Here is a 230,686-nt window from a genome sequence, read left to right on the forward strand (position 1 = left end):
GACCAGACCTGCCGCTTCCCCACCTGCCGCCGCCCCGCCACCGGCTGCGATTTGGACCACACCCGCCCCTACGACGAAAAGGGCCCCACCTGCCCGTGCAACCTCGCCGCGTTGTGCAGGCGGCATCACCGCTTGAAACAGACCGATGGGTGGAAACTCACCCAGCCCAGCCCCGGCACCCTGGTGTGGGAAACCCCCGCCAAACGCACCCACACCGTCCACCCCGACCGCTACCCCCTATGACAACCCCGGAGGCAACACCCCCCACCCCGCAACCACCCCCGCAAGAACCCCCGCAACGGACCCCGGCAAGGACGAGGCGAGGGCACCGGACGGAGCACCTCGCCACCGACCGGTACCGCCGCGCATACCGCCTCGGCTGCCTGTTCCGGGGGAACCGGCCCTGGCACTGACCCGGTGACCCTCCAGCGCCAGCCCCCGGGGGTTGCCGACCACGCCGGATGACGATCTCGGAGTCGCTCGCAGGCTTCTTCCCCCCTGCCTGCCGGCCTGCGAGTCGGACGAGTGGACCGGCCGGGCAGGCCGGTACGGATTCCCGGGCCGGGCCGGAACCCGCACCATCAAGGCGGCGTGCTCGCGGTGCGGGACGGCTCCCCGGCGCGTGCGCAGCGGCGGCGGGCGGCGGGTGTGTGACACGGCGGCCGACAGCCGGGAGAGGGGTGTTCACCTGCGGGTACGGCGGGATCGATGCGGCAATGACGATGACTGGGATGCGAAGACCGTCAGCCCGAGCAGGGGCCGTCTGGGTGACGTGCCGCCGGGCGGTTGGCGGATGCGCCGGTGCCTGGCTGAGCGATCATCCCGGCGTATAGATCGTCTGCCGAGGCGGGGCGGGCTGCCATGCCGAGGGGACGACCGCACTGACCTGTGCGATCAAGGTGGAAATGCCTCAATGGTGTACTCGGCCCAGACGATTTTGCCGCCGCTTGGCGGCCAGCAGGTGCCCCACTGCTTGCAGAGCAGGCTGACCAGCAGCAGCCCTCGGCCGCCCTCCGCGTCGTCTCCGGGATGCGCCTGAACCGGTGCCGCCGGGTTGTTGTCCCAGACCTGGATACGCACGGCGCCGCCGGTCAAAGAGAGACAGAGGTAAATCACTTTCGTGTCGGATGCCCCTTCCTGTGCGAGAGGAGAGAGGCCGTCCGGCAGCGTGGCCTTCACGGCGTTGGTCGCGAGCTCGGATACGACGAGCGCAATGTCGTTGGTATTTGCCGTGATGCCCCATTCGGCAAGAACGTGCCCTGTGAACTTGCGGGCGGCGCCGGCGGCGCTCGGCTTGGCGTCCAGTACCCGGCACTTCGAATCCCCGATCTTGAACATCCGTCTCCTTCGTGTTCTTCGGTGTTCAAGTTCAGGGTCCTACTCTCGGTAATGGTCTACTATACGTACCGTAATCTGTGAACCATGTGCCTGCCCGGTGAGTGAGAGTGAGGGATCATGCCCCGCGACCGGATGACAGCGCTGCAATTCCTCGCCCGAGAACTTCGGCGCGCTCGTGAGACGGCGGGGATGAGCCAGGCCGAACTTGCCGCGGCCATCACCTGCTACTCCTCATCATTGGTGGCTATGGTGGAAACATGCCGCAGGATCCCCAAACCGGACTTCGCCGAACGCTGCGACCAAGTCCTCTCAACCGGCGGCATACTGTCCCGTCTGCTCGAAGACCTGGTGAGCAGTGGCATGCCGTCAGAGTGGCAGGGGAAATGGCTGGACATTGAGGCTAGAGCAACTTCGTTGTATTCATACGAGCCATTGATCGTGCCCGGCCTCCTGCAGACCGAGGCCTACGCTCGTGCCGTAATAGCTATGTCGGGCAGGCGGTTCGATGTGGATGAGCAGGTGGAGGCTCGGCTCGAGCGCCAGCGAATCCTTGCTGCCGATATGCCGCCGATGCTGGTCGCCGTAATGGATGAGGGTGTGTTGCATCGGCCGGTGGGAGGCACGGAAGTGATGAGCGACCAGCTTATGCACCTGTTGGATATGGCGGAGCGGCACGATATCGTGATACAGATCGTGCCGCTTGCTGTCGGTGCATATGCTGGGCTCGCTGGTCCGTTCGTGGTCGCCGAGTTCGAAGGCGGTGAGGCCGCATACATTGATAATGCCCTGGCCGGCGATGTCGTTGAACGATATGAAGAGGTTTTGCTGATGAAGCGCCTGTGGGCGGCGCTACGGGGCGAGGCGCTCTCTAGAAAGCAGTCGTTGGAGTTGATTGAGAAGGCGGTATCGGGATGGGTGAGGTAGGGCTTCCTTGGCGGAAGTCATCGTACAGCAGCGGGAACGGGGAAAACTGCCTGGAAGTTTCCTCGGCCATGAAGCCGAGCGTGATCGCGGTGCGGGACAGCAAGAACCCTGATGCGGCTGTTCTAGAATTCTCGGTAGCTGAGTGGCGGGACTTCCTCGCCGCCGTCAAGAACGGTCGCCACGGCACCGGCCCGGTTCGGGTGGGCTCGTCCTGAAACGGTGATGGAAGGCCGGTGAGCGACGGTCCGTTGTTGCGTCAGGTCGGTAGGCGGAGGGCGTAGAGGGCGACGGCGGCGAAGTCGATGGCGGGCTCGGAGGCCTGCCAAGAGGCGGGTGTCGTCGGTGTAGCGGGCGCCTCGGCCGGTGAAGGGGGCGTACGGGTCGCCCTTGGGTGGGCAGCGGCGCATGCCCTGTTGGTGGGGGCCGAGGCCGTCGGTGAACTGGGTGCGGGAGTTGGGGCCGTTGACGACCGCGCCGGTGAGCGACGGGGTCCGTTGTTGCGTCAGGTCGCCAGGTGGAGGGCGTAGAGGGCGATGGCGGCGAAGTCGATGGCGGGCTCGGAGGTCTGCCAGGCGCGGGTGTCGTCGGCGTAGCGGGCGCCTCGGCCGGTGAAGGGGGCGTATGGGTCGCCCTTGGGTGGGCAGCGGCGCATGCCCTGTTGGTGGGGGTCGAGGCCGTCGGTGAACTGGGTGCGGGAGTTGGGGCCGTTGACGACCGCGCCGGTGAGGGGGCGGGCGGTGATGTTGGCGATCTGGTGGTGGGGGCAGCGCGGGGAGCGGGTGCCGGTGTCGGCGATGAAGGAGACGCCCCAGGCGTTCGCGCCGAAGGCCCAGTCGTGCTGGGACTGGGCGAAGGCGTCGTAGGAGTGGTCGCCGGTCAGCGTGCGGTACAGGGACGCGGTGGCGGCCAGGCCGAAGGCGTGCGGGACGGCGTCGAACTCGGCGGCGTTCGCGCCGGCGTGGAAGGGGTCCTTGGCGGCGCGGGACGTGCCGATGCGCAGTTGGGATCGCAGGTCGCGCAGGAGGTCGGTCTCGGCGACGGGGAGGCCGGTCATGCGGGTGGTGCGGAGTGCGCGGATCAGGTCGGCGTGGGCGAGGGCGCTGACGTCGTAGAGGTTGAAGGTGTCGCCGCCGGCCTCGTGCTGTAGGTAGCGGGCGGCCCAGTGGGTGGCGTCGCGCAGCCAGGCGTCCCGGCGGGGGTCGGCGAGGCGGTGGGCCGCGAGGGTGAGTTCGGCGGCACCGAGTTCCAGGTCGTCGCGCCAGGCCGTTTCCGGGTAGAACGCGTACGGCAGGGACGTGATCAGGCGCTTGACGTGGTCGGTGCGGGCCAGGTCGTAGATTTCGGCGGCCTTGTTCAGCAGGTCCCTGGCCCGGTCGTGGTCGGGTTCGAGCTGGGCGGCGAGGGCGAACGCGGCGGCGACGCGACCGGCCAGGTTGGGGCTGATTCGGCCGCGTGGGGAGGTGGCGCGGAACACCGGGCGGTGGCGCAGGAAGCGGTGCTCGTGGGCGCGGTCGGCGTCGTCGGCCTCGGGTAGCCGCCAGACGTCGTGGTCTCCGGCGAACTCGCCGTTGCCCGAGCCGATGCCGACCTGGATGTAGAGGGTCTTCAACTCCTCGTCCCACATTTTGTCCAGATATTTCAGGCCGTGCCGGGCTTCGGCGCTGAGCCGGGAGTCGGCGTCGCCGCCGTCCCGCTCGGCGGCCAGCAGCAACGCCGAGACGTACGCCGCGATGTGCGTGAACTTCAGGTAGTCCCCGGCGTCGAACCAGCCGCCCTCCACGTCGACCGGGCCGTCGATGCGGCGCAGATCGCCCTTGATCTCATCGGTGTCGGGACCGGCGAACCTCGGCGTGGCGTACACGTCCGCCCGGCGGTCGTTTAAATGCGCGGGCTTGCGGCCGAGATGTCCTGGAATGACCTCGGCGCCGTCGCGCTGGCCCTGGAAGAACGTGACGACCGCCGACAGGGCCGCCGCCGTGGAGCCGATGGTGACGTCCGCCGAGACGGACCCGGCGCGCAGCCGGTAGCGGCCGGGCGTCCTGAGTCCGGTCAGGTCGAGGTCGTACACGTGGCGATATCGGGCGTTCCACCGCCCGAGATCCCGTCCGGCGGCGCCGCGGAGCACGGTGCTGCCGGCGTGCGGGTCGGTCACGGTGAACGCCGTTCCGCCGGTCGGATTCCGGGTCATGAGGTAGGCGTGCTTGGCGGCGTTCGGCGGGTAGGCCACCTGGTTGATCCGCAGTTGGACGTCGGCCGGGGTCGGTGCGGAGTCCGGGACGGCGGCGTCGGCGGCCGGTGCGGCAGTGATCGGCGGGGCCGTCGCGGCGACCGCCGGGGGCACGGCGACGACGGCCAGCGCGAGCGTGAGCGAGGTGAGCGTCCTGACGGCCGCCATCGTCCGACCTCCGAAGGTGTGTATCGATCTTCGTCCTGACTTTTCACGCGCAGTGGGGAAACGTAATGATCGGCGTTGAGGCGGGTCAAGGAATCGGGGTCGTACAGTCGGGGGCATGGATTTCGACCACGCTGCCCGGCGGGCGCGGCTCGCCGCCTTGTTCACCGAGGCCGAGGCGGAGCGGGACGGCGGCGGGCTGGACGCGCTGCTGGTCACCGACCTGGTGAACGTGCGGTACCTGACGGGCCTGGCGAGTTCGAACGCGGCCGTGCTGGTGCGGGCCGACGGGTCGGGAACGCTCGCCACCGATTCGCGGTACATCGAGACGGCGCGGCGGCGGTGCCCGGACGTCGAGGTCGTCGAGGAGCGGGACGTCGCCGGGTGGCTGGCGGAGGCGGCGCGCGGCGGGCGGGTCGGGTTCGAGGCGCATCACCTGACCGTGGCCGAGTACCGGCGGCTGAGGGAGTGGCTGGTGCCGACGCAGGGCCTGGTGGAGGCGGTGCGGACGGTTAAGGACGAGCTGGAGATCGAGGCGCTGCGGACGGCGTGCGCCATCACCGACCAGGCGTTCGCCGAGGTGATCGAGACGATCGGGCCGGGCATGACCGAGCGGGAGATCGCGCGGGCGCTGGAGTTCCGGATGATGGAGCTGGGGGCGGAGAAACCGGCGTTCGACTCGATCGTGGCGAGTGGCCCCAACGGCTCGATTCCGCATCATTCGCCCACGGATCGGCCGGTGGCGCGGGGCGATCTCGTGACGATGGACTTCGGCGCGCTCTACCAGGGCTACCACGCCGACATGACCCGCACCGTCGCGATCGGCGAGGTCGCCGACTGGCAGCGCGACCTGTACGAGCTCGTACGGCAAGCGCAGCGGGCCGGGCGGCACGCGGTGCGACCCGGCGTCTCCACCCACCGCGTGGACGCGGCGGCCCGCGACGTCATCGAGGCGGCGGGCCAGGGGGAGCGTTTCGAGCACGGGCTGGGGCACGGCGTTGGGCTGAACATCCACGAATTGCCCATGCTGGGCCCCGACCGGCACGGGCCGGCCGCGCAGGACGCGTACAAGAGCGCAAACGGCACGGGAAACGCGCCCGCGAATGAGAACGCGAATGAGAACGGGAGCGAAATCGGGAACGGTGACGGTGCGGTCGCCGGGCGCGGCGAGTGCGACCGTGAGGCCTGTAGACTAAAGGATCGAGTTCCGATCACTGTGGAGCCGGGGGTGTATCTCCCGGGCACAGGTGGCGTCCGGATCGAGGACACTCTCGTGACGCGGGGCGGCGGCCCGGAACTCCTCACCCGCACGACCAAGGAGCTGCTGGTCCTTTGACCTGCGAAGGGTGCAGCGGCAGTAGCAGGAGATGACGAGTGGCGACGACGAACGACCTCAAGAACGGCATGGTGCTCAAGCTCGACGGTGGCGAACTGTGGTCCGTCGTGGACTTCCAGCACGTCAAGCCAGGCAAGGGCGGCGCGTTCGTCCGCACGAAGCTGAAGAACGTCCTGTCCGGCAAGGTCGTCGACAAGACGTTCAACGCCGGGGTGAAGGTGGACGTGGCCACCGTCGACCGTCGGGAGATGCAGTACTCCTACCTCGACGGCGACGACTTCGTGTTCATGGACACCGAGACCTACGACATGGTGCACGTCCCGCGGGCCACGGTCGGCGACGCCGCCAACTACATGCTGGAGAACACCCTCGCCACGGTGGCGTTCAACGAGGGCAACCCGCTGTACGTCGAGCTGCCGGCGGCCGTCGAGCTGACCATCGCCAACACCGAGCCGGGCCTGCAGGGCGACCGCTCCACCGGCGGCACCAAGCCCGCCACGCTGGAGACCGGCGCGGAGATCAAGGTCCCGCTGTTCATCACCACCGGTGAGCGGGTCAAGGTGGACACCCGCACCGGCGAGTACCTCGGCCGGGCCTGAGGTGTCGGCACGGGGGAAGGCCCGCCGCCGCGCGCTGGACATCCTCTACGAGGCCGAGCTGCGCGGCGAGGACGCGTTGCGGGTCCTCGCCGAACGGCTGGAGCGGGCCGAGCCGCCCGTGAACGAGTACACCTCGTTCCTGGTGGAGGGCGTGTGTCGGCACCGGGGGCGGATCGACGAGCTGATCTCCACCTACGCGGAGGGGTGGACGCTCGACCGCATGCCCGCGGTCGACCGCAACCTGCTGCGCGGCGGCGCGTACGAGCTGCTGTGGGCCGACGACGTCCCCGAGGCCGTGGTGATCAGCGAGTGGGTGCACCTCGCCGCCGAGCTGTCCACCGACGAGTCCCCGCAGTTCGTCAACGGCCTGCTCGCCCGCTTCAAGCAGCTCAAACCCTCCCTGGCCCTGTGAGGGGCCCCTGCTAAGGGCCCCTGGTAAGGGCCACTGGGCGCGGCGCGGACCATGCCGCGCGCTGCGGCCGGTGCATGTCGGCGGCGGGCAGTACGCTGGCCTCGACCGGCTCGTACGAGACCGGGCCGTACCAGACCAGGAGGCGATGCAAGGTGCGCACGCAAGGCGCGATCCGCCAGTCGGCCACATCCCCGGCGGTGCGCACCGCCGTGGTGTGGGACGCGTTGCGCGCGGTCCTGGCCGAGCGCATGGCCGAGACCGGCCGCGAGCGGCTCGACATCGTCGACGCCGGCGGCGGCACCGGCAACTTCGCCGTGCCGCTGGCCGAGCTGGGCCACATCGTCACCGTCGTGGACCCCAGCCCCGACTCCCTCGCCGCGCTGGAGCGCAGGGCCGCCGAGGCCGGGGTCTCCGTCCGGGGCATCCAGGGCGACGCGGCCGACCTCGGCGAGATCCTGCCGCCGGGCGGGGCCGACCTGGTGCTGTGCCACAGCGTCCTGGAGTACGTCGAGGACCCGCTCGTCGCCCTCACCGCCCTGGCGCGGCTGCTGCGCCACGGCGGTGTGATCAGCGTGCTGGTCGCCAACCCGGTCGCCGCCGCCCTGCACCGCGCCCTGTCCGGTCACTTCGACGAGGCCGCCCGGGTGCTGCGCGACCCGGCGGGCCGTTGGGGCGACCGCGACCCCACGCCCCGCCGCTTCACCCGGGACGCCCTCGTCGAACTGCTGAGGGCGGCCGGGTTCACCGTCCTGGAGAGCCACGGCGTCCGCGTCTTCGCCGATTTGGTCCCGAGCCGCATGATCGACGCCGAGCCCGGCGCCGCCGAGGCCCTCATCGCCCTCGAACAGGCGGCCGCGTCCCACCCGGCGCTGCGCGACATCGCCACCCAGCTCCACCACCTCGCCCGCCGATAGCCACGAGGTCGCGTCCTCGCAGGTTCTCGCAGGTCGAACGGGTGTTCGGCTATACTGCAAGGGTGTCGCGCAAGCAGGTGCTCACCCAGCGGGCGGCCGCGCCGTCGGGGACGGCGGCCGACGACACCGGCTGCACCATCCTGCACGTCGACATGGACGCGTTCTTCGCCAGCGTCGAGCTGCTTGAGCGGCCCGAGCTGCGCGGCAAGCCCGTCATCGTCGGCGCGGCGGGCGCACGCGGCGTCGTGCTCAGCGCCACCTACGAGGCCCGGCGCTTCGGTGTGCACTCGGCGATGCCGATGACCCGCGCCCGCCGCCTCTGCCCCCAGGCCGTGATCATCCCACCCGACCACGCCAAGTACGCCGAGGTCTCCAAGGGCGTCATGGAGCTGTTCCGCTCGATCACCCCCGAGGTCGAGCCGCTCTCAAGCGACGAGGCGTTCCTCGACGTCTCCGGTGCCCTGCGCAGGCTCGGCCGGCCCGCCGCGATCGCGGCGGCGCTGCGCGCCCAGGTCGCCGAGCGGCACGGCATCACCTGCTCGGTGGGCGTGGCGAGCACCAAGTTCGTCGCCAAGCTCGCCTCCCGCCAGTGCAAACCCGACGGCCTGCTCGTGGTCCCGGCCGACAAGGTCGTGGAGTTCCTCCATCCGCTGCCGGTGGCCGCCCTGTGGGGGGTGGGCGAGCGCACCGAGCAGGCGCTGGTACGGCTCGGCATCAAGACCGTCGGCGACCTCGCCCAGGTGCCGGTGGCGACCCTGCGCCGCGAGTTCGGCGCGGCGGGGGAGCACCTGGCCGCGCTCGCCTGGGGCCGCGACGAGCGGCGCGTCACCCCGCACGTGCCCGACAAGAGCATCGGCGCCGAGGAGACCTTCGCCCACGACGTCGCCGACCCCGCCGAGATCCGCCGCGAACTGCTGCGGCTGTCGGAGAAGGTCGCCGCCCGGCTGCGCGCCGCCGGCCACCTCGCCCGCACGGTGAGCGTGAAACTGCGCCGCTCCGATTTCACCACGATCACCCGCTCGCGTACCCTGCGCGAGCCCACCGACGTGGGCCGGGAGATCTACGCCACGGCCTGCGAGCTCTACGCCGCCGCCGGTCTGGAACGGGTGCGGCTGCGCCTGGTCGGCGTCCGCGCCGAGAACCTGCGCCCCGCCGAGACCGCCGCCCACCAGCTCGGCCTGGGCGAGCGCGAGACCGGGTGGCGGGAGGCGGAACGGGCGATGGACAGGGCAGCGCGCCGCTTCGGCAGCGGAGCGGTCCGCCCCGCCTCCCTCGTACGGCCGGCCGTCGACGAGACCAGCGGGGCATCGGGCGGGGAATCGGGCGAGCGGGATCACCGAGATGTCTGGTGAAATGGACCCATGACCTCGCGCACGGGGTGTACAAGGGGTGTGGGGCCACCCCGCAGGGGGCGTACGCACGGGGATCCGGTGACCCTTCGATCTCACCCCGCGGTCGAAGCACCGGGGAATGTTTGGTGGAATGGATCCATGACGTCACCTCCGGTTTGGACTGGGTTGGACGTTTTCTTTCGCCTGCGTCTACAGCCTCGTATTCTGGGGATAACCGACCGCGAGGTTCGGACACCCCGTGTCGTCCGTTGCCGTCTTCCCCGTACTGGGGCCGTCCTTGGGAGGCGCCGTGCCGCTCTCTGAGCACGAGCAGCGCTTGCTCGACCAGATCGAGCAGGCCCTCTACGCCGAGGATCCGAAGTGGGCCAACACCGTTCGCACCCGTGATCCGCGTAATCACTACAAGCGGCGACTTATCAAGGCCTCCATCGGATTCGTGCTGGGCGTCGTCCTGCTGATGGTGGGTGTGGTCACGACCTTCACCCCGCTCGGCGTCGCGCTCGGCGTCGGCGGTTTCGTGGTCATGCTCGCCTCAAGCCTGTGGGGCCTGTCCAGCTGGAAGCGAATGAACGGGTTCGGCGCCGACCCGGCGACGCCCGCTCAGCCGCGGCAGCCGGGCAGGAACGTTCGCCGTGGCCCCCGCCCCGGATTCATGGAGCGCATGGAGGAGCGCTGGCGCCGTCGTCACGACGAGCGCTGAGCGGACCCGCACCGAGACACTCCGGGTGACCGGCACCGGGATCCACCGCGTGGGCAGGCGGCGGACCGCACGGGCGGCCCGCCGGTTCTCCCTGCGCGACGGGCGCGACTTCGGCATGTGATCGTACGGCTGAACGGCACGGATCGGGCAGGACACGGGACCGGCCAAACCGGGGGCAGGCACAGACACGGCGATCACCACCGGCGCACCCGCCACCACCGGATCAGCGGCCGGTGCGGGTGAGGACGCGGTCGGAGTCGATCGACCCCTGGGGCGCGGGCCCGGGGACGCGCCGCCGGAGGCGGAGGTTCTCCAGGCGATCGAAACCGTCCAGGATCTTCTCGCCGAGGCCGCGTATCCGCCGCAGGGTCGAGGGCGGGGCGAGGACCGCCCGCACCCGGCGTCTGCGGCTCACCGTCGCCGCCAGCGCCCGCCGTACGCGCCGGATGTCGTCGCGCCGCGGAGCCTCCCGCCCGGGGGTACGGGCGTAGCGCAGGCGCTCCTCGGCCCGGGCGATCCGGTGCACGGCGGCGGCGGCCTCCGGCTCCAGCTCGTACTGCTCGGTCAGCCGCCGCGCCAGCGCGCGCGGGCTCTCGCTCGCCTGGCGGGCCATGCCGAGGTCGTACAGCACGTCGCACAGCTCCGCCCAGGCGGCGTGCACCGCCGACCACCCCCCGCCGCGACCCCCCGCCGCGACCGCCCCCGCGGACGCGGACGCCGCGGAGCCGGCGACGTCGGCAGGGGCGGGAGGCGACGTCCAGGAGCGGCGGCGGCGCATCCGGGTGACGGCCCGCCACGCCGCCGGGATCAACGCGATGAGCAGCAGCACCGCCACGCCGATGCCGATCTGCGCGGCGAGCGGCGTGCCCTCGTCCAGTTCGACCGGCGCCCCGCCGAAGTCGGGGTCGAGCTCACGCGGGTTGCGTCGGCCGGCGGCGGCGTCGGTGGCGCCCGCGCTGGACTCCGGGGCCGCGCTGGCGCTGGCGGTCGGGCTCGCGCCGTCCTCCTCGTCGGGCGTGACCGGCGGCGGCTCGGAGTAGCCCGGCGGGCTGGCCGTCCCCTGACCAAGGCCGCCGCTGGGCGTCGGCTCGAACCGCAGCCAGCCCACTCCCTGGAAGTACAGCTCGGGCCAGGCGTGCGCGTCGTGGGTGCCCACCTGGAAGCCGCCCTCGATCGGCCGGCCGCCGGTGTACCCGATGGCGACCCGCGAGGGGATGTCCAGCACCCGCGCCATGATCGCCATCGCGGCGGCGAACTGCTCGCAGTACCCGGTCCGGTCGCGGAGCAAAAAGTCCACCAGCGCCGAGTTGCTCTGCCCCCGGGTCGCCAGGCTGTAGGTGAAGTCGCCGTCCTCGGTGAACCACTTCTGCAGCCGCACCGCCTTCGCGTAGGGGGAGGACGCGCCCCGGGTCACCTCCTTGGTCAGCTCGACGATCTCCCTGGGCAGGGTGGCCGGCACCTCCAGGTACCGGTCGACGATGTCGGCGGGCGGCGGCCCGGCCCGCTCAAGCAGCTCGGGGGTGGGCTGGGGCAGGTCGCTCACCACCTGGAACGACAGGCCGCGCGCCTCCTCGCGGGTGGAGAAGACCATGAGCGTGCTCCGGTCGGCCCGCCAGTCGCCCTCCACCTCGATGCGGGTGGCCGGGTACGGCAGCGGCAGGAAGTTCAGCCGCGAGATGTCCTCGCTGATCGTGATCCGGCTCGTCACCCGGTTGACCGGCACCGAGGGGCCGAGTCCGGGCGGCGCGGGCAGCGGGCCCTCCGAGACGCGGTCCTCGGGCCGCCCGCGGGGGGCCGTCATGCCCCACTCCTGCCCGTCGAACTCGTCCAGCGACCACAGCCGCAGATAGTGCGGCTGCCGATCGGAGTCGGAGTAGGTCAGCACGGTGGCGTTGACCTGCTGGGTGAGCTGGCCGCGCATGCCGGCGACCGGGTTCGGGATCGTGATCGAGTTGCCGCCCTCGCCGCTGCCGTTGCCCACCCCGAACCCGAACAGCGGGTCGGGCTGCAGCGTCGGCATCAGCGCAGGAAGCAGGACGGCCAGGGCGATCGCGGCGAACCCGATGCGCTTGCCGGAAAGCCGGAACGGCATGCTGTCCACCCGGTACGTGCCGGGCGCGGCGGTCGTGGCGGCCCGGTGCGAACGGCGCACCAGCACCGCCCGCCCCCACTGCCCGACGCGCTCACGCCCGTCCGACAGCAGCAGGCCGATGTACCCGAGCGCGGCGACGACCACCACCGGCCAGGCGATCGGGTCGTTCACCACGGCCGCGGGCACGCTGAACAGGGCCAGCAGGGGCAGCCCGGCCAGCGCCGCCCGGCGCAGCCGTACCGCGAACAGGTCGACCAGGATCGCGATGAGCCCGATGCCGCCCGCGGTGAGCAGCGCGATGCCCTCCTCGGCGGGAACCGGCGCGGCGTACCGCTGGATGTCCTCGAAGCCCTCGCCGAGCAGCAGCCACAGCGCGATCGCCGAGTCCCGGCCCGGCAGGATCCACCACCACAGGTGGTCTCCGGCGAACATCCAGGTCAGCACCAGCCACAGGGCGACGAGCTGCACCGGGGCGACCAGCCTGCGGTCGAGCGTGAAACGGGAGGCCAGCACGCCGACGCCGGTGATCGTGAGCAGCGTGACCAGCCCGGTGCCGAACCACAACCCGCCCTTGAACAGCGGATACAGCGTCAGCGCGACGGCGCCGGTGGCGAGGCCGGCCGCGATGGGAAGTCTCATGCGGCACCCCCAGTCAGCGTGTAGCTGCGGGTCTGGGCGCGGGAGCGGGCGGCGTCCGGCCACACCGAGGCGAGCGACGTGCCCGCGGGCAGCCGCACGATGCGCCACCCCGCGCCGGCCAGGATCGTCCGCGCCGCCTCGTAGGACTCCTCCTCGCCGTCCCGCGACTGCCAGGTGGCCACGTCAAGCAGTACGGCCACGCCGGTGACGCTGCCGTGCCGGAGCCGGGCCAGCGCGCGGGCGTCGGCCTCGCCCAGCGCGCCGAGCACGGCCACGATCAGGCCGTCGCCGCCGCCCTGCCGCAGCGCGCCGACGCCGGCGTCGAGCGACCGCGCCGGGCTCTGCCGCACCACGGCGAGCGCGTCGAGCAGCGAGTGGCTCAGCCCGTCGTCGGTGAGGTGCTGCGGCCCGAGGTCGGTCACCAGGCGCAGGCCGAGCCCCTCGCGGGCCAGGTGCACGCCGATCGACGCCGCCGCCGACACCGCCGTCTCGAACGACGAGCGCGGCCCCTCGCCGCGGTGCGCGGACTTGCGCGTGTCCAGCAGCAGCGCGCCGCGGCTCTGCCACTGCTGCTCCTCGCGGCGCACCATCAGCTCGCCGTACCGGGCGGTGGAGCGCCAGTGCACCCGCCGCAGGTCGTCCCCGTGCCGGTACTCGCGCGGCGCCACGTCGTCGTCGCCGGCCGCCGCCACGCTCCGCGTACGGCTCTCGCCCCCGCCCGACCACTCGCCGGACAGCCGCACGTGCGGCAGCGCCACCACCTCGGGGATCACCACCAGCGTGTCGCTGATCGTGAACGACCGGGCCAGCTCGACGAGCCCGAACGGGTCGGTGATGCGGATCGACAGCGGCCCGATGGAGAACCGGCCGCGCAGATCCGAGCGCACCTTGTAGTCGATCTCGCGCACGCCGCGCGGCTCCACCCGGTCGAGCACGAACCGGGGACGCGCGCCGAGCGCGAACTGCAGCGTGTCCTCGATCAGCAGCAGCCCGGTGGGCAGCCGGGTGACGTTCTCCAGCCGCAGCGTCACCGTGCTGTCGCTGCCGACCTCGACCCGGGCGGGCGACAGCCGGCGCGCGCAGCTCAGCCGGTAGCGGGTGCGCGCGACCACCATCGCGGCCAGCAGCGGCAGGGCGATGATGAGGACGGCCACGCGCAGCAGGTCGTGCTCGCCGAACAGGAAGGCGCACGCCAGCGCCGCGACCCCGGAGGCGAGGAAGGAGCGGCCCCGCGGGGTCAGCGCCCGCAGTCCGGTCACCGCCGGGGTCCCGCCTGCGTCTCCGGCACCGGGACCATGCGCACCAGGTCGGCCATGACCTGCTCGGGCATGCGCCGCTGCCCCTGGGCCTCGACGCTGGGCAGCAGCCGGTGGGCGAGCACGGGGACCGCCAGGTCCTGCAGGTCGTCGGGGATGACGTAGTCGCGCCCGGCCAGCGCCGCGTGCGCCCGCGCGGCCCGCACCAGGTGCAGGGTGGAGCGCGGGGAGGCGCCCAGGCGCAGGTCGGGGGAGTGGCGGGTGGAGGTGACCAGGTCGATGGCGTACCGCTTGATCGGCTGGGCGACGTAGACCGCGCGCACGGCGTCGATGAGCTCGCGCACCTCGGCGGTGGTGGCGACCGGCTGCAGCTTGTCGAGTGGGGAGGCGGCGCCGTGCACGTCGAGCATGTCCAGCTCGGCCGACGCCTCGGGGTAGCCCATGGCGATGCGCGCGGTGAAGCGGTCCCGCTGCGCCTCCGGGAGGGGGTAGGTGCCCTCCATCTCGATGGGGTTCTGGGTGGCGATCACCATGAAGGGCGCGTCCAGGTGGTACGTGCGGCCGTCCACCGTGACCTGATGCTCCTCCATGCATTCCAGCAGCGCCGACTGCGTCTTGGGGGAGGCGCGGTTGATCTCGTCGCCGACCACGATGTTGGCGAACACCGGGCCGGGCTTGAATTCGAACTCCCTGGTCTGCTGGTTGTAGGCGCTCACCCCGGTGATGTCGCTGGGCAGCAGGTCGGGGGTGAACTGCACCCGGCGCACCGGGCAGTCGATCGACCGGGCCAGCGCCTTGGCCAGCATCGTCTTGCCGACGCCGGGCACATCCTCGATGAGCAGGTGGCCCTCGGCGAGCAGCACGGTGAGGGTCAGCCGGACGACATCGCTCTTGCCCTCGATGACCGACTCGATCGCCTCGCGGATCCGGTGGGCGGTAGAGGTGAGTTCCTCCAGCCGGTCACCGACGTCGTGAGTAATTGCCACCGGGCCTCCCCGTTCAGATCCCGCGAAGAAGGTGTGTTGCGGGCACTTTGCGATTCCTTTTCCATTCTGAGTACTGACCCTACGACTCAGGGGGTTCCGAGACGACTTTATGGAACATTCCTGCTCATTTGCGACCTTTCTCGGCGAATGAGCTGATCCACTGCTCTCCATCGCGACCTTGACGTTCCTGGGGAAGCGCGCCATCCGGCCCCGCGCCCCGGCCCGCAGCGGATCGCGCCGAGGTCCGGGCCCTGTTCCCGCCCCTAGTTGCCGCCCCTGTTCCCGCCGCTGTTCGCGTCCCTCCCAATCGCGGCGTACGGCCCGGCGGTCCCGCGCCCGGCCCGTGCGCGGCGGGGGATCCGCCTCACAGCATGCGCCGCGTGTGTGTGCATGGGGTCGCGGAGTCTTGCGAATCCCGTGACATTCGGGACGGACCTGCTTCCCCCACTTCCCCCACTTCCCCCCGCCTTCCCGCCACGCGGGCCGGGCGCGCGGTCGCGGTCGCCGCGCGGGGCACATGCCGGCGGCCGAATCCCGTGTCAAATCGAGGCGTTCGACAAGTCCGGACTAATGGTGCGACACGCCCAAAGCGCCGACACCCGCCATCCGTGGGCTCCACTCCACACCACCCTTCTGACCTGGGAAAACGCTTCCGAAAATGGCTCTGGAAGCGCGTGGAATCAGTTGACGGTGGGGAGAAGTGGAGTATGGTGGTGCGCAGTGGAGGACAGGTGCCACAGCGCTGAGTGCTCCATGAGGCACGGGAGGTGGGGCCGGTGTTTCTCGGCACCCACCATCCGCGTCTTGACGACAAGGGACGGCTGTTCCTGCCGGCGAAGTACCGCGAGGAGCTGGCGGAGGGTCTGGTGATCACCAAGGGCCAGGAGCGTTGCCTCTATGTGTTTCCCATGGAGGAGTTCCAGCGCATCACCGAGGCTTTGCGCACCGCGCCCGTGACCGCCAAGGCGGTCCGTGACTACAGCCGCGTGTTCTTCGCCAGCGCGTCCGACGAAGTGCCGGACAGGCAGGGGCGGATCACCATTCCACAGAGTCTGCGCGAGTACGCCGGGCTCCGCCGTGACTGCACGGTCATCGGTGCAAACACCCGACTTGAGATCTGGGATGCCCAGGCCTGGGAGACCTATCTGGCCGGCCAGGAGCAGGCGTTCGCCGATCTATCGGAGGAGGTGCTGCCAGGAGTCCTATAGATCACGGTCACCCGTCGGTGAAAACGTCGTTCGGCGAGGTCTCCACCCGCTCCTTCGGGGGTTCCGGGCCATCCCGGATCAACATGGCAGATCCGTCAGCTGATGCACCTTCCCCGGTGTCAGGTGGCGGACGTAAAACGCGAGGACGCGGATGGGGACCTGGCCGGACGATTCGGGGCGACGGACCGGGCGAGGGAGACGGCGGCGCACGCCGCCGCACGGACGCCGATCCAACGGGCACCGATCCGATGGACGGATCGTTGAACGGATTCGGTGCACCGATGGATGCGCCGATGAGTGTGCATGGATCAGGCGCGGCCGGACCGGCCCCGGCGGAACGACGTGTTCGGGTGGGGGCCTGCACAGGTGAACACCGGCGGGGGACCAGGTCACGGATGCACAAAAGGGGGGCTTTCAGCATGCATGCCGGACACATCGAGCAGGGCGGGCACGTCCCGGTGATGCTCGACCGCGTGCTCGACCTGCTGGCACCCGCGCTCTCCGCACCCGACGCCGTGCTCGTGGACGCCAACCTCGGCCTCGGCGGGCACGCCGAAGCGCTCCTCGCCGCCCACCCCGCGCTCCACCTCATCGGCATCGACCGCGACCCGGACGCCGTCGCCCGCTCCACCGCCCGCCTCGCGCCCTACGCGCCGCGCGTCACGATCGTACGGGCGGTCTCCGACGAACTCCCGGACGTACTGGCCCGCACCGGGCACGACCGCGTCAACGGCGTGCTGTTCGACCTCGGCGTGTCGAGCCCCCAGCTGGACGAGGCCGACCGCGGCTTCGCCTACTCCTACGACGCCCCCCTCGACATGCGCATGGACCGGGACCAGGAGCTCACCGCCGAACGCGTCGTCAACACCTACCCGCCGGACGAGCTGGCGCGGGTGCTGCGCGAGTACGGCGAGGAACGCTTCGCCGCCCGCATCGCCCAGTCCATCGCCCGGGAACGGGCCAAAGCGGCGATCACCTCCACCAAGCATCTGGCCGACATCGTGCGCTCGGCCATCCCGGCGGCGACCCGCCGCAGCGGCGGCAACCCCGCCAAGAGGACGTTTCAGGCGCTGCGCATCGAGGTGAACGGGGAACTGACCGCGCTCGAGCGCGCGCTCCCCGCCGCGCTCGACGCGCTCGCGCTCGGCGGGCGCGTCGTCGTGCTCGCCTACCACTCACTGGAGGACCGGCTCGCCAAGCAGGTCCTCGCGGCGCGGACCAAGGACACCAGCCCGCAGGGGCTGCCGGTCCCCCTCCCGGAGCATCAGCCGAGGTTCCGCCTCCTGACCAGGGGAGCCGAGCTCCCCAGCGACGAAGAGGTGACCCGCAACCCGCGGTCCGCCTCGGCCCGGTTGCGGGCGGCAGAAAGGATCCGCCAAGGATGAAGACGGAAAGCGAGGTCAGGCGCGGCACCGCCACCCGGCGGGCGGCCCCGTCCGATCGCGGCGTGCGCTCCGGACGCGAGGCGGTCCCCGAGCGCCTCGCCGAAGCGCCCGGGGCACCCGGAGCGGCCGGAGCGGCTGAGGCCCGCGCGGGCACGCGGAAGCCGCGCCCGCCGCGCGGCACCAAGCCGGTCGCCCGGCAGGCCGCCGAGACCGAGCGCGTACCGTCGCGCCAGGCGTCCGCGCCGAGCCCGCGGCCCGACGCCGCCCGCACGGCCAAAGTGCGTACGGCGGACGTCGGCGAAGGCCGTACCCGCGTCACCCGCCCGCCCAAGCCGCAGCCGAAGCCCCGGCCGAAGGCACGGCCCACCGGCGGCGGGGCGGCCCCGGCGAGCGCCGGCCTCGCGAATGCGCCGGCCCCGGCGCGCCCGCGCTCCGACCGCACCGGCCCGGCCAAGCCGCCGCGCTCCCGCCGGGTCTCCTCGGCCGGCGCGTCGGCCACGCGCACGTACGCCTCGGCGAGGTACGCACGCGCCGTCCCGCCGCGGACGCCGTTCGTGCTGCTCCTGGTCGGCCTGCTGTGCGGCGGCCTGATCACGCTGCTGCTGCTCAACACCGTGCTGGCGCAGGACTCGTTCCGGCTGGGCGAACTGCGCGAGCAGATCCGCGTGATCGGCGAGCAGTCCGAGAAGATGCGGAACAAGATCGCCCGTCTGGACAGCCCGGGAAGCATCGCCTCAAGGAGCGAGCAGCACGGGGACCGTCCCGACAAGTCGCCGCCCCAGTTCGTCACGCCCGCTCCGTAGCGGCGAGGAGCGGCCGGGCCCGTGACTGGGCCCGCGTCACGGGCCGCCGTTCGGCGCGGCCCGGCCGGTGGCGGCGGCAGGCGGCACGAGAGGGCGCTTCCCGATCACCGTGCCTCATGGATCGCGGGCGTCCCCCGCGCATGCCGAGGCGGAGGCGCGGCCAAGCGGAAGGCGGGAGGTCACGGGCGGGCCGCCGCCCGCCCGTCAGGCCCTGGCGAAGCCGGGCGGCCGGGTGGCGTGAGGACACCCGTCGCCGGTGGACCGGCGAAGATCGGCGCCGAGCGGCGACCGGCCATCGGTTGAGCGCGGCGACCGGTTGGCGGAGGAACCGGCTAGCGGAGGAAATGGAGGACCAGTTCCGGTGAGAGACGGCGACGGCCGGAGCCCGGGACCCGGCCGTGGCTCCGGCGGACGCAAGGGCCCCGGCAGGCGGGATCAGAGCACGCCAGGACGACAGGGACGGCCGGAGGGCCCGGCGGGACGCGGCGGCGGGCCCGACGGCCACGCGGCGCGGCCGGAGCGGCCAGGCGCCGCCCCACGGCGTCCGAGACGGCCGCAGGGAGCACCGGGACGTCCCGACGGCGCGGCCGGGGCCGACGGCGGCGCGAACGGGTCCGACGGTCCCCGCCGGGCGGCGAGGACGGGCGGGACCGGAGCCGACGGCGGCGGACGACCGTCGAGGCCCGGCGGCGCGGGAAGGGCCGAGGACGGCCGGACGGGACGTCCGGGCGGCGTCCCCACACGGGCCGAGGGACCGGACGGCGTGCGCACACGCCCGCCAAGGGGCGACGACCGCCCCCGCCGCGCTGGCGCCGGACGTGCCGGCGGTCCCCAGGGCCCGGCACGGCCGGAACGCGGCCGGGAGCCCGCGCCGCCCGCCCGGACGGGCGCGCGCCGCCCGCCCGGGGGCGGAGGGCCGCGCCCACCGGGCCGGCCGCCCGCGATCCTGCGCCTGGGCAACCCGGCCCGGCGCATCAACATCGGCCTGATCGGCATGGCCGTCGTGCTGTCGCTGTTCGCCGGCCGCCTGGTGCAGCTGCAGGGCCTGGACGCCAAGGTGTACGAGGCCAAGGCCGCCCAGCAGCGGCTGCAGCCGGAGAAGCTGCCCGCCCGGCGCGGCACGATCACCGACGTCAAGGGACGCCCCCTGGCGATCACCACCGAGAGCCGCGAGATCTACGCCGACCCGGCCGCCGTCCCCGCCGAGGGCCGCGACAGGATCGCCGCCGCGCTCGCCAAGGACCTCGGAAGACCGCGCGAGGAGATCGCCGCCAAGCTCGCCCAGACCGACAGGCGCTACATCGTCATCGCCCGCGACGTCAGCCCCGACGTCGGCGCAAAGGTCCTCGCCCACGACTTCAAGGGCATCGGCGCCAAACCCCGGTACGGCCGCCTCTACCCCGGCGACGACCTGGCCGGGACCCTGATGGGCTTCGTCGGCGACGACGGCACCGGCCTGTCGGGCATCGAGGCCGCCTACAACGACGTGCTCAAGGGCAAGGACGGGCGGCAGAGCATCGAGATCGGCGGCGACGGCCGCCGCATCCCCATGACCCGCAGCTCCCGCGAGCCCCCCGTGAACGGGCGCGGCATCCGGCTCACCATCGACCAGGACGTCCAGTGGGCGGCGCAGAAGGCGATCGCCGCCCAGGTCGCCGCGACCGGCGCCCGCAGCGGCAGCGTGATCGTGATGGACGTGCGCACCGGCGACGTGCTCGCCATGGCCAACGCCCCCGAGCTGAACCTGACCCGGTGGCGGGACGCCCCTGCCAGCAGCCACGTCAACCGGGCCGTGAGCGAGGTCTTCGAGCCGGGCAGCACCAACAAGGTCATCACCGCCGCCGCCGCGCTGGAGGCGGGCGTGGTACGCCCCGACACCGTCCTGCGCGTGCCGGACAACATCCGCTGCGCCGACCGCGTCATCCGCGACTCCCACTCCCACCCGGTCGAGCCGTACACCTTCACCGGAGTGCTCGCCACCTCCAGCAACGTCGGCACGGTCATGGTCGCCGACCGCGTCGGCGACCGCGCCCTGTACGACAGCATGCGCGCGTTCGGGTTCGGCGCCAAGACCGGCGGCGGCTTCCCCGGCGAGGAGGCCGGCCTGCTGCCCAAGTGGGACACCTGGTCGGGCAGCCAGCGCTGCACGGTCGCCTTCGGGCAGGGCCTGTCGGTGACCGCCCTGCAGATGACGAGCGTCTACCAGACCATCGCCAACGGCGGCGTGCGCGTCACCCCGCGGATCGTCGCGGGCACGACCGACCAGGAGGGCCGGCTGGTGCCCGCCCCCGCGGGCAAGCGCACCCGTGTGATCGGCGAGCGCACCGCCAAGGACCTGACGACGATGCTGGAGGCCGTCGTCGGCGAGCAGGGCACCGGCTCGCTGGCCGGGATCAAGGGGTACCGTGTGGCGGGGAAGACCGGCACGGCCGAGCGGTATGACGAGCGCTGCCAGGGGTACTGCGGGTACACGGCCACGTTCGTCGGGTTCACGCCCGCCGACGCGCCGCGCCTGGTCGCGCTCGCCGTCATCCAGGATCCGAAGAGGCAGTACTACGGCGGCCAGATCGCCGCCCCCGTGTTCAAGGATGTCATGACGTTCGCGCTCAAGACCAAGAAGATCCCGCCGACCGGCACCACGCCGCCCGCGGTGCGCATCCGCGCCGCGGGGTGACCGGGAACGGTACGCTCTCGCCGTGCGTCCCCCGTCGACCATGCGACCCGCGACGAATCCGGCCCGCCCGCTGTCGGGCCTGGCGAGCCTGCTCGACGCGCCGTCGGGCACGTCCCGGGCGCCCCTCGCCGCCGTCACCGGCATCTGCATCGACTCCCGGCGGGTACGGCCCGGCGACCTGTACGTCGGCCTGCCCGGCAACAGCGTGCACGGCGCCACGTTCGCCGGGCAGGCCGTCGCCGCCGGCGCCGTCGCCGTGCTCACCGACCCGGCCGGCCGCGCCGTCGCCGCCCGCGCCGGCGTGCCCGTCCTCGTGGTGCCCGACCCGCGGGCCGTACTGGGAACGGCCGCCGCCTGGGTGTACGGCGAGCCCGCCGCGTCGCTGCTCATGATCGGCGTGACCGGCACCAGCGGCAAGACCACCACCACGTACCTGCTCGACGCGGCCCTGCGCTCGGCCGGGCACCGCACCGGCCTGATCGGCGGGGTGGAGATCCGCGCCGGCGAGCAGCGCTTCCCCGCCGCGCTCACCACCCCCGAGGCGAGCGACCTGCACGGCCTGCTCGCCCTCATGCGCGACGGGGGCGTCACCGCGTGCGCGATGGAGGTCTCCAGCCACGCCCTGGCCCTGGGCCGCGTCGGCGGGGTCGTGTACGACGTGGCCCTGTTCACCAACCTGTCGCAGGACCACCTGGACTTCCACCGCGACATGGACGACTACTTCGCCACCAAGGCGAGGCTGTTCACCCCGGAGCTGAGCCGCGTCGGCGTCGTCAACATCGACGACGACCGGGGCCGCGAGCTGGCGGCCCTCGCCAAGATCCCGGTGACGACGTTCTCGGCGAAGGGCGCGCCGGAGGCCGACTGGCGGGCCGCCGACGTACGGCTCGGCGCCGACGGCAGCAGCTTCCGGGTGATCGGCCCGGGCGGCGTCGAGGCCGACGCCGCGGTGGCGCTGCCGGGCCCGTTCAACGTCGCCAACACCCTGGGGGCGATCGTCACCCTCGTCGAGGCGGGCATCCCGCTGCAGACGGCCGTGCACGGCGTCGCCACGCTGCGCGGCGTGCCCGGCCGGATGGAGCGCGTCCCCGGCACCGGCGGGTTCCAGGCGATCGTCGACTACTCGCACAAACCGGCCGCCGTGGAGTCGGTGCTGCGCTCGCTGCGCGAGGTGACCACCGGCGAGCTCACCGTCGTGCTCGGCTGCGGCGGCGACCGCGACCGCGGCAAGCGCCCGGTGATGGGCGAGGCCGCCGCCCGCCTCGCCGACGTCGCGATCTTCACAAGCGACAATCCGCGCAGCGAGGACCCGCTGCGCATCCTCGCCGAGATGCTGGACGGAGCCGTGCGCGTGCCCAGGGCGGAGCGCGCTCATGTGATCATAGAGCCGGACCGCGCGCGGGCCATCGACCTGGCGATCGCACGCGCCCGCCCCGGCGACGTGATCCTGGTGGCCGGCAAGGGCCACGAGCAGGGCCAGTACGTCGGCGGTGAGATCCTGCCCTTCGACGACCGCCAGGTGGTCGCCGAAGCCGTCATGAGGCACCGATCACCCGAACCCGGGCCCGGCGGGCAGCGCTGCGGCGCGGAGCGCGCCTCCGGCCGCCCGGGGCCGGGGCAGATATATGGAGAGTAGGGAAGACGCATGATCCCGATGCCGTTGGGGCGGATCGCCGAGATCACCGGCGGCGCGCTCACGGGCATGGCCGACCCGCACGCCGAGGTGCGCGGCCCCGTCGTGATCGACTCGCGGGCGGCGGAGCCGGGGGCGCTGTTCGTGGCGCTCAAGGGGCAGCGGGCGGACGGGCACGACTTCGCCGCCCAGGCGTGCGAGGCGGGCGCGGTCGCCGTGCTGGCCGCCCGCCCGGTCGAGGCGCCGGCCGTGATCGTGAGCGACCCGGTGGCGGCGCTGGCCGCCCTGGCGTCGGCGACCGCGGCCGCGCTGCCGGACACGACGGTGATCGGGATCACCGGCTCGGCGGGCAAGACCACCACCAAGGACCTGCTCGCCCGGATCACCTCCCGCATCGGCCCGACCGTCTCCCCGATGGGCTCGTACAACAACGAGCTCGGCCACCCGCTCACGGTGCTGCGGGCCGACGCCGCCACCCGCTTCCTGGTGCTGGAGCTGAGCGCCCGCGGCGAGGGCCACATCGCCTACCTGGCGCGGATCGCGCCGCCGCGGATCGGCGTGGTGCTCAACGTCGGCACCGCCCACATGGGCGTGTTCGGCGGCAGGGAGGCGATCGCCCGGGCCAAGGGCGAGCTGGTCGAGGCGCTGCCCGCCGCCGGCTCGGCCGTGCTCAACGCCGACGACCCGCACGTGCGCGCGATGGCGGACCGTACCCAGGCCCGGGTGCTGCTGTTCGGCCGCTCGCCCGAGGCCGACATCCGGGCCGAGGACGAGACGCTCGACGAGCGGGGCCGCGCCGCGTTCACGCTGCGCACCCCCTCGGGCGCCGCCCCGGTACGGCTGCGCCTGCACGGCGGCCACACCGTGGCCAACGCCCTGGCCGCCGCCGCCGCGGCGTACGAGCTCGGCCTGCCGGTGGCGACGATCGCCGAGGAGCTGTCGGCGGCCGAGCCGCGCAGCCGCTGGCGCATGGAGGTCCGCGACCGCCCCGACGGCGTCACGATCGTCAACGACGCCTACAACGCCAACCCCGACTCGATGCGCGCCGCCTTCGAGGCCCTGTCGGTGATCGGCCGCGGCCGCCGCAAGTTCGCGGTCATCGCCGCGCTGCGCGAGCTCGGCAACGACGGCCCCCGGCTCAACGAGGAGGTGGGCCGGATCGCGCACGAGGCCGGCCTCGAACTGCTGATCGTGGTCGGCGAGAACGCCGGCCCGGTGCTCTCCGGCGCGGGCGGCATGCGCACCGCCATCGTGGCCCCCGCCGACGCGGGACCGCCCGGCGCGACCCGGGCGGTGGCGCACCTGCCGGACGTCGAGGCCGCCACGCGCGAGCTGGCCCGGCGGCTCGCCCCGGGCGACGTGGTGCTCGTCAAGGGGCCGCGCGCGGCGGGGCTGGAACGGGTCGCGGAGGCGCTGCTCGGAGGTGACCCCCGTTGAGGGACATCCTCATCGCCGGCGCGGTCGCGCTGATCCTGTCGCTGGTCGGCACCCCGCTGGCGATCCGGATCTTCGCCCGGCGCGGCTACGGCCAGAACATCCGCGAGGAGGGCCCGAGCGGCCACCACGACAAGCGCGGCACGCCCACGATGGGCGGCACCGTGTTCGTCGTCGCCGCGATCCTCGGCTTCTCCGCCGCCCACCTCGCCACGCTGTCGCCGCCGACGGTGTCGGCCGTGCTGGTGCTGTTCCTCATGGCGGGCCTGGGCGCGGTCGGCTTCCTCGACGACTTCATCAAGATCTACAAGCAGCGCAGCCTGGGCCTGCGCAGCGGCGCCAAGGCCCTCGGCCAGCTCATCGTCGGCGCGGTGTTCGCCGTGCTGGTGGTGCGCTTCCCCAACGGGTACGGCGTGACGCCCGCGGTGCCGCGGCTGTCGTTCCTGCGCGACTTCGGCCCGGCCTCGATCGGCATCGTGCTGTTCACGATCTGGGTGCTCATCCTCATCGTCGGCTTCTCCAACGCGGTCAACCTCACCGACGGCCTCGACGGTCTCGCCTCCGGCGCCACCTGCCTGGTGCTCGTGGCGTACGTGCTGATCGGCAACTGGCAGCTGCGCAACAGCTGCACCAACATGCTCGGCCAGGGCTGCTACTGGGTGCGCGACCCGCTCGACCTGGCGGTCGTCGCCGCGGCCGTGCTCGGCGCGCTGCTCGGCTTCCTGTGGTGGAACGCCCCCCCGGCGAAGATCTTCATGGGGGACACCGGCTCGCTCGCCCTCGGCGGCGTGCTCGCCGGGCTCGCGGTCACCACCCGCACCCAGCTCCTGCTGATCATCCTCGCCGGCCTCTGCGTGATGATCACCCTGTCGGTGATCATCCAGGTCGGGTTCTTCAAGATGACCGGCCGCCGGGTGTTCCGCATGGCGCCGCTGCAGCACCACTTCGAGCTGTCGGGGTGGGCCGAGACCACGATCGTGGTCCGGTTCTGGCTGATCTCCGCGCTGTGCGTGGCCGTCGGGCTCGGAGTGTTCTACGTCGAATGGATGCCCAACGCGTGAGGGCGCCGCGGCGGCGACCGTTTGAGGTGCAGGGGGGATGAGCGTGGGGCGTGAGCCGGTGCGAACGGTGTGCGTGGCCGGTCTGGGGGTGTCCGGCGCGGCCGCCGCGCGGGTGCTCGCCGCCCGCGGCGACCGGGTCGTGGTCGTCGAGGGCCGCGACGGGGAGAAGCAGCGGGCCGTCGCCGCCGAGCTGGCCGCGGCCGGGGTCGAGGTCGTCTTCGGCGAGCCGGACAAACCCCCGGCGGGCACCGACCTGGTCGTGACCTCGCCGGGCTGGCGGCCCGGCCACCCGCTCCTGGTCGCCGCCGCGGCCGACGGCATCGAGGTGATCGGCGAGGTCGAGCTCGCCTGGCGCCTGCGGCCCCCCGCCGCCGCGCCCTGGCTCGCCGTCACCGGCACCGACGGCAAGACCACCGTGGTGCGCATGCTCACCTCCATGCTCCGCGCCGCCGGGCACGACGCCGCCGCGGTCGGCAACGTGGGCGCGCCGATCGTCGAGGCGGTGCGGGCGCCGCACGACGTGCTCGCCGTGGAACTGTCCAGCTTTCAACTCCACTGGTCGCGCGGCATCGCCCCGCGGGCCGCCGCGATCCTCAACATCGCGCCCGACCACCTGGACTGGCACGGCTCGCTGGAGGAGTACGCGCGGGTCAAGGGCGGCCTGTACGAGCGCGCCCCGGTGATCGTGCACAACGCCGACGACGAGTGGCCGACCCGGCTCGCCGCGCCGTACCGCGACCGGGCCGGGCGGCGGGTGGTCGGCTTCACCCTCGACACCCCCCGGCCGGGGCAGCTCGGCGTGGTGGAGGACCTGCTCGTGGACCGGGCCTTCGTCGACGACCCGGCGACCACCGCCGAGGAACTGGCCACGCTCGCTGACGTGCGCCCGTTCGCGCCGCACAACGTGGCCAACGCGCTCGCGGCGGCGGCGCTCGCCCGCGCGCACGGGGTGCCCGCCGAGGCGGTGCGCGAGGGGCTGCGGACGTTCGTGCCGGACCCGCACCGGATCATGCACGTGGGGCGGGCTGCGGAGGTCGATTACGTCGACGACTCCAAGGCCACCACGGCGCACGCGGCGGCGGCCTCGCTCGCCGCCTATCCGTCGATCGTGTGGGTCGCCGGGGGGCAGCTCAAGGGCGCCGACGTCACCGACCTGGTACGGAGCGCCGCCCCACGGCTGCGCGGCGCGGTGCTGCTCGGCGTCGACCGGGCCGTGATTCGCGACGCTCTGGCGCGACACGCCGCGAATGTCCCCGTGGTCGAGGTCTCCGGGGACAACACTGACGTCATGGACCGTGTCGTCGCCGAAGCCGCCCGGCTCGCCTCCCCGGGCGACACCGTGCTGCTGGCCCCGGCCGGGGCGTCGCTGGACATGTTCGCCGGATACGGGGAGCGGGGGGAGGCGTTCGCGCGAGCCGTACGGCGCCTGCCCGGCTACTCCGCCGGACCGGCCGACGCGCCGGTCCCCGGGACCGACCACGCCGACGGCGGCCCCGGAGGCGGTGACGGGTCGGCCGGGGGCGCGCAGGGCCGCGACGAAGGCAGGTCCGGGTGAGCGAGGAGGAGCCCGCACTCAGGCGGCCTCGGAAAGCGGCGACGACGCAGGCGCTGCGGGCCCGGCCCGCCGCCGACCGTGTTTCGGATCGCGGTTCGGAACGCGGAGCCGATCATGCCTCGGATCGTGCCTCCGATCGCGCCGACGGCGTCGGCGGTAGCAGAGGCGCCGTCGGCCAGGCGGCCGATTCGGCGACCGGTGACGCCGCCGCGGCCACGCCGGGAGCCGACGCCGCGCCCCGCACGGCCCCGCGGCGTCCGTACCCCCAGGCGGCGGGGCTGCGGGAACTGCTGAACCGGCCGCTCACCTCCTACTACCTGGTGCTCGGCTGCACCCTGCTGCTGCTCGCGCTCGGCCTGCTGATGGTGCTGTCCGCCTCCAGCATCGAGGCGCTGAAGGAGACCGGCACCCCGTTCTACTGGTTCCTCAAGCAGTCGGTGTCGGCGGCGATCGGTATCCCCCTGATGTGGATCTGCTCGCGGCTGCCGCAGCGGTTCTTCCGGCTCGCCGGCTACCCGCTGATGATGCTGTCGATCCTCGGGCTGCTCATGGTGCTGCTGATCGGCACCTCCCAGCTCGGCGCGCAGCGGTGGATCGACATCGGGCCGATCTACCTGCAGCCGTCCGAGCCCGCCAAGCTCGGCCTGGTGCTGTGGGGGGCCGACCTGCTCGCCCGCAAGGCGCGTCGCGGGCAGATCGAGTGGCGCAATTTGCTGATCCCGCTGCTGCCCGGCACGGCGATCCTCGCGCTGCTGGTCATGCTCGGCAGCGACCTCGGCACCACGATCGTGCTGCTGCTGATCTTCCTGGCCCTGCTCTGGGTGGTCGGCGTGCCGATACGCCTGTTCGCCGGGGTGATGGGCGTGGCCGGGCTCGCCACGATCATCATGATCATGGTGGAACCGTACCGGATGGAGCGCCTCTTCGGCTTCCTCGACCCGGAGCAGAACGCCCAGGGCTCCGGCTGGCAGGCGCTGCAGGGCAAAATCGCGATCGGCTCGGGCGGCTGGTTCGGCCTCGGCCTCGGCAGCAGCCGGCAGAAGTGGACCTGGGTGCCGCACGCCGAGAGCGACTTCATCTTCTCCATCCTCGGCGAGGAGCTCGGCCTGATGGGCACCCTCGTGGTGATCGCCCTGTTCGGCCTGCTCGGGTACGCGGGACTGCGCGTGGCCACCCGCGTCGGCGACCCGTTCGTTCGCCTGGCCTCCTGCGCGGCCGTAGCCTGGATCGCGGGCCAGGCGATCGTCAACATCGGCGCGGTGATCGGCGTGCTGCCCATCACGGGCATCCCGCTGCCGCTGGTCTCCTACGGGGGGTCGGCGCTGTTGCCGACGCTCGCCGCGCTTGGCATGTTGTTGTCGTTCGCGAAAACCGAGCCGGGCGCGGCGGAGGCTCTCGCCGCACGTGGGCCCGGACCGGTGGCGCGGGGCCTAAGCTGGCTTGGCCTGGGCGGTGCGGCGGCAAGGGCGCGCCGCCCGCGCGGACGTCATCCGGAAAGACGAGCACGTGGAGTGAAGGGACCGACATGAGGGTGGTCCTAGCCGGCGGCGGGACGGCCGGCCATATCGAACCGGCGCTGGCGCTCGCCGACGCCCTGCGCCGGCTGGACCCGGACATCGGCATCACCTGCCTGGGCACCGAGCGCGGCCTGGAGACCCGGCTGGTGCCGGCGCGCGGGTACGAGCTGCGGCTGGTGCCCGCCGTGCCGCTGCCGCGCTCGCTCACGCCGCAGCTGCTGACGGTGCCGGGCCGGCTCGCCGGGGCGATCAGCGCGGCGGCCGCCATTCTCGACGACGTACGCGCCGACGTCATGGTGGGCTTCGGCGGCTACGTCGCCACCCCCGCCTACCTGGGCGCGCGCCGCCGGGGCGTGCCGATGGTCGTGCACGAGGCGAACCCGCGGCCGGGCCTGGCCAACCGGCTGGGGGCCCGGCTCACCGAGCACGTGTTCACCGGCCACCCCGACACCCCGCTGCCGAACGCCCAGTACGTCGGCATCCCGCTGCGGCGCGATATCGTCACATTGGACCGTTTCTCGCTGGGCGACAAGGCGCGGTCGTACTTCGGCCTGGAGGACGACCGGCCGACGCTGCTGGTGTTCGGCGGCTCCCAGGGCGCGCGCTCGATCAACCAGGCCGCGCTCGGCGCCGCCGACCGGCTGCGCGCCGCCGGGGTGCAGGTGCTGCACGTGATCGGTCCGAAGCAGACCGTCGAGAGGGAGCCGCCGCCGGGCGACCCGCAGTACGTCGTGCTGCCCTACGTCGACCGCATGGACCTCGCCTACGCCGCCGCCGACGTGGCGCTGTGCCGCAGCGGCGCGATGACCTGCGCCGAGCTCACCGCCGTCGGCCTGCCCGCCGCGTACGTGCCGCTGCCGCACGGCAACGGCGAGCAGGCGCTCAACGCGGCCCCGGTCGTCAAGGGCGGCGGCGGCCTCATGGTCGAGGACGCCGAGCTGTCGGCCGACTGGATCGTGCGCACCCTGCTGCCGATCCTGCTCGACCCCGAGCGGGTGGCGATCATGTCGGAGGCGGCGTCCCGGCTCGGCCGCAAGGACGCCGACGAGAACCTGGCCCGCCGGGTGCTGCAGATCGCGAGGAGCCCTCGGTGAGCCTGGTCAAACTCATCGACCCGGTCCCCGCGGGGGAGCTGGGGAAGGTCCACTTCATCGGCATCGGCGGGGCCGGCATGTCCGGCATCGCGCGCATCCTGCTCAAGCGCGGCGTCGCCGTGTCCGGCAGCGACGCGCGCGGCTCCGGGCTGCTCGCCGAGCTGCGTGAGCTCGGCGCCACCGTGCACATCGGCCACGCCGCCTCGCACCTCAAGGACGCCGACACCGTCGTGGTGTCCACCGCCATCCGCGACTCCAACCCCGAGCTGGGCGAGGCGCTGCGCCGCGGCCTGCGGGTGATCCCGCGCGCGGCCGCGCTCGCCGCCGTGATGGCGGGCCGTACCGGGGTCGCGATCGCCGGCACCCACGGCAAGACCACCACCACCTCCATGCTCACCGTGGCGCTGCAGAAGGCCGGGGCCGACCCCTCCTACTGCGTCGGCGGCCAGCTCGTCACCACCGGCCTCGGCGCGGACGAGGGCGGCGGCGAGGTCTTCGTCGCCGAGGCGGACGAGAGCGACGGCTCGTTCCTCATGCTCGCCCCCGACATCGCCGTGGTGACCAACGTCGAGGCCGACCATCTGGATAACTACGGCGACCCGCAGGCGGTCCACGACGGCTTCACCCGCTTCACCGACCGCGTCGGCCGCATCCTGGTGGTGTGCGCCGACGACCCCGGCGCCGACGCGCTCGCCGCCGTCGGCCGCGCCCGCGGCCTGAAGGTGCTGCGGTACGGTGAGGCCGAGGACGCCGACTACCGCGTCACCGAGGTCTCGCCGCGCGGGCTCGGCGTGACCTTCCAGGTCGAGGGGCCGGGCATCGGGCGGCGCGAGGTGAACCTGTCGGTGCCCGGGCGCCACAACGCGCTCAACGCCACCGCGGCCCTCGCGGTCGCCGTCGAGCTCGGCGTGCCCGTGGACGAGGTCGGCGAGGGCCTGGCCTCCTTCACCGGCACCAAGCGGCGCTTCGAGGCCAAGGGCGAGGCGGGCGGCGTGGCCGTCTTCGACAGCTACGCCCACCATCCGACCGAGCTCGCCGCCGACCTGACCGCCGCGCGCGACGTGGTCGCCTCGTTCTCCGGCGAGGCCGGGCGGGTCATCGCGGTCTTCCAGCCGCACCTGTACTCGCGTACCCGGTTCTTCGCCGACGAGTTCGGCGCGGCGCTCGGCCTCGCCGACGAGGCGATCGTGCTGGACGTGTACGGCGCGCGGGAGGACCCCGAGCCGGGCGTCTCCGGCGCGCTGGTGGCGCGCAAGGTCCGCCTGCCCGCCGAGCACGTCGTCTACGCCCCCGACCGCGAGCAGGTCCCCGCCCTGGTCGCCGGCCGCGCACGGCCCGGCGATATCGTGCTGACGATGGGCGCCGGCGACGTCACCGAGCTCGGTCCCCGCATCGTGGCCGAGCTGAGCGCCGGGTGACGGTGGGCTGTGGGACGGTGGGCTGAGCGACGGAGCGGCGGGTGACATCGGGGGAGCGTGGCGGCGTGACGCGAGGGGGGCGATGAGCGAGGCGAGAGGCGGCCTGGAGGCCGGTGTGGCGCAGGACGCCGATCCGGCGCCCGATCCGGACCGGCGGGAGCCGCCGGGGCCGGTGCGGCGTGCCTGGCGCGTTCCGCTGGTGGCGCTGCTCGCCGCCGGGGTCGTCGGGGCGGCTACCTGGGTGGTGTTCTTCTCGCCGCTGCTCGGCGTGGACCGGGTGGAGATCTCCGGCAACGACGAGATCCCGGACGAGGTGATCAGGCGTGCGGCCGGCGTCGCCGTCGGCGAACCGCTGGCCAAGGTCGACGTGGACGTGGTGCGGGCGCGGATCGCCGCGCTGCCGCCGATCGAGTGGGCGGGGGTCGAGCGCGGCTGGCCGGGGACCCTGCGCATCCGGGTGCGGGAGCGCACGCCGATCGCGGTCGCCGTGGTCGGCGGCCGGACGGCGCTCGTGGACCGTTACGGCGTGGTCGTCAGCCTGCGCGACAACGCCCCGCCGGGCCTGCCCCGCCTGGTCGTCCCCCGGCTGTCGCCCGACGACCCAACGGCCAGGGCCGCCCTCGCGGTGATCCACGGAATGCCGCAACGGCTCGCCCGCCGGGTCGAACAGGTGCAGGCCGCCTCGGCCACCTCGGTGACCCTCAGCCTCGCCGACGGCCGTACCGTGACCTGGGGCGACGCCGACCACGGCGACCTGAAGGCGCGGGTCCTGCTGTCCCTGCTGCAACGGCCGGGCAAGACCTTCGACGTCAGCTCGCCGGACGTCGCCGTCGTCAGGTGACACGCGGGCGACTCGCGGAGCGATGAGGTGAATGCGGCGGTGTGGGTGGCGCGGGAGGTGGCGATGTGGGCATAGTCAAATAGCGTCGTCAATCGCGACGGCGCGCGTGGCAAGGCGGCGGGGTGAGGTACGCCGATCGGGGTCGGAGAACCGGTGAGTGCGAATGGGACAGTGCGCGACACGCCGGGCGTGCTTGCGGCGAGGTTAGTTGACCCTGGGGGAGGACCAACCCTACTGTCCGTATCAATCCTCAGGTTGACATAACTCTAAATCTCAACTTGAGGGTGAGGGTTTGGAATAGGCCGATCCGGTAACCCGGATCTCAGGAAATGCAAGTAAACGAGCGGAAAGGCCCCTCGTCGTGGCAGCACCGCAGAACTACCTCGCGGTCATCAAGGTCGTCGGGATCGGCGGCGGCGGCGTCAACGCCGTCAACCGGATGATCGAAGAGGGACTCAAGGGCGTCGAGTTCATCGCCATCAACACCGACGCCCAGGCGCTGCTGATGAGTGACGCCGACGTGAAACTGGACGTGGGCCGCGAACTCACGCGCGGCCTGGGCGCGGGCGCCAACCCGGAGGTGGGCCGCAAGGCCGCCGAGGACCACCGTGAGGAGATCGAGGAGGTCCTCAAGGGCGCCGACATGGTGTTCGTGACCGCAGGGGAGGGCGGTGGCACGGGCACCGGAGGCGCGCCGGTCGTGGCGAACATCGCGCGCTCCCTGGGCGCGCTCACCATCGGCGTGGTGACCCGGCCCTTCAGCTTCGAGGGCAAACGCCGGGCGATGCAGGCCGAGGCCGGCATCGAGACGCTGCGTGACGAGGTTGACACGCTCATTGTCATTCCCAACGACCGCCTGCTTTCAATCTCCGATCGGCAGGTGAGTGTGCTCGACGCCTTCAAGGCCGCCGACCAGGTGCTGCTCTCCGGTGTCCAGGGCATCACCGACCTGATCACCACCCCGGGTCTGATCAACCTCGACTTCGCCGACGTCAAGTCCGTCATGTCGGGCGCGGGCTCGGCGCTGATGGGCATCGGCCACGCCCGCGGCGACGACCGCTCGGTCGCCGCGGCCGAGATGGCCGTCTCCAGCCCGCTGCTGGAGGCCAGCATCGACGGCGCCCACGGCGTGCTGCTGTCGATCGCGGGCGGCTCCGACCTCGGCCTGTTCGAGATCAACGAGGCGGCCCAGCTCGTGTCGAACGCCGCCGCCAGCGACGCCAACATCATCTTCGGCACGGTCATCGACGACGCCCTCGGCGACGAGGTCCGGGTGACCGTGATCGCCGCCGGCTTCGACGAGCCCCCGCCCGCGAGCCGCGACAAGCTCCCGCAGCCCGCCGCGCGGCCCCAGCCGTCCCGCGCGCCCGAGCCGCCGCCGTCCCGGTCGTCCGCGCCCGCCGCCCCGGCGGCCAAGGCCGAGTCTCGCTTCGACCGCCGCCCGGAGACGCCGCCCGCCCGGCCCTTCGGCGCCGCCTCCACGGGTCCGTCCGCCACGGCCTCCCCGGCGTCCGGAGCGACGGCCGCGGGCTCCTCCGGCCCGTCCTCGTCCGTCTCCGGCCCGCAGGCCGCCGCTCAGGGCGGCCAGGGTACGGGTCACTCCGGCGGCCACACCGGCTCCTTCGGCGCGGGCCACGCGGGCTCCGGCCATGTGGGTTCCGGCCATGTGGGTTCCGGCACAGCCGCGCATGCGCCGACCCCGATGTCGAGCATGCCGCTGGGCGCGCCCACCCCGGCGGACGCCGACGCCCCGGCGCCCGTGACCCCGATCGCCTCGTCCGCCCAGGACCACGGCGCGCTCCAGGGCCGGGAGGCCGACGCCGGGCAGCCGCCCGCCCCCGTCGCCATCCCCCGGCCCGCCCCCGAGCCGCCCCCGGCGACCCCGATCACCTCCCGGACCTCGGAGCCGGTACGGCGCCGCCCGGTGGTGTTCGAGGAGCAGGAGGAGGAGCTCGACGTGCCCGACTTCCTCAAGTGATCTCGATGACCTCACGGGACGCCGGACGGGCGCGCTCCGCGGCGGACCCGCTGCGGACCCGCCACGGACACAGCAATAGACGACAGTAGTGACATATCGGGACGATGACGCGGCGGCCGCCGACCCGGCGGCACGCCGTACCGAACTGGCCGCGAACCTCGCCCGGGTGGAGCGGCGCATCGCCGAGGCCTGCGCCGCCGCCGGGCGGGACCGAAGCGAGGTCACCCTCATCGCGGTGACCAAGACCTATCCGGCCTCCGACGTACGCATCCTCGCCGGGCTCGGCGTGACCGGCATCGGCGAGAACCGCGACCAGGAGGCGTCCGTCAAGGCCCGCGACTGCGCCGACCTCCCGCTCACCTGGCACTTCATCGGGCGGCTGCAGACGAACAAGGTCAGGTCGGTGGTCTCCTACGCCGACATGGTGCACTCGGTGGACCGCGCCCGGCTGGTCCGGGTCCTCGGCGCCGAGGCCGTCCGGGCCGGCCGGGAGATCGCCTGCCTGGTGCAGGTGGCCTTGGAGAAGGACCCCGACCCCGGCCGGGGCGGGGCGCCCCCGGCGCAGGTGCCCGAGCTCGCCGAGGCCGTCGCCGGCACCGAGGGGCTGCGCCTCGCCGGGGTCATGGCGGTCGCGCCGCTCGGGGAGGACCCCGAGCCCGCCTTCGCCAGGCTCGCCGAGGTGGCGCGGGCGGTGCGGGCGGAGCATCCGGACGCATGGATGGTCTCCGCGGGGATGAGCGCGGATCTGCGGCAGGCGATAGCAAACGGCGCGACACATGTGCGTGTTGGTACGGCGTTGCTCGGCCGCAGGAAGCCCTTCGTCAGGTAATGTCCCCCAAGTGGACCTTGGTGTCCGCGTGTTGGGCCCTCAAGGCCGGGGAGAGGGGACCCGACCCGGGCGTGGCGGGACGATGAGGGCGGTCCCGTCGCGAGCGGGCGGCGACCCGACCCGGCGGAACGACGGAGGACGAAGTATGGCCGGCGCGATGCGGAAGATGGCGGTCTACCTCGGTCTCGTGGAGGACGACCGCTACGAGAGGTATGACACCTACCACGACGATGAGGACTACGAGGACTACGACGACCCCCGCCGGGCCGCCGTCGACCGGAGCGTCTCCGGAGCCCATGCCGACCCCCGCGCGGGCGCGCACGACCCCGACGAGGAGACCGAGGGCCAGGTGCCGGCCCCGCGCCCCGCGACGACCGTCCTGGAGCGCCGTACCACCGATTTGACGCGCATCACCACGCTTCACCCCCGCACGTACAACGAGGCACGTACGATAGGAGAGCACTTCCGGGAGGGGACCCCCGTCATCATGAACCTGACCGAGATGGTCGACAGCGACGCCAAGCGTCTGGTCGATTTCGCGGCTGGGTTGGTGTTCGGGCTGCACGGGAGCATCGAACGTGTTACCAACAAGGTGTTCCTGTTGTCCCCAGCCAACGTAGAGGTGACCGCCGAGGATAAGGCCCGAATCGCGGAACGCGGCTTCTTCAATCAGAGCTAGAGTTCCACCATGAACAGTTCAGGCCCGCGCGGTAGGCTCGGTTCACACGCGGAGGCTGCAGACCAGAACGGAGGCGGGACGGGATCGTGGGGATCATCTCGAACATCTTGGTGACCGTCCTGTCCCTGTATCTGGTCCTGTTGATCGGCAGAATGATTTTTGAGACGGTTCAGGCGTTCGCGCGTGCCTGGCGTCCCACGGGGGTCGTGCTGGTCGTCGCCGAGGCCACCTACACCGCGACCGACCCACCGCTCAGGTTCCTCCGCCGTTTCATTCCGCCCCTCCGGTTGGGTACCGTTGCCTTTGACCTAAGCTTCACAGTGCTGTTCATTGTGGTCTTGGTCTTGATCCAAGTCGTGTCCGCGCTCAACTTCTGAGCGGGTCTGTTCCCCGGACCTACTCCAAGCGCGCCAAGGAGACCGAAATGCCGCTGACGCCCGCTGATGTGCGGAACAAGCAGTTCAGTACGACCCGGTTGAGGCCGGGCTACGACGAGGAGGAGGTCGACGCCTTCCTGGACGAGGTGGAGGCCGAGCTCGACCGCCTCATCCAGGAGAACGAGGAGCTCCGCGCCAAGCTGGCCGAGTGCCTGCGGGGCAAGGTCCCGGGCGGCATGGGCATGTCCATGGCCTCCGCTCCCGTAGTCGAGCCCAAGCCCGAGATGATGGCACCCCCGCCGGAGCCGATGAAGCCGCCGGAGCCGGTTCGTCCCGAGCCCGTCCCGGTCGGCATGGGCATGCCCCCGGCCGAGGACAACATGGACACCGCCGCCCGCGTGCTGGCCCTCGCCCAGCAGACGGCCGACCAGGCGATCGCCGACGCCCGCCGGGAGGCGGACGAGACGGTGACCCGGGCGCGCCGCGAGGCCGACGAGATCCTCGCCAAGTCCCGCCGTCAGGCCGAGCAGATCATCGGGGACGCCCGCGCCCGCGCCGAAACCCTTGAGCGCGACGCCCAGGAGCGGCACCGCCAGGCGATGGGGTCGCTGGTGCAGACCCGCGACGAGCTGGAGCGCAAGGTCGACGAGCTGCGCAGCTTCGAGCGCGAGTACCGCAGCCGGCTCAAGCTGTACCTGGAGAACCAGCTCGCCGAGCTGAACGTCTCCGCCGAGTCCAGCGGCGGCTTCCCCATCGTCTCCGGCCAGATGGGCGGCGCCCCCGCCCTGTCCCACGCCGGTGGCCCGGCCCAGATCCCGGGTGCGCCCAACCCGTTCGCCACCGACGCCCCGCAGCACCAGGGGGCGTTCCAGGGCGCCGACGGGCCGCACACCGAGCGCCGGTAGCGCGCCGGTACGCGGAATCGTCCGGGTAAGCCTCGGCAGGGACACGTAGCCGGTAAGGTTTCGGGTCACAACCGGTGATCGCCGGGAGTGCCCGCAACTGGGAGAATGCCCTAGTGATCCTCATCAGCGCCGCGCTGGTGCTCGTGGCCATCGTCCTGCTCATCGCGGGAGTGTTTCTCGCGAAGCCGTTCCTGGTCATGTGGTCGATCGTGGTCAGCGTGCTGTCCGCGGTCTGTCTGCTGATCGGGGCGTTGTTACGCCGCCACGAGTTGTTCCCCGGCGGTGCCGGATCCGCAGGCTCGCCGCCTCCGGATCAGGGTCAGGCGACCGTCCCCCCGACGGCGATGGGCGCCCACGCGGACGCCATGGCGTCCGTGGGAGCCACCGCGGGAGCGACGGCTCCTGCGGGGATGACGACTCAGGCGGGCATGACCCCCCAGCCCGGCATGACCGTCCCGGGCATGACGACCGCCTCGGGCATGACGACCGCGAGCGGGATGACCGCCCCGGGTGGAGTCCCCGACCCCGGACTGGCCACCGCACCGGGCGGAATGGCCGCCCCCGGCGCGTTCCCCGGCTCGGCCACAGCCCCCGGCATCGGCGCGATGCCGGGACACACAGGGGGACACTCAGGGGGTCACGCAGGCGGTCACCTAGGGGGCCAAGCAGGGGGTCACGCAGGACTGAACATCCCCGGCGGCATGCAGTCCCCCACCGGGCTGACGGCCCCCGGCATGGCGCCGCCCGCCATGCCGCACCCCCCGGTCTCGGGCATGCCGGCCCCGCCGCATCCGCAGGCGTCCGTGCCACCAGGCCCAGGGCACCTCGGGCCCTCCATGCCCCCAGCCCCTCCCGGGCAGCACCCCGCGTCCTCCGCCGCCACCGCGCCGCGCGATCCCTTCACCCCACCGGCGGCGTCCCCGTACCCGTCCGGCCCCTCGACCGGCCCCGGAGTGCTCCCGCCCGACACGATCGTCAAGGTCATCCCGGGCCGCAAGCGCTTCCACCGCCCCGGCTGCCGTCAGCTCGCCGGGCGCGAAAACGAGGAACTCACCTACGAGGAGGCACGCGAGGAGGGGTTCACCCCCTGCACCACGTGCCTGCCCGACGGCACGGCCCGTACCGCAGCCGAGCCTCCCGACGTCGAGGGCGGCCACGTCCCCTCCGCTCCCGGCGCCTTGCGGTCGCCGACGCCTCAGCCCTCCCCCTCTTCGGCCGGACCCCAGCCGGCCTTCCCCGCCGAACCCTCGGCCATCGAGCCCGCCAACCCGCTCACGGGCTTCCCCGAGCTTCCGGCCGCCGCCCAGCAGGCCCACCACCCCTCCCCGTCGTCCAGGACCCCCGAGCCCTCGCCGCTGCCGACGCGCTCCGCCTCCACCGGGTCCACGAGCGCCGGTCCTGCGGCCGCCGGGTCCAAGGCAACGGAGTCCTCCCCGCTGCCTCGCCGCCGTCCCGCCGCGGGCGCCACCGCGGACTCCAAGCCCTCATCGCCGTCCGTGTGGGAACCCGCCGTGAGTTCCGCGCCCTCGCAGGCGTCTCCTCCCACGGCCGGGCGTCCCGCCGGGGCCACCGCCTCCGACGCCCCGCCGTTGCCCAAGCGACGCCCCTCCGCCGCGTCCACGGCCTCTGAATCCGCACCGCTGCCCACCCGCCGCCCCGGCGCGACAACCGGCGGTTCGGGAGCCCCGCCGCTGCCCACCCGCCGCCCGTCCTCGGCATCGACCCCCGCCGCCTCCCCGATCGACTGGTTCGGCAACTCGACCGCCTCCCGGAAACCGGCGTCGTCCGGTACGTCGGCGTGGGCGGATGTCGCCGCTCCCGGCACGGCCGAGCCGCCCCGATCGACGCCCGCCCGCCCGAAGCCCGCCGGACGGCCGGACGCCGTCGGCCCCGCCGAGCCGAAACCGGCCGAGAAATCCGAGAAATCCGGCGATGCCGCCCAGGCCGGGAAGAACGGACAGAACGGACAGAACGGAGATGAGGCCGGGAACGAGGCCACGGCCACGTTCGCGAGGCCGCGCACGGCCGGCGCCCTTCCGGGCAAGCCCCTGTCCAAGCCCTCAGCCAAGCCCTCGTCGGTGCAGGAATCCGGGGAAGAGACCGGGCAGGCGCAGGACAAGGAGCGCGACAAGGCTTCTGAAACCGGCACATCCGGCGACGCCGGTGAGACATCCGACACCGTTTCGCCGCCCGAGCGCGAAGAAGAAACGGGTACGTCCGAGGCGGAGCGATCCGAGTCCCCGGAGGACCCCGCCGACGCCGCCGACGGGCCGAAGGCCGAATAGAGCCTCACCCGGCCGCCGTGTCGATTGCGGCACTGTGGGAAACGCGGACACGAACGGCCCCGGGCGGGGAGGTGGCCACCCTGCCCGGGGCCGAGATGCGCCGGGTCAGGACTTGCGGAGCTGGAAGGCGAGCTGCAGGTCGTCGTCGGTGAACTCGCGCAGGCCCGGCTCGGTGCCCTCCGCGACGGCGTTGGCGAGAACCTCGGCGGCGACGGCGTCGCCCTGCTCGCGCAGGACCTGGGCGAGCTCGGCGTCGGCGGAGGTCCACCACAGCGCGATGCGGTCGGTGATGGCGAGGCCGCTCGACTTGCGGGCGTCCTGGATGAGGCGGATCACCTCGCGGACCAGGCCGGCGCGGCGCAGCTGCGGGGTCACCTCCAGGTCGAGGGCCACGGTCTCGCCGGTGCCGGTGTCGACCGCGCCGGTCTCCACCGCCCAGCCCGACTTGGGCTGCTCGGTGACGATCACCTCGTCGGGGCCGAGCTCCACCGCGCCGAGGTCCCCGGCCTCCACGGTGACGGTCCCGCCGCCGCGCAGGGTACGGGCGATGCCCGCCGGGTCGGCCGCGCCGATCGCCGCCGCCACCTGCTTGGTCTGCGAGCCGAACCGCTTGCCGAGGGCGCGGAAGTTCGGCTTCACGGTGAAGGTCACCAGGTCGGCCGAGAACGCGGACAGGTCCTCAAGCGCCTGCACGTTCAGCTCCTCGGCGATCAGCTCGCGCAGCTCCGCCGACAGCTCCGACCAGCCGGGCGCGCCGATCAGGGCCCTGCCCAGCGGCTGCCGGGTGCGCACACCGCTGGAGGCGCGGGCGGAGCGGCCGAGCTCGACCAGCCGCCGCACCAGCGCCATGCGCTCGGTCAGCTCGCGGTCGAGCAGGTCGCCTTTCACCTCGGGCCAGGAGGCCAGGTGGACCGACGAGGGCGCGTCGGGCGTGCGCAGCACGTCCCACACGTAGTCGGTGGTGAACGGCACGATCGGCGCCATCAGCCGCGTGACGGTCTCCAGGCACTCGTACAGCGTCGCGAACGCGGCCTTCTCGCCGTTCCAGAACCGCCGCCGGGAGCGCCGCACGTACCAGTTGGACAGGTCGTCGAGGAACTCGCTGAGCCGCCGACCGGCCCGCGCGGTGTCGAAGTCGTCCAGCGCCTCGCCGACCTCGCCCACGGTCCGCTGCAGCTCGGCCAGCGCCCACCGGTCGATGAGCGGCCGGTCCGCGTACGCCGGGGCGTTGCCGTTGGGGTCGGCCGTGGGCGACCAGGACTCGGCCCCGGCGTACAGGGTGAAGAACGAGACGGTGTTCCAATAGGTCAGCAGGACCTTGCGGACGATCTCCTCAAGCGCGGCGCGGCCGACCCGCCGGGACGCCCACGGCGAGCCGGAGCAGGCCATGAACCAGCGCAGCGCGTCGGCGCCGTGCTGCTCCATCAGCGGCATCGGCTGCAGCACGTTGCCGAGGTGCTTGCTCATCTTGCGGCCGTCCTCGGCCAGGATGTGGCCCAGGCACAGCACGTTCTCGTACGACGAGCGCCCGAACACCAGCGTGCCGACCGCCATCAGCGAGTAGAACCAGCCGCGGGTCTGGTCGATCGCCTCGCAGATGTACTGCGCCGGGTAGGAGCTCTCGAAGACCTCCTTGTTCCGGTACGGCGCGCCCCACTGGGCGAACGGCATCGCCCCCGAGTCGTACCAGGCGTCGATCACGTCCGGCACCCGCCGCGCCTCCGCGCCGCAGGTCGGGCACGGGAAGGTGACGTCGTCCACGTACGGCCGGTGCGGGTCGAGCGAGGACAGGTCGCGCCCGGCGTGCCGCCCCAGCTCCTCCAGCGAGCCGACGCAGGTGACGTGCGACTCGTCGGCGGTGCACAGCCACAGCGGCAGCGGCGTGCCCCAGTAGCGCGACCGCGACAGCGCCCAGTCCACGTTGTTGCGCAGCCACTCGCCGAACCGGCCCCACTTGATCGTCTCGGGGTACCAGGTGGTCTTCTCGTTCTCGGCGAGGAGCTGCTCCTTCAGCGCCGTGGTGCGGATGTACCAGGCGGGCAGCGCGTAGTACAGCAGCGGCGTGTGGCAGCGCCAGCAGTGCGGGTAGCTGTGGTCGAAGTGCTCGCCGCGGAACAGCAGGCCGCGGGAGCGCAGGTCCTCGGTGAGCCGCTCGTCGGCGTCCTTGAAGAACTCGCCGCCGACGAACGGCACGTCGGCAAGGAAGCGGCCGTCGGCGCCGATCGGGTTGACCACGGGCAGGCCGTACCGCTTGCAGATGGTCATGTCGTCGGCGCCGAACGCCGGGGCCTGGTGGACCAGGCCGGTGCCGTCCTCGATCGTGACGTAGTCGGCGAGCACCACGTAGTGCGCGCCCGGGATGTCCACCAGCTCGAACGGCCGGGTGTAGGTCGTGTGCTCCAGGTCGGCGCCCTTGAAGGCGGCGACGACCTCGGCGTCCTCGCCGAGCACCCGGGCGAGCAGCGGCTCGGCGACCACCAGGACCTCCTCGGACCCGGCCTGGCGGGCGGCCACGTAGGTCACGTCCGGGTGCACGGCCACGGCCGTGTTCGACACCAGCGTCCACGGCGTGGTGGTCCAGATCAGCAGCGCCGCGTTCAGGTCGGCGAGCGGGCCGGAGGTGGCGGGCATGCGCACGTACACCGACGGGCTGGTGATCGTCTCGTAGCCGCCCGGCTGGCCGAGCTCGTGGTCGGACAGGCCGGTGCCGCAGCGCGGGCAGTACGGGGTGATGCGGTAGTCGCGGAACAGCAGGTCCTTGTCCCAGATCGCCTTGAGCGACCACCAGACGGCCTCGACGTAGTCGGGGTCCATGGTCCGGTACGCCTGGGACAGGTCGACCCAGTAGCCCATCCGCTCGGTGAGCTCCTCGAACGCGTCCACGTGCCGCAGCACCGACTCGCGGCAGCGGGCGTTGAACTCGGCGATGCCGTACGCCTCGATCTGCGGCTTGCCGGACAGGCCGAGCTCCTTCTCCACGGCCACCTCGACGGGCAGGCCGTGGCAGTCCCACCCGGCCTTGCGCGGCACGTGGTAGCCGCGCATGGAGCGGTAGCGGGGGAAGACGTCCTTGAAGACGCGGGCCTCCACGTGGTGCACGCCGGGCATGCCGTTGGCGGTCGGCGGGCCCTCGTAGAAGGTCCACTGCGGGCCGGAGGCGTTCTGCTCCAGCGAGCGTTCGAACACCTTCCCGTCACGCCACCGGGCGAGCACCTCGCGTTCGATCGCGGGCAGGTCGACCTGCGCGGGAAGGGGCGTGAAACGGTGTGCGTTCATCGTGGGTGGGACCTCCACACCGGCATCGTCGATACGTCCTGGCGCGGAGGGACGAGGCGAACAACCCCGCGGTACCACCCTCCTTGACCCTCCGGCGACGCGGAAGGCCCTCTCATTGATCGCCGCTGCCGGTTCTACTCGGCCACGCCATCACACGCCATGTCACGCCATGTCATACTGCGGCGTGCGGTCGCGGGGCCTTTCTTCCGGCGGCTCCGGGGTGATCTTCCCTCCGGCTTCCGCGCCGGGCTCGCACCGTCCCCGGCTCGCTCCTGCGGAAGGGGGCGGAGGTACTCGTCCCCATCAACGCCTTGCAGACTAAAAGATAACGCACGCGCACCGGTGCGGCGTGCGAATAATCGGCCGGTGGTACGGGGCCGGTGGCGACGGGCCGAAGTGACGGGAGAGAGGGTTCGCCGTGCGGTTGGCGATCAGGGTGCGGCCGGGTGCCTCGCGCGAGGGCGTCGGAGGCGCGTACGGCGAGGCGGCCGTCGTGGTCAAGGTGCACGCGCGGGCGGTCGACGGCAAGGCCACCGAGGCGGCGCTGCGCGCCGTGGCCGAGGCGTTCGGGGTGCGCCGCGCCGACGTGCGCCTGGTCTCCGGGCAGACGAGCCGCGACAAGGTGGTGGAGATCTCCGGCGACGAGAAGGAGCTGGCCAAACGGGCCGAAGCGCTCCGCGAGGGGTGACCTTCCGGAGATCCGGGTAGACCATCGGCTTGCAACCAGGAAGGGCGGCGGCGGGTCGTTTGCCGATTTGTTATCCGCGGCCTATGCTTCCCGAACTGCTCATGTGGTTCATCGGCAAGGAGGCCACGATGGCCGGCACTACGCGGACGGGGAAGGACGACACCACGATCGACGGCGACGCCTGGACCCAGGAGGAGCTGGCCGAGGTGCGGGCGACCCTGCTCCAGGAGATCGAGGAGCTCAAGGCCGACATCGCACGGGCCGAATCCCAGATGGCGTCCGGGGAGAACAGCGAGAGCGACGGCGACGACGAGGCGGACGCCGGCGCGAAGACCTACGAACGTGAGCGCGAAATCGCCCTTACCCTGAATGCGCGCGACCTGCTCGCGCAGAACGAGCGGGCGATCGCCCGAGTGGACGCGGGAACCTACGGAGTGTGCGAATCGTGCCAGAGGCCGATCGGCAAGGAACGGCTGCGGGCGTTTCCCCGGGCGACGCTGTGCGTGACCTGCAAGCAGCGGGAGGAACGCCGCTGACCTCGGGCGACGCCTCCACGCCCGAGCCGGACTCCGGCGGCGCGTCGCGGCCCCGGCGGGCGGCGGCGCTCACCCTGGTCGCCGCCGGCGTGTACGCCATCGACCTGGCGAGCAAGACGATCGTGGTGGCCATGCTGGAGAATCGGCCTCCGGTGCGCCTCATCGGTGACCTGCTGCAGCTGCGGGTGATCCGCAACCCCGGCGCCGCGTTCAGCATCGGCACCGGCATGACGTTCGTGTTCACGCTGATCGCCGTCGTGGTTGCCGCCGTGATCGTCCGCTACGCGCCGAGGCTGCGCAGCCTGCCATGGGCGATCACGCTCGGCCTGCTGCTCGGCGGCGCGCTCGGCAACCTCACCGACCGCCTGTTCCGCGCCCCCGCGCCCTTCGAGGGGCACGTCGTGGACTTCATCGCGGTCGGGAGCTTCCCGGTGTTCAACGCGGCGGACTCGGCCATCGTCTGCGGCGGCGTGCTGGCCGTCGCGCTGGCCTGGCTCGGCTACCGGATCGACGGCGGACGCGAGCGGACCACGGCGACCGCCGCCCCCGGATCCGGCAGGATGCTTCCGGAGGCGTACGGCTCCGCAGGGCGCGGCCGGGAGCAGGGCGACGATCTGAGCGACGGAGAGGGCCGGAAGGTGACGACCGGACGAGAAGAGACGGCCGGTGAGACGGCGGGAAGGCGGGAACGGTGAGCATGACCGAGCAGCGCAGCCTGCCCGTGCCGGACGGCCTGGAGGGGGAGCGGCTGGACGCGGCCCTGTCGCGGCTGTTCGGGCTGAGCCGTACCCGGGCGGCCGAACTCATCGCCGCAGGGGACGTGCTGCTCGACGGCGTCGCCCCGGCGAAGTCGGAGCGGGTGCGGGCCGGCGCCTGGCTGGAGGTGCGCATCCCGCCGCCGCCGACCACGCCGATGCCGGTCGCCGAGCCGGTGCCCGGCATGAGCATCCTGTACGAGGACGACGACATCGTCGTGGTCGACAAGCCGATCGGCGTGGCCGCCCACCCCACCGTGGGCTGGACCGGCCCCACGGTCATCGGCGGCCTGCTGGGCGCCGGGCACCGGGTGGCCACCAGCGGCGCGGCCGAACGCCAGGGCATCGTGCACCGCCTCGACGCCAACACGACCGGCGCCATGGTGGTGGCCAAGAGCGAGACGGCGTACTCCCGGCTGAAGCGGGCCTTCAAGGAGCGCACGGTCGACAAGCGCTACCACGCGCTCGTGCAGGGGCACCCCGATCCGCTGCGCGGCACGGTGGACGCCCCGATCGACCGGCACCCGGCGGGCAACGGCAAGTTCGCCGTGGTCGCGGGCGGCAAGCCGTCCATCACGCACTACACCACGATCGAGGCGTTCCGGGCGGCGTCATTGCTCGACATCGGGCTGGAGACCGGCCGCACCCACCAGATCCGCGTGCACATGTCGGCGCTGCGCCACCCCTGCGTCGGCGACATGCTCTACGGGGCCGACCCCACGCTCGCGGCCCGGCTGGGGCTGAAGCGTCAGTGGCTGCACGCGGTCTCCCTGTCGTTCGAGCACCCGACCACGGGGGAGTACGTCTCGTTCACCAGCGATTACCCCGAGGATCTCGCGCGTGCCCTGGAGATCCTGGCCGCCGAGTCCTGACCCCGGCACCGTCGTCGGCGGGCTCACCGACAGATCTTCGACAGATCATCGCCGCCGTATCGTCGGGCGTACCCGAGATCCTCGTTCACATTCCCATGAACCGCGCCAGCGCGGTCACCGCCGCGGTGACGGCGAGCACGATCAGGAACGGCGCGCGCAGCAGCAGCGCCACCACTGCCGCCGCCAGGCCGAGCGTGCGCGCCGCGTCGAACCGCAGCTCCTGCCCGGCCGCGAACATCTGCACGGCGATCAGCGCCGACAGCAGCGCCACCGGCGCCAGCTCCGCGAATCGCCGGATCGCCGGCCGCTCAAGCACCTTGCGCGGCACCGCCAGCCCGGCCAGCTTGAGCAGGTAGCAGCCCATGCAGGTGGCGATCACCGCCCACCAGGTCGCGCTCATCGCCCCGCCCTCCGCCGGGCTCCGAGGGACGGGACGAGGATCGCCGGGAGGGCGGCGACCGAGGCCAGCAGGACGGGGATCCCCGGCGGGAGCAGCGGCGTGGCGACCAGCGCGATCGCCGCGCCGCCGATCGCGACCGCGCGCACGCCGTTCGCGCCGACGGCCGACAGCCGGGGCCACAGCAGGGCGAGGAAGCAGGCCGGGCCGACCGCGTCCAGCCCCAGCACCGCCGGGTCGGCCACCTGCGAGGTGCCGACGGCACCGGCGAGCGTGCTCAGGTTCCACGCGATGTACAGGCTGACGAACGTGGCGTAGAACCCGGCGCGGGCGCGTCTGTTCACCGCCTCGTCCGCGAGTCCGTCCCCGAGCCGGGACCGATCCTCGACGGCGGGTTCGTCCTCACGCTCGACCTGCTCAAGCCCGGCCTGTTCATGCCCGGACCGGCTTTCCGTCCCGGGGCGGTGGGCGCGATCGGCGCCGTCTCCGGGACCGGCGTCGCCGCGCGGGCTCGCGTCGCGGGTGTGATCGGCCCGCGTGTCCGTGAGCTGAGCGGTCGCCACCGCCGTGGTCTCGTCGATCACCGCGTGTGCTGCGGCGAACCGTTTCAGCCCGCGTACGCCGAGGGGACCGGCCAGGCGAAGGCCGTACAGGCCGTTGCGCGCGCCGAGCAGGAGAGCCCCGGCCGTTCCCGCCACCAGGTCTCCGCCCCCGCCCACCACGCCCGCCAGCGCGAACTGCGAGGCCCCCGTGAACGCGAACAGGCTCAGCACGCACGCCTGCGCGACGTCCAGCCCCGCCGTGATCGCCGCCGCGCCGAAGGCGACGCCGGAGCATCCCACGGCGACCCCGACCCCGATCCCGGCCCTCCGGGCGGAGGAAATTCCCAGGTCAGGCCGTGTTGATGTCACTTTCATGTGAGGTGAGGTTATGTGACGGCAATGACCTGGTCTTGTACGTTCCTGCGGCACGTACCGCAGGCGGTCGGGCGCGGTGAGGCGCCGCTCGTGGCCGCCGGGCGTTCCGTGCGTCCGATAACCGCCGGGGGCGCGTTTGAGGACCGTGGAGACGAAAGCCCGCAAGCGCGCCTGTACGTGTCGGCTTGGCCGCAGGCCGTGCCCGGGAGCCGCGTGCGGATTCACCCCGATTCGCGGCGAGAGGAGGGCTGCCGTATGACGCCGAGACGGGCGCGCTGGTACGCCCCCGGGGTCACGCCGACGACACGCTTGAAGTGCCGGGTCAGGTGGGCCTGATCGGTGAAGCCTACGTCGGCCGCGACCTGGGCCGGGGGAACGCCCGCGTCCAGCAATTGCCGGGCGCGGCGCACCCGCACCGTGTTCAGGTAGGCGTGCGGAGGAAGCCCGGTGGCCTGCTTGAAGGCGCGCAGCAGGGGGAACGGCCGGGCCTGCACGGCGGCGGCGAGATCCTCCAGCGCGGGCGGATCGGCCAGCCGCTCGTGCAGGATCTCCCGGGCGAGCCGTACCGAGGACTGGCCCGCCGAGGGCACGCGGCGCGCGGGCGGCGGCGAGGCGTGACGGCGCAGCAGGTGCCCGAACGCGGTGCGCGTCAGCGTGGACGTCACCAGGCTGTCGGCCTGCTCGGCCGCCTGGTGGGCGGCGATCAGCAGGCGGACGGCGTGCGGATCGGGCACCACGGCGTCCGCGAAATACGGCGTGCCCGTCGGCATGGACAAATCGGCCGCGATCTCGGTCATGACGTCGACCGGGGGGTACAGGACGCGATAGGCCCAGCCGTCGGGGTCCCCGGCCTGCCCGGTGTGGTCCTGATCCGGATTGAGGATGATCACCTGGCCGGGGCCGGCCCGGTGCAGTTCGCCCCGGTAGTGGAACGCCTCGACGCCGAGGAAGACCACGGCCACCACGTAACCGTCATGAGCGTGCCTGGTGAATCGATGCGTGACATATCTGGCCCTGAGCAGGTCGATCCCCGGCAGGGCCCCGTGCCGCCAGTAGTGGGCGTCCTCCAGCGCGCCCCGCTCCCCGCTCGCCGACTCCTCATGCACCTCGGCCTCACCGATCCGTCCCCATTTTCGGACTGCTCGCTGCCGGACGCCGGGCACCCGGCAGCGAGGAGGCTTCGCGGCGCCTCTGATGGCACCGGGCGCCTCCGGACACCGCGGCTTCCTGGCCCCCCGCCGGAGCGTACGGGACGCCGTCAGGACGGGCGGAAGGTGTTCAGGAAGGCGCGTAGGAAGCGCGTGTCCCGATCCCAGTCGGAGTCCCGGGTCTGCCAGTAGACGGCGAACGGCTTGCCGTTCTCGGTGCGGAAGCCGCGGTTGAGCACGTGGGCGATGGTGCCCGAGGGAAGCCGCCAGGTGAACTCCCAGTCGGCCGCCTCCTGGCCGAGAAACCGCTGCTGTTCGATGCGCAGGCGGCGGTAGTCCGGGAACTTGCCCTCTTCTTGCACGCGCCGTTCCAGGTCCTCCCAGGCCGCGACCGGATCAAGGATCGGCTCCTCGGCCTCGGTCCAGTCGATCTGCAGGTATCCGGTCGAGCCGGGACCGTGGAACTTGACGCTGGTGGGCGATCGCAGGAACTCCGTCCAGCCGCGCGGCAGCGCGATGGTGAAGCCGCCCCGGTCCTTGTGCAGCCGCCAGCCCGGGGGCGCCGTCACCTTGTCCTCGGTGGGGTCCGCGGTCGGCGTGGGCGACGGCGAGGGACTCGGCGTGGGGGACTCGGGTGCGGGGGAAGGCGGTGGCGTGGAGTCGGTCGCGCCGGGAGTGGTGATGGCGGCCGAGGTGGTGGGTCCGGGTGTGCCGCCCCCGGCGCTGGTCAGGGCGTACCATACGGCCCCGCCGGCCACGATCAGCGACGGAACCGCGACGGTGAGGGCGATCAGCCCGCCTCTCGACCGCTTGGCGGGATGAAATCCCGGATGGCCCTCGGGATAGGTCGGCGTCGTCTGCCCGGACGGACCCGGCGGCGGGCTCCCCCAAGCCTGGCCCGGGTCGTGACCGGGCGATCGCGGCGGCTGCGACCACTGGTCGGGAAGGGTCCCCCGAACACCGGCGGCCCCATGTCCGCCCATGCCCGGCCCGGTGGGCATGTGGCTGAAATCGGCACTCGGCGGGACATGGCCCGCGCCGGCCGCGGCGTACCCGGGTGCCGGTCCTTGCGGGTGGGAAGGGCCGGAAGGGTGCGACGCCGCAGAGTCCGAACCGTATGCGCCCGAACCGTATGCGCCTGGATCGTACCCGCCCGGTCCGGGTCCACCGGAGCCGAAGGCGTCGGCGGTGGCTCGTCCGGCCCCGGAGTCGCCAGGGCCGAACCGTCCCGCGCCGGGTCCGGGCCCACCGTGCCCCTCCGACGGGGACGCCGCGGACGATCCCCCCGCGGCCACCCGCCGCAGGATCTCGTCGGCCTGGCGGGCGTCCATGCGCTCGGCGGGATCCTTGCGCAGCAGCCCTTCGATGACCGGGGTCAGCGGCCCCGCCCTGCGCGTCGGCCGCGGCTGCTCGTGCAGGATGGCGGCCATCGTCGGCACCGGCGCGCCCCGGTCGAAGGGCGGGTGCCCCTCGACCGCCGCGTACAGGGTGGCGCCCAGCGACCACAGGTCGGACTCGGGTACGGCGGGCAGCCCGTTGAGCCGCTCGGGCGGCATGAACGCCGGCGTGCCGGTGATCTGGCCCGACATCGTCAGGGCCGTCTCCTGCGTCATCGTGGCGATGCCGAAGTCGGTGAGCACGACCCGCCCGTCGTCGCCGATCAGCACGTTCTCGGGCTTGACGTCCCGGTGCAGGACCCCGGCCTGGTGCGCGGTGCGCAGCGCGTCGAGCACCTGCGCACCGATCGCCGCCACCCGCTCGGGCGGCAGCGGCCCCGAGGTCTTGAGCACGTCGCCGAGAGAGCGGGCGTGGACCAGCTGCATGACGATCCAGGGGCGGCCGTCCTCCTCGATGACGTCATGGACGACCACCACGTTCGGATGGGACAGCCGTCCCGCCGCCCGGGCCTCCCGGATCGTGCGCTGGTTGAACCTCTCCCTGTCCTCCTCCCGGATCGCCTGGTGCAAGACCTCCTTCACGGCGACCACGCGGTCGATCAGCTCGTCGTGAGCCTTCCAGACCACGCCCATGCCGCCCTGGCCGATGGGTTCGAGCAGGCGGTACCGATCGGCGATCCGGCGCTGTGGCTGCGAGTCCACTCAACCGTTCCTATGCAGTGGTCATGAATGAGTCCGTACGCTGGCACGCCCCAAACGGTCCTGAGCGCGCCGACCGGCGGCCCCGGGACCGCGGCACGCCGCCGGAGCGTGACCCGAACCCGGCGGGCGGGCCGCCCACGCGGCGCGGCGTACCGGGAACGGCCCCGGACGGGCGGGGCGTTTCCGAGCCATCCCTTCGGGGGAGCGGAACGGGCCGGCGCCCGTACGGGCGGTCGATGATGTCCGGCGAGAAGGGGCTGTCACACGCAGCGCTCACTCCCGTGCGCCTGCGGACGCACGATCGCCGAAGCGTGGTGAACCACGATCGCCCAAGCATGGTGAACAAGGTCCAACCCCTCCCATCTCCTCGTATCGTGCCATGCCTCGGACCACCATGCGGGACTCCCGGACAATCGAGAGACCCGGCGGTGCAGGGCGTCCGGAGGGCGCGTCGCGCCTCCGGGCGGCTCCCGGATTCACTTGGCGGGCCGGAAGGTCTCCGTGAACGTCTTGAAGTAGCGCAGGTTCTTCTTCCACCGCTTGTCGAGCGTGCTCCAGTAGATCGCGTAGCCGTGCTTCTTGTCGGTCACGAAGCCGCGGTTGATCACGTGGAGCCGCGCCCCTCCGGAGTTGTACGTCCACTCCCAGTCGGCGGCGGTCTTGAAATAGTCCACCGACTCGATCCGCACCCGCTTGTAGCCCGAGAACCGGTAGCGGCTGAACCTCTCCTGCTGCTCCCAGTCCTTCTTCGCGTTGGACTTGGGCGACGTCGTCTGGTCGATCAGCAGGAACGTGCTGCGCTCGTCCCCGCGGAAGAAGACCTGGGTCCCCCTGCGCTCGGACACCCGCCAGCCCTTGGGCAGCGCGAGAGAGAACCCGGTGGGGTCCTTGTACCGCCGCCAGCCCGCCGGAATCTCGCCCGACCCGGAGGCCGAGCTCTTGGACGCGCTCGGCTTGGGCTCGGGGGAGGAGGCCTCCGGTGACGGGTTCGCCGACGACGGCGGGGCGGAGGCGGTCGGATCGACGTTGACGGACTGCTCCTTGCCTCCGCCGGAGGAGCCGCCGCTCTGCGAGGCGCCGGGCTTTGATTCGGAGGGGGCGGAGGTCGCCGGGGCGCCGGTCTGGGTGCCGTCGCGCCGGGAGACGGAGTTCTGGGCGTCCCGCATGCCGAGCAGCGCGGCGACGACGGCCACGACGACGATGGTGGGCACCGCCACCAGGATGATCTTCGTGATCGGGTTGGCGATCAGGCCGGAGAGCCCGCCGCCCAGCGACACCGACCGCGTCGTCTGGTGCTGCCAGAAGTCGGACCCGGCGGTGACGCCGGACTCCGGCCCGGCGGAACGGCCGGTGTCCGTCTCCGACGCGAACCTGAGCTGGGACTGCGGCGAGGGCTTGGAGTACGGCGGCGGGAACGGCGAGATCCTGCCGACCCGCTTCGGCCGCTGGCCGCCCTGCTCCTGCGACCGCTTGGCGTCGGAGCCGCGCGCGGTCCCCTTCCCCTCCTGCGCCGTTCCGGACCCGGAGGAGGCGCGGGCGCGCTCGGCGTCGGCTTTCCGCGCGTCCGCGTCGGCTTCGTCGCCCGTCCGCTGGGCGGCGGCCTTGCCGGAGCCGGTGTCGTCCGTGCCCGTGGAAAGCAGCCCCTCCAGCCGCCGCGTGCCCCCGGGCTCGGCGGACGAGGGGCCGGAGCCCGCCTTGGCCGCGCCTTTCGCGTCCTCGGCACGAGCGCCGGATCCGCCGTCCTCGTCCCCGGATCGGCCCGAGTCCTCGGACGCGGACGAGGCGAAGGCGCCGAGGGCCCGCGTTCCGGAGGCGGCGACGACGGGCCGGGACGAGCCGAAGGCGCCCATGCCCTTCGCGCCGGAGGCACCGGTGGACTTCGACGTCCCCGAGGGCGGCTTGGCGGCGGATCCGCCCGGCTTGTCGTTCTTGGTGTCCTTCGCCGACGCGGAGGTCGCCTTCGACTTGCTCCCCGCCGCTTTGCCGGTTCCGCTTCCGTCGTCCTCGCGTGGCTCGGCTTCACCCGTACGCGGCGACCCTGCACCCTCCGCGGACGCGGGCTCATCCACCCCTCGTACGGACGCGCCGGGCTTTCCGGCCTTTCTCGCCGCCGAGGGCTCGCCAGAGGCGTCATCGGACCGCTCAGAGCCCTCCGCGCCGGCCTTGGAGGACGACGACCGCCCCGTGCCGAGCATGTCGAGCGCCCACGAGCTGATCTTCTGCGTCCGGGTGGTGTCCGCGGATTTGTCCGGATCGGCCGCCTTCGCGCCCGAAGACGTCCCGGTCGCCTCCGTGGACCCCTGCGACGTCGCCGCGGACGACTTGCCGCCCTTCCCTGCGGTGCCGCCGGAGCCGGTCGCGGCGGCCGGCTTCCCGGCCGGTTTCGCCGCCGACCGCCCTGCGGCGGGCTTGGCCACACGGGCCTTGGGCAGGGTCGGGTCCTCCGGTCCTATCGACTCCTCGGCGGGTGTCGCCGCCTTGGCCGCCTTCGACCCGCGTGCGCCCGAGGACTGGCCGGTCGTCTTCTTCGCCCCGGTCTTCGAGGCGCCGGAGCGGGAGGAGGCGGCCTTCGCGGCGCCGTCCGCCGGGCCGTCCGCCTCGGAGGCCTGATCGGGAGCCTCGGCCGCGGAACCCGAGGACTTCCCGGAGCCCGTCGCCGAACCGGCCTTCGGGCCATCGCCCGCCCGGCCCGCGCCGGACCCGGGCTTCCTGGCCGCCGAGGCGGCCGTGCCCGACTTCGCGGCGGACGAACCCCGCTCACCGGAGCCCGCGGTCTCGGGACGCGTGGCACCGGTGCGGGCCACCCGGGTTTGGTCGGGGTCTTCGGAGTCGTCGGCGCGGGACTGGGCGGCCTCGGACCGTGCTCCAGCGGCTTCGGCGGCTGTGGCGGCTCCGGCGGCACGGGAACCCGCCGTACCGGCCTTGCCACCGGTCTGGCCGCCACCGGCCGCGGGCTTTCGCGTGCCGGAGGACTTCCGGGCACCGGCGTCGCCGGGGGCGTCCGGCTGCTGCGCCGCCTCGGGGCTCCCGTCTCGGTCGCCGTCCGCACCCGACGCGCGTCCGCGTGCCTTCGGATCGCCGGAGGCCGGAGCGCCGGGCGGGAGGGTCTCCGGACGGGTGTCGCCGCCCCGGGCCGGGCCCGCCGCCTTCGTGGCCGGCTTCTTCGTCCCGGGCCGCGCCGGGGCGGGCGCCTCCGCCGCAAGCGACAACCCCGTCTGCGGTACGGCCCTGCCGGGCGGGCCGGCGTCCCCCTCGCCGACGCCGGGCGTAGCCGCGGGCCGCGACGGGGACGCGGACGGGCCCCCGGACGCGGGACCCGCCGCCGGCGGGCGGCGGCTCGGCGCGGCGCCCGGCAGGTCACCGGGCACGTCACCGGTCTGCGGATAGGGCGCGGAGGTACGCCGGGAGGCGGAGGGCGGCGGCTCCGGCGGCGACACGGGCTCGGGGAGCAGGGCCTGGCGCATCATGCGCTCGGCCTGTTCGTAGGTCGGCCGCTCGGCGGGGTCCTTGCGCAGCAGGCCCTCGATCACCGGCGCCATCCGCCCGGCGTGCACGGCGGGTTCGGGCTCGTCCATGAGCACCGCGTGCATCGTCGGCAGGGGGGCGCCCTTGTCGTGCGGCGGCTTGCCCTCCACCGCCGCGTACAGGGTCGCGCCGAGCGACCACAGGTCGGACTCGCGCTGGGCGGGCCCGCCCCGCAGCCGCTCGGGCGGCATGAACGCGGGGGTGCCGACCAGCCCCGTGCGGGTCATCGTGCTGTCGGTCTCCACCCGCGCGATGCCGAAGTCGGTGAGGACCACCCGGCCGTCGTCGGCCAGCAGCACGTTCTCGGGTTTGACGTCGCGGTGCAGCACCCCCATGGCGTGCGCGCTGCGCAGGGCCTTGAGCACCTCCAGGCCGATCTCCGCGACCCGCTCCGGCGGCAGCGGGCCGTCCTCGCGGATCACCTGGCCGAGCGATCGGGAGGGGACGAGCTGCATGACGATCCATGGGCGCTCGTCCTCTTCGATCACGTCGTGGACGACGACCACATTGGGGTGGGTCAGCCGCCCGGCGGCGCGGGCCTCGCGCATCGTCCGCCGGTTCAGGTCGAGGAGCTCGTCCCCGATCGCGCCGTTGTAACGGACCTCCTTGACCGCGACAGGCCGGTCGAGAAGCTCATCGTGGGCACGCCAGACGATGCCCATGCCGCCCCGGCCGATGGGCTCGATCAGGTGGTACCTCCCGGCCACCCGACGTCCCGGCTCCGCTGCGGTCATCACCCGCGTGTACCCCCTCCCAGAACCCGTGAATCTTCCCATAGCTTTGCAAAAAAATGACTATTGGAAGGTGCGAGGTTTGTCGCTGTCTGGATGTGAGACCGTGACCCCCGACCCTTATGTGGTGAAATGCGCAGGACTTGGTGTCCGTCATATGAGATTGATCATCCGGGGGTCGGGCAGGGGCTGCTAGGCTGCATGTGTGGATCGCGCATGTCTGTTTAGGTGGCCGGCTCGGGGAGTCCGGTCGTGAAGGCATGAGACAGCGACCGTCCGGAGCCGGCAGCGGGCAGAGACCTTCGTCTCTGCCCTTCGTGTTTCTTTGCGACAGAACCCGCACCGCCGCAGGACCGGTCGTCCCGGCAGGCGGCCGTACACCCGGAACAGTGATCACGATGACAGCATCTCGGTACGACGCCGGACCTCTGAACGCGGGGCCTGCCGACGCGCAGCCTCCCGACGCCGGGGTCCGTGACGGCGCGCTTCTCGACGGCGGACCTCTCGGCGACCGGCGCTCGCGGGCGGAGCGGGCGGAGACGGACACCGCGGGCGAGACCGCGGCGCTCGTCGACGCCCTGCTCGGCTCCGACGAGCCCGACTCGATCGCCGACGCCCGCGCGGCCATCGACCGCGTGGACGCGGCCCTGGCGGTCCTGCTGGAGCGCCGCGCCGAGCTCGCCGGCAGGATCCAGCGCCTCAAACCCGTCGGCGGCTTCGCCGGGCGCGACCTGGACCGCGAACGTCGGCTCGTCGCCGCGATGGCCCGGCACGCCCCGCGGCTCGGCGAGGCCCGCATCGCCAGGATCATGAACGCGGTCATCGAGGCGGGGCTGGACCTCGCCGAGGAGGATCTCCGCGGGGAGTCCTGACGGCGGGGGTTCCAGCCCGGGAACCACGACGCGCCGTACCGCGGGACCTTTCCGTAGGATTCGGACGGGACCGTAAAGCCTCGCCCGAGGGAGCGCGATCTCGGCGTAGGCTTCCTTCGCCAGGTTGTCGGGAGCGAGAGGGGCGGGCCCTATGGCCGAGTCGTTTGTGCATCTGCATGTCCACACGGAGTACTCCATGCTGGACGGAGCCGCCCGGTTGAAGCAGATGTTCAAACGCGTCGTCGAGGAGGGCATGCCCGCCATCGCGATCACCGACCACGGGAACCTGCACGGCACCTACGACTTCTACAAGCAGGCCACCGCGGCCGGGGTCAAGCCGATCCTGGGCATCGAGGCCTACGTCGCCCCCGAGTCGCGGCACCAGAAGCGGCCGGTGCTGTGGGGCGAGCCGCACCAGAAGAGCGACGACGTGTCCGCGGGCGGCTACTACACCCACATGACGATCTGGGCCAGGAACAAGACCGGCCTGCACAACCTGATGAAGCTCAGCTCCCGCGCCTACACCGAGGGCTTCGTGCGCAAGTGGGCGCGGATGGACGCCGAGCTGCTCGCCGAGCACTCCGAGGGGCTGATGGCCACCACCGGGTGCCCCTCCGGCGAGGTGCAGACCCGGCTGCGGCTCGGGCAGTACGACGAGGCGGTGAAGGCCGCCGCGAAGTACCAGGAGATCTTCGGAAAGGACAACTACTACCTGGAGATCATGGATCACGGGCTCGACATCGAGCGCCGGGTCCGCGACGGGCTGACCCGCATCAGCAAGGAGCTGAACATCCCGCCGCTGGTCACCAACGACTCGCACTACACCCTCGAGTCCGAGGCCTCCAGCCACGACGCGTTGCTGTGCATCCAGACCGGCAAGCAGCTGTCCGACCCCGACCGGTTCCGGTTCGACGGCAGCGGCTACTACATCAAGACCGCCGACGAGATGCGCGCGGTGGACTCCTCCGACCTGTGGGCCGAGGGCTGCCGCAACACGCTGCTGGTCGCCGAGAAAGTCGATCCGGAGGGCATGTTCGGTTTCAAGAACCTCATGCCGACCTATCCCATCCCCGAGGGGATGACGGAGGAGGAGTTCTTCCGGCAGGAGGTCTGGCGGGGCATGGAGCGCCGCTTCCCCGGCGGCGTCGACGAGGAGCACCGCACCTGGGTCGAGAACGAGATCAACGTCATCGTGCAGATGGGCTTCCCGAGCTACTTCCTCGTGGTGGCCGACTTCATCATGTGGGCGAAGAACAACGGCATCCGGGTGGGCCCCGGGCGTGGCTCGGCGGCCGGCTCGCTGGTCGCCTACGCGCTCGGCATCACCGACCTCGACCCGATCCCGCACGGACTGATCTTCGAGCGGTTCCTCAACCCCGAGCGCGTCTCGATGCCCGACATCGACATCGACTTCGACGAGCGCCGGCGCGCCGACGTGATCAGGTACGTGACCGAGAAGTGGGGCGCCGACAAGGTCGCCATGATCGCCACCTTCGGCACCATCAAGGCGAAGGCCGCCATCAAGGACGCGGGCCGCGTCCTGGGCTACCCGTACGCGCTGGGCGACCGCATCTCCAAGGCGTTCCCGCCCGCCGTGATGGGCAAGGACATCCCGCTCACCGGCATCTTCGACGAGTCCCACGCCCGGTACGCCGAGGCGGGCGAGCTGCGCAAGATGTACGACGAGGACGTCGACGTCAAGTCGACGATGGACCTCGCCAGGGGCCTGGAGGGCCTGATCCGGCAGACCGGCGTGCACGCCGCGGGCGTCATCATGTCCGCCGAGCCGCTCACCGACTACATCCCGATCATGCGCCGCGACTCCGACGGCGCGATCATCACGCAGTTCGACTACCCGACCTGCGAGACGCTCGGCCTGCTGAAGATGGACTTCCTGGGCCTGCGCAACCTCACGATCATCGACGACTGCCTGAAGATGATCGAGGCCAACACCGGGGAGAAGATCGAGCTGCTCGACCTGCCGCTCGACGACACCAAGACCTACGAGCTGCTGGCCCGGGGCGACACGCTCGGCATCTTCCAGCTTGACGGCGGCGGCATGCGCTCGCTGCTGCGCCTGATGCGCCCCGACAACTTCGAGGACATCTCCGCGGCGCTCGCGCTCTACCGCCCCGGCCCGATGGGCGCCAACTCCCACACCAACTACGCCCTGCGCAAGAACGGCCAGCAGGAGATCATTCCGATCCACCCCGAGCTGGAGGAGCCGCTGCGCGACATCCTCTCCACGACCTACGGCCTGATCGTCTATCAGGAGCAGGTCATGGCCATCGCGCAGAAGGTCGCCGGGTACTCGCTCGGCGGCGCGGACCTGCTGCGCCGCGCGATGGGCAAGAAGAAGAAGGCCGAACTGGACAAGCAGTTCGAGTTCTTCGAGAAGGGCATGAAGGACAACGGCTTCTCCAACGAGGCGATCAAGGCCCTGTGGGACATCCTGCTGCCGTTCTCCGACTACGCGTTCAACAAGGCCCACACGGCGGGGTACGGCCTGGTGTCGTACTGGACCGCCTATCTCAAGGCGAACCACCCCGCGGCGTACATGGCGGCCCTGCTCACCAGCGTCAAGGACGACAAGGACAAGAGCGCGCTCTACCTCAACGAGTGCCGCCGCATGGGCATCAAGGTCTTCCCGCCGGACGTCAACGACTCCGACTCCGACTTCACGCCGCGCGGCAACGACATCCGCTTCGGCCTGTCGGCGATCCGCAACGTCGGCGCGAACGTCGTCGACGCGATCATCCAGGCGCGCACCGAGAAGGGCCGGTTCGCGGACTTCACCGACTTCCTGCGCAAGGTCCCGGCGCTGGTCTGCAACAAGCGGGTCATCGAGTCGCTCATCAAGGCGGGCGCGTTCGACTCGCTCGGGCACCAGCGCAAGGGCCTGGTCATGGTGCACGAGCAGGCCGTGGACGCGGTCATCGACATCAAGAAGAACGAGGCGATCGGCCAGGACTCGCTGTTCGGCGCGGTCGAGGGCGTCGAGGACCAGACCTTCGACGTGCAGATCCCGCCGGGGGAGTGGGACAAGACCACGCTGCTCACCTTCGAGCGCGAGATGCTCGGCCTGTACGTCTCCGACCACCCGCTGCTCGGCGTCGAGCACATCCTGTCCGCCGGGGCCGACTGCTCGGTGGCCGCGCTGCAGTCCGAGGAACGCCCCGACGGGCAGATCGTCACCGTCGGCGGCATCCTCACCGGCCTGCAGCGCAAGGTCACCAAGAAGGGCGACACCTGGGTGCTCACCACCCTGGAGGACCTCGAAGGCGCCATCGAGGTGATGATCTTCCCCTCGACGTACCAGCTCTGCGCGACCATCCTGGCCGAGGACGCGATCGTCTTCGTCAAGGGGCGGCTGGACCGGCGCGAGGACGTCGCGAAGATCATCGCGATGGAGGTGACGCTGCCCGATCTCACCGCCGAGGCCGGCGGGCCGCTCGTGGTCAGCGTCGCGGAGAACCGGTGCACGATGCCCCTGGTCACCCGGCTGAAGGAGGTCCTCACCACCCACCCGGGCACCACCGAGGTGCACCTGCAGGTGCACCGAGGCGCCAAGACCACCGTGCTGCGGCTCGACGACCGGCTGCGCGTGGCCCCCTCACCGGCGTTGATGGGCGACCTCAAACAGCTTCTCGGCCCGGCGTGTCTGGGGGCCTAGCCGTACCAGCGTTGGCGGGGGAGGTCGAACAGGTTGTCGGCTCGGCGTATCTCGGCGCGTAGCCACTCACGCCACCAATCGGGCAGGCCGTCCGGGGACTCCTGCGGGCGGCCGAGCGCCCGGCGGAGGCGGTCCCACCAGTCGCGGCCCGAGTCCCGGCCGGGGCGCGTCTTCGGGGTGTGGCCGCCGCCGAACCGCCGCATGTCCGGCGGCCTGAACCGGGTGGGCGGGGCGTGGCGCAACGCCGCGCGCATCGAGTCCGCCCAGATCGGGCCGGGCAGCGTCGCCCCCTGCACCCGGCCGTACCAGCGTCCGCCGATCGTCACGCCGCGCAGGGGGTGACGGTAGGCGCCGCGGATGTCGCCCAGGCTCACCGCCGCCGCCAGCCGGGGCGTGTACCCGGCGAACCAGGCGGCGGTGTTGCCGTCCGTGGTGCCGGTCTTGCCCGCCACCGGCCTGCCGATGCCCTGGCCGCGCATCGTGCCCCGGGTGAACACGCCGCGCAGCACGTGATTGACCGCGTCGGCCACCTTCGGCCGCAGCGCCCGGCGGCAGACCGGGGGGATCCGGGTGCGGGTGCCGTCCCGCGCCACGATCTCCGTGATCGCCGTGGGCCGGCAGTACCGGCCGCGCGCGGCGAACGCGGCGAACGCGGCCGCCACCGTGACCGGATCCACCTCGTCCACGCCCAGCGTGAACGTCGGCACCTGGCGCAGCGGCCCGCCGTCGGCCCGCCGCACCCCGAGCGCGCGGGCCGTGCGCACCACCGCGCACAGGCCGACCTTGCGCTCCAGCATCATGTAGAAGATGTTCACCGACCGCCAGGTGCCGGTGCTGAGGCTGTACGGCCGGCCAGACGCCCTGCCGTCCGCGTTGCGCACCGTGACGCCCGGGGTGCCGACCTTGCGGCCCTGGCAGTCGATGTATCCCTTCGCCGGAACCAGCCGGCCCGGCGTGGCGAACCCCTGGTTGAAGCGCCACCCCTGGGACAGGGCGGTGGCGAGCGTGAACACCTTGAAGATCGACCCGGCCTGGAAGCCCATGCCGCCACCGTGTCTTTGGTCGGCCCCGAGGTTGTAGGAGGTGTTCGCGGACGGGCCCGGGCGGGCTCCCGGCCCGTGCGGGCCTGCGCGGCGGCCGGACCCGGCGGCGTCGGTCCCGCCCCGCGAGCCGGCCCCGCCGCCGTGCCCGTCGTCCGGCCCCCGCTCGTCGGGGCCGTAGCGTTTGCTGGCGGCGATCGCCAGGATGCCGCCGGTGCCGGGCCGTACCATCGCCTCGGCGGCCACCTGGGGGTCGGTGGGGTGCACGCGGGCGGCGATGGCCCGCTCGGCCGCCCGCTGCTTCGCCCGGTTGAGCGTGGTGCGGATCACCAGGCCGCCGCGGGTCAGCCGCGCCCGCCGCTCCGCCGCCGTCGCGCCGAAGATCGGGTTGGTCAGCAGCTCCTGGTAGACGTACACGCAGAAGTACGGGAAGGCGCTCTCGTAGCAGCCGCCGGGCTCGGCGCGCATGTGCAGGCCCAGCGGCGAGCGCCGCGCCTCCCGCGCCTGCTCCGCCGTGACGACGCCCAGCTTGGCCATGCGGTCGAGCACGAGGTCGCGCCGCTCACGCAGACGGGCCCGCCGCTGCGGGCCCAGTGCAGGATCGGTGAGGAACGGCGTGTGCACCGCGCCGGCGAGCGTCGCCGCCTGCGGCAGCGTCAGCAGCGCGGCGCTGGTGCCGAAGAACCGGTGCGCCGCCGCTTCGACCCCGAACGCACCCGCGCCGAAGTAGGCGATGTTCAGGTAGCGTTCGAGGATCTCGTCCTTGGTGTACTTGCGCTCCAGGCCGAGCGCGTACCGCATCTCACTGATCTTGCGCTGGAGGCTGGGCGCGCGGGCCCGCCGCCGCTCCTCCTCCGACTCGGCGCCCTCGATCTGGATGTTCTTCACCAACTGCTGGGTGAGCGACGAGCCGCCCTGCCGGACGCGCCCGGCCAGCGCGTTCACCGCCATCGCCCGCAGCACGCCCTTGAGGTCGATGCCGCCGTGCTCGTAGAAGCGCTCGTCCTCGACGGCCACGATCGCCCGGCGCATCACGGGCGCCACCTGGTCGAGCGGGACCGACCGCCGGTTGCTGGCGTAGAACTGGGCGAACGGGCGGCCGCCGCGGTCGAGCAGCACCACCCGCTCGCGCAGCGGGCGCTCGCGCGGCTCCTTCGCGCCGAGCACGAGCGCGTCCACGCCGTTCTTCACGGTGATCGCCGCGCCGCCGGCCACCGGCAGCGCGACCGCGGCCGCCACCACCCCGCCGAGTGCGGCCGTCAGCCCCAGCGTGCCGGCTTTGCCGAGCGCGTCCGCCCGCCTGCTGCCGTGCCTCACGGCAGTGAGCCTGCGCGCGGCGATCACCGTCGAAACGGAAGGCCCGGGATCCTTTACGTTCCCCTGCGGATCTTCAACCCGAGCGAGGTGAACTGCTCGAACACCCGGTGGTAGCCGCGCTCGATGTGGTTGACGCCCCGCAGCGTCGATCCGCCGTCGGCGACGGCGGCGGCGAGCACGGCGGAGAACCCGGCCCGGATGTCGGGCAGCGTCACGTCCGCGCCGCGCAGCTTCGACACGCCGCGCACCACCGCCGAGTGTTTGGCGTTGGTGTCGTGGTAGCGGCAGGCCGGGCCGCCGAGGCACACGTCGAACACCTCGATCTCGCAGCCCATCCTCTGCAGCGCCGGGACGTACACCAGGCGGTTCTCGAACACCGTCTCGTGCAGCACCGACATGCCCTCGGCCTGGGTGAACAGCACCATCAGCGGCGTCTGCCAGTCGGTCATGAACCCGGGGTGGGTGTCGGTCTGCACCGCCGCCGCCCGCAGCCCGTCGGGCGCGGACGCGGTCAGCCAGTCGTCGGTGATCTCGAACTGCGCGCCCATCCGGGCCAGCGTCGTGATCGCGGTGACCAGCCGATCCTGCGGGCAGCCGTGCACCCGCACCTCGCCGCCGGTGATGAGCCCGGCCACCAGGTAGGAGAACGCCTCGATGCGGTCGCCGGCGAGCCACATCGACGCGCCGCGCAGCTTGTCCACGCCCTCGATGACGATGCGCCGGTCCGGGCTGAGCTCGATGCGCGCCCCCATGCGCTGCAGGAACAGGGCGAGCTCCACCACCTCCGGCTCGGTCGCCGCCCCCTTGATCACCGTCTTGCCCTCGGCGAGGACCCCGGACAGCAGGATCGTCTCGGTGGCGCCGACGCTCGGGTACGGCAGCTCGATGCGGGCCCCGTGCAGCCGCTTCGCCTTGGCCGTGATGCCGTTCTCGCCGACCTCGACCTCCGCGCCCATCGCGCGCAGCGCCTCGACGTGGAAGTTGACCGGCCGCCGGCCGATCGGGTCGCCGCCGACCAGGGGAACGAACGCCTCGCCGGCCAGGTGCAGCAGCGGGGCGAGCAGGAGGATCGGGATGCGGTTCAACCCGGTGAACGCCTCCGGGACGTGGGGGCGGATCTCGCCGCCGCGTTCCAGCTCGATCTCCCGGCCGTTGACCTCGACGTTGATGCCGAGGGCCCGGAGCATGGCGGCGGTGATCCCGACCTCGCCCACCTCGGGGGTGTTGTGCAGCGTGCTTGGGCCGCTGCCGAGCATGGCCGCGACCATGTGCTTGGAAACCGCGTTCTTGGATCCCCGTACTTCGACGTCGCCGCGTAGCGGTCCTGACGGTTCGATGCTCCAAACCTGTTCGCTCACCGGATCAGCCTAACGGTGCCGGAGGGTCCGTCATGCGGGCGGTTGAAACGGTGGAGCCCCAATTTGGCGGTATGCCGGACGGGTCGTGATTGCGGGAAGCACCCTTATCCCGGCGCGCGATGCGGGTAGGTACCATCGGGCGGCGGCGGCACCCGCACCGGCCGTCGATGGGCCGTCGGTGGGCGGTCGGTGGGCCGTCGGTGGTACGAGAAGGACATGGGGACGAGGGACGGGCATGGGTGAGGTGATGCGGCATGTGCGCGACGTGCTGGGCACCGCGCTGCTGCTGACCCTGCTCGGGGTCGGCGCCGGGTTCGCCTGGTCCGCGGTCGCGCCGCCGACCCGGTACGTCACCGGCGCGGACGGGCCGCGGCTCGCCGACCCGTCCACGCAGAACCTGATCGCCGCCGACGGCCTGTTCGCCCTGATCACCGCCGGGGCCGGGCTGGCGTGCGGGATCCTCGCGTTCGCCTTCGCCCGCCGTACGGCCGTGCTGCTCGGGCTGGCCCTGGGCGGGGTGGGCGCCTCGCTGGTCGCGATGCGGATCGGGGAGTCGACGGGGTCCACCGTGCTGCAGGCGTCCGGGCCCGGGGGGTTTCAGGAGGGCAGCCGCCTGGAGGTGACCGCGCAGGGGGTGCTGCTGGCCTGGCCGCTGCTCGCGGTGGCCGCGTTCGGCCTGCTCGAGGTGCTCTCGGCGTACCTGGGGTCGGAGTATCGCCGCAGGCAGCGGCAGGCGCTCCTGATCGCCGACCTGTCCCGGCCGACGATCACGCCCGCGCCGCGGGCCGTCAGCCGGGAAGGACGGGCCGCCGGGCGCCATGGGGGGCGGCACGCTCGAAAGCACGGGCGAGGCCAAGCACCTCCCGATCCGCCCAGGGGCGGCCGACCACCTGGACACCGACGGGCAGACCCCGATCGGTGAATCCGCACGGCACCGACGCGGCCGGGGCGTGCAGGACGCTGATCCAGTACGCCGAGCGCATCCAGGCCAGGTAGTCGGGCATCGGTTGCCCGGCGATCTCGGTGACGTACGGATGCTCGACCGGGAACGGCGGGACCTGGCTGACCGGGGCGATGAGGAAGTCGTAGGAGTCGAAGAACTCGTTCATCCGCAGGAACAGGCCGCTGCGCAGGCGTTCGGCGCGGGCGAGGTCGGCACCGGTGATCTTCAGGCCGGCCTCGATGTTCCACACCACGTTCGGGGCGAGCACGTCGCGGTGCTCGTCCAGCAGGTCGCCGTACATCAGGGCGTAGTACCAGGCCCGATAGATGCGGAAGGCGTCCTCGGCGTCGCTGAGATCCAGATCGACCTGTTCCACGCGGGCACCCAGGCCCGCGAGCACCTCGGGGGCGCGGGCGGTCACCGCCGCGGTGTCCGGATCGACCGGCAGGCCGCCCAGATCCGGGCTGAAGGCGATTCGCGTGCCGGTCAGGTCCTCCGGCGGCGGCCCGGCGAACAGGTCGCCGGATTCCCGCACCGCGTGCGGCGAGGACGGGTCGAAACCGGAGATCACGCTCATCAGCAGCGCCACGTCGTCCACCGTGCGCGCCATCGGGCCGAGCACGCCGAGGGTGAACCAGGCCGACCGCTCCGACGGCAGCGGCACCCGCCCCGGCGTCGGGCGCAGCCCCACCACGTTGCAGAACGACGCCGGGTTGCGCAGCGAGCCGCCCACGTCCGAGCCGTCGGCGAGCGGCACCATCCCGGTGGCGAGCGCCGCCGCCGCGCCGCCGCTGCTGCCGCCCGCGCTGCGCGACAGGTCGTACGGGTTGCGCGTGGCGCCGAACACCTCGTTCACCGTGTGCGACCCGGTGCCGAACTCGGGGGTGTTCGTCTTGCCGATCGTGATCGCGCCCGCCGCCCGCATGCGCCGGACGATCAGCGCGTCCCGCGCGGGCACGTGGTCGACATAAACGCGGGAGCCGTACGTGGTGCGGATGCCCGCGGTGTCCGTCAGGTCCTTGTGCGCCACCGGAAGCCCGTGCAGCGGCCCCCGCCAGCGCCCGTGCGCCCAGTCCTCGTCGGCCTCGCACGCCCGATCGAGGGCCTGCTCGGCGACGAGCGTCACGATCGCGTTGACCAGCCCGTTCACCCGCTCGATGCGCCGCAGGTGCGCCTCGACGAGCTCGGCGGCGGAGACCTGTTTCGCCCGCAGCAGCGCGGACATCCGGGTCGCCGGAAGATCGCACAGCTCGTCGCCGTAGGTCATCGTGCCCAGGTCCCTTCGGCCGTCGGATCGGGTGGCGCGGCGTCGGCCGCCCCCGCCGATTGTGTCAATCCGGCCCGCTTCGGGGCCTTGGCAAGGATCGACGTCTCACGCGCCCGGCCTCGACCGTTTTTGCTGATGGAAGCTGATGGAATGGCAGGGTGCGGTCAGCCGGTCTTGCTGATCGCGGCCGTGATCGCGCCGGACAGGCGGATCAGCTCGTCCGGGGCGGTCTCGACCTGCAGCCCGCGGCGGCCCGCCGAGAAGAAGACGGTGGGGAAGCCGAGCGCGGACTCGTCCACGACCGTCGGCAGCCGTTTGCGCTGCCCGAGCGGGCTGATGCCGCCGACGACGTACCCGGTGACCCGCTCCACCTTGGCGGCGTCGGCCATCGCCGCGCGCTTCGCGCCGAGCGCCGCCGCGAACGCCTTGAGGTCCAGCCTGCCCGCCACCGGCACCACCGCGACCGCCAGGTTGCCGTCCTTGCCGTCCACCTCGGCCACGAGGGTCTTGAAGATCCGCTCGTACGGCACGCCGAGCGCGTCGGCCGCCTCCTCGCCGTACGCCTGCGCGTTCGCGTCGTGCTCGTAGGGGTGCAGGGTGAACTCCACCGCGGCCTGCGTCAGCGCCACGGTCGCCGGCGTGCCCTGGCCGCCCTTGGCGCCCCCCTTGGTGTTCCCCTTAGTGGTTTTGGTCTTGCTCACGCCGGTCAGCGTAGCCGTACGCCCACCGCTCCCGCCGAGATCTACTTTGTAAAGGCGGGGGCGCGGCCGACACGTCCGGCATGTGGACGGATCGGGATCCCGCGGCGGAGGTCCGTAAACTGGTGAGGTGATTTCCCGTATCGATCTGCGCGGCTCCCTGCCCGGAGACCTGCGCGACACGCTGCCCCGCGCCGAGCTCGACGTCGAGGCCGCCCTGGAGACAGTGCGGCCGATCTGCGACGACGTGCGCCATCGCGGCGTCGCGGCGGTACGGGAGCTGACCAAACGCTTCGACGGCGTCGAGCTGGAGTCGACCCGGGTGCCCGCCGCGGCGATCGCGACCGCCCTCGCCGGGCTCGACCCGGCCGTGCGCGCGGCCTTGGAGGAGTCGATCCGCCGCGCCCGCCTGGTCCACCGCGACCAGCGGCGCACCGACGTCACCACCCGGGTCGTGCCCGGCGGCACGGTCACCGAGCGCTGGGTGCCGGTGGAGCGGGTCGGGCTGTACGTGCCGGGCGGCCGGGCCGTCTACCCCTCGAGCGTGGTGATGAACGTCGTGCCCGCGCAGGAGGCCGGCGTCGGCTCGATCGCGGTCACCTCGCCCGCCCAGGCCGAGTTCGGCGGGCTGCCGCACCCGGCGATCCTCGCCGCGTGCGCGCTGCTCGGCGTCGAGGAGGTGTACGCCGTCGGCGGCGCGCAGGCGGTGGCGATGTTCGCCTACGGCACCGAGGAGTGCCCGCGCGCCACGATGGTGACCGGCCCGGGCAACATCTGGGTCGCCGCGGCCAAGCGCCTGCTCAAGGGCGTCATCGGCATCGACTCCGAGGCCGGGCCCACCGAGATCGCGATCCTCGCCGACGACACCGCCGACCCGGTGCACGTCGCCGCCGACCTGATAAGCCAGGCCGAGCACGACGTGATCGCCGCCGCCGTCCTCGTCACCGACTCCGAGCGGCTGGCCGACGCGGTGGAGAAGGAGCTGTCCGGGCAGGTCGCCGCCACCCGGCACAGCGAGCGGATCACCGAGGCGCTGTCCGGCCGCCAGTCCGGCATCGTGCTCGTCTCCTCGATCGACGACGGGCTCAAGGTCGTGGACGCCTACGCCGCCGAGCACCTGGAGATCCAGACCGCCGACCCGCACGCGGTCGCCGCCCGGGTCCGCAACGCCGGGGCGATCTTCATCGGGCCGTACGCCCCGGTGTCGCTCGGCGACTACCTCGCCGGGTCCAACCACGTGCTGCCCACCGGCGGCTGCGCCTGCCACTCCGGCGGTCTTTCGGTGCAGACGTTCCTGCGCGGCATCCACGTCGTCGACTACAGCCGGGAGGCGCTGGCCGACGCCGCCGCGCACGTGTGCACGCTCGCCGACGCCGAGGACCTGCCCGCGCACGGCGCGGCCGTGCGCGCCCGCTTCGACTGGGAGATCCCGTCATGACGCTCGATTTCGGCGGGATCACGCTCGCCGACCTGCCGATCCGCGACGATCTGCGGGGGCGCTCGCCGTACGGCGCCCCGCAGATCGACGTGCCGGTCCGGCTCAACACCAACGAGAACCCGTACCCGCCGTCGCCGGAGCTCGCCGCCGACGTGGCCGAGGCGGTGCGGCGCGACGCGCTGACCCTCAACCGCTACCCCGACCGGGACGCTTCTGCGCTGCGCGCCGACCTCGCCGACTACCTCGGGCACGATCTCACGCCCGACCAGGTGTGGGCGGCGAACGGATCCAACGAGATCCTCCAGCAGATCCTGCAGGTGTTCGGCGGCGCGGGCCGCAGCGCGTTGGGCTTCGAGCCGTCGTACTCGATGCACCCGATCATCACGGTCGGCACCGCCACCGAGTGGATCCCCGGCGCGCGCGACGAGGACTTCGGCATCGACCCGGACGCGGCGGTCGCGGCGATCGAGCGGCACCGGCCGGACGTGGTGTTCCTCACCTCGCCCAACAACCCGACCGGGACGGCCCTGCCCCTGGAGGCCATCGAGCGGGTGGCGCGGGCCGCGCCCGGCATGGTGATCGTGGACGAGGCGTACTTCGAGTTCGCCCGCACCGGCACGCCGAGCGCGCTGACCCTGCTGCCCGGCAACCCGCGGCTGATCGTCACCCGGACCATGTCCAAGGCGTTCGCCATGGCCGGCACCCGGCTCGGCTACCTGGCCGCGCATCCGGCGGTGGTGGAGGCGCTGCAGCTGGTGCGCCTGCCGTACCACCTGTCCACGCTGACGCAGGCGACGGCGCGGGTGGCGCTCGCGCACGCCAAGGAGCTGCTCGGCACGGTGGACGCGTTGCGCGCCGAGCGCGACGCGACCGTGGACTGGCTGCGGGCGCGCGGCCTCGACGTGGCCGACTCCGACGCGAACTTCGTGCTGTTCGGGCGGTTTGCCGACCGGCGCGCGGTGTGGGAGGGGCTGCTGGAGCACGGCGTGCTGATCCGCGAGGTCGGCCCGCCGGAGTGGCTGCGGGTGTCGATCGGCACCGGTGAGGAGATGGCGGCCTTCCGCGCCGCCCTGACGGCGGTACTGGCGCGGGAGGGCGCATGACCAGGATCGGACGCGTGGAGCGCGTCACGGGGGAGACGTCGGTGCTGGTCGAGGTGGACCTCGACGGGTCCGGCCGGTACGAGGTGGCCACCGGCGTGGGGTTCTTCGACCACATGCTGGGCCAGCTCGGCAAGCACGGCCTGTTCGACCTCACCGTGAAGACCAACGGCGACCTGCACATCGACTCCCACCACACGATCGAGGACACCGCGATCGCGCTGGGGGCCGCCTTCCGCGAGGCGCTGGGCGACAAGTCGGGCATCCGGCGGTTCGGGCATGCGTCGTGCCCGCTGGACGAGACGCTCGCCCAGGCCACCGTCGACCTGTCCGGCCGGCCGTACCTGGTGCACACCGAGCCCGAGGGCATGGCGCCGATGATCGGCCCCGAGTACGACACCACGATGACCCGGCACATCCTGGAGTCGTTCGTCGCCCAGGCGGCGATCTGCCTGCACGTGCACGTGCCGTACGGGCGCAACGCCCACCACATCGTGGAGGCCCAGTTCAAGGCCCTGGCCCGGGCGCTGCGGGAGGCGTGCGAGCCCGACCCGCGGGCGGCGGGGGTGCCGAGCACCAAGGGGGTGCTGTGACCGAGAACTGGTCCGCGATGGCGATGGTGTTCGTCGGCCTGTTCCTGGTCGGCGGGGTCGTGTCGTTCATCAAGCAGGGCATCAAGGTCGGCGCCGCGGTGCTCGGCGTCGGCGCGGCCCTGGCGCTGACCGCGGGGGTGATGTGGTGGTGAAGGTCGTCATCCTCGACTACGGGTCGGGCAACCTGCGCTCGGCCGAGCGGGCCGTCGCCCGGCTCGGGGCCGACGTCACGGTGACCGCCGACGCCGACGCGGCGATGAACGCCGACGGCCTGGTGGTGCCCGGCGTCGGCGCGTTCGCCGCCTGCATGTCCGGGCTGAGGTCCGTGGGCGGGGACCGGATCATCGGGCGGCGGCTCGCGGGCGGGCGTCCGGTGCTCGGCATCTGCGTGGGCATGCAGATCCTGTTCGAGCGCGGCATCGAGCACGGCATCGAGACCGAGGGCTGCGGCGAGTGGCCCGGCGTCGTCGAGCGCCTGGAGGCGCCCGTGCTGCCGCACATGGGGTGGAACACCGTCCAGGCCCCCGAGGGCTCGGTGCTGTTCAAGGGCATCGACCCGGGCACCCGGTTCTACTTCGTGCACTCGTACGGCGTGCGCAAGTGGGAGCTTGAGGCGGGCCCCGGCTTCGCCCCGCCGCTGGTCGCCTGGGCCGAGCACGGGGTGCCGTTCGTCGCCGCCGCCGAGAACGGGCCGCTGATGGCCACCCAGTTCCACCCGGAGAAGTCCGGCGACGCCGGTGCCGCGCTGCTGCGGAACTGGCTGGACACCCTCCGGTGAGCTCGGGCTCCGCGCGGACGGTGAGCGTGCCGTGAGCAAGGAGCGGGCCAGGCGGCGCGCCGCCCGGGAGGCGGAGAAGGCGCGCCTGGCCGCCGAGCGCGCGGCCCGGGAGGCGAGACTGGCCCGCCGCCGGGAGCGCGTGAAGGCGCTGACCGCTCTGCTGCCCCGCCCGGTCCGGGTGGCGCGGCAGGGCGGCGTGCTCGCCCGCCGCCGCCGTGCGCAGAACGCCGCCGCCGTGGTGTTCTTCCTGGTGGTTCAGGTGCTCGCCTGGGTGCTGCTGTCCGGCTGGGCGGCTCGGCTGGGCGTGCTGCTGTTGTCGATACTGCTGATGCCGGTGCTCGTCACCGTCGCCTTTGACCGGAGGTCCTAGACCATGTCGCTGGTGCTGTTGCCCGCCGTTGACGTCGCCGACGGGCAGGCCGTCCGCCTCGTACAGGGGGAGGCGGGCACCGAGACGTCCTACGGCGACCCGCTCGCCGCCGCGCTCGCCTGGCAGGAGGCCGGCGCGGAGTGGATCCATCTGGTGGACCTCGACGCCGCCTTCGGCCGCGGCTCCAACCGCGAGCTGCTCGCGTCGGTCGTGGCCGCGCTCGACGTCCAGGTGGAGCTGTCGGGCGGCATCCGCGACGACGCCTCGCTGGAGGCCGCGCTCGCCACCGGCTGCCGCCGCGTCAACATCGGCACCGCCGCGCTGGAGAACCCGTCCTGGTGCTCGAAGATCATCGCCGAGTACGGCGACCGCGTCGCCATCGGCCTCGACGTGCGCGGCACCACGCTCGCCGCCCGGGGCTGGACCCGCGAGGGCGGCGACCTGTGGGAGGTGCTCGACCGGCTGGAGGCCGACGGCTGCAGCCGCTACGTCGTCACCGACGTGACCAAGGACGGCACGCTCAAGGGCCCGAACCTGGACCTGCTGCGCCGGGTGTGCGCCCGCACCGACGCCCCCGTGATCGCCAGCGGCGGCGTCTCGTCGCTGGACGACCTGCGGGCGATCGCCTCGCTCGTGCCCGAGGGCGTCGAGGGGGCGATCGTCGGCAAGGCCCTGTACGCCCAGGCGTTCACCCTGGAGGACGCGCTGGCGGCGGTGTCGTCGTGAGCGTCGCCGTACGGGTGATCCCCTGCCTGGACGTGGACGGCGGCCGGGTGGTGAAGGGGATCAACTTCGAGAACCTGCGGGACGCGGGCGACCCGGTCGAGCTGGCCCGCCGCTACGACGCCGAGGGCGCCGACGAGCTGACGTTCCTCGACATCACCGCCTCCTCCGGGGAGCGCGAGACCATGTACGACGTGGTCCGCCGCACCGCCGAGCAGGTGTTCATCCCGCTGACCGTCGGCGGCGGGGTGCGCTCGGTGGAGGACGTGGACCGGCTGCTGCGGGCCGGGGCCGACAAGGTGAGCCTCAACACGGCGGCGATCGCCCGGCCGGAGCTGCTGCGCGAGGCCTCGCACCGTTTCGGCGCGCAGTGCGTCGTGCTGTCGGTGGACGCCCGGCGCGTCGTCGACGGGCCGCCGACGCCGTCGGGCTTCGAGGTGACCACGCACGGCGGGCGGCGCGGCACCGGCATCGACGCGGTCGAGTGGGCCCGCCGGGGCGAGGAGCTCGGCGTCGGCGAGATCCTGCTCAACTCGATGGACGGCGACGGCACCAAGGCCGGGTACGACCTGGAGATGATCCGGGCCGTGCGGGCGGCCGTGACCGTGCCGGTGATCGCCAGCGGCGGCGCCGGGGCGGTGGAGCACTTCGCCCCGGCGATCGAGGCGGGCGCGGACGCGGTGCTCGCGGCGAGCGTGCTGCACTTCGGGGAGCTCACGATCGCCGACATCAAGTCCGCCCTGCGCGAGGCGGGCAACCCCGTTCGATGATCCGGGTTCTTGATCCGGTAGCGGTGCGATAGGGCGGTTGGGCGATGAGGCGGGCGGCCGAGCGGACCCCCGCCCATCGCGACCGCTACGTCGATCTGCTGCGGGCCGTCGCGATCACGGCGGTGGTGCTCGGGCACTGGCTGGCCGTGCACGTGACCTACGACGGGGGGTTCGAGGGCGGCAGCGTCCTTGAGACGGTCGCGTGGACGCGGCCGCTGACCTGGCTGTTCCAGGTGATGCCGATCTTCTTCCTGGTCGGGGGGTACGCCAACGCGGCGTCGCTGGCCTCGTACCGGGGGCGGGGCGGGAACGCGGTGGAGTGGACGCTTCGCCGTACCGGGAGGCTGGTCCGGCCCACCGCGGCGCTGCTGGCGGTGCTCACGGCGGCGGCGCTCGCGGCGCGGGCGGCGGGCGTGGATCCGGGGCTGGGCGGGACCGCGGTGTGGCTGGCGGGGATTCCGCTGTGGTTCCTGGTGGCCTACATCGCCGTGGTCGTGCTCACCTCGGTGATGTACGGCGCGCACCGGCGGTTCGGCCTGGCGGTTCCCGTGGGCCTCGCGGCGCTGGTTGGGGTCGGCGATCTGGCGAGACTGGGGGCGGGCGTGCCGTACGTGGGCGACGCCAACTACCTGTTCGCGTGGCTCGCCGTGCATCAGCTCGGCATCGCCTGGCGGGACGGGCGGCTGCCCGCGCGGCGCGCGGTGGCGTTGCCGATGGCGGGGCTCGGGCTGGTCGCGCTGACGGGGCTGACCGTGGCGGGGCCGTACCCGGTCAGCATGGTGGGCATCCCGGGGGAGGAGATCCAGAACACCTCGCCGCCCACCCTGGCGCTGCTGGCGCTGGCCGTGACGCAGACCGGGATCGCGCTGCTGCTGCATGACGCCGGGAACCGGTGGCTGCGGCGCGTGCGGCCGTGGACGGCGGTCGTCGCGGTCAACTCGGTGATTATGACGTTGTTCCTGTGGCACATGTCGGCCCTGGTCATCGGGGTCCTCGCCCTGCACGCCGCAGGGCTGCTGCCCCAGGCCGCCCCCGGCTCGCCGTACTGGCTGCTGCTGCGCCTGCCCTGGCTCGGCGTGCTCGCCCTGATCCTCGCGGGCCTGGTGGCGGTGTTCGGGCGGGTCGAGCGGCGGACCGGGCCGCTTCCGGCGCCCGGGAGCGCCGCCGGGCCCGTGCCGTTCGTCCTCACCCTGGCGGGCGCGGCGGGGGCGCTCGGCGGCATCCTCGCCGTCGCCGTGGCCGGACCGGGCGATCACGGACCGGCCGGATTGTCCACGCCGGGGCTGGTCGCCTTCTTCGCCGGCGCGGCCGTCCTCCGGTTCACGCGGTGGCGGTATCGGGGCGCCCAATGACCTGCCGGAAATGTACGGCTATGCACCCATTTATAGTCGCGGCAGCGTTCACAGGCGGGGCGCGCACGGCCGTACGAGATCGAGGAGGCCCGAGTGGTCGGCGTCGAAACGGGTGAGCCGGGCGAGGGTCCGCTGGCCGGGCTGCGGGTGGTGGAGGTCTCGACGTTCGTGGCGGCGCCGCTCGGCGGGATGACGCTCGCCCAGCTCGGGGCCGACGTCATCCGGGTGGACCCGATCGGCGGGGCCCCCGACCACACGCGCTGGCCGCTCGCCCCATCCGGCGTGAGCCTGTACTGGACAGGGCTGAACAAGGGCAAACGCTCCCTCTGCGCCGACCTGCGGTCGCCGGAGGGCCGGGAACTCGTCACCCGGCTGATCACCGAGTCGGGCCCCGACGGCGGCATCGTGCTCACCAACGCCACCGGCCGATCGTGGCTGAGCGGCGAGACGCTCGCCGAGCGCCGCCCCGACCTGATCCACCTGCAGATCACCGGTCACCGCGACGGCGGCGCGGCGGTCGACTACACCGTGAACGCGGCCGTCGGCTTCCCCCTGGTCACCGGCCCGGAGGGGCACGCGGAGCCGGTCAACCACGTGCTCCCGGCCTGGGACATCGCGTGCGGCCTGTACGCGGCCCTCGGCATCCTCGCCGCCGAACGGCGGCGGCGGGCGACCGGCGAGGGCCGGCTGATGCGGGTGGCGCTGCACGACGTGGCCCTCGCCATGGCGGGAAACCTCGGATTCCTCGCCGAGGCGCAGGTCAACGGCGTCAACCGTCCCCGCCTCGGCAACCACCTGTACGGCGGGTTCGGCCGCGACTTCGTCACCCGGGACGGCCACCGCCTGATGGTGGTGGCGCTCACCGCGCGGCACTGGCGCGACCTCGTCGAGGCGACCGGGATCGGGGAGGCCGTCGCCGCGCTCGAACGGGCGCTGAACGCGGACTTCTCCGCCGAGGGCGACCGGTACGCCTACCGGGAGGTGCTCGCGGGCCTGGTGGGCCGATGGTTCGCCGAGCACGACCTGGCCCGGATCGAGGAGCGGCTGCGCGGCGCCTCGTTCCTGTGGTCGCGCTACCGCACCTTCACCGACCTGGTCGGCGAGGGCGGCGGCGAACTGCGGGCCAACCCGCTGATGGCGGTCGTGGACCAGCCCGGCGTCGGCCCGTACCTCGCGCCCGGCTCGCCGATCGCGGCGCTCCCCGACGCGTCGCGGACGGTCGTGCGCGCCCCCGTGCTCGGCGAGCACACCGGCGAGATCCTGCGCGGCCTCGGCCTGAACGAGGACAAGATCGCCGACCTGCGGGCGCGCGGCGTCGTGTTCGCGCCGCAGGAGGTCTGACCGGCACGCCGCCGACGAGGGCCGGCCGCGCCGGGACAAGCGCCGGGACAAGCGCCGGGGAAAGCTCGGGACAAAGCGCCGGGAAAGCGCAAGGGAAAGGGGACGCACATGGGCCGGCTCGCACGCACACCCGGGCTCACCGACGTACAGCAGGAGATCATCGCCACCGTCCGGGCCTTCGTCGACCGGGAGATCCTCCCGGTGGTCCGGCGCCTGGAGCACGACGACGAGTACCCGCAGGCGATCGTCGACGGCATGCGCGAGATGGGGCTGTTCGGCCTGACCATCCCCGAGGAGTACGGCGGGCTCGGCGAGTCGCTGCTCACCTACGCCCTGGTGGTCGAGGAGATCTCCCGGGGCTGGATGAGCGTGTCGGGCATCATCAACACCCACTTCATCGTCGCGTACCTGCTGGCCCGGCACGGCACCCCCGAGCAGCGGCGGCGGCTGCTGCCGCGCATGGCCACCGGCGAGGTGCGCGGCGCGTTCTCGATGTCGGAGCCGGGCTGCGGGTCGGACGTCTCCGCCATCACCACGCGGGCCGTGCGGGACGGCGACGACTACGTGATCCACGGCCAGAAGATGTGGCTCACCAACGGCGCGACGGCGAACCTCGTCGCCGTGCTGGTGAAGACCGACGAGGGCGCCGAATCGGTCTACCGCAACATGACCACGCTCCTGGTCGAGAAACGCACCGGCTTCGGCGAGGTCGAGCCCGGCCTCACCGTCCCCGGAAAGATCGACAAGATGGGCTACAAGGGCGTCGACACCACCGAGCTCGTCTTCGACGGCCACCGCGTCCCGGCCGGCAATGTGCTCGGCGTCGTCCCGGGCCGGGGCTTCTACCAGATGATGGACGGCGTCGAGGTCGGCCGCGTCAACGTCGCCGCCCGCGGCTGCGGCGTCGCCCTGCGCGCCTTCGAACTCGCCGTGCGGTACGCCCAGCAGCGCCGTACGTTCGGCAAACGCATCGCCGACCACCAGGCGGTGCTGTTCCGCCTCGCCGACATGGCGACCAAGGTCGAGGCCGCCCACCAGATGATGGTCATGGCCGCGCGGCGCAAGGACTCCGGCGAGCGCAACGACCTCGAAGCCGGCATGGCGAAGTACCTCGCCGCGGAGTACTGCCGCGACGTCGTCGAGGAGTCGTTCCGCATCCACGGCGGCTACGGCTACTCCACCGAGTACGAGATCGAGCGCCTCTACCGCGAGGCCCCGATGCTCCTGATCGGCGAGGGCACCGCCGACATCCAGCGCATGATCATCGGCCGCCGCCTGCTGGAGGAGTACGGCCTGCGCTGACCGCGGCCCGTCCCGCCTTACGGCCGGCCCCGCCGGCGCCGTACCGGATCGGCGATGCCGACGTGCACGCCTGGCGCGCGCGATTCGTCCGGCTGGCGCCGACCTGGCCCGCTTGCTCGCCTTCCGGGGCCGTCACCGCCGCCGAGCGCCTCGAACCGGCTCCGCACCCGTCCGCGGTGTGACGCCCGAGGGGCGTCGCCCCGCCGTCTTGTAAGATCGCCCCCACTGACGGTCGCGGGTGTCAGCGAACATTCACAGCGGGGTGCACTCGGGGACGGGCGGCCGACGCCGCCTCGACCGGTGCCGCGGGGGTGAGGCCGATGGACGCCGCGGGGGAGAGGCCGATGGACGCCGCGAGGGAGAGGCCGATGAACGAGGTGCCGGCGACGCGGATGGAGCCGTCGGAGGAGGCGGCGAGCGGGCATCCGCTCTACGACCTTCCGCTGCGCGAGTGGCGGCCGGTGCCGCGGGTGCGGGTGCCGGTCACCCACGTGCCCCGCCCGAGCTTCCCCGTCATCGACGCGCACAACCATCTGGGCCGGTGGCTCAGCTCGGACGGCGACTGGATGGTCCCCGACCCGGCCGCGCTCGTCGAGACGATGGACGCGGCGGGGGTCCGGGCGATCATCAACCTGGACGGGCGATGGGGGGCCGAGCTGGAGGCCAACCTGGAGCGCTACGACCGGGCGCATCCGGGGCGTTTCGCCACCTTCTGCCACATCGACTGGGATGAGCTGAGCCGTCCGGGGTTCGGCGAGCGCATCGCCGCCCACCTCGCCGAGTGCGCCGCCATGGGCGCCAAGGGGCTGAAGGTGTGGAAGGACCTCGGCCTGGAGCGCCGCGACCACCGGGGCGAGTTGGTCCTGCTCGACGACGAGCGCCTGTCCCCGGTGTGGCCGGCCGCGGCGGAGGCGGGCCTGCCGGTCTGGGTGCACTCGGCCGACCCGGTCGCGTTCTTCGAGCCGGTCGACGAGCGCAACGAGCTGCTGGAACTGCTGCTGCGCTACCCGCAGTGGTCGTTCGCCGACCCGAGGTTCCCCCGGTTCGAGCGGCTGATGGAGGCGCTGGAGACGGTCGTGGCCCGCAACCCCGGGACGACCTTCGTCGGCGTGCACGTCGGCTGCCACTCCGAGGACCTCGCCCGGGTCGGCCGCATGCTCGACCGCTACCCCAACTTCCACATCGACATCGCCGCCCGGCTCGCCGAGCTGGGCCGCCGGCCGCGGGCCACCCGGGAGTTGATCCTCCGCCACCCCGATCGGGTCCTGTTCGGCACCGACCACTTCCCGCCCGACGCCGACGCGTACGCGCTGCACTACCGCTTCCTGGAGACGGCCGACGAGCACTTCCCCCACGACGTCTCCGGGTCGCAGCTCGGCGGGCGGTGGATGATCTCCGCCGTGGACCTGCCGCCGGAGGTCCTGCGCCGGGTCTACGCGGACAACGCCGCCCGGCTGGTTCCCTCGCTGGCCCCGGCCCTGGGCTGAGCCCCGCGCGCCCGGGTCAGAACACCCGGAAGTGGTGGAACGCCTCGAAGGCGGCGTCCTCGGCGGCGAAGTCCTTCGCCTCGGAGCGCTTGACCGCCAGATAGGCGTTGCGGCGCAGCGGCCCGAGGGCCTCCATGAGCAGTTCGTCCGCCTCGAGGGCGTCGAGCGCCTCGTCGAGGGTGGCGGGCAGCCGGTGCGCCCCGAGGCGGGTGCGCTCGGCCTCGGACAGCGTGGCCGGGTCGACGTCGACGGCCTCGCCCGGGTCGAGCCCGCGGCGGATGCCGTCGAGCCCCGCGTGGATGACCGCCCCGAGCGACAGGTACGGGTTCGCCGACGAGTCCGAGGGTTTGATCTCCAGGTTCGTCGAGGCGGCGACGCTGCCCGCCATCGGGGAGCAGATCCGGATCGGGGCCTCGCGGTTGTCCATGCCGTAGCAGTTGTAGGCGCTCGCCCACATGCGCGGGGCCAGCCGCCGGTAGCTGTTCACGGTGCCGCAGGTGAGGGCGACCAGGGCGGGCAGGTGGTGCCGCACCCCGGCGATGAAGCGGTACGCCAGCGGGGACAGGCCGTACCGGTCCGACGCGTCGCTGAACAGGTTGTGCTGGTGCTTTCGGTCCCATAGGGAGACGTGCAGGTGGCAGCCGTTGCCCGCCTGGTCGGGGATCGGCTTGGGCGCCAGCGAGGCCCACATCGCCATCCGCAACGCGACCCCGCGCACCGTCTCCCGGTAGATCACCTGGCGGTCGGCGGCGAAGAGGGCGGGCGCGTACCGGATCGACAGCTCCTGCTGCCCGTGCCCCAGCTCGGGGTAGTAGTGCTCGACCCCCAGCCCCTGGCTCTGCAGCGTGCGCACCAGCTTGATCGCGAAATCGTGGGCCTGGTCGAATCCCGTGGTGGCGTAGCAGAGGCTGTCGTCGATCGGGACGAGCCGGTCGGGGCCGCCGGCCGGGTCGGGCAGGCGCCGGCCGAGGGTGAACTCCGGCTCGAACGCCGCGATCATGGCGTACCCTTCGGCCTCCAGCTCGGCGACGGCGTCCTTGAGGAACGTGCGCGGGCAGGCCGCCCAGGGCGAGCCGTCCAGCTCGCGCAGGTCGCAGATCATGGACGCCGCCCCCGGCGCGTACGGCAGCGGCACGAAGGTCGCCGGATCGGGCACCAGGCGGATCTCACCGACCGGGCCCATGCCCGCCACCTCCTGCAGGTGGTCGAGCATGGACATGGCCATCATCGCCACGGTGTGCCCGATTCCGGTGCGCATCCGCTCGGCGAGGCGGGGGCGGGAGGCGGCCTTCCCGCGGATCACGCCGCCGTGATCCACGTACAGGAACCGGATCAAATCGATGCCCTCGACCTCGACGCGTTCCAGTATCCGGCGCGCCTCGTAGCCGAGGGCCTGCGGCTTACCGGTCGAGTCGCGATCTGTCACCCTGCCTGACTAGCACGTCGGGCGCGGGCGGGGAAGAAGTCACGGGAAAAAAGCCGGTCAGAAAAGGATCACCTCGCGAAGACCTGGGAGAAGAACGTGGCCAAGGAGTTGGCTCCGCCCGCCACACCGTCGAACACGCCCCGCACCGCGTCGGCCGCGACGGCCGGCCGAGTGTAGAGGAAGAAGACGACGAACGCGATGGCCAGGTACGTGAGGACCTTCTTGACCTGCATAGGGGGCCTCCTGCGGATCATTCCTGGTATTCATACCCGGATTAAGCCGTTATGCGCATTTTCCAATGTCGGGCTGGGAGGGGTGCCCGCTCCCGCCGCCTCCGCGCCGCGCCCCCTCCGAGGAGAGGCTAACATCCGCTCTCCGGGCTCCCATGCCGCCCGCCCATCTACCAATGTGCCTCATGTACGGCCCGCCCGCCCGGCCTTCCCCCAGGAAAGCATGTGACCTTTCGCACCTAATGCCGGAATTGTTTGCCAGAGAACGCTTCGGAAAACTCCTGGTAAAAGGGCTATTCCAGCATTTCTCCTGGTCATCGACGTTCCGGGCCCCGCACCGCCGGATCCCCGGGCGTCGGCGGCACGCCGCTCACGGCGTCCCCACCGTGTCCTACCGGGTCCCCACCGGGCCCTTGCGGATGTCGCCACGGAGATGCCCGTGGATTTCACCACGTGCCCGCCGACTCCTGGCCGGTGTCACGTCGTCCTGGCTCCGGCCCCCGGCCGTTGGCTGCGCGCCGCTCACAACATCCCGGCCGCGCCTCTGCGGATGTCGCCACGGAGATGCCCGTGGACGTCCGCACCACGTGCTCGCTGACCCGGGGCCGGTGCCACGTCGGCCCCGCCCCGGTTCCGCGTCAGCCCGGTCTCCCCGGCCAGCCGCAGGCGGACCACCGTGGGCAGCTTGCCGAGCGTCGGTGTGCTACGCGGCCCCGGCACCGCCCGCCCGAGAAACGTCGGCAGATCGCCGATCCGGGCGACCCCGCGTACGGTGAGCCGCAGATCCAGCCACGGCGCGCCGGGCGCGCCGCGCAGGACCGCCCGTACGCGCCGGACCTCCGGATGACCGCCCACCCGCGCCGCGATCATCCGCCCCACGGGCGCGCCCGGCACCTCCGACAGACCCGGCGGCCCCGACCTCAGCCGGACCCGCCGCGCCCGATCGCCCCGCAGCAGCCAGGACAACCACCACACTCCGGCCACCACCAGCAGGAATCCTCCTGCCGCCATCGCAGGCCAGAACCACAGGCGATCCCGCGCGAAGTCCGCGAGATCCCCGCCCACCACCGGCCGCGCCGCCTGCCCGGCCCCGAAGACCCCCATTCCCCGCAGCAGCGCGCCACCGCCCAGCGTCCACAGCAGCAGTCCCGTCAACGCCAGCCCCGTCCGGTTGACCGCCGCGCGTCCCCGGCTCATGTCCGGCCTCCGGGCCGGACACGGACGCGGGGCCGTACCGTGAAGGCGATCAGGGGGTTGAGCCGGGCGAGCTCCCTTCCCGTCGCCTCCCGGACGCGCCGGGCGAGGCCCGCGGCGTCGCAGGTCCCGGCGGTGTCGCCCAGGGCGGTGGCGACGACCACGAGACGGCGGCGGCGCACCCGTACGCGTACCCGGCGGACGCCCTCCACCCGGGACACCTCGCTGGCGATCAACGCGGCGAGCGTCGGCCGCGAGACGCCGAAGACCAGGTCGGGATCGCCGGTGCGGAGCGGAACCAACCGGGGCCGTCCGGGCAGAACGGCCGCGAGCAGGAGCAGCGCCCCCAGCACCGTCACCGTGCCCGCGACGGCGAGGGCGGCGGGATCGCTCCAGGCCGTGCTCTGCGCCCACATCGTCGTGCGCGCGAACGACACCAGGCGCGGCGCGCGATCGGCCACCACCATGAAGGACTCGACCATGGCGAGCGCCCCGGCGCCGGCCAGCACCAAGGCGGCGACCACGCTCGCGGGCGAGCGCCCCGGCCGCAGCGCCCGGACCGCCGCGCCCGCCTCTACAGCGTCCCCGGCGTCCCGGGCGTCCTTGGCGTTCCCGGCATCCCCGCGCGCCGAACCAGCCCGACGCGCGCACGCCCGCGTGGACCCGCACGCGGCGGGACAGTCCGTGGCACGCCGCGCGGCCGGACCCGTCCGCTCCCGCAGGCCGCCCGTGCACCCGGAACCCAGGGAGCCCATCTGGGTACACACCCCGGCATGCGCGGTAGACCGCCTGCCGAATCCGCGCCCCTTCGGCGACCGGTGCCGCCCGCGCTGACGCCGATGCGTCCCCCCGGCCCGCCGTGACCGTCGCCCGCATCCACCGGTCGTCGCGGGCACCGATGCGCCGGTCGTCCCCGCCGGGATGATCGGCTCGACGCCACCCTCCTCCGGCTCCCGCGTATCAGGCGGAATACCTGTCGCGCGCGCAGGCCATCCCGCGGGCTGGCGCGCACCAGGTGGAGAACCCGTCGCCCGCGCAGGCCACCCGTCGCCCTCCGGTGCCGACCCCCGGCCGTGGCCGGACCGGCGCGGCACCCCGCGCCATGCGCCGCTCATCGGACCGTGACGGCGCGGCCCCGCCCGTCTGTTCCGCGCCCGCCTGGCGTCGCGCCGCTGGACGATCTGTCGGTTTGTGCGGCCATGCCCCTAACTCGTCCATTGGACTTTGACGGCTTATCGGCCCGCGCGGCGGCCATGAGGCCGCCAGGTCCGTCGGAGGGTCTGTCGGTCTGTGCGGCCACGCGCCCGACTCGTCCAACGGACGGCCTATCGGCCCGCGTGGCGAACGCCTGACTCCGCACGGTGACGGTGTCGGTCATCGGATACCTCCGAGGAAACCCCCGCCTTCAGGCGGGGAGGATCGGACCCCTGCGGAGCAGGGCAAAGGCAGGCGATTCGCCGCCAGGCGAACCGCCGTCAAGACGCCGCACTCCGGCAGTGTTCGATGGGCGGCGAGGGGCGGCCCGCGCCGAATGGCCTCCGGCCTCCCGCGATCGGCGTCCGGCCGCGATCAGTCGCGGCCCGGACCCGGCAGCGCCCTGTTGTTTCTCTGGGTAGTACCCATTTCGCCCTGTGTAATCGCCTCGGAGAGGCCGGCCGGTCAGGCACCCAGGGGCGCGGTGACCAGCCGCTCCACGGACGCCGGATCGCCCTCGCAGGTGACGCGGGCGTGTGCCTGCCTGCCGAAGGCGAACAGCAGCAGCTCCTGCGGCTCCCCGGTCACCACCACGTACGGCTCGGCCTTGCGCCCGCCGATCCGCTCCCCGTTCGTACGGCGCAGCACCACCCCGACCGGTGCCTTGCGGAACAGGAACCGCGCCATGGTGCGCAGCCGCCGCCACACCAGGTCCTCGAACGCCGTCGGCAACGCGCGCGGCTCCCAGCCCTCGCGGGCCCGCCGTACGTCCTCGTGGTGGACGAAGATCTCCAGCGTGTTCACCGCCGCGTCGATCGCGGGCACCCGGTACGGCGACCACACCGGGGGCCCGCCGCGGAACATCCCGACCAGCTCCGGCCACGGACGCCGCTTGATCTTCTCCTGGACGGCGGCCGTGTACCCGGCCAGCGGGGCGATGGCGATGCCGCCCGCCGCGTCGAAGCGGCGCTCGCGAAGCACCAGGTGCGCGGCGAGATCGGCGGCGGTCCACCCCGTGCACAGCGTGGGCGCGTCGGGGCCGACCCGTTCGAACAGATCGCTGAGCGCGGCGCGCTCGGCCCGTGCGTCGGTCACGTGGACGAGCCTATCGGCGTTCCGCCCTCACCCGGCGTCCGGGTTCCGGCACATCCCCGTGCAAGGGAGGAGGAATCCCATGCAAGGGAGGAGAAGGAATAAAGGGTCAGTGCCGAATGATAAGGACTAGATAGCGAGAACGACTCCCGGGGAGAGGAATCCACGCGTGCCGACAAAGGTCAACCCAACCGTCATGCGCGAGGGCCTCGGGGTCATCTGGGTCGCCATCAGATCCGAACCGCTGATGTTCACCGTTGCGGTCCTGGCCAGCGGTCTGTACGGGGGAATGACCGTCGCGTCGTCGTGGGCGCTGGGCTGGGCGACCGAGAACGCGGTGCTGCCCGCCTTCGCCACCGGCGACGCCGCCTCGGGCACGCTGCTCACCGCCTCCGTGCTCATCGTCGGCGTCGCCCTGCTGAAGGCGATCGGCATCGGCGGCCGGCGCGCCTTCGCCGGCATGATGCAGTACCGCATGCAGGCCCGCTCCCGCCGCGACGTCACCCGGCAGTACCTGCGCCTGCCGCTCGCCTGGCACCACCGGCACCCCACCGGCCAGCTGCTGTCGAACGCCGGCTCCGACGCCGAGGCGGCCTGGGCGCCGCTCGCCCCGCTGCCGATGGCCGTCGGCGTGATCGTGATGCTGTTCGTCGCCGCGGTCGCCATCGTGATCATCGACCCGCTGCTCGCGCTGGTCGGCTTCCTCATCTTCCCGGCGATCTTCGCGCTGAACGTCGTCTACCAGCGCCTGCTGTCCCCGCTGGCCACCCGCGCGCAGCAGTTGCGCGCCGAGGTCAGCGAGGTCGCCCACGAGAGCTTCGACGGCGCGCTGGTGGTCAAGACCCTCGGCCGCGAGGAGGACGAGGCGGCGCGGTTCGGCGCCAAGGCCGACGAGCTGCGCGACGCCAACATCGCCGTGGGCCGCGTGCGCGGCATGTTCGACCCGCTGCTCGACGCGCTGCCCAACCTCGGCGTGCTCGCCGTGCTGCTCGTGGGCACCCTGCGGCTGGAGTCCGGCGGCGTCACCACCGGCGAGCTGGTCCAGGTGGCCTACCTGTTCACCCTGCTCGCCTGGCCGGTGCGGGCGCTCGGCTGGGTGCTCGGCGAGCTGCCGCGCAGTGTCGTCGGCTGGCGGCGGGTCCGCGCGGTGCTCGACGCCACCGGCTCCATGGCGTACGGCACGGCCCGCCTGACCGGCGACGGCCCCGCCCACCTGCGGGTGACCGGCCTCACCTACGGCTACGACCCGGACGCGCCGGTGCTCAGGGACGTGAGCTTCGAGGCCCGGCCCGGCCGTACCGTGGCGGTGGTCGGGCCGACCGGCTCGGGCAAGTCCACGCTCACCCAGCTGCTGGTCCGGCTGATCGACCCGCAGCGCGGCGAGGTCCGCATCGACGGGGTGGACCTGCGCGAGGTCGAGCGCGGCGGGGTGAGCGCGGTGGCGGCGCTGGTCCCGCAGCAGACGTTCCTGTTCGACGACACCGTGCGCGGCAACGTCACGCTCGGGCTGCCGGGCGTGACCGACGAGCAGGTCTGGGCGGCGCTGCGCCAGGCCCAGGCCGACGGGTTCGTCAGCGGCCTGCCCCAGAGCCTCGACACCCGGGTGGGCGAGCGCGGCGCCACCCTGTCCGGCGGCCAGCGCCAGCGCCTGGCCCTCGCCCGCGCGCTGGTCCGCTCGCCCCGCCTGCTCATCCTCGACGACGCCACCTCCAGCGTGGACGCCCAGGTGGAGAAGCGCATCCTGCACGGCCTGCGCGAGGCCGGGCAGGACACCACCGTGATCGTGGTCGCCTACCGCATGGCGACGATCGCCCTCGCCGACGAGGTCGTCTACATCGAGCACGGCTCCGTCGTCGACCGGGGCACGCACGAGCTGCTGCTCGCCCGCTGCGCGGGCTACCGCAACCTGGTCACCGCGTACGAGCGGGAGGAGGCCGAGCGCGAGGCGCTCAACGCCGACGAGGAGGTCGTGGGCACGTGAGGGCGCGCGCTGGGCGAAGCGACGCCCACCGGAAGAGCGAAGAGACGAAGAGCGAAGAGACGGCGAGCGAAGAGACGAAGAGCGGGGAGATATGGTGAGCGCGCTGCAGGCGTCCGAGCGGTCGGCGATCGCGACCTTTCGGCGGGGTCTTCGCCTGTCGCCCGAGTTCAAGCGCGGCCTCGCCGGAACGCTCGTGCTCGCCGCGCTCGCCACCGCCGGGCGGGTGATCGTGCCGGTGGCGGTGCAGCAGGTCATCGACCGCGGGCTGTCCGGGCCGGTGCCCGACTTCGCCTTCGTGCGCACCGCGGTGCTGCTGTGCGCCCTGGCGGTGCTCGGGACCGCCCTGTGCGCCTACCTGATGAACGTGCGCCTCTACCGCAGCACCGAGGGCGGCCTCGCCACACTGCGGCGCAAGGGCTTCCGGCACGTGCACGACCTGTCGGTGCTCACCCAGAACACCGAGCGGCGCGGCGCCCTGGTCTCCCGGGTGACCAGCGACGTGGACCAGATCAGCCAGTTCATGCAGTGGGGCGGCCTGCTGGTCATCGTCTCCGTCGGCCAGCTGCTGATCGCCACCGTGCTGATGGCGGTGTACTCCTGGCGGCTCACCCTGGTCGTGTGGCTCGTCTTCGTGCCGCTGTTGATCATGCTGCCGCGTTTCCAGCGCATGGTCGCCCGCGCGTACATCCGGGTACGCGAGCGCACCGGCGACATGCTCGCCGCGATCAGCGAGTCCGTGGTCGGCAGCGCCGTGATCCGCGCCCACGCCTCGGAGGACCGCACCGCCCGGCGCATCGACGAGGCGGTCAACGCCCAGCGCGCGGCGCAGACCCGCGCCCAGACCATCATCGCGCTCACCTTCCCGCTCACCGAGCTGGTGGCCGCGATCGCGGTCGCGGCCGTGGTGCTGCTCGGCGTCAGGTTCGGCGTGGACGGGTCGATCTCCCGCGGCAGCCTGGTCGCGTTCCTGTTCCTGATCGCGCTGTTCATCGCGCCGCTGCAGACCGCGACCGAGGTGCTCAACGAGGCGCAGAACGCCGTCTCCGGCTGGCGGCGGGTGCTGGCCGTGCTCGACACCCCGCCGGACGTGGCCGACCCCGGCCCGAACGGCGTGGTGCTGCCGCGCGGCCCGATCAGCGTCAGGTTCGACAACGTCGGCTTCGCCTACCCCGGCGGCCCGCCGGTGCTGCACGACGTCCAGGTGGACATCCCGCCCCGCACCAGGGTCGCGGTCGTGGGCGAGACCGGCTCGGGCAAGACCACCTTCGCCAAGCTGCTGACCCGGCTGATGGATCCGGTCGAGGGCCGCGTGCTCGTCGACGGCGTGGACCTGCGCGACGTCCGCTTCTCCTCGCTGCGCGAGCGCATCGTGATGGTGCCGCAGGACGGCTTCCTGTTCGACGGCACCCTCGCCGACAACATCCGGTACGGCCGGCCCGCCGCGACCCGGGAGGACATCGAGCTGGCGATCACCGAGCTGGGCCTGGCCGACTGGGTGGAGGGCCTGCCCGCCGGCCTCGACACCCCCGTCGGGCAGCGCGGCGAGTCCCTGTCGGCCGGCGAGCGCCAGCTCGTCGCCCTGGCCCGCGCCTACCTCGCCGACCCCGACCTGCTCCTGCTCGACGAGGCCACCTCGGCCGTCGATCCGGCCACCGAGGTGCGCCTGGCCCGCGCCCTGGACGGCGTGACCCGGGGCCGCACCGCCGTGTCGATCGCGCACCGCCTGTCCACCGCCGAGGCCGCCGACGAGATCCTCGTCTTCGACAAGGGCCGCATCGTGCAACGCGGCCCGCACGACGAACTGATCGCCGAACCGGGCGTGTACGCCGACCTGTACGCCTCCTGGACCTCCGGCACCCGTTCCTGAGCTTCAGTGGGTGGAGACCTGCCCGGACACCCGCTGGGCGAGCCAGATCGGCACCACCGACACGACGATCAACGCGGCGGCCACCACGTTCACCACCGGGGCCTGGTTGGGCCGGAACAGGTTCTCGAAGATCCAGATGGGCAGCGTGCGCACGCCCGCCCCGGCCGTGAACGTCGTCACGATGATCTCGTCGAAGGACAGCGCGAACGACAGCAGCCCGCCCGCGAGCAGCGCCGAGCGCATCATCGGGAACGTCACCAGACGGAACGTCGTGAACGGCCGCGCCCCGAGGTCCGCCGACGCCTCCTCCAAACTGCCGCCGGTGCGCCGCAGCCGGGCCAGCACGTTGTTGTAGACGGTGACCACGCAGAACGTCGCGTGCCCCACGATCACGGTGAACAGCCCGAGCCCCAGCCCGAACGGCTCCAGGATCACCCGGAAGGCGTTGTTCAGCGCGATCCCGGTGACGATGCCCGGCAGCGCGATCGGCAGGATGATCAGCAGCGAGACCGTGTCCCGGCCGAAGAACCGGAACCGCGCCACCGCGAAGGCCGCCATCGTGCCCAGCACCAGCGCGATCGCCGTCGCCCCCAGCCCGGCCCGCACCGACGTCCACAGCGCGTCGCGCACCCCCGCCGAGTTCCACGCCGCCTCCCACCAGCGCAGCGTGAACCCGCCCGGCGGCCAGCCGAACGTGCGGTCGGCGTTGAACGAGTTGACCAGCACCACCGCGAGCGGAACGTAGATCACCGCCAGCCCCGCGCCGAGCGCCAGGCGCAGCAGCAGCCGTGCCGTACGAGACAGGTTCACAGGTTCTCCAACGCGCCCGTGCGGCGGACCGCGGCCAGATAGATCAGCATGATCACGACGGGGACGGTCGCCACGGCGGCGGCGAACGGCAGGTTGTTCGCCGCGCCGATGTTGTCGTACACCACGTTGCCGAGCAGCTGGCTGCGCCCGCCCACGATCCGCACCGCGATGTAGTCGCCCATCGACAGCGAGAACGTGAAGATCGACCCGGCGACCACGGCCGGGAACGTCAGCGGCCAGATCACCGTGCGGAACACCCGCCACGGCCGCGCCCCCAGGTCCCCGGCCGCCTCAAGCAGCGAGTCCGGCAGCCGCTCCAGGCCCGCGTAGATCGGCAGGATCATGTACGGCAGCCACAGGTACGCCAGCGTCAGGATCGTGGCGGTCAGCCCGTAGCCCCAGCCGAGCAGCCCCTCCGACGACAACATGACCCGCCAGGCGTACGCCTTGACCAGATAGCTCGCCCACAGCGGCGTCAGCACCGCGATCACCAGCCAGCGCCGCGCCCGCGGCGAGGCGAGCTTCGCCATCGCGAACGCCATCGGGAAGGCGATCACGAGATCGACGGCCGTCACCGCGACCGCCACCCCGAGCGTCCGCAGCGTGATCGTCCGATACACCTCCACGGTCACGAGCTCGGAGAAGTTCGCCCAGGTGAACGAGCGGATCAGGCCGCCGGTGAAGGTGTCGACCGACCAGAAGGCGGTGACGAACAGCGCCGCGAGCGAGCCCAGGTAGGCGACGCCCAGCCACGCCATCGGCGCCGACAGCAGCAGCGCCAGGCGCAGCCGGGCCCCGCCTCGCGACCGCGCGGCCGGCATCAGCCCTTGATCTCCGTCCAGGCCCGGGTCCACTCGGCGTAGTCCTTGCATGTGACGTCGGTGCGGCCGTCCAGGCACTGGGCGATCGGCGTGGTCCAGTAGTAGACCTTGGAGAAGTACTCCTCGTCGGTGGCGTGGAACGTCGCGCAGTGGTCGGGGTCGGCGGTCTCCTGGCACGACTTGGCGTTCGCCGGCGCCTCACCGAAGTACTCGGCGACCTGGGCGTTCGCCTTCGGGGAGATGATCCAGTTCAGCCAGCGGTAGGCGCAGCCGGGATTCTTCGCGTTCGCCGCCACCATCCAGGTGTCCGACCAGCCGGTCGCGCCCTCCTTCGGCAGCGTCGCCTCCACCGGGGCCTTCTCGCCCTTGGCGACGTTGACGATCACCTGCCAGGTGGTGCCGACGACCGAGTCGCCGCTCTTGAACGCCTGGATCTCCTTGGTGTAGTCCGACCAGTACTCGCCGACGAGCTGCCGCTGCCCCTTCAGCAGGTCCACCGCCGCCTGGAACTGTTTGTCGTCGAGCGCGTAGGGGTTCTTGATCCCGAGCTCCGGCCGGTGCGTCATCAGGTAGACCGCCGCGTCCGCGATGTAGATCGGCGAGTCGTAGGCGGTCACCTTCCCCTTGTACGGCGACGCCGGGTCGAACACCGCGCCCCAGGAGTCGGGGGCGGGCGTGACCACGTCGGTCCGCCACATCAGCAGGTTGGCGCCCCGGCCGTGCGGCACGCCGTACGGGACGCCGTTCACCGAGTTCCAGCCCTTGTTCTTCAGGCCGTCGAACACGTCGGCGTAGTTGGGGATCAGGTCGGTGTTGACCGGCGCCACGTCGCCGCCCGCGATCAGCCGCAGCGAGGCGTCGCCGGAGGCCGACACCGCGTCGTACTGGCCGGTCTTCATGAGGTTGACCATCTCGTCGGAGGTCCCGGCGACCTTGGTGTTCACCTGGCAGCCGGTCTCCTGCTCGAAGGGGGTCACCCAGTCGGCCTTCGGGTCGTTGGAGCCGTCCTCGACGTACCCGGCCCAGGCCACCAGGTTGACCTGGCCCTCGGCGGGGGCGAGGGTCTTCGGCGCCTCCATCTTCGGCGGGATGAAGCCGCCCTGGCCGGGGGCGGCGCCGGACGCGGGCGCGCCGCCGCCCCCGCCCCCGCCTCCGCAGGCGGTGACCAGCGCGAGCGCGGCGGCCGTGATCAGGAATCGGGTCGATCGCATGGGTTTCTCCCGGGGGGTGCGGGTGGCGGAAGGGGGGAGGACACGTCAGGAGGCGATCTCGAACTCGTGCCGGCGCTGCCACACCAGCCGGACCCGGGCGTCCCGCAGCCTCATCACGTCCATCGACGAGACCTGCAGGTTCTGCTGCAGCGCGATCAGCCGCCCGCCCGCGTCCAGATCGACGACGAACCGGGTGGCCGCGCCCGCGTAGACGACCTCCGCGATCGTGCCCGACGCCCAGTGCTCGTCCGGGCCCGCCGGGCCGCCCGGCTCGTCCTCAAGCACGACGCGCAGCTTCTCCGGCCGGACGCTGAAGGTGCCCTCCCTGCCGAGGACGGTACGCGCCGCCGCGCCGGAGATGAGGTTGGAGGTGCCGACGAACCCGGCGACGAACTCGGTGGCGGGGCGCTCGTACACCTCGGCCGGGGTGCCCACCTGCTCGATTCGGCCGTGGTTGAACACCGCGACCCGGTCGCTCATGGTCAGCGCCTCGTCCTGGTCGTGGGTGACGAACAGGAACGTGATCCCCACCTCGCGCTGCAACTGCTTCAGCTCCATCTGCATCTGCTCGCGCAGCTTCAGATCGAGCGCGCCGAGCGGCTCGTCGAGCAGCAGCACCCGGGGCCGGTTGACCAGCGCGCGGGCGAGCGCCACGCGCTGCCGCTGGCCTCCCGACAACTGGGCGGGCCGGCGGTCGCCGAAGCCCTCCAGCCGCACCGAGCGCAGCGCCGCCAGCGCCCGCTCCCGGCGCTCGGCCCTGGCGACCCGCTTCACCCGCAGGCCGTACTCCACGTTGGCGAGCACGCTCATGTGCGGGAACAGCGCGTAGTCCTGGAACACCGTGTTCACGTCCCGCTGGAAGGGGGCCGCGCGGGTGACGTCCACGCCGCCGAGCTCGACGGTCCCGGCGGTGGGCGTCTCGAACCCGGCGATCAGGCGCAGCACCGTGGTCTTGCCCGAGCCCGACGGGCCGAGCATGGCGAAGAACTCGCCGTCGCGGACCTCAAGGTCGACGCCGTCGACGGCCGTGACCGGCCCGAAGTCCTTGCGGAGGCCGCGCAGCCGCACGGCCGTCTCTCGCTCCGGCATGCGCAATAACATATGAACTTAAATCTTTCGTGCCAAGGCACTCTCCGGTATCAATGGTGTTAAACCGGGGGGCAGGAACCGGGGGAGGGGAAGATGGAGGCGAGCGGGGCCCACCCGGCCGTCTTCGCGCCCGTCTCCACCGAGGGCCGCGTCGACGCGGTCGTACGCAGGCTCACCGACGCGATCGCCCTCGGATTGCTCGCCGACGGCGAGCAGCTGCCCAGCGAGAGCGAGCTGGCGGGCCTGCTCGGCGTGTCCACCGTCACCCTACGCGAGGCGCTCGTGGCGCTGCGCCAGCGCGGCCTGCTGGTGACCCGGCGCGGCCGGGGCGGCGGCAGCTTCGTCCGCGCGCCCGCCGAGCCCGAGATCGGCGAGCGGCTGCGCGCCTTCGCCGCCGACGAGCTGCGCGACCTCGGCGACCACTACACCGCCATCGCCGGCGCCGCCGCCATGCTCGCGGCCCGCCGCGCCCTCCCCGCCGACGTCGAGCCCCTGTGGCGGTCGCTGCGCGAGATGGCCGACACCGACTCGCCCGCGCGCCTGCGCCGCCTCGACGGCCGCTTCCACGTCGAGGTCGCCGCCGCCTCGCAGTCGGCGAGACTCACCCGGGAGGAGATCCGGTTACAGGCCGACATCGGGCCGCTTCTATGGCTTCCGTACGACGAGCCCGGGGGGCACGATGAGGCCACGGCCCAGCACCGGGCCATCGCCGCCGCGATCGCCGACGGCGACCCCGGCCGGGCCCGCGAGCTGGCCGAACGGCACGTGCTCGACGCGATAGAACGCCTGATCGAGCTGCGCCTGCGACTCGTCGGGCCCTGAACCGCGCCCCGAGGTGAACGCCATGACCCAGATCGGCCGACCGGAGATCCCGATCAGCGGGAACGACGCCGACCGCGGACGCCACGGGCCCGACGGCGACCATGTGGCGCGGGCCGCACAGCAGGCGGCGGCGCGGATCGGGACCGTGGTCGAGGACGTGTTCACCGTGCTGCGCGAGCTTCGGGACGTCACCGCCGCACGGATCCGGGAGGCGGGCGGGCGCGCCCTGGTCAGCGGCGACCTGGCCGCGCTGCGCCCGGCGCTGCTCGGGTACCTGGGCGGGCTCATCGCCGGGGTCGGGTTCATCGCCGCGCCCGGGCTGCTGTCGGACGCGCACTGGTTCCTGGAATGGTGGCAGGAGCATCCCTCCGGGGTGCCGGCGCGGCTGGAGCGCGATCTCGACCCGGCGGGCAGCGCGTTCTACGACTACACGCACTGGGCCTGGTACGCCGAGCCGTACGCGGGGGCCGAGCGCACGATCTGCGGGCCGTACGTGGACTATCTGTGCACCGACGAGTACAGCCTCACGCTGTCGGTGCCGGTGACGGTCGCCGGGGCGTTCGCGGGGGTGGCCGCGGCGGACGTGTTCGTGCGGCGGTTCGAGGGCGCCGTGGCGCCGGTGCTGCGCGCGGTGCCCGCGCCCGCCTTCATCGTCAACGCGGCCGGGCGGGTGATCGCCTCCAACACCGCCCGGTGGCTCGGCGGGTCGGTCTTCCGCGGGGAGCCCGGCTTCGCCGTCCACCCCTGCGGCGAACTGCCCCTGTCGCTGGTTGCGGCACAATGACCGCATGTCCCTTGACCCGCGGATCGCCGCACGCCTCAAACGCTCGCCCGACGGGCTGGTGCCCGCCATCGTCCAGCAGTACGACACCAAAGAGGTGCTCATGCTCGCCTGGATGGACGACGAGGCGCTGCACCGCACGCTGACGACCGGCAGGGCCACCTACTGGTCGCGCAGCCGCAAGGAGTACTGGGTGAAGGGCGACACCTCCGGCCACGTGCAGTGGGTGCGGCACGTCGCCCTCGACTGCGACGGCGACACGGTGCTGCTCCAGGTGGACCAGGTGGGGGGCGCGTGCCACACCGGCGACCGCACGTGCTTCGATCGAGATGTGCTCCCGGTCGCCGATCCGGCGGAACCGGCCCCGTACACCTGAGCCCTCGGCGGGCATGACAGTTTCAGACAGGTCCTTCGCGCCATGAGCCCTTCACCCGTTACGGACACGACCTCGTCCGACTCCCGGCCCCCTGTTGGGGGAGCCTCCCGGCGTCCGCCGCTGGTGTGGGCCCTGGTGTGCGCGGCCGGGGCGGGCGCGGTGCTGCTCGCCGCCGGGCGCGAGTGGGCGCGGGTGCGCTACGGCGCGGGCGGCGGGTCGCCGCTGGGCCTGGTGACGCTGACCGGCTCGGACCTGGCCGCGTACCTGGGCCCCGCCGCCCTGGCGTCGCTCGCGGCCGTGGTGGCGGTGCTCGTCGCCCGGGGGATGTGGCGGCGCCTGATCGGCGTCGTCGTGGCCCTCGGCGGGGTCGCCGCCGTCCTCGGCGCGTTCACGGGCGTACGGCGGGACACGATCCTGGCCGCCGCCGCGGAGCGCAGCGCCCTGTCGGCGGCCGGAGGCGCGGCCTACGAGGCCGGCGCGGCGTGGCCGGCGGTGACGGTCGCCGGCGGGATCATCCTGGTCGGCGCGGGGATCGTCGCGGTGGCGCGGGCGTCCCGCTGGCCGGGCATGTCCGAGCGGTACGAACGCCGGGGCGCGGGCTCCCCGCCGCCCGCGCGGGGCCCCCGCGCGGCCGGTTCCGCGCCGGGGTCAGCGGCGGGGTCAGCGATGGGGGCCCGTGCGGACCGGGAACGCGAACTGTGGGACGCGCTCGACCGGGGCGACGATCCCACGGCCGATGGGGACGGCGCGGGTACTTCCTGACCGCCATCACAAGTTGCCGACAATATTTGGTTGAATGGCGATAATCACCGTTCCTGCCGATAGGCTACGCCAGCTATCACGGCGTTATCAGCATCCACGGGAGCCGTTCGATGAGTTACGGGTATCCGCCAGACGACCAGGGCGGGGGATATGGGGGCCAGGCGGGCGGGTACGGTCAGCAGCCCGGAGGCTACGGCCAGTCGAATCCCGGTTATGGCCAGTCGTATCCGGGATACGGCCAGTCGTATCCGGGATACGGCCAGTCCTCCAACCCCGGGTACGGCTCGTCCCAGCCGGGCTACGACTACAGCCAGCAGCAGGGGTACGGCCAGTCGGCCTACGGCTACCAGCAGCCCGGCTACGCGGCGCCCGGCACCAACGGACTGGCCATCGCCAGCCTGATCCTCGGCATCCTCGGCTTCTTCACCTGCGGCATCACCTCGGTGCTCGCGGTGGTCTTCGGTCACGTCGCGGTCGGGCAGATCAAGCGGTCCGGCGAGCAGGGCCACGGCATGGCGGTAGCGGGCCTGATCATGGGGTACATCCAGACCGCGCTGTGGGTGTTGGTCTGGGTGTTCTATCTCGGCCTCTTCGGCCTGGCCTGGGTGGGCACCACCTCCACCTCGTTCTGATACTCGTTCTGAGACGGGGTTCTGACACTCGTTTTCACGGGGTTTTGATACGGGGTTCTGACACGGATCGGCGGGGGAGGCCGGCATGGGGGGCACGCGGGAGGATCTGCACCGGAACGGCTCGTCGCCGGGAGCAGTCGCACGCGTGCGTTCACTGCTGTGGCCGGCGGGGGCAGCGGCGGCGGCCGCGGCCGGTTTGATCTACGTGGCCCTGGTCGATCCCAACGAGCCCGGCCACTATCCGCTCTGCCCGCTGTTCATGCTGACCGGCCTGTACTGCCCCGGTTGCGGGGCGCTGCGCGCCACGCACGCGCTCACGCACGGCGACATCGGCACGGCGCTCGGGATGAACGTGCTGGTGGTGGCGCTGATCCCGGTGGCCGCCGTGGTGTGGGCGCGTTGGGCGGTACGCTCATGGCAGGGCAGGCCCTTCGCCATAAAGGCGCCACCTCCCGCAATTGTCTGGGCATTTCTCGTACTCTTGATTTCCTACGGAGTAGTGAGAAATTTGCCCTTTGGTCATTTCCTCGCACCGTAGGCGTACCGGGAAGACCTTGACGGCGCGGGTGCACGGCCCCGGTGTCGGGCCGTCACGGCAAGGGCCGATAGCATCGGCAGGGCTAGGACTGGATGGGCCTGGATTGGGCGAGGAGACCGTGTGAGTGTGCTGGACGAGATCCTGGACGGGGTGCGGGCCGACCTCGCCGAGCGGCAGGCGTCCGTGGGGATCGAGGAACTCAAGCGGCGTGCCGAGCGCGCTCCCGCGCCGAGGGACGCCTACCTGGCGCTCGGCGGCGACAGGGTATCGGTGATCGCCGAGGTCAAGCGGTCCAGCCCGTCCAAGGGGGCGCTGGCGGCGATCGCGGACCCGGCGGCGCTCGCCGGCGACTACGAGGCGGGCGGGGCGCACGTGATCAGCGTGCTGACCGAGCGGCGCCGGTTCGCCGGCACCCTCGACGACCTGGCCGCGGTGCGGGCCCGGGTCGACATCCCGGTGCTGCGCAAGGACTTCATCGTCACCTCCTACCAGCTGTGGGAGGCGCGGGCGTACGGCGCCGACCTCGCGCTGCTGATCGTGGCGGCCCTGGAGCAGCAGGCCCTGGTGTCGCTGATCGAGCGCGCCGAGTCGATCGGCCTGACGCCGCTGGTCGAGGTGCACACCGAGGAGGAGCTCGACCGCGCGCTCGCCGCCGGGGCGAAGGTCATCGGAGTCAACGCCCGGGACCTGAAAACCCTCAAGGTCGACCGCGAGGTGTTCGCCAAGCTCGCGCCGAAGATTCCGGACGGTATCATCAAGATCGCCGAGTCCGGCGTGCGCGGGCCGCACGACCTGCTCGCCTACGCCAGGGCGGGCGCGGACGCCGTGCTGGTGGGGGAGAGCCTGGTCACCGGCAAGGATCCCCGCGCCGCGGTGAACGACCTGGTGACCGCGGGCGCGCATCCCGCGTCACGTCATGACACCGGGCAGGAAAGGCGTCACTGAGCCGCGCGGCCGGTGCGACATCGAGGAGTAGACGTGAGCGAGGCCACCATTGTGACCGCGGCCGACCTGGTGGGGTCCGGGCCGGACGGCGGCGATCCGGACGAGCACGGACGGTTCGGCGTCTTCGGCGGTCGTTTCGTGCCCGAGGCGCTCATCCCGGCGCTCGACGAGGTCGAGAAGGTCTACAACGAGGCCAAGAACGACCCCGAGTTCGTCCGCGAGTTCGACCGTCTGCTGCGCACCTACGCGGGCCGCCCGACCGCCATCACCGAGGTGCGGCGGTTCGCCGAGCACGCCGGCGGCGCCCGGATCCTGCTCAAGCGCGAGGACCTCACGCACACCGGCGCCCACAAGATCAACAACGTGCTCGGCCAGGCCCTGCTCACCAAGCGCCTGGGCAAGACCCGCGTGATCGCCGAGACCGGCGCGGGCCAGCACGGCGTCGCCACCGCGACCGCCGCCGCCCTGCTCGGCCTGGAGTGCGTCGTCTACATGGGCGCGGTGGACTGCGAGCGCCAGGCGCTCAACGTCGCCCGCATGAAGCTGCTCGGCGCCACGGTCGTGCCGGTGCACAACGGCAGCAAGACCCTCAAGGACGCCATCAACGAGGCCTTCCGCGACTGGGTGACCAACGTCGACCACACCCACTACCTGTTCGGCACGGTCGCCGGACCGCACCCCTTCCCGGAGATCGTCCGCGACTTCGCCCGCGTCATCGGCGTCGAGGCGCGCCGCCAGGTCCTCGAACTCACCGGAAAACTGCCCGACGCGGTCGCGGCCTGCGTCGGCGGCGGCTCCAACGCCATCGGCCTGTTCCATGCGTTCATCGGCGACGCGGGCGTGCAACTGCACGGCTACGAGGCGGCGGGGCACGGCCTGGAGTCCGGCGAGCACGCGCTCACGCTGACCGCCGGCTCGGTGGGCGTCCTGCACGGCGCCCGCACCTACGTGCTGCAGGACGACGAGGGCCAGACCATCGAGTCGCACAGCATCTCGGCCGGCCTGGACTACCCCGGCGTCGGCCCCGAGCACGCCTGGCTCAAGGACTCGGGCCGCGCCGTCTACCACGGCGTCACCGACGACGCGGCGATGGAGGCGTTCTCGCTGCTGGCCCGCACCGAGGGCATCATCCCGGCGATCGAGTCCTCGCACGCGCTCGCCGGCGCGCTGGAGCTCGGCCGCGAGCTCGGCCCGGAGGCGACGATTCTGGTGAACCTCTCCGGCCGCGGTGACAAGGACATGGGCACCGCGATGAAATACTTCAACCTCTGACCGATTGATCTGTGCCAGGCCAGGGGTCCCCGGACCGACCAGCGCGGCAGGACGTACGAACGTAACGGATTCGACGATGACGACTCTCCACACGGTGTTCGAAAAGGCGCGTTCCGAGAAGCGCGCCGCCCTGGTCGGCTACCTGCCCGCCGGCTTCCCCACCGCCGAGGGCGCCGTCGCCGCGGCCACCGCCATGGTCGAGGCCGGGTGCGACGTGATCGAGATCGGCCTGCCGTACTCCGACCCGCTCATGGACGGCCCCACCATCCAGGACGCCGTCCACCGGGCCCTGGTCAACGGCACCCGCATCGCCGACGTCATGCGCACGGTCGAGGGCGTCGCCAAGACCGGCGCGGCCACCCTGGTCATGACCTACTGGAACCCCGTCGACCGGTACGGCGCCGAGCGCTTCGCCCGCGAGCTGGCCTCGGCGGGCGGCGTCGGCACGATCACCCCCGACCTCACGCCCGAGGAGGCCGGGCCGTGGCTGGAGGCGAGCGCCTCCGCCGGCCTCGACACGGTCTTCCTGGTCGCGCCCAGCTCCACCGACGCCCGCATCGAGAAGGTCGTCGCCTGCTGCACCGGGTTCGTGTACGCCGCGTCCCTGATGGGCGTCACGGGGGCGCGGGAGAGCGTGAGCCTGGCCGCCGAGGGCCTGGTGAAGCGCACCCGCGAGCACACCTCGCTGCCGGTCTGCGTGGGGCTCGGCGTCGGCACGGGGGCCCAGGCGGCCGAGGTGGCCGCCTACGCCGACGGCGTGATCGTCGGCTCGGCCTTCATCCGCCGCCTGCTCGACGCTCCGGACGAGGCCGCGGGCCTGGCCGCCGTCCGCCGCCTCGCCGGCGAGCTCGCCACCGGCGTACGCGGCTGATCGGTCCCCGGCGCGGCTCGCCCGCCGGGTCGTACGCGATGGCGTGGATGTGACCCGCCCCGCGACGGCGTGCGCGTAAGCTGAAGGCGCCGGCGCCCACCGCCGTGGGCGGCCGCCGATGGTGGCTTCGCGGTGAGACATCCGTGTCGCGCCCGGTCGGGGGCGTCGGCGTCGCCCGACCCCGCGCGGCGCATGCTCGCGACGGCGTGAAACGCGGAGCCCGAAGGCTTACCGATTGTTTACGGTGGCTGTGCTGTAGTGGGTTCGGGGCTCTGCGGCCTTCGACGCCGTCGTCGATGACGCCGCCGGCGGGGATGCTTAGAGGAGACGATCGAACCGTGACAACGGAAGGTTCAGCCCCGGTTCCATTGCCCATGGTCCGGATCGCGTTACCCTGGGTGACGACGGTCGCCCGGTTGGTCGTGGCCGGTGTCCTCATCGTGGCCGGCTGGCTGAAGATGGGCGCCCCGGCCATCTCGATCAAGGCGGTCGAGGCGTACGAGCTCCTGCCGACGGCCGTCGCGGAGATCGTCGGCTATGTCCTGCCGATCCTGGAGATCGTCATCGGGCTGCTGCTGGTCGTCGGGCTGCTCACGCGGCTGGCGGCGATCGTCGCGGGCCTGCTGATGCTCGCCTTCGTCATCGGCATCGCCTCGGCCTGGGCCCGCGGGCTGAACATCGACTGCGGGTGCTTCGGCGGCGGCGGGGCCCTGGCGCCGGGTCAGCAGGCCAACTACCTGCCCGAGATCCTGCGTGACCTGGGCATCCTCGCTCTGGCGGCGTGGGTCGCGGTCAAGCCCCCCGGCCGGCTCGCGCTTGACTCCGCGCTCGGCCTCGCGCCGGGGGCGGAGGACCAAAGGCCCTATCGCGCCGACATCGAGCGGGACGACGATCTCGATGCCGACGAGGAACCGAACCGAGAAAAGGACGATTGATGGGCAACGCCGCCCGAAAGGCCACCCGGGAGAAGGCCCGTCTCCAGCGTGAGCTGGAGCGGAAGCGGGAGCAGCGCCGCCGCCAGGTCACGATCACGCTCTCCGTGATCGGGGTGGTGGCGCTGATCGTGGCCCTTGTCGCGATATGGCAGTCCACGCGTAACAAGTCCGAGGCGTACGCGGGGTCGCTGGCACCGATCAGTCGGCAGGCCGACGGCGACGTGGTGATGGCCAAGGCCGGTGTGAACTCCCCCGTCCTCGACATCTACGAGGACTTCCAGTGTCCCTACTGCAAGGTGTTCGAGGAGAGCAGCGGCGACACGATCAAGCGGCTGGCCGCCGAGGGCAAGGTGAAGGTGGTCTACCACCCCATCACGCTGTTCAGCCAGGAGCCGCTGAAGGGCAACTCGCTGCGCGCCGCGACCGCGCTGCGCTGCGTGCAGGGCGGTGAGCCCTGGATTAGGCTGCACGACAGGTTCTTCGCCGAGCAGCCCGACGAGGGCACCGTCGGCTTCGCCGTCGGCGACATCGTCACCTGGGGCAAGGAGGCCGGGGTGACCGACGCCGGGTTCGAGAACTGCGTGCGCGGCCAGCAGGGCGCGTCCGCGCAGCTCGCCTACTCGTCCGAGACGATCAAGGCCGACAAGATCGACGGCACGCCGAGCGTGCGGCTCAACGGCAAGGACCTGGGCGACGCCGCGTATGTCGCGGGGTCGCTGGAATCCGCCGTCCTCTCCGCGAAGTAGGACCCGCGAGCCTTCGGCGACGGGACGGCTCGAAAAGGAACGAAAGAAAAAAGACGAAAAGGGAAGCGTGCGGCCGAGACGCCGACGGGCGTCCCGGCCTCATGCCGTGCCCCCGAAATGCTCACGATCGAATCGGAGGACGCGAGGTTGGGAGCGCGCGTGACGGGAGTACGGTAACGTCCCTGGCATGCCGCTTGCGTCGATTCCCAGCCCGTCACAGGGGGTCTGGTACCTGGGTCCGATTCCGCTGCGGGCCTATGCGTTCTGCATCATCCTCGGCGTCGTCGCCGCCGTCATCATCGGCGAGCGCCGCTGGCGTGCGCGGGGCGGCGCGCCCGGCACGGTGACCGATCTGGCCGTCTGGGCCGTGCCCTTCGGCCTGGTCGGAGGCCGGCTCTACCACGTCATCACCGACTGGCAGCTGTACTTCGGGCCCGACGCGGTCAACGAGCCGATCGAGGCCCTGTTCATCTGGAACGGCGGCCTCGGCATCTGGGGCGCGATCGCGCTCGGCGCGGTCGGCGTGTGGATCGGCTGCCGCAGACGGGGCATCTCGCTGTCGGCGATGGCCGACACCCTGGCGCCCGGCATCGTCATCGCGCAGGCCATCGGCCGCTGGGGCAACTACTTCAACCAGGAGCTGTTCGGCGGGCCGACGGACCTGCCGTGGGGCCTGGAGATCGACCCGGGCAGGCCGGGCACCGTGCCCGGTGAGCTGACCTACCACCCGACGTTCCTGTACGAGTCGCTGTGGGACCTCGCGCTGGGGCTCGTGCTGATCTGGGTGGGCAGGCGTTTCGTCCTGCGCCACGGCCGGCTGTTCGCGCTGTACGTCGCCGGCTACACCCTCGGGCGCTTCTGGATCGAGGGCATGCGCGTCGATCCCGCGCACGAGATCCTGGGCCTGCGGCTCAACCAGTGGACCTCCATCGTCATCTTCATCGGTGCCGTCGTGTACTTCTACGCGACCCGCAACAAGACCACCGAGGAGTCGCTCGGCGTCGATGTCGCCCCCGCCGACGCGGCCGACCCGTCCGACCCCGCCGACCCGTCAGACGCGGCCGACCCGGCCGACGAGGACGAGACGCGGGCGGAGCCCGGCGACGAGGTCGAGACCACCGCGGCCGCGCGCGCGGACGACGATCCCGACCCCGCGCATCTCCGTGGCGAGGCGGACCAGGAAGAGCTTGACAGAGATCGGACCGGCGAAGACCAAACCGACGAAGACAAGGCCGGCCGGGATGAGACCTCCGGCGAGGGCAAGGCGGCCGAGCCCGTGCCCGACCGGGGGGCCGGCCAGCGATGACGTCAGGCGGGCGCGGGGGGCGCGCCAGGCCACGCCGCCGCAGGCGGGACGCCACGGGCGAGCGGTCGGCGGTCCGGCCGCCCTCGGCCGAGCGGCCGGCGCGGCGAGCCCCCGCCGAACAGCCACCCGTCAACCACCCGTCCCCGGACCAGCCTCCGCGTCGCCGGTACGCCGACGATCAGGCGGGGTACCGCCCGCCCGCGGATTCCGACCCTCCGGGCGGGCTGTTCGCGGCCCGGCCGACGACCGGCCATCCTGCCGCGAACCCGCCCGCGCAGGCGATGCCGCCCGGCGGGCGGCCGTTCGCGCAGTATCCGCCCGGGGATCAGGCGCCGCCCGCGGGGCCGTTCCCCGACCGCCCGGTGCGGCCCGCGCCGGGGACGCCGTCCCGGGGCCGGGTCACGGCCGGACGCTGGTTCACCGAACAGGCGGACGGCGAGCCGCCTCCCGTTGAGCCGCACTCCGTTGAGCCACCTTTCGTCGAGTCGCCGCCCGCGTCGGCGGCGGCGGGCGCGAGCGGGAAACGCAAGGCGGACAAGCGCTCCAAGCGGCGCAGGTCCTCGTGGTCCCTGGGCGCGCTCGCCGACTGGGGTCTGGACGAGCGGCAGCAGCGCGTTCTGCTCGGCATCGCCGGCGGCGCCGCCGTACTGGCCATGGCGATCGTGCTCACCGTGCTGGTCGCGCGGGTCGCGGAGCTGTCGGAGCCGCCCCCGGCCGCCGCGGGAGGCGCCCTGCGGATCGACCTGGCCCGGCCCGACGACTACCAGGGGTGGCGATCGCTGCCGCAGTTCGCGCCGATCGCCGACCGCGAGAGCGACCCGGCGCCGCTCACCGCCGAGGAGATCTTCCGCGTGAAGACGTTGAAGAGCGGGAAGATCACGTTGCGGCTCGTGCAGCGGCAGGCCGACAAGGACTGCTCGGTCGCGTTGTGGGGCGACGAACTGCTCGCCAAACTCGCCGAGACCGGCTGCACGCAGGCGGTGCGCGGGCTCTACCGCAGCGCCGACGGCCGGTACGTCGCCCAGTACACCCTGTTCAACATGTCCGGGGTCGCCGCGGCGGACGGCTTCGTCCAGGCGCTGACCACGCTGCACCGGGATGGCTGGGTCCGCCCGCTTGATGACCCCTCGGCGGTCTTCCCCGCCGACGGCTACACCGAGGCGAGCGGGCACGCGATGGGGCACCTGGCCGCGTTGGTCTGGGTCGGGCGCGCCGACGGGGCCGAGCCGACGGCCAGGGACGACTTCGTCGCCTTGGCGCTCGCCGTACGGGGGGCGGAGAAGGCGGTGTTCGCGCGGGTGGTGGCGGCGGGCGGCGAGGCCGCGACGCCGCAGCCCCGGTAAGGTCGGGGGTCATGCTGGGCCGTATCTGGGACGGCACGTGGGGACGTGCCGCGGTGGTCGTGGCCGTGATCGTCGTCCTCGCCGTGGGCGCGGGCGGGGCGGCCTGGGTGTGGCTGGACGGCGAGGAGCCGGCGGCCCCGCGCACCTACCGGGGGGAGCGGTCCACCGCGATCTACGCCCCCATCGCCACCCGGGAGCGCGACCCGCGCCCGCTCACGCGGGAGGAGGTGCTCGGCCCGGCGACCGCCACGGTGAAGGCGGGCGGCGTGGCCATGGTGCGCCGGTCGGCGAGCCTGACCGGGGACTGCGCGAGCGTCGTGTCGGGCGAGGCGGCCGAGGCGCTCGCCGGATGCACCCAGGTCCTGCGCGCGGTGTACGCGAGCCGGGACGGGGACGTCTCCGGGCAGTTCCTGGTGTTCAACATGGCCGACGCGACGGCCGCGGACGCCCTGGTCGCCGCAGTGGATCCGGCGGCGGGGCGGGGATTCGCCCGGCTCGCCCCCGATCAGCCCGCCTCGTTCGACGCCGCCAGAAGCTGGGCGCAGGCCCGCGCCCTCGGCCATTTCGTGACGCTGAGCTGGGTGGGGCCGGTCGGCGACGAGCGGCCCGACCTGACGGGCCCGCAGCTCGCCCTCGACGGCCTCGGACGCGCCCTCCAGCAGCGCGTCGTCGATGCCGAGTGACCGATATCAGCTTTTTTCGAGTGAGATTTCCCTCGGTTTTCGTGATCGTTAACCCCCGTTCGTGACTCCGCCGGGGGCCGCGCATGACGACCCCTTGACCCTCCGGGACCAGCGTCTACCCTCTGTTGACCCTCCTGGCGCACCCGCGACCGATGCGAGGCGTGAATCAGGATGTCCTGGGGAATAGGGTTGCGTACCGGACCGTTCGGAACGGAGGATATGCTCCGATCGACCGGCTGGACACGGACGGTGAATGTTCGCGATCCAGACCTGGGGGGGACCTTTCCGACATGGTGAGGTACTCTCTCTACACCTAACTGCAGCAGGGCCAACGTCGTCCCTCTTGCCTGTAAACCATGCAGACGAGACGACAGGAGGGAATTCATGCCTGCTGCCCACCTCGGCTTTCCGCAGCCCCAGGGCCTATATGATCCCGCGCACGAACACGACGCCTGCGGCGTGGCCATGGTGGCCGACGTCGCCGGCCGCCGCAGTCACGACATCGTCGCCAAGGCCCTGACGGCGCTGTGCAACCTCGACCATCGAGGAGCCAAGGGCAGCGAACCGGACACAGGAGACGGCGCCGGCATTCTCACTCAGGTACCCGACGCGCTGTTCCGGCAGGTGGTGGGCTTCCCGCTGCCGCAGGCGGGCGCGTACGCCGCGGGCATCGCCTTCCTGCCGACGGACCCGTCGGCGCGCGAGGTCGCGGTGCGCGGGATCGAGGAGATCGCCGCCGAGGAGGGCCTCACCGTTCTCGGCTGGCGGGACATGCCGTACGGCGCCGACATCCCGGGCCCGAGCGCCCGCGCGATGATGCCCTTCCTCCGGCAGCTCTTCGTCGCCTCGCCGGGCGGCGAGACCGGCGTCGCGCTCGACCGCCTCGTCTTCTGCCTGCGCAAGCGCGCCGAGCACGAGGCCAACGTCTACTTCGCCTCGCTGTCGAGCCGGACCATCGTCTACAAGGGGATGCTGACGACGCCGCAGCTGGAGCGGTTCTTCCCCGACCTGTCGGACGAGCGCTACGACACCGCCATCGCCCTGGTCCACTCGCGCTTTTCCACCAACACCTTCCCGTCGTGGCCGCTGGCGCACCCGTACCGGTACATCGCGCACAACGGCGAGATCAACACCGTCCGCGGCAACCGGAACTGGATGCGCGCCCGCGAGGCGATGCTCGCCACCGGCCTCATCCCCGGCGACCTGCGGCGGCTGTTCCCGATCTGCGACCCCGACGCCTCCGACACCGCCTCCTTCGACGAGGTCCTGGAGCTGCTGCACCTGGGCGGCCGGTCGCTGCCGCACGCCGTGCTGATGATGATCCCCGAGGCGTGGGAGAACCACACCGAGATGGATCCGGCGCGACGCGCCTTCTACGAGTTCCACTCCACGCTGATGGAGGCCTGGGACGGCCCGGCGTCGATCACCTTCAGCGACGGCACGCTCGTCGGCGCGGTGCTCGACCGCAACGGCCTGCGCCCGGGACGGTTCTGGGTGACCGACGACGGGCTGGTCGTGCTCGCCTCCGAGGCCGGCGTGCTCGACATCGCGCCGGAGAAGGTGATCCGCAAGGGCCGGCTGCAGCCGGGCCGCATGTTCCTGGTGGACACCGCCCAGGGCAAGATCATCGAGGATGACGAGATCAAGGCCGAGCTGGCGGCGGCGGAGCCGTACGGGGAGTGGCTGCACGCCGGACTGGTCCGGTTCGAGGAGCTGCCCGAGCGCAGCCGCGAGATCGTCACCGGCGAGACGCTGGTGAAGCGGCAGCAGACCTTCGGCTACACCGAGGAGGAGCTGCGCGTCATCCTCGCGCCGATGGCCCGCACCGGCGCCGAGCCGATCGGCTCGATGGGCACCGACACGCCGGTCGCCGTGCTGTCGGAGAGGCCGAGGCTGCTGTTCGACTACTTCAGCCAGCTGTTCGCGCAGGTCACCAACCCGCCCCTGGACGCGATCCGGGAGGAGCTGGTCACCTCGCTGCAGACCACGATCGGCCCCGAGGGCAACCTGCTCGCCCCCGGCCCGGCCTCGTGCCGCCGCCTCGTGCTGCCGTACCCGGTGATCGACAACGACGAGCTCGCCAAGATCGTCCACATCAACGACGAGGGCGCGCTGCCCGGCTTCCAGCCGTACGTGGTCTCCGGCCTCTACCCGGCCGCGGGCGGCGGCGAGGCGCTGCTGCACCGCCTGGAGGAGATCTGCCTGGAGGTGTCGCGGGCGATCGAGAACGGCGCGCGCATCATCGTGTTGTCCGACCGCGGCTCCGACGCCGTGCACGCGCCGATCCCGTCGCTGCTGCTCACCGGCGCGGTGCACCACCACCTGATCCGGGAGAAGTCCCGCACCCGGGTCGGCCTGGTGATCGAGACCGGCGAGGCCCGCGAGTGCCACCACATGGCCCTGCTCATCGGGTACGGCGCCAGCGCCATCAACCCCTACCTCGCCATCGAGACCGTGCTGGACATGGCCCGTGACGGGCGCGCCGGAGGCCGGCTCGACGTCGATCCGGCCAAGGCCGTGCGCAACCTCATCAAGGCGTACGGCAAGGGCGTTTTGAAGATCATGTCGAAGATGGGCGTCTCCACGGTCGCCTCGTACACCGGGGCGCAGATCTTCGAGGCGCTCGGCCTCGGCAAGGAGGTCATCGACGCCTGCTTCACCGGCACCACCTCCCGCCTGGGCGGCGTCGGCTTCGCCGAGCTGGCCGAGGAGGTCGCCCGGCGGCACCGCCGCGCCTACCCGCGGGCGGAGAACGCGCACCGGCGGCTGGAGGTCGGCGGGGAGTACCAGTGGCGGCGCGAGGGCGAGCCGCACCTGTTCAACCCCGAGACCGTGTTCAAGCTGCAGCACGCCACCCGCACCCGCCGGTACGAGATCTTCAAGGAGTACACGGGCCTGGTCGACTCGCGGGCCGAGCGGCTGATGACGCTGCGCGGGCTGTTCAAGCTGCGCGAGGGCGTGCGCCCGCCGGTGCCGATCGAGGAGGTCGAGCCGGTCGAGAGCATCGTCAAGCGGTTCTCCACGGGCGCGATGTCCTACGGGTCGATCTCGATGGAGGCGCACGAGACCCTCGCCATCGCCATGAACCGGCTGGGCGCCAAGTCCAACACCGGCGAGGGCGGCGAGGACCCCGAGCGCCTGTACGACCCGAACCGGCGCAGCGCGATCAAGCAGGTGGCCTCCGGCCGCTTCGGCGTCACCTCCGAGTACCTGGTGAACGCCGACGACCTGCAGATCAAGATGGCCCAGGGCGCCAAGCCCGGCGAGGGCGGCCAGCTCCCCGGCCACAAGGTCTACCCGTGGATCGCCAAGACCCGGCACTCCACCCCGGGCGTCGGCCTCATCTCGCCGCCGCCGCACCACGACATCTACTCGATCGAGGACCTCGCCCAGCTCATCCACGACCTGAAGAACTCCAACCCCAAGGCCCGGGTGCACGTCAAGCTCGTGGCCGAGGTCGGGGTCGGCACGGTCGCGGCGGGCGTGTCCAAGGCCCACGCCGACGTGGTGCTGATCTCCGGTCACGACGGCGGCACCGGCGCCTCCCCGCTGACCTCGATCAAGCACGCGGGCGCGCCGTGGGAGCTCGGCCTCGCCGAGACCCAGCAGACGCTGCTGCTCAACGGCCTGCGCGACCGCATCGTGGTGCAGGTGGACGGCCAGCTCAAGACCGGCCGCGACGTGGTGATCGCCGCGCTGCTCGGCGCGGAGGAGTTCGGCTTCGCCACCGCCCCGCTGGTCGTGTCCGGCTGCGTGATGATGCGCGTGTGCCACCTGGACACCTGCCCGGTCGGCGTGGCCACGCAGAACCCCGAGCTGCGCAAGCGCTTCACCGGCAAGCCGGAGTTCGTGGTCAACTTCTTCGAGTTCATCGCCGAGGAGGTGCGCGAGTACCTGGCGGCGCTGGGCTTCCGCAGCCTGGACGAGGCGATCGGCCACGCCGAGATGCTCGACACGCAGGCGGCGCTCGACCATTGGAAGGCCGCCGGGCTCGACCTGTCGCCGATCCTGCACCAGCCCGAGCTGCCCGAGGGCACGCCGCTGCGCAGGGTCGCCGAACAGGACCACGGCCTGGACAAGGCGCTGGACAACACGCTCATTCAGCTCGCCGAGGGGGCGCTGGAGTACGGCGACCGCGTCACGCTCGAACTGCCCATCCGCAACGTCAACCGCACGGTCGGCACCATGCTCGGCCACGAGGTGACCAGGCGGTACGGCGGCGCCGGGCTGCCCGACGACACCATCGACGTCAGCTTCACCGGCTCGGCGGGCAACTCCTTCGGGGCGTTCGTGCCCAAGGGGATCACGCTGCGGCTGACCGGCGACGCCAACGACTACCTCGGCAAGGGCCTGTCCGGCGGGCGGATCGTCGTCCGCCCGCACGCCGACGCGCCGTTCGCGCCGGAGACCCAGGTGATCTCGGGCAACGTCGGCCTGTACGGCGCGACCTCGGGCGAGGTGTTCATCCGGGGCCTGGTGGGCGAGCGGTTCTGCGTGCGCAACTCGGGCGCGACCGCGGTCGTCGAGGGCGTGGGCGACCACGGCTGCGAGTACATGACCGGCGGCCGGGCCGTGGTGCTCGGGCCCACCGGCCGCAACTTCGCGGCCGGCATGTCGGGCGGCATCGCGTACGTGCTGGATCTGAAGCCCGAGCGGGTCAACCGGGAGATGGTCGCCCTGGAGGAGCCGGACGAGCAGGACTCGGAGTTCCTCCGCGAGATCGTCGAGCGGCACCTGACCGAGACCGGCTCCACCGTCGCCAAGGCGCTGCTCGCCGACTGGGAGCTCGCGCTGCCGAGGTTCAGCAAGATCATGCCGCTGGACTTCAAGCGGGTCCTCGCCGCGCGGGCCGCCGCGGAGGCCGAAGGGCGCGACGTCGATGAGGCGATCATGGCCGCCTCGCACGGGTAGCCGCGGCCGTTTCTCCGCCGCCGTACCCGCCCCGGGCGAGCGCTCGCGACCATCCGCCGAGCGCTCGCCGGGTCCCGCCCGCCACAGGCTTGATCGGAAGTAGGAAACAGATGGCTGACCCGAAGGGCTTTCTCACCCACGCGCGTGAGCTGCCGGCCCGCCGCCCGGTCGACGTGCGCATCCAGGACTGGCGCGAGGTGTACGAGGACTTCCCCCGCCCGGCCCTGACCCGGCAGGCGGCGCGCTGCATGGACTGCGGCATCCCGTTCTGCCACAACGGCTGCCCGCTGGGGAACCTGATCCCCGAGTGGAACGACCTGGTCTACCGCGACGACTGGCGGGACGCGATCGAGCGGCTGCACGCCACCAACAACTTCCCGGAGTTCACCGGGCGGCTGTGCCCGGCGCCGTGCGAGTCCGCGTGCGTGCTCGGCATCAACTCCGACCCGGTGACGATCAAGCGGGTCGAGGTCGAGATCATCGACCGCGCCTTCGCCGAGGGCTGGGTCACGCCGCGGCCGCCGGCGGTGAAGACCGGCAAGAAGGTCGCGGTCGTCGGGTCGGGCCCGGCCGGGCTCGCCGCCGCCCAGCAGCTCACCCGCGCCGGCCACGACGTGGTGGTGTTCGAGCGCGCCGACCGCGTCGGGGGGCTGCTGCGCTACGGCATCCCCGAGTTCAAGATGGAGAAGCGGCACGTGGACCGGCGCATCGCCCAGATGCGCGCGGAGGGCACCGAGTTCCGCACCAACGTCAACGTCGGCGTGGACATCACGGCGGCCGAGCTGCGCGAGCGCTTCGACGCGATCGTGCTCGCGGGCGGGGCCACCGCCTGGCGTGACCTGCGGGTGCCCGGACGCGAGCTCAAGGGCGTCTACCAGGCGATGGAGTACCTGCCGCCGGCGAACAAGGTGCAGGAGGGCGACTTCCCGGTCTCGCCGGTCTCGGCCGAGGGCAAGCACGTGGTCGTGATCGGCGGCGGCGACACCGGCGCGGACTGCATCGGCACCGCGATCCGCCAGGGGGCCCTCTCGGTCACCCAGCTGGAGATCATGCCGCGGCCGCCCGCCACCCGGCCCGCCGGCCAGCCGTGGCCGACGTACCCGATGCTGTTCAAGATGGAGAGCGCCCACGAGGAACTGGCCGACAATGGCGGCGCGCGGGTGTACGCGGTGAACACCCTGGAGTTCGTCGACGACGGCAAGGGCAACGTCGCCGCGCTGCGGGTGGTGGACGTCGAAGGCCCGGCGACGGGCTTCCGGCCGATCCCGGGGACCGAGCGGGAGATCCCGGCCGGGCTGGTCACGCTCGCGATGGGCTTCCTCGGGCCGGAGAAGGGGGCCCTGCTCACCGACCTCGCCGAGATGTCGGGGAATCCGGAGGGCTTCTACGACGCGCGCGGGAACGTCGTGCGCGACAAGTCGTACATGTCGTCGGTGGACGGCGTCTTCGTCGCGGGCGACATGGGACGCGGGCAGTCGCTGATCGTGTGGGCGATCGCCGAAGGGCGCTCCGCCGCGGCGGGGGTCGACGCCTATCTGAGCGGCGCCACCGTGCTGCCCAGGCCGATCCCGCCGACGGCCCGCCCGCTGACCTGAGCCCCGGCGGCGGCATCCGGCCATCATCCTGCCGCGTCAACGCGGATACATCGTTCGGTCACGCGGTCTCCCCTTGGGGGGCCGCGTGATCGCGTTTCAGCATGATCTTGTGTCGTAGGGGGACATCACCGTCACTGCCCAGATATGTCGTGCTTACTTGGATAAGTTGGCGAATATCTGGGACTGCGGGGAGGATTCCGATACCGGGCCGCTGTGCCGGCCGGGTTAGGGAGGGTGGTCGATGCGGGGGCGGAGGCGGGGGAGCAGGAGCCTGACGGCGGCTCTGGCGGTGACCGCGGCGGCCGGGGTGATCGGAGCCGGCACCTTGCTGGTGAACGCGACCAGCGGCCAGGACGCCGCGCCGCGCGCGCCGGGCGAAGCGGGACGCCCCACGGCGACGGCGAGCGGCCCCGCCGGCGGCACGACGACGGGCGCGGGGACGACGGGCGGCAAGAGCGGGACGGCGCCCGGCGACGACTACCTGGTCTTCTACGCGACCGGAAAGAAGGACGAGGCGGTCAAGGCCGTCGAGGCCGCGGGCGGCGTGCCCGGCACCGACAACGCCGCGCTCGGCTACCTCGTCGTACGGCAGGCCCCCAAGGGCTTCCCGGAGAAGGCCGGGGAGAACCCGGCGGTCGTCGGCGTCACCGCCAACAGCCGCATCGGCGCCACCGCCGGCGCGGCCAGGCGCGCCCGCTCCCTGCCGGGCGGAGGGCCCCGCTACGCCCCCCTCCTGGACCCCCTCCCGGACTCCCGGCCGATGACGCCGACGACGTGGCGGGCGGCGAAGAGCGGCCCGGTGCGGCTGCCCGGCGTCGCCTCCCCGCGGCGGGTCGAGCCCGAGCCGCTCGCCGCCAAGCAGTGGGACATGAAGATGATCGGCGCGACCGCCTCCCGCTCGTACGCCGCCGCCCCGGGCGACAAGAAGGTCCTGGTCGGCATCATCGACACCGGAATCGACGGGAAGCACCCCGACATCGCCCCGAACTTCGACCGCGAGCTCAGCCGCAACTTCGTCGTCGACATCCCCAAGGACCCCAACGGGGAGACGATCGACGGCCCCTGCGAGGTGGAAAGCTGCAGGGATCCCGTCGACGTCGACGACGACGGCCACGGCACCCACGTCGCCGGCACCGTCGCCTCGCCGATCAACGGGTTCGGCATCGCCGGGGTGGCCCCGGGGGTGACCCTCGTCAACCTGCGCGCGGGCCAGGACTCGGGCTTCTTCTTCCTCAAGCCGAGCATGGACGCGCTCACCTACGCCGGCGACAACGGCATCGACGTGGTCAACATGAGCTTCTACATCGACCCGTGGCTGTTCAACTGCGCGTCGAGCCCCGGGGACTCCCGCGCCGAGCAACTCGAACAGGCCGGCATCCTCACCGGCATGCAGCGCGCCCTCGACTACGCCCGCGAGCGCGGCGTCACGCTGATCTCCGCGATGGGCAACGGCGGCACCGACCTGGGCAGGATCGTCAGCGATGACACCAGCCCCGACTTCCCCAAGAACGCCGAACGGCAGCGCAAGGTGACCAACGCCTGCCTCAGCATGCCCACCGAGGCGCGGGGCGTGATCTCCGTCTCGGCCGTCGGGCCGAGCGAGCGCAAGGCGTTCTACTCCGACTACGGCATCGAGCAGACCGACGTCTCGGCCCCCGGCGGAGACTCCTCCGACGCATCGAGCAACCTCTCCCCGGCCGCCCGCGGGGTCCTCGCCCCCGCCCCGGAGCGGGTGCTGCGGCAGGCCGGGAAGATCAACGCGGACGGCACCCCCGGCGACGACTCCGTGGTGCGGGAGTGCCGGGACGGCGAGTGCGCCTACTTCCAATACCTGGAGGGCACCTCCATGGCCGCCCCGCACGCCACCGGCGTCGCGGCGATCCTGATCAGCCGCTTCGGCGAGGAGGGCAAGGAGGGCCTCACCATGGACCCGGCGAAGGTGGAGGAACTGCTGTACGACACGGCCACCGAGCTGCCCTGCCCGACCCCGCGCGCCGTACGGTTCCCGGACAACACGGTCCAGGTGTGCGAGGGCGGCCGGGCGAGGAACGGCTTCTACGGCCGCGGCCTGGTCGACGCCGCCAAAGCCGCCGCCGTCTCCCGATGACCGTCTCCCGATGACCGGCGTTCAGGAGCCGGGCAGGCCGCACGCCTTGCGCGCGTAGTTCGTGAACGTCAACTGCATCTCCCGGGACGGCGAGGCGATCAGCAGGAGCGGCTCGCCGCCGCCCGCCGAGGCGCGGATCGGGAACAGGTAGGCCTTCTTCGCCTCCGCGAAGGCGTGCGGGTCGCAGCGGGACGGGTAGAGCATGACCGGCAGGTCCAGGCGCGACCGCCCGGCGGGCAGCACGACGACGGGCCGGGTGCGGCCGGACATCGCCCGCAGCGTGAAGTGGGTGGTGTTCCCGAGATCGGCGATCTCGATCTCCTCCGAGCCGACGCCGCGGACGATGTGCAGCGTGCCGACCATGGCGTCCATGCCCTCCACGCCCTTCACCCGCGTGGGCCGCCAGGAGTCGCCGAAGGTGATGTTGACCTTCCGCCGCAGCAGGTGGGCGCCGCACTCCTCGTTCACCAGGCGGGTCAGCAGCGGGTCGGGGTGCGGCAGGTCGAACCGGATGCGGCGTTCCGGGCCGTCGCCCACGCGGGCGTCGGCGAGCACGGCGGCGGGCCGTACCGAAGGGATCCGGTCGTCCGGGCAGACCGCCTCGCCGTACGGGATGCGCAGGTCGGTGCGCGGGGTGCGGCCGAGCACGGTGTCCACCGGGTACGGCGGCAGCGTCGCGAAGGACCCGGTGACGAGCTGGACCCGGGAGAACCTGATCGGCGTGTCGGTGGCGTTGCTGACCGCCACCTCCAGCCGGTGGTCGGCCTCGTCCGAACGCCACTGCGCCAGGCTCACCGACACTCCGGGAGGCGGGGCGGTCTGCGCCGGCTCCCGCGCCTCCGGCCCGCCACAGCCGGGCACGGCGGCGGCTAGAATGAGTGTCACCACGAAAGCCCTGATAAGCCGCATAGTGCGCAGGCTAGATCGCCGTGGGGGAGCGCCGGAAGAGGCGTTACTTCATCGACATTTCGTGGTCCGGTTGGGCGTCCGCGTCTCGCCATTGGTCTGGACCAATTAGGCTTGACCCGTGACTCGTCGCGCGAAAATCGTCTGTACACTCGGCCCCGCAACCTCCTCGCCGGAGCGGCTCAGCGAGCTCATCGCCGCCGGGATGGACGTGGCCCGGTTCAATCTCAGCCACGGCAGCCACGAGCTGCACAAGGAGGTATACGACCGGGTCAGGGCCGCGGCCGCCGAGCAGGGTCGCGGCGTCGGCGTCCTCGCCGACCTGCAGGGCCCGAAGATCCGCGTGGGCCGCTTCGCCGAAGGACCGGTGCGCCTCGGCTTCGGTGACGTGTTCACGATCACCACCGAGGACGTTCCCGGCGACCGCGACCAGGTGTCCACGACGTACGAGGGGCTGTCCGGCGACGTCCGGGCGGGCGACACGATCCTGGTCGACGACGGCCGCTTGGTGCTGGAGGTCATCGAGTCCGACGGCACCCGGGTGCGCACCCGCGTCGTCGTTGGCGGCATGATCTCCGACAACAAGGGCCTCAACCTGCCCGGCGTCGCGGTCAGCGCCCCCGCCCTCACCGAGAAGGACGAGGCCGACCTGCGCTGGGCGCTGCGCACCGGCTTCGACATGATCGCCCTGTCGTTCGTGCGCAGCCCCGAGGACGCCGACCTCGTGCGCGCCATCATGGACGAGGAGGCGGTACGGCTCCCGCTCCTCGCCAAGATCGAGAAGCCGCAGGCGGTCGAGCGGCTGGAGGAGATCGTCGACGCCTTCGACGGCATCATGGTCGCCCGCGGCGACCTCGGCGTCGAGCTCCCGCTGGAGCAGGTGCCGATCGTCCAGCGGCGCGCCATCGAGCTGTGCCGGGAGAAGGCCCACCCGGTCATCGTCGCCACCCAGATGCTGGACTCGATGATGAGCGCCCCCCGGCCCACCCGTGCCGAGGCCTCCGACGTCGCCTACGCGGTCATGGACGGTGCCGACGCGGTCATGCTCTCCGGCGAGACCTCGGTCGGCAGCCATCCGATCGAGGCGGTCTCGACCATGGCCCGCATCGCCGCCGCGGCCGAGGAGAACTCGCTGCAGGCCACCCACACCTTCGAGCGCCTCCCGGAGACCACCGGCGGCGCGATCGCCCGCGCCGCCGCCGAGGTCGGCGCGATCGTCGGCGCCAAGGCCCTGGTGGCGTTCACCATGTCCGGCGAGACCGCCCGCCGCCTGGCCCGCTACCGCTCGCCGATCCCGCTGCTCGCCTTCACCTCCGCCCCGGAGGTGCGCGGCCAGCTCGCGCTGACCTGGGGCGTGGAGACCTTCCAGGTCCCCTTCGTGCACCACACCGACGACATGGTCCGCCAGGTCGAGTCGGCGCTGCTCTCCCTTGGCCGCTGCGAGAAGGGCGACAAGGTCGTCATCGTCGCCGGCTCGCCCCCCGGCAACCCCGGATCGACCAACGCCCTGCGCGTGCACGTCATCGGCTCGGCCGTCTCGTCCGCCCGCTGACGTACCCAAGACGAGGGCCCCAGACGAGGGCCCCTAGACGAGAAAACCCGTCCGGTGCAGGCCGGACGGGTCTTTCGTGTGCCCCGGGTGGGACTCGAACCCACACTTTACGGGTTTTGAATCCGCATCCTCTGCCAATTGGGATACCGGGGCCGAACCCAAGATCGGTAGACGACTCTAGCAGGTCAGCGCATCCACCGGCATCCCGGGCGTGTACCCAATCTACCGGACATCGGTACGCTCTTGCTCGTGAGTTCTCAACGGCGAGTAGTGATCGCGGAAGACGAGGCGCTGATCCGCCTCGATTTGAAGGAGATGCTGGAGGAGGACGGATACGCCGTCGTCGGAGAGGCCGGTGACGGGGAGAGCGCGGTCAAGCTGGCGGGCGAGTTGCGCCCCGACCTGGTGATCCTCGACGTGAAGATGCCGATTCTCGACGGCATCTCGGCCGCCGAGCGGATCGTGTCCGAGCGGATCGCCCCCTGCCTGATCCTCACCGCCTTCTCCCAGCGCGACCTGGTGGAGCGGGCGAGGGACGCGGGCGCGATGGCGTACCTGGTCAAACCGTTCACCAAGTCCGACCTGGTGCCGGCGATCGAGATGGCGATCAGCCGCCATGAGGAGATCACGGCGCTGGAGAAGGAGGTGACCACGCTCACCGAGCGGCTGGAGACCCGCAAGCTGGTCGAGCGGGCCAAGGGGCTGCTCATGACCCAGCACGGCTGGACCGAGCCGCAGGCGTTCCGCTGGATCCAGAAGGCGTCGATGGATCGGCGGATGAGCATGAGGCAGGTGGCACAGATCGTGGTCAGTGAGGCGACGGGGGGCGACGGCCCGTCCGGCGAGACGCAGAAGTGATCGTGTGACGCTGAAGCCCGCAGGTCAGAGGCCGGTGGCAGGTAAGTTGAGGACTTATTACGACTCAGCATCCAACCGTCCACAGTTCTGATGCGCGTCTGGTCGCAGGACGGAACGTTCTATAGCTTTCGAGCATTCGATCGGGACGGGTCGGCAGCGCTGACATTTCCCGGGCCTGGATGAAGGAGATGCTTCATGATCCGCATTGCCCCCATCGGGCGGGTGCTGGCCGTCGCCGCGGCAGCCAGCCTCGCTCTGACGGCGTGTAGCGGTGGCGACGATACCGCCGCGCCGGCCACGACGTCGGCACCGGCGGCTTCCTCGGCGCCCGCCGCCGCGCAGGGCGACGGCACTCTCACCATTGGAACGCTGCTGCCGTCGACCGGCTCGCTGGCCTTCCTCGGCCCGCCGGAGTTCGCGGGCGTCAAGCTGGCGGTCAAGGAGATCAACGAGGCCGGCGGCGTACTCGGCAAGCAGGTCGTTGAGATCGACACCGACTCCGGTGACACCTCGACCAACATTGCCTCGCAGTCGGTTGACAAGTTGCTGCAGCAGAAGGCCGACGCGATCATCGGCGCCGCCTCATCCTCGGTGTCGCTGTCCGTGATCGACAAGATCACCGGTGCCGGTGTGGTCCAGTTCTCCCCGGCCAACACCTCCGACCAGTTCACCTCCTACGACGACAAGGGCCTGTACTTCCGTACGGCTCCGCCGGACGTCCTGCAGGGCCGCGTCCTCGGCGACCTCATCGTCGCCGACGGCAGCGACACCGTGGGCATCCTCGCCCTCCAGGACGCGTACGGCACCGGTCTGGCCGACAACACCCAGAAGGCGGTCGAGAGCGCCGGCGGCCAGGTCGTGGAGAAGGTCATCTACGACCCGAAGGCGGCCGAGTTCTCCGCCGACGTCGCCAAGATCAAGGCCGCGAACCCGAAGGCGATCGCCATCATCGGCTTCGACGAGACCAAGAAGATCGTTCCTGAGCTGGTCAAGCAGGGCCTGACCGCCGACAAGGTCAAGTGGTACTTCGTCGACGGCAACCTGGCCAACTACGGCACCGGCAACGACGGCTTCCCCAAGGGCACGCTGAACGGCGCCAAGGGCACCCTGCCGGGCGCGGCAGCTCCGGAGGATTTCCAGAAGAAGATGCGTGAGGTCGACCCGAACCTCAAGGACTTCAGCTACGGCCCCGAGTCCTACGACGCGGCCAACCTGATCGCCCTGGCCGCCGTCGCGGCGAAGAGCGATGCCGGCAAGGACATCGCGGCCAAGCTGCAGGAGGTCAGCAGCGGCGGCGAGAAGTGCAACGACTTCAAGTCCTGCAACGACCTGCTGTCGGCCGGCAAGGACATCGACTACGACGGCATCAGCGGTCCGGTCGAGTTCAACCAGGCCGGTGACCCCGCCGAGGCCACGATCGGCATCTACCAGTACGGCGACAACAACGAGTACAAGAACATCGACTACAGCAAGGGGAAGATCGCCGGGTGATCTTCACGATCGTCTGAGTCGATAATCGAACAGATAGGCAGGGGCCCCGATCCTCGGATCGGGGCCCCTGTCGCTGTACGGCCCGTCAGGTTGCTCAGGTCGGCCTCCACCCGTCGAGCCGAGCCCGGCCGTCGGCGGTGGAGGCGTCGCGGCCCCGGCCGAGCACGTGACCGTGGCGGATCGGGGCCCTCGCCCAGGCCCGCTCAACCCCCTGCGTGCGCTTAGCCCTGCGCCGCTCAACCCTGCGTGCGGCTCAACTCGGCTGCGTCGCGCAGGCCGTGGCGATGGCCTGGCTCGCCTTCCGGTAGTCGCGCATCAGCCCGGGACGGCGGTCGTCCTCGGTGGAGGCGCTGGACATCGTCTCGGAGATCTCGCCGACCTGCCGCGCCGCCTCGCGGGCCTGATCCGGCAGGCGCGAGCCGTACTCGGCGATGGTCCCGGCCACGTAGCCGAAGCGCCCGCGCACGGCGTCGTCGTACCGCTGCCGCTTCTCCTCGCCGCTCGGCAGCAGCAGCGGATCGAGGTAACCGATCGCGGAGATCACCCGTGCGCACGCGTTGTCGGTGATCTTGGCTCCGGTCACGTAGGTTCCGGCGGCGACCCCCGTGCTCCCAGTGGTCCCCGTGGTGTCGGTACGCGCCGACGGGCTGGGCGAACCGGCATGCCCGTCGGCGCGGGGGGAGGAGGACTGACACGCGGCCACGGGCGGAAGGACGACCACGGCGAGCAGGGCGCAGGCCAGGACTCGGCGAGCGCCCGGCCATTGGGTGATTTGCGACATAAAGCCAAGTTTGCCGCTAAAGGCCGTGCGGAGGCCACGGCGATGTGCGGGATGGCGTGAAACGACGACGCCCCGCCGGCTGAGGGCGGGGCGTCGTGACGGCTGTCGTCAGGCCTTGGCGAGGGTGCCGAGGTAGAGCTGGATCACCTTGGGGTCGTTGGCCAGTTCCCGGCCGGTGGCGGTGTAGGCGTTGCGGCCCTGGTCGAGCACGTAGCCGCGGTGGCAGATCTGCAGGCAGCGGCGCGCGTTCTGCTCCACCATGATCACCGTCACGCCGGCGCGGTTGATCTGCTGCGCCTGGATGAACACCAGGTCCTGCAGCTTGGGGGACAGGCCCGCGGAGGGCTCGTCGAGCAGCAGCACCGACGGCTCGGTCATCAGCGCCCTGCCCATGGCGACCATCTGCCGCTCGCCGCCGGACAGCGAGCCCGCCCGCTGCTTGCGCCGCTCGCCGAGCGCGGGGAAGATCTCGCAGACGAACTCGAAGCGCTCCTTGAACTTCTTGGGCACCTGGAAGGCGCCCATCTCCAGGTTCTCCTCGACCGTGAGGCTGGGGAAGACGTTGTTGGTCTGCGGGACGTACCCCACCCCCCGGGCCACCAGCGCGTGGGCCTTGAGGTTGGTGATGTCCTCGCCCTTGAGCCGCACGGTGCCGCTGCGGATGTTGACCAGCCCGAACATCGACTTCAGCAGCGTCGACTTGCCGGCGCCGTTGGGGCCGATGATGCCGATCAGCTCGCCTTCCTTCACGTACAGGTCGGCGCCGTTGAGGATGTTGACGCCCGGAAGGTACCCCGCGTACAGCTCGTCGCAGCGCAGCACGGCGTCCTTGGCGCCCTCCAGGTGCTCCGAGCGGTCGGTGACGGCGGCCGAGGAGGTCATCTCCTCCACGGGCGGCGCTTCGGGCTCAGGCGTCATGATGGGTTCCTCGCTCACTCGGCCCGCTCCTTCACGTTCTCTTTCGCAGGCTCTTCAGCAGGCTCGTCCGACGGATCCGGATCGCTCGTGCCGTCGGCCACGACGGGCTCCGGGCTTTCCTCGTGGGTGACGCCCAGTTCGGCCTCAAGTTCGGCCTCGGCCTCGTGCAGCTGCTCCTGCTCCTCCTCCACCGACAGCGGAGCGTCGTGGTGGGCGCCGAGGTAGGCGTCAATGACCCGCTGATCGGACATGATCGTCGAGGGCGGGCCCTCGGCGATGACCGCGCCCTGGGCCATGACGATGACCCAGTCGCTGATGTCGCGCACCATGTCCATGTCGTGCTCGACGAACAGCACGGTCATGCCCTGCTCGCGCAGGTCCTTGACGTGCCCGAGCAGCGACTGGGTGAGCGCCGGGTTCACGCCCGCCATCGGCTCGTCGAGCATGACCATCTCGGGGCCGACCATCAGGGCGCGGGCCATCTCCAGCAGCTTGCGCTGGCCGCCCGACAGAGACCCGGCGAAGTCCTCGCGCTTGGCGGCGAGCTTGAAGCGCTCGAGCAGTTCCTCGGCGCGTTCGGTGATCTCCTGCTCCTGCTGGCGCCACAGGCCCGGGAACAGCGAGGTGAAGAAGTTCTCCCCGCGCTGGCCCTGCGCGCCCAGGCGCATGTTCTCCAGGACCGTGAGCTTGGACAGCGCCTTGGTCAACTGGAAGGTGCGCACCATGCCCGCGCGGGCCACCCGGTGGGCCGGCACGCCGTTCATCGGCTTGCCGTTGAACGTCCAGGTGCCCGAGTCGGCGGTGTCGAACCCGGTGAGCTGGTTGAAGAACGTGGTCTTGCCGGCGCCGTTGGGCCCGATCAACGCGGTGATCGAGCCGCGCTGGATCTCCACGTGCTCGACGTTGACGGCGGTCAGGCCGCCGAACCGGCGGACGACGTTGTCAACGACGAGGATGGGGTCGGGCTTGGGGACCCCGGGCTCGTGCGGCAGCCCTTCGAAGGCGGCCAGTGCGGCGGCCTTGCGGGGAGTGAGCGTGGCGTCTCCGGCGGGCTTCTGGTCAGCGTGCATCGAGTGCGATCTCCCTCTTGTCCCCGAAGATACCCTGCGGCCGGAAGATGAGCAGCAGCATCAGGCCGAGACCGACGAGCATGAAGCGCACCGAGCCCACCTGGTTCACCGTCATGATCGAGGACGGGATCACGCCGGCGCCCACCATCTCGCTCAGCGTGTTGCCGATGAAGACCAGCAGGACCCAGAAGATGGCGGCGCCCACGATCGGGCTGAACACGCGGGCGGCGCCGCCCAGGATGACGATGGTGTAGGCGTAGAAGGTGAACTCGGTGCTGAACAGGTCCGGCTGCACCGAGGCCTGCCCGAGGGCGAAGATGAACCCGCCCAGGGAGCCGATCACGCCGCCGAGCACCAGGGCCTGCATCTTGTAGGAGAAGACGTTCTTGCCGAGGCTGCGCACGGCGTCCTCGTCCTCGCGGATCGCCTTCAGCACCCGGCCCCAGGGGCTCTTCATCAGCATGTAGACCAGCAGGCAGGAGAGTATGACCAGGATCCAACCGATGGTGAGCACCCACAGCACCCGCTCGTTGAAGCCGAACGGGCCGATGCCGTACTCGCCGGGCGCGTAGGGGTTCATGGCGAAGAAGCCGTCGGCGAAGCCCTGGCGGCCGTCGGAGCCGCCGAACACACTGGAGAACTGCACCGAGCGGAAGATCAGCCGGACGATCTCGGCGGCGGCGATGGTGACGATCGCCAGGTAGTCCGCGCGCAGGCGCAGCGTGGGGATTCCCAGCACGAAGGCCAGGGCGACCGCTGCCACCAGGCCGATGATGATGCCCAGCCAGAACGGCAGCTTGAAGGTGGCGACGGTGACGGCCATGCCGTACGCGGCGACGCCGAGGAACGCCGCCTGGCCGAAGTTCAGCAGTCCGGCGTACCCGAACTGGATGTTGACGCCGATGGCGGCGAGAGCGTAGACCACGGTCTCCAGGCCGATGGCGGCCTCCACCGTGGTCACGATAATGGATAGCCAGTCCACGGAGGTCTCCGATCAGCCGATGCGCTCGCGTCGGCCGAGGATGCCCTGCGGCCGGAAGAGCATGACGAGGATGAGCACCAGCAGGGCGCCGACGGTCTTCAGCTCCGTGGCCACCCAGAGCGTCGAGAGCTGGATGAACAGCCCCACCACCAGGGAACCGACCAGGGCGCCGAACGCGGTGCCGAGACCGCCGAGCGTGACTCCGGCGAAGACGAGCAACAGGATGTTCAGGCCCATCTGGTAGTTCAGGTTCTGCGACAGGCCGAGCATGATGCCCGCGAGGGCGGCGACCGCGCCGCCGGCCGTCCAGATGATGCGGATGACCCGGTCCACGTTGATGCCGGAGGACGCGGCCAGCGCCGGGTTGTCGGCCACCGCCCGCGCGGCCTTGCCGGTGCGGGTCCTGAGCAGGGCCAATCCGACGATCACCAGCACCAGGATCTCGATGCCCATGGCCACGAGGTTCTTCGGGGTGGCCGAGATAGGGCCGATCTGCATGCCCGGCTGGGCGTTGTAGTCGGCGTAGGGAGCGCTCTCACCGCCGAAGAGGAACAGGAACAGGTAGCGCAGGAACAACGCCATGCCGATCGAGATGATCATCATGGCGATGAGGCTGCTGCCGCGTCGGCGGAGCACTCCCCAGAAGAACCTGTCCTGTGCGTACCCCAGCGCGCCACCGATGATCACCGCGATGATGGCGGCGGGGATGAGCTGGATCCCGATGGTCACGTTGAAGAAGTAGGCGATCAGCGCGCCGAGGGTGAGCAACTCGCCGTGGGCGAAGTTGGTGAGCCCGGTGGTGCCGAAGATCAGTGACAGGCCCATGGCGGCCAGCGCGATGATGAGGCCGAGGTTGAGCCCCTCGAACGCCAGTTGTGCCGCGCGTTCCCAGACGGAGGGCTCCGACGCGGTCGGCGTGCCCGCCTCGCCTCCCTGGCCCTTGGGGACGAGGGCGAACAACGCGGTGCGCCGCTGCCCTTCGGCCACTTGGAGCGTCAGGGTCGTCCGTTCCTTGAACCGCAGTTCGACGGTGGGGGGAAGCGTACTCTGGTCGATGGTGACCTTGTACGTGCCCGGTCCGGGGAGCGGAACCTCCCAGGTGCCGTCGGCGGCGGTGGTGGCGTCCCCGACGGGTTTACCGTCCTCCGTCGCCACACTGATTTTCACACCGTTCACTGGCTGGCCTTGGTATTGGAGTGTGCCCCTCAGGCCCTCGTCCTCGGCCCACGCCGCAGGGGCGCCGGCCGCGAGCAGGAAGATGAGTCCACCCAGGAAGGCCGTGAACGCGATCACGGCTCTGCGCAATGGTGCTCCCTCTTTAGGTCATGGTGGGGTTATGCCCCCTGACACGCCACCTCGCACGAAGCATGCGATGACGTGGCGGAGCATAATCCGGTCCCGCATGAATACGAACCTCTCGTCACCGATCGGTGACCAGGGTGTTTCTCCGGTGTGAGCAAAAAAATATCGCAGGTCAGAGCGCAGGTCATCGCACCACGATGTGGAACCGCGAGCCGTCGCGGAGGGCCCGGCGCCCGGGCTCCGGGGGCACACCGAGACGGTCACGCGGGGAGCGCCGGACGGCCGTACACGCTCGGGGGGCGCCGCTCTCAGGACGCGTGGGAACGGGGTCCGCGGGAACGGGGGGGCGCGGGAACGGGGATTTCATGAAGAGGGAATTCCGGTCGCGGGCCGGTGGCGGTACCCGGAAAGCGGCGAGCCCGCAGGCTGTGACCTTTGGGTCCGTGACGCCGTCTCTCCCAGGAGCCCCCGGCGATCGCCGGGAATCCGGGGGAAGGGGCGGCGCACGTTGTCTACTCGGTCTCCTACGGGCTCTGGCGACACCACGCTAGCGACCCTTGTGGGGTATGCGCAAAGGGGGGAGTAAAGGGATCTGAACGGATCCTTGGGAATCTTTCATGGTCATCGGCCCTCCGGCCTCCGCCGACCACGGTGTTTCTGTCGGAGCCGCGGACTAGGCTGCACTTGTGCCGAAGACCGAAGCGACTCCCGTCCGTGACCGTCTCATGCTCCTCGACGGGCACTCCCTGGCCTACCGCGCCTTCTACGCGCTGAAGGAGGCCAACCTCGTCACCACCGACGGCCAGCACACCGAGGCGGTGTACGGCTTCACCTCGATGCTGGTGAACCTGCTGCGCGACGAGCGGCCCGGCAACGTGGCGGTGTGCTTCGACCGCTCCGAGCCGACCTTCCGGCATGAGTCCTTCCAGGCGTACAAGGCGAATCGGCAGGAGACCCCCGAGGACTTCCGCGGCCAGATGAGCCTCATCCACGAGATGCTCGACGCGCTGCGCATCCCCCACCTGTCGGTGCCCGGCTTCGAGGCCGACGACCTGATCGCCACGCTGTCCACCCGGGCCGCCGAGCAGGGCATGGACGTCCTGATCGTCAGCGGCGACCGCGACAACCTGCAACTGGTCAGCGACAAGGTGACGGTGCTGATGACCCGGCGCGGCATCAGCGACATGACCCGGTTCACCCCCGAGGAGGTCGTCGCGAAGTACGACCTCACCCCGGCGCAGTACCCCGACTTCGCCGCGCTGCGCGGCGACCCGAGCGACAACCTGCCGGGCATCCCGGGGGTGGGGGAGAAGACCGCGGCCAAGTGGGTGCGCGAGTTCGGCTCGCTGGAGGAGTTGGTCAACCGCGTCGACGAGGTCAAGGGCAAGGTCGGCGAGAAGCTGCGCGAGCATCTGGGGCAGGTCATCCACAACCGGCAGCTCACCGAGCTGCGCCGGGACGTGCCGATCGACGTCGAGATCGGCGACCTGCGGCGCGGGCCGCTCGACCGCGACGGCGTGCACAAGCTGCTCGACTCGCTGCAGTTCCGCGGCGAGCTGCGCGACCGCCTGTTCAAGGTGCTCGGCGAGGGCGCCGGGGAGCCCGAGGCCGACGAGGGCTTCGAGGTGGCCCTGACCGTCCTCGGGCCCGACCAGGTGACGGCCTGGCTGGAGGCGATGCCCGAGGGCCGCGCCGGCCTGGCCGTGCAGGGCGTGTACGGCAGCGGCACCGGCCGAATCGACGCCCTGGCGATCGCCGCCCCCGACGACGCCGCGGCCTATCTCGACCTGACCACGCTGACCCCCGCCGACGAGGCGGCCCTGCACGCCTGGCTGTGCGACCAAGCGCGCCCCAAGGCGCTGCACGACGCCAAGGGGCCGCTGCTCGCCCTGTGGGCGCAGGGGCTCGACCTGCGCGGGCTGACCTGCGACACCGCCCTCGCCGCCTACCTGGCGCTGCCCGGCCAGGCCTCGTTCCCGCTCGACGACCTGGTCAAGCGGTACCTGAACCGCGAGCTGCGCGCCGAGGCCGAGACCAACGGGCAGGCCGCCCTGTTCGACGACCCCGCCGACAACGTGGGCGAGGACCTCGCCCTGCGGGCGCGGGCGGTGCGCGAGCTCGCCGACGCCCTGGAGGCGCACCTGGAGCCGCGCGGCGGCACCCGCCTGCTGCGCGAGGTCGAGCTGCCGCTGATGCGGGTGATCGCGGAGATGGAGCGCGCGGGCATCGCGGCCGACCGTGACCACCTGTCCGGGCTTGAGGCCGAGTTCGGCGCGGCCGTCAAGCAGGCGGTCGAGGAGGCCCACCGGGTGGTGGGCGAGCAGTTCAACCTGAGCTCCACCAAGCAGTTGCAGGAGATCCTGTTCGTACGGCTCGGCCTGCCCAAGACCAAGAAGATCAAGACGGGGTACACCACCGACGCCGATGCGCTGGCCTGGCTCGCCGCGCAGACCGACCACGAGCTGCCGACGATCCTGCTGCGCCACCGCGACCAGACCAAGCTGCGCACCACCGTCGAGGGCCTGATCAAGGAGATCGGCGACGACGGCCGCATCCACACCACCTTCAACCAGACCCGGGCCGCCACCGGCCGCCTCAGCTCGGAGAAGCCCAACCTCCAGAACATCCCGATCCGCACCGCCGAGGGCCGCCGCATCCGGCAGGGCTTCGTCGTCGGCGAGGGCTACCAGACCCTGCTGACCGCCGACTACAGCCAGATCGAGCTGCGCATCATGGCGCACCTGTCGGGCGACGAGTCCCTGATCGCGTCCTTCGAGTCCGGCCACGACTTCCACAAGGCCACCGCGTCGCGGGTGTTCGACCTGCCGCCCGAGCAGATCGACGGCGAGCTGCGGGCGCGGATCAAGGCGATGAACTACGGCCTCGCCTACGGGTTGTCGGACTTCGGCCTCGCCGGGCAGCTCAACATCCCGGTGGCCGAGGCCCGCGCGCTCAAGGAGGAGTACTTCGAGGAGTTCGGCGGCGTGCGCGACTACCTCGAGGCGGTCGTCGCCCAGGCGCGCAAGGACGGCTACACCGAGACCATCCTCGGTCGCCGCCGCTACCTGCCCGACCTCACCAGCGACAACCGGCAGCGCCGCGAGATGGCCGAGCGCATGGCGCTGAACGCCCCCATCCAGGGGTCGGCCGCCGACATCATCAAGGTGGCGATGCTGCACGTCGCCGCCGCGATCCGGGAGGAGGGCCTGCGCTCGCGCATGCTGCTGCAGGTCCACGACGAGCTGGTGTTCGAGGTCGCGCCGGGCGAGCTCGACCGGCTGCGCGAGCTGGTGGTGGGCCGCATGGGCGGCGCCTACGCGCTGCGCGTCCCGCTGGAGGTCTCGGTGGGCGTCGGCCGTACCTGGGAGGACGCCGGCCACTGACCGCTCCGCCCGGCGCGCTGCGAGACGCCGGCCTGCCCCAAGAGCCGTCGCAGGCGGCCAGGGCGGCGTTCACATCCGCGACCCCCGAGCTCCTGCGCAGGCTGCCGGACGAGCTCTCTCCGGCCGTCATCCGTGCCCTGACGCGCCCTGCTGCCGCCGATTTGGTGAGAAATTACCCAGCCTTTACGTTTACCCCGGGTTGGGGCCGCGTCAGGTCTAAGGTTGGTTGCTGCGCAGCCAACCGAAAGGAGACGAGTGCGGAGTCGCGCGGGGTTGCCGCGTGGGGTCGCGATCGCGAACGTCGCGCTGATGATCATCGCACTGTTCGTCTTCCAGCGAGTGACCGGGCACGACGACCGGACCGAGGTGCGGCCCGGGCACGCCCCCCAGAAGACCGTTCAAGGGCCCCGCGGTCAACAGCCCCGGGGGAACGGCGCGGAGGATCCGGCGGTCGCGCCGGCCGGGCACGTCACGGCCACCAAGGAGTCGGCACGTGCGGCCAAGGCGAACGAACTCGGCCTGGTCCCCGTGCTCATGTACCACCGGATCACGGCCAAGCGCTGGTCGTCGCTCGACCGCACTCCCGGCCAGTTGCGCAAGGAGCTGGAGAGGCTCGCCCGGGAGGGCTACGTCCCGATCACCGCCGCCGAGTACGTCACCGGCAGAATCGACATCCCGGCCGGAGCCCATCCGGTGGTGCTCACCTTCGACGACGGCTCGCCCGGCCACTTCGCCTTCGACGCCGCCGGGCGCCCGGCGGGCCGCACCGCCGCCGGCGTGCTGCTGGACGTCGCCCGCAGGCATCCCGGCTTTCGGCCGGTGGCGACGTTCTGGATCAACCGGGAGCCCTTCGGCCTGAAGGATCCGATCGCCCAGGAGCACGCGGTGACCTGGCTGGTGCGCAACGGCTTCGAGGTGGCCAATCACACCTACCGGCACCCCGATCTGCGGCGGCTGTCCCGCAAGCGCATCGGGGAGGAGATCGCCCGGCAGGAACGGCTGCTGACCCGGCGCGGCGCGCCTCCGTCGGTCACGCTGGCGCTGCCGTACGGGAGCCTGCCCAAGAGGAAGAACCAGCGGGTCGCCCACCGCGGGTCCTGGAAGGGCACGCGCTATGATTTCTCCGGCGTGTTCCTGGCGGGGGCCGAACCGGCCGCATCGCCGTATTCCACGGACTTCGCGCCGTATCGGATCCCGCGGATCCAGTCCAACGGCAAGGGGGGCGAGTGTCGCCGATGGTGCTCGACGTACTGGCTGGGATGGCTGAGCGCGCACCCTTCGCGGCGATACACCTCAGACGGTGATCCGGATCACATCTCCATACCGAAGAAGCTACAGGGTAATATCAGGGAAAAACTCGCCAAGCGAGTCGTGGCCTATTAGCCGAGCCGAGGGCTCCCGGGGGGAGCTCGGATTGACCGCGCCCATGATGGTTGCATATGCTGATCGCTGCGCTGTGGGCTCGCGCGTGCCTCGGACGGAGCGGGTTCGCGCTCGGTCGCTGACGACCAGGGTCAGAATCGATCCATTCCTCGGCTGAACGAAAAGGGTCCGCTGCGCGTCCGCCACATCGACACCCTGTCCGCGTTCGGAGCAATTCCACACATGACGAGCAGCACCGAGGCCACCTCGAGCACCCCGCAGGTAGCGGTCAATGACATCGGTTCCGAGGAGGCCTTCCTCGCCGCGATCGACGAGACCATCAAGTACTTCAACGACGGCGACATCGTCGAGGGCACCGTCGTCAAGGTCGATCGAGACGAGGTCTTGCTCGACATCGGCTACAAGACCGAGGGCGTCATCCCCTCGCGTGAACTCTCGATCAAGCACGATGTCGACCCGGCCGAGGTCGTAGAGGTCGGCGAGCACGTCGAGGCCCTGGTCCTCCAGAAGGAGGACAAGGAAGGCCGCCTCATCCTGTCCAAGAAGCGCGCCCAGTACGAGCGCGCCTGGGGCACCATCGAGAAGATCAAGGACGAGGACGGCATCGTCACCGGCACCGTGATCGAGGTCGTCAAGGGCGGCCTCATCCTCGACATCGGGCTGCGCGGCTTCCTGCCGGCGTCCCTGGTCGAGATGCGCCGCGTCCGCGACCTGCAGCCGTACGTCGGCCGCGAGCTCGAAGCGAAGATCATCGAGCTGGACAAGAACCGCAACAACGTGGTCCTGTCCCGCCGCGCCTGGCTGGAGCAGACCCAGTCCGAGGTGCGCCAGACGTTCCTCAACACCCTGCAGAAGGGTCAGGTCCGCAAGGGCGTCGTGTCCTCGATCGTCAACTTCGGCGCGTTCGTCGACCTCGGCGGCGTCGACGGTCTGGTGCACGTGTCCGAGCTGTCCTGGAAGCACATCGACCACCCCTCCGAGGTCGTCGAGGTCGGCCAGGAGGTCACGGTCGAGGTCCTCGACGTCGACATGGAGCGCGAGCGGGTCTCGCTGTCGCTCAAGGCGACGCAGGAGGACCCCTGGCAGCAGTTCGCCCGCACCCACCAGATCGGCCAGGTCGTGCCCGGCCGGGTCACCAAGCTGGTGCCGTTCGGCGCGTTCGTCCGGGTCGAGGAGGGCATCGAGGGCCTGGTCCACATCTCCGAGCTGGCCGAGCGCCACGTGGAGATCCCCGAGCAGGTCGTGCAGGTCGGCGACGAGATCTTCGTCAAGATCATCGACATCGACCTGGACCGCCGCCGCATCTCCCTGTCGCTGAAGCAGGCGAACGAGGGCGCCATCGGCGCGGACGTCGAGTTCGACCCCACCCTCTACGGCATGGCGGCCGAGTACGACGAGCACGGCAACTACAAGTACCCCGAGGGCTTCGACCCCGACACCGGCGAGTGGCTCGAGGGCTTCGAGAAGCAGCGCGAGGAGTGGGAGCGGCAGTACGCCGAGGCCCAGGCCCGCTTCGAGGCCCACAAGCGCCAGGTCGAGGAGGCCCGCAAGGCCGAGGCCGAGGCGGAGGCGCCGTCCTCCTACTCGGGCGAGTCGCAGCCGTCGGGCCAGCCGTCGGGCGGGTCCGGCGCCCTCGCCTCCGACGAGGCGCTCGCGGCCCTGCGCGAGAAGCTCGCGGGCGGCCAGAGCTGACCCCACCCGGCCGCCGGGCCCGACGCCCGGCCCGACGGCCGGACCCTGGTCACGCGGCGGGGTCCGCCGGAATCTCCGGCGGGCCCCGCTCCCTTTTCCGCCGTCACCCCGCCTGCGGGCGCTCCGACCAGGGCACTACAGTGATCCGGTGATACGAATCGCCCGGGCCGAACCCTGCGACGCCGGCGAGATCCTGACCGTGCAACGCGCCGCCTACGTCACCGAGGCCCAGTTGTACGGCGACCCCTTCATCGCCCCCTTGATCGAATCGCTGGAGCGGTTGCGCGAGGTCGTCGCCTCGGCGCTCGTGCTCAAGGCGCTCGACGGCACCCGCATCGTCGGCGCCGTACGCGGTCAGATGCAGGACCGCACCTGCCTGGTGGGCCGCCTCGTCGTGGCCCCCGACCGGCAGGGCCGCGGCGTCGGCACCGCCCTGATGACCGCCCTGGAGGCCGAGGCGCCGCCGGAGGCCGAGGAGTTCTCCCTGTTCACCGGCCACCTGTCCGAAGGCAACCTCCGCCTGTACCGCCGCCTCGGATACCGCGAGACCCGCCGCGAGCGCGTACACGAGCATCTGAACCTCGTCCACCTCCGCAAGAAGCGCCCCACCTGATGGATCGGGCATCATCGGAAACGGTCGGACAAACCGGGAAAGGGAGGTGCCGGTGGCGGCGTTGAAGGTCGGGCTCACCGGAGGCATCGGCTCGGGCAAGAGCGAGGTCTCCACACGCCTCTCCGCCCACGGCGCGATCGTGATCGACGCCGACACAATCGCCCGAGAGGTCGTCGAGCCGGGCACCGCCGGCCTGGAACGCGTCGTCGCCGAGTTCGGCCCCGAGGTGCTGCACGAGGACGGCTCGCTGAACCGCGAACGCCTCGGCTCCATCGTCTTCGCCGACAAGCAGCGGCTGGCCGCGCTCAACGGCATCGTCCACCCCCTGGTCGGGGCACGCGTGGCCGAACTGCAGGAGGCGGCCCCCGCCGACGCGGTCGTCGTCTACGACGTCCCGCTGCTGGCCGAGAACAACCTCGCCGCGATGTACGACGTCGTGATCGTCGTGGACGCCTCCGACGAGATCCGCCTCCACCGCCTCACCCACCTGCGCGGCATGTCCGAGGCCGACGCCAAGGCCCGCATCGCCGCCCAGGCGAGCCGCGAGGACCGCCTCAAGATCGCCGACATCGTCATCGTCAACGAGGGCACCCTGGACGATCTCCAGGCCCGCGCCGACGAGGTCTGGCGGGACCTGACCGCCCGCGCGGGCCGGCCCACCGCCTAGCCTCTTTTTCCGAGCGGCGGCTCAAGCCGCGCGCCGATCTCGACGGTGCCACGGGTCCAGGCGGGTGACTCACCGGCCCGCGGCGGCGCGACCGCTGCGGGTGGTCAGCTCGGCGTAGACGGCCTCGAAACGATCGAGGGAGCGGTGGTGGTCGTGCTCGGCGGCGATCGCGCGGCCCGCCTCGCCCATCTCGGCACGCAGGCCGGGGGAGGCCAGCAGCGTGGCCAGGTGACCGGCGAGCTCCGGCACGTCGCCGGGGCGGTAGAGCATGCCGTTGCGGCCGGGGTGCACCAGGTGGGGCAGGGCCATCGCGTCGGCGGCCACCACCGGCAGGCCGCTCGCCATCGCCTCCAGGGTGGCGATGCTCTGCAGCTCGGCGACGCCCGGCATGACGAAGACGTCGGCGGCGCCGTACAGGCGGGGCAGGTCGGCGTCGGGCACGAAGCCGAGGAACAGCACCCGGTCGGCGACGCCGAGGCGCTCGGCCAGACGCTCCAGCTTGGCGCGGCGCGCGCCCATGCCCGCGAGCAGCGCCTGCGCGCCGGGCAGGTGCGGCAGCGCCGCGATGAGCTCCTCCAGCCGCTTCTCCTCATCCAGGCGGCCGACGAACAGCAGGCTGTCGCGGTCGGGGAGCTCCAAGCGCTTGCGGATCCACGAGGGCGGCTCGGACGCGGGGGCGAACCGCCGCAGGTCGATGCCGCAGGAGATCGCCTCGACCGGCCCGGCCACCGCACGGCGCAGCAGCTCGGCGGCGATCGGGGTGGGCGTGGTCACGTGGGCGGCCCGCGCGAACACCCGCCCGAGGTCGCGCCAGGCGATCCTGCTCGCCGCCGTGCGCAGCCGCGACCCGACGGGGGCGTACTGGAAGAAGTTCTCCGGCATGAAGTGGTTGGTCGCCACCGCCGGCACGCCCGCGCGCCCGGCCGCCGCCACGGCGCCGCGGCCGATCGTGAAGTGCCCCTGCGCGTGGACGACGCCGGGCCGCACCTCGGCGATCAGCCGGTCGAGCGCCCGGCCCACCCCGGCGGGCACGGCCGTGCGCATGGTCGGGTGGACCAGCAGCGAGACGGACCTCAGCCGGTGCACGACCACCCCGTCCACGGTGCCGGTCCCGGGCGGGCCGTCGTCGGACTGGCACACCACGTGCACCTCGTTGCCGCGCGCGGCGAGGCCGGTCGCGAGCCGGACGGTGAAGTACGCCGCGCCGTTCACGTCCGGGGGGAATGTGTCGGCCGCGATCAGTACCCGGCGCGGCGCGCCGTCGGAGGCCCGGGTGTCGGCGGAGCGGGACAGGGAGGTGACCATGAGGACTCCTGAGACGAAGAGGGAAGGGGGTGATCGGCGCATGTGCGAGGGCAGGACCGCCGATCGCGGCGGGCAGGCGGGTGATCGTTCGGGAGCAGCGGACTGGAGCGGGCGAGGACCGCGATGCCGGCGGCGGCGACGGCCGCGGCGGCGACGGCCAGGACCGCCGCCGCCCCGTCCCGGGGGAGGGGCTCGCCGAGCAGCAGCGCGCCGCAGGCGACCGCGGTCAGCGGGTCGGCCATCTGCACCGAGGCGTAGGCCACCGGGAAGTGCCCCGTCGCGTAGGCGCCCTGCAGCATGGCGAGGGCCGCGAGCGCGGGCGGCAGGACCGCGAGCAGGAGCCACGGCCGGTCGAACCCCTCCGCCACCGTGACCCGGATCAGCGACGCCGTCGCGCCGTACAGGATGCCCGCCCCCGCCGCCATCAGTCCCGACCGCAGGGCGGGCGCGGCGGTGGCGGAGGCGAGCCGGCACACCAGCGCGACGGCCGCCGCGCCGAGCAGCAGCCCGGCCGCCCCGGCGTCGCTCAGGCGCGGCGCCGGCGCCCCGGCGGGCTCGGGGACGAGCAGCACCAGGCCGACCAGGCCCGCACTCACCGCCAAGGCCGCGGCGAGCTCGCCCCGCGCGATCGTACGGCCGCGCAACGCGGTGGCGATCGGCAGGGCGAACAGCATGCTCGCCACCCCCATCGGCTGGACGACGGTGAGCGGACCCAGGCTCAGCGCGACGATGTGCAGCGCCCCGCCGAAGGCGATCGCGGCCCCGCCGATCAGCCACCGGGGGCGGCGCAGCAGCAGGACGAGCGACCGCGTCAGGCCCGCATCGGGCGCCGAGACGGCCTCGAACTGCTGCAGAGCCGCGCCGAGGGCGAAGAAGACCGAGCCCAGCAGCGCGACCGCCGCGGCGACGAATACCGACATACGGCTCCTTTCCGGAATATGAAGACATGCGCGAATGACCGGAGGAGCCGCTCTGAGGCGTCCGGCGGGAGAACGTCAGCGGTCCGATCGGCGGGCCGGGCCGGGCCGGGCACGGCCGGGTCGGGCCAGGCCGGGTCGGTTGGGGACCTCGCGTCCAGACTGGTCGACCGCGCACGCGCGGACCATCGGGGATCGCCCTGACTTCTCCGCGCCATCCCTGAGAAGGGAACCGGGGAAAAACAAGCGCCCCGCGGTGCTCGACCGCGGGGCGCGTGAACTATGGGCGTGGACTATGCGGGTGGACTATGCGGGTGGACTATGCGCGTGGAACCATGCGCGCTGAATCGTGGGGGGCGGACTCTGCGCGAGGGACGCGGCTCACTCCGACTCGGACCCGTGGTGGCCGTTCGCGTGCGCACGCCCCACCCCGCCGTTCCGGGCGAGCTGCGGAAGATACTGGGCCAGCAGCATCGTCGACAGGGCCGAGGTGTCGCCGCCGGAGGTGCGCACGACGACCGGCTGCGGCGCGCTCTCGGCCAGCTTGGCGCCCACGTCCAGGCGGCGGCGGGCCAGCTCGTACTGGAGCACCGCCCGGTTGTCGCGGTAGGACTCGGCGAGCCGGCGCAGCGCCTTGGCCTCGTTCTCGGCGGCGGTGAGCTCGGCCCGGCCGCGCGCCTCGATCTCCCAGCGCACCCGCTGCGCCTCGGTCTCCTGCTCCTCCAGCATGCGCGCCACGTCCTTGCGCGCGGTGTTGTGCGACGCCTTCACCTCGACGATGCGCGCGTCGCGGGTCTTCTTCGCCCGCTCGATCTCCATCAGCAGCGTGTCGATGCGCCGCTTGCGGGTCAGCTCCCACTCCCGCTCGTACGCCGCCAGCTCCTTGGCCACCTTCTCCCGGGTGGACAGGTGCTGCTGGTACTGGTCGGGCAACTGCACGTCGGGGATGTTGGCGCCGGTGATGCGGACGCCGTACCGGCCGAGCTGGCGGTTGAGCGCCTCCTGCATGTCGCCGACGTCGGAGCCGCGCAGGTCGTAGGCCCGCTCGGTGGTGACCTGGCGGCCCCGCTGCCGGATCGCGTCCTGCACGGCGCTGGACAGCACCAGGTCGAAGTTGCCCGCGCCGATCGTGCGCACGAACGCCACCGGGTCGACGATGCGGAACTTCAGGAAGAACTCGATCGACTTCAGCGGCACGTCCTCGGCCGTCGGGCAGGCCGTGATCGGCGCGGTGTACGGGATCTCGGTGGAGGTGTCCACGACCGCGTCCACCCGGTCCCAGGGCAGCCACAGGTAGTGGCGGCCGGGGGAGAGCGTGCCGGTGATCGCGCCCCACCGGCTGCGCACGCCGGTGGTGCCCTCCTCGATCTCGATGATCGCCCGGCGCCACAGCCACACGAGCGCGACCAGCAGCGCGACCACCGCCCCGACCGCGGCGAGCCCCGAGATCGGGCCGCCGCCGGCGAGCGCCGCCGTACCGGCCAGGTAGACGGCCAGCAGCAGCAGCGCCACCCAGGCGAACCCGCGCCGGTCCTTGGGGATGACGACCGGGACGAGCTGCCCCTGCTCGCCGCCGCGCAGCAGCTGCCGGATCTCCGACCAGCTCGCCAGCGACTCCTTGATCTTGGAGAATTCCTTGCTCATGCCTGCACCTCGTTCCTGACCGGCGGGGCGTCCTCGCCGAGCAACCGGGCCACCTCCGCCTCGCGTTCGGCCACCCGCCGGCCGATCTCGTCCAGCCGGGCGCGGATCGCGGCCATGTCGGCGTCGGAGAACAGCGCCGCCTCGGCGCCGCCGATCAGCTCCTGCGCGATCGTCAGGAAGTTGACCGCGTCCGCCTGCCCGACCTGGACCACCTGCGGCAGCTGCGCCGCGACGCTCTCCAGCCGGTCCAGCACGTCCTGCTGGAAGCGGTAGTTGAGGATCTCCGGCGCCTCGGCCGCGCTCAGCGCCCGGATGTCCAGCGCCTGCGCCTCAAGCAGCGCCGCGTTCGCCTTGGCCGTGCTCTCGGCCTCGACCATGCGCTGCGCGGCCTGCGCCTTGGCCTTGTTCGACTCGCGCTCCAGCGCGGTGTCCATCTGCGCCTGGTAGCCGGCGATGTCGGCCTGGATCGCCGACAGCGTCTCCTGCAGCCCGGCGCGCTCCTTGGTGAGGTCGCCCTCGTTCTGCTCCTTGCGCAGCTGCAGCTCGTACTCGTAGGTGTAGGCCTCCTTGGCGACCCGCACCATCTCGGGGGCCGCCAGGTCCATGCGGTACTCCTGGCTGGACGGCTCGGCGTGCGTGATGTTGACGTTGGTGAGCCGTACGGCGGGCAGGAACTGCTGGTTGAGGCTCTCCAGCATGTCCTGGGTGCTCTCGCCCACCAGGTCGTAGATGTCCTCGGCGCGCTGGGCGTAGATGAGGCTGCGGGTGACCTCGCTGACCGCGTTCTGCAGCTTGGCCTGGAAGCCGCTCACCGAGCCGAGCACGAAGATGAACTCGGCCGGGTCCTCGATGCGGAACTGCAGGAACAAGTCGACCGAGGCCTTGACGCCCTGCTGGGTGGGCGCCTCGCGGATGGGCGCGTTGAACGGGAACTCGCGGGTGGTGTTGACCACGTAGCTGACCCGCTTCCACGGGTTGAACAGCGTCACCCGGCCCGGCTCGGCGATCTGCACGAGCTTGCCGAACTTCGTGATCAGCGCCTTGCAGCCCTCGGGCACCATGACCACGCCGCGCCGCCACCACAGGAACGCGGCGGCCAGCACCAGGACGGCCCAGTAGTGCGGCCCGAACAGCACGCGCGCGCCGTCGGGCAGCCCGGTCGCCAGCAGCCCGGCGACGCCGAGCGCGGCGAGCACGAGCAGGGGCAGCACCAGCCGCGCCGTCTGCCCCTTGGGGATGATCACGGGGGAGATGACGTGGATCGGCTCGCCGCCCGGGCCCTGCGCCTGGAAACTGCGGTTGATGATCTCGCCGGCCTCGTCGAGTGGGGCCGTGTGCGCCTCGATCCGGGTGCCCACCGACGCGCCCTGCTGGCGGGCCGCGCCGAAGTCGCCGGGGTCGAGCCGGAACGCCGGCTCCTGGCCGCCGCCGTCGGCGTCGCCGCCGCCCGCGTACTGGGCGGCGGCCTGCAGGACGGCCTGGCGCGGGTCGCCGCCCTGGGCGATCGTCTGCGCCGCCCCCTGGGCGACGGCCCTCGCCCGTCGCGCGACCTCCTGTCGCGGTGTTGCCATCGCATCCTCGATTCGTTCGCTGGAGGGACTCGTACCGTATCGGTGCGCGTTCACAATTCGGTCGCACGGCGCTCGCGTATGGTGATCGCTCGCGTGGGGCGCCCTGCCGCCGGGGCGAGAATTGTCGGCCGGAGAGCGTAGGTTGGGAGACGTGAGGCCGGTAACAGATCTGCAGCGAAAGGTGGCGCCCTTCACGGTCGTCACCGACATGACCCCGTCCGGCGACCAGCCCGCCGCGATCGCCGAGCTGGAGCGTCGCATCAAGGCGGGCGAGAAGGACTGCGTGCTGCTCGGCGCCACGGGCACGGGCAAGACCGCGACCATCGCCTGGCTGATCGAGCGGCTGCAGCGCCCGGTCCTGGTCATGCAGCCGAACAAGACGCTCGCCGCGCAGTTCGCCAACGAGCTGCGGCAGATGCTCCCCGACAACGCGGTGGAGTATTTCGTCTCCTACTACGACTACTACCAGCCCGAGGCGTACGTCCCGCAGACCGACACCTACATCGAGAAGGACTCCTCGATCAACGACGAGGTGGACCGGCTGCGCCACTCGGCGACCAACTCGCTGCTCACCCGCCGCGACACGGTCGTGGTCGCCTCCGTCTCGTGCATCTACGGCCTGGGCACCCCGCAGGAGTACGTCGACCGCATGGTCCGGCTGCGGGTCGGCCAGGAGATCGAGCGCGACGCGCTGCTGCGCCGCCTGGTCGACATGCAGTACGCGCGCAACGACCTGTCGTTCACCCGCGGCACCTTCCGGGTGCGGGGCGACACGATCGAGGTCATCCCGCAGTACGAGGAGCTCGCCGTCCGCATCGAGATGTTCGGCGACGAGATCGAGAAGCTCGCCACGCTGCACCCGCTCACCGGCGAGGTGCTCAGCGAGGACGAGGAGCTGTACATCTTCCCCGCCTCGCACTACGTCGCCGGCCCCGAGCGCATGGAGCGGGCGATCCGCGACATCGAAACCGAGCTGGCCGAGCGGCTCGCGGAGCTGGAGCGGCAGGGCAGGCTGCTGGAGGCGCAGCGGCTGCGCATGCGCACCGCCTACGACATCGAGATGATGCGCCAGGTCGGCACCTGCTCGGGCATCGAGAACTACTCGCGGCACATCGACGGCCGCGGCCCCGGCACCGCGCCCAACACCCTGCTCGACTACTTCCCCGAGGACTTCCTCCTCGTGCTCGACGAGTCGCACCAGACGGTCCCGCAGATCGGCGCCATGTACGAGGGCGACGCCTCCCGCAAGCGGGTGCTGGTCGAGCACGGCTTCCGGCTGCCGAGCGCGATGGACAACCGGCCGCTGAAGTGGGAGGAGTTCCTGGAGCGCATCGGCCAGACCGTCTACCTGTCGGCCACGCCGGGGCCGTACGAGCTGGGGCGCGTCGGCGGCGACGTGGTCGAGCAGGTGATTCGGCCGACCGGCCTGGTCGATCCCGAGGTCGTGGTCAAGCCGACCAAGGGCCAGATCGACGACCTGGTGCACGAGATCCGCGAGCGGGCCGAGCGCGACGAGCGCGTCCTGGTCACCACGCTCACCAAGAAGATGGCCGAGGATCTCACCGACTACCTGCTCGAGCTCGGCATCCGGGTGCGCTACCTGCACAGCGAGGTGGACACGCTGCGCCGCATCGAGCTGCTGCGCGAGCTGCGCATGGGCGAGTTCGACGTGCTCGTCGGCATCAACCTGCTGCGCGAGGGCCTCGACCTGCCCGAGGTGTCGCTGGTGAGCATCCTCGACGCCGACAAGGAGGGCTTCCTGCGCTCGGAGACCTCCCTCATCCAGACGATCGGCCGCGCCGCCCGCAACGTCTCCGGCCAGGTGCACATGTACGCGGACACGGTCACCCCGTCGATGCAGCGCGCCATCGACGAGACCAACCGCCGCCGCGCCAAGCAGATCGCCTACAACGAGGCCAACGGCATCGACCCGCAGCCGCTGCGCAAGCGCATCGCCGACATCCTCGACCAGCTCGCCCGCGAGGACGCCGACACCGAGCAGCTCCTCGGCGGCGGCCGCCAGCAGAGCCGCGGCAAGGCCCCGGTCCCCGGCGGCGGCGTCGGCCGCAACGGCCCGGCCGCGGGCCGCCACGCCAAGGCCATCGCCGGCGAGATGCCCCGCGCCCAGCTCGAGTCCCTGATCGAGTCCCTCACCGAGCAGATGCACCAGGCCGCGGCCGACCTGCAGTTCGAGGTCGCCGCCCGCCTCCGCGACGAGATCAAGGAACTCAAGCGCGAGCTCCGCGACATGCGCGAGGCCGGCGTGCACTGACGCGATCCGGCCGTGCCGCGGGCTCCACGTCGCGCCGGAGTCGGGCGTGCCTGTCTCCGGGCTCCCGGGCGGTCAGTCGGAGGTGAGGCGTTCCAGGCGTTCGATCGTCTCGGCGAACTCCTCGATCATGTCGTAGACGACCTGGCGGGCGGGTTTGATCTGGTTCAGCTGGCCCACGACCTGGCCGACGAAGTAGTTGGCGAGTTCCTGGGCGCCCGGGTTGCCGGCTTCGGCGGCCTGGATGATGCGGCCCATGACCCCCTCCGCCAGGAGCAGTTGCAGGGGCATGGGCAGGGAGCCGGGGCTTTCGGGGGACTCGTCCCACTCCGTCGTCCAGGCCGAGCGGAGCTGGCGGGCGGGCTTGCCGGTGCGGGAGCGGGAGCGGACGGTGTCCCGGGAGGTCGCGGCGAGCATCTTGCGCTTGACGACCGGGTCCGTCTCGGCCTCCTCGGTGGTGAGCCAGACCGAGCCGCACCAGACGCCGGACGCGCCCAGGGCGAGGGCGGCGGCCATCTGGCGGCCGGTGGCGATGCCGCCCGCGGCGAGCACGGGGATCGGCGCGACCGCGTCCACCACCTGGGGGACCAGGACCATGGTGGAGATCTCGCCGGTGTGGCCGCCGGCCTCCGAGCCCTGGGCGACGATCAGATCCACCCCTGCGGCGACCTGGCGGCGGGCGTGCTCGACGGTCCCGACGAGGGCGGCGACCGGCACCCCGGCGGCCCGCGCCTTCTCCACCATGATCGGCGGCGGCGGGCCGAGCGCGCTGGCGATGAGGCCGATCGGGTGCTTCAGCGCGACGTCGATGAGGGCGGTGGCGCCCTCGGCGGTGACCCGCTGCCCGATCTCGCCCGCGTCGCCGCCCTCCGGGGACAGGCCGGGCACCTCGCCCGGCACGCCGTACTTGGCGAACAGGTGCGCCACGAAGTCGCGGTGCGCCGCGGGGATCGCGTCGAGGATGCGGGCGGCGTCGCCCCGCGCCGATTCGTCGATCTTCCCGGGCACCAGCACGTCCACCCCGTACGGCCGCCCGCCCACCTGCCGGTCGATCCAGCTCAGCTCGGTGTCGAGGTCCTCGGCCGAGTAGGCGATGGCCCCGAGGACGCCGAAGCCGCCCGCGTTGGTGACCGCTGCGACGACGTCGCGGCAGTGGCTGAAGGCGAAGAGGGGGAACTCGACCCCGAATCTCGCAGAGACGTCGGTCCGCATGGTGTGACCGTATCCGTTAGAACGTCATTCGGTCCAGGGGCGCGGGCCGGCTGGGCGGCGATGAGCGAGTCCAGGACCTCGGGCGGGATCGAGGACCCCTGCGGCCCGGGCGGTGCGTCCGAGCCCGACGGCGCGACGGAGGCCGAGGGCGTTCGCGAGGCCGCGCCGGGCCGGTGCCAGCCCTCCTGCGGGGTGTAGGTGCGGACCACCCGGGCGGGAACCCCCGCGAGGACCGAGTGGTCGGGAAAATGGCCGCGGACGACCGCGCCCCCGGCGACGACCGACTGGCGGCCGATCCGGGTGCCGGGCAGGATGATCGCGCCGGTGCCGAGCCAGGAGCCCGAGCCGATCGACACGGGGCTGTTGCGCGGCCACTGGCGGCCGATGGGCTGCTCGGGATCGTCGTAGACGTGGTTCTGGTCGGTGATGTAGACGTACGGCCCGGTGAACACATGGTCGCCGATCTCGATGGACTGGTGGCCCACGATGTGGCTGCCGCGGCCGATCGAGCAGCCTCCGCCGATGCGGACGATCGGATCGGGCCCGAGGTCGAGGCCCGGCCCCATGCCGGCCGACAGCGAGACGCGCTCGCCGACGAGGGTATGGGCGCCGATCTCGATCCACTCCTCCCCGAAGATCGCGCCGACGGGAAAGGCGATGCAGGCGCCGTCCCCGAGCACGCGGAACCGGTATCCGCCGGGGCTGGCCGGGGTGATGGCCCCCGCCGCGCGCACGGCGGCCCAGCCTCTGTGGATCAGGCGGCCCGTGGCACGGCGCAAGGCAGCACGGAGTGACATAACGGCACAAGTTACCCTGTGGTTAGTAAAGTCGGAACGTCCGCATATCGTGGGCGTCTACTGATTCATCCGATTTGTCGTATCCGTCGTCACTGTCACGGCACTTCACGGACAGGCTTTGATAACCTGAGAGCCCGTGGACAGGGCGCTGAGTCAGACCGACCGGCCGCCAGACTTCGGACCACGGGAGCCCAAGTGCGCAGCGCCGCAAACACCAAGCATCTGTTCGTGACCGGCGGCGTAGCCTCCAGTCTGGGCAAGGGCCTCACGGCCTCCAGTCTCGGCCGGCTGCTCAAGCTTCGGGGCCTGCGGGTGACGATGCAGAAGCTCGACCCGTACCTCAACGTCGATCCGGGAACGATGAACCCGTTCCAGCACGGCGAGGTGTTCGTCACCAACGACGGCGCCGAGACCGACCTGGACATCGGCCACTACGAGCGCTTCCTCGACACCGAGCTGCACGGCTCGGCCAACGTCACCACCGGCCAGGTGTACTCCAACGTGATCGCCAAGGAGCGGCGCGGCGAGTACCTGGGGGACACCGTCCAGGTGATCCCGCACATCACCAACGAGATCAAGGAGCGCATCCGGGCCATGGCGGGCCCCGAGGTGGACGTGGTGATCACCGAGGTCGGCGGCACCGTCGGCGACATCGAGTCGCTGCCGTTCCTGGAGGCCGTGCGCCAGGTCCGCCACGAGGTGGGCCGCGACAACGTGTTCTTCCTGCACGTGTCGCTGCTGCCGTACATCGGCCCGAGCGGGGAGCTGAAGACCAAGCCCACCCAGCACTCGGTGGCCGCGCTGCGCAGCATCGGCATCCAGCCCGACGCGATCGTGTGCCGCTCGGACCGCCCGATCACCCAGGGCCTCAAGCGCAAGATCAGCCTCATGTGCGACGTGGACGAGGACGCCGTCGTCTCCGCCGTCGACGCCGCCAGCATCTACGACATCCCCAAGGTGCTGCACGCCGAGGGCCTCGACGCGTACGTGGTGCGCCGCCTCGGCCTGCCGTTCCGCGACGTCGGCTGGAAGGAGTGGGACGAGCTGCTGCGCCGCGTGCACCGTCCCGCCGACGAGGTCACGATCGCGCTGGTCGGCAAGTACATCGACCTGCCCGACGCCTACCTGTCGGTCACCGAGGCGCTGCGCGCGGGCGGGTTCGCCGCCGACGCCCGGGTCAACATCCGCTGGGTCAAGAGCGACGACTGCGAGACCCCCGAGGGCGCGGCCCGCGAGCTCGACGGCGTCGACGGGGTGCTCATCCCCGGCGGCTTCGGCGTGCGCGGCATCGAGGGCAAGGTCGGCGCGATCCGGCACGCCCGGGAGAACAAGATCCCGCTGCTCGGCATCTGCCTCGGCATGCAGTGCATGGTCATCGAGGCGGCCCGCAACCTCGCCGGCGTCGAGGGGGCCAACAGCACCGAGTTCGACCCCGAGTCCGCCCACCCCGTCATCTCCACGATGGCCGACCAGAAGGACGTCGTCGCCGGGGAACGCGACATGGGCGGCACCATGCGCCTCGGCCTCTACCCCGCCAAACTCGGCGAGGGCACGCTCGCCCGGCAGCTGTACGGCATGGCCCGCGTGGAGGAGCGGCACCGGCACCGGTACGAGGTGAACAACGCCTACCGCGAGACGCTGGAGAAGATCGGCATGGTCTTCTCCGGCCTGTCGCCGGACGGCCGCCTGGTCGAGTACGCCGAGCTGCCGCCCGACCAGCATCCGTTCTTCATCGGCACCCAGGCCCACCCCGAGTTCCGGTCCCGGCCCACCCGCCCGCACCCGCTGTTCCGCGGGCTGGTCGGCGCGGCCCTGGCGTACGCGGAGGTACGTGAGGCCGAGGTGAAGGCGGGGCGGGGATGACCGCCGTGTCCGGCCTGCCCGGCGAGCTGACCCCGGACGACGTCGTCGACGTGCCCGAGGCGTGGGAGGTGGTGTCCGCCAAGGACCGCTTTCGGGCCCGGGTGATCTCCGTACGCACCGACAGCGTGAGCATGCCCGGCGGCGAGGTCGCCGACCGCGACTACGTGCTGCACCCCGGCTCGGTGGCCGTCGTCGCCCTCGACGACGCCGAACGCGTGCTGCTGCTGCGCCAGTACCGGCACCCCACCCGGCGGCTGCTGTGGGAGCTGCCGGCCGGGCTCCGCGACGTGCCCGGCGAGCCGCTGGTCGACAACGCGGCCCGCGAGCTGGCCGAGGAGGCCGGTTACCGGGCGGCCACCTGGCACACGCTGCTGGACACCTACACCACGCCCGGCGCGTCCGACGAGCGGATCCGGATCTTCCTCGCCAGGGACCTGGCGAGGATTCCCGAGGAGGAGATCGACCACGTGCCCCGGCACGAGGAGATCGGCATGCCGGTGGTGTGGGTGCCGCTGCGCGACGCCGTCGCCAAGGCGTTGTCCGGTAAGATCCACAATCTCCCGGCGGTGGCGGGTATTCTCGCCGCGTACGCCGCTTCGCTCGGCGGTTTCGCCGCCCTGCGTCCCGCCGACGCCCCGGAGGCATGACCCGCATGGAATGACGCCCGCGGGGCAGGCCCGTGCCGGGGCATGATTCCATGCCACGGGCATGACGGGAGGTTCGACGCCCTGAGTCCTCACGCCGACACCGACGCCGTGCTGGCGGGCTACCTCGCCCACCTGGCCACCGAGCGTGGCCTGGCCGCCAACACGCTCGCGTCCTACCGGCGTGACCTGCGGCGTTACCTGGAGCACCTGCAGGGGCGGGGACGGCGCACGATCGCCGAGGTCGCCGAGTGCGACGTGGTGGCGTTCCTCGACGCGCTGCGCGAGGGGGACGAGCGCCACCCCGCCCTCGGGGCCGGCTCGGCGGCCAGGGCGGTGTCGGCGGTGCGCGGGCTGCACCGCTTCGCCGTACGGGAGGGGGTCGCCGCGCACGACCCGGCCGGTCAGGTGCGCCCGCCCCGGCGGCTCCGAAGGCTGCCCAAGGCGATCGGCGTCGGCGACGTGGAGCGGCTCATCGCCGCCTCCGGGCCCGAGGGCGCGCCGCTGACGCTGCGCAACCGGGCGCTGCTTGAGGTCCTGTACGGCACCGGCGCCCGGATCTCCGAGGCGGTCGGGCTCACCGTCGAGGACGTCGATCTCGGCGGGCCGTACGAGGGGTTCCCGCTCGCAGGCCGGTCGGCGGTCGGCGGGCAGGACGGCGGCGGCGCGTCCGCGGGGCGGGAAGAGCACGCCGGGACTGCCGGGCAGGGGGACCACGCCGGAGGCGACCGCCGAGCCGCACCGGGCGAGTGCGCCGCGTGCCACGACCTTGCCCGTCGCGGCGAGGGCGAGGGAGCGGATCCGTGCGCCGCGTGCGGCGGGGGAGTGGAACGGGTACGGCTGCGCGGCAAGGGCGGGCGGACCCGCCAGGTGCCGCTCGGCCGCTACGCGGGCGACGCCCTGCGCGCCTACCTGGCCCGCGCACGCCCGCAGATCGCCGCGCACGGGCACGGCACCCACGCGCTCTTCCTCAACGCCAGGGGCGGGCGGCTCACCCGGCAGGGCGCCTGGGAGGTGCTTCAGGCGGCGGCCGAGCGCGCCGGCCTCGACGGCGTCTCCCCGCACATGCTGCGGCACTCGTTCGCGGCGCACCTGCTGGACGGTGGCGCGGATGTCAGAGTTGTCCAGGAACTTCTCGGTCACGCCTCGGTGACCACGACGCAGGTCTACACTTTGGTGGCGGTCGACAAGCTACGGGACGCCTACGCGGCCGCGCACCCCCGCGGCCGTCCTTGACCGTGCGTCGAACTTCGGCGTTACCGGGCGAGTCGCCTTGCCGCATAGATGCTGACCCCATAGTGTCCGTCCGGACGGTCCGTTTCGGGGCTGTCAGGGAGGTTCATCTGGTGACAACGACGACGACCCACGCAAGCCCCCTGGGGACCACCCCCGAGGGGTCCTGGGCTGACGCCTCCGGCCAGGTCCTTGGGCCCACGGGGCGGCCGCGTCCGGTCTTCCCGGAGCCGGTGCCGCCCACGACCCACGGCCCGGCCCGAGTGGTCGCCATGGTCAACCAGAAGGGCGGCGTCGGCAAGACGACCACCACCATCAACCTGGGCGCCGCGCTCGCCGAGTGCGGCCAGAAGGTCCTGCTGGTCGACTTCGACCCGCAGGGGGCCCTGTCGGTGGGGCTGGGCATCGACCCCCGGCCGCTGGAGACGACGGTCTACGACCTCCTGATGGAGGAGGCGGACGTCACCACCGACCACGTGCTGCTGGAGACCAGCGTCGAGGGCATGGACCTGCTGCCCAGCAACATCTTCCTGTCCGGCGCGGAGATCCGGCTGGTCAACGAGGTGGCCCGCGAGTTCGCCCTGGGCCGGGCGCTTGAGCCGCTGCTGCCGCACTACGACATCTGCCTGATCGACTGCCAGCCCTCGCTGGGCCTGCTCACCGTCAACGCGCTCACCTGCGCGCACAGTGTGATCGTTCCGCTGGAGTGCGAGTTCTTCGCGCTGCGCGGCGTCGCGCTGCTGATGGAGTCGATCACCAAGGTGCAGGAGCGCCTCAACAAGGACCTGGTCATCGACGGCCTGCTCGCCACCATGTACGACCCGCGTACGCTGCACGCCCGCGAGGTCCTGCAGACGATCATGCAGGGCTTCGGCGACAAGGTCTTCCACACGGTGATCAACCGTACGGTGCGCTTCCCCGACGCCACCCTCGCCGGCGAGCCGATCACCCAGTTCGACCCGGCCTCGATGGGCGCCACCGCCTACCGCGAGCTCGCCAGGGAGCTGCTCGCCCGCTGGCCCCGGCGCGAGTAGCCGCGGCGCGGTCCCGGCTTGGGGGCCGGGCGGTCGCGTACGTGCGGGACAATGGGCGGGTGGTCAAGCAGGTCGAGCAGCAGGAGAACGCACCGGCGCCGGAGGGCTTCCAGGTGCACCTGGAGGTCTTCGAGGGGCCGTTCGACCTGCTGCTGAACCTGATCTCCAAGCACAAGCTGGACATCACCGAGGTCTCCCTGCACCAGGTCACCGACGAGTTCATCGCGTACATCCGCTCCCGCGGCCCGGAGTGGGACCTGGACCAGACCAGTCACTTCCTGCTCGTCGCCGCCACGCTGCTCGACCTGAAGGCCGCCCGGCTGCTGCCCAGCGGCGAGGTGGAGGACGAGGAGGACCTCGCCCTGCTGGAGGCCCGCGACCTGCTGTTCGCCCGGCTGCTGCAGTACCGGGCGTACAAGGAGGTCGCGAAGGTGTTCTCCGGGCGCATGGCCGAGGAGGCGCTGCGCTTCCCCCGGCTGGTGCCCATGGAGCCGCGGTTCGCCGGGCTGCTGCCCGAACTCGTGCTCGGCGTCGGCCCGGAGGGGCTGGCGAAGATCGCCGCGCGTGCCTTCACGCCGAAGAAACCGCCGACGGTCTCCACCACGCACATCTACCAACCGCTGGCCAGCGTGCGCGAACAGGCCGCTATTCTGGTGGAGCGGCTCAGGCGGGTGCGCAAGGCCACCTTCCGCGCCCTGATCTCCGACTGCGAGGGCACGTTCGAAATCGTCGCGCGTTTCCTCGCCGTCCTGGAGCTGTACCGCGAGGCGGCCGTCTCCTTCGAGCAGCTCGAACCGCTCGGAGACCTGCACGTGATCTGGACGGGCACCGACGACGGCGACGTGGCGGTGACCGACGACTACGACGAGCCCGCCGCCCCCGCCACCGACTCGACCCCCGCCGCGGAAGGCGAAGAGGCTGCCGATGACTGACGGTTCCGCCACGGGCGTGAGCGCCCCCGAACCACAGACCCCCCACCCGTCCCGGGGCCCCGGCGGCGAGCCCGGGTTGCACGCGGAGCTGGAGGCGATCCTGCTGGTCGTGGACGAACCGGTCGCCGAGGTGACGCTCGCTCAGGTGCTGGAGCGGCCCACCGGCGAGGTGGCGGCGGCCCTGCGCGAACTGGCGGCGGAATACACGGCCGCCGGGAGGGGTTTTGACCTGCGGGAGGTCGCGGGCGGCTGGCGCTTCTACACGCGCGCCGAGTGCGCGCCCTTCGTGGAGCGTTTCGTCCGGGACGGCCAGCAGACGCGGCTGACCCAGGCGGCGCTGGAGACCCTCGCGGTGGTGGCCTACCGTCAGCCCGTCAGCCGGGCCCGCGTCTCGGCCGTACGAGGGGTCAACAGCGACGGCGTGATGCGCACCCTGGTGGCCCGCGGCCTGGTCGAGGAGGCCGGGACCGACCCGGAGACGCAGGCCGTGCTGTACCGCACAACGAGTTACTTCCTGGAGAGGCTGGGTCTGCGCGACCTGGGCGAGCTTCCCGAGCTCGCCCCGTTCCTCCCCGACGACATCGAAGGCCTTGAGGAGCAGAAGTAGTGAACAACAGGCGTGGTACCCCGTCCGGTGATGGACGCGGTCGAGGTCGCGGCACCGGTCGCAGCGGCGGCCGTGGCGGCGACCAGCGCGGCGGATCACGACGCGACGCCCCCGTCGAATCCCGCGGCGAGCGCGGCGAGGTTCCGCGCGCGTCCCGCGGCGGAACACGGGCCAACCCCCGGTCCGGCGCCGGCGGCGAGCGCCGGGGCGGTGCGGGAGGCGAGCGTCGTGGCGGTGCGGGAGGCGAGCGTCGTGGCGGCTTCTCCGGCGCGGCGGGCGGCCCGCGCGCAGGCTCAACCGGCGGGCGGTCCGGCGGCGCACGGGGCCGGGGCGACTCCTGGGGCGGCGACGCGCGGACCCGCGCCGACCGGGACGTAACAGGACGGGACCGTGGCGGCCGGGACCGCACGAGGCGGGACGCCGGGCGCGACGACCGGCGTGAGTTCGGCCGCGACGGCCGCGACCGCCGCGACGGCCGCGACCGCCGCGACGGCAGGGACCGCCGGGGCGGCTGGGACGACTGGGACGGTCCCGCCGACGAGGTGCGGACCATCGGCGGCGTCGGCGATCGCCGGGGCGGCGTGACCGGGCGGCGTGACGGCTTCCGCGCGGCGCGTCCCGGCCTTTCGAGGGCCCGCTACGGCCGCTCGTCCGACCGCGACACGCCCTTCCGGGACCGCGCGGGCGACCGCGACGGCACGCCGTACAGGGGACAGAGCGGGCGGCGGCTCGATGAGCGCCCGTTCAAAGGCGCGGCCCAGCCGCGCAGGGACGCCGACATCTTCCCCGCCGGTTACACCGACGAGCGGGACACCACCGAGGTGCCCGACGGCGTCCGGCTGCAGAAGGTCCTGGCGGGGGCGGGCGTGGCCAGCCGCCGCGCCTGCGAGGAGATGATCGGCGAGGGCCGCGTCACCGTGGACGGCCAGGTGGTGCGCCGCTTCGGCGCGCGGGTCGATCCGGCCCGGCAGGTCATCCGGGTGGACGGCAAGCGCATCCCGACCGCACCCGACCTGGTCTACTACGCCATCAACAAGCCGATCGGCGTGATCAGCACGATGTCCGACCCGGAGGGGCGGCCGTCGCTCGCCGACTACGTCGCCGACCTGCCGAAGCGGCTGTTCCACGTGGGACGGCTGGACACCGAGACCGAGGGCCTGCTCATCCTCACCAACGACGGCGAGCTGGCCCACCGGCTGACCCACCCCAGCTACGGCGTGCTGAAGAAGTACTGGGCGAAGGTCCCCGGCCCCATCCCGCGCGATCTGGCCCGCCGTCTCAAGCAGGGCATCGAGCTCGACGACGGCCTCGCCAGGGCCGACGACTTCAAGGTCGTCCAGGAGCACGCCCGCCAGGCGCTGGTGGAGATCGTGCTGCACGAGGGCCGCAAGCACATCGTCCGGCGGATGATGGAGAAGGCCGGCCACCGGGTCATCGACCTGGCCCGAATAGAGTTCGGGCCGGTGAAGCTGGGGCGGTTGAAGCCCGGTACGATCCGTTCGCTGACGGTCACGGAGATCGGCGACCTGTACGCCGTCGTCGGCCTGTAAACCGCCGCTCGCGGGGGCCGCTCCGCCAGGACCGGCCCCCGCGAGCGTACGTATGAAGGGAACATCATGGTGCGCGCGATCCGCGGAGCGATCCAGGTCGAGGCCAACGAACGCGAGGCCATCCTCGCCGGGGTCACCGAGCTGGTGACCGAGGTGATGGAGCGCAACAGGCTCACCACCGACGACGTGATCAGCGTCATCTTCACGGCAACCCCCGACCTGACCGCCGAGTTCCCCGCGCTGGCCGCGCGCAAGCTCGGCTTCCACGACGTCCCGCTGATCTGCGCGACGGAGATCGACGTGCCGGGCGCGCTGCCCCGGGTCGTGCGCCTGATGGCCCACGTGGAGACCGACCGGCCCCGCCAGGAGATCCAGCACGTCTACCTGCGCGGAGCCGTCGCCCTCCGAGTGGACATCGCGCAATGAGCGCCGCGTCACCATGTCGGCGCTGCGCGACCATCTGCGGAACGGCGGTCCGGTGAGCATCTCCAGCGTCCTGGTCGTCGGCACCGGACTCATCGGCACCTCGGTCGCCCTCGCGCTGCGCGAGCACGACGTCACCGTTTACCTCGCCGACCGCGACCCGGGGGCCGTACGGCTCGCGCGTGAATTCGGCGCGGGCCAGGAGTGGCCACCGGCGGTCCCGCCCGCCGCGCCCGTCGATCTGGCGGTGATCGCGGTGCCGCCGCCGTTCGTCGCCGACGAGCTGCTCCGCCTCCAGCGCGCGGGCACCGCCCGCTTCTACACCGACGTGGCCAGCGTCAAGGCGCTGCCGCTGCGGCGCGCGGCCGAGCTGGGCTGCGATCTGGCCGGCTACGCCGCCGGGCATCCGCTGGCGGGCAGCGAGCGCTCGGGCCCGGCCGCCGCCCGCGCCGACCTGTTCCTCGGCCGCCCGTGGGCGTACTGCCCGACGGAGGAGACCTCGGCCGACGCCGTGGAGACCGTGCTCGGCCTGATCAAGCTGTGCGGCGCCGAGCCCGTGCGGGTGAGCGCCGACGACCATGACGAGGCCGTCGCGCTGATCTCGCACGCCCCGCACGTGACGGCCGCCGCCGTCGCCGCCCGCCTCGCCGACGCCCCCGGCGTCGCCCTCGGCCTGGCCGGGCAGGGCGTGCGCGACGTCACCCGCATCGCCGCGAGCGACCCGGACCTGTGGACGGGCATCCTGTCCGGCAACGCCCTGCCCGTCGCCGAGGTCCTCCAGGCCGTCGCCGACGACCTCGCCGCCGCCGCGGCGGCGCTGCGCCGGACGGCCGACCGCGGCGACGAGGCCATGACGGACGTCGTCGATCTGCTGAAGCGCGGCGTCGCCGGTCGCGGCCGCATCCCGGGCAAGCACGGCGGCCCCGCCCGCACGTACACCGTCGTCCAGGTCGTCATCGGCGACCGTCCCGGCGAGCTGGCCCGGCTCTTCCAGGTGGCCGAGGAGACCGGCGTCAACATCGAGGACGTCCGGCTCGAACACGCCCCCGGACTTCCGCTGGGTCTGGCCGAGCTGTCCGTCCAGCCCGAGTCCGCCGCCACCCTCGCCGAGGCGCTGCGCGCCCACGGCTGGGACGTACCGTCCTGAACCCGTTCTTCTCAGGACGTCCTCTTGACCCGAGTGCGGCGTCGGCGTACAAAGTGGGTAACAGTGTTTCCGGACGAAAACGGTGTTACCCAGACATGGTGTTCAGCGCGTACGTGAAGGCGCAGCGCGCCGGGCAGGAGGCCGTGCGGACGGCGATCCTCGACGCCGCCACGCGGCTGCTGGTGGCCGAGGGGGTGGCCGCGCTGACGGTGCGGCGGATCGCCGGCGAGGTCGGCTGCTCGACCAAGGTCATCTACACGATGTTCGGCGGCAAGGACGGGCTCGTCGAGGCGCTGTGGCTGGAGGGGTTCGCCCGTTTCGGGCGGCGGCTGGCCGAGGTTCCGGTCGGCGACGATCCCGTGGCCTACCTGCGGGCGCTCGCCTGGGCCTACCGCGACTACGCGCTCGCCGAGCCCGACTACTACCGCGTCATGTTCCAGCGGACCGTCCCGGGATTCAAGCCGGGACCGGAGGCGGTGAGGACCGCCAAGGCCACCTTGGGATTCGTCGTCCGCGGGGTAGAGGCCTGCATGAAGGCCGGGCGCATCACCGAGGGCGACCCCGTCGCCGTCGCCGAGGTGTTCTGGATGGCCATACACGGGGCGGTGAGCCTGGAGCTCGCCCAGATGATCGAGCCCGACCGGGCCGCCGACGCGTTCCGCCTGATGGCGACCATGGTGCTCGACCGCATCCTGGGCGCCCCCTGAGCGGCCGGAACGACCGTGCACGACCTGCGCGGCCCCACGCGAGCGCACACCCGAAGACATCAAGGCATGACCGGCAGGAAGGGAAACCGGATGTCCCCCACGACCGAGCACGAGAACTTCCGAGGCGTCTTCACCCCGGTGACCGAGGAGGTCACCGCGTTCGACCTGCCCGTGACCGGGCGGATCCCCGCCGAGCTGAACGGACGCTACCTGCGCAACGGGCCCAACCCGATGAGCCTCGACGATCCCAAGCTGCACGTGTTCCTGGGCGACGGCATGGTCCACGGCGTACGGCTGCGGGACGGGCGGGCCGAGTGGTACCGCAACCGCTGGGTGCGCTCGGCGCGGGTCGCCGAGCGGCTGGGGGAGCCGTGGCCGGGCGGCCCCGTGCACGACGGCATGGACTTCCCCGCCAACACCCACGTGATCGAGCACGCCGGGCGCACGCTCGCGCTCGTGGAGGCCGGGCCGCGGCCGTACGAGCTGACCTATGAGCTGGACACGATCGGCCCGTGCGACTTCGGCGGCACGCTGCCCGGCGGGTACGTCGCGCACAGCAAACTCGACCCGCGCACCGGCGAGCTGCACGCGATCGCCTACTACTGGGGCTGGGATCACCTCCAGTACGTCAGGATCGACAAGGCCGGCCTGGTCACCCGCACGGTGAACATCCCGGTCGAGGGCTCCCCGATGGTCCACGACTGCGCCCTCACCGAGAGGTACGTGGTCGTCTACGACCTGCCGATCACCTTCGACATGGAGCTCGCCGCCCGGGGCGTCGGCCTGCCGTACTCGTGGAACGAGCGCCACCGGGCCCGCGTCGGGCTGCTGCCGCGCGAGGGCGGGGCGGCGGACGTGCGCTGGTTCGACCTCGACCCGTGCTGGGTGTTCCACACGCTCAACGCCTACGACGACGGCGACCGGGTGGTCGTGGACGCGGTCGTCTACCCGCGCGTGTTCGGCGGCGGGCGGCTCGAAGGCGGCCTGCCCACCCTCGACCGGTGGACGATCGACGTGCCGGCGGGCAAGGTGACCACGAGCCGCCTGGACGACCGCGCCCAGGAGTTCCCCCGCGTGGACGAGCGGTACGTCTCCCTCCCCTACCGGTACGGCTACGCCGTCTGCGTCGGCGACCTCAACGAGCGGTTCGCCGTGGGCGGCCCCGACCTGAACGACCTGGACGACGACGCGTTCGGCAACGCCCTGATCAAGCACGACCTGCGGATCGGATCCAAGCAGACCAGGAATCTGCGCCGGGACGCCTACGCGGGCGAGCCCGTCTTCGTCCCCGCCGAGGGCGCCGCCGCGGAGGACGACGGCTACGTGCTCGCCTACGTCAACAACCCCGACCGGGGCGCGGCCGACCTGATGATCCTGTCCGCCCAGGACTTCACCGGCGAGCCGGTGGCCGTGGTGCACCTGCCGGCCCGGATCCCGCTCGGCTTCCACGGAAGCTGGGCTCCGGACACGCGCTGACCGAGTCATGCTCGCGGTGACGATCGCGCCGATGATCGCGCCGCCGATGCGCGGTCGGCGGCCCGATCCCGGTAACCTCATGGGCGACAACTCACATGGAATGGAGCAACCGTGGCCGGTCTGGTCGTCGCCATGGACGGTCCCTCGGGGTCGGGCAAGTCGAGCGTGTCGCGCGCGGTCGCCCGTGAGCTGGGGCTGCGCTATCTCGACACGGGGGCGATGTACCGCGCGATGACCTGGTGGATGCTGCGCCAGGGCGTCGACCTCGACGACCCGGAGGCGATCGCCGCCCGCAGCGGCGAGCCGGAGATCACCTCGGGCACCGACCCGGACGCGCCCGCCATCGCCGTCGACGGCGAGGACGTGGCGGGGCCGATCCGCGGGCCGGAGGTCACCGCCGCCGTGTCGGCCGTCAGCGCGGTGCCCGAGGTGCGCCGCCGCCTGGTCGCCCAGCAGCAGGCCATCATGGACGAGTCGTGCCGGGACGGCGCGGGCATCGTGATCGAGGGCCGCGACATCGGCCTCGTGGTCGCCCCGCAGGCCCCGGTGAAGATCTTCCTGACCGCGAGCGCCGAGGCCCGCGCGCGGCGCCGTACGGCGGAGCTGACCGGCACCACCGTCGAGGCGCAGCAGGCCGCGATGGCCCGGCGGGACACTTTGGACTCGACCCGGGCGGCCAGCCCGCTCGCCAAGGCGGACGACGCGGTCGAGCTGGACACCACGGCGCTCAGCCTCGAGGAGGTCATCTCCGAGGTGCTGCGCCTGACGAAGGAGCGAACGCCGTGACGGCGGAATATGACGACGACGGCTGGATCGCGGCCGAGGCGGCGGAGTTCGACGCCGGCGGCCGGGAGGACGGCGCCGGCGAGGGCCTGGGGCCCGACGCCGGGCCGCTGCCCGTGGTCGCGATCGTGGGGCGGCCGAACGTCGGCAAGTCCACCCTGGTCAACCGCATCATCGGCCGCCGGGAGGCGGTCGTGGAGGACGTGCCGGGCGTGACCCGCGACCGGGTCACCTACGAGGCCTCCTGGCGGGGGCGGCGGTTCACGCTGGTGGACACCGGCGGCTGGGACCCCGACGCCACCGGCATGGGCCTGCGCATCGCCGAGCAGGCGCAGGTCGCGGCCGAGCTCGCCGACGTGGTCGTGTTCGTGGTGGATGCCACCGTCGGCGTCACCGACGCCGACGAGGCCGTCGGGACCGTGCTGCGCCGCTCCGGCAAGCCGGTCATCCTCGCCGCGAACAAGGTCGACAACCAGCGGCTGGAGCTGGAGGTCGCCGCGCTGTGGTCGCTCGGCCTGGGCGAGCCCCACCCGGTGTCGGCGCTGCACGGCCGCGCCAGCGGCGACCTGCTCGACGTCGTGCTCGACGCGCTGCCCGAGGCCCCGCCCGAGCGGTTCGGCGTCGAGCGCGGGCCGCGCCGGGTGGCGCTCGTCGGCAAGCCCAACGTCGGCAAGTCCTCCCTGCTCAACAAGCTCGTCGGGGAGGAGCGGGTGCTGGTCGACCCGATGGCGGGCACCACCCGCGACCCGGTGGACGAGCTCGTCGAGCTGGGCGGCAGGACGTGGCGGTTCGTGGACACCGCCGGCATCCGGCGGCGCGAGCGCGAGCTGAAGGGCGCCGACTTCTACGCGGGCATGCGGACCAAGGCCGCGCTCGAACGCTCCGAGGTGGCCGTCGTGCTGATCGACGCCTCCCAGCCGCTCACCGAGCAGGACCTGCGCATCATGAGCATGGTCATCGACTCCGGCCGGGCCATGGTGGTCGCGTTCAACAAGTGGGACCTGCTGGACGAGGACCGCAGGCACATGCTGGAGCGGGAGATCGACCGCCAGATGGTCCGCACGCCCTGGGCGCTCCGGGTGAACATCTCCGCCAAAACCGGGCGGAACGTGGACAAGCTCGTCCCGGCGATCGAGCGGGCGCTCGACTCCTGGTCCACCCGGGTGCCGACGGCGAGGCTCAACGCGTTCATGGCCGAGCTGGTGGCCGCGACGCCCCCGCCGGTACGCGGCGGCAAGCAGCCGAAGATCCTTTTCGCCACGCAGGCGGACGTCGAGCCGCCCCGGTTCGTGCTGTTCACCTCGGGCTTCCTGGAGGAGACCTACCGCCGGTACGTCGAGCGGCGGATCCGCGAGGAGTTCGGCTTCGCCGGTTCCCCGATCATGGTCAGCATGCGCATCCGGGAGAGGCGCGGCGCGGCCCCGGCCAAGCGCCGCTGAGCCGCGACCGGGACGGCGGCGCGCGGGGGCGATGGTAGGGCCTGCCCTACCCCGAGGAAGGCGGCTCGCCGGGTCGATCACGGCGGGCCGCGCTCGTAGTTTTGGGGCATGCGAACCCAGGTTCTCCCCGCGCTGCGCCGCCTGCGCGGCGACTCCGCCTACCTGCTGCTCGGTTTCCCCGTCGCGGTCATCGGCTTCTGTCTCCTGGTGCCGCTGTTCGCCGCCGGCGTCGGCACCATCGTCATCTGGGTGGGGCTGCCGCTGCTCGTCGGCTGCCTGCTGCTCGCCCGCGTCTTCGCCGACGTCCAGCGCCTCTGGCTGCCCGGCGTGCTCGGCCGGGACGTGGCCCGCCCCCGCTACCCGGGCCCGCCCGAGGGCGCGGGCCCGATACGCCGCCTGCTCCACCCGCTGACCGTGGGCCAGGCGTGGCTGGACCTGCTGCACGGCATCGTGATCCTCCCGGTGTCGATCGTCACGTTCGTGCTCTGCGTGAGCTGGTGGGCCGTGACGCTCGGCGGGCTCACCTACCCGCTCTACGGCTGGATCGCCTCGAGCGTCCCGGGCAACGTGGAACTGCCCGAGCTGCTCGGCCTCGGCGACAACTTCCTGGTCCACGCCGCGTTCTACATGTCCGGCGGCGCGGTGTTCGGCCTGCTGCTGTACCCGATGGTGCGCGGGTCGGCCATGGCCCAGGCGCTGCTGGGCCGCGCGCTGCTGACCGGCGTCGCCGAACTGCAGGAGCGCATCGCCGACCTCACCGAGGGCCGCGCCGCCGCCGTGTCGGCCGAGGCGAACGCGCTGCGCCGCCTCGAACGCGACATCCACGACGGGCCGCAGCAGCGGCTGGTCCACCTCGCGATGGAGCTGTCGCGGGCGCAGCGCCAGGTGAGCAAGGATCCCGACGCGGCCTCGGCCACGCTCAAGCAGGCCATCGCCGCCACCCGGGAGACCCTCGACGAGCTGCGCGCGCTGTCGCGGGGGATCGCGCCGCCGATCCTGTCCGACCGCGGCCTGGCGCCCGCGCTCGCCGCGCTTGCCGGGCGCTGCACGGTGCCGGTCGAGCTGGACGTGCAGACCGCCGAGCGGTATCCGGCGGCGCTGGAGAACGCGATCTACTTCGTGACGGCGGAGGCGCTGACGAACGTGGCCAAGCACAGCCGGGCGCGGCTGTGCACGGTGACGCTCAGCCGTACCGGGGATGTGCTGCTGCTCACGATCGGGGATGATGGGGTCGGCGGCGCACACGTCGCCAAGGGACACGGCCTGTCCGGTCTCGCCGACCGGCTGCGGGCCGTCGACGGAGAGCTCGTCGTCCAGTCGCCCCCGGGCGGGCCGACGATGATCGTGGCGGAGGTGCCGTGCGCGTAGTCGTCGCCGACGACGCCGCGCTGATCAGGGAGGGCCTGGTCAGGCTGCTTGAGGAGTTCGGCTGCGAGGTGGTGGGCACCGCCGGGACCGGCGACGAGCTGGTCCGGGCGGTGGCCGGCCTCCGGCCGGACGTGTCGGTGGTGGACGTGCGGATGCCGCCCTCGTTCACCGACGAGGGCCTGCGCGCCGCCGTCGAGGCCCGCCGCGAGGTGCCCGGCGCCCCGGTGCTGATCCTCTCCCAGTACGTCGAGGTCTCCTACGCCGACGACCTGCTCGCCGACGCCCGCGGCGCGGTCGGCTACCTGCTCAAGGACCGGGTCGTCGACGTGGAGGAGTTCCTCGACGGCCTGCGCCGGGTGGCGGCCGGCGGGACCGTCTTCGACCCCCAGGTGGTGTCCCAGCTCATGGTACGGCGACGCCGGGACGACCCGGTGGCCTCTCTGACCCCGCGCGAGCGGGAGGTCCTCGCCCTCATGGCCGAGGGCAAGTCCAACCAGGCGATCGGCCGGCGGCTCGTCGTCAGCGACGGCGCGGTGGAGAAGCACATCCGCAGCATCTTCGCCAAGCTCGGCCTGCACGCCGACGACGGCGACCACCACCGCCGCGTGCTGGCGGTCCTGGCCTTCCTGCGCTCCTAGATCAGGACTCGGATCCTCCTACGCGCGCCCGGGCAGGGCGAGGGCGAGCGCCGCGGCGAGGGCGCACAGCACCGCGGTGATCAGGAAGATCTCGGTGTACTCGGTGTGCAGGGCCGCGTTGACCGCGTCGCGGTACGCGGCGAGGCGGCGCGCGTACTCCTGCGGATCGACCCCGAACGGCAGCGGCGTGTCCAGCCGCGCGGTGAGCGACTGGAAACGGTAGAAGCCCCAGGCGGACAACGCGGCGACGCCGAGCAGCATGCCCATCATCCGGGCCACGACCACCGCCGCCGACGCCACGCCGTGCCGGTCGTCCGGGGTGACCCGCAGCACCGCCGAGGACACCGGCGCGATCACCAGCCCGAGCCCCAGCCCGGCGACGACCAGGTCCACGTCGGCGCGGGGCAGGCCGAGCGGGTACGCGGCCTCGGCGAGCGCGACCGGCCACCGGGAGATCAGCAGGTACCCGGCGGCGGCGACGGCGAGCCCGGCCAGGCACACCGCCCGCTCGCCGAACCGCCGCGCCAGCAGGCCCCCCGCGAACGCCGCCGCGGCGAGCGCGATCAGGAACCGCGACAGCACCAGCGCGCCGCCCACGGCGTCCTCGCCGAGCAGCGTCTGCGCGACGAGCTGCACGTCCACCAGCGTCACCAGCAGCGCGGCCCCCGACAGGAGGCTCACCGCGAGCGTGCCGAAGAACGGGCCGCGCGCCACCCCGGCCAGGTCCATCAGCCGCACCCGCGCCCGCGCCTCCCAGGCGACGAACGCGACGGCGAGCACCGCACCGGCGATGATCGCGGGCACGCCCCACGGCGGCAGCACCGCCCGCGACGGATCGGGGTTGTACAGCCCCGCCACGAGCAGCCCCAGCGACAGCGCCAGCAGCGCCCCGCCCGCCCAGTCGACGCGCGGGGCCGGGGCGCCGCCGCCGGGGCGGCCCGGCGGTACCGTGCGGTGCACGGCCACGGCCGCCGCCAGGGCCAGCGGGATGTTGATCCAGAAGATCCCGCGCCAGCCGACGAGCGCGGCCACGCCCGCGCCGTACAGCGGCCCGAGGACGCTGCCCAGCTCCTGCGCCGCGCCGACCGCGCCGAGCGCGACCGGGCGGCCGCGCGCGTCCCACAGGTCCCCGATGAGCGCCATCGTGATCGGCAGCAGCGCCCCGCCCGCGACGCCCTGGAGCGCGCGCCCGGCCATCAGCGCCGGCACCGTGCCGGCGAGGGCGGTCACCGCCGAGCCGAGCGCGAACCCGGCGAGGCAGGCGTGGATCAGCGGGCGCCTGCCGTACCGGTCGGAGAGCTGGCCGAGCAGCGGCATCGCCGCGACGTACCCCAGCAGGAAGCCGGTCACGATCGGCGTCGCCCGCTCCAGCCGGTTGATCGGCACGCCCGCGTCCTTGGCGATGTCGATCAGCACCGTGACCACGACGTACGCGTCGAGCGCCGCGAGCAGCACGGCCGTGCCGCCGACGCCGAGCGCCACCCGGCGGGCGGCCGGGGACGCCGTGGCGGGCCCCGTCGTCACCGGGTCAGCCCGTCGGAGCGGTGATCGTCACGGGCGCGTCGTAGTCGGCGAACGTGACGACGACGGTCCCGGAGGCGTCGCCCTGGCCCAGCGGCAGGCTCGCCTTGAGCAGGCGGCCGGCGGCCTTGTCGACCCACACCTGGCCGTCGGAGCCCTGCTGGATGCCCGGCACCAGCGGCGCCAGCGCCTCCTGGGACAGGCTGAGCGCGATCCGGTAGGCGTCGGCCGAGCCGACCTTCTCCTCGGCCTCGGTCTTCGGGTTCGCCGCGCTCGACAGCAGCTTCGCCACGCCCCGGTCGGGGTCGAGGATGGCCGACGGGTCGTACACCTGCGCGAGCTGCTCGCGCGTCATCTTCTGGTAGCCGCCGGTCGGGCCCTTGAAGTGCACGTTGTCCCCGACCAGGACGAATTCGAGCTCCTGCAGGGCGCCGAGGATCTCGATCTGGATCTTCCCCTTCGCGTCGCCCTCCCGGGTGAGTTCCCCGTCGGCGCTGCGGACCTGCACCGGGGGCTTGCCCTCGGTCGTGATCGTGAAGCCGACCGTCTTGACCGACTTCATCGCCTCCGCGGCCTTGGCCAGGAGCTCCTGACCGGCGGGCAGCGCGGCCGTACCGCTCGCGTCGCCCGAACCGGAGCAGGCGGCGGCGGTGCAAAGCAGCAACAGGACAAGGGCCCTTAATATGCGCACAGCCCGGATCGTAGTCAGGGGGAGGCCGCGCCGCGCCGAGCCGTTCATATCGGTTGGGCCACGGGGCCCGATCGGGCCGTCGGCGACCGGGGGTCCGCCGCTACTTGTCCCCCTCCTCGGCGCGGATCCGCTGCAGGTGGGCGACGACGGGCGTGTACGCCTTCTCCAGGGCCTCGATCAGATCGGGGGTGAGCAGGTCCACGAAGTGCCGGCGCACGCTCGCCACGTGCTGCGGGGCGGCCTTGCGGATGACGTCCCAGCCGTGCCCGGTGAGCACGGCGAAGGTGCCGCGCCGGTCGTACGGGCAGCTCTCCCGCGTCACCAGGCCCGCCGACTCCATCCGGGAGATCTGGTGTGACAACCGGCTGCGCGACTGGATCGTCGCGGTGGCCAGGTCGCTCATCCGCATCCGGTGCTCGGGGCTCTCCGAGAGGTTGACGAGGATCTCGTAGTCGTTGAGGGAGAGCCCAAGCTCGTGCAGGTCACGATCGAGGCGGTGGTCCAGCAGTTTGTGAGCGGCCAGGAGGGCACGCCAAGCCCGCTGTTCGTTTCCGGTCAACCAGCGGGGTTCGACGTCGTCGGTCATGATGCGAATCTATCTCCGCACACCGCCGGGCCGTTGACGGGCCATCGACAAACCGTCGGCGGGGCGATGATGGGCGCGCGTTTCGTGGTCTGCGTTCTTTGACTTTTCGCGCGCACCCCGGTCTTGACTAGGGGGGACATGGCGCTGTTGCCTGAAAACACGGCCCTTCGCCGTCCGAAAGGTGGTGGCGCTTGCTCATCGGCACGATCCTGCAGCGCAAGGGAACCAGCGTGGCGACGGTCCGCCCGTCCGCCACCGTGCGCGAGCTGCTGGCGGTGCTCGCCGGCCTCAACATCGGCGCCGTGGTCGTCTCCGACGACGGCATCACGATCGCCGGAATCGTCTCCGAACGCGACATCGTACGGAAGCTGCACGAGCGGGGCGCGGAGGCGCTCGACGCCCCCGTCTCCTCGATCATGACCACCGAGGTGCTCACCTGCGGCCCCGACGCCAACGTGGACGAACTCCGGCGTACTATGACCAACCACCGGATCCGCCACCTGCCGGTGCTCAAGGACGGCCGCCTCGCCGGCATCGTCAGCATCGGCGACGTGGTCAAGAGCGCGATCGAGGAGCTGGAGACGGAGAAGGCCCATCTCGTCGGCTACCTGCACGGCTGATCGGCGCCTCGGCGTAGACTTGCGCCTCGTCGACCAGGGGAGGCCTTGGTGAAGCTCAAACTCGATCTGCACGACATCTTCAACAAGGGCGATCAAATCGACCGGGCCCTGCGCGGCATCATCGACGAGGCCATCCGCACGAAGGCCACCGAGGTCGAGATCATCCCCGGCAAGGGCTCCGGTCAGCTCAAAAAGCGCGTGCTGCGCTTTCTAGAGCAGAAGGAGATCAAGCGGCTTTACCACCGCATCGACAAGGACGCCAAGAATCACGGCCGCCTGTTCGTGTACTTCCGTCACCAATAGCGGCACAACGGGTCAAATAGCGGAAAAGTCGTACGCCGGCGGATCAAAGCTTGCCGGTGGTGCGGGCCTGCTCGGCGGCGGCGACCACGTCGGCGAGGGGCGCTCCAGCGCCCGCCATGACGGCGGCGGCCACCGCGCCCTCCACGAGGGGGGCGTCGGCGAGCACGACGCGTTCGTCGCCGAGGTCCTCCACCAGGAGCCGGGCGGTGATCACCGAGCTGCCGAGGTCGGCGAGCAGGACGACGCCCTCGCCCTGGTCCGCCGCCTCCACGGCGGCGCGGACCCGGTCGATGCTGGTGCCGAGCGAGCCGTCGAGCGTGCCGCCGGCCGCGCAGACGAGGGCACGCTCGGGGGCGAGCCTGCGGGCCAGGTTGGCCACCTCGAGGGCGAGCGCGAGGCTGTGCGAGACCAGCACGATCCCCACCATCAGGCGCTGCTCACGTCCCGCAGCGCACAGAAGATCATCGCGGTCGAGGTGGCGCCCGGATCCTGGTGGCCGATGCTGCGGGGGCCGAGGTAGCTGGCCCGGCCCTTGCGCGCCTGCATCGACACGGTGTCCTTCGCGCCCTGGTCGGCGGCCTCCGCGGCCATCGCCAGCGCCTCGGGGAGCTTCACGCCCTCCGCCACGGCCTGCCTCAGGGCGGCGCACGCCGGGGCGAAGGCGTCCACCATCGTCTTGTCGCCCTGCTCGGCGCTGCCGAGCCAGCGCACCGCCTGCAGGCCGATGTCCATCGCCGCGGACAGATCGGCGAGGGTGACCGACTCCGCCTCGCCCAGGGCCTTGCCCATCTGCCGCAGGGCGCTGCCGTACAGGGGGCCGGACGCCCCGCCGACCTTCCTGATCAGGGTGGTGCCGGCGAGGGCGAGCAGCGGGCCGGGCGCGGTCGGCGGGGACTCGGCGAGGGCCTGCCGGATCGCGGTGAAGCCGCGGTCGAGGTTGGTGCCGTGGTCGGCGTCGCCGATGGCCGCGTCGAGCCGGGTGAGGTGCTCGCGCTGCTCGTGTACGACCCGGGCGCACTTCTCCATCCAGGCGCCGAAGAAGTGAACGTCCATCCTGCCTCCTTCTACCGGCCCCACCGTAGTGCGGGCGTCTCGACCGGCGCGTCCCACAGCTCGGTGAGCCGGTCGTCCAACCGGCACACCGTGACCGAGAAGCCCTGCATGTCCAGACTGGTGATGTAGTTGCCGACGAGCCGCCGCGTCACCGTCGCCCCCTTCTCGCGCAGGTAGGCGTCGACCTCGGCGAAGACCACGTACAGCTCGATCAGCGGGGTGCCGCCGAGCCCGTTCACCAGGACCAGGACGTCCCCGCTGAGCGGCAGGTCGTCGTGCACCGCGTCCATCGCGATCCGCACCAGCTCGCGGGCGGGCGCGGCGGCGGTCCTGGCGCACCCCGGCTCCCCGTGGATGCCGACCCCGATCTCGACCTGCGACGGCCCCAGGGCGAACGTCGGCCGCCCCGCCGCCGGGGTGACGCAGGCGGTCAGCGCGATCCCGAAGGAGCGGCTGCGCGCGTTGACCTCCTCGCCCGCGAGCGCGACCTCGGCCAGCGACGCCCCGGTCTCGGCGAGCGCGCCGGCGATCTTCTCGACGAGCACGGTCGCCCCGGTGCCGCGCCGCCCCGCCGTGTACAGCGAGTCCCGCACGGCCACGTCGTCGTCCACGAGCACGCTGGCGACCGCGATGCCCTCCTCGTCGCACAGCTCGGCGGCCATCTCGAAGTTGAGGACGTCGCCGGTGTAGTTCTTCACCACGTACAGCACCCCGGCCCCGCCGTTCGCGCTCCTGCTCGCGGTCAGCATCTGATCGGGGACGGGCGAGGTGAAGATCTCGCCGGGGCAGGCCGCGTCGAGCATGCCGTACCCCACGAACCCCGCGTGCAGCGGCTCGTGCCCCGAGCCGCCGCCGGAGATCAGGGCGACCTTGCCCGGGCGGGGGCCGGACGCGCGCAGCACGATCCGGTTCGGCACATCGACGCGCAGCGACGGGTGCGCGGCCGCCATTCCGGCGAGGGCGTCGGCGACCACGGAATCGGCGTCGTTGATCAGCTTCTTCACGGTGCGCTCCCCATTGTGCTCATGACCAACCTTTCTCCCTTTCTGCGCGACGGCAAGCACCCCACTGGTCAACGCGTCGGGTCATGTAGGAGGATCTGGGGCATTCTTCGTGGAGGATGGCCCGCAGGGGCTTCCGGACCTGCGCATATGCCTGGGAGGCGACGATGTCGGTGTTGAGGGGACTGCTGGAGGGCATCGGAAGCGGCGGCATCGAGGTGATCGACCTGACCGCGCCGCTGGCGGAGACGACGCCGATCCTCATGCTGCCCGAGCCATTCGGCAACACCGTCCCGTTCCGCCTCCAGGAGATCAGCAGGTACGACGACCGCGGCCCGGCCTGGTACTGGAACAACATCTCCACCGGGGAGCACACCGGCACGCACTTCGACGCGCCGATCCACTGGATCACCGGCCGGACCGGCGACGACGTCTCCCAGGTCCCTGCGTCGAAGCTGATCGCCCCCGCCGTGGTGCTCGACTTCTCCGCCGAGTCCGCCGCCGACCCCGACTTCCTGCTGGAGATCGAGCACGTCACCGCCTGGGAGGCCGAGCACGGGCCGCTGCCGGAGGGCGGCTGGCTGCTGTACCGCACCGGGTGGGACAAGTACGCCCACGACCAGGAGGAGTTCACCAACGGCGGCCACACCCCCGGCATGTCCGCCGAGTGCGCCGCCTATCTGGCCGAGCGCACGCCGATCGCCGGGGTGGGAGTGGAGACGGTCGGCACCGACGCCGGCGCCGCCCACTCCTTCGACCCGGCCTTCCCCTGCCACTCGTTCCTGCTCGGCGCGGGCAAGTACGGCCTGACCCAGCTGCGCAACCTCGACCGGCTGCCCGTCACCGGCGCGGTCCTGATCGCCGGCCCGCTGCCGATCGTCGGCGGCTCGGGCAGCCCGACCCGCGTGCTCGCCCTGGTGGAGCGGTGAACGTCGCCGAGGCGGTCGGCCGCGCCCTGGCCGAGCTGGGGGCGAAGCGGGCGTTCGGGGTCGTCGGCAGCGGCAACTTCCACGTGACCAACGCCCTGGTACGGCACGGCGTCCCCTTCGTCGCCGCCCGCCACGAGGGCGGCGCGATGACCATGGCGGACGCGTACGCCCGGATGAGCGACGCCGTCGGCGTGGTGAGCGTGCACCAGGGACCGGGCCTCACCAACGCCCTGACCGGCCTCGCCGAGGCCGCCAAGAGCCGCACCCCGCTGATCGTGCTGTCCGGCGAGGTGACCGTGCCCACCTCGAACTTCTGGGTGGACCAGGACGCCCTCGCCGTGGCCGTCGGCGCCGTGCCCGAGCGGGTGCGCTCGGCGCGGACGGCGCTCGCGGACGTGGCCCGCGCCTACCACACGGCTCTCGAGGGCCGGACCGTGCTGCTCAACCTGCCCCTGCAGGTGCAGGCGGACGAGCTCGACGGCCCCTTCGAGCTGCCCGCCGCGCCCGCCCGCGCGATCCCCGAGCCGTCGCACGCCGACGTGGTCGAGCTGGCGGAGCTGCTCGCCGCCGCCCGCCGCCCGGTGTTCGTCGCCGGCCGGGGCGCCCGGCAGGCCCGCGAGCCGCTTGAGGCGCTCGCCGAGCGCGCCGGCGCGCTGCTCGCCACCTCGGCCGTGGCCCGCGGCCTGTTCCGGGGCAACCCCTGGGACCTGGACGTGAGCGGCGGCTTCGCCTCCCCGCTCGCGGCCGAGCTGATCGCGGACGCGGATGTCATCGTCGGCTGGGGCTGCGCCCTGAACATGTGGACGATGCGCCACGGCGCGCTCATCGGCCCGCAGGCCACGGTGGCGCAGATCGACCACGACCCGGCGGCGCTCGGCGTGCACCGCCGGGTGGACCTCGGCGTCGTCGGCGACGTCGCCGCCACCGCCCGGCAGGTCGCCGCCGCCTTGGACCGTTACGGCCCCCCGGCGCACGACCGCTACCGCGTCAAGGCCGTCGCCGACCGCATCGCCCGGGAGATCCGCTGGCGGGACGTGCCGTACGAGGACGAGGGCGGCGACGGCCGCATCGACCCGCGCACCCTCACCATCCGCCTGGACGACCTGCTGCCCGCCGAGCGGGTGGTGGCGGTGGACTCGGGCAACTTCATGGGGCATCCCTCGATGTTCCTGTCGGTGCCCGACGAGCGCGCCTTCTGCTTCACCCAGGCGTTCCAGTCGGTCGGCCTCGGCCTGGCGACCGCGATCGGCGCGGCCCTCGCGCAGCCGCACCGCCTCCCGGTCGCCGCGCTCGGCGACGGCGGCCTGCTCATGGCCCTGCCCGAGCTGGAGACCGCGGTACGGCTCGGCCTGCCCCTGCTGATCGTCGTCTACGACGACGAGGCCTACGGCGCCGAGGTCCACCACTTCGGACCCGATGGCCATCCGCTCGACCTGGTCACGTTCCCGCCGACCGACCTCGCCGCGATCGGCCGCGGCCTCGGCTGCGACGCGGTCACCGTACGCGAGCCCGGCGACCTTTCGGCCGTGGCCGACTGGCTGAAGGGCCCCCGCGACCGCCCCATGCTCGTGGACGCCAAGGTGACGCGGGACCACGGCTCGTGGTGGCTTGAGGAGGCGTTCCGCGGCCACTGACCGGGCCGAGTGAGCCGGACGGACGCCTACGCGAGCGTCCCGCGCCTGCTTGGGGGGTGCTTTGGAGGGGCTTCGCCTCAAGGGCGGTAGGCATCCCGGCGGTGCTTGATCGTCTGGATCGTCACGGTGTGTTTGTCCTCGTCGATGCGGTAGACGACGCGGTACGTCCCGCGCCGGGCGACGTGCAGGCCCTCGTAGGGTTCCTGCAGGGGTTTGCCGACGCGCCACGGTTCCCGGGCGATGGCGCCGGTGATCAGCTCCCATGCGGCTGCGGCGACGTTCTCCGGCAGACCCGCGGTGAGCGCCCGGCGCGCGGGCGGGGCGAGGAGAATCGTGTACCGGTCGCTCACGCGCTCGCCCTGCCGAGGCGGGAGGCCATGATGGCGGTCATCTCCTCTTCGGTGGTCACATCGCCTGCCGCCTCGGCGGACGCGGCCTCGACCAGGTCGGCGCGCATCTCCGGATCGGCGAGGATCTCCAGGGTCTCCTGCAAGGACTCCCACTCGGCAACGGACACGATGACGGCGTGGGGGCGCCCGTTCCGGGTGAGCGTGAAGTGATCGTGTTCGCGGGCGGCCCGGTCGGCCAACTCGGTCAGCCGGTCCTTCGCTTCGCTGATCGGAATGGTCTCCATACGCTCAGGGTATCTCTCTGGCTTGAATCGCGGCCAATATTCCAGCCAGGCTCCTACCGGATCGCATCGGCTGCGAAAGAACACATTGATCGTTAACCCATGTGCGGGTACCGATGATCCACAGGCGGCGAGAAGCTCTCTTTGATCGTCCGGGCGTTGACCCAGCGGATGAGGTTGAGGATCGACCCGGCCTTGTCGTTGGTCCCCGAGGCCCGCGCGCCGCCGAACGGCTGCTGCCCGACGACCGCCCCGGTGGGCTTGTCGTTGACGTAGAAGTTTCCGGCCGCGAAGCGCAGCCGCTCGGAGGCGGCGGCGATGGCGCGGCGGTCGTTCGCGATCAGCGACCCGGTCAGCGCGTACGGCGCGACGCCCTCCATCTGCGTGAGCGTCTCGTCGAACCGGTCGTCGTCGTACACGTGCACGGCGAGGATCGGGCCGAAGTACTCCTTGACGAAGACCTCGTCGGCCGGGTCGGCGCACTCCAGCACCGTGGGCCGGACGAAGTAGCCGGTCGAGTCGTCGTAGGAGCCGGTGAGCACGCGGATCGAGTCGGTCCGGCGGGCCCGGTCGATCGCCGCCCGGCTCTTGGCGAACGCGCGATCGTCGATGACCGCGCCCATGAACGTCGACAGGTCGGCCGCGACGTCGCCGACGGTCAGCGACTCGGCGGTGGCGACGAAGTCGTCGCGCATCCGCGTCCACAGCGAGCGCGGCACGTAGGCGCGGGACGCGGCCGAGCACTTCTGGCCCTGGTACTCGAACGCGCCCCGGATCAGCGCCGTGGACAGCACGGCCGGGTCCGCCGAGGGGTGCGCGAGCACGAAGTCCTTGCCCCCGGTCTCCCCGACGAGCCGCGGGTAGCCCCGGTAGCCGGAGATGTTCGCGCCCACGGTCGCCCACAGGTGCTGGAAGGTCGCGGTGGAGCCGGTGAAGTGGATCCCCGCCAGGTCGGGGTGGGGGAGCGCGACCTCGGAGACCGCCGCCCCGTTCCCGGTCACCATGTTGATCACGCCGGGCGGCAGGCCCGCCGCCTCCAGCAGTCGCATGGTGAACTCGGCCGCGAACTGCTGGGTCGGCGACGGCTTCCAGACGACGACATTTCCCATCAAAGCCGGAGCGGTCGGCAAATTTCCGGCAATGGCGGTGAAGTTGAACGGGGTGATCGCCAGCACGAACCCCTCCAGCGGCCGGTACTCCATCCGGTTCCACACCCCGGCCGACGACATCGGCTGCTCGGCCAGCAGCCGCCGCGCGAACGCCACGTTGAACCGCAGGAAGTCGATCAGCTCGCACGCCGAGTCGATCTCCGCCTGCTGCACCGACTTGGACTGCCCCAGGATCGTCGCCGCGTTCAGCGTCGCCCGCCACGGCCCCGACAGCAGCTCGGCCGCCCGCAGGAACACCGCCGCCCGCTCGTCGAACGGCAGCGCCCGCCACTGCGGCACCGCCGCCAGCGCCGCGTCGATCGCCGCCCGCACGTCCCCGGCCGTCGCCTCCGCCGTACGGCCGAGCACCGCGGCGTGGTGGTGCGGCTGCACGACGTCGATGGCCGCCCCGCCGGCCATCCGCCGCTCGCCGCCCACCGTCATCGTCAGCTCGATCGCCGACCCCGACAGCTCCTTGACGCGCCTCTCCAGCGCGGCGCGCTCCGGGCTCCCGGGCACGTAGCCGAGCACCGGCTCGTTCACCGGCTCCGGAACATTGCTGAAAGCGTCCATGGCGATAGATCCCTTCCGTTCAGGAGACGAGCGAGCGCAGGAAGAAGCCGACGTTGGCGGGCCGCTCCGCCAGCCGCCGCATGAAGTACCCGTACCAGTCGGTCCCGTACGGCACGTAGATCCGCATCACGGCCCCGGCGTCGGCGAGCTCCCGCTGCCTGCCGGGCCGTACCCCGTAGAGCATCTGGAACTCGTGGTCGTCCCGCCCGCGCCCGTGCCAGGCGGCGAGCGCCCGGGCGACGGCGATCAGACGGTCGTCGTGCGTGGCCACCATGGGATAGCCCCTGCCCGCCATCAGCACCCGCAGACAGCGCGCGTACGCCCGGTCCACCTGCCGCCGGTCCCGGTAGGCGACCGAGGCCGGCTCGGCGTACGCGCCCTTGACCAGCCGCACCCGCGACCCCGGCCCCGCCAGATCGCGGCAGTCGCCCTCGGTGCGCCGCAGACAGGCCTGAAGCGCCACCCCGGTCTCGGGGAAGTCGGCGCGCAGCTCCCGCAGGATCGCCAGCGTCGAGTCGGTGGTGGTGTGATCCTCCATGTCGAGCGTGACCGCGGACCCGGCCTCGCGCGCCGCCGAGCAGATCTCCCGCGCGTGCTCCAGCGCGATCCGCTCGCCGTCCTTCCCCAGCGCCTGACCGACCGCCGACAGCTTCACCGACACCTCGGCCCGCGTCCCGAGCCCGAGCGCGCGGATCTCGCCCAGCAGCGTCTGGTACGCCTTGACCGTGGCCGCCGCGGCCCCCGCGTCCCGGGTGTGCTCACCCAGATGATCGACGGTGACGCAGAACCCGGCGCCGGTGAGCCGCCGGATCGCCCCCCGCGCCCCGGCGACGTCCTCCCCGGCGACGAACCGGTCGACCACCCGCCGGGTGAGCGGGAACCCCGACACCGCACGCCGCGCCAGCGGGCTGCGCGAAGCGGCGGCAAGGACCGAACCAAGCATGCACCCACGGTAAGAGCCGCACGTCGGCCCGGCCTATGGACAACCGCCACGCACCACCGCGCTCGCCTTCATACACCTGTATGACGGAAGGAGGACAATGCCGGTGTGGACCTGCAAACCGTCGTCGACGAGATCGCGGACGTCCTCGGCGCCGCGGCGACGATCGAGGACCGCGCCTTCCAGCTCGTCGCCTACTGCGCGCAGAGCGGCGCGATCGACCGCGTGCGCGAGGAGTCGATCCTGCGCCGCCGCGCCACCGACCGGGTGCGCGCCTACTTCGAGGGCTTCGGCATCGCCACCGCGACCGCGCCCGTGCGCATCCCCCCGGACGAGCGCCTGGGCGTCCTCGCCCGCATCTGCGTCCCGCTGCGCCACCGCGGCGTCACCTACGGCTACCTGTGGCTGCTCGACTCCGGCGCGGTGACCGACGCCCGCCTGGCCGCCGCCGCGCCCCTGATCCGCCGCGCCGCCGCCGCCCTCGCCCAGGAGGTCCGCAGCCGCCAGGACGCGGGCACGGCCCTGCGCGCCCTGTTCTCCCTCGACCCGGACGTCCGCGCCGAGGCCGACGTCGAACCGCAGGGCCCGGTGGCGGCGATCGCCGTACGGACCGCCTCCGAGGCCGTCGCGCCCCTGTGGTCGCTGCCGCGCGGCGTCCTGGCCGACCCCGGCGAGCCCCTCACCGCGCTGCTCGCCCCCGCCGCGCAGGCCCGTGAGGTCGCCCGCAGGGTCCAGGCCATGTACGGCACCGCCGCCGGCGTCGGCGGCGCGCGTGACGACGCCGCCGACGCCTGGCAGAGCTGGCGCGAGGCGGTGCACGCCCTGCGCGTCGCCGAGGCCGTCGAGCGGCACGGCCCGGTCGCGGCCTGGCCCGACCTCGGCGTCTACCGCGTGCTGTCCCGGCTGCCCCGCCCCGACCTGGCCGAGCTCGCCGCGCCCGCCAAGGACCTCACCGGCGAGCTGGCCCGCACCGTCGAGGCCTACCTCGACCACGGCGGCCACGCCCGCGAGACCGCCGAGGAGCTCGGCGTCCACCGTCAGACCCTCTACTACCGCCTCGGCCGGGCCGAGCGCCTCACCGGCCTCGACCTCGCCGACGGCGAGAGCCGCCTGCTGCTCCACCTCGGCCTCAAGGCCGCCGCGCTGATCCACTCGTAACGGATCGGAAACGCGACGATCCGGCCGAGGGCTTCCCGTAGACCGTTACCGCCCCCACACTGATGATGTGCCGGATTTTGATGTATTAGTCCTTGGTTCCGGGCCCGGTGGCCAGAAGGCGGCGATCGCGGCCGCCAAGCTGGAGCGCCGCGTGGCCATCGTGGATCGCAGACAGATGGTCGGCGGGGTTTGTATCAACACCGGGACGATTCCCTCGAAGACCTTGCGCGAGGCCGTCCTCTACCTGACCGGCCTCAACCAGCGCGAGATGTACGGCCAGAGCTACCGGGTCAAAGAGGAGATCACCGTCTCCGACCTGATGGTCCGCACCCAGCACGTGATCGGGCGCGAGGTGGACGTCATCCGCAGCCAGCTCTCCCGCAACCACGTGGCGATGCTCCAGGGCACCGGCCGTTTCCTCGACCCGCACACGGTCGGCGTGGTGGACGAGTCCGGCCGGGAGACCAAGGTCACCGCAGACAAGATCATCATTGCCACCGGCACCCGCCCGGCCCGTCCCGAGAGCGTGGAGTTCGACGATCAGACGATCATCGACTCCGACGACATCCTCGGCCTGGAGCGCGTGCCCGACAGCATGGTCGTGGTCGGCGCGGGGGTGATCGGCATCGAGTACGCCTCGATGTTCGCCGCCCTCGGCACCAAGGTGACGGTGGTCGAGCGCCGCGACCGCATGCTCGACTTCGTCGACCTGGAGATCGTCGAGGCGCTCAAGTACCACCTGCGGGACCTGGCCGTCACGTTCCGCTTCGGCGAGACCGTGGCCGCCGTCGAGCGCCGCCCGCGCGGCGCGATCACCCTGCTGGAGAGCGGCAAGCGCATCCCCGCCGAGACGGTGATGTACTCGGCCGGACGGCAGGGCATGACCGCGGCCCTCGGGCTGGAGAGCGCCGGCCTCGCCGCCGACGAGCGGGGCCGCATCCCGGTCGACGAGTGGTACCGCACCGCCGTGCCGCACATCTACGCCGTCGGCGACGTGATCGGCTTCCCCGCGCTCGCCGCGACCTCGATGGAGCAGGGCAGGCTCGCCGCCCACCACGCCTGCGACGAGCCCGTCTCCGGCATCCACCGGCTCCAGCCGATCGGCATCTACACGATCCCGGAGATCGCCTTCGTCGGGAAGACCGAGGACGAGCTGACGCGCGCGCACATCCCGTTCGAGGTCGGCATCTCCCGCTATCGCGAGCTGGCCCGGGGGCAGATCATCGGCGACACGTACGGCATGCTCAAGCTGCTGGTCTCGCCCGAGGACCGGTCGCTGCTCGGCGTACACGTGTTCGGCACCGGCGCCACCGAGCTGCTGCACATCGGCCAGACGGTGATGGGCTGCGGCGGCACCATCGACTACCTGGTGGACGCCGTCTTCAACTATCCGACGCTCGCCGAGTCGTACAAGGTGGCCGCACTCGACGCGATGAACAAGATGCGGCGCGTGGCCCGCTTCGCCGACTGAGTGTGATCGGCGCGGTTCAGGCGCACGCGCGCATGGCCCGCACGTCCTCGTACACGCGGACCAGCTCCTGGCCGATGCGCTCCAGTGAATATCGCGACCGCGCGCGGTCGGCCGCGGCGTAGCCGAGGGCCGTGCGGCGGGTGGGGTCGCCGAGCACCTCGCGGACCCGGCGGGCCAGGTCGGCGGGGCGGCGGGGCGGGATGAGGAAGCCGGTCACGCCGTCCACCACCGAGTCCAGGTGGGCCCCGGCGGCCGAGGCGATCACCGGCACGCCGCAGGCCATCGCCTCCAGCGCGACCATGCCGGTGGGCGCCGAGTGCGGCAGCGAGACCACCACGTCGGCGCTGCGCAGCAGCTTGGGCATCGCGTTGTGCGGGATGCGGCCGAGGAACGTCACCCGGTCCAGGACGCCGACCTCCTCGGCCAGGTCGCGCAGCCGCAGGAAGTGCGGGTCGTCGTCGAGCACGCCCGTGGCGGGCCCGCCGGCGATGACCAGCTCGGCCCCGGGCACGCCGTCCAGGGCCTGGATCGCGGTGCACGCGCCGCCGTCGGGGCCGAGCCGCCCGGCGTGCACGATGCGCGGGCGGTCGCCGCGCGGGAACGCGGGTCCGCGCCTGCGGAAGCGCTCGACGTCGACGCCGCCGGGCACGACGGCGATGTTGCGCCGCGGCACGCCCATCCGGATCAGCTCCGACTCCTCGCCCGCGCAGGAGGCGATGACCGCGTTGGCGCGGCGGCCGATCGCGCGCTCCAGCCGGGTGCGGGCGTCCGGCTGCGCGCCGAGGGTGTGGGCGCCGAGGGTGTGGAAGGTCTGGGTGACCGGTATGCCGAGGCCGTCGGATCCGGCGATGGCCGCCAGCCCGCTGGTCCACGAGTGCGCGTGGATGACGTCCGGCCGCTCCTTGCCCCAGCGCTCCTGCAGCCCGGCGCTGAAGTCGGAGATGTACGGCAGCAGCCCGCTCTCCGGCAGCCACCGGGCGGGCCCGGCGGGGACGTGCTCGACCATGACCCCCGGGGCGAGCCTCCCGCGCTCGCGGCGCTCGGGGGAGTCGCGGCGGGTGTAGACGGTGACGCGATGGCCGCGGCTGAGCTCCCTGGCGATGGCAGGGGTTTCCGGGGCGACTTCGTGCGCTGAGACGATGGCGATATGCATGACACACCTCGGGTGCTGAAGAGCCCAATACGGCCTTGGGCCCCAATCACTGCGGTGTGCCTGCGTCTTAGGCACTACTTAAACGTCTGTACCTCGCCCACCCTAACCCCAAACTGCCCACTTCGGAAATTTCCGGCGATACATGCCGGTCATCGGCTCCGGCGGAGGGCGAGCACCGTCATCTCGTCCAGTTGACGGCCTCCGCAGAACTCCTGGTGGTCCTCCTCGATCGCCTTGACGATCGCGGACGGGCTGAGCCCGGCGCAGCGGGTGAGCAGCTCGACCAGCCGGGCCTCGCCGTACACGTCGCCGTCCCGCCCCCGCGAGCCGACCAGCCCGTCGGAGTACAGCACCAGCGTCTCGCTCTCCGCCAGCGTGACCTCCTCGGCCGCCGTCGCCGCCCCGGCCTCGAAGCCGAGCGGCACGCCGCCGCCGGAGGTGAAGCGCACGCCGCCGTCCGCGCGGATGATCGCCGGCGGGTGGTGCCCGGCCGAGGCGAGCCGGATCCGCCCGCGCGCCGTACGGCCCTGCGGCACGAAACCGGCGACGGCCATGACGTACATGCCGGTGCCCTGCGCGACCAGGGCGTCGTTGAGCCGGCCGATGACGGCCGCCGGGTCGCTCTCCGGCACGCTCAGCACGCGGAACCCGCCGCGCACCATCGCCGAGACGCCCGCCGCCTCCTCGCCCTTGCCGACCGCGCCGCCGAGCGCGAACCCCCAGCCGCCCCTGATCGGGAACACGTCGTGGAACTCCCCGCCGATCGCCTGCGCCCCGGTGCCGCGGTGGTAGACGGCCGCCGCCTCGAAGCCGGGGGTGTCGGGCAGCGTGCGGGGGAGGACCCCGGTCTGCAGCGTCTCGGCCGCCTGCGCCCGCCGCCGGAAGCTGAGCTGGGCGCGCAGGGCCGGCCCGAGGTGGGCGCCGATGTCCTCGGCCAGCCCCAGCTCGGCGAGCGTGAACGGCGGCCGGGCGCGCAGCCGTACCAGCGTGAGCACGCCCCGCACCACCTCGTCGGCGTGGATCGGCACGCTCAGCACCGACCCGGCGCCCATCGCGGGCGCCGCCGCCTCGCCGTCGGACGCCGTGCCCAGCAGCCCCTCGTCGTCCACCATCTCGTGCAGCACGCCCGCGCCGGTCTCCAGCACGTGCGCGACCACGGGGGTGCGCGCCGGGGCGAGGTTCTCCAGCAGGCGCTGGATCCGGCCCACCGGCTGGTCGGCGGGGCCGACCACGGCGGCGCGCGCCACCGCCGCCTGCCCGGTCTCCTCCTCGCCCGCCACGTCGGCGATCACCCAGTCGGCGAGCTCGGCGCCGAGCATGCGGCAGGTCCGGATCAGCGCGACCGGGCGGCGCAGGCTCTCCTCGTCCAGCAGCAGCCGGGTCAGTCGCGACAGCAGGTCGTAGCGCCGGGCCGCCGCCATGATGAGCGGCTCCTCGTCCGGCCGCGGCGGCCGGGGCGCGGGCGGGTCGGGCACCCGCACCTCGACCGGCAGCACCACCGCCAGCACCATCGGCTGCGGCTCGCCCGGCATCCGCAGCCGGGTCAGCGCGAGCTGTACGCCGTGGTCGCGGCCCTGGTGCGAGAGCCTGGCCGGGAAGACCGCCTTCTCCTCGCCGCGCAGCACCTCGTTCAGCCGCGCGCGGAACGCCGCCCGGTGCGCGATGTCCACCAGCAGCGGGAAGGCCCGCCCGGTGAGGTAGCCGGCGGGGCTGCCGAGCAGGCGCGAGGTCTCGGCGTTGACCCGCCGCACCGTCCCCGCGGCGTCCAGGACGATCACCGGGACCGGCAGGGAGCGGTAGACCTGCCGTAGCAGCTTCTGCTCCCGCTGGGCGCCGCCGTCGCGACCGCCGGAACGCTGCGACGATCCCCGCTTCAGCTCGCCGACCGCCGTGCGCAGCAGCTCCTCGGCGGCGCCGAGCTCGGTCAGCGCGGCATCGAGCGCCCGCCCCCCGACCTCGCCCGCCGACCGCGCGCCGCGCAGGTAGGAGGAACGGGTGGCCAGCCCGCTCAGCGCCCGCTCAAGAGCGGAGATGTCGATCGGGTCCGTCAATGCGCGTCCTTCGGATGCCGGAAACGGGGAGAATGCCCGTGTAACAGACGGTACGCCAAAAGCCATCGGATCACCGACGGCAGGGATTAACCCGAACCAGACGGGCATTGAGCATGGTGCGATGGAATCCGCCCGACTGCTGACCCCCGCCCTGGTACGCGCCCTCGCCGCCCTGAGCCGCGTCACCGACCAGACCTCACCCGAGAGCGTGCTGCGCGGCCTCACCGAGGCCGTCGCCCGGGGCGTTCCCGGATGCGCCGGATGCACCGCCGAGCTGTGGCGGGACCGGCGGCTGGTGCTGTGCGCCTCGCACAGCGAGTTGATCGCGCTCGTGGACCGCGAGCGCGACCTGCGGCAGGGGCCCTCCCACGTCGCGCTCACCATCCGCGCGCCCGTGCTCATCGGGGACGTGCTGCGCGAGGAGCGCTGGCCCGGCTACGCCGCCACCGCCGTACGGCACGGCCTGCGCTCGGTGGTCGCCCTGCCGATCGAGGTCGAGGGCGCCACGCTCGTGCTCAACCTGTACGCCGTGCTGCCCGGGGTGTTCGCCGAACGCGACCTGGCCCCCCTGCACAGCCTGCTCCACGAGCAGGTCACGGTGGCGCTCGCGAACGTGTGGGACCACGACCACGTGCTCACCGACCACGCCCAGATGCAGGAGGCGATGGCCGGCCGGGCCGTCATCGACCAGGCCAAGGGCATCATCATGCAGGCCAGCGGCAAGTCGGCGGAGGAGGCGTTCGAGGAGCTGCGCCGCGTCTCCCAGCACCACCAGGTGAAGGTCGCCGACCTCGCCCGCCTGCTCGTCACCGAGCACCAGCGCAACCACGGCGGCGCGCCCCCGCCCTGAACGAGAACCTTGAGAACCCCTAGAACTCGTGAAAACCGGCCAGGGCGTCGGCGACCGTGTCGCGCATCGGCAGGCGGTCGGCGAGCCCCGTCACCCACATCACCTTGCAGTACTGGTAGCGGACGCCGACCAGCGCGTAGTCGCCGCCCGCGGCCGTGGAACGCTGCCAGTGGTGGACGATCAGGCCGAGGGCGCGCGAATCCATGAACGTCACCCCCGACAGATCGAGGATCATGCCCGGCCCGTGCTCGTCGTCGATCTCGGCGAGGAAGCGGGCGAACCCGTCCCGGGTCGTGGCGTCGAGGATGCCCTCGACCCGCACCACCGGGATCCGCCCCCCGTCCCGGTCGATGACCTCCGAGCTCAGCACCAGTGCGGCGGACGTACCGCCGGCTGGAGGGTTCGTCACACGCGCCTCCCGGCTCGGTTTGTGATGGCGCACGCGCCCGGCTCACAAAAAGCCCAAATCAAGATTACTGGGGACCAAGGGGTAGAAATACAGCGACACATGCGGCAGTATCGAATTGGAGAGGTCCAGCAGAGGGCCTCGCCTCGACTTTTCGTGCGAGGCGACGCCGTGCTCTGCCCTGCCATCCCCTGGTCGCCGGTCATCGCCTCGCCGTGGCGCATACGAGGGAGAGAGTATGACCGCCGAGGACCGCGCCGTGCTGATCGACGATCCCACCGCCGAGGACCTGCTGTCCGAGTTGACCGATCCGAACCTGAGCGAAGAGCGGCGCATGCGGCTCCGCGAGAAGGTCGTCGAGATGCACCTGCCGATGGCCAGGGACATCGCCCGCCGCTACCTGCACCGCGGCGAACCGCTTGAGGACCTCCTCCAGGCGGCGTACGTGGGCCTGATGAAGGCCATCAACGGCTTCGACCCCGGCCTCGGCCACAGCTTCCGCGGGTACGCGATGGTCACGATGACGGGCGAGGTCAAGCGGCACTTCCGCGACCGCACCTGGGCGGTGCGGGTGCCCCGGCTGTACCAGGAGCGGCGCTCGGAGCTCAACCGCCTGGTCGCCGACTTCACCCAGGAGCTCGGCAGGTTTCCCACCGTCGCCGAGCTGGCCGAGCGCATGCGCATCTCCGAGGAGGAGATGCTGCTCACCATGGACGCCTCGGCCGCCTACAGCACCCTGTCGCTGGACGCCCCGCTCGGGGCCGACGACGACGCCGCCGCGCTCGGCGACGTGATCCCCGACGAGGACGACGCGCTGAGCACGCTCGTCGACCGCGAGGCCGTCAAGCCGCTCATCGACGAGCTGCCGCCCCGGGAGAAGAACATCCTGCTGCTGCGCTTCTTCGGCAACATGACCCAGGCGGAGATCGCGGCCGAGTTCGACATCTCGCAGATGCACGTCTCCCGTATCCTCCGCAAGGTGCTCGACAGGCTCCGCGGCGAGCTCATGGGCGAGACCGCCGGGGCGGGGGGAAGGAAATGACCGGGCACCGCGGGCGCGAATCCCGGGGATCACCGGCCGGCCGCCCGGACAAACCTCCCCCAGAGCAAACCTCCCCCGAACAAACCCGCACGGAGGCGTGAAGCCGGGTGAACGACGACGTGTCCGCCCGCCGGCGTGCCGTACCCGAGGCCGCCGGCGGGACGGACGGACGGCCGCGACGGCCCGGCGGCGCACAGGCCGAGACGCTCGTCTTCGGCCTGCACGATCTGCCCGGCCTGCGGGAGTTCGTGGCGGCGCGAGCCCGCGGCGCGGGCATCGGCGAGGACGCCCTCGGCGACCTGCTGGTCGCGGTGAACGAGGTCGCCACCAACGCGGTCACCCACGGCGGCGCCGACGCGCGGCTGCGCGTGTGGCGCACCTCCGGCCTGTTCGTGATCGAGGTCCACGACGACGGCCACTGGGTCCCCGAGACGCCGCCGGGCCGTACCCCGCCGGGCGACTCCGCCACCAGCGGCATGGGCCTGTGGGTGTCGAGCCTGCTCAGCGAGGTCATCTACTTCGACCACGGCCCGCAGGGCACGACCGTCACCATGGGCTTCCGCATCTGACGGACCTCTGACGGACCTCTGAGGGACATCTGAAGGACACGGATCCGGGCCGCCGCGACTCGACCGCCATTCTGGGGGTAGTGGGGCGCCTATGACGGCCCTTATGACCCAGCAACCGCCCCGGATCGTGATCGTCGGCGCGGGATACGTCGGCATGTACGCGGCGCTGCGGCTGCAGCGGCGCCTGCGCCTCGGCGAGGCCCGCGTGACCGTCGTGGACTTCGACTCCTACATGACCTACCAGCCGTTCCTGCCCGAGGCCGCGGCGGGCAACCTGGAGCCACGGCACGTCGTCGTCCCCCTGCGCACCGTGCTGTCCCACTGCGAGATCATCAGCGGCTGCGTCACCCGGGTCGGGCTCGCCGACCACACGGTGCACGTGGAGCTCCAGGAGGGGCCGCCGCGCCACATCCCCTACGACTACCTGGTCTACGCCCCGGGATCGATCTCCCGTACGCTGCCGATCCCCGGCCTGGCCGAATGCGGCATCGGCTTCAAAACCGTCGAAGAGGCCATCCACCTGCGCAACCACGTGCTCGCGCAGCTCGACCTCGCCGCCTCCACCACCGACGAGGCGGTGCGGCGGCGGGCCCTGACGTTCGTGTTCGTCGGCGCCGGCTACGCCGGAGTGGAGGCGCTGGCCGAGCTGGAGGACATGGCGCGGGACGCCTGCCGCCACTTCAAGAACGTCAAGCCCTCGGACATGCGCTGGTACATGGTCGAGGCCACCGGGCGCATCATGCCCGAGGTGGGCGAGGACATGGGCGAGTGGACGCTGCGGCAGCTGCGGCGGCGCGGCATCGACGTACGCCTCGGCACCCGCCTGGAGTCGGCGCGCGACCATCACATCGTGCTCAGCGACGGAACGGAGTTCGACGCCGCGACGCTGGTGTGGACGGCCGGGGTCAAACCCCACCCGCTCGCCGCCTCCGGCGACCTGCCCCTCGACGGCAAGGGCCGGGTCAAGGTCACCCCCATGCTCAACGTCGAGGGCACCGATCACGCCTTCAGCGCCGGGGACTGCGCGGCCGTACCGGACCTGACCAGGCCGGGCGAGTTCACCGCGCCGAGCGCCCAGCACGCGGTACGGCAGGCCAAGCAACTGGCCGACAACCTGCTCGCCACGCTGCGCGGGGAGACCCTGACGCCGTACCGGCACAAGTACGCCGGGTCGGTGGCGAGCCTCGGGCTGCACAAGGGCGTGGCGCAGGTCTACGGAATGAAGCTGCGCGGCCTGCCCGCCTGGTTCATGCACCGCAGCTACCACCTGTCGCGGATGCCGACCTTCAACAGGAAGGCCCGCATCATCATGGACTGGACGCTCGCGCTGTTCTTCCGCCGCGAGATCGTCTCGCTGGGCGCGCTGGCGCATCCGCGCCGGGAGTTCGAGTCGGCCGCCGCGGGCGTGGACGGCCGGACGGGCGCGCGCGCCCCGGCGGACACCGTGCCCAGGGAAGACCGGGGCGAGGCGGCCCGGCCCGCCGGGGTCACCCGGTACGCGTGAGCCGGTCCTCGGCCGCGACGGCCCCGGCCTCGGGCGAGTGGTCGGCCGGGCGGGTGGAGACGGGCATCCCGAGAGGATCCAAGGGCTTCTCGGCGAGTTCCCACAGGGTGGACCGCTGCGTAACGCGCCGGGTGGCACGCCGGGTGGACCGCTCTGGGGAGCGCTCGGTGGACCCCGCGGCGACCGGTTCCCGCCCGCGCGCGGCCCGCCGGTGGCGTCCCTTGGACGTGACCGCCTTCGCCGCCGCGAGGCGGCACCCCCGGACGCGCAGCGCGATGAAGGCCGTGCACCCGACGACGACCAGCAGCGCAGTGAGGGGAAGGGTCTCGACCGGCGCGCCGAAGAACTTGAATCCGGCGTCGGGCCGCCCGGAGTCGATGCTCACCGTGGGACCGGAGACGGCGATCTTGGCCCTGGCCTCCAGGTTCTCCTTCACCTTGCGCGGCAGGCCGTACCCGACGACCTTGCTCTCGTCGCGAACCTTGCGTTTGAGCCACACCCGGTCGACGTTGGCCTCGATGGTGTGGATGCGGCCGCCCTCGACCCGTTCCACGATGCCCACGTGATCGATCTTCTTGATGTCCTTCGATCCGGACCAGTCGAAGAACACCAGGGCTCCCGGCTCCGGCCGGTCCGACCAGGCGCCCTGCCGCTCGAACCAGCGGGCGTGCGAGGGCGTCCATGCGAACGTTCCAACGTAGTCGCGCAGCCCGGCCTTGTCCGCCGCCCAGGCGATGAACATGTCGCACCAGGGCGCGTTCTTGTACACGGGGTCGGGGTCGATGTGCTTGGCGTACCATTCGCCGAACTTGGTGCGCTGCCCGTTCTTCTCCCGGTATCCGATGACCGGCCGTACGACGGCGAGCAGGTCTTGGGCGATCGGGTCCATCCGGCTGACAGGTCTCCTCATCGTGCCCGGGCCCGATGAGCGGAGCCCTGCCTTTTTCCGTGGGTAAAGCTTTGGCAAATCGGAGACTAGCAAAGGGATTTCCGGTGTCCGGATGAACCGCTCTATATGGTACTTATGTGACTAATTACGACTACTGTGAAACGCGGCCCGCCCGCCGAGCGCGAAGCGTACGGCCGGGTCGGCGAAAATGGGAGACGGGCGGCGGGCGGAGGACGGCTGCATGGCGGGACGCAAGGCCAGAATCGATCGTGAGGAACTGGGGAGGCTGGTGGCCGCGGGCTGGCCGCTCGCGGACCTCGCGGCCCACTTCGGGGTCACCGAGTCCGGCATTCTCCAGGCCAAGCGCGCGGCGGGGCTCGCCAAGCCGATGCTCGACCACACCCGGGCCATCCCGTGGAAGCTGAACCGGGCCCACTACCAGAGCGGCCCCGCCACCAACCTGCGCACCCTCTCCGCGATCGCCCAGGGCGCGGACGTCCCCCGTACGAAGATCAACACCGCGCTGCGCTGGGCCCGCCGCCTCGTCGGCGACGGCCTGGACATCGGCTACGACCCGCAGGACGGCTTCCGGGAGATCCCGGCCCCGGACGGCGGCGGGCACATCGCGGCCGTGCTGGCGCGGGCCCTCGACGCCGTGGACGACCGGCAGGCCGCGGCGGGCCCGGCCACGCCGGAAAGCACGTCAGCCGGGGCCTGAGTACGCCGGACGCCCGCCGCCCTTGCCTTCCGGGGGCGGCAGGAACAGCAGGGCGTCACCCACGCTCCGCTCTCCCTCCTCATCGGAGGGCCGGTTGTCCAGCCTCCCCCGTACGGCGAGGCTCACCGAGCCGCCGCCGTCCAGGTTGATCCCCTCCACGGCCCCGAGCTCACGCAGGAACCGCGCCCCCTCCAGAAGGCTGAGCCCGTCGCTGTAACCGGGCCGACGCCCGTCCGCGGTGACCAGGATGAGCCGATCCCACCGGTCGATCCCCACCATCACCCGCGGATTCCGCTTGATCCCCCACGTGTAGAAGAAGGCCGGATTCTCCGCATAAAGGACGCCGTCGGAGACGACGTCCACGTCAACGCGCCCATCCCGGACCAGCCACGGCCCGCCGTTCACCACGTCGGCGTCCCCGAGATCGACGGCCCGGCCGTCCTCGTCGCACACCCGCAGCCGGACGCCGAGGCGCACGCCGGGCCACGCGTACGCGGACAGCCACGCCGCGCCCTCCCCGATGCCCGCCAGCACCCGCCCCCCGTCCGGCACCGGCCCGCCGCGCGGGCGGCGCTCCACCACGCGGCCCTCGCCGTCCAGGACGACCTCGACGCCGTCGCCCTCCGGGGTGTGCCGCCCGAGCGCGGGCGTGAACAGCACGATCTCGGAGGGGTCGGTGCAGGTCACGTCGTGGCGGGGCGCCTGGGTGGGGGAGTCCCCGCCGACGCCGCCGCAGTTGCGCACCAGGCCGGGCGTCCGGTTGACCCCGTCGATCTCCCGCCGCCGCCGTCCCGCCACCACGGTCATCGCGGTGAACAGCCGGGCCACCCGCGGCCGGTCGCCGAGCAGCAGGGCCGCCCTGCCGTTGGTGGCCAGGCTCTCCACCTCGCCGTCGTACACGCCGATTCCGGCGGGCGTCCCGGTCAGGCCGTCCTCCTCGTGCAGGACGAAGTAGCCGCCGTTCACCGCGAGCGTGGCCCCCGCCGCGCGGGCCATCGACGTCGTGGTCTCCGGCAGGGCGAGGGCCCGGCCGTACGAGGCGGTGACCTCGCCCCGGTAGCGGCGCGGGTCGAGGATCGCGACCCGCACCCGGGCGCTGTGCCCGCCGCGCGGATCGACCTCCACCGGGTCCGTGCGCGTCCAGTCGGCCCCGGCCGGGTATCCGGCGCTCTTCAGCCGCCTCACCTGGGCCGCCGCCTGTGCGCGCGTGCCGTACGCGCCGACGCGCACCCGCCAGCCGAGCGGGGCGTCCCCCGCGCCCTCGTACCCCGACCAGGGCACGGCCTCCACGCGGGCGTCGAACCCGGCCGCGTGCAGGCGCAGCGCGAGCTCCGAGGCGTCCGCGCGCCCGCCCAGCTCGCCGGGCCTGTCGCCCGGCACCCGCACCGTGACCGTCCACCGGCCCGGACCGGACGGGTCGCCGAGCGTGCCCCGGTACAGGGTCAGCCCCTCGTCCAGTTCCTCGCCCGGCCAGTCCCCGATGACGGCCGGCACGCCCGGCCCGCCGACCGCCGCACGCGGCGGCGGGGCGGCCCGCGCCGGCGTCCGCGCGGGAACCAGCCCCGTGACCAGGCTCAACGCGATCAGGCCCGCCGCCCGCGTCGCCGCCGCTCCCGTCCGTCGAACCGGGCGCGAATGCCCGCGAAAGCCGTACACAGCGAACAGTTCCATCTCCCCGGGCGCGTCGGACGAACGGCGCGCCGAGCGTGTCCCACGTCGGCGTCACCGTCGGACGTGTGATCGTTACAGCGCGTGTCCTGCTGAGACTGCCCCTCCGTCGGCGGAGGAAAGCGGCGCAAACGGCTCCTTGACCCATATTTGGCACCGATCAGACCTCATCGCGAAGGCGGGAGGGGCAGAGACACGACGTGTTCATGGGTCTGATCCGCATACCGAACGTCGGCGACGTCTTGTCGGCCGCCATCCACCTCACCGTGGCGGGCACGGCCGCGCTCGCCGGCGTGCCCTCCGGCGTGGCGGGCGCAGCGCGCAGGGTCCCCAGAACCGTGCGGGAGTGCTTCGGCTACACGCGACGCGTCTGGAGGTACGAGGGGCGCGTGCACATCGGCCTGCGCTCGGCCGCCACCATGACCCCCGAGCGCGCCGAGGCGATCGAGTCCGCGTTGTCCGCGCACCCCCGCGTCGAATGGGCCTGCGTCAACGCGCCGCTCGGCCGGGTGATCGCGAGCGTGCGCGACCCCGCCCCGGACCCCGCCGAACTGATCGAGATCCTGGAGAAGGCGGACGCCCCGGCGCAGGACGACACGGCCGCGGAGCCGCGCCCGCCCGTCCCTCCTCAGCTCATGCTCGCCGCCGACGCCCTCGGCCTCGCGGTGACGGCGCTCGAACGCGTCGTCGGCCGGGCGCCGCTGCCCGCCGAGGTGGCCGCGGCGGTGTCGCTCGCCGAGACCGCGCCGCCGCTGCGCCGCGTCGTGGCCGCCGCCGTGCCCGAGCATCTGCTGCCGCTGCTGACCGCCGCCGCCCAGGCCCTCGTCCCGGGCGGCGCCGGGCTCGCCGCCGACGTCCCCGGGCGGCTGGTGCAGTGGCGCGAGCGGCGGGCCGTGCAGGCGGCCTGGCGACGCCGCGAACCCGAGCTGTGCGGCACGCCGGAGCGGGCCCGGGCCGTGGCCGGGCGCCGCGAGGTCCGCGTCCGCCCGCTGCCGAAGGGACCGCTGGAACGGCACGCCGACCAGGCGCTCACCGCCGCCGCCGGGGGCACGGCCGCGGGCCTGCTCAGCGGCAGCCTGCGCCGAGGATTCCAGGTGGGCCTCGCGGCGGTGCCGAAGGCGGCGTCGTGGGCGCGGGAGGGCTTCGCCGCCGAACTGGCCACCCGGCTGGCCCGGCACGGCGCCGTCGTCACCGACCCCGCGCGGCTGCGCCTGCTCGACCGCGTCGACCTCGTGATCGCCGACACCGAGGTCGTGCTGTCCGCCGAGCCGTCGATCGGAGAGGTCGTGCCCACGCCGGACGCCGACCCGGAACGGGTGGCCGAGCGCGTCTACGCGCTGTTCGACGCCTCGGCGTACCGCGCCTGGACACACGGGCCGGCCGCGCAGCGGGCGAACGGACGCGGCGCCCCCGCCGGTCCGGCGGGCCACCGCGACGGCGACGCCGCGCCAGAGGAACCGGGCAACCCGCCGGTGCTGCGCGACGGCGACGGATGGTCGCTGGGCCCGATCGACCGGCTCACCCTGCGCGGACGCACCGGCAAGCGGGAGCGCCGCCGGATCGACGAGAGCGCCGCCGTCCTCGTGCTCGGGCTCGCCGAGGGGGAGCGGCTGCGGGCCGTCGTCTCGGTCGTCCGCCGCCCCGAGGAGCGGGCGCACGCCCTGGTGACGGCCGCCCGGCGCGCCGGGCTCAGGTTCGTGCTCGCCGGGGACCGCGTGGACCTGCCCGGCGACCCGGTGGAGACCGTGCCCGGCGGCGAACGCCTCGCCGCGTCGGTGCGCGAGGCGCAGGACGCCGGCGCGACCGTGCTGCTGATCTCCCGCGACGGCGCGGCCCTCGGCGCCGCCGACATCGGCGTGGGCGTGGGCGCGGCGGACCGCCCGCCGCCGTGGGGGGCGCACGTCATCGGCGGCCACGACCCGCTGGCCACCGCCGTCGCGATCGTGACGGCGGCGGCGTACGCGCGCCGGGCGGGCGAACGCGGGGTGACGCTGGCCCGCGCGGGCAGCGGCGTGGGGGCGCTGCTCGCGCTGACCGGCCCGAGCCACCGCGCGGCCGGGCACGCCCAGGCGGCCGTGTCCGGGGTGGCCGTGCTGGCGCTGGCGTACGGCGTCTGGCAGGCCCGCCAGGCCATGCGGGTCCCGCCCGCGCCGCCGCCGTCCACCACGCCCTGGCACGCCATGCCGGTCCCGGCCGTGCTCCGCGAGCTCGGCACCACCGAGCGGGGGCTGAGCGAGGCCGCGGCCCGGCGGCGCGCCCGGCCGGAGACGATCCTGACGCCCGACCGTCCCGGCCTTCCGCGCGCCGTCGCCGCCGAGCTCGCCAACCCGCTGACGCCGGTGCTCGCCGTCGGCGCGATCGGCTCGGCCGTGGTCGGCTCGCTCGCCGACGCCCTGCTGATCAGCCTGGTGATCGGGTCCTCCTCGCTCGTCGGGGGAGCGCAGCGGGTCGCCACCGACCGCACCGTCGCCGAGATGGCCGTCCGGTCCACCCCGGTCGCCCTGGTGCGGCGGGACGGCAGGGAACGCCACATCGAGGCCACCGGCCTGGTGCGCGGCGACGTGATCGTGCTGCGCTCCGGGGACGTGGTGCCGGCCGACTGCCGCATCGTCGCGGCCGAGGGGCTGGAGGCCGACGAGTCCTCGCTCACCGGCGAGTCGCTGCCGGTCGCCAAGACCGAGCGGCCGGTGCTCGCCCGGCAGGTCGCGGACCGGCGGTCGATGCTGTACGAGGGCACGGTCGTCGCCGCGGGGGAGGCGGTCGCCGTCGTGGTGGCCGTCGGCGCGGCGACCGAGACGGGCCGGGCCCTGGCCGCCGCGGCGGGCACGGCCCCGGAGACCGGGGTGGAGGCGAGGCTGGCCACGATCACCCGCGCGACCACCCCGGTCGCCCTCGGGGCCGCGCTGGTGTCCGCGCTGTCGGGGGTGGTCCGGGGGCACCCGCTGCGGCGCAACCTCGGGGCGGCGATCAGCCTGGCGGTCGCCGCGGTGCCCGAAGGGCTGCCGCTGCTGGTCAGCGCCGCGCAGCTCGCCGCCACCCGCCGCCTCGCCGCGCGCGGCGTGCACGCCCGCCACCCGCGCACCATCGAGGCCCTGGGCCGGGTGAACGTGCTGTGCTTCGACAAGACCGGCACCCTCACCGAGGGCGGCATCCGGCTCACCCACGTCGCCGACGCCCGGCACGGCCGGCCCCTGAGCGGTCTCGACGACCGGCTCCGGCGGGTCCTGGAGATCGCGCTGCGCGCCACGCCGGAGGCGGACGACGAGAACGGCCACCGCCATCTCACCGACGCCGCCGTGGCCGAGGGCGCGGCGAGCGCCGGGGTCGGCCGGGGAGAGTGGGAGCGGCTGGTGGAGATCCCGTTCGAGCCGTCGCGCGGGTTCCACGCCTGCCTCGGGCGGGAGGGGCGGCGCACCGTCGTGTGCGTCAAGGGCGCCCCGGAGATCGTGCTGCCGCGGTGCCGCACCGCCGGGTCGGGGCGGAAGGGCGGCGTGGACATCGCCGCCGTCGAGGCGGCGGTCGAGCGGCTGGCCTCGACGGGGCACCGGGTGCTCGCGGTGGCCGAGGGGACCGCGCCGGACGCCGTCGAGGACACGGCCGCGGTCGAGCGGCTCGCGGAGGGCGCGGCGGGGGACCTGACGTTCGTCGGGCTGCTCGGTCTCGCGGACGTGGTGCGCGACGCCGCCGCCCCGGCGATCGCCCGGCTCAACGACGCCGGAGTGCAGATCGTCATGCTCACCGGCGACCACCCCAGCACGGCGGGGGCGATCGCCGCGCACGTCACCGGCAGGGACGCCGGGCACCGGATCCTCACCGGCACCGAGATCGACGAGCTCCCCGACGAGGAGCTCGACCGGGTCCTGCCCACCGCCGACGTGGTCGCCAGGTGCACGCCCGCGCACAAGGTCAGGGTGGTGCAGTCCTTCCAGCGCACCGGCCGGGTGGTGGCGATGACCGGGGACGGGGCCAACGACGCGGCCGGCATCCGGCTCGCCGACGTCGGCATCGCGCTCGGCGGCGGCACCCGCGCCGCGCAGGCGGCGGCCGACCTGGTGGTCGCCGACGACCGGCTGGAGACCATCATCTCGGCGCTGGTCGAGGGGCGGGCCATGTGGGCCTCGGTACGCGAGGCCCTCGCCATCCTCGTGGGCGGCAACCTCGGGGAGATCGCCTTCACCCTGTTCGGGGCGCTCGCCGGGGGCCGGGCGCCGCTGTCGGCGCGGCAACTGCTGCTGGTCAACCTGCTCACCGACCTGGCGCCCGCGCTGGCGATAGCCGTACGGGCGCCGTCGAAGGAGGCGGCGGCGACGCTGCTGGGCGAGGGGCCCGAGACCTCCCTCGGCAGCGCCCTCACCCGGGACATCACCGCCCGCGCCGCCGTCACCACCGTCGGCGCGGGCCTCGCGTGGATCGCCGCCCGCCTCACCGGCCCCGACGCGCGGGCCCGCACCATCGGCCTGGTGGCCCTGGTCGGCACCCAGCTCGCGCAGACGCTGGCCGCGGGCGGCGGGGACCGGCCGGTGCTGCTCAGCGCGCTCGGCTCCGCCGCCGTCCTCGCCGCAGTCGTCCAGATCCCGCCGCTCAGTTTCTTCTTCGGGTGCGTCCCGCTGGATCCCCTCGGGTGGGCCACCGCGCTGGCCGCCATCGCCGCGGCCATGCTCGGCTCCCGGCTGCTCCCCCGCCTCATCGACGGCAGGCCCGCCGGGCCGTCATGAGGCGAGGGCCGCCGCCTCCTCCTCTTCCACGCGCTGGTTCCATTCGCGCTTGCCGGCCTGCCAGCCGTCCTCGTCGGTGCCGCGGCGCCAGTAGCCGGAGATCGACAGGCGGTCCAGGGGAAGGCCGCGTTCGACGCGCAGGTGCCGGCGCAGCTCCTTGACGAAGCCGGCCTCCCCGTGCACGAAGACGTGCGGGAGGCCGGGCGGGAACTCGAGCTCGCGGACGGCCTTGACGAGCTTGTCGCCGACCTGGCCGCCGTCGCGGTGCAGCCACATGATCCGCGCGTCGGCGGCCGTGTCGAGGTCGATCTCCTCGCCGGGGCCGGAGACCTCGACGAACACGTCGGCGTGCGCGGCCCGGGGGAGGCGCTCCAGCGCGGCCGCGATCGCGGGCAGCGCGCTCTCGTCGCCGGCCAGCAGGTGCCAGGGCGCCTCGGGGTCGGGGGAGTACGCGCCGCCGGGGCCGAAGAACCACAGGACGTCCCCCGGCACGGCCCCGGCAGCCCACGGGCCGGCGACGCCCTCGTCGCCGTGGTGCACGAAGTCGATCGTCAGCTCCAGGGTCCGGGGATCCCAGCGGCGCACGGTGTAGGTGCGGCTTCGGGGCCACTGCTCCCGGGGCAGGTCGCGGCGGATCGCCTCAAGGTCGAACGGCTCGGGGTAGGCCACGCCCGGGGGCGGGAACTGGATTTTGATGTAGTGATCGGTGTGCTCGCCCGCGCCGAACTCCTTCAGGCCGTCCCCGCCGACCACGACGCGGATCAGGTGGGGGGTGAGGCGCTCGGTCCGCCGTACCTCGCCTCGATACGCTCTGCGCACCCTGCGCGCTGGTCTCTCCGCCATTCGACCTCCCCGAACGGTGTTACTTAGGACACCCTAAGTCGTCCTTGGACCATTCCATACACCCGGGGCATGTGAGAGCGCTCTCTTTTCTGGCGAGAAACTTTTCCTCGCTGTTGACAGCGGATTTACACGGCTCTAACGTCAGCGGTTGAGAGAGCGTTCCCCGGATCTCTCCCGGGTGCGGGAGCGGGGGACGCGCCTCGGCGACGCGTCGACCTCGGGCGGACATACGCGCGGACACGGCCGCCCCGTGTCCCGCCGTGCCCGGCCTCCTTCACCCCCCATCCAGAGAGGTCCCTCGCATGCGTGTCCCCGACGAACCCCCGGTCACGCCCCCAGCCGAACCGTCGGCACCACCCCTGTCAGCACCACCCCTGTCAGCACCACCACGGCGCCGCCGCCGTACCCTGTTCGCCGTCCTGGCCGCCGCGGTCACCGCGTTCGCGTCCTTCTCGGTCACCGCCGCGCCCGCCGAGGCGTCCGTCCCGTCGGTTCCCGGCTGGTCGCTGGTGTGGTCGGACGACTTCGACGGCCCGGCGGGCAGCCTGCCGTCGTCCGGCAACTGGATCATCGACACCGGCCACAGCTACCCGGGCGGCCCCGGGAACTGGGGCACCGGCGAGATCCAGAGATACACCGCCGACCCCGCCAACGTCAGCCTCGACGGCGCGGGCAACCTGCGCATCACCCCCCTGCGCAGCGGGTCCGGCGAGTGGACCTCGGCCCGCATCGAGACCCGCCGCGCCGACTTCAAGCCCGCCCCCGGCCGGATCCTGCGCATCGAGGCCCGCGTCCAGATGCCGAACGTGACCGGCAACGCCGCGCTCGGCTACTGGCCGGCGTTCTGGGCGCTGGGCGCGCCGTACCGGGGCAACTACTGGAACTGGCCGGGCATCGGCGAGTTCGACATCATGGAGAACGTCAACGGCCTCAACACGGTGTGGGGCGTGCTGCACTGCGGCGTGGCCCCCCAGGGCCCGTGCAACGAGTACGAAGGGCTCGGTGCGAACCGCGCCTGCCCCGGCGCGAGCTGCCAGTCGGCGATGCACACCTACCGGTTCGAGTGGGACACCTCGGTCAGCCCCAACCAACTGCGCTGGTACGTCGACGGCCAGCAGTTCCACAGCCTCAGCCAGAACCGGTTCGACGCCGCCACCTGGTCGAACATGACCGGCCACGCCGGATACTTCCTGCTGCTCAACGTCGCCATGGGCGGGTCCTTCCCCAACGCGCTCGCCGGCAGCACCCCGACCGCGGCGACCGTGCCCGGTCACCCGATGGTGGTCGACTACGTGGCGGTCTGGCAGAGCGGCTCCGGCCCGACGCCCGACCCCGACCCGAACCCGGACGGCTTCGACGCCCGCTCGACCATCCAGGCCGAGGCGCACTCGGCCCAGCAGGGCACCTTCAGCGAGGACACCACCGACACCGGCGGCGGCCGCAACATCGGCGGCATCGCCAACGGCGACTGGCTGCGCTTCGACAACGTGAGATTCGGCTCCACGCCGGTCACGCAGTTCGTCGCCCGCGTCGCATCGGGCGCGGGCGCCGGCATCAGCGGCCTGGTCCAGGTACGGCTCGACAGCCCGACGGCCACACCCATCGGCGACTTCGCCATCGCCAACACCGGAGGCTGGCAGAGCTGGCGCACGGTCCCGGCCAACATCGCGCCGACGACCGGCACCCACACCGTCTACATCACCTTCTCCAGCGGCCAGCCGGCCGACTTCGTCAACATCAACTGGTTCACCTTCGGCAACTGACCATCGTTTCCACCCTCCGGAACCCGGCCGATCCTCTCACCCCCCGGGATCGGCCGGCCTCCTTGCCGGCCCGCGCGCGACCCACCCTCCCGTCGCGCGCGGGCCGGGCGCGCGGCGGCGTCGCCGCCGGACACGCGGGTCCGCCGCCCGTGGTAATGTTTCCTCACGAGCACGAAGTGCTCCGAAGTTGGGGGCCATCCCCAATAAAACGGGACGTAGCGCAGCTTGGTTAGCGCACTAGACTGGGGGTCTAGGGGTCGCGAGTTCGAATCTCGCCGTCCCGACAGAGCTTGAAGGCCGGCCGCGAAATGAAGCGGTCGGCCTTCGTCGTTACCGCATGTCATCCCGTAAGCGCGGTGCATTGCCGGGAATTGCGCCGGGCGAATACCGGGAACATGGGGACCGCCGCCGATCGGCCGCCGCGGCGATGCTTCCGTACGTGATTTCGGCGTCGCCGGCGGACTGCGCTCGGACGGCGGTCAGGAGGCCGGGCGGGCCTGGCGCGGCGCGGGCTCGGCGGCGGCCGCCGGACCCGGGACGTGCCCCGCCTCCTGACGGGCGATCAGGTGGCGGCGCTGGAGCAGGACGGCCATCTCGGCGTCGCCGTCGAGCACGGCGCGGATCACCGCGGCGTGCTCGTTCCACGAGATCGTGGGCACCGCCGGCGTACCGCCGCGCAACTGCAGGGCCTGGTTGCGCACGGACCGGAGCAGGTCGCCGAGGATCTTCGAGCCGGTTCCCGTGACGAGCAGCTCATGGAGCTCGGCGTTGAGCCGGCCGAGCGCGGCCGAGTCCTCGATCGCGGCCGCACGGTCGCCCGCCTCGAGCATCCGCCGCAGCGCGGCCAGCGTGTCGGGGTCACGCCGCTCGGTGAGCTTGCGGACGGCGATCAGTTCGAGGGAGAGGCGGACCTCCAGGATCGTGGCCTGCTCCTCGGCGTCGAACTGCACCACGCGTACGCCACGGCGCGGGATCGTCTGCACCAGCCCTTCGGCCTCCAGACGCCGGAAGGCCTCGCGCACCGGCAGCCGGGAGACGCCCAGGCGGATCGACATCGCGCCTTCGGCGAGTTTGGCCCCGGGCGCGAGCGTGCCGTCGAGAATCCAGCGCCGAAGCTGGTCGGCCACCTCGTCACGGAGCGTGCGATGTGTCTCGCCGATGGACAACCGTCCCGTCCTCCCGTCGAATACCAAGAGTGAATACAATATGTGCGGCCCGTGGCGGTGCCGCGCGACCCCGCCGGAGAACGCTCTCTTGCCGGATCCGCCTTGCCCGCCGGGCTTGGCGAATCCATCATGCCAGCATTCCGCCGTCTTTAGGGTGGCGGGGCGATCTCTATTAAAACGTTCCTTGGATACAATATCCAGTGAAGTCACTCGCCGTTTGCCGACAATCGAATGCTTGGACGCGCCGCGCGACCCTTTTGTTCGCCGACCTTGTGCGCGCTTGTTCGGGCTGTCAGAGGCCGTACGCCTCAAGAAGCCTGAGCCAGATCTCGCTGACCGTCGGGAACGACGGCACCGCGTGCCACAGCCGGTCGAGGGTGACCTCCGCGGTGACCGCGATCGTCGCCGCGTGCAGCAGCTCCCCGACGGCGGGCCCGGCGAAGGTGACCCCGAGCAGCACGCGCCGCTCCTCGTCCACCACCGCCTTGGCCCGGCCGGTGTACCCGTCGCCCAGCAGGTAGGCCCCGGACACCGCGCCGATGTCGTACTCGACGACGCGCACGGGGAACCCCTCGGCGCGGGCCCGCTCCTCGGTGCGCCCGACCGCGCACACCTGCGGGTCGGTGAAGACCACCTGGGGCGCGCCGACCGCGTCGGCGGTGGCGCGCAGCGCGGGCGCGTCGTCGGGCAGCCCCTTCGCCCGCGCCACGATCACGTCCCCGCACACCCGCGCCTGGTACTTGCCCATGTGGGTGAGCAGGTTGCGCCCGTTGACGTCGCCCACCGCGTACAGCCAGCCCTCGGGCACGGCCGTCACCCGCATGCTGTCGTCCACCTCCAGCGGCCCGCCGGGCGTCAGCCCCACCGTCTCCAGGCCGATGTCGCGCACCCCGAGCTCGCGCCCGGCCGCCACGAGGATCTCGTCGGCCTCCACGACCGAGCCGTCGTCGAGGTGGACCGTCACCGGACCGCCGGGCACGGGCCGCTCGACCCGCGCGGCCGAGCGCCCGAAGCGCACGTCGATCCCGGCCGAGCGCAGCGACGCGGCGACCATCTCGCCCGCGAACGGCTCGACCCGCTCGAGCAGCCGCCGCCCGCGCACGAGCATGACCGTCTCCTCGGCCCCGAGAAAGTGCATCGCCTGCGCCATCTCGCAGGCCACCACCCCGCCGCCGATCACCACCAGCCGCCGGGGCACGTGCCGCGCCGTGGTCGCCTCCCGGTTCGTCCACGGTTCGGCCTCCCGCAGCCCCGGTACGGCGGGCACGGCGGGCCTGCTGCCCGTCGCGATCGCCACCGCGTGCCGGGCGACCAGCGTGCGGGTGCCGCCGTCGGGGGTGGCCACCTCGACCCGGCGCGGCCCGGCGAGCCTGCCGTGCCCGCGCACGAACGTCGCCGGCACGCCGTTGATCCACCTCACCTGGCCGGAGTCGTCCAGGTTGGCGATGGCCTCGTCGCGGCGGGCGAGCACGGCCGCCGCGTCGACCGGCCCGAGCGGCCCCAGGCCCGGCACGCGTCCCACCTCGGCGGCGAGCTCCATGGGCCGCAGCAGCGCCTTGCTCGGGATGCACGCGTAGTAGGAGCACTCGCCGCCCGCGAGATGCTCCTCGACGATCGCGGTGCTCAGCCCGCCCGCGACCGCCCGGCCGACGATGTTCTCCCCGGCGGGTCCCGCGCCGATCACGATCACGTCAAAGGAATCCGGCTCGTCCGGCACGGTCACCTCCACCTCGTCACGCCCCGGAGGGCTCGCACGGTGCGAGCCATCCTCGCACGGACGGCGCGACGGCACGGAGCAGGCACGCCCGGCGGAAAAACGCAGAACATCCGGGTACGCGAAGAGCGCCAGGGTAAGGACGGCGCGAACCGCCGATGGTCCCCCGGCGTTAACACGGGCGTTACTCCGCCGATTTCCTATCTCGGCGCCAGCCCGTGCAGGATGTCGATGATCTGCCGCCAACCGTCGCCGGTGGCGTAGTGCCCGGTGCGGACGTCGCGAACCGCGAAACGGTTGCGCGGCGTGAGCCGATCCGCCTCCCTGATCATCCTGTTCTGCAGGGCGAGCGGAATCGACGTGTCCAGGGTGTGGCGGATGTAGGTGCGCGGCACCCGCCCCCAGGTCTCCTTGTGCCCACGCCCGTCCTCGCTGGAGACCGTCAGCGACTCGTCCGGCAGCAGGCCGTTGAGCATGGCCATCAGCTCGCGTTCGCCCTGCGGTCCGTCCTCGGCGATGTTGGCCGCGCGCACCGCGGCGAGGAATTTCGGGTCCGCCGTGCGCCAGTTGAACCGCACCGCGCCGAGCCTGGCCGGGTCCCCGACGACGCCCGTGGCGAGCGCCGGGTCGAGGAGGAGGCTGGTGCGCCCCTCGGGCGTCGCCAGGTAGTCGACGGCGCTGCGCAGGTCCACGCAGCAGAACGCCGAGTCGTAGACGAGGTGGTCGATGAGGTCGGGCACCTCGTTGGCGGTCCTGCTGAGCGTGACCCCGCCCATGCTGCCGCCGACGGCCACCACCGGCCCGTTCTTCGCGGCCCGCCGGATCGTTGTGACGGCCGCGTCGACGTAGTCGTCCAGCCCGATGCCCTTCATCGGCGACGGCGCGGACGCCAGGGCGGCCAGGTCCTGCGGCGCCTGGTAGGCGCGGTGGTACTGGCCGACCGGGTCGTGGCCGGGAAGCTCGACGGCGACGGCCCGATGCCCGCGCAGCATCAGCTCGTAGTATCCGCCCGCGCCGGCGCCGCCGCTCGCGCCCACCACGAACACGAACGTGGTCACCGGTCTGCGGGCCGTCCGCGTGGCCACCCCGCCGGTGGCCGCCACGCCGGTGGCCGCCACGCCCCCGGCCATCGCGCTCAGCTTCAGCGCGGTTCGTCGGCTGTGCTCCATCTCCATGTGAGATCGCCTCCTGTTCGTTCCACGGCCAGCGTCGCGTGGACCCCCCGTCCGCGGATCGCCCCGTCGGCTCGCCGTACGGTGGAATCTCCTCAGCCGATCGGTGGATGCCGGGCGTCCGCGGGCGGCGGGCATACTCGCCGCATGAGCGCTCCGCAGGACGGGCCCGAGGTGGGCGGCGCCGGGTTCGCGGCGACGGATCCCCGGGCCAGAAGGTTCTTCGTCGCCCTCGCGTACGGCGTGCTCGGACTGTCCACGGTCGTCGTCCTGGTCTTCGACGAGGCCGCGGCGGCCCGTCCCGCGCACGTCCTCGGCCTGGTCGCCGCGGCCGCGGCCTGGACGCCGCTGCTCGGCCTCGTCGCCGGCCGCCCGTTGCCGTCCCTCGTCTACTTCGCCGGGCTGCTCGCGGTGTCCGCCGCGCTGGGCGCGGTGAGCACGCTGTTCGCCCTGTTCGCCTCGATCGGCTACCCGCTGGCGTTCGCCCTGTTCTCGTCGCGGTGGAGCGTGATCGCGGTGATGGTCACGGCGATCGTCAACGTCGTCGCGCAGAACGACGGCGGCGGGGCCGCGATGCACGCGCCGCTGCTCGCCCTGGCCCTGCCGCTGGTGCTCGCCGGCTGGCTCGTGGGGGCGGAGAGCGAGCGGCGCAAGGACCTGGTCGCCGAGCTGAGCGCCGCCAACGCGCGGCTGGAGGACGCGCTGGCGGAGAACGCCGCGCTGCAGGCGCGGCTGGTGGAGCAGGCCCGCGAGGCCGGGGTGCTCGACGAGCGGCAGCGCCTGGCCAGGGAGATCCACGACACGATCGCGCAGGGACTGATCGCGGTCATCACCCAGGTGCGCGCGGCGGTCGCGTCGCCGCCCGGCTCCGGGCGGGCCCGGCGGCATCTGGAGATCGTCGAGTCGCTGGCCCGGCAGGCGCTCGGCGAGGCGCGACGGTCGGTCCAGGCGCTGCGCCCCGCGGCGTTGGAGCGCTCCCGCCTGCCCGACGCCCTGTCCGACATGGCGGAACGCTGGTCGGCGGCCTCGGGCGTGCCGATCGCGGTCGAGGTCACCGGCGACGCCCGCGCCCTGGCCACGAACGTCGAGGTCGCCCTGTTCCGCGTCGCCCAGGAGGCGCTGGCCAACGTGGCCAAGCACGCCGGCGCGGCACGGGCCGGGCTGACCCTGTCGTACCTGGACGACGTGGTGCTCCTGGACGTCCGCGACGACGGCGTCGGCTTCGACCCCGGTCACGCCCCCGCGGAGGGGTTCGGGCTCGTCTCGATGCGGGAGCGGGTGCGGGAGGTGGGGGGCACACTGGAGATCGAGAGCGGTTCCGGCCAGGGCACGGCCGTGGCGGTGTGCGTCCCCGCCGCCGGGGACGGCCGGACCGGCGGGGGCGGGGAGGCGGAGTGAGCGAATCCATCCGGGTGCTGATCGTGGACGACCATCCGATCGTCCGGGACGGCCTGCGGGCCGCGTTCGACGCGGCGGGCGACCTGGAGGTGGTCGGGGAGGCGGCCGACGGCGTCGAGGCGGTGGCGTGGGCGCGCAGGGCCACGATCGACGTGGCGCTGATGGACCTGCGCATGCCCCGCATGGACGGCGTGTCCGCGATCCGCGAGCTTCAGCGGGCCAGCCCGGCCACCCGCGTGCTGGTGCTGACCACGTTCGACACCGACTCCGACGTGCTGCCCGCCATCGAGGCCGGCGCCACCGGCTATCTGCTGAAGGACGCGCCCGCCGAGGAGCTGCTGCGGGCCGTCCGCGCGGCCCATCGCGGCGAGCCGGTCCTGTCCCCGTCGGTCGCCGGCCGCCTCATCGGCCAGGTGCGCAGGCCGGCGCGCGGCGTCCTCAGCCCGCGCGAGCTGCAGGTGCTCCGCCTGGTCGCCGACGGCGCCACCAACCGGGAGGCCGCCGCGAACCTGTTCATCAGCGAGGCCAGCGTCAAGACCCACCTGCTGCACGTGTACGCCAAGCTCGACGTGCGCGACCGCGCCTCCGCCGTGGCCGAGGCCTACCGCCGCGGCCTGCTCGGGTGAGCGCCGCCGCGCGCCGCGCGTACGTCAGCGCGGAGGCGCCTCGACGACCAGACCGGCGTTGAGCAGCTCCTTCTCCCGGGATCCGAGCTCCTCCATCGCCGCGCGCGGGCTCGGCCCGGACGCGGCGATCATGCCCCATCGGCCGGGGATGGCGGTCAGGACGCGGAAGCGCCGGGGATCCTCGGCGACCTGGCGCTCGCGCAGCACCCCGAGCGGGGCGCGCGGGATCACGACCTTGGTGGCGGCGTAGGCGGTCCGCCGGCCGTCGCGGACCGTGTCCAGGAACAGCCGCAGATACTCCGCCCCGTGGGAGGACAGGTTGGGGTCCTGCATGACGGTGAACAGGCGCCCTCCGAACGCGCCGCCGACGGTGCCCACGGCGAAGTCGAACCCGGCGGTCACCAGGCTGTGGCCGTTCTCGGTGAACGCGGCGTACAGCTCGCGCAGCATGGTGGTGATGGCGGCGTACTCGGCCGGGCCGACGCCGACCTCGTGGCAGGCGGCGGCGTCGAAGTAGAGGTTGCCCTGCCATGAGGTGCCGTTGGTGAACTGCAGGGTGAGCCCGTCGGCGACGTGGCCGTAGCGGACATGGCCGGAAGGGGCCAGCGTGAACGTGGTGCCGGACACCGTGGCGGTCAGGTAGGAGAACTGGGGCTCCAGGATGTACTGCCCGCCGGTGCGCCGGGCGGCCTCGGCGAGCCGGTCGAGCGCGGCGTCGTCGCCGAGCCGTACGTCGCGGACGATGCGGGCTCCGGCGCCCCCCTCGGACGGTTTGAAGCAGCCGCGGGTCAGGCCGTAGCGGTCGGCCAGCAACCGCGCGGCCAGCCGTATCTCGTCGCCGATGTCGGCGCCGGCGCGATCGGGATCGCCGACGGTATATCCCGGCAGAACCGGGCATTCGATGTGGAGTTTGCGCGCAATCGGAGAAATGCATATCTCATCGCGCAACGTCTTTTCCGGATCATCGCCGACGGTGAGCCGGGCGGCCTCCGTGGCCAACGGGTGCAATGGGGCCTTTGTGTTCCAATAATCGGCGACCTCCGGGCTGTTGGCATCGGTGAGGAGAAAATCGAGCCCGGCCTGCCGCTTCAGATACAGCAGCACCATTTGAATCTCGCGGTCCAGCGCGTACAACCGGATCAAGGTGTGCGGCCGGTCGGTGAGGACGCGCACCAGTCGGCGCAGCGGCGCGGGGTCCTCGCCGCCATTCGCGGCGAGATCGAGAATCGCGTGGGACAGATAGTAGAAATCGATTCCGGGAATGGCGACGGCCTCCACGCCCGCCAGGCGCGCGGCCACCGCCCAGGGGTGGGTGCGGCCGACGACCACGTCGCCCGGCCCGGCCAGGCTGACCGCCCGCGCCTCGACGTACGTGGCGACGTCGTCGGCGACGCGGCCGTTCATCGCGTCGCTGAGGTCGGCCTCGACGCTCTTCAGCACCGGGGTGGCCGAATGCAGGATGATCGACGGCGTGGGCGTTCCGTCGGAGACGTAGGGGCGCAGGCCGGAGGCGGCGGCCGCGGGGACGTCGTCCAGGTCGATGCCGAGCAATTGCCGGCATATCTCCCGCAGGCGATCCGGAGAAAGGACCCGCGGGCCGGTGTAGAAGCCCTCCCAGCGGAAGGTCCTGCCGTCGCGGAACACGACGTCCCAGCTGCCCGGGGTGTCTGGATTGTCCCCTGTCCCGGGCGCGCCGGCTCGCAGGCAGGTGTAGTCCGGGGATGCGGAGATTGCCATGAGTTCACCTCATCAGCCTGTGCCGTGCGAGCAAAGGGGCGACGCCAATATGATCACGTGCGCACCCCAGGGGCAACATCTTGGCAGCATGCGGCCAGGGGCGCGGAAGCCACGCCGTTTGTTCACCACCGAATTCCCCATTAGGGTGCCCAATAAATTCTTTTAGATGGCTAATGATCCCATGTATTAGTGTATGAGAATGGGATCGGATTCCGACATCCCACGTCGAGTTCGTCGGCGATGGGCGCATCGGACGGTTTTGCGTAACGCTACTCTCGGGCTCGTCACCATGGCCGCCACCGTCGCCGGCGTACTGGCGGGCTTCTCCCAATCTCAACCCGAACTAATCGCTCTGATCAGTATGGCCGGTCTGTTCGCGGCCGTCGCCGTGATCATAGAGGCCACCCAGCGCCGGAGCGACGTGGAACCCATGGGGAACGGCGCTCCCCGCGCGGTGCAGGACGGCGAATTCGGCGTCGATCTGTTTCAGCTTCCCGCCGACATTCATGATTTCGTCGGCCGCGAGGGGCTGCTCACCCGCCTGGACGATCTGCTGACCGGATCGTCGTCGGACAAGGCGGTGCGCATGGTGCGGATCACCGGCCAGCCCGGGGTCGGCAAGACGGCGCTCGCCGTGCACACCGGGCACCTGCTGCGGCACCACTACCCCGACGGGCAGCTCTACGTCGACCTGCGGGGCGCGGAGGCCCGGGCGCTGGACCCGCGTGAGGTGCTCGCCGGCTTCCTGCGGGAGCTCGGCGTGGCGCGGGCCGCCGTCCCTGAGGGGCTGGAGGAACGCGCCCGCCTGTTCCGCGCCCGCCTCAGCGGCAGGCGCGTGCTCGTCATCCTGGACAACGCGGCCGACGAGGCGCAGGTCCGGGCGCTGCTGCCGGGCTCGCCGGGCTGCGCCGTACTGATCACCAGCCGGAGCAGCCTCGCCGGCCTCGTCGGCGCGCCGCTGGTCGAGGTGGACGTGCTCGGCCTCGCGCAGGCGGCCGAACTGCTGCGCAAGATCGTCGCGGACGAGCGCGTGGCCGAGGCGCCCGCCCTCGTCACGGAGATCGTGCAACTGTGCGGCCTGCTGCCGCTCGCCGTGCGGATCGCCGGCGCCCGCCTGGCGGCGAAGCGTCACTGGTCCCTGGCCGCCTACACCAGCAGGCTGCGCGACGAGCGGCTGCGCCTGGGCGAGCTGCAGGCCGGGGACCAGGCGGTCCGGGCGGGGTTCGCGCTCTCCTACCGCGCGCTGGACGAGCACGAGCGGCGGGTCTTCCACGCCGCGGGCGTCCTCGACGGGCCCGATCTGACCGCGTGGATCGTCACCGCGATGACCGGCATCCCCGAGGCGGAGACCGAGCGGATTCTGGAGCGGCTGGTGGACATCCACCTGATGACCGTCGGCCGCACCGCGGTCCGCTCCCCGGCCCGCTACCGGTTCCACGACCTGCTGCGCGTCTATTCGCGTGAGCGGCTGTCGGAGGACGCCCCGCAGGGGGCGCGCGAGGCCGCGCTCGCCGCCGCGCTGCGCGCGTACACGGTGGTGGCCGAGCGCGCGTACGCCCTGGTGGAGCCGGGGGAGGTCCGGCTGGACACCGAGGAGCACGACTGGTGGCCGGCGAACGACCCCGACCTGCTCGCCACCTTCCTGCGCGACCCCGAGCGCTGGTTCGCGGTCGAGCGGCCCTGCCTGGTGGCGGTCCTGGAGCAGGCGTTCGACGCCGGCATGCAGGAGCTCGCCTGCCGCCTGGCGCTGCCGCTCTACGGCGCGTTCACCGTGGGCGCGCACTGGCACACCTGGCAGCGGGTGTTCGGCAAGTCGCTGCAGACGGCGCGCGAACTCGGCAGCGAACGCCTTGAGGCGCAGGTGCTGCTGCGCCTGGGCGATGTCTACAAGAACAGCGGGCGGGTGGACGGCCCCGGGGGCATACCCGATCCCGATCGGGAGGACGTCAGCGCCGCCGCGTTCCTCGAACGCAGCCTGGCGATCTTCCGGCGGCTCGGCGACCGGCAGGGCGAGGTCGCCGTGCTCCGCAGGCTGGGCGGGGTGTATCGGGATCTGGGGAGGTACGACCGGTCGCGGGAGTGCTACGAGGCGGGTCTCGCCGCCGCGGCCGCGCTGCCGTCCAGCGACGCCGTGCGGGCGTACCTGCTGCGCGGCTTCGGCGCCCTGCTGCGGATCCAGGGCGAGTACGACCGCGCGGCGGCGTGCTTCGACGAGGCCCTGATGGTGTTCGGCGACATGGGGGCGATCCGGGGGGAACTCGGCGCGTTGCGCGGGCTCGGCGAGACCCGGCTGCGCCAGCGGCGGTGGGACGACGCGGAGTACTGCTTCACCCGGCATCTGATCATGGACCGCAAGCTCCAGGACCGCCACGGCGAGGCGCACAGCCTGCGCGGCCTCGGCGAGGTGTACGCGGGCCGGGGAAAGAACGGCCTGGCGATCCGCTACCTGTCCACGTGCCTTCCGCTGTTCCGCGAGATCGGCCACCGCGCCTCGGAGGCGGAGACGCTCGTGATCCTGGGCCGCGTCCAGATGCGGGAGGGCCGCCCCGCGGCCGCGCGAAAGGCGTGGCGGCGCGCGACCGAGATCTACCAGGAGCTCGGGCTCCTCGAAAGCGCCCGGCCCCACCTCGGGGCGGGGCCGTGGATGTGGGCCCGCGCGCTCACCGTCCGCCCGATGCGGCTGCTCGCCCGCCTGGCCCGGCTTGACCGCGCCATCGGTTCTCACGCAGGTGATGGAGGTGGTAGGGAGTGACGTTCTCGGCACTGGTGACCTTCCCCGTGGACGGGCCGACCAGAGCGCTGCTGACCGACGACGGCACGGCCGACCGGCAGGGCGGCGCAGTGGACTACCGGCCGGAACTCGACGGGAGCGAGCCCTCGCGGTTCGCGCGGGCGCTGGGCGCCGCCGGGCCCGACGCGCTGATCGTCCGGGAGCCGCCCGACGCCGAGGCGATCGCCGCGTGGCGGGCGGCGGCTCCCGGCCGCCCGCTCGTCCTGGTGGTCGCCCCTCGGGCCGCCGATCGGCTCGCCTCGAACGGGGCGGAACGTCAACCAGCGGATCGTCAACCAGCGGAACGTCAATTGGCGGAATCCGGCATCGAGTGCGCCGTGCACGACGATCCGGAGGCGGAGGACTGGTCCGCGCTGGCCCTCGCCGAGCGCCTCTGGAGCACGCGCCGCACGGCCGAGGCACGGCCCGTCCCCGGCGGGCCCGGCGACGGGCCGTCGGTGCTGATGGTCGGAGCCGGCATCGTCAACCTCGTGACGGCCCTCGCCCTGGTCCACGCGGGACGCCGGGTCACCATCCTCGACGCCAGGCCGGACCCCCGGGTCCCGCATCCCTGGACGGCGTACGGCTGCACGGTGGGGGGCGGCAACGCCCGCATGTTCACCTACACCGAGGCGGACGGCTACCACCTGGGGGACCGCCTTGACGGCGGCCGGCTGCGCAGGCCGGTGTCGCAGGGCGGCTGGCGACTGGGCGACTTCAGCCGCCCGGCCCCCGACGAGGTCGACTGGCTGCGCGACTGGGAACAAACGCCGTCCTGGCTGGCGACCTGCCTGGCCGAGGACAACTACCGGGTCAACCGCATGGCCGAGCACGGCTGGCGTCTGCTCATGGCGGCCGAATCGGGGCTGTTCGCGCGGGCCGGGCTGCGCGACGGCATCGTCCGGCTGTACTCCGACGAGGATCGGCTGGCCTGGGACATCCGCCGCCATCGGCGGCTCGGCGCGCTGGTCGGCGTGCTCGGTCCCGAGCAGGTGAAAGATGCCCAACCGGCGCTCGCGGGCGGGGACGCGATCGTGGGCGCGCTGGCGGTGAAGGGGTTCACCGTGCGGATCCACGATCTCGTCCGGGGGCTGCTCGACCTGCTCGAACGGGCCGGCGCCCGCCTGCGCTGGCGCGTGCCGGTACGCCGGATCGAGTGGGACGACGAGCGGCGGGTCGCCGGGCTGGTGGACGGGCGGGGCCTGCTGCACGAGGCCGACCACTATGTCCTGTCGCCCGGGGCGTACGCGGGAGATCTCCTGGCGGGGCTGCACTGCCACCGGCGGATCCACGGCATGGTCGGCGTCTGGCATACCATCCCCGACCCCCGGCGGCGGCTGACCCGCTCACTGAAGATCAGCCGAACCGGCCATGTCGCCGCCGACGCCAACGCCACCGTGAGCACCGGGCGGCGGGGCGAACCCGTCATCGTCATCGGGTCCGGCTACGGATGGACCGGTCACGACCCGGACAACATCCTGCCCGACGAGCTTGAGTCCTTGTACCGGGCGGCCGAGGACACCTCGCGCGCGTTCTTCCCCCAGGCGTACGACGAGGGCGGGGTCGGGCCGACGCGGAAGCTGTGCGTACGCCCCTGGACGGCGAGCAACCTCGGCATCTTCGAAACCGCGCCCGCCAGGGGCGGCGGGCTGCTGATCGCCACGGGAGGGCACAACACCGGAGGTTTCGCCCAGGCCCCGGCGGTCGCCGACGCCGTCCTGGCGGCGCTGCGCGGCGAGGACCACCCCGTGCACGCGCTGTGCGACCCGCTGCGGCTGAGCCGATTGCTGGGCACCGCATGAGGGTCACCCGAGACGGCGGAGTGTTCACGGCGACGCCGGAGCGGCCGGGCGACCGGCTGCGCCTGGTCCTGCTGATCTCCGACGACCCTCAGCAGCGCTACCTGCGGGACGTGCTCGCCGCCCGCTTCGAGGTGGCCGCCGTGGTCGTGGAGCCTTCGGCGGCGCAGCAGCGACGGCTGCGCGTCACTCGCAGGTGGCGGGCCTACCTGTGGCGCGGCTACCAGATCCTCCGGCAGCGGCTGACGGGGCGGGCGGCCTACCGGCGGTCCTACTTCCGGGCGGCGTCCGTCGCCGCCTCCCGCACGGCGCCCGCCCACGGCGACGCCGGCCGTCGGCGGCCCTCGGTCCTGACCGTGGACTGGATCAACGCCCCCGCCGTACGCGCGCTGCTGGACGACGTCCGGCCCGACGTGCTCGTCGTCTGCGGCACCTCCTACATCCGGCCCGGCACGATCGCCGGGCCGCCGCTCGCGATCAACGTGCACGGGGGCGTGCTGCCGTGGTACCGCGGCAACCACGGCGTGTACTTCGCCTTCGAGGCCGGCGACTTCGCCCGCGTGGGCGCGTCGCTGCATCTGGTGACGGCGGACCTGGACGGCGGCGAGCTCCTCGATGTCGTGCGTCCGCCGTTTCGCCCGGGGGACCAGGACGAGCGCCTGTACTGCCGTGCCTTCCGGGCGGCCACCCGCCGCCTGGAGGCCCTGCTCGCCCGGCTGGAGCAGGGCGGTCCGCTGCCGGTGCGCCCGCAGTCCGTCCGCACGACCCCGTACCGGCACCGGGACCGTACGCCGTGGCGTGAGCTGCGGCTGCTGTGGCGCCGCCTGACGGGGGCGCATGCCCCCCTCGCGGGGGCGGGCAGTGGGGACGCGTTTTATGGGGATAGGGGCGAAACGGTGGGGGAAGGAGAGGAATGCCATGTCCAGGGACCTGACGATCATCCTTGACGACCGGCCCGGCGAGCTCGCCAAGCTGGGGGAGGTCACCGGCGAGGCCGGGGTGAACCTCCGCGGCCTCGCCGCGTTCACCGGCGAGGGCAGGGGGGTCGTTCACGTGCTCGTCGATGACGAGGACGCCCCGCGCTGCCACAAGGCCCTCGCGGGGGCCCACATGGGCATCGCCGACGACCGGCCCGTGCTGGTGATCGACATCGAGGACCGGCCCGGTACGCTCGGCGAACTCGCCCGCCTCCTGGCGGAGGCGAACGTCAACATCGACCTCGCCTACACCGTGTTCGGCGGCAGGAAGATCGTCATAGCCACCGACGACGTCGAAAGCGCCCGCGCCGCGCTTTCCTGACGAACCCGACAAATCTGACGAAGCCGACGGCGAAATCGTCGACGCCCGTTCGTAAAATGCTTTATCGGAGTTCGCCCATTGGAAATTCCGGCGTATCAGGTCAGGCGGATTAGCCTGGATTAGCCTGGTCGCATGGAAGAGAACAATCGGCCACTCGACGGCTGGGACAGGTGGGAATTCACCGCGCACGGCATTACCCACCCCGTCTACCGGCGCGGATCCGGCCCCTGCGTCATCCTGCTCCCGGAGATGCCGGGAATGACCCCCGAGGTGATGACGCTGGCCGGCCGATTGGTGACCGCCGGCTTCACCGTCGCCGTCCCCTCCCTGGTCGGCACCCCCGGCCGCGCCCAATCCACCGGATACACGCTCTCCGTGGCCGCCCGCGTCTGCGTCTCCCGCGAATTCCGCGCCTTCGCCCGCGACGAGAACCGCCCCGTCGCCGCGTACCTGCGCGCACTCGCCAAGCACCTGCACGGCGAGCTGGGCGGCCCCGGGGTCGGCATCGTCGGCATGTGCTTCTCCGGCGGCTTCGCGCTCGCCGCCGCCGTCGAACCGGCCGTGCTCGCCTCCGTGCTCAGCCAGCCGTCCATCCCCTTCCCAGTGACGCGCGCGGCCCGCCGCGACCCCGGCTGCTCCCGCGAGGAGCTCGCGGCCGTACGCGACCGCGCGCGCCGCGGGGAGTTCCGCGCGGCCGGGCTGCGCTTCTCGCACGACCGCGCCGTCCCGCCCGAGCGCTTCGCCGCCCTGCGCGCCGCCCTGGGCCCCGCCTTCGAGGTCATCGAGATCGACTCGGGCCCCGGCAACCCGCACGGCTTCCCGCCGTCCGCCCACACCGTGCTGACGGGCCAGTACGTCGACAAGCCGGGCCACCCCACCGTCGAGGCCCTGCAGCGCGTGGTCAACCTGCTCCGGTCCCGCCTCGCCCCGGAGTAAGTCGGCGCCCGAACCGGTTGGCGCCCGAACCGCGCCCGAATTGGTAGCGTCGCGCGCGTGCGCACGATTGACTGGGTCGACGGCGCCATCGAGCTCGTCGACCAGACCCTGCTGCCCGACGAGTGCGTGGTGCTGCGGATCGAGACCGTCGACGCCCTGATCGACGCCATCCGCCGCCTCGCCGTCCGCGGCGCGCCCGCGCTCGGCGTGGCCGGGGCCATGGGCGTCGCCCTCGCCGCGGCCACCCTCGACGACCCGGCCGAGGCGATCGCCCGGCTGCGCGCCGCCCGCCCCACCGCGGTGAACCTCGCCTGGGGCGTCGATCAGGCCGCCGCGTGCCTCCCGGACGCCGACGCCGCGCTCGAACGCGCCCTGGCGATCCGCGACGACGACATCGCCGCCTGCCGCTCGATGGGCGAGTACGGCGCCGATCTCCTCGCCGACCTCGCCCCGGCCCCGGCCCGCGTCATGACCGTCTGCAACACCGGCGGCCTCGCGGCGGTCGAGCGCGGCACCGCCCTCGGCGTGGTCCAGACCCTGCACGAGCGCGGCGCGCTCGCCGAGGCCCTGGCGCTGGAGACGCGCCCGCTGCTGCAGGGGGCCAGGCTGACCACCTGGGAGCTGGCCCGCATGGGGGCGCCGCACCGCCTGGTCGTCGACTCGGCGGGGCCGTACCTGCTGGCCACCGGCCACGCCGACGCCGTGCTGATCGGCGCCGACCGGATCGCCGCCAACGGCGACACCGCCAACAAGATCGGCTCGTACGCGCTCGCCCTGGGCGCGGCGAGGGCCGGGGTGCCGTTCGTCGTGGTCGCACCCGAGACGACGGTCGACATGACCACCCCGACCGGGGCGCACATCGAGATCGAGGACCGCGGCCCGTCCGAGGTGCTGACGGTAAAGGGTGTACGAGTAGCTCCGAAGGGTACACACACGGTAAACCCGGCCTTCGACGTAACCCCCCACGAGCTGATCACCGCCATCGTGACCGATCGCAGGGTGGTCAGGTTGGCCCAGGGCGAGACGCTGTCGTCGGTCCCCCAGGGCGCGCGTCGCTGAACTCACCCCTATAGAACTGAACTCACCCCTATAGAAGGGGTGTCTCCCATATGGTCGGAAAATCCCCGAAACAGGAGACACTTCGTGAGTATCGACCTGGTGTCGCGCAAGGAGTGGGGAGCCCGTGCCCCCAGAGGCTCCTACTCGACCCTGAGATCCACCAAGGGCGTCAAGGTGCACTACACCGGCGGGCGCGTGGACCCGGCCATCGTCGACGACCACTCCCGGTGCGTGACCCTCGTACGGCAGATTCAGAACAGCCACATGAGCGGCAACGGCTGGATGGATATCGGCTATTCGCTGGTGGCTTGTCCCCATCGGAAGGTCTTCGTCGGCCGAGGGCTCAACCACCTTCCCGCCGCCAACGGCCCCGGCCTCAACTCGGGCCACTACGCCGTGCTCGGCCTGGTCGGCTCCTCCGGCCTGACCCAACCGCCCGACGACATGCTGCACGGCATCCTCGACGCGGTCGAGTACCTGCGCGCCAACGGCGGCGCGGGCCGGGAGATCAAGGGCCACCGCGACGGCTTCGCCACCGATTGCCCCGGCGAGCCCCTCTACTCCTGGGTCAGGCGCGGTGCCCCGCGCCCCGGCTCCGGGCAGCCCGCGCCCGAACCCGATCCCGACGAGATCCCCTGGCCCGGCCGCCTGCTGCGGTACCCGCCGATCATGCGCGGCGACGACGTGCGCACCTGGCAGGAGCGCCTGCGCGAGCTCGGCTACGAGGTCGAGGTGGACGGCGCGTACGGCCCGCAGACCCGCGGCGCCACCCGCGAGTTCCAGCGCGACCAGGGCATCGCCGTGGACGGCGTGGTGGGCCCCGAGACCTGGGAAGCCGCCTTCGAGATCCGCTAAATCGGGATAAATGGTGAAAAATTTAGCGTGCCGGGACGTGCCGTAGATGCCCCCGGCGTCGGCCGTCCCCAGACGCCCACCTACTATCCAGGCATGACAGTGCCGTCTGAGGAACTGCGGCTCGCCTCCGAGTTCCCGCCCGCCGACAGAGACCGGTGGCGGGAGCTCGCCTTGGCCGTGCTGCGCAAATCGGCCGAGGTGGACGACCCGGAAGCGGCGTTGTCCACGACCACCTACGACGACATCACGCTGCGCCCGCTCTACGACGCCTCCGATCTGCCCGCCGGGACGGGCGCGGCCGGGCTGCCGGGGCTGCCGCCGTACACGCGGGGCGCCCGTCCCGAGGGCGGCGTCGCCTCCGGCTGGGACGTGCGGCAGCGGCACGCGCACCCGGACCCCGCCGTGACCCGCGAGGCCGTGCTCGCCGACCTGGAGAACGGCGTCACCTCGCTGTGGCTCGTCCTCGGCGAGGACGGGCTGGAGGTGGCCGCGCTGCCCGGCGTGCTCGACGGCGTCCACCTCGACCTCGCCCCCGTCGTCCTGGACGCGGGCCCGGCCACCGCCGAGGCCGCCGACGCGCTGCTGCGCCTGCTCGCCGACCGCGGCGTGGCCCCGGCGGGCGGCAACCTGGGCGCCGACCCGATCGGCCTGCGCGCCCGCCTCGGCGCCGTGCCCGACGGGGCCGGCCTCGACACCGCGGTACGGCTGGCGCGGCGCTGCGCGGCCGACCACCCCACCCTGCGCGCGATCACCGTGGACGCCACGCCGTACCACGACGCCGGCGGCAGCCACGCCGAGGAACTCGGCTGCTCGATCGCGACCGGCGTGGCCTACCTGCGCGCCCTCACCGACGGCGGCCTGAGCGTGGCCGAGGCCCTGGGCCAGATCGAGTTCCGCTACGCAGCCACCGCCGACCAGTTCCTGACGATCGCCAAGCTGCGCGCGGCCCGGCTGCTGTGGGCGCGGGTGGCGCAGGAGTGCGGCGCCGCCGAGCACGGCGCGCAGCGCCAGCACGCGGTGACCTCCTCGGCGATGATGACGGCCCGCGACCCGTGGGTGAACATGCTGCGCACCACGATCGCCTGCTTCGCGGCCGGGGTGGGCGGCGCGGACGCGGTGACGGTGCAGCCGTTCGACGCCCGGCTCGGCCTGCCCGACGCGTTCGCCCGCCGCATCGCCCGCAACACCTCGGCGCTGCTGGTCGAGGAGTCCGGGGTGGCCCGGGTCATCGACCCCGCCGGGGGCTCCTGGTTCGCCGAGCGCCTCACCGCCGACCTCGCGGCCAAGGCGTGGGAGTGGTTCCAGCGGATCGAGCGCGCCGGGGGAGCCCTGGCCGCGCTGGAGGAGCTCATCCCCGAACGGCTCGCCCGCACCTGGGCGAAGCGCTCGAAGGCGATCGCGCACCGCCGCGACCCGATCACCGGCGTCAGCGAGTTCCCCAACCTGGCCGAGAAACTCCCGGTCCGCACGCCGCGGAGGGAGCCGCAGGGGGGCGGCCTGCCCAGGGTGCACTACGCCGAGCCGTTCGAACGCCTCCGCGACCTGTGCGACCGCCTGCCGGAGCGCCCGAAGGCGTTCCTCGCCACGATCGGCCCCGTCTCGGCGTACACGGCCCGCGCCACCTTCGCCGCCAGCCTCTTCCAATCCGGCGGCGTCACGACCGTGGACGCCGGGCCGGGCACCGACCCCGCGACGATCGCCGAGGCGTTCCGCGCGAGCGGCGCCGCCGTGGCCTGCCTGTGCTCCGCCGACCGCCTGTACGCCGAGCACGCCGCCCCCGTGGCGGCGGCGCTGCGCGAGGCGGGCGCGAAGCGGGTCTGGCTGGCGGGCAAGGGTGGGTACGACGGGGTGGACGGCAACGTGTACGCGGGCTGCGACGCGATCGCCGTGCTGGAGACGACCCTCGACGACTGTGGAGTGAAGCGATGAGCCCCAGCGGGCACATTCCGGACTTTTCCGGAATCGACCTGTTCGCCGGCACCGCCGCCACCGGGCCGGACGACCGCGACCGATGGGCGCGAGCCGTACGCGAGACGACCGGCAAGGACCCCGAGGACCTGGTGTGGGAGACCCCCGAGGGCATCGCGGTCCGGCCCGTCTACACCTCGGCCGACCTGGACGAGCTCGCCGCGTCCGGCGAATACCCCTTGTCCACCTATCCCGGGATCGCGCCGTACGTGCGGGGGCCGTACCCCACGATGTACGTCAACCAGCCGTGGACGATCCGCCAGTACGCGGGCTTCTCCACCGCCGAGGAGTCCAACGCCTTCTACCGCCGCAACCTCGCCGCCGGGCAGAAGGGCCTGTCGGTCGCCTTCGACCTGGCCACCCACCGCGGCTACGACTCCGACCACCCCCGCGTCGCCGGGGACGTCGGCATGGCCGGGGTCGCGATCGACTCGATCTACGACATGCGGCAGCTGTTCGACGGCATCCCGCTGGACAAGATGAGCGTGTCGATGACCATGAACGGCGCGGTGCTGCCCGTGCTCGCGCTCTACATCGTCGCCGCCGAGGAACAGGGGGTGGCCCCCGAGCAGCTCGCCGGGACCATCCAGAACGACATCCTCAAGGAGTTCATGGTCCGCAACACCTACATCTATCCGCCCGCCCCGTCGATGCGGATCATCTCCGACATCTTCGCCTTCACCTCCAAGCGGATGCCGAAGTTCAACTCGATCTCGATCTCCGGCTACCACATCCAGGAGGCGGGGGCCACCTGCGACCTCGAGCTCGCCTACACCCTCGCCGACGGCGTGGAGTACCTGCGCGCGGGCGTGGGCGCGGGCCTCGACATCGACGCGTTCGCGCCGCGCCTGTCGTTCTTCTGGTGCATCGGCATGAACTTCTTCATGGAGGTCGCCAAGCTGCGCGCCGCCCGCCTGCTGTGGGCCAAGCTGGTCAAGGACTTCGGCGCCAAGAACCCCAAGTCGCTGTCGCTGCGCACGCACTGCCAGACCTCCGGCTGGTCGCTCACCGCCCAGGACGTGTTCAACAACGTGGTGCGCACCTGCGTCGAGGCGATGGCCGCCACCCAGGGCCACACCCAGTCGCTGCACACCAACGCCCTGGACGAGGCGCTCGCCCTGCCCACCGACTTCTCCGCCCGGATCGCCCGCAACACCCAGTTGCTGCTCCAGCAGGAGTCCGGCACCACCCGGGTGATCGACCCGTGGGGCGGCAGCGCGTACGTCGAGAGCCTCACCCACGACCTGGCCCGCGCCGCCTGGGCGCACATCCGCGAGGTGGAGGAGGCCGGCGGCATGGCCAAGGCCATCGACGCGGGACTGCCCAAGATGCGCATCGAGGAGGCCGCCGCCCGCACCCAGGCCCGCATCGACTCCGGCCGCCAGCCGGTGATCGGCGTCAACAAGTACCGCCCGGACGCCGACGAGCCGATCGAGGTGCTCAAGGTCGACAACACCGCCGTACGCGCCGCCCAGCTCGACAAGCTGCGCCGCCTGCGCGCCGAGCGCGACGAGCACGCCGTCGCCGCCGCCCTCGACGCCCTCACCCGGGGCGCCGAGACCGACGGCAACCTGCTCGCCCTGTCGATCGACGCGGCCCGCGCCAAGGCCACCGTCGGCGAGATCTCCGCCGCGCTGGAGAAGGTCTTCGGCCGCCACGAGAGCCGCATCCACACCATCTCCGGCGTGTACCGGGAGGAGGCCGGCCAGGTGGAGTCGATCCGGCGGGCACGCGAGGCGTGCGACGCGTTCGAGGAGGCCGAGGGCCGCCGCCCCCGCATCCTCGTCGCGAAGATGGGCCAGGACGGCCACGACCGCGGCCAGAAGGTGATCGCCACCGCGTTCGCCGACCTCGGCTTCGACGTCGACGTGGGCCCGCTGTTCCAGACCCCGGAGGAGGTCGCCCGCCAGGCCGTCGAGGCCGACGTGCACGTCGTCGGCGTCTCCACGCTCGCCGCCGGGCACCTCACCCTGGTCCCGGCGCTGCGCGAGGCCCTCGCCGAGATCGGCCGCGACGACATCATGATCGTCGTCGGCGGCGTGATCCCGCCCGCGGACTTCGACGCCCTGCGCGCCGCCGGCGCCTCGGCCGTCTTCCCGCCGGGCACCGTGATCGCCGACGCGGCCCTCGACCTCCTCAAGGAGCTGTCGATCCGTCTCGGCCACTCCACGACGGCGGCATGACGCGCACGCCCCCCGTCGAGGACTACGTCCAGGGCGTACGCGAGGGCTCCCGCGCCTGGGTGGCCCGCGCCATCACCCTCGTGGAGTCCAAACGCGCCGACCACCGCGAGGCGGCCCAGCGCATGCTCGTCGAGCTGACCCCACTGGCGGGCAAGGCCCGCCGGGTGGGCGTCTCCGGCACCCCCGGCGCGGGCAAGTCCACGTTCATCGACGCGCTCGGCGTCCGCCTCACCGCCCAGGGACACCGCGTCGCCGTACTCGCCGTGGACCCCTCCTCGACCCGCACCGGCGGCAGCGTGCTCGGCGACAAGACCCGCATGACCCGCCTCGCCGCCGACCCGAACGCCTTCATCCGCCCCTCGCCCACCTCCGGCACCCTCGGCGGCGTCGCCAAGGCCACCCGCGAGGCGATGGTCGTGGTGGAGGCCGCCGGGTACGACATCGTCCTGGTGGAGACCGTCGGCGTCGGCCAGTCCGAGACGGCCGTCGCCGACATGGTCGACACCTTCCTGCTGCTCACCCTCGCCCGCGCCGGAGACCAGCTCCAGGGCATCAAGAAGGGCGTGCTCGAACTCGCCGACGTCATCGCCGTCAACAAGGCCGACGGCCCGCACGAACGCGACGCCCGCAAGGCCGCCCGCGAGCTCGCCGGAGCCCTGCGCCTGCTCCGCTCCGGCGAATCCGCCTGGCAGACCCCCGTGCTCACCTGCAGCGGCAAGGAGGGCACCGGCCTGGACGAGCTGTGGCGCCAGATCGTCCGCCACCAAGAGGTCCTGGAATCCTCCGGCGAGCTCACCGCCAAACGCCGCCGCTGGCAGGTCGGCTGGACCTGGACCCTCGTCCACGACCGCCTCCTCGCCGACCTCCACGCCCACCCCGAGGTCCGCGCCCTCACCGCCGACACCGAACGCGAGGTCCTCGACGGCACCCTCACCCCCGCCCTCGCCGCCGACCGCCTCCTCGAAGCCTTCTACCGCTCCCGCCACTGACCCGGCTCAGCGGCGTCGCCGTACCAGCGTCGCCGGCTCGATGGTGATCGGGAACGGCTCGGTCACCGTCACCGACTCTCCGGCCGTCACGGTGACCGTCTTCTCGGCCTCTCACTCGGCCTCTCAGTCGGCCTGTGGCAGGCTGGCGGCGATGCCGTCGAGGACGCACTCCAGGCCGAAGGCGAAGCGGTCGCCGGGGCCCATGAGTTCCTTTCCCGCCTCGGTGATCATGCGGGCGAAGCGCGGGTACTCCCCGCTTTGCAGGACCGACATGATGTACGGCGCCTGCATCGCCATCCACTCGGCGATGTCGACCCCCGTGCGGCGTCGCGCCTCGGCCTCGGCCAGTTCGCTCATCACGTAGCCCTGCACGTACGCGGCGACGGTCCCGATGATCGTGAGCATGCGGTCGACGCCGATGTCGAGGCCGTCGAGCATGCTCAGCGCGCGTTCCATCAGCCGGATGCGGTTCGGCCCGGAGGACTGCCGGCCGGCGGCGAGCGGGGCGAGCCAGGGGTGCCGGAGGATGGCGGAACGGCTGTGCTCGGCCATGCCGCGCAGGTTGGCCCGCCAGTCGTCGGTGATGGGGAGGTCGTCGGGGATGAACTCGACGGCGACCTTGTCCACCATCAGGTCGATGAGGTCGTCCTTGCCGTCGATGTAGCGGTAGAGGGACATGGTGCCCGCGCCGATCTCGGCGGCGACCCTGCGCATGGTGAGCGCCTCCAGGCCCTCCGCGTCGGCGACCCTGATGGCCGCCTCGGTGAGCTGGGCGCGGCTGAAGCTCGGCCGTGGCCCCCGGGCGGGCCGTTCCGGCCGCATCCAGACGTTCTGCCGGGCCGCCATCACATCGCCTCCATGCCAATTGCGTACGACGTACCTAGTTCTGTAACCTGTAAACCGAGTACGTCGTACTCGGTTTCCTTGCCGTAGTCCCCCGTTCCCCCATCCTTTCGGAGTGCCGCGTGCCCGCGTCAGCCGTTCCGTCCCCCCGCGAGTTCGAGCCGCCCGGCACCGGCCTGTTCGACTTCCCGCCGTTGTGGGACGGCGCGCCGTACTGGCTGACCAAACCGGTGCTGTTCGCGCTGCTCGGGGCGTTCCTGCTGTGCGCCCTGGCGTGGGCCGCGTTCGCGCGCCCGGCGCTGGTGCCGCGCGGGCTGCAGAACGCGGGGGAGTACGTCTACCTGTTCGTGCGCGAGCAGATCGCCCGCCCGTCGCTCGGCAAGGACTCCGACCGGTGGATGCCGCTGCTGTTCAGCCTGTTCACGCTGATCCTGATCTGGAACCTCATGGGAGTCATCCCCGTGATCCAGTTCCCGGTCACCGCGCACGTGGCGTTCCCCTGGGTGTTCGCGATCGCGGTCTACCTGCTCAAGCTGTACCTGGCGATCAAGCACCAGGGCGTCCGCCGGCTCTTCGCCGGGATCTTTTTCCCGCCGGGCCTGCCCAAGCCCCTCGCCATCGCCCTGTACGCGCCGATGGAGCTGATCTACGTCTTCGTGACCTCGCCGTTCACGCACGCGATCCGGCTGTTCGCGAACATGTTCGCCGGGCATCTCATCCTCGCGTTCTTCAGCGCCGTCGGCTTCTGGTTCCTGATCGAGCGGCCCACGCCGCTGGGGGCGCCCGTCGGCGTCCTCGGGGTGCTGGTGACGATCGCCATGACCGGATTCGAGATCTTCATCCAGTTCCTGCAGGCGTACCTGTTCACCATGCTCGCCGCCGTCTACATCGGGACCTCGCTGCACCCCGAGCACTGAGCGCCTTCACCGCGGTACGCCCTCGACGGTACGTTATGCCACACCAGTAACAGATGAACGGCACAAAAGAGAGCAGTCCATGGACATCGAGACCGCCCTGAAGGAAATCATGACGATCGAGGGGGCGCTGGGCGCGGCACTCGTCGACCTGGAGACCGGCATGTGCCTGGGCACCATCGGCGGCGGCGACGATCTGGACCTGGAGCTCGCGGCGGCCGGCAGCACCGAGGTCGTCCGGGCCAAGGCGCAGACGCTCGTCGCGCTCGGCATGGACGACCAGGTCGAGGACATGCTCATCTCGCTGTCGCGGCAGTACCACATCATCCGGCAGGCGTCCCGCAGCAGCGTCACCGTCTTCCTCTACCTGGTCCTGGACCGCGAACGCGCCAACCTCGCCCTCGCCCGGCACCACCTGCGCCGCATCGAGGGCGAGCTCGTCGTCTGAGCGGCGTGCGGGTCAGGCCGGCTCGGTCGCGAGCGTACGCCTCCGGTCGGCGGGGATGACCAGCGGAGTGCCGGCCTCGGGGCAGGCGATGACCTGGCACGGCAGCCCGAACACCTCCTCGACCAGCTCGGCCGTGACGATGTCGCTCGGCGCCCCCTGCGCGATCACCTTCCCGTCGCGCATCGCGATCAGGTGCGTGGCGTACCGGCAGGCGTGGTTGAGGTCGTGCAGCACCGCGACGAGCGTGCGCCCCTGCGCGTGCAGCCGGGAGCACAGGTCGAGCACCTCGATCTGGTGGGCGATGTCGAGGTACGTCGTCGGCTCGTCCAGGAGCATGATCGGCGTTTCCTGGGCGAGCACGAGCGCCAGCCACACCCGCTGCCGCTGCCCGCCGGACAGCTCGTCCACCACCCGGTCGGCGAGCCCGGCGACCCCGACCGCCTCCATCGCGGCGTTCACCGCCCGCTCGTCCTCCCGCGACCACTGGCGCAGCAGCCCCTGGTACGGGTAGCGGCCCCGGCCCACCAGGTCGGCCACGGTGATGCCCTCGGGCGTGATCGGCGACTGCGGCAGCAGCCCCAGCCGCCGCGCGGCCTCCTTGGCCGGCAGGTCGCCGATCGGCCCGTCGTCGAGGTACACCACGCCCGCGCGCGGCTTCAGCAGCCGGGCCAGCGCGCGCAGCAACGTCGACTTGCCGCACGCGTTCGGCCCCACGATGACCGTGAACGATTCATCGACGATCTCCACACCCAAGTGCTCGGCCACGACCCGTTGCTCGTACGCGAGCGTGAGGTCGGTCGCGTGCAGCCTGCTCATGGCAATTAAGCTTAGCCTAAGCTAATCAAATCACCGCCATACCCTCGGACGACGCCGGAGAACCTCCCGCTAGCCTGAACCCAGGAACGTGGAAAGGGGCGGTGACAATTGGCGAACGAGCCTCGCTCTCTCGTCCGCCGTACGTTGCGGATTCTTGAAACTGTCAAAGACGCGCCCACAGCCGGCCTGACCCTGTCCGAGATCAGCCGCCGATCGGGGGTGCCGCTCACCACGACGCACCGCATCGTGGGGGAGCTGCGCGACTGGGGCGCGCTCGAACGCGACGAGGCCGGCGAGTACCGCATCGGGCTCCGGCTCTGGGAGGTGACCGCCGTCACCCCCCGCACCGAGGGCCTGCAACGGGTCGCGCTGCCGTTCATGCAGGACCTGTTCGAGACCACCCGCCGCGGCGTGCACCTGGCGGTCCGCGAGAAGGACAAGGTGGTGTTCGTCGAGTGCTTCCTGAGCCCGGACACGGCCGCCGACCGGGCCAGGGTGGGCGGGCGGTACGCGCTGCACGCGACCGCGGTCGGGCTGGTGCTGCTCGCGCACGCGCCCTCCGAGCTGCGCGAACGGGTGATCAAGGGGCCGCTGGTGGCCTTCACCCCGCGCACCTACACGCGCGAGCGCGAGCTGCGGCAGGCGCTCGCCGACATCCGCCGGTCGGGCTACGCGATCAGCGACCGGCAGATCCACCCGGAGTACGCCTCGGTCGCCGCGCCCGTCTTCGGCCCGTCCAACACGGTCACCGCCGCGCTCTCGGTGATCGTCCCGCACGCCGAGTCCCACGGGCCCAGCCTGGTGCACCTGGTGCAGGCCACGGCGCGCGGCATCTCCCGAGCCCTGGGCGCGGGTGGAGGCCACACCGGTGGAAGCCACACCGGTGGAAGCCAAAATGGTATCCACGCGTCTTCCGCTGGCCGGAAAAACGGGTAGTCCTACGGCCGAACGCCAGCAAATCTCATTCCGGTCGGTCATGGTATGTGAATCACACCATCATGTGAGACTTAGGAGCCGATCGTGCCAATAGAGACCCCCCAGCCCTTCTCCTTCGACCGCCGGGGTTTCCTCAAGCGTTCAGCCCTCACCCTCGGTGCCGCCGTCGCCGGTTCCAGCCTCCTGTCGGCCTGCGGCTCGGATGACGCCGCCGGCGGCGGGGAGGGCGGCGCCGAGAAGGTCACCTACCTGAGCATCCTGCCCCTGGAGACCCTGTCGCTCGCGCCGGAGCTGCTCGGCGTGGCCGGCGGCTACTTCGCCAAGCACGGGCTGGACGTCACCCTGCAGGCCACCAAGGGCAGCGCCCAGGCGCTTCAGACGCTGGTGTCGGGCGTCGGCCTGGTCACCCGCCTCGGCCAGATCGACCTCATGATCGCCAACGGCAACAGGAACCAGCAGCTGGTCAACGTCGGCACCTACAACCGGGTGACGACGCTGCGCTTCGTCTACAGCAAGAAGAACCACCCGCTGGAGAAGCCCGAGGACCTGCTCGGCCAGACGATGGGCGTGCCCTCCGAGGGCGGCACCAGCGACAACGTGGTCTCCCTGGTGATGGCCAACGCCGGCCTCGACCCCAAGCAGGTCAAGCGCCAGGTCGTCGGCCTCACGCCGGGCACCTTCGAGCTGGTCGCGCAGGGCAGGCTGGCCGGTTACGTGGTGAGCACCGACACCGCGCAGATCCTCCTCGCGCAGAACTCCGACGTCGGGATCTTCGAGCCCTCCAAGTACGTCACCGCCGACTCCCAGGTCTACACGGCCACCAAGGACACGGTGGCCAAGAAGCCGGAGACGCTGCGCAAGTTCATGGCGGGCCTGCACGACGCGATGTCGGCGATCCTCGCGGACGAGAGCCTCGACGAGACGATCAAGACGCTGCGCAGCAAGTACAAGTTCGCCACGCTCGACAACGACGCGATCGCCAAGCAGAGCCTGAAGCTTTCACGGGAGAGCTGGGTCGCCGGCGACCCGAACAAGTCGGTGCTGGTGACCAACGAGGAAAGGTGGCTGGCCGGATACAAGGAGCTCACCAACGCGGGCCTCGTCCAGGCGGGCAGCGGCGACCCGAAGACGTGGTTCGACAACAGCTTCCTGCCCAAGTCCTGACCCGCGTACGGCGGGCCGACGGTCGTGGCCGCCCGCGCGGGCATCCGCGCGGGCGGCGCGACGGCGGGCGGCGACACGGACGAAAACCGTTCCGTTAGCCGGAAATCGGGGAGGCGCAGGGCCCTGTGCTGACATAACGCTTGTAGATGGTGATAGCACGCCCATCTGGAGCTTAAATGGCACAAACCGGCCCATACCGTCTGCGTAGCGACCTCCCCGAAGGCAGCCCGCGCTGGGCCACCCGGCGGGCCCAGTGGATCGCCTTGGGCCTCACCGACGCCGACCTGGCCAAGCCGAAGATCGCGATCGTGAACTCGTCCTCCGGCCTGGCCCCCTGCTTCAGCCACCTCGACCCGATCGCCGCCGAGGTCAAGCGGTCGGTCGAGGCGGCCGGAGGCGTCGCGTTCGAGATCCGCACCGTCGCCCCGGCGGACTTCCTGATGAGCAGGGGCGGCGACGGCGGCTACATCCTGTCCGGCCGCGACCTGGTCGCCGCCGACATCGAGGCCGTGGTCGAGGGCGCCCAGCTCGACGGCATGGTCTGCCTCGCCTCCTGCGACAAGACCACCCCCGGCCAGCTCATGGCCGCGGCCCGCATCGACGTGCCCACCCTGATCGTCTCCTGCGGCTACCAGAGCTGCGGCACCCTCGACGACGGCGAGCGGGTGGACATCGAGGAGGTCTTCCTCAAGGCGGGCCACCTGAAGTTCGGCGGCATCACCTTCGACGGCCTGTGCGAGCTCAGCTCCCGGGCGATCACCGGCCCCGGCGTGTGCACCGGCATGGGCACCGCGAACTCCATGCACATCGTCGCCGAGGCCCTCGGCATGACCCTGCCCGGCACGACCCCGGTGCGGGCCAACAGCGAGCCGATGTGGCGCGCCGCCCGGTCGAGCGGCGAGGCGATCGTCGCCGCCGTGCTCGCCGGCCGCCGCCCCCGCACCATCCTCACCCCCGAGGCGTTCGCCAACGCGGTGATGGCCGTGCTCGCCGTCTCCGGCTCGATCAACACCGTCAAGCACCTGCAGGCGATCGCCCGCGAGGCCGGCACCGACGTGGACGTGTACGCCCTGTTCGAGAAGTACGCCGACACGATCCGCCCGCTGTCGGCCGTACGCCCCAACGGCCCCGACACCATCGAGGAGTTCGAGGACGCCGGCGGCGCGCTCGCCGTACTGAAGCAGCTCGGCGACGCCCTCAACGGCGAGGCCGTCACCGTCACCGGCGACACCATGGCCGACCGCGTCGCCGCCGCCCGCGTACGCGACGAGAACGTCATCAGGCCCCTGTCCGACCCCCGCGGCGCCCACCCCACGGTCGTCGTCGTGCGCGGCACGCTCGCCCCCGGTTCGGCGATCGTGAAGCTGTCGGTCGACGAGGAACGCCCCGCCGCCTTCGAGGGCCCCGCCCGCGTCTACGACGGCGCCGCCGCCGCGATCGCCGGCATCGAGTCCGGCGAGGTACGGCCCGGCGACGTCCTGGTCCTGCGCGGCCTCGGCCCGGTCGGCACCCCCGGCATGGGCATGGCCTCCCAGACCGTGTTCGCCCTCAACGGCGCCGGACTCACCGAGCGGGTCGCGGTCGTCACCGACGGCCAGCTCTCCGGCCTGGTCAACAAGGGCATCGTCGTCGGCGAGGTGTCGCCCGAGGGCGCGCTGCCCGGCCCGCTCGGCGTGATCGCCGACGGCGACCGCGTCTCCATCGACCTGCGCGCCCGCCGCGTCGACCTGCTCGTCGACGAGGCCGAGCTGGAGCGCCGCCTGCGGGCCCGGCCGCCGCACCGCCTCCCCGCGGACACCTCGAGCTGGCTCGCCGTCTACGCCCGCTCGGTCGAGCCCCTTCCCCGCGGCGCCACGCTCCGCGGCAACGACCTCACCACCGCCTAGCCCCCGCCTGACCCCCGCCTGATGACGGCCGCGCCGTACCCCCCTGGAGAACCCATGCCGCACGACCTCACCGAGCTGAAGGTCAACACCGTCACCAAACCGGCCGGCGACCCGGCCGAGGAACTCACCGCCGACGTGTGCGTGGTCGGCGCGGGCATCGCGGGCCTGTCCGCCGCCGTCGAGGCCCGCGAACTGGGCCGCACGGTGGTGCTCGCCGACGCCCTGCCGGTCCTCGGCGGCCAGTGCGTCAACTCGCTCATCGGCCTGTTCTGCGGCGTCTACGGGAACGCTCCCGACTACCGGCAGCTCACCCACGGCATCTTCACCCCGATGTTCGAGGCCCTGGCCGCGACCGGCGACATCGCCTTCAACCGGCGGCATTCCATGACGGTCGCCTACGACGAGGTCGTGCTGAGCCGCTGGATCGAGAACCTCGTCTACGAGCTCGGCATCCAGGTCGTGCTCGGCGCGTCCGTCCTCGCCGTGGACACCGATGACGACGCGGGCCGGATCCGGGCGACCACGTTCGCCACCCGCCACGGCCGGGTGCGGGTACGCGCGGACGGCTTCGTCGACGCCAGCGGCGACGCCGCGCTCGCCTGGGAGGCCGGGCTGCCGTGCCGGGTCCCCGAGCGCACCATCTGGGGCTCCCAGCAGGTCCGGGTGGAGAACCTGCACGAGGAGTTCCGCCCCGAGCCCGCCGAGATGGTCGCCCGCATCAAGGAGAACGCCGCCCGGTACGGCCTGCCCCGCCTCGACGGTCTGGCGTTCTTCTTCCAGGGCCGCGACTGGGCCGTCCTCAACATGACGCACGTTGAGGCCCCCCTGGAGGCCGTCCGCGCCTCCCGCGCGCAGCTGGAGGGCCGCGCCCAGGCCGACCGCGTCGTGGAGTTCCTGCGCCGCGAGTTCCCCAAGGCGTTCGGCGAGGCGCGGGTGCGCAACTACGGCTTCCCCGGCCGCCGCCAGACCCGCTGGCTCGCCGCCGTACACCAGCTCACCCTGGAGGAGGTGCGCTCCGGCCACCGCTTCGAGGACGCCGTCGCCCGCACCTCCTGGCCGATCGAGCTGCACGACCGCGTGGAGGGCTACGTGTGGGAGGAGTTCGACTCCGACCACGTCCACTACGTGCCGCTGCGCAGCATGCTCGCCCCCGGCGCGCACAACCTCGTCGCCGCCGGACGCTGCGTGGACGGCGACGCCGCCGCGCTGTCCAGCGTCCGCGTCATGGGCCCGTGCGCCGCCGAGGGGTTCGCCGCCGCGCACGTCCTCGACCTCGCGCGGGACGGCAGCGTCCACGACATCGACCTCGCCGAGCTGCGCGCCCGCGTGCACGAGAACATCGAGGAGTGAGGAGGCGCCGATGAGACTGGCCGACGACGAGAAGGCGATGCTCGACGGCGCGGAGGGCCCGGCCGTCGCCGCCGCCATGGACCTGCTGGTCCGGTACGGCGAGGCCCTGGGCGCCGAGCGCCTGTGCGACATCCGCAACGTGGCCGGCACCATGACCCAGCCCTCGCCGGTGAAGGCGCGGCTGGTCCGCGAGCACGGCTGGCACAAGGCGTACGCGACCATCAACCTCGACAGCGACGGCGACTTCGAGATCCCGCACATGCGGGTGCCGACCTGCCAGCTCCAGCACGGCTTCGGCGAGGACGCGCTCGGCGTCGCCCCCTACCCGCGCGAGCTCGTCCAGCTCCAGCAGGACGCCGAGTCGTACTATGGCGCGCACGGCGTCAACATCCTCGCCACCTGCACGCCGTACCAGGTGGGCAATCTGCCGGTGCGCGGCGAGCACTGCGCCTGGATGGAGTCCTCGGCGGTCGTCTACGCCAACTCGGTGCTCGGCGCCCGCACCAACTGCGAGGGCACCGCCTCGACGGGCGCGGCGAGCCTCACCGGCAAGATCCCCTGCTGGGGCAACCACCTGCCGCGGAACCGTTACGGCACGCATCTCATCGAGGCGGCGGTGCCGGTGGACGGCTTCCTCGACTGGGGCATGCTCGGCTACTTCGTCGGCGACGCCGTACAGGAGAACCGCCCGGTCGTCGTCGGCGACCTGCGCCGGCCCGACCTGGCGGACCTCAAACACTTCGGCGCGGCCACCGCCTCCTCCGGCGGCGTGGAAATCTACCACATCCCCGGCATCACCCCCGAAGCGCCCACCCTGGAGGCCGCGTTCGGCGGCGCCGCCGTACCCGAGACAATTGTGTACGGCGAGCGCGAACGCCGGACCGTCTACGAGACCCTCAACGACCAGGGCGAGAGCACCGACGTCGACTTCGTCCTGCTCGGCTGCCCGCACGCCTCGCTCGATCAGATCGCCCGCGCCGCCCGCGCCCTGGAGGGCCGCAGGCTCAACCCCGGCACCGAGCTGTGGATCATGGCCCCGCGCGCCCTGCGCACGGTCGCCGACCGCAGCGGCTACACCGAGATCATCCAGCGGGCGGGCGGCAGGGTCCTCACCGACTCCTGCCCCGCGATGTCCCGGGTCGCCCCCGAGGGCACCCGCGTGTTCGCCACCGACTCGGCCAAACAGGCCCACTACCTGCCCGCCATCCTCGGCATCGAGGCATGGTTCGGCACCTTGGAGGAGTGCGTCGACGCCGCCGTCACCGGCACCTGGCGAGGAGAACTCACATGACCATCACGATCCACGGCCGCGGCATCGTCCCCGGCCGCGCCGAAGGCGAGGCCCTCGTCTCCCACGAGACGATCTCCGGCTGGGGCGGCATCGACCCCGCCACCGGCACCATCATCGAACGCCGCCACGAACTGTTCGGCGTCAGCTTCGCCGGCAAGATCCTGGTCTTCCCCGGCGCCAAGGGCTCCTCGGGCTGGTCCGGCTTCTTCCAGAGCACCCGCCTGCTCGGCACGGCCCCCCTGGCGATGGTCTTCACCACCCTGTCCACCAAATCGGCCCTGGGCGCGGTCGTCACCCGAGTCCCCGCGATCACCGACCTCGACAAGGACCCGGTGGAGATCATCCGCACCGGCGACCACGTCATCGTCGACGCCGACAAGGGCGTCGTCATCGTGGACCTCGCACCGCGAAACGGCTGATCGCGAACGCGGGTGGGACCCCGCCGCGCCCGATCAGGCGGGGCGGCCGGGGTGCTGCGGGCCGCGCTGTGGCGGTGGCCCATCCGGCTCGACGGGGCGGTCAGTCGGTCAGTCGGTCCCGTCGGCGGCGTCGAGCAGAAGGCGATCGGCGCGGAGGCGGTGGGCTCGGGGCTGCTCATCGCCCCACATGAGGAGATCGGCGGGGCCCGGCAGGCCAAGACGCTGGACCTGGCCGCGCACGGTATCGAGACGCCTGACCAGGCCCTCGCCCTTCTCTCCGGCGAGGCGTGAACGCACAAAGCCGTTGTCCTCCTTCCGTGTCCCTTTTCGCGGTCCTTTTTCCGGTCCTTCTTTCGCAAAGGTTCGCGCTACCCGGTGGCCCAGGCCGGATAGGACGCCGGGGCGAGGGTACGGCCGCCTGTCTGGGAGGCCGCACGGAGCGGGAGGTGCGACGGGATGGGTGTGCAGTCATCACTCACCGCACTTGATGACCGGCTGGGCGTCGCCCGTGGGCTGCGGCGCAACATCCGCAAACTGTTCCCCGACCACTGGTCCTTCTTGCTGGGCGAGATCGCCCTCTACAGCCTGGTGACGCTGATCCTCACCGGGACGTTCCTGACGTTCTGGTTCACCCCCACGATGGGCGAGATCGTGTACGACGGGCCGTACCAGCCGTTGCGGGGCGTCTCAATGAGCCAGGCGTACGCCTCGACGCTCGACATCAGCTTCGAGGTGCGCGGCGGGCTGCTGGTACGGCAGATGCACCACTGGGCGGCGCTGGTGTTCGTCGCGGCCATCATGGCCCACCTGCTGCGCGTGTTCTTCAACGGCGCGTTCCGCAAACCGCGCGAGCTCAACTGGATGATCGGCGTCGGCATGCTCGTGCTCGCCATCGCCGAGGGCTTCACCGGCTACTCCCTCCCCGACGACCTGCTCTCGGGCACCGGCCTGCGCATCGCCCAGGGCATCGTCCTGTCCATCCCCGTCGCCGGAACCTACCTCTCGGCCCTGGTCTTCGGCGGCGGGTTCCCCGGCGACATCATCATCAGCCGCCTGTACCCGGTGCACATCCTGCTGATCCCCGGCCTCCTGCTCGCCCTCGTCACCGCCCACCTGATGCTGGTATGGGTGCAGAAGCACACCCAGCAGCACGGCCTACACCGCGCCGAGGACAACATCGTCGGCACGCCCGTCCACCCGTCCTTCGCCGCCAAGAGCATCGCGTTCCTGCTGTTCACCCTCGCGGTGATCGCCGGACTCGCCACATTCGCGCAGATCAACCCGGTCTGGCTGTACGGCCCCTACACCCCGGCCAACACCTCCTCCTTCGCCCAGCCCGACTGGTACATCGGCTTCCTGGAGGGCACCCTGCGCCTAATGCCGTCCCTGGAAACCAACGTCGCAGGCCACACCATCTCCTGGAACGTCCTCGTCCCCGCAGTGATCTTCCCCCTGCTCTTCTTCACCGTCCTGGCCGCCGTCCCCTACCTCTACCGACGCTTCACCGGCGACCGCGAGCCCCACCACCTCGCCGACCGCGCCCGCGACGTCCCCACCCGCACCGGCCTCGGCGTCGCCGGCATCACCCTGTTCGGCGTGGCCTGGGCCTCCGGCGCGCAGGACGCGATCGCCCGCTACTTCAACCTCAACCTGTTCGACCTGGTGTGGTTCTTCCGCGTCGCCCTCTTCGCCGCGCCACTGCTCGCCCTGTTCGTCGCCCGCCGCGTCTGCCTGGGTCTCCAATTGAGCGACCACGAGCTCCTCGACCACGGCGTGGAAACCGGCGTCATCGAGCGCGCCCCCACAGGCGGCTACTACGAGCTCACCACCCCACCCCGCCCGGAGGACCGGGCGAAGATCGAGTACGACGGCCGGTACGCCGTGGAACACGACGGCGAGGTCGCCCGCCGCCCCCGCGAACCGGCCCGGCAACGATCGTCGGACTCCGGTCGAGAACACTAAGGTTTCCAACTTGCTCGCGCAGGCCAGTGCGGTCGTCCCCTCGGCACAGCAGCCTGCCCTGCCTCGGTAATGATCTGTATGCCGGGGTGATCGTTCAGCCAGGCACCCGGCGCTTCCGCCGACCGTCCGGCGGCACGTCACCCGGACGGGCCTGCTCGGGCCGATAGTCTTCGCATCGCGGTCGTCGTCGCCGCCGCAGCGAACCCGCCGTACCCGCAGGTGACGCACCGGCTCCCGGCTGTCGGCACCGTGTCGCGCACCCGCCGCCTGCCGCCGTGTAAGCGCCGGGGAGCCGTCCCGCACCGCGAGCACGCCGCCGTGATGGTGCGGGTTCCGGCCCGGGATCCGTAGCGGCCTGCCCGGTCTGCCCGGCCGGTCCACCTGGCCGTCCCGCAGGCCGGCCAGGCAAGGGGAAAGAAGCCTGCGAGCGACTCCGAGATTGTCATCCGGCAGGGTCGGCAACCCCGGAGGCTGGGCGCTGGAGGATCACCGAATCAGTGCCAGGGCCGGTCTTCCACCGGCACCGGCAGGCGGAACGGGCGGCCGAGGCGGCGTGCGTAGCGGTACCGGTCGGTGGCGAGGTGCCTCGTCCGGTGTCCTCGCCTCGTCCTTGCCGGGGGTCCTTGCCGGGGTCCTTGCGGGGGGTTGCGGGTGGGGGTGTTGCCCCGCGGGGGTTGTCAGAGGGGGTAGCGGTCGGGGTGGACGGTGTGGGTGCGTTCGGCGGGGGTTTCCCACACCAGGGTGCCGGGGCTGGGCTGGGTGAGTTTCCACCCGTCTGTCTGCTTGAGGCGATGACGCCCATCAGCTGGGGGTGCTGGCGGAGTTGCGGGGGGATTACGGGGAGGCGGAGCGGTTGTACCGCAGTTCCCTGGAGATTGACGAGCGGCTGGGCGACTTGGCCGGCATGGCTACGACCTACTCACAACTCGGGAACCTGATGGCCGTGGTCGAATCCCCGGTGCAGGCTATCGCCTGCCATATACGCGCGCTGGCGATCAGGCTCAGGTTGCAGACTCCGGAAGCGGTTAACAATCTTGAGCGCTTGAGCGAGTATCGACGGCTGCTCGGTGCCGAATCGTTTGTGCAAGCTGTTCAAGAGTCGGTGGGGACTGATGACACTCGCCAGCTCCTTGACATGCTTGATTGGTACGACGAGCAACAGAAGGATCAACCGTCTACGGCGTGACGGTGTCGCTTGCGTGGTCTGGCGATGTCGGGGTGTCTGGTGCCCTGTGTTGCTGCACGAGGTTCCTGACGATCAGGGGCGGCGGAGCTTCGGTGCCGGCCTGGCCTCGTCCTGTTCGCCTGCGTACGTGCTGCCGTACGTTCCTGTGCTGTCTGAGGGAGCGGGGGCGGCGTGGTGAACAGCATGGCGGTGTCCGCGCTCGATTGTGGACGGGGTCGCACTGGCCGGGCTGCGTTCTGGGGGCGCGGGCGAGGGTGATGGGTTTCGGCTGGTCAGGTGGGGGCTGAGGTGCGGCGGTGGGTGTGAAGCGGGTGGCTCCACACCCACCCGACCTGATGTCTTGCGGCCCATGCGAGTCGCGCGGACCGGTTCCTCATCGGGGTTGCCTCCCCGATGACTGCCGTCGTGCCGGATCTACTCGGCCTGCGCCTGGGCCTCGGTCTCCTCGGGCTCCTCGTCGGCCAGGTCGTCGAACTCGCCGTCGAGTACGCCGAGGCGGAACGCTTCCCACTCGGCCGGGGTGAAGTACAGCTTGGGGCCGTCGGGGTCCTTGGAGTCGCGGACGACGTACAGGCGGTCGTACTCGGCCTTGTGCGCGGCGCCTACGGCCAGTTCGGCCGTCTCCACGAAGTTGGGGTCCGTCTTGTCGATGATCGTCACTTCGACGCAGTTGCCTTCGTTGGCTCCGCTGTGGCTGGACTTGCGCCAGACGCCAACCTCGACGCAGTCGCCTCCGCTGGCACCGCTCCGACTGGCCTTGCGCCAGACCACATTGGTCAGGTCTATGTCCATTTCTCCTCCACCACGTTAGATATGAAGTCTAGGCTCGCCGGTCCGGGCAGGGCGAGGGAACGAATTGCCTCATACCAGCCGACGAGTGTCGCTACGTCATCCTGTTGCTCGGTAACGTAGCCCTTACCTACGCCCTCGACATACACGACATCCGGTTCGCCGGACACACTAGCTATCACGAATGCCCCGGTGAGGCCGAGCAGGGCTTGGGAGCCAATAGGTACCACTTGAATGCTGATTCTAGGGCCCATTGCGGCATTGATCAGTGCCAGGAGTTGGTCCCGCATGACCTTCTTGTCGCCGACGGGCCGATGCAACACTCCCTCATCGAGGACCACGCACAACAGTGGCGGTTTGGCCCTATCAAGGATTTCCTGTCGAGCCAATCTAGCGGTTACCGTTTCCTCAACCTGTTCCAGCGTGCGATCGGGGCGCTGCGAGATGATCGCTCGGGCGTAGTCCGCAGTCTGAAGTAAACCAGGGACGAGCAGCGGCTCCCAACTCCTGAGCAGATGGGCGCTCTCCTCGATGTCCATCCAGCGGTGGAACCAGCCAGGGAACGGAGACTTGCGTGCGAGCCGCCACAGCCGGGTCAACGCGCCGTCGGTGCTGAGGGCTTCGTCGCAGAGCTTGGCGAACTCGCGGCGCGGAGGCCGCTTGCCGGTCTCGATCGCGCCGATCTGGGACGTCGAGTAGTTGATCTTCTCGCCGAGTTGCTCCAGGGTCAGGCCCGCCTTCGTACGGTAATGCCGCAGTTCAGAACCGAAGAACGCCAATGGGCTCTCGGCCGGGTCGAGATCGCGAGGCGCGGGCATGGGGGCCTCCCAAGGGTCTGTGACGCTGCTTGAGTCGGTGCCGCACGGGTTCCCGAAGCGTTCCGCGCATCGCCTCCGGTCGCGTGGCGCGTTCCCGCGCCAAGCGCTTTGGACGGTCGGCGTTGCGCGTCCGGCAATGCGGTATCCGTTCGCTTACACACCGTAGTGGACCGGCGGCATGCTGAGGGGCCGGAAATCAACGAAATCCCGCCACGGAAGGTGCCGATGTCCTTCTACGCCTCGAAGTCCGAGCGTAACGAGCAGGACCACCTCAAGCGGCTGGAGCGCCTCGGCGACCTCCTCGCCGCCCACGGACTCCACACCCGCGTGTACCGCCACGTCTGCCTGCGCCTGTTCCAGAACGAGCTCGCCCCGCCCGCCTGGCACGAGCCCGTCCTGTCCGTCCGCCGCCCCGGGCCGAACCGTTCCGCCTGCATGGAGATCACCGTCCGGCCCGCCAAGCCCGCCTTCAGCGTCACCCTCCCCGGCGGACGCGCCCTCTGGGCTTACCACGGCGACGAGAGGGCCGTGATCGCCTTCGTACGCGCGATCCTCGACGCCTGGCCCCGCGAGCTTGAGGATCCGCAGGTGGGCCGGCAGGGGCGGCCAGAAGATCGCGACGTGCCGGGCGTGGCGGCGCGGGAAGACGCCTGGGACGGCCGGTGCGGGCCGGTCGGCCCGCGATAGGACGATCGCGGCGATGGGGTGGCGTCGGTGAGGGGACCGTGCCCGAGGGGTGGCGTCGGTGATGACGCGAGGGGACCGTGCCCGAGGGATAGCGTCGGTGATGACGCGATGACGTGATGGCGGGTGGGGCGGCGCCCGTGATGAGGCGGGTTCATGGGCAATGGCCCCTCGCGTCGTCGCGAGGGGCCATTGGGTTGGCTCGGCTTCTGATCGCGGTTTCACGATCCGTTCGGACGCCCGTTCGCGGCCCGCGCCAGCGGAAGCCGGGGCGTACCCTGGTGGATCAGCACTCGATGAACGTGCTCTTCCAGCCGAAGGGCGTCGACTGCTCGGTGTACCGGCTGGAGCTCAGTACGTAGTGCGCCACGCCCTCGGCGTTGGGCTGGTTGTACATCCGGGCGCTCTGGCCCGTGGGGTACCACTTGTAGGACCCGTTGTACCCGGCGGGGATGTTGCTGACCCCGCACCTGGTGATCGCCTTCGAGTGGCCGGAGAAGCCGGGGCCTTCGTAGACCACCAGGGTCGAGGCGTGTGCGGCGACGGCGGTCAGGACGATGATGCCGGCCGCGAGGGCCGGGACCAGCGTCAGGGACTTCTTGCGCAAGATGCCTCCAGGGTTGGATGTCCTGCTCCTGGCGGCATTGCCTGTGGCTTGTTGCCAGGAGTGATTCCATCACTGTCACTTTAGGCGATCAAACGAATGCGATCCGCGACTTTGCCATTGGCTGGGAGATTGATTGCCTGCCGTATTCGGTCAAGAGCGTCACGGTGAACCGCTTGCGGGCCGCCCTCGCCGCCGTACGCCGCGGTGCGGACGGCCCCAAGCGGCTCCAAGCGGCCCCAAACGTCCGCGCGGAGATCGAGGGGCGGCCCGGCCGGTCAGGCTTCGGCGGCCCGGTGGGCGAGCCACTCCTCGCGGGTGATCGCGTACTCGACCTCGCCGTGATCGCTGCCCGGCAGCGGCTCCTCCCACTCGGGGTAGAACGTGCGTACGTGGCGCATGCCGATCGAGGCCATCGTCGCGCGGGAGCCCGTGTTGACCGCCATCGTCTCGGCGAAGACGCGATGCAGGCCGAGGTCCTCGAACGCGTGCCGGAGCAGCTCGCGGGCCCCCTCGCTGGCCAGGCCCTGGCGCCAGTGGCTGCGCATCAACCGGTACCCGAGCTCGGCCTGGCCCGAGACCGGCCCCTGGTCGGCGCGCTCCGGCGGCTTCAGGATCCACCAGCCGACGAAGCGCCCATCGACGAACCCCGTCCAGTAGCCGAGCCCGGGAACGATGTTCGCCGCCGCGAGCCGCTTGCGGTGGATGCTCTCCACCTCGTCTCGCGTGCGGGGGCGGCCGTTGCCGAGGTAGCGCATGACCGCCGGGTCGGCGTCGAGTTCTATCTCGTACTCCAGATGGTCGTCGGAGAGCGGAACAAGGTGGATCCGATGGGTACGCAGCGTCGCCTGAGCCATGACCCCAATCTTGACGGGAAACGCGAGGGAATGTGCGATCACCCCCTCTCCGAACCTGCTGTGAGTCCCTCGGTGACCAGGCGTTCACAGGCGAAGAACGCCAGGACGACGGGGAACGTCAGGACGACAGAGCCGGCCATGAGCACGGTCGTCGGCACCTCGACGGCCCCGGCGAGCTGGGAGAGGCCGAGGGAGACCGTCCACCGGTCGCGGTCCTCGACCAGGAACAGCAGCGCGAACAGGAACTCGTTCCAGGCGATCATGAAGACGTAGAGGCCGGTCGCGGTCAGCGCCGGGAGCGACAGCGGCAGCGTCACCCGCCACAGGGTGGCGAGGGTGCCGCAGCCGTCGAGCGCGGCGGCCTCCTCGACGCCGCGCGGGACCGTCTCGAAGTAGTTGCGCAGCATGTACACGCATACCGGGAGGGTCTGGGCGATGTAGACGAGTGCGAGCCCGGCCAGCGAGGCGCGCAGGCCGATCAGGCTGAAGAACACGAACAGCGGGATCGCCACCACGATCGGCGGGAACAGGTACGTGGCCAGGAACAGGAAGTGCACCTGGCGGCGGCCGAAGAAGCGCAGGCGGGCCACCGCGTACGCGCCCGGGATGGCGACCAGCAGCGTGAGCGCGACCGTCGCGGCCGAGACGGCGACGCTGTTGCGGATGAACGCGCCGAAGCCCTGGCCGCCCGCGTCGGCCGGGGTGAGCACCTCCCGGTAGGTGTCGAGCGTGATCTCGGGCGGCGGGGCGAGCGCCGAGGCCGGGTCGAGGATGAGGGATTGGATGTCCCACAGCGATAGGACGATCATGTAGTAGAAGGGGAAGGCGGTGGCCAGCAGCAGCGCGGCGACGACGGCCGGGCGCAGCACCCGCAGGGCCGCCCGCTCGATCCGGTCGCGGCCGAGGGGCCCGCGGGCCGTACTCACTCGGATACTCACTCGGAGGTCCGTTCGGCGGCGGCGAAGAAGCGCAGGTGGACGCCGAGGAACACGACGAGGACGAGCGCGAGCACCATGGCCTGCGCGGCGGCGGCGCCGATGTCGTCGCGGGCGGTGAGCAGGGTGAACACGCGCACGCTCACCACCTCCGTGCCCGCGCCGCCGCCGGTGAGCAGGTAGACGTCGTCGAACTTGTTGAACGTGAACACGAACCGCAGCACCGACAGCAGGGCCACGACCCGCCAGAGCTGCGGCATGATCACGTGCCGGAGGCGTTGGGTGGGCGTGGCGCCGTCGACGAGGGCCGCCTCGTCGAGTTCCTTCGGTACGGCCTGCAGGCGGGCGAGGATGAACAGGAACGCGAACGGGAAGTACCGCCACGCCTCGAACGCGATCACGGTGAGCAGGGCCACGGGGACGGTGATCCCGAGGAACTCGCCCTTGGCCTGGGTGAGGAAGGCGATCGGGCGGTCCCAGCCGAGGTGGCGGACGCCGAGCTCGTTGACGATGCCGTACTGGGGGCTGAGCATCACCTCCCACACGTACGTGGCCGCGACGACCGGCGCGACGTACGGGAGCAGGACTGCGGCGCGGATCAGGCCGCGGCCCCGGAAGCGGTCCCGAAGCGCCAGCGCCGCCACCAGGCCGCCCGCGATGGACAGGAACGTTCCGGCGACCGTGTAGATCAGGGTGACGGCCAGGCCGTTCCAGAAGCCGGGCTCGGTGAGGACGTAGGCGAAGTTGTCCAGGGTGTAGCGGCCGAACAGGCCGGTGTAGCGGATGTTGATCAGGCGGGCGCGCTGGAACGCCAGCATCAGCGCCCACAGCAGCGGCAGCACGACCGCCACGAGCGTGATCACCAAGGTGGGGGAGAGGAGCGCCAGCGCCGTCCGGGCCTCCCGGCCGCGCAGCGTCGGGACGTGGGCCTTCGCTGACGCGCCCGATGCCGTCCTCATCTTTCCGCTTGCCCGCACGTCCCGCTTGTCCTCACGCCCTGATCGGCTTCATGTCCTGTTTGTCGTCACGCCCCGACCGGAGCGCCCGTTCACTCCCGCAGGCCGCGTTTAATGGCCGCCATGTCACGTTTGGCCTGGTCGGCGGCCTGCCGGGCGGTGAGGGAGCCCTCGACCATCCCGCTCAGCGCCTTGGGGATCGGCAGTTCGCCCGCCGCCGCGCCCACGAGCCTGCCCTGCCCCTGCGGAATGCCCCACCGGTCGAAGGCATCGGTGCTCGCGCGCAGCCCCTCCAGCAGCGACCTGGGGTAGACGTCCACGAGCGGCTTCTTCCGGTCCACGCCCGCCGGGAGGCGGTACCACGCTCGGACGAATTTCCGCGGCTGGCGTACCGTGCCGGTGCGGACGGGGATCTTGCCCTCGGGGGCGAGGCCGAGCCAGCGCTCGTACCCGGTGTCCATCATGTACGTGACGAATCGCCGCGCCGCGTCCCGGTTCGCCTCCCGGGTGATCGCCCAGGAGACGATCTCGCCGTACCGGGCGGGGCGGATGGCGTCGGGGCCGCGCAATGCGGTCACCACGCCGGTGTGCCGGGCCAGCCACTCCGGGTTTGCCCGGCACTCGGGGCAGCTCGGCAGCGCGTCCGTACGCAGGCCGGCCAGCTCGTCGAGGATGAACGACGACCAGATCGCCATCGCCGCCCTGCCGGAGAAGTACGTGGCCCGGACCGAGTCGATGTCCTGTTTGCCCGGCACGGAGTACTTGTTCGCGAGGTCGGCGTAGAACGCGAAGGCGCGCTCGCACTCCGGGCTGTCGATGGTCAGGGCACCGCCCCGGCCGACCAGCTCGCAGCCGTTGGCCAGCGCCACGTACTCGAAGCTCTGCGCGGTGAACGCGTCCCTGGGGGCCACGGCGAGCGCGATGCCCGCGACGCCGCCGCCGTTGAGCCGCCGCGCCGCCGCGCGCAGCCGTTCGTAGGTGTCGGGCGGGCCGAGCCCGGCCTTGCCGAACAGGTCCTTGCGGTAAAGGAGGATCTGGGCCCAGGCGTCGCTGGGCACGGCGAGCAGCCTGCCGCCCTCCGAGCCGAGTTCCAGCGCCCGCCGGGAGAACGTCCCCCGGCCCAGGGCGTCGGCCACCTTGCCGGGGGTTTCGGTGTCGAGCAGCTCGTTGGCCTCCAGCTCGCGCACCGACGTGAGCGGCAGGGCCCCGATCACGTCCGGGAGCCGCCCGGCCGCCGCCGCCGACCGCACCACCTGGCTGAACTGGTCCTCGGCGATCCCGACGAGGTGCACCTTGATCCCCGTACGCCGGGCGAAGTCCGCGGCGAGCCTTTCCTGCACGCCCATCCGGTCGGGAAGGCTCTCCAAGGTCCACACGGTGATGGCGTTACGGTCCCCGGCGTCCTCGCCGCCGCATCCGCCCGCCATGGCCGCAAGGAGGAGCACGGCGACCGCGGCGATCAGTCTTCTCGGCATTCGCTTCCCCGCACCTCCCTTCCGACCAGCGGTTTTGTGCCCCATGTACGCCCGGCGTACCACCGGCGCGGACGATCGCGCCGTGGCGGGCGGGTGGCGCCGCAAGCCGCTGTCGGCTCAGGAGAGGTCGCCGGAGGCGGGCGATTCGATGGCCGGGAAGGGGAGGAAGGGCTCGGCCTGGTGGGAGACGCCCGAGGCGGCGACGTTCCAGGCCGGGCGGGGGTCGGGGACCTCGCGGAGCTGGGCGCGGGAGAAGCGCAGGGTCGGCGTGCCGGGGACGCCGCCCGCCACGGTGATCGCGACCGAGCAGGAGACGGCCACGTCCCCGGGCTGCCTGCGCACCGGGTGCGTGGCGGGCCAGCCGGACCAGGCGGCGGCCGGGAGGAACTCGCCGGGGCCGGTCTCCAGCGCGCCCGCCAGCAGGGTCCAGTTCTGGCCGCCCGCCGACAGGAGCAGGCGCGGGTTGTACGAGAGCCAGCCGGGGTGGGCCGAGACCTCCTGGTGGAGGTGAAAGCGCAGCCACGCCGCGTCGCCGAGGTCGGTGAGCGGCAGCAGGGCGGGGTCGGTGCGCAGGATGAACGTGGTGTCGTGGTGGCCCGGCGTGATCTGGAGGACCTGTTTCGCGACGCCGTCCTCGGTCGTGGTGGAGGCCCGCATGCGGGCGTCGCCGCTCTTGCGGGCGATCGCCCAGCCCGACGCGCAGTGCCCCTCGACGCCCCAGCCGATCAGGCCCGAGGTGCCGGTGAAGGCGCCGTTCGGCAGCAGGTTTCCGGGGGCGAGGGGGTCGGTTCCGTAGACGTTGTCGTCGGCGATGAGCGTGCGCAGGATCGGCAGCAGGGCCCGCGCCTCCGCCCAGGCGGCCGGGGTGCCGGGGTGGACGCCGTCCACGGGGGTGAGGTCCGGCAGCCAGTCGCCGCCCGCTCCGGCCCGGGAATCCGGATCCTCCAGGTAGGCGTTGACGTCGGCCACGAGCACTCGGCCGGATGCCTGCGCGCGCAGCCAGTCGTTCACCTCGCGGCGGGCCGCGTACCGGGAGTCGCTCGCCTGGTCGGGCATCGCCCACGCGGCCCGGCCGAGCGCGCCGCGGGGCCGTACCGTGGTGACGATCGGGATCGCGCCCGTGGCGGTGATCGCCGCGATCTGGTGGCCCAGGTCGCGGCGGACGGCGGAGGCGGGGATGAAGGAGTTGAGGTCGTTGGTGCCGACCGACAGCAGCACCACCTCCGGGCGCATCGGCGCGACCTCCTGATCCCACCGCAGCAGCGTGCCCGGGTTCTCGGGGGACAGGTAGCCGAGGTGGTCGCCCGCGATGCCGTTGTTCGAGCCGCGCATGCACCGGCCCTGCCGCAGGTCCTCCGGATCGTGCCAGGTGTCGTCGTTGAACGCGGGGAACAGGGTCTTCACCCAGGTCATGGCCCCGCGGGCCCGGCGGCTCAGCCGCGCGGGCCCGCCGATCCTCGCGTACTCGGCGAACTGGGTGATCGAGTCGCCGAGACGCGCCACCTTGGGCCCCGTCAGGCCGCCCTCCGGGAAACGCGTCGCCGACGCCGCCGGTAGCCCGGCCGCTCCCGCCGCCACCCCCGCCGCCAATGCGGAGCGGAGCAACGCGCGCCGGGAGATCCCGGCCGGGGGGACACGGTCGAGCACAGCAGGATCATCCCAGGACCGTCCCCTGCCGCGCATTGACCGGACGGCACGAGTCGGTCACCGTCCGGTGACGGCCGCCAAACGCTCCGCGATCTTCGGAGGGTGCCGCGCGTCCGTGGCGCACCGCGCGTCAGTGGCGCACGGCGTGCGGCCGGTACGGCTCGGCGAGGGCGGCCACCTCCTCGTCGGACAGCGACAGCTCGGCGGCGGCCAGGGCGTCCTCGATGTGGCGCTCCTTGGTGGCGCCGACGATGGGCGCGGTGACCTGCGGACGGTGCAGCAGCCAGGCGAGCGCGATCTGGGCCGGGGGCACGCCGCGCTCGCGGGCGAGCTCGGCGACGCGGTCCAGGATGAGGCGGTCGTTGTCCTCCTCGCCCGAGTAGAGCGCCTGGATGCGGTCGTCCTCGCCGGACCTGGTGGTGTCCTGGGCGGGGGAGCCCGCGCGGGCGAGCAGGCCGCGGGCGAGCGGGCTCCACGGGATGAGGCCGACGCCCTGGTCGGCGCAGAGCGGGATCATCTCGCGCTCCTCCTCGCGGTAGAGGAGGTTGTAGTGGTTCTGCATGGAGACGAACCGGGTCCAGCCGTTCTTGTCGGCGACGTGCTGGGCCTTGGCGAACTGCCAGGCGTACATGGTGGAGGCGCCGAGGTAGCGGGCCTTGCCGGCGCGGACGACGTCGTGCAGGGCCTCCATGGTCTCCTCGATCGGCGTCTCGTCGTCCCAGCGGTGGATCTGGTAGAGGTCCACGTGGTCGGTGCCGAGGCGGCGCAGCGAGTTGTCGATGGCCGTCATGATGTGCTTGCGCGACAGGCCCTTGTCGTTGGCGCCGCGGCCCACCGGGAAGTACACCTTGGTCGCCAGCACGTAGTCGTCGCGGCTGGGGAAGATCTTGCGGAGCAGGCGGCCGGTGACCTCCTCGCTGATGCCGAACGAGTACACGTCGGCCGTGTCGAAAAAGGTGACGCCGCCCTCGGCGGCCTTGCGCACGATCGGCTCGGCCTGCTCCTCGGACAGCACCCAGTTGCTCCACTTGGCGGGGTCGCCGTAGCTCATCATCCCCAGGCAGATCCGCGACACCTTCAGACCGGTCGTGCCGAGCCGTACGTAGTCCACTTCGCATTCCTCTCGATAGGGACCTGTGGCGACCTTGGCAAGCCTATGCCCGGGGCGTAAAGCGATCATGGGATGGGCGGGGCCTACGGCCTGCCTGGCCCAGCAGGGGAAAATTCGGGTAAATGGTGCTTCGTCTCGTATGTCGATTCGAATGATCGGAGGCCGCCCGGGTAGCGGCTTCGCTGATCCGATCCGCCCACCAGGGGAGGTCGCCGATCACCGGGGAGGCAGACGTGGGCATCGACATCCAGCAAGGTTTGCAGGACCTGTGGCGGACGCTTGTCCTGTTCGTCCCGAGGCTCGTCGTCTTCGTGATCATCCTGATCATCGGCTGGATCGTGGCCCGGGTGCTGCAGAAGGTGGTCGACACCATCCTCGAACGTGTCGGCTTCGACCGGATGGTCGAGCGCAGCGGCGTGGGCCGCATGCTGGCGCGCGGGCGGTACGACGCCAGCAGCCTGATCGCCCGGATCGTGTACTACCTGATCCTGCTGATCACACTGCAGGTCGCGTTCGGCGTCTTCGGCCCCAACGCGATCTCCAACCTGCTCAACGCGGTCGTGGCCTGGCTTCCGCTCGCCATCGTCGCGATCATCATCCTGGTCATCGCCGGAGCGATCGCGGGCGCGGTCAAGGACGTCATCACCGGCGTGCTCGGCGGCACCCGCTACGGGCGCTGGCTCGGCATCGCCGCCGCCGTCTTCATCTGGGCGCTGGGCATCATCGCGGCCCTCAACCAGGTCGGCATCGCCACCGCCGTCACCACCCCCGTCCTGATCGCCGTGCTCGCCACCGTCGGCGCGATCCTCGCCATC

192 protein-coding genes, 2 tRNA genes and 2 pseudogenes (1 of these 196 cut by a window edge) are annotated in these 230,686 nt (G+C 72.2%); 127 read left to right on the forward strand and 69 right to left on the reverse strand.

Annotation, left to right across the window (positions count from 1 at the left end; translation table 11 throughout):
• Window positions 1-243 (forward strand): HNH endonuclease signature motif containing protein (locus AB0K60_RS23065; RefSeq protein WP_364058484.1); only part of this gene is annotated, 243 nt, incomplete at its 5' end.
• A gap of 651 nt (window positions 244-894) precedes the next feature.
• Here AB0K60_RS23065 and AB0K60_RS23070 read toward each other — a convergent pair.
• Entirely contained in the window at window positions 895-1,338 is a 444-nt protein-coding gene (locus tag AB0K60_RS23070; RefSeq protein ID WP_364058487.1) for an ATP-binding protein, read from the reverse strand.
• Between the two features lie 132 nt (window positions 1,339-1,470).
• On the opposite strand from AB0K60_RS23070, the gene AB0K60_RS23075 reads away from it, so the two are divergent.
• Together AB0K60_RS23075 and AB0K60_RS23080 are read left to right on the forward strand one after the other, a co-directional pair.
• Window positions 1,471-2,262: a helix-turn-helix transcriptional regulator gene (locus tag AB0K60_RS23075; protein WP_364059113.1), complete on the forward strand. Its 792-nt coding sequence runs from the start codon at window positions 1,471-1,473 to the stop codon at window positions 2,260-2,262.
• On the forward strand, window positions 2,250-2,477 hold the full coding sequence (locus AB0K60_RS23080; protein WP_364058490.1) for a DUF397 domain-containing protein: 228 nt from the start codon (window positions 2,250-2,252) through the stop codon (window positions 2,475-2,477). The genes AB0K60_RS23075 and AB0K60_RS23080 overlap by 13 nt, the downstream gene beginning before the upstream one ends.
• Window positions 2,478-2,764: 287 nt before the next feature.
• On the opposite strand, the gene AB0K60_RS23085 is transcribed toward AB0K60_RS23080, so the two are convergent.
• Entirely contained in the window at window positions 2,765-4,657 is a 1,893-nt protein-coding gene (locus tag AB0K60_RS23085; protein WP_364058493.1) for a glycoside hydrolase family 9 protein, read from the reverse strand.
• 115 nt (window positions 4,658-4,772) lie between these two features.
• Here AB0K60_RS23085 and AB0K60_RS23090 point away from each other — a divergent pair, with 115 nt between their 5' ends.
• From AB0K60_RS23090 to AB0K60_RS23115, 6 genes are all read left to right on the forward strand, one after another.
• Window positions 4,773-5,990 carry a Xaa-Pro peptidase family protein gene (locus tag AB0K60_RS23090; protein ID WP_364058496.1) on the forward strand — a complete coding sequence of 406 codons (1,218 nt, stop codon included), beginning with the start codon at window positions 4,773-4,775 and terminating at the stop codon, window positions 5,988-5,990.
• Window positions 5,991-6,028: 38 nt separating this feature from the next.
• Complete coding sequence (gene efp / locus AB0K60_RS23095; protein ID WP_364058499.1) at window positions 6,029-6,589, forward strand: elongation factor P; 561 nt, start codon at window positions 6,029-6,031, stop codon at window positions 6,587-6,589.
• Window position 6,590: 1 nt separating this feature from the next.
• Entirely contained in the window at window positions 6,591-7,001 is a 411-nt protein-coding gene (gene nusB, locus AB0K60_RS23100) for a transcription antitermination factor NusB (RefSeq protein ID WP_364058502.1), read from the forward strand.
• A 248-nt stretch (window positions 7,002-7,249) separates the two neighbouring features.
• Window positions 7,250-7,915: a methyltransferase domain-containing protein gene (locus tag AB0K60_RS23105; protein WP_364059116.1), complete on the forward strand. Its 666-nt coding sequence runs from the start codon at window positions 7,250-7,252 to the stop codon at window positions 7,913-7,915.
• Between the two features lie 62 nt (window positions 7,916-7,977).
• Window positions 7,978-9,267: a DNA polymerase IV gene (locus AB0K60_RS23110; RefSeq protein WP_364058505.1), complete on the forward strand. Its 1,290-nt coding sequence runs from the start codon at window positions 7,978-7,980 to the stop codon at window positions 9,265-9,267.
• 289 nt (window positions 9,268-9,556) lie between these two features.
• The gene (locus AB0K60_RS23115) at window positions 9,557-9,967 is read left to right on the forward strand and encodes a DUF3040 domain-containing protein (protein WP_364058508.1); all 411 of its coding nucleotides are present in this window, start codon (window positions 9,557-9,559) and stop codon (window positions 9,965-9,967) included.
• A gap of 223 nt (window positions 9,968-10,190) precedes the next feature.
• Here the strand turns inward: AB0K60_RS23115 and AB0K60_RS23120 are convergent, their stop codons facing one another.
• From AB0K60_RS23120 to AB0K60_RS23130, 3 genes are read right to left on the reverse strand one after another with little or no spacing between them, the layout of a single operon-like run.
• Entirely contained in the window at window positions 10,191-12,698 is a 2,508-nt protein-coding gene (locus AB0K60_RS23120; protein ID WP_364058511.1) for a DUF3488 and transglutaminase-like domain-containing protein, read from the reverse strand.
• Window positions 12,695-13,957 carry a DUF58 domain-containing protein gene (locus tag AB0K60_RS23125; RefSeq protein ID WP_364058514.1) on the reverse strand — a complete coding sequence of 421 codons (1,263 nt, stop codon included), beginning with the start codon at window positions 13,955-13,957 and terminating at the stop codon, window positions 12,695-12,697. Before AB0K60_RS23125 ends, AB0K60_RS23120 begins: the two co-directional genes overlap by 4 nt.
• On the reverse strand, window positions 13,954-14,940 hold the full coding sequence (locus AB0K60_RS23130; RefSeq protein ID WP_364058517.1) for a MoxR family ATPase: 987 nt from the start codon (window positions 14,938-14,940) through the stop codon (window positions 13,954-13,956). The genes AB0K60_RS23125 and AB0K60_RS23130 overlap by 4 nt, the downstream gene beginning before the upstream one ends.
• A 776-nt stretch (window positions 14,941-15,716) precedes the next feature.
• Here AB0K60_RS23130 and mraZ point away from each other — a divergent pair.
• From mraZ to AB0K60_RS23215, 17 genes are all read left to right on the forward strand, one after another.
• Window positions 15,717-16,148: a division/cell wall cluster transcriptional repressor MraZ gene (gene mraZ / locus AB0K60_RS23135; RefSeq protein WP_364058520.1), complete on the forward strand. Its 432-nt coding sequence runs from the start codon at window positions 15,717-15,719 to the stop codon at window positions 16,146-16,148.
• Window positions 16,149-16,543: 395 nt separating this feature from the next.
• Window positions 16,544-17,533 (forward strand): 16S rRNA (cytosine(1402)-N(4))-methyltransferase RsmH, encoded by a 990-nt coding sequence (gene rsmH, locus AB0K60_RS23140; RefSeq protein WP_364058523.1) that lies wholly within the window; start codon window positions 16,544-16,546, stop codon window positions 17,531-17,533.
• A complete protein-coding gene (locus AB0K60_RS23145; protein ID WP_364058526.1) occupies window positions 17,530-18,336 on the forward strand; it encodes a hypothetical protein in 807 nt (268 codons plus the stop codon). The genes rsmH and AB0K60_RS23145 overlap by 4 nt, the downstream gene beginning before the upstream one ends.
• A gap of 763 nt (window positions 18,337-19,099) precedes the next feature.
• Window positions 19,100-21,010 (forward strand): penicillin-binding protein 2, encoded by a 1,911-nt coding sequence (locus AB0K60_RS23150; protein ID WP_364058529.1) that lies wholly within the window; start codon window positions 19,100-19,102, stop codon window positions 21,008-21,010.
• A gap of 40 nt (window positions 21,011-21,050) precedes the next feature.
• Entirely contained in the window at window positions 21,051-22,646 is a 1,596-nt protein-coding gene (locus AB0K60_RS23155) for a UDP-N-acetylmuramoyl-L-alanyl-D-glutamate--2,6-diaminopimelate ligase (protein WP_364059119.1), read from the forward strand.
• A 9-nt stretch (window positions 22,647-22,655) separates the two neighbouring features.
• Window positions 22,656-24,080, forward strand: a complete 1,425-nt coding sequence (murF, locus tag AB0K60_RS23160; protein WP_364058532.1) for a UDP-N-acetylmuramoyl-tripeptide--D-alanyl-D-alanine ligase — start codon at window positions 22,656-22,658, stop codon at window positions 24,078-24,080.
• Window positions 24,077-25,138 (forward strand): phospho-N-acetylmuramoyl-pentapeptide-transferase, encoded by a 1,062-nt coding sequence (gene mraY / locus AB0K60_RS23165; protein ID WP_364058535.1) that lies wholly within the window; start codon window positions 24,077-24,079, stop codon window positions 25,136-25,138. Before murF ends, mraY begins: the two co-directional genes overlap by 4 nt.
• Before the next feature lie 37 nt (window positions 25,139-25,175).
• A complete protein-coding gene (gene murD / locus AB0K60_RS23170) occupies window positions 25,176-26,693 on the forward strand; it encodes a UDP-N-acetylmuramoyl-L-alanine--D-glutamate ligase (protein WP_364058539.1) in 1,518 nt (505 codons plus the stop codon).
• 278 nt (window positions 26,694-26,971) lie between these two features.
• Complete coding sequence (gene ftsW / locus AB0K60_RS23175; RefSeq protein ID WP_364059122.1) at window positions 26,972-28,222, forward strand: putative lipid II flippase FtsW; 1,251 nt, start codon at window positions 26,972-26,974, stop codon at window positions 28,220-28,222.
• Entirely contained in the window at window positions 28,219-29,304 is a 1,086-nt protein-coding gene (murG, locus tag AB0K60_RS23180; RefSeq protein ID WP_364058542.1) for an undecaprenyldiphospho-muramoylpentapeptide beta-N-acetylglucosaminyltransferase, read from the forward strand. The genes ftsW and murG overlap by 4 nt, the downstream gene beginning before the upstream one ends.
• Window positions 29,301-30,722, forward strand: coding sequence for a UDP-N-acetylmuramate--L-alanine ligase (murC, locus tag AB0K60_RS23185; protein WP_364058545.1), 1,422 nt, complete (start codon window positions 29,301-29,303; stop codon window positions 30,720-30,722). Before murG ends, murC begins: the two co-directional genes overlap by 4 nt.
• A gap of 82 nt (window positions 30,723-30,804) precedes the next feature.
• Window positions 30,805-31,563, forward strand: coding sequence for an FtsQ-type POTRA domain-containing protein (locus tag AB0K60_RS23190; protein WP_364058548.1), 759 nt, complete (start codon window positions 30,805-30,807; stop codon window positions 31,561-31,563).
• Window positions 31,564-31,924: 361 nt separating this feature from the next.
• Window positions 31,925-33,541: a cell division protein FtsZ gene (gene ftsZ / locus AB0K60_RS23195; RefSeq protein ID WP_364058551.1), complete on the forward strand. Its 1,617-nt coding sequence runs from the start codon at window positions 31,925-31,927 to the stop codon at window positions 33,539-33,541.
• Between the two features lie 88 nt (window positions 33,542-33,629).
• Window positions 33,630-34,370 (forward strand): YggS family pyridoxal phosphate-dependent enzyme, encoded by a 741-nt coding sequence (locus tag AB0K60_RS23200; protein ID WP_364058554.1) that lies wholly within the window; start codon window positions 33,630-33,632, stop codon window positions 34,368-34,370.
• 145 nt (window positions 34,371-34,515) lie between these two features.
• Window positions 34,516-35,049 (forward strand): cell division protein SepF, encoded by a 534-nt coding sequence (gene sepF, locus AB0K60_RS23205; protein WP_364058557.1) that lies wholly within the window; start codon window positions 34,516-34,518, stop codon window positions 35,047-35,049.
• Window positions 35,050-35,135: 86 nt separating this feature from the next.
• Entirely contained in the window at window positions 35,136-35,426 is a 291-nt protein-coding gene (locus AB0K60_RS23210) for a YggT family protein (protein ID WP_364058560.1), read from the forward strand.
• Window positions 35,427-35,473: 47 nt separating this feature from the next.
• On the forward strand, window positions 35,474-36,331 hold the full coding sequence (locus tag AB0K60_RS23215) for a DivIVA domain-containing protein (RefSeq protein WP_364058563.1): 858 nt from the start codon (window positions 35,474-35,476) through the stop codon (window positions 36,329-36,331).
• Window positions 36,332-36,749: 418 nt separating this feature from the next.
• Here AB0K60_RS23215 and AB0K60_RS23220 read toward each other — a convergent pair whose 3' ends face one another.
• Complete coding sequence (locus AB0K60_RS23220) at window positions 36,750-36,929, reverse strand: hypothetical protein (protein WP_364058566.1); 180 nt, start codon at window positions 36,927-36,929, stop codon at window positions 36,750-36,752.
• Window positions 36,930-37,032: 103 nt separating this feature from the next.
• Here AB0K60_RS23220 and AB0K60_RS23225 point away from each other — a divergent pair, with 103 nt between their 5' ends.
• Window positions 37,033-38,616, forward strand: a complete 1,584-nt coding sequence (locus AB0K60_RS23225) for a hypothetical protein (RefSeq protein ID WP_364058569.1) — start codon at window positions 37,033-37,035, stop codon at window positions 38,614-38,616.
• Window positions 38,617-38,721: 105 nt separating this feature from the next.
• Here AB0K60_RS23225 and ileS read toward each other — a convergent pair whose 3' ends face one another.
• Window positions 38,722-41,892 (reverse strand): isoleucine--tRNA ligase, encoded by a 3,171-nt coding sequence (gene ileS / locus AB0K60_RS23230; protein WP_364058572.1) that lies wholly within the window; start codon window positions 41,890-41,892, stop codon window positions 38,722-38,724.
• Between the two features lie 418 nt (window positions 41,893-42,310).
• Between ileS and AB0K60_RS23235 the strand changes: the two genes are divergently transcribed.
• The 4 genes from AB0K60_RS23235 (at window position 42,311) to AB0K60_RS23250 (ending at window position 44,743) form a co-directional block, all read left to right on the forward strand.
• Window positions 42,311-42,580, forward strand: coding sequence for a DUF167 domain-containing protein (locus AB0K60_RS23235; RefSeq protein WP_364058575.1), 270 nt, complete (start codon window positions 42,311-42,313; stop codon window positions 42,578-42,580).
• A 128-nt stretch (window positions 42,581-42,708) separates the two neighbouring features.
• Complete coding sequence (locus AB0K60_RS23240; RefSeq protein ID WP_364059125.1) at window positions 42,709-43,116, forward strand: TraR/DksA C4-type zinc finger protein; 408 nt, start codon at window positions 42,709-42,711, stop codon at window positions 43,114-43,116.
• Window positions 43,080-43,811, forward strand: a complete 732-nt coding sequence (gene lspA / locus AB0K60_RS23245) for a signal peptidase II (RefSeq protein ID WP_364058578.1) — start codon at window positions 43,080-43,082, stop codon at window positions 43,809-43,811. Before AB0K60_RS23240 ends, lspA begins: the two co-directional genes overlap by 37 nt.
• Window positions 43,812-43,813: 2 nt before the next feature.
• Window positions 43,814-44,743 carry an RluA family pseudouridine synthase gene (locus AB0K60_RS23250; protein WP_364059128.1) on the forward strand — a complete coding sequence of 310 codons (930 nt, stop codon included), beginning with the start codon at window positions 43,814-43,816 and terminating at the stop codon, window positions 44,741-44,743.
• Between the two features lie 85 nt (window positions 44,744-44,828).
• Here the strand turns inward: AB0K60_RS23250 and AB0K60_RS23255 are convergent, their stop codons facing one another.
• The 5 genes from AB0K60_RS23255 to AB0K60_RS23275 all read right to left on the reverse strand — a co-directional run bounded on the left by AB0K60_RS23255 (window position 44,829) and on the right by AB0K60_RS23275 (window position 53,563).
• Window positions 44,829-45,143 (reverse strand): AzlD domain-containing protein, encoded by a 315-nt coding sequence (locus AB0K60_RS23255; protein ID WP_364058581.1) that lies wholly within the window; start codon window positions 45,141-45,143, stop codon window positions 44,829-44,831.
• Window positions 45,140-46,057: an AzlC family ABC transporter permease gene (locus AB0K60_RS23260; protein ID WP_364058584.1), complete on the reverse strand. Its 918-nt coding sequence runs from the start codon at window positions 46,055-46,057 to the stop codon at window positions 45,140-45,142. Before AB0K60_RS23260 ends, AB0K60_RS23255 begins: the two co-directional genes overlap by 4 nt.
• Before the next feature lie 221 nt (window positions 46,058-46,278).
• Window positions 46,279-47,163, reverse strand: coding sequence for an AraC family transcriptional regulator (locus AB0K60_RS23265; protein ID WP_364058588.1), 885 nt, complete (start codon window positions 47,161-47,163; stop codon window positions 46,279-46,281).
• Window positions 47,164-47,315: 152 nt separating this feature from the next.
• Window positions 47,316-49,304, reverse strand: a complete 1,989-nt coding sequence (locus AB0K60_RS23270; protein WP_364058591.1) for a protein kinase — start codon at window positions 49,302-49,304, stop codon at window positions 47,316-47,318.
• A gap of 476 nt (window positions 49,305-49,780) precedes the next feature.
• Window positions 49,781-53,563: a protein kinase gene (locus tag AB0K60_RS23275; protein ID WP_364058594.1), complete on the reverse strand. Its 3,783-nt coding sequence runs from the start codon at window positions 53,561-53,563 to the stop codon at window positions 49,781-49,783.
• Between the two features lie 575 nt (window positions 53,564-54,138).
• On the opposite strand from AB0K60_RS23275, the gene AB0K60_RS23280 reads away from it, so the two are divergent.
• Window positions 54,139-54,432 (forward strand): chorismate mutase, encoded by a 294-nt coding sequence (locus AB0K60_RS23280; protein WP_364059131.1) that lies wholly within the window; start codon window positions 54,139-54,141, stop codon window positions 54,430-54,432.
• A gap of 151 nt (window positions 54,433-54,583) precedes the next feature.
• Window positions 54,584-58,105, forward strand: coding sequence for a DNA polymerase III subunit alpha (gene dnaE / locus AB0K60_RS23285; protein WP_364058597.1), 3,522 nt, complete (start codon window positions 54,584-54,586; stop codon window positions 58,103-58,105).
• On the opposite strand, the gene AB0K60_RS23290 is transcribed toward dnaE, so the two are convergent.
• From AB0K60_RS23290 to ybaK, 4 genes are all read right to left on the reverse strand, one after another.
• Window positions 58,102-60,462, reverse strand: a complete 2,361-nt coding sequence (locus AB0K60_RS23290; protein ID WP_364058600.1) for a transglycosylase domain-containing protein — start codon at window positions 60,460-60,462, stop codon at window positions 58,102-58,104. The genes dnaE and AB0K60_RS23290 overlap by 4 nt on opposite strands.
• A 53-nt stretch (window positions 60,463-60,515) precedes the next feature.
• Entirely contained in the window at window positions 60,516-61,820 is a 1,305-nt protein-coding gene (murA, locus tag AB0K60_RS23295) for a UDP-N-acetylglucosamine 1-carboxyvinyltransferase (protein WP_364058604.1), read from the reverse strand.
• Window positions 61,821-62,608: 788 nt separating this feature from the next.
• Window positions 62,609-64,030 carry an amidase gene (locus AB0K60_RS23300; RefSeq protein WP_364058607.1) on the reverse strand — a complete coding sequence of 474 codons (1,422 nt, stop codon included), beginning with the start codon at window positions 64,028-64,030 and terminating at the stop codon, window positions 62,609-62,611.
• A 164-nt stretch (window positions 64,031-64,194) separates the two neighbouring features.
• A complete protein-coding gene (ybaK, locus tag AB0K60_RS23305; protein ID WP_364058610.1) occupies window positions 64,195-64,731 on the reverse strand; it encodes a Cys-tRNA(Pro) deacylase in 537 nt (178 codons plus the stop codon).
• Between the two features lie 127 nt (window positions 64,732-64,858).
• Between ybaK and hisD the strand changes: the two genes are divergently transcribed.
• From hisD to AB0K60_RS23365, 12 genes are all read left to right on the forward strand, one after another.
• Window positions 64,859-66,166: a histidinol dehydrogenase gene (gene hisD / locus AB0K60_RS23310; RefSeq protein ID WP_364058613.1), complete on the forward strand. Its 1,308-nt coding sequence runs from the start codon at window positions 64,859-64,861 to the stop codon at window positions 66,164-66,166.
• Window positions 66,163-67,269 carry a histidinol-phosphate transaminase gene (locus tag AB0K60_RS23315; RefSeq protein ID WP_364058616.1) on the forward strand — a complete coding sequence of 369 codons (1,107 nt, stop codon included), beginning with the start codon at window positions 66,163-66,165 and terminating at the stop codon, window positions 67,267-67,269. The genes hisD and AB0K60_RS23315 overlap by 4 nt, the downstream gene beginning before the upstream one ends.
• Complete coding sequence (gene hisB / locus AB0K60_RS23320; RefSeq protein ID WP_364058619.1) at window positions 67,266-67,859, forward strand: imidazoleglycerol-phosphate dehydratase HisB; 594 nt, start codon at window positions 67,266-67,268, stop codon at window positions 67,857-67,859. The genes AB0K60_RS23315 and hisB overlap by 4 nt, the downstream gene beginning before the upstream one ends.
• Window positions 67,856-68,011, forward strand: coding sequence for a hypothetical protein (locus tag AB0K60_RS23325; RefSeq protein WP_364058622.1), 156 nt, complete (start codon window positions 67,856-67,858; stop codon window positions 68,009-68,011). Before hisB ends, AB0K60_RS23325 begins: the two co-directional genes overlap by 4 nt.
• Complete coding sequence (gene hisH / locus AB0K60_RS23330; protein ID WP_364058625.1) at window positions 68,002-68,637, forward strand: imidazole glycerol phosphate synthase subunit HisH; 636 nt, start codon at window positions 68,002-68,004, stop codon at window positions 68,635-68,637. Before AB0K60_RS23325 ends, hisH begins: the two co-directional genes overlap by 10 nt.
• Before the next feature lie 31 nt (window positions 68,638-68,668).
• Window positions 68,669-69,007, forward strand: a complete 339-nt coding sequence (locus AB0K60_RS23335) for a hypothetical protein (RefSeq protein WP_364058628.1) — start codon at window positions 68,669-68,671, stop codon at window positions 69,005-69,007.
• 3 nt (window positions 69,008-69,010) lie between these two features.
• A complete protein-coding gene (gene priA / locus AB0K60_RS23340) occupies window positions 69,011-69,733 on the forward strand; it encodes a bifunctional 1-(5-phosphoribosyl)-5-((5-phosphoribosylamino)methylideneamino)imidazole-4-carboxamide isomerase/phosphoribosylanthranilate isomerase PriA (RefSeq protein ID WP_364058631.1) in 723 nt (240 codons plus the stop codon).
• Window positions 69,730-70,500: an imidazole glycerol phosphate synthase subunit HisF gene (gene hisF, locus AB0K60_RS23345; RefSeq protein WP_364058634.1), complete on the forward strand. Its 771-nt coding sequence runs from the start codon at window positions 69,730-69,732 to the stop codon at window positions 70,498-70,500. Before priA ends, hisF begins: the two co-directional genes overlap by 4 nt.
• A 44-nt stretch (window positions 70,501-70,544) precedes the next feature.
• Entirely contained in the window at window positions 70,545-71,852 is a 1,308-nt protein-coding gene (locus AB0K60_RS23350) for an acyltransferase (protein WP_364058637.1), read from the forward strand.
• A gap of 93 nt (window positions 71,853-71,945) precedes the next feature.
• The gene (locus AB0K60_RS23355; protein WP_364058640.1) at window positions 71,946-73,193 is read left to right on the forward strand and encodes a CoA transferase; all 1,248 of its coding nucleotides are present in this window, start codon (window positions 71,946-71,948) and stop codon (window positions 73,191-73,193) included.
• 108 nt (window positions 73,194-73,301) lie between these two features.
• Window positions 73,302-74,495: an acyl-CoA dehydrogenase family protein gene (locus AB0K60_RS23360; protein ID WP_364058643.1), complete on the forward strand. Its 1,194-nt coding sequence runs from the start codon at window positions 73,302-73,304 to the stop codon at window positions 74,493-74,495.
• 368 nt (window positions 74,496-74,863) lie between these two features.
• Window positions 74,864-75,982, forward strand: coding sequence for an amidohydrolase family protein (locus AB0K60_RS23365; protein ID WP_364058646.1), 1,119 nt, complete (start codon window positions 74,864-74,866; stop codon window positions 75,980-75,982).
• Between the two features lie 16 nt (window positions 75,983-75,998).
• On the opposite strand, the gene AB0K60_RS23370 is transcribed toward AB0K60_RS23365, so the two are convergent.
• From AB0K60_RS23370 to AB0K60_RS23390, 5 genes are all read right to left on the reverse strand, one after another.
• Window positions 75,999-77,408 (reverse strand): glutamine synthetase family protein, encoded by a 1,410-nt coding sequence (locus AB0K60_RS23370; RefSeq protein ID WP_364058649.1) that lies wholly within the window; start codon window positions 77,406-77,408, stop codon window positions 75,999-76,001.
• Window positions 77,409-77,476: 68 nt separating this feature from the next.
• Window positions 77,477-77,641 carry a hypothetical protein gene (locus tag AB0K60_RS23375; protein ID WP_364058652.1) on the reverse strand — a complete coding sequence of 55 codons (165 nt, stop codon included), beginning with the start codon at window positions 77,639-77,641 and terminating at the stop codon, window positions 77,477-77,479.
• A 519-nt stretch (window positions 77,642-78,160) separates the two neighbouring features.
• Window positions 78,161-78,835, reverse strand: a complete 675-nt coding sequence (locus tag AB0K60_RS23380) for a hypothetical protein (protein ID WP_364058655.1) — start codon at window positions 78,833-78,835, stop codon at window positions 78,161-78,163.
• Complete coding sequence (locus AB0K60_RS23385; RefSeq protein WP_364058658.1) at window positions 78,832-79,587, reverse strand: DUF6286 domain-containing protein; 756 nt, start codon at window positions 79,585-79,587, stop codon at window positions 78,832-78,834. The genes AB0K60_RS23380 and AB0K60_RS23385 overlap by 4 nt, the downstream gene beginning before the upstream one ends.
• Window positions 79,588-80,491: 904 nt before the next feature.
• A complete protein-coding gene (locus tag AB0K60_RS23390) occupies window positions 80,492-81,121 on the reverse strand; it encodes a TIGR03085 family metal-binding protein (RefSeq protein ID WP_364058661.1) in 630 nt (209 codons plus the stop codon).
• Between the two features lie 193 nt (window positions 81,122-81,314).
• Here AB0K60_RS23390 and AB0K60_RS23395 point away from each other — a divergent pair, with 193 nt between their 5' ends.
• Both AB0K60_RS23395 and AB0K60_RS23400 read left to right on the forward strand, forming a co-directional pair.
• Window positions 81,315-83,099 carry an ABC transporter ATP-binding protein gene (locus AB0K60_RS23395; protein ID WP_364059134.1) on the forward strand — a complete coding sequence of 595 codons (1,785 nt, stop codon included), beginning with the start codon at window positions 81,315-81,317 and terminating at the stop codon, window positions 83,097-83,099.
• A 91-nt stretch (window positions 83,100-83,190) separates the two neighbouring features.
• Complete coding sequence (locus AB0K60_RS23400; protein ID WP_364058664.1) at window positions 83,191-84,966, forward strand: ABC transporter ATP-binding protein; 1,776 nt, start codon at window positions 83,191-83,193, stop codon at window positions 84,964-84,966.
• Between the two features lie 3 nt (window positions 84,967-84,969).
• Here the strand turns inward: AB0K60_RS23400 and AB0K60_RS23405 are convergent, their stop codons facing one another.
• Genes AB0K60_RS23405 through AB0K60_RS23420 form a run of 4 tightly spaced genes read right to left on the reverse strand, consistent with a single transcriptional unit; the run spans window position 84,970 to window position 88,897 of the window.
• A complete protein-coding gene (locus tag AB0K60_RS23405; RefSeq protein WP_364058667.1) occupies window positions 84,970-85,776 on the reverse strand; it encodes an ABC transporter permease in 807 nt (268 codons plus the stop codon).
• The gene (locus tag AB0K60_RS23410; protein WP_364058670.1) at window positions 85,773-86,597 is read right to left on the reverse strand and encodes an ABC transporter permease; all 825 of its coding nucleotides are present in this window, start codon (window positions 86,595-86,597) and stop codon (window positions 85,773-85,775) included. Before AB0K60_RS23410 ends, AB0K60_RS23405 begins: the two co-directional genes overlap by 4 nt.
• On the reverse strand, window positions 86,597-87,808 hold the full coding sequence (locus AB0K60_RS23415) for an ABC transporter substrate-binding protein (RefSeq protein WP_364058673.1): 1,212 nt from the start codon (window positions 87,806-87,808) through the stop codon (window positions 86,597-86,599). Before AB0K60_RS23415 ends, AB0K60_RS23410 begins: the two co-directional genes overlap by 1 nt.
• A 45-nt stretch (window positions 87,809-87,853) precedes the next feature.
• Window positions 87,854-88,897 (reverse strand): ABC transporter ATP-binding protein, encoded by a 1,044-nt coding sequence (locus AB0K60_RS23420; protein ID WP_364058676.1) that lies wholly within the window; start codon window positions 88,895-88,897, stop codon window positions 87,854-87,856.
• A gap of 93 nt (window positions 88,898-88,990) precedes the next feature.
• On the opposite strand from AB0K60_RS23420, the gene AB0K60_RS23425 reads away from it, so the two are divergent.
• The 17 genes from AB0K60_RS23425 to AB0K60_RS23505 all read left to right on the forward strand — a co-directional run bounded on the left by AB0K60_RS23425 (window position 88,991) and on the right by AB0K60_RS23505 (window position 109,522).
• Window positions 88,991-89,719 carry an FCD domain-containing protein gene (locus AB0K60_RS23425; protein WP_364058679.1) on the forward strand — a complete coding sequence of 243 codons (729 nt, stop codon included), beginning with the start codon at window positions 88,991-88,993 and terminating at the stop codon, window positions 89,717-89,719.
• Between the two features lie 22 nt (window positions 89,720-89,741).
• Window positions 89,742-90,503, forward strand: a complete 762-nt coding sequence (locus AB0K60_RS23430; protein WP_364058682.1) for a hypothetical protein — start codon at window positions 89,742-89,744, stop codon at window positions 90,501-90,503.
• A gap of 4 nt (window positions 90,504-90,507) precedes the next feature.
• Window positions 90,508-90,876, forward strand: coding sequence for a phosphoribosyl-AMP cyclohydrolase (hisI, locus tag AB0K60_RS23435; protein ID WP_364058685.1), 369 nt, complete (start codon window positions 90,508-90,510; stop codon window positions 90,874-90,876).
• A gap of 42 nt (window positions 90,877-90,918) precedes the next feature.
• On the forward strand, window positions 90,919-91,638 hold the full coding sequence (locus tag AB0K60_RS23440) for a TIGR02234 family membrane protein (RefSeq protein ID WP_364058688.1): 720 nt from the start codon (window positions 90,919-90,921) through the stop codon (window positions 91,636-91,638).
• A 110-nt stretch (window positions 91,639-91,748) separates the two neighbouring features.
• Window positions 91,749-92,270, forward strand: a complete 522-nt coding sequence (locus AB0K60_RS23445) for a DUF4190 domain-containing protein (protein WP_364058691.1) — start codon at window positions 91,749-91,751, stop codon at window positions 92,268-92,270.
• 145 nt (window positions 92,271-92,415) lie between these two features.
• Window positions 92,416-92,808: a DUF2752 domain-containing protein gene (locus tag AB0K60_RS23450; RefSeq protein ID WP_364058694.1), complete on the forward strand. Its 393-nt coding sequence runs from the start codon at window positions 92,416-92,418 to the stop codon at window positions 92,806-92,808.
• Between the two features lie 120 nt (window positions 92,809-92,928).
• Entirely contained in the window at window positions 92,929-93,753 is an 825-nt protein-coding gene (gene trpC, locus AB0K60_RS23455; RefSeq protein WP_364058697.1) for an indole-3-glycerol phosphate synthase TrpC, read from the forward strand.
• Between the two features lie 66 nt (window positions 93,754-93,819).
• The gene (gene trpB / locus AB0K60_RS23460; protein WP_364059137.1) at window positions 93,820-95,025 is read left to right on the forward strand and encodes a tryptophan synthase subunit beta; all 1,206 of its coding nucleotides are present in this window, start codon (window positions 93,820-93,822) and stop codon (window positions 95,023-95,025) included.
• Between the two features lie 76 nt (window positions 95,026-95,101).
• Window positions 95,102-95,896, forward strand: coding sequence for a tryptophan synthase subunit alpha (gene trpA, locus AB0K60_RS23465; RefSeq protein WP_364058700.1), 795 nt, complete (start codon window positions 95,102-95,104; stop codon window positions 95,894-95,896).
• A gap of 398 nt (window positions 95,897-96,294) precedes the next feature.
• Window positions 96,295-96,831: a MauE/DoxX family redox-associated membrane protein gene (locus AB0K60_RS23470; protein ID WP_364058703.1), complete on the forward strand. Its 537-nt coding sequence runs from the start codon at window positions 96,295-96,297 to the stop codon at window positions 96,829-96,831.
• Complete coding sequence (locus tag AB0K60_RS23475) at window positions 96,831-97,577, forward strand: thioredoxin domain-containing protein (RefSeq protein ID WP_364058706.1); 747 nt, start codon at window positions 96,831-96,833, stop codon at window positions 97,575-97,577. The genes AB0K60_RS23470 and AB0K60_RS23475 overlap by 1 nt, the downstream gene beginning before the upstream one ends.
• 187 nt (window positions 97,578-97,764) lie before the next feature.
• Window positions 97,765-98,883 carry a prolipoprotein diacylglyceryl transferase gene (gene lgt, locus AB0K60_RS23480; RefSeq protein ID WP_364058709.1) on the forward strand — a complete coding sequence of 373 codons (1,119 nt, stop codon included), beginning with the start codon at window positions 97,765-97,767 and terminating at the stop codon, window positions 98,881-98,883.
• Window positions 98,880-100,226 carry a hypothetical protein gene (locus tag AB0K60_RS23485; RefSeq protein WP_364058712.1) on the forward strand — a complete coding sequence of 449 codons (1,347 nt, stop codon included), beginning with the start codon at window positions 98,880-98,882 and terminating at the stop codon, window positions 100,224-100,226. Before lgt ends, AB0K60_RS23485 begins: the two co-directional genes overlap by 4 nt.
• An 11-nt stretch (window positions 100,227-100,237) precedes the next feature.
• The gene (locus AB0K60_RS23490; RefSeq protein ID WP_364058715.1) at window positions 100,238-100,909 is read left to right on the forward strand and encodes a hypothetical protein; all 672 of its coding nucleotides are present in this window, start codon (window positions 100,238-100,240) and stop codon (window positions 100,907-100,909) included.
• A 384-nt stretch (window positions 100,910-101,293) separates the two neighbouring features.
• The gene (gltB, locus tag AB0K60_RS23495; RefSeq protein WP_364058717.1) at window positions 101,294-105,820 is read left to right on the forward strand and encodes a glutamate synthase large subunit; all 4,527 of its coding nucleotides are present in this window, start codon (window positions 101,294-101,296) and stop codon (window positions 105,818-105,820) included.
• 110 nt (window positions 105,821-105,930) lie between these two features.
• Window positions 105,931-107,415, forward strand: coding sequence for a glutamate synthase subunit beta (locus AB0K60_RS23500; RefSeq protein ID WP_364058720.1), 1,485 nt, complete (start codon window positions 105,931-105,933; stop codon window positions 107,413-107,415).
• Between the two features lie 241 nt (window positions 107,416-107,656).
• Entirely contained in the window at window positions 107,657-109,522 is a 1,866-nt protein-coding gene (locus AB0K60_RS23505) for a S8 family serine peptidase (RefSeq protein ID WP_364058723.1), read from the forward strand.
• Between the two features lie 21 nt (window positions 109,523-109,543).
• Here AB0K60_RS23505 and AB0K60_RS23510 read toward each other — a convergent pair whose 3' ends face one another.
• Window positions 109,544-110,410 (reverse strand): hypothetical protein, encoded by an 867-nt coding sequence (locus tag AB0K60_RS23510; protein WP_364058726.1) that lies wholly within the window; start codon window positions 110,408-110,410, stop codon window positions 109,544-109,546.
• Between the two features lie 139 nt (window positions 110,411-110,549).
• Here AB0K60_RS23510 and pyk point away from each other — a divergent pair, with 139 nt between their 5' ends.
• Window positions 110,550-111,980, forward strand: a complete 1,431-nt coding sequence (pyk, locus tag AB0K60_RS23515; protein WP_364058729.1) for a pyruvate kinase — start codon at window positions 110,550-110,552, stop codon at window positions 111,978-111,980.
• 79 nt (window positions 111,981-112,059) lie between these two features.
• Here pyk and AB0K60_RS23520 read toward each other — a convergent pair.
• A tRNA-Leu gene (locus tag AB0K60_RS23520) sits at window positions 112,060-112,133 on the reverse strand.
• 96 nt (window positions 112,134-112,229) lie between these two features.
• On the opposite strand from AB0K60_RS23520, the gene AB0K60_RS23525 reads away from it, so the two are divergent.
• Window positions 112,230-112,838 carry a response regulator gene (locus AB0K60_RS23525; RefSeq protein ID WP_364058732.1) on the forward strand — a complete coding sequence of 203 codons (609 nt, stop codon included), beginning with the start codon at window positions 112,230-112,232 and terminating at the stop codon, window positions 112,836-112,838.
• Between the two features lie 195 nt (window positions 112,839-113,033).
• A complete protein-coding gene (locus tag AB0K60_RS23530; protein WP_364058735.1) occupies window positions 113,034-114,329 on the forward strand; it encodes an ABC transporter substrate-binding protein in 1,296 nt (431 codons plus the stop codon).
• Window positions 114,330-114,582: 253 nt separating this feature from the next.
• Here AB0K60_RS23530 and AB0K60_RS23535 read toward each other — a convergent pair whose 3' ends face one another.
• The 5 genes and pseudogenes from AB0K60_RS23535 to AB0K60_RS23555 form a co-directional block, all read right to left on the reverse strand.
• Window positions 114,583-115,110: a hypothetical protein gene (locus AB0K60_RS23535; RefSeq protein WP_364058738.1), complete on the reverse strand. Its 528-nt coding sequence runs from the start codon at window positions 115,108-115,110 to the stop codon at window positions 114,583-114,585.
• A 108-nt stretch (window positions 115,111-115,218) separates the two neighbouring features.
• Window positions 115,219-115,992 carry an ABC transporter ATP-binding protein gene (locus tag AB0K60_RS23540; RefSeq protein ID WP_364059140.1) on the reverse strand — a complete coding sequence of 258 codons (774 nt, stop codon included), beginning with the start codon at window positions 115,990-115,992 and terminating at the stop codon, window positions 115,219-115,221.
• Window positions 115,993-116,231: 239 nt separating this feature from the next.
• Window positions 116,232-117,098, reverse strand: a pseudogene (locus AB0K60_RS23545) (ABC transporter ATP-binding protein); the annotation flags it as partial.
• A complete protein-coding gene (locus tag AB0K60_RS23550) occupies window positions 117,088-118,050 on the reverse strand; it encodes a branched-chain amino acid ABC transporter permease (RefSeq protein ID WP_364058741.1) in 963 nt (320 codons plus the stop codon). The pseudogene AB0K60_RS23545 and the gene AB0K60_RS23550, both read right to left, overlap by 11 nt.
• A 42-nt stretch (window positions 118,051-118,092) precedes the next feature.
• Entirely contained in the window at window positions 118,093-119,385 is a 1,293-nt protein-coding gene (locus tag AB0K60_RS23555) for a branched-chain amino acid ABC transporter permease (RefSeq protein ID WP_364058744.1), read from the reverse strand.
• A gap of 722 nt (window positions 119,386-120,107) precedes the next feature.
• Between AB0K60_RS23555 and polA the strand changes: the two genes are divergently transcribed.
• The 5 genes from polA to coaE all read left to right on the forward strand — a co-directional run bounded on the left by polA (window position 120,108) and on the right by coaE (window position 127,120).
• Window positions 120,108-122,765 carry a DNA polymerase I gene (polA, locus tag AB0K60_RS23560; RefSeq protein ID WP_364059143.1) on the forward strand — a complete coding sequence of 886 codons (2,658 nt, stop codon included), beginning with the start codon at window positions 120,108-120,110 and terminating at the stop codon, window positions 122,763-122,765.
• A 255-nt stretch (window positions 122,766-123,020) separates the two neighbouring features.
• The gene (locus AB0K60_RS23565) at window positions 123,021-124,148 is read left to right on the forward strand and encodes a polysaccharide deacetylase family protein (protein ID WP_364058747.1); all 1,128 of its coding nucleotides are present in this window, start codon (window positions 123,021-123,023) and stop codon (window positions 124,146-124,148) included.
• Window positions 124,149-124,370: 222 nt separating this feature from the next.
• Window positions 124,371-125,840 (forward strand): 30S ribosomal protein S1, encoded by a 1,470-nt coding sequence (gene rpsA, locus AB0K60_RS23570; RefSeq protein WP_364058750.1) that lies wholly within the window; start codon window positions 124,371-124,373, stop codon window positions 125,838-125,840.
• 148 nt (window positions 125,841-125,988) lie between these two features.
• On the forward strand, window positions 125,989-126,453 hold the full coding sequence (locus AB0K60_RS23575; protein WP_364058753.1) for a GNAT family N-acetyltransferase: 465 nt from the start codon (window positions 125,989-125,991) through the stop codon (window positions 126,451-126,453).
• Between the two features lie 52 nt (window positions 126,454-126,505).
• Window positions 126,506-127,120 (forward strand): dephospho-CoA kinase, encoded by a 615-nt coding sequence (coaE, locus tag AB0K60_RS23580; protein WP_364058756.1) that lies wholly within the window; start codon window positions 126,506-126,508, stop codon window positions 127,118-127,120.
• A gap of 69 nt (window positions 127,121-127,189) precedes the next feature.
• On the opposite strand, the gene AB0K60_RS23585 is transcribed toward coaE, so the two are convergent.
• The 4 genes from AB0K60_RS23585 to AB0K60_RS23600 all read right to left on the reverse strand — a co-directional run bounded on the left by AB0K60_RS23585 (window position 127,190) and on the right by AB0K60_RS23600 (window position 132,557).
• A complete protein-coding gene (locus tag AB0K60_RS23585; protein WP_364058759.1) occupies window positions 127,190-128,425 on the reverse strand; it encodes a glycosyltransferase in 1,236 nt (411 codons plus the stop codon).
• Window positions 128,359-129,345 (reverse strand): DMT family transporter, encoded by a 987-nt coding sequence (locus tag AB0K60_RS23590; protein ID WP_364058762.1) that lies wholly within the window; start codon window positions 129,343-129,345, stop codon window positions 128,359-128,361. The genes AB0K60_RS23585 and AB0K60_RS23590 overlap by 67 nt, the downstream gene beginning before the upstream one ends.
• Before the next feature lie 378 nt (window positions 129,346-129,723).
• Window positions 129,724-130,986 carry an SPFH domain-containing protein gene (locus AB0K60_RS23595; protein WP_364058765.1) on the reverse strand — a complete coding sequence of 421 codons (1,263 nt, stop codon included), beginning with the start codon at window positions 130,984-130,986 and terminating at the stop codon, window positions 129,724-129,726.
• The gene (locus AB0K60_RS23600) at window positions 130,983-132,557 is read right to left on the reverse strand and encodes an SPFH domain-containing protein (protein WP_364058768.1); all 1,575 of its coding nucleotides are present in this window, start codon (window positions 132,555-132,557) and stop codon (window positions 130,983-130,985) included. Before AB0K60_RS23600 ends, AB0K60_RS23595 begins: the two co-directional genes overlap by 4 nt.
• A 151-nt stretch (window positions 132,558-132,708) precedes the next feature.
• Between AB0K60_RS23600 and uvrB the strand changes: the two genes are divergently transcribed.
• Window positions 132,709-134,829, forward strand: a complete 2,121-nt coding sequence (uvrB, locus tag AB0K60_RS23605) for an excinuclease ABC subunit UvrB (protein WP_364058771.1) — start codon at window positions 132,709-132,711, stop codon at window positions 134,827-134,829.
• 72 nt (window positions 134,830-134,901) lie between these two features.
• On the opposite strand, the gene AB0K60_RS23610 is transcribed toward uvrB, so the two are convergent.
• Both AB0K60_RS23610 and AB0K60_RS23615 read right to left on the reverse strand, forming a co-directional pair.
• Window positions 134,902-136,038 carry a nitronate monooxygenase family protein gene (locus AB0K60_RS23610; RefSeq protein WP_364058774.1) on the reverse strand — a complete coding sequence of 379 codons (1,137 nt, stop codon included), beginning with the start codon at window positions 136,036-136,038 and terminating at the stop codon, window positions 134,902-134,904.
• A 176-nt stretch (window positions 136,039-136,214) separates the two neighbouring features.
• A pseudogene (locus AB0K60_RS23615) lies at window positions 136,215-136,835 on the reverse strand (acyltransferase); the annotation flags it as partial.
• Between the two features lie 195 nt (window positions 136,836-137,030).
• Here AB0K60_RS23615 and AB0K60_RS23620 point away from each other — a divergent pair.
• From AB0K60_RS23620 to AB0K60_RS23690, 15 genes are all read left to right on the forward strand, one after another.
• Window positions 137,031-138,698 (forward strand): CTP synthase, encoded by a 1,668-nt coding sequence (locus AB0K60_RS23620; RefSeq protein ID WP_364058777.1) that lies wholly within the window; start codon window positions 137,031-137,033, stop codon window positions 138,696-138,698.
• On the forward strand, window positions 138,695-139,345 hold the full coding sequence (locus AB0K60_RS23625) for an NUDIX hydrolase (RefSeq protein ID WP_364058780.1): 651 nt from the start codon (window positions 138,695-138,697) through the stop codon (window positions 139,343-139,345). Before AB0K60_RS23620 ends, AB0K60_RS23625 begins: the two co-directional genes overlap by 4 nt.
• A gap of 42 nt (window positions 139,346-139,387) precedes the next feature.
• Entirely contained in the window at window positions 139,388-140,578 is a 1,191-nt protein-coding gene (locus AB0K60_RS23630; protein WP_364058783.1) for a site-specific tyrosine recombinase XerD, read from the forward strand.
• A 230-nt stretch (window positions 140,579-140,808) separates the two neighbouring features.
• Entirely contained in the window at window positions 140,809-141,609 is an 801-nt protein-coding gene (locus AB0K60_RS23635; protein WP_364059146.1) for an AAA family ATPase, read from the forward strand.
• 59 nt (window positions 141,610-141,668) lie between these two features.
• On the forward strand, window positions 141,669-142,541 hold the full coding sequence (locus AB0K60_RS23640; RefSeq protein ID WP_364058786.1) for a segregation/condensation protein A: 873 nt from the start codon (window positions 141,669-141,671) through the stop codon (window positions 142,539-142,541).
• Window positions 142,534-143,148 carry an SMC-Scp complex subunit ScpB gene (scpB, locus tag AB0K60_RS23645; RefSeq protein WP_364058789.1) on the forward strand — a complete coding sequence of 205 codons (615 nt, stop codon included), beginning with the start codon at window positions 142,534-142,536 and terminating at the stop codon, window positions 143,146-143,148. Before AB0K60_RS23640 ends, scpB begins: the two co-directional genes overlap by 8 nt.
• Window positions 143,148-144,698: a pseudouridine synthase gene (locus AB0K60_RS23650; RefSeq protein WP_364058792.1), complete on the forward strand. Its 1,551-nt coding sequence runs from the start codon at window positions 143,148-143,150 to the stop codon at window positions 144,696-144,698. Before scpB ends, AB0K60_RS23650 begins: the two co-directional genes overlap by 1 nt.
• 63 nt (window positions 144,699-144,761) lie before the next feature.
• Window positions 144,762-145,124: a chorismate mutase gene (gene aroH / locus AB0K60_RS23655; RefSeq protein WP_364059149.1), complete on the forward strand. Its 363-nt coding sequence runs from the start codon at window positions 144,762-144,764 to the stop codon at window positions 145,122-145,124.
• Window positions 145,125-145,137: 13 nt separating this feature from the next.
• Entirely contained in the window at window positions 145,138-146,268 is a 1,131-nt protein-coding gene (locus tag AB0K60_RS23660; protein WP_364058795.1) for a prephenate dehydrogenase, read from the forward strand.
• A 95-nt stretch (window positions 146,269-146,363) separates the two neighbouring features.
• Complete coding sequence (locus tag AB0K60_RS23665; RefSeq protein WP_364058798.1) at window positions 146,364-146,975, forward strand: TetR/AcrR family transcriptional regulator; 612 nt, start codon at window positions 146,364-146,366, stop codon at window positions 146,973-146,975.
• Between the two features lie 90 nt (window positions 146,976-147,065).
• The gene (locus AB0K60_RS23670) at window positions 147,066-148,451 is read left to right on the forward strand and encodes a carotenoid oxygenase family protein (protein ID WP_364058801.1); all 1,386 of its coding nucleotides are present in this window, start codon (window positions 147,066-147,068) and stop codon (window positions 148,449-148,451) included.
• 111 nt (window positions 148,452-148,562) lie between these two features.
• Window positions 148,563-149,237, forward strand: a complete 675-nt coding sequence (cmk, locus tag AB0K60_RS23675) for a (d)CMP kinase (protein ID WP_364058804.1) — start codon at window positions 148,563-148,565, stop codon at window positions 149,235-149,237.
• Between the two features lie 86 nt (window positions 149,238-149,323).
• Entirely contained in the window at window positions 149,324-150,673 is a 1,350-nt protein-coding gene (gene der, locus AB0K60_RS23680) for a ribosome biogenesis GTPase Der (protein WP_364059152.1), read from the forward strand.
• A gap of 108 nt (window positions 150,674-150,781) precedes the next feature.
• A complete protein-coding gene (locus tag AB0K60_RS23685; RefSeq protein WP_364058807.1) occupies window positions 150,782-152,041 on the forward strand; it encodes a sensor domain-containing protein in 1,260 nt (419 codons plus the stop codon).
• A complete protein-coding gene (locus tag AB0K60_RS23690) occupies window positions 152,032-152,679 on the forward strand; it encodes a response regulator transcription factor (protein WP_364058810.1) in 648 nt (215 codons plus the stop codon). Before AB0K60_RS23685 ends, AB0K60_RS23690 begins: the two co-directional genes overlap by 10 nt.
• A gap of 18 nt (window positions 152,680-152,697) precedes the next feature.
• Here the strand turns inward: AB0K60_RS23690 and AB0K60_RS23695 are convergent, their stop codons facing one another.
• The 3 genes from AB0K60_RS23695 to AB0K60_RS23705 all read right to left on the reverse strand — a co-directional run bounded on the left by AB0K60_RS23695 (window position 152,698) and on the right by AB0K60_RS23705 (window position 155,477).
• Window positions 152,698-154,203, reverse strand: coding sequence for an MFS transporter (locus AB0K60_RS23695; protein WP_364058813.1), 1,506 nt, complete (start codon window positions 154,201-154,203; stop codon window positions 152,698-152,700).
• A 4-nt stretch (window positions 154,204-154,207) separates the two neighbouring features.
• Complete coding sequence (locus AB0K60_RS23700) at window positions 154,208-154,864, reverse strand: LppX_LprAFG lipoprotein (protein WP_364058816.1); 657 nt, start codon at window positions 154,862-154,864, stop codon at window positions 154,208-154,210.
• A gap of 127 nt (window positions 154,865-154,991) precedes the next feature.
• Entirely contained in the window at window positions 154,992-155,477 is a 486-nt protein-coding gene (locus AB0K60_RS23705; RefSeq protein ID WP_364058820.1) for a MarR family winged helix-turn-helix transcriptional regulator, read from the reverse strand.
• Between the two features lie 191 nt (window positions 155,478-155,668).
• Here AB0K60_RS23705 and AB0K60_RS23710 point away from each other — a divergent pair, with 191 nt between their 5' ends.
• On the forward strand, window positions 155,669-156,097 hold the full coding sequence (locus AB0K60_RS23710; protein WP_364058823.1) for a CBS domain-containing protein: 429 nt from the start codon (window positions 155,669-155,671) through the stop codon (window positions 156,095-156,097).
• A gap of 48 nt (window positions 156,098-156,145) precedes the next feature.
• Window positions 156,146-156,400, forward strand: coding sequence for a Smr/MutS family protein (locus AB0K60_RS23715; protein WP_364058826.1), 255 nt, complete (start codon window positions 156,146-156,148; stop codon window positions 156,398-156,400).
• Window positions 156,401-156,443: 43 nt separating this feature from the next.
• Here the strand turns inward: AB0K60_RS23715 and dhaM are convergent, their stop codons facing one another.
• The 3 genes from dhaM to dhaK are packed head-to-tail and all read right to left on the reverse strand — an operon-like array spanning window position 156,444 to window position 158,457.
• Window positions 156,444-156,827, reverse strand: coding sequence for a dihydroxyacetone kinase phosphoryl donor subunit DhaM (gene dhaM / locus AB0K60_RS23720; protein ID WP_364058829.1), 384 nt, complete (start codon window positions 156,825-156,827; stop codon window positions 156,444-156,446).
• Window positions 156,827-157,453: a dihydroxyacetone kinase subunit DhaL gene (dhaL, locus tag AB0K60_RS23725; protein ID WP_364058832.1), complete on the reverse strand. Its 627-nt coding sequence runs from the start codon at window positions 157,451-157,453 to the stop codon at window positions 156,827-156,829. Before dhaL ends, dhaM begins: the two co-directional genes overlap by 1 nt.
• An 11-nt stretch (window positions 157,454-157,464) precedes the next feature.
• Window positions 157,465-158,457 (reverse strand): dihydroxyacetone kinase subunit DhaK, encoded by a 993-nt coding sequence (gene dhaK, locus AB0K60_RS23730; protein ID WP_364058835.1) that lies wholly within the window; start codon window positions 158,455-158,457, stop codon window positions 157,465-157,467.
• 164 nt (window positions 158,458-158,621) lie between these two features.
• Here dhaK and AB0K60_RS23735 point away from each other — a divergent pair, with 164 nt between their 5' ends.
• Together AB0K60_RS23735 and AB0K60_RS23740 are read left to right on the forward strand one after the other, a co-directional pair.
• Complete coding sequence (locus AB0K60_RS23735; RefSeq protein ID WP_364058838.1) at window positions 158,622-159,383, forward strand: cyclase family protein; 762 nt, start codon at window positions 158,622-158,624, stop codon at window positions 159,381-159,383.
• The gene (locus AB0K60_RS23740; protein WP_364058841.1) at window positions 159,380-161,017 is read left to right on the forward strand and encodes a thiamine pyrophosphate-binding protein; all 1,638 of its coding nucleotides are present in this window, start codon (window positions 159,380-159,382) and stop codon (window positions 161,015-161,017) included. Before AB0K60_RS23735 ends, AB0K60_RS23740 begins: the two co-directional genes overlap by 4 nt.
• Window positions 161,018-161,094: 77 nt before the next feature.
• Here the strand turns inward: AB0K60_RS23740 and AB0K60_RS23745 are convergent, their stop codons facing one another.
• From AB0K60_RS23745 to AB0K60_RS23760, 4 genes are all read right to left on the reverse strand, one after another.
• Window positions 161,095-161,367 (reverse strand): type II toxin-antitoxin system RelE/ParE family toxin, encoded by a 273-nt coding sequence (locus tag AB0K60_RS23745; RefSeq protein WP_364058844.1) that lies wholly within the window; start codon window positions 161,365-161,367, stop codon window positions 161,095-161,097.
• A complete protein-coding gene (locus AB0K60_RS23750) occupies window positions 161,364-161,651 on the reverse strand; it encodes a type II toxin-antitoxin system Phd/YefM family antitoxin (protein ID WP_364058847.1) in 288 nt (95 codons plus the stop codon). The genes AB0K60_RS23745 and AB0K60_RS23750 overlap by 4 nt, the downstream gene beginning before the upstream one ends.
• Window positions 161,652-161,743: 92 nt before the next feature.
• Window positions 161,744-163,369, reverse strand: a complete 1,626-nt coding sequence (pruA, locus tag AB0K60_RS23755) for an L-glutamate gamma-semialdehyde dehydrogenase (protein WP_364058850.1) — start codon at window positions 163,367-163,369, stop codon at window positions 161,744-161,746.
• Window positions 163,370-163,388: 19 nt separating this feature from the next.
• Window positions 163,389-164,312 carry a proline dehydrogenase family protein gene (locus AB0K60_RS23760; RefSeq protein WP_364058853.1) on the reverse strand — a complete coding sequence of 308 codons (924 nt, stop codon included), beginning with the start codon at window positions 164,310-164,312 and terminating at the stop codon, window positions 163,389-163,391.
• Between the two features lie 105 nt (window positions 164,313-164,417).
• Here AB0K60_RS23760 and AB0K60_RS23765 point away from each other — a divergent pair, with 105 nt between their 5' ends.
• Both AB0K60_RS23765 and sthA read left to right on the forward strand, forming a co-directional pair.
• Window positions 164,418-165,467 carry a helix-turn-helix domain-containing protein gene (locus AB0K60_RS23765; RefSeq protein ID WP_364058856.1) on the forward strand — a complete coding sequence of 350 codons (1,050 nt, stop codon included), beginning with the start codon at window positions 164,418-164,420 and terminating at the stop codon, window positions 165,465-165,467.
• A 67-nt stretch (window positions 165,468-165,534) separates the two neighbouring features.
• Complete coding sequence (gene sthA / locus AB0K60_RS23770; RefSeq protein WP_364058859.1) at window positions 165,535-166,938, forward strand: Si-specific NAD(P)(+) transhydrogenase; 1,404 nt, start codon at window positions 165,535-165,537, stop codon at window positions 166,936-166,938.
• A gap of 16 nt (window positions 166,939-166,954) precedes the next feature.
• On the opposite strand, the gene AB0K60_RS23775 is transcribed toward sthA, so the two are convergent.
• Entirely contained in the window at window positions 166,955-168,091 is a 1,137-nt protein-coding gene (locus tag AB0K60_RS23775; protein WP_364058862.1) for a glycosyltransferase, read from the reverse strand.
• A gap of 149 nt (window positions 168,092-168,240) precedes the next feature.
• A complete protein-coding gene (locus AB0K60_RS23780) occupies window positions 168,241-170,142 on the reverse strand; it encodes a SpoIIE family protein phosphatase (RefSeq protein WP_364058865.1) in 1,902 nt (633 codons plus the stop codon).
• Window positions 170,143-170,263: 121 nt separating this feature from the next.
• Between AB0K60_RS23780 and AB0K60_RS23785 the strand changes: the two genes are divergently transcribed.
• Window positions 170,264-170,992, forward strand: coding sequence for a GAF and ANTAR domain-containing protein (locus AB0K60_RS23785; protein ID WP_364058868.1), 729 nt, complete (start codon window positions 170,264-170,266; stop codon window positions 170,990-170,992).
• A gap of 19 nt (window positions 170,993-171,011) precedes the next feature.
• On the opposite strand, the gene AB0K60_RS23790 is transcribed toward AB0K60_RS23785, so the two are convergent.
• Window positions 171,012-171,401: an STAS domain-containing protein gene (locus tag AB0K60_RS23790; protein ID WP_364058871.1), complete on the reverse strand. Its 390-nt coding sequence runs from the start codon at window positions 171,399-171,401 to the stop codon at window positions 171,012-171,014.
• 235 nt (window positions 171,402-171,636) lie between these two features.
• Here AB0K60_RS23790 and AB0K60_RS23795 point away from each other — a divergent pair, with 235 nt between their 5' ends.
• The 3 genes from AB0K60_RS23795 to AB0K60_RS23805 all read left to right on the forward strand — a co-directional run bounded on the left by AB0K60_RS23795 (window position 171,637) and on the right by AB0K60_RS23805 (window position 174,513).
• A complete protein-coding gene (locus tag AB0K60_RS23795; RefSeq protein WP_364058874.1) occupies window positions 171,637-172,440 on the forward strand; it encodes a SigB/SigF/SigG family RNA polymerase sigma factor in 804 nt (267 codons plus the stop codon).
• A 107-nt stretch (window positions 172,441-172,547) separates the two neighbouring features.
• Entirely contained in the window at window positions 172,548-173,009 is a 462-nt protein-coding gene (locus AB0K60_RS23800; protein ID WP_364058877.1) for an ATP-binding protein, read from the forward strand.
• Between the two features lie 103 nt (window positions 173,010-173,112).
• On the forward strand, window positions 173,113-174,513 hold the full coding sequence (locus AB0K60_RS23805) for an NAD(P)/FAD-dependent oxidoreductase (RefSeq protein ID WP_364058880.1): 1,401 nt from the start codon (window positions 173,113-173,115) through the stop codon (window positions 174,511-174,513).
• On the opposite strand, the gene AB0K60_RS23810 is transcribed toward AB0K60_RS23805, so the two are convergent.
• Entirely contained in the window at window positions 174,497-175,402 is a 906-nt protein-coding gene (locus AB0K60_RS23810; protein WP_364058883.1) for a CHAP domain-containing protein, read from the reverse strand. The two genes, AB0K60_RS23805 and AB0K60_RS23810, sit on opposite strands and share 17 nt — an antisense overlap.
• Before the next feature lie 241 nt (window positions 175,403-175,643).
• Between AB0K60_RS23810 and AB0K60_RS23815 the strand changes: the two genes are divergently transcribed.
• A complete protein-coding gene (locus AB0K60_RS23815; protein ID WP_364058886.1) occupies window positions 175,644-176,120 on the forward strand; it encodes a hypothetical protein in 477 nt (158 codons plus the stop codon).
• Here the strand turns inward: AB0K60_RS23815 and AB0K60_RS23820 are convergent.
• Window positions 176,106-177,791 carry a phosphodiester glycosidase family protein gene (locus AB0K60_RS23820; RefSeq protein ID WP_364058889.1) on the reverse strand — a complete coding sequence of 562 codons (1,686 nt, stop codon included), beginning with the start codon at window positions 177,789-177,791 and terminating at the stop codon, window positions 176,106-176,108. The genes AB0K60_RS23815 and AB0K60_RS23820 overlap by 15 nt on opposite strands.
• A 203-nt stretch (window positions 177,792-177,994) precedes the next feature.
• Here AB0K60_RS23820 and AB0K60_RS23825 point away from each other — a divergent pair, with 203 nt between their 5' ends.
• Window positions 177,995-182,503 carry a cation-translocating P-type ATPase gene (locus AB0K60_RS23825; protein WP_364059155.1) on the forward strand — a complete coding sequence of 1,503 codons (4,509 nt, stop codon included), beginning with the start codon at window positions 177,995-177,997 and terminating at the stop codon, window positions 182,501-182,503.
• Here AB0K60_RS23825 and AB0K60_RS23830 read toward each other — a convergent pair.
• Entirely contained in the window at window positions 182,498-183,346 is an 849-nt protein-coding gene (locus AB0K60_RS23830; protein ID WP_364058893.1) for a siderophore-interacting protein, read from the reverse strand. The genes AB0K60_RS23825 and AB0K60_RS23830 overlap by 6 nt on opposite strands.
• A 302-nt stretch (window positions 183,347-183,648) precedes the next feature.
• On the opposite strand from AB0K60_RS23830, the gene AB0K60_RS23835 reads away from it, so the two are divergent.
• A complete protein-coding gene (locus AB0K60_RS23835; RefSeq protein WP_364058896.1) occupies window positions 183,649-185,109 on the forward strand; it encodes a glycoside hydrolase family 16 protein in 1,461 nt (486 codons plus the stop codon).
• A 209-nt stretch (window positions 185,110-185,318) separates the two neighbouring features.
• Window positions 185,319-185,393: transfer RNA gene (locus AB0K60_RS23840), tRNA-Pro, on the forward strand.
• Window positions 185,394-185,588: 195 nt separating this feature from the next.
• Here the strand turns inward: AB0K60_RS23840 and AB0K60_RS23845 are convergent.
• From AB0K60_RS23845 to AB0K60_RS23855, 3 genes are all read right to left on the reverse strand, one after another.
• Window positions 185,589-186,275: a GntR family transcriptional regulator gene (locus AB0K60_RS23845; protein WP_364058899.1), complete on the reverse strand. Its 687-nt coding sequence runs from the start codon at window positions 186,273-186,275 to the stop codon at window positions 185,589-185,591.
• 292 nt (window positions 186,276-186,567) lie between these two features.
• The gene (locus tag AB0K60_RS23850) at window positions 186,568-187,998 is read right to left on the reverse strand and encodes an NAD(P)/FAD-dependent oxidoreductase (protein WP_364058902.1); all 1,431 of its coding nucleotides are present in this window, start codon (window positions 187,996-187,998) and stop codon (window positions 186,568-186,570) included.
• A gap of 191 nt (window positions 187,999-188,189) precedes the next feature.
• A complete protein-coding gene (locus AB0K60_RS23855) occupies window positions 188,190-189,164 on the reverse strand; it encodes an alpha/beta fold hydrolase (RefSeq protein WP_364058905.1) in 975 nt (324 codons plus the stop codon).
• Between the two features lie 144 nt (window positions 189,165-189,308).
• Here AB0K60_RS23855 and AB0K60_RS23860 point away from each other — a divergent pair, with 144 nt between their 5' ends.
• Together AB0K60_RS23860 and AB0K60_RS23865 are read left to right on the forward strand one after the other, a co-directional pair.
• Entirely contained in the window at window positions 189,309-190,559 is a 1,251-nt protein-coding gene (locus AB0K60_RS23860; protein ID WP_364058908.1) for a sensor histidine kinase, read from the forward strand.
• Window positions 190,556-191,185: a response regulator transcription factor gene (locus AB0K60_RS23865; RefSeq protein ID WP_364058911.1), complete on the forward strand. Its 630-nt coding sequence runs from the start codon at window positions 190,556-190,558 to the stop codon at window positions 191,183-191,185. Before AB0K60_RS23860 ends, AB0K60_RS23865 begins: the two co-directional genes overlap by 4 nt.
• Window positions 191,186-191,209: 24 nt before the next feature.
• On the opposite strand, the gene AB0K60_RS23870 is transcribed toward AB0K60_RS23865, so the two are convergent.
• Window positions 191,210-192,922, reverse strand: coding sequence for a hypothetical protein (locus AB0K60_RS23870; protein WP_364058914.1), 1,713 nt, complete (start codon window positions 192,920-192,922; stop codon window positions 191,210-191,212).
• Window positions 192,923-193,211: 289 nt separating this feature from the next.
• Between AB0K60_RS23870 and AB0K60_RS23875 the strand changes: the two genes are divergently transcribed.
• The 10 genes from AB0K60_RS23875 (at window position 193,212) to meaB (ending at window position 206,780) form a co-directional block, all read left to right on the forward strand.
• Window positions 193,212-195,674 (forward strand): tetratricopeptide repeat protein, encoded by a 2,463-nt coding sequence (locus AB0K60_RS23875; protein ID WP_364058917.1) that lies wholly within the window; start codon window positions 193,212-193,214, stop codon window positions 195,672-195,674.
• Entirely contained in the window at window positions 195,671-197,494 is a 1,824-nt protein-coding gene (locus AB0K60_RS23880) for an FAD-dependent oxidoreductase (protein ID WP_364058920.1), read from the forward strand. The genes AB0K60_RS23875 and AB0K60_RS23880 overlap by 4 nt, the downstream gene beginning before the upstream one ends.
• On the forward strand, window positions 197,491-198,438 hold the full coding sequence (locus AB0K60_RS23885; RefSeq protein ID WP_364058923.1) for a formyl transferase: 948 nt from the start codon (window positions 197,491-197,493) through the stop codon (window positions 198,436-198,438). Before AB0K60_RS23880 ends, AB0K60_RS23885 begins: the two co-directional genes overlap by 4 nt.
• Window positions 198,410-198,790: an ACT domain-containing protein gene (locus AB0K60_RS23890; protein ID WP_364058926.1), complete on the forward strand. Its 381-nt coding sequence runs from the start codon at window positions 198,410-198,412 to the stop codon at window positions 198,788-198,790. The genes AB0K60_RS23885 and AB0K60_RS23890 overlap by 29 nt, the downstream gene beginning before the upstream one ends.
• Window positions 198,791-198,922: 132 nt before the next feature.
• Complete coding sequence (locus tag AB0K60_RS23895) at window positions 198,923-199,726, forward strand: dienelactone hydrolase family protein (protein WP_364058929.1); 804 nt, start codon at window positions 198,923-198,925, stop codon at window positions 199,724-199,726.
• A 57-nt stretch (window positions 199,727-199,783) separates the two neighbouring features.
• Window positions 199,784-200,785: an S-methyl-5-thioribose-1-phosphate isomerase gene (gene mtnA, locus AB0K60_RS23900; protein WP_364058932.1), complete on the forward strand. Its 1,002-nt coding sequence runs from the start codon at window positions 199,784-199,786 to the stop codon at window positions 200,783-200,785.
• A gap of 84 nt (window positions 200,786-200,869) precedes the next feature.
• Window positions 200,870-201,640, forward strand: a complete 771-nt coding sequence (locus tag AB0K60_RS23905; RefSeq protein WP_364058935.1) for an N-acetylmuramoyl-L-alanine amidase — start codon at window positions 200,870-200,872, stop codon at window positions 201,638-201,640.
• A 93-nt stretch (window positions 201,641-201,733) separates the two neighbouring features.
• Window positions 201,734-203,569 carry a methylmalonyl-CoA mutase family protein gene (locus tag AB0K60_RS23910; RefSeq protein WP_364058938.1) on the forward strand — a complete coding sequence of 612 codons (1,836 nt, stop codon included), beginning with the start codon at window positions 201,734-201,736 and terminating at the stop codon, window positions 203,567-203,569.
• Window positions 203,566-205,791 carry a methylmalonyl-CoA mutase gene (scpA, locus tag AB0K60_RS23915; RefSeq protein WP_364058942.1) on the forward strand — a complete coding sequence of 742 codons (2,226 nt, stop codon included), beginning with the start codon at window positions 203,566-203,568 and terminating at the stop codon, window positions 205,789-205,791. The genes AB0K60_RS23910 and scpA overlap by 4 nt, the downstream gene beginning before the upstream one ends.
• On the forward strand, window positions 205,788-206,780 hold the full coding sequence (gene meaB, locus AB0K60_RS23920; protein WP_364058945.1) for a methylmalonyl Co-A mutase-associated GTPase MeaB: 993 nt from the start codon (window positions 205,788-205,790) through the stop codon (window positions 206,778-206,780). The genes scpA and meaB overlap by 4 nt, the downstream gene beginning before the upstream one ends.
• A 123-nt stretch (window positions 206,781-206,903) precedes the next feature.
• Here the strand turns inward: meaB and AB0K60_RS23925 are convergent, their stop codons facing one another.
• Window positions 206,904-207,626: a TetR/AcrR family transcriptional regulator gene (locus AB0K60_RS23925; protein ID WP_364058948.1), complete on the reverse strand. Its 723-nt coding sequence runs from the start codon at window positions 207,624-207,626 to the stop codon at window positions 206,904-206,906.
• Window positions 207,627-207,745: 119 nt separating this feature from the next.
• Between AB0K60_RS23925 and atpB the strand changes: the two genes are divergently transcribed.
• Entirely contained in the window at window positions 207,746-208,540 is a 795-nt protein-coding gene (atpB, locus tag AB0K60_RS23930) for a F0F1 ATP synthase subunit A (protein WP_364058951.1), read from the forward strand.
• A gap of 79 nt (window positions 208,541-208,619) precedes the next feature.
• Window positions 208,620-208,985, forward strand: coding sequence for a hypothetical protein (locus tag AB0K60_RS23935; protein ID WP_364058954.1), 366 nt, complete (start codon window positions 208,620-208,622; stop codon window positions 208,983-208,985).
• A 12-nt stretch (window positions 208,986-208,997) separates the two neighbouring features.
• Here the strand turns inward: AB0K60_RS23935 and AB0K60_RS23940 are convergent, their stop codons facing one another.
• Window positions 208,998-209,801, reverse strand: coding sequence for an ABC transporter ATP-binding protein (locus AB0K60_RS23940; RefSeq protein ID WP_364058957.1), 804 nt, complete (start codon window positions 209,799-209,801; stop codon window positions 208,998-209,000).
• A 108-nt stretch (window positions 209,802-209,909) separates the two neighbouring features.
• Here AB0K60_RS23940 and AB0K60_RS23945 point away from each other — a divergent pair, with 108 nt between their 5' ends.
• The 9 genes from AB0K60_RS23945 to AB0K60_RS23985 all read left to right on the forward strand — a co-directional run bounded on the left by AB0K60_RS23945 (window position 209,910) and on the right by AB0K60_RS23985 (window position 219,995).
• Window positions 209,910-210,737 (forward strand): IclR family transcriptional regulator, encoded by an 828-nt coding sequence (locus tag AB0K60_RS23945; RefSeq protein WP_364058960.1) that lies wholly within the window; start codon window positions 209,910-209,912, stop codon window positions 210,735-210,737.
• Between the two features lie 84 nt (window positions 210,738-210,821).
• On the forward strand, window positions 210,822-211,901 hold the full coding sequence (locus AB0K60_RS23950) for an ABC transporter substrate-binding protein (protein ID WP_364058963.1): 1,080 nt from the start codon (window positions 210,822-210,824) through the stop codon (window positions 211,899-211,901).
• A 176-nt stretch (window positions 211,902-212,077) separates the two neighbouring features.
• On the forward strand, window positions 212,078-213,787 hold the full coding sequence (ilvD, locus tag AB0K60_RS23955) for a dihydroxy-acid dehydratase (RefSeq protein ID WP_364058966.1): 1,710 nt from the start codon (window positions 212,078-212,080) through the stop codon (window positions 213,785-213,787).
• A gap of 54 nt (window positions 213,788-213,841) precedes the next feature.
• Window positions 213,842-215,137 (forward strand): FAD-dependent oxidoreductase, encoded by a 1,296-nt coding sequence (locus tag AB0K60_RS23960; RefSeq protein WP_364058969.1) that lies wholly within the window; start codon window positions 213,842-213,844, stop codon window positions 215,135-215,137.
• 10 nt (window positions 215,138-215,147) lie between these two features.
• The gene (locus tag AB0K60_RS23965) at window positions 215,148-216,428 is read left to right on the forward strand and encodes an aconitase X catalytic domain-containing protein (RefSeq protein WP_364058972.1); all 1,281 of its coding nucleotides are present in this window, start codon (window positions 215,148-215,150) and stop codon (window positions 216,426-216,428) included.
• The gene (locus AB0K60_RS23970; protein ID WP_364058975.1) at window positions 216,425-216,847 is read left to right on the forward strand and encodes a DUF126 domain-containing protein; all 423 of its coding nucleotides are present in this window, start codon (window positions 216,425-216,427) and stop codon (window positions 216,845-216,847) included. The genes AB0K60_RS23965 and AB0K60_RS23970 overlap by 4 nt, the downstream gene beginning before the upstream one ends.
• 12 nt (window positions 216,848-216,859) lie before the next feature.
• A complete protein-coding gene (locus AB0K60_RS23975; protein WP_364058978.1) occupies window positions 216,860-217,138 on the forward strand; it encodes a hypothetical protein in 279 nt (92 codons plus the stop codon).
• Between the two features lie 165 nt (window positions 217,139-217,303).
• Window positions 217,304-218,809 (forward strand): ubiquinol-cytochrome c reductase cytochrome b subunit, encoded by a 1,506-nt coding sequence (locus AB0K60_RS23980; RefSeq protein ID WP_364058981.1) that lies wholly within the window; start codon window positions 217,304-217,306, stop codon window positions 218,807-218,809.
• An 811-nt stretch (window positions 218,810-219,620) separates the two neighbouring features.
• Window positions 219,621-219,995 carry a tetratricopeptide repeat protein gene (locus tag AB0K60_RS23985; protein WP_364058984.1) on the forward strand — a complete coding sequence of 125 codons (375 nt, stop codon included), beginning with the start codon at window positions 219,621-219,623 and terminating at the stop codon, window positions 219,993-219,995.
• A 414-nt stretch (window positions 219,996-220,409) separates the two neighbouring features.
• On the opposite strand, the gene AB0K60_RS23990 is transcribed toward AB0K60_RS23985, so the two are convergent.
• On the reverse strand, window positions 220,410-220,787 hold the full coding sequence (locus AB0K60_RS23990) for a DUF397 domain-containing protein (RefSeq protein ID WP_364058987.1): 378 nt from the start codon (window positions 220,785-220,787) through the stop codon (window positions 220,410-220,412).
• The gene (locus AB0K60_RS23995) at window positions 220,778-221,602 is read right to left on the reverse strand and encodes a helix-turn-helix transcriptional regulator (RefSeq protein WP_364058990.1); all 825 of its coding nucleotides are present in this window, start codon (window positions 221,600-221,602) and stop codon (window positions 220,778-220,780) included. The genes AB0K60_RS23990 and AB0K60_RS23995 overlap by 10 nt, the downstream gene beginning before the upstream one ends.
• 225 nt (window positions 221,603-221,827) lie before the next feature.
• On the opposite strand from AB0K60_RS23995, the gene AB0K60_RS24000 reads away from it, so the two are divergent.
• Window positions 221,828-222,289, forward strand: coding sequence for a hypothetical protein (locus tag AB0K60_RS24000; protein ID WP_364058993.1), 462 nt, complete (start codon window positions 221,828-221,830; stop codon window positions 222,287-222,289).
• Window positions 222,290-222,572: 283 nt separating this feature from the next.
• Here AB0K60_RS24000 and AB0K60_RS24005 read toward each other — a convergent pair whose 3' ends face one another.
• From AB0K60_RS24005 to AB0K60_RS24035, 7 genes are all read right to left on the reverse strand, one after another.
• Window positions 222,573-222,893: a MiAMP1 family antimicrobial peptide gene (locus tag AB0K60_RS24005; protein WP_364058996.1), complete on the reverse strand. Its 321-nt coding sequence runs from the start codon at window positions 222,891-222,893 to the stop codon at window positions 222,573-222,575.
• A 275-nt stretch (window positions 222,894-223,168) separates the two neighbouring features.
• The gene (locus AB0K60_RS24010; protein WP_364058999.1) at window positions 223,169-223,747 is read right to left on the reverse strand and encodes a GNAT family N-acetyltransferase; all 579 of its coding nucleotides are present in this window, start codon (window positions 223,745-223,747) and stop codon (window positions 223,169-223,171) included.
• Between the two features lie 38 nt (window positions 223,748-223,785).
• Window positions 223,786-224,673, reverse strand: a complete 888-nt coding sequence (locus AB0K60_RS24015; RefSeq protein WP_364059002.1) for a carbohydrate ABC transporter permease — start codon at window positions 224,671-224,673, stop codon at window positions 223,786-223,788.
• Window positions 224,674-224,681: 8 nt separating this feature from the next.
• A complete protein-coding gene (locus AB0K60_RS24020; protein ID WP_364059005.1) occupies window positions 224,682-225,641 on the reverse strand; it encodes a sugar ABC transporter permease in 960 nt (319 codons plus the stop codon).
• 89 nt (window positions 225,642-225,730) lie between these two features.
• Window positions 225,731-227,113, reverse strand: coding sequence for an extracellular solute-binding protein (locus tag AB0K60_RS24025; protein ID WP_364059008.1), 1,383 nt, complete (start codon window positions 227,111-227,113; stop codon window positions 225,731-225,733).
• Window positions 227,114-227,230: 117 nt separating this feature from the next.
• Window positions 227,231-228,760 carry an SGNH/GDSL hydrolase family protein gene (locus AB0K60_RS24030; protein WP_364059011.1) on the reverse strand — a complete coding sequence of 510 codons (1,530 nt, stop codon included), beginning with the start codon at window positions 228,758-228,760 and terminating at the stop codon, window positions 227,231-227,233.
• 130 nt (window positions 228,761-228,890) lie between these two features.
• Entirely contained in the window at window positions 228,891-229,871 is a 981-nt protein-coding gene (locus AB0K60_RS24035; RefSeq protein WP_364059014.1) for an aldo/keto reductase, read from the reverse strand.
• A gap of 233 nt (window positions 229,872-230,104) precedes the next feature.
• Here AB0K60_RS24035 and AB0K60_RS24040 point away from each other — a divergent pair, with 233 nt between their 5' ends.
• Window positions 230,105-230,686, forward strand: partial view of a hypothetical protein gene (locus tag AB0K60_RS24040; RefSeq protein ID WP_364059017.1) — the 5' portion only. It continues 252 nt past the right edge of the window; the window shows 582 of its 834 coding nt (coding positions 1-582); its start codon is at window positions 230,105-230,107; its stop codon lies off the right edge, out of view.

The sequence above is a fragment of the Thermopolyspora sp. NPDC052614 genome (assembly GCF_040678635.1).
Classification (GTDB): Bacteria; Actinomycetota; Actinomycetes; order Streptosporangiales; family Streptosporangiaceae; genus Thermopolyspora.

What these genes read in the sequence shown, in the direction of transcription:
- AB0K60_RS23070 (WP_364058487.1), bottom strand. Translation starts at nt 1,338, where the DNA reads ATGTTCAAGATCGGGGATTCGAAGTGCCGGGTACTGGACGCCAAGCCG.
- AB0K60_RS23075 (WP_364059113.1), top strand. Translation starts at nt 1,471, where the DNA reads ATGACAGCGCTGCAATTCCTCGCCCGAGAACTTCGGCGCGCTCGTGAG.
- AB0K60_RS23080 (WP_364058490.1), top strand. Translation starts at nt 2,250, where the DNA reads ATGGGTGAGGTAGGGCTTCCTTGGCGGAAGTCATCGTACAGCAGCGGG.
- AB0K60_RS23085 (WP_364058493.1), bottom strand. Translation starts at nt 4,657, where the DNA reads ATGGCGGCCGTCAGGACGCTCACCTCGCTCACGCTCGCGCTGGCCGTC.
- AB0K60_RS23090 (WP_364058496.1), top strand. Translation starts at nt 4,773, where the DNA reads ATGGATTTCGACCACGCTGCCCGGCGGGCGCGGCTCGCCGCCTTGTTC.
- AB0K60_RS23105 (WP_364059116.1), top strand. Translation starts at nt 7,250, where the DNA reads ATGGCCGAGACCGGCCGCGAGCGGCTCGACATCGTCGACGCCGGCGGC.
- AB0K60_RS23120 (WP_364058511.1), bottom strand. Translation starts at nt 12,698, where the DNA reads ATGAGACTTCCCATCGCGGCCGGCCTCGCCACCGGCGCCGTCGCGCTG.
- rsmH (WP_364058523.1), top strand. Translation starts at nt 16,544, where the DNA reads ATGCACAAAAGGGGGGCTTTCAGCATGCATGCCGGACACATCGAGCAG.
- AB0K60_RS23145 (WP_364058526.1), top strand. Translation starts at nt 17,530, where the DNA reads ATGAAGACGGAAAGCGAGGTCAGGCGCGGCACCGCCACCCGGCGGGCG.
- AB0K60_RS23155 (WP_364059119.1), top strand. Translation starts at nt 21,051, where the DNA reads ATGCGACCCGCGACGAATCCGGCCCGCCCGCTGTCGGGCCTGGCGAGC.
- murF (WP_364058532.1), top strand. Translation starts at nt 22,656, where the DNA reads ATGATCCCGATGCCGTTGGGGCGGATCGCCGAGATCACCGGCGGCGCG.
- murD (WP_364058539.1), top strand. Translation starts at nt 25,176, where the DNA reads ATGAGCGTGGGGCGTGAGCCGGTGCGAACGGTGTGCGTGGCCGGTCTG.
- murG (WP_364058542.1), top strand. Translation starts at nt 28,219, where the DNA reads ATGAGGGTGGTCCTAGCCGGCGGCGGGACGGCCGGCCATATCGAACCG.
- AB0K60_RS23190 (WP_364058548.1), top strand. Translation starts at nt 30,805, where the DNA reads ATGAGCGAGGCGAGAGGCGGCCTGGAGGCCGGTGTGGCGCAGGACGCC.
- sepF (WP_364058557.1), top strand. Translation starts at nt 34,516, where the DNA reads ATGGCCGGCGCGATGCGGAAGATGGCGGTCTACCTCGGTCTCGTGGAG.
- AB0K60_RS23215 (WP_364058563.1), top strand. Translation starts at nt 35,474, where the DNA reads ATGCCGCTGACGCCCGCTGATGTGCGGAACAAGCAGTTCAGTACGACC.
- AB0K60_RS23220 (WP_364058566.1), bottom strand. Translation starts at nt 36,929, where the DNA reads ATGCCGGGGGCTGTGGCCGAGCCGGGGAACGCGCCGGGGGCGGCCATT.
- AB0K60_RS23225 (WP_364058569.1), top strand. Translation starts at nt 37,033, where the DNA reads ATGCAGTCCCCCACCGGGCTGACGGCCCCCGGCATGGCGCCGCCCGCC.
- ileS (WP_364058572.1), bottom strand. Translation starts at nt 41,892, where the DNA reads ATGAACGCACACCGTTTCACGCCCCTTCCCGCGCAGGTCGACCTGCCC.
- AB0K60_RS23240 (WP_364059125.1), top strand. Translation starts at nt 42,709, where the DNA reads ATGGCCGGCACTACGCGGACGGGGAAGGACGACACCACGATCGACGGC.
- AB0K60_RS23250 (WP_364059128.1), top strand. Translation starts at nt 43,814, where the DNA reads ATGACCGAGCAGCGCAGCCTGCCCGTGCCGGACGGCCTGGAGGGGGAG.
- AB0K60_RS23255 (WP_364058581.1), bottom strand. Translation starts at nt 45,143, where the DNA reads ATGAGCGCGACCTGGTGGGCGGTGATCGCCACCTGCATGGGCTGCTAC.
- AB0K60_RS23260 (WP_364058584.1), bottom strand. Translation starts at nt 46,057, where the DNA reads ATGAAAGTGACATCAACACGGCCTGACCTGGGAATTTCCTCCGCCCGG.
- AB0K60_RS23275 (WP_364058594.1), bottom strand. Translation starts at nt 53,563, where the DNA reads ATGACCGCAGCGGAGCCGGGACGTCGGGTGGCCGGGAGGTACCACCTG.
- dnaE (WP_364058597.1), top strand. Translation starts at nt 54,584, where the DNA reads ATGGCCGAGTCGTTTGTGCATCTGCATGTCCACACGGAGTACTCCATG.
- AB0K60_RS23300 (WP_364058607.1), bottom strand. Translation starts at nt 64,030, where the DNA reads ATGACCTACGGCGACGAGCTGTGCGATCTTCCGGCGACCCGGATGTCC.
- AB0K60_RS23315 (WP_364058616.1), top strand. Translation starts at nt 66,163, where the DNA reads ATGACGCTCGATTTCGGCGGGATCACGCTCGCCGACCTGCCGATCCGC.
- hisB (WP_364058619.1), top strand. Translation starts at nt 67,266, where the DNA reads ATGACCAGGATCGGACGCGTGGAGCGCGTCACGGGGGAGACGTCGGTG.
- priA (WP_364058631.1), top strand. Translation starts at nt 69,011, where the DNA reads ATGTCGCTGGTGCTGTTGCCCGCCGTTGACGTCGCCGACGGGCAGGCC.
- AB0K60_RS23350 (WP_364058637.1), top strand. Translation starts at nt 70,545, where the DNA reads ATGAGGCGGGCGGCCGAGCGGACCCCCGCCCATCGCGACCGCTACGTC.
- AB0K60_RS23360 (WP_364058643.1), top strand. Translation starts at nt 73,302, where the DNA reads ATGGGCCGGCTCGCACGCACACCCGGGCTCACCGACGTACAGCAGGAG.
- AB0K60_RS23365 (WP_364058646.1), top strand. Translation starts at nt 74,864, where the DNA reads ATGAACGAGGTGCCGGCGACGCGGATGGAGCCGTCGGAGGAGGCGGCG.
- AB0K60_RS23375 (WP_364058652.1), bottom strand. Translation starts at nt 77,641, where the DNA reads ATGCAGGTCAAGAAGGTCCTCACGTACCTGGCCATCGCGTTCGTCGTC.
- AB0K60_RS23380 (WP_364058655.1), bottom strand. Translation starts at nt 78,835, where the DNA reads ATGAGCCGGGGACGCGCGGCGGTCAACCGGACGGGGCTGGCGTTGACG.
- AB0K60_RS23385 (WP_364058658.1), bottom strand. Translation starts at nt 79,587, where the DNA reads ATGGGCTCCCTGGGTTCCGGGTGCACGGGCGGCCTGCGGGAGCGGACG.
- AB0K60_RS23395 (WP_364059134.1), top strand. Translation starts at nt 81,315, where the DNA reads ATGCGCGAGGGCCTCGGGGTCATCTGGGTCGCCATCAGATCCGAACCG.
- AB0K60_RS23400 (WP_364058664.1), top strand. Translation starts at nt 83,191, where the DNA reads ATGGTGAGCGCGCTGCAGGCGTCCGAGCGGTCGGCGATCGCGACCTTT.
- AB0K60_RS23410 (WP_364058670.1), bottom strand. Translation starts at nt 86,597, where the DNA reads ATGCCGGCCGCGCGGTCGCGAGGCGGGGCCCGGCTGCGCCTGGCGCTG.
- AB0K60_RS23415 (WP_364058673.1), bottom strand. Translation starts at nt 87,808, where the DNA reads ATGCGATCGACCCGATTCCTGATCACGGCCGCCGCGCTCGCGCTGGTC.
- AB0K60_RS23420 (WP_364058676.1), bottom strand. Translation starts at nt 88,897, where the DNA reads ATGCCGGAGCGAGAGACGGCCGTGCGGCTGCGCGGCCTCCGCAAGGAC.
- AB0K60_RS23425 (WP_364058679.1), top strand. Translation starts at nt 88,991, where the DNA reads ATGGAGGCGAGCGGGGCCCACCCGGCCGTCTTCGCGCCCGTCTCCACC.
- AB0K60_RS23430 (WP_364058682.1), top strand. Translation starts at nt 89,742, where the DNA reads ATGACCCAGATCGGCCGACCGGAGATCCCGATCAGCGGGAACGACGCC.
- hisI (WP_364058685.1), top strand. Translation starts at nt 90,508, where the DNA reads ATGTCCCTTGACCCGCGGATCGCCGCACGCCTCAAACGCTCGCCCGAC.
- AB0K60_RS23440 (WP_364058688.1), top strand. Translation starts at nt 90,919, where the DNA reads ATGAGCCCTTCACCCGTTACGGACACGACCTCGTCCGACTCCCGGCCC.
- AB0K60_RS23445 (WP_364058691.1), top strand. Translation starts at nt 91,749, where the DNA reads ATGAGTTACGGGTATCCGCCAGACGACCAGGGCGGGGGATATGGGGGC.
- trpA (WP_364058700.1), top strand. Translation starts at nt 95,102, where the DNA reads ATGACGACTCTCCACACGGTGTTCGAAAAGGCGCGTTCCGAGAAGCGC.
- AB0K60_RS23475 (WP_364058706.1), top strand. Translation starts at nt 96,831, where the DNA reads ATGGGCAACGCCGCCCGAAAGGCCACCCGGGAGAAGGCCCGTCTCCAG.
- lgt (WP_364058709.1), top strand. Translation starts at nt 97,765, where the DNA reads ATGCCGCTTGCGTCGATTCCCAGCCCGTCACAGGGGGTCTGGTACCTG.
- AB0K60_RS23485 (WP_364058712.1), top strand. Translation starts at nt 98,880, where the DNA reads ATGACGTCAGGCGGGCGCGGGGGGCGCGCCAGGCCACGCCGCCGCAGG.
- AB0K60_RS23490 (WP_364058715.1), top strand. Translation starts at nt 100,238, where the DNA reads ATGCTGGGCCGTATCTGGGACGGCACGTGGGGACGTGCCGCGGTGGTC.
- gltB (WP_364058717.1), top strand. Translation starts at nt 101,294, where the DNA reads ATGCCTGCTGCCCACCTCGGCTTTCCGCAGCCCCAGGGCCTATATGAT.
- AB0K60_RS23500 (WP_364058720.1), top strand. Translation starts at nt 105,931, where the DNA reads ATGGCTGACCCGAAGGGCTTTCTCACCCACGCGCGTGAGCTGCCGGCC.
- AB0K60_RS23505 (WP_364058723.1), top strand. Translation starts at nt 107,657, where the DNA reads ATGCGGGGGCGGAGGCGGGGGAGCAGGAGCCTGACGGCGGCTCTGGCG.
- AB0K60_RS23530 (WP_364058735.1), top strand. Translation starts at nt 113,034, where the DNA reads ATGATCCGCATTGCCCCCATCGGGCGGGTGCTGGCCGTCGCCGCGGCA.
- AB0K60_RS23535 (WP_364058738.1), bottom strand. Translation starts at nt 115,110, where the DNA reads ATGTCGCAAATCACCCAATGGCCGGGCGCTCGCCGAGTCCTGGCCTGC.
- AB0K60_RS23540 (WP_364059140.1), bottom strand. Translation starts at nt 115,992, where the DNA reads ATGACCTCCTCGGCCGCCGTCACCGACCGCTCGGAGCACCTGGAGGGC.
- polA (WP_364059143.1), top strand. Translation starts at nt 120,108, where the DNA reads ATGCTCCTCGACGGGCACTCCCTGGCCTACCGCGCCTTCTACGCGCTG.
- rpsA (WP_364058750.1), top strand. Translation starts at nt 124,371, where the DNA reads ATGACGAGCAGCACCGAGGCCACCTCGAGCACCCCGCAGGTAGCGGTC.
- AB0K60_RS23585 (WP_364058759.1), bottom strand. Translation starts at nt 128,425, where the DNA reads ATGGTCACCTCCCTGTCCCGCTCCGCCGACACCCGGGCCTCCGACGGC.
- AB0K60_RS23590 (WP_364058762.1), bottom strand. Translation starts at nt 129,345, where the DNA reads ATGTCGGTATTCGTCGCCGCGGCGGTCGCGCTGCTGGGCTCGGTCTTC.
- AB0K60_RS23595 (WP_364058765.1), bottom strand. Translation starts at nt 130,986, where the DNA reads ATGAGCAAGGAATTCTCCAAGATCAAGGAGTCGCTGGCGAGCTGGTCG.
- AB0K60_RS23600 (WP_364058768.1), bottom strand. Translation starts at nt 132,557, where the DNA reads ATGGCAACACCGCGACAGGAGGTCGCGCGACGGGCGAGGGCCGTCGCC.
- AB0K60_RS23610 (WP_364058774.1), bottom strand. Translation starts at nt 136,038, where the DNA reads ATGCGGACCGACGTCTCTGCGAGATTCGGGGTCGAGTTCCCCCTCTTC.
- AB0K60_RS23625 (WP_364058780.1), top strand. Translation starts at nt 138,695, where the DNA reads ATGACCGCCGTGTCCGGCCTGCCCGGCGAGCTGACCCCGGACGACGTC.
- AB0K60_RS23630 (WP_364058783.1), top strand. Translation starts at nt 139,388, where the DNA reads ATGATTCCATGCCACGGGCATGACGGGAGGTTCGACGCCCTGAGTCCT.
- scpB (WP_364058789.1), top strand. Translation starts at nt 142,534, where the DNA reads ATGACTGACGGTTCCGCCACGGGCGTGAGCGCCCCCGAACCACAGACC.
- AB0K60_RS23660 (WP_364058795.1), top strand. Translation starts at nt 145,138, where the DNA reads ATGTCGGCGCTGCGCGACCATCTGCGGAACGGCGGTCCGGTGAGCATC.
- AB0K60_RS23665 (WP_364058798.1), top strand. Translation starts at nt 146,364, where the DNA reads ATGGTGTTCAGCGCGTACGTGAAGGCGCAGCGCGCCGGGCAGGAGGCC.
- AB0K60_RS23670 (WP_364058801.1), top strand. Translation starts at nt 147,066, where the DNA reads ATGTCCCCCACGACCGAGCACGAGAACTTCCGAGGCGTCTTCACCCCG.
- AB0K60_RS23685 (WP_364058807.1), top strand. Translation starts at nt 150,782, where the DNA reads ATGCGAACCCAGGTTCTCCCCGCGCTGCGCCGCCTGCGCGGCGACTCC.
- AB0K60_RS23705 (WP_364058820.1), bottom strand. Translation starts at nt 155,477, where the DNA reads ATGACCGACGACGTCGAACCCCGCTGGTTGACCGGAAACGAACAGCGG.
- dhaM (WP_364058829.1), bottom strand. Translation starts at nt 156,827, where the DNA reads ATGGTGGGGATCGTGCTGGTCTCGCACAGCCTCGCGCTCGCCCTCGAG.
- dhaL (WP_364058832.1), bottom strand. Translation starts at nt 157,453, where the DNA reads ATGGACGTTCACTTCTTCGGCGCCTGGATGGAGAAGTGCGCCCGGGTC.
- AB0K60_RS23735 (WP_364058838.1), top strand. Translation starts at nt 158,622, where the DNA reads ATGTCGGTGTTGAGGGGACTGCTGGAGGGCATCGGAAGCGGCGGCATC.
- AB0K60_RS23750 (WP_364058847.1), bottom strand. Translation starts at nt 161,651, where the DNA reads ATGGAGACCATTCCGATCAGCGAAGCGAAGGACCGGCTGACCGAGTTG.
- pruA (WP_364058850.1), bottom strand. Translation starts at nt 163,369, where the DNA reads ATGGACGCTTTCAGCAATGTTCCGGAGCCGGTGAACGAGCCGGTGCTC.
- AB0K60_RS23760 (WP_364058853.1), bottom strand. Translation starts at nt 164,312, where the DNA reads ATGCTTGGTTCGGTCCTTGCCGCCGCTTCGCGCAGCCCGCTGGCGCGG.
- AB0K60_RS23775 (WP_364058862.1), bottom strand. Translation starts at nt 168,091, where the DNA reads ATGCATATCGCCATCGTCTCAGCGCACGAAGTCGCCCCGGAAACCCCT.
- AB0K60_RS23785 (WP_364058868.1), top strand. Translation starts at nt 170,264, where the DNA reads ATGGAATCCGCCCGACTGCTGACCCCCGCCCTGGTACGCGCCCTCGCC.
- AB0K60_RS23795 (WP_364058874.1), top strand. Translation starts at nt 171,637, where the DNA reads ATGACCGCCGAGGACCGCGCCGTGCTGATCGACGATCCCACCGCCGAG.
- AB0K60_RS23805 (WP_364058880.1), top strand. Translation starts at nt 173,113, where the DNA reads ATGACCCAGCAACCGCCCCGGATCGTGATCGTCGGCGCGGGATACGTC.
- AB0K60_RS23810 (WP_364058883.1), bottom strand. Translation starts at nt 175,402, where the DNA reads ATGGACCCGATCGCCCAAGACCTGCTCGCCGTCGTACGGCCGGTCATC.
- AB0K60_RS23815 (WP_364058886.1), top strand. Translation starts at nt 175,644, where the DNA reads ATGGCGGGACGCAAGGCCAGAATCGATCGTGAGGAACTGGGGAGGCTG.
- AB0K60_RS23820 (WP_364058889.1), bottom strand. Translation starts at nt 177,791, where the DNA reads ATGGAACTGTTCGCTGTGTACGGCTTTCGCGGGCATTCGCGCCCGGTT.
- AB0K60_RS23825 (WP_364059155.1), top strand. Translation starts at nt 177,995, where the DNA reads ATGGGTCTGATCCGCATACCGAACGTCGGCGACGTCTTGTCGGCCGCC.
- AB0K60_RS23830 (WP_364058893.1), bottom strand. Translation starts at nt 183,346, where the DNA reads ATGGCGGAGAGACCAGCGCGCAGGGTGCGCAGAGCGTATCGAGGCGAG.
- AB0K60_RS23835 (WP_364058896.1), top strand. Translation starts at nt 183,649, where the DNA reads ATGCGTGTCCCCGACGAACCCCCGGTCACGCCCCCAGCCGAACCGTCG.
- AB0K60_RS23855 (WP_364058905.1), bottom strand. Translation starts at nt 189,164, where the DNA reads ATGGAGATGGAGCACAGCCGACGAACCGCGCTGAAGCTGAGCGCGATG.
- AB0K60_RS23860 (WP_364058908.1), top strand. Translation starts at nt 189,309, where the DNA reads ATGAGCGCTCCGCAGGACGGGCCCGAGGTGGGCGGCGCCGGGTTCGCG.
- AB0K60_RS23870 (WP_364058914.1), bottom strand. Translation starts at nt 192,922, where the DNA reads ATGGCAATCTCCGCATCCCCGGACTACACCTGCCTGCGAGCCGGCGCG.
- AB0K60_RS23875 (WP_364058917.1), top strand. Translation starts at nt 193,212, where the DNA reads ATGGCCGCCACCGTCGCCGGCGTACTGGCGGGCTTCTCCCAATCTCAA.
- AB0K60_RS23885 (WP_364058923.1), top strand. Translation starts at nt 197,491, where the DNA reads ATGAGGGTCACCCGAGACGGCGGAGTGTTCACGGCGACGCCGGAGCGG.
- AB0K60_RS23890 (WP_364058926.1), top strand. Translation starts at nt 198,410, where the DNA reads ATGTCCAGGGACCTGACGATCATCCTTGACGACCGGCCCGGCGAGCTC.
- AB0K60_RS23895 (WP_364058929.1), top strand. Translation starts at nt 198,923, where the DNA reads ATGGAAGAGAACAATCGGCCACTCGACGGCTGGGACAGGTGGGAATTC.
- AB0K60_RS23910 (WP_364058938.1), top strand. Translation starts at nt 201,734, where the DNA reads ATGACAGTGCCGTCTGAGGAACTGCGGCTCGCCTCCGAGTTCCCGCCC.
- scpA (WP_364058942.1), top strand. Translation starts at nt 203,566, where the DNA reads ATGAGCCCCAGCGGGCACATTCCGGACTTTTCCGGAATCGACCTGTTC.
- meaB (WP_364058945.1), top strand. Translation starts at nt 205,788, where the DNA reads ATGACGCGCACGCCCCCCGTCGAGGACTACGTCCAGGGCGTACGCGAG.
- AB0K60_RS23925 (WP_364058948.1), bottom strand. Translation starts at nt 207,626, where the DNA reads ATGGCGGCCCGGCAGAACGTCTGGATGCGGCCGGAACGGCCCGCCCGG.
- AB0K60_RS23935 (WP_364058954.1), top strand. Translation starts at nt 208,620, where the DNA reads ATGGACATCGAGACCGCCCTGAAGGAAATCATGACGATCGAGGGGGCG.
- AB0K60_RS23940 (WP_364058957.1), bottom strand. Translation starts at nt 209,801, where the DNA reads ATGAGCAGGCTGCACGCGACCGACCTCACGCTCGCGTACGAGCAACGG.
- ilvD (WP_364058966.1), top strand. Translation starts at nt 212,078, where the DNA reads ATGGCACAAACCGGCCCATACCGTCTGCGTAGCGACCTCCCCGAAGGC.
- AB0K60_RS23960 (WP_364058969.1), top strand. Translation starts at nt 213,842, where the DNA reads ATGCCGCACGACCTCACCGAGCTGAAGGTCAACACCGTCACCAAACCG.
- AB0K60_RS23965 (WP_364058972.1), top strand. Translation starts at nt 215,148, where the DNA reads ATGAGACTGGCCGACGACGAGAAGGCGATGCTCGACGGCGCGGAGGGC.
- AB0K60_RS23970 (WP_364058975.1), top strand. Translation starts at nt 216,425, where the DNA reads ATGACCATCACGATCCACGGCCGCGGCATCGTCCCCGGCCGCGCCGAA.
- AB0K60_RS23980 (WP_364058981.1), top strand. Translation starts at nt 217,304, where the DNA reads ATGGGTGTGCAGTCATCACTCACCGCACTTGATGACCGGCTGGGCGTC.
- AB0K60_RS23990 (WP_364058987.1), bottom strand. Translation starts at nt 220,787, where the DNA reads ATGGACATAGACCTGACCAATGTGGTCTGGCGCAAGGCCAGTCGGAGC.
- AB0K60_RS23995 (WP_364058990.1), bottom strand. Translation starts at nt 221,602, where the DNA reads ATGCCCGCGCCTCGCGATCTCGACCCGGCCGAGAGCCCATTGGCGTTC.
- AB0K60_RS24000 (WP_364058993.1), top strand. Translation starts at nt 221,828, where the DNA reads ATGTCCTTCTACGCCTCGAAGTCCGAGCGTAACGAGCAGGACCACCTC.
- AB0K60_RS24010 (WP_364058999.1), bottom strand. Translation starts at nt 223,747, where the DNA reads ATGGCTCAGGCGACGCTGCGTACCCATCGGATCCACCTTGTTCCGCTC.
- AB0K60_RS24020 (WP_364059005.1), bottom strand. Translation starts at nt 225,641, where the DNA reads ATGAGGACGGCATCGGGCGCGTCAGCGAAGGCCCACGTCCCGACGCTG.
- AB0K60_RS24025 (WP_364059008.1), bottom strand. Translation starts at nt 227,113, where the DNA reads ATGCCGAGAAGACTGATCGCCGCGGTCGCCGTGCTCCTCCTTGCGGCC.